The sequence below is a fragment of the Acinetobacter sp. V115_6 genome (assembly GCF_031799025.1).
Taxonomy (GTDB): Bacteria; Pseudomonadota; Gammaproteobacteria; order Pseudomonadales; family Moraxellaceae; genus Acinetobacter; species Acinetobacter pittii.
The window spans coordinates 634,386-865,071 of sequence record NZ_JAVQNO010000021.1; the positions used below are offsets into that span (position 1 = coordinate 634,386).

Sequence of the window (230,686 nt, forward strand, 5' to 3'; positions counted from 1 at the left end):
AATTGTTCCTTGGAACAGTCAGTTATTTTTATCGGCAGTAAAGGTAGGGCCAGCTTTAGCGGCAGGTTGTACCGTCGTGCTAAAAGCCTCTGAAGACGGCCCTGGGCCATTATTAGCTTTTGCTAAATTGGTCCATGAAGCGGGGTTTCCAGCTGGAGTGGTCAATGTGATTACCGGTTTCGGGCCTGAATGTGGCGCCGTGCTGAGTAGTCATCCTGATGTTGCCCATGTTGCGTTTACAGGTGGTCCAGAAACGGCACGGCACATTGTGCATAACTCGGCTGAAAATCTTGCAAAAGTTTCACTCGAATTAGGTGGCAAATCACCATTTATTGTATTTGCTGATGCAGATATTCAAAGTGCGGTAAATGCTCAGGTCGCTGCTATTTTTGCTGCAACAGGGCAGAGTTGTGTAGCAGGTTCACGCTTACTGGTTGAAGAAAGCATTAAAGATGAATTTGTTTGGCGTTTGGTTGAGCGTGTACAAACCATAAAAATTGGTTTACCTCATGAAATGGCAACTGAGTTTGGACCACTTTGTACCCTACGCCAGCGCCAAAAAATTGAGCAAGTCGTTGCAAGTTCAATCCAGCAAGGTGCAAAACTGCTTACCGGTGGTAAAAGCCTTGAGCGAGCAGGGTATTACTATCCACCGACCATTTTAGATTGTACCGATGCACCTCAAGCAGATTGCATTACCACTGAACTATTTGGTCCGGTGTTATCGGTAGATAGTTTCAAAGATGAAGCGGAAGCTGTGCAAAAAGCCAATAGTACGCCTTACGGGTTGGCAGCAGGCGTTTTTACCACCAATTTAAGCCGTGCTCACCGCATGACGAAAGTCATTGGGTCGGGAATTGTTTGGCTCAATACTTACCGTGCTGTTTCTCCACTTGCACCTTTCGGTGGACATGGGCTTTCGGGACATGGTCGGGAAGGTGGCGCAAATGCGGTTCTAGATTACACCACCACCAAAACAGTTTGGTTACGTACCTCAGATGAGCCAATTGATGACCCATTTGTCATGAGATAAATCATGACTTGAGGTATGAAAATATATCGGGATTTTAATTTCAAGGATGAAAAAATGAATCAGTCAAACTCAGCAATCACCTAAAGCTTTAATAGTTGAAAACGTAAAACTAGATGTATCGATGCTTAATCAAGTATTGATCGGACTGGTTTTACCTTTTTCTTGGCTAAAACAACACAAACAGAAAAATGAGCTGTTTGTAAAAGGAAATAAAAAGATTAAGCCGAGTCATATAGAAATGACTTTGGCTGGGCAGATTTTTTGATGTTGAGGAAATGAATTCCTCAAAGAGAGATTAAGGATATGAGCCAAAACGAAAATAGCAATAATGCTTTCGCTATCGAAAGTCATTCTATTGATTATGTTGCTCCCTCTGAACGTAATGGGAAAGTTCGCGATCTATTCACATTATGGTTTTGTACCAATATTGCACCGCTTGCCGTGATTACAGGTGCAATGTCAATTTTAACCTTTAACCTCAATATTGTAAGTGCATTGCTTGCGATCTGCTGCGGGCATTTTTTTGGTGCAGCGATTCTGGCCTTAACCTCTGCACAAGGTCCGCAGGTCGGCATTCCTCAAATGATTCAGAGCCGCGCGCAGTTCGGGCGTTATGGGGCATTGCTGGTTGTGCTGTTTACCACCCTCATTTATTTAGGTTTTTTCATCTCTAACATTATTTTGTCAGGTAAAACTCTGCATACCGTTGTTCCTGCCATTCCTGTGCCGACTGCGACTGTCATTGGTGCGATTGCAGCAACCACAATTGGCGTGATCGGTTACCACTTTATTCATAAGTTCAATAAAATTGGAACTTGGTTTATGGGTGGTTCGTTGCTCATTGGCCTCATGATTATGGTGCCGCATATTAATGCAGATGTACTTGCCAAAGGCTCTTTCAATATGAAAGGTTGGTTTGCCATGTTTGGTTTGTGTGCGGTATGGCAAATTAGTTTTTCACCTTATACCTCAGACTATTCACGATATTTACCGAAGTCGATTGGTATTTATAAGCCATTTATCTTTACCTATTTAGGCGCATCGTTAGGAACCATTTTTGCGATGGCATTTGGTACGATTGCGGTCAGTATTGGCTCAACCACAGATGCAATGGAAGCAGTAAAGTCAGGCACTGGGCTGTTCGGTTATGTTCTTATGATTTTGTTCTTATGCAATATCATTGGTCACAATGCCATGAACCTCTACGGTGCGGTTCTGTCTTGTATTACCTCTATTCAGACTTTTGCAGGGCAGTGGATGCCAAGCCGAAATATCCGAGTCGTGTTATCAATCATTGTATTAGTTCTAGCGACTTTAACGGCACTTTGGGCATCAAGTAACTTTATTAGTTTCTTCTTGAATGTGATTTTTGCCTTGTTATTTATTTTGGTGCCATGGGTGTCTATTAATTTACTAGATTTCTATGTCGTGAATAAAAAGTCTTATGACATTCAATCCATCTTTGCACGTGATGGTGGTATTTACGGCAAATTTAATGCAAAAGCGCTTACGGCTTATTTCATTGGGATTGCGGTACAAATTCCATTCTTAAAAAATGCGTTTTTCACAGGTGCACTGGCCGATGTAATTCCGGATGCGGATATTTCATGGGTGATTGGATTGGTGGTGAGTCTGGTGGTGTATTACGCCTTTAATCTAGGAAAGATTAAATGTTCTGCACCTGCATTAAACGCAAAATTACCTCAATAAGCATTGTAGTGAAAGGAATCCCACAATGAAAAAAAACTATTTACAAGCGGCTCTAAGCACAGCATTGATGGCTGTAATCTATCCGAGTTACGCGGGTGTAAGTTTTGGAAATAGCGATGGTGAATACGGCAAGCTCACCTTATCAGGCTATGTTCGCGCTAACTATCAAGATAAACACTATGGAGAGTCAGTTTCTGATCAAAAAATTCGTTTCGATGCTGCGCAGTTAAAACTGGACTACGAGCGTGGATCGTTATTTGGTCACGCGGAATATCGTTGTTATCAATATGACCGTCTATGTGATTTTTCTACGTTGGTTGATGGTTATGTAGGGTACAAATTAAATAAAACAGATCAGGTGGTGGCAGGTGTTCAGCCGATTCCATTTGGGCCGGGACGTTTCTGGGGCAATAGCCTATATGGAAGTATGAGCACAACCGCAGGTTTAGAAGATGTTCATAATCTTGGTTTGAATTATCATTTTGAATTGCCGACAGCAACCAAGTTTGATGTGGGTTATTTTGCGGTAGATGGTGGAAGCTACACAGGCTCTACCCAAGATTCAGGAAGCTACACTGCAAACTATGTGAGTTCAGACGATCCGAATAAAACCGATTTGCAAGAAAAGAACATGTGGGTAGGCCGAGTGACTCAAGATATAAATCTTGGAAATAATGGATTAACCACACAGCTCGGTGGCTCATATTGGACATCGGATATTGAAAATAAAGCCACTTCGAGTGATGGGCGCCGTCATGCATGGGCACTTTTTGGTAAAGCCAATTATGGCAATTTTAATGTAACCCTTACTGGTGGTAAAAATGACGTAACTAATCAGGATCAGCTCAATCCTAATCAGTCACTCATGGGGTCCTACGACAGTGAATATTATGTAGCTAACAAAGGAACGTTCTATACGGCAGATGTGGGCTACTCTTTCAAAAATGTTAAGCAGATCGGAAACATTACGCCGTACTTTATGTACAGTCAGTACGACAAAGATCAGGACAATATGAAAGATTCGGTCCGTAATATTATTGGTGTGTCTATTGACCATAAACAGCTATCGTTGGTGGCTGAATACATCATGAGTAAAAATGACCCATTCATTGGGGGAACTCAAGATTCATTGGCAAAAGGGGATGATAACCAGTGGAATAAGTTGCTTAACTTAACGCTGTTTTATTATTTCTAAAGACATTTAAACATTCGGGCATACCGAAAATTTTTTTAAATTAATTTTTGGTATGCCATAATACAAAGTTGATGGTGAGCTATTTAATTTATGTATCGCTCCACTATCAATGCAGAAGATCTCAATAGGATAATGATCATGCAGCTTAATGAACTCGCTTTATTCCGTCAGCAAGCCTTTGTTGCTGGAAAGTGGTGCGATGCAGACCATCAACAAACATCCGAAATTTTAAATCCGGCGACACTAGAGATTATTGGTACTGTCCCAAATATGGGCAAAGCTGAAGCCGAGCGTGCCATTGAAGCTGCCAAAGAAGCTTGGCCGCTATGGGAAAATAAAACAGCAAAAGATCGATCAATTATTTTAAAAAAATGGTTCGATTTAATCATTTCAAATGCAGATGAATTGGCTTTTATTTTAACGAGTGAGCAAGGAAAGCCTTTAGCTGAAGCCAAGGGTGAAATTTTATATGCTGCCAGTTTTATTGAATGGTTTGCCGAAGAAGCAAAACGAGTGTATGGCGATATTATTCCGAGTCCATATCCCGATGCTCGTATTGTCGTAAATAAACAGCCTATTGGTGTCGTTGCAGCCATTACGCCGTGGAATTTTCCCGCTGCCATGATTACGCGTAAGGTTGCTCCAGCCTTGGCGGCAGGTTGTCCTTGTATTGTAAAACCGGCGCCTGAAACACCTTTTACTGCTTTGGCTTTAGTGGACTTAGCTGTGCAAGCGGGTGTGCCTGCTGAAATCTTTAGTGTGATTACAGGCGATGCAGCTCATATTGGTGATGCGATTTTTGAAAGTGATGTCGTACGCAAGTTTACTTTTACTGGGTCAACACCAGTCGGCAAAATGCTGCTTGAGCGTTCAGCAAAAACCTTAAAAAAAGTTTCCTTAGAGTTGGGTGGCAATGCGCCGTTTATTGTATTTGATGATGCCGATTTAGATGCAGCAATTGAGGGAGCACTCATTGCTAAATTTAGAAATGCAGGGCAAACCTGTGTCTGCGTCAATCGATTTTTAGTGCAGGCAGGCATTTATGAAAAATTTATTGCTGCCTTAAGCCAAAAAATTCAAAACTTTAATATTGGTAATGGATTAGAAGCAGGGCATGACATTGGGCCATTAATTAATGCCAATGCGGTGAAAAAAGTTGAAGCTCATATTCAAGATGCATTAGATAAAAATGGTCGTCTTGTGGTTGGTGGTAAAAAGCATAAAGCGGGTGAATTATTTTTTGAACCGACACTGATTGCAGATGTTACCGCTGATATGGATGTGGCAACCCAGGAAACGTTTGGTCCGCTAGCAGCTGTATTTAAATTTGAAACCGAGCAACAAGCGGTAGAAATGGCAAATGCAACTGAATTTGGTTTAGCCGCATATTGTTATACCAAAGATTTAGGCCGTGCTTGGCGAATGAGTGAACAGCTTGAATATGGCATGGTCGGAATTAATAAAGGCCTTATTTCAAATGAAGTTGCACCGTTTGGTGGAATTAAACAGTCTGGTTTAGGGCGTGAAGGTTCTAAATACGGTATTGAAGATTATCTGGAAATTAAATACACCTTGTTTGGAGGATTGAATATATGAGTAATGAAAAATTTGAAAAGGGTTTAGCAATCCGCAAACAAGTTCTTGGTGAAGAATATGTAAATAATTCAATCAACAATGCCGATGAGTTTAATCTTCCTCTTCAAGAATTAGTCACTGAATATTGCTGGGGAGCTGTTTGGGGGCGTGAAGAATTAAGTAAACCTGAGCGTAGCTTAATTAACTTGGCAATGATCTCAGCTTTAAATCGTCCACATGAACTAAAACTACATGTTAAAGGTGCACTTCGAAATGGCGTACCTAAAGAGAAAATTCGTGAAGTGCTTTTACAGGTTGCAATTTACTGTGGCGTACCTGCTGCTGTAGATAGCTTTCGAATTGCTAAAGAGGCAATTAAAGAATTTGAATCTGAGCAATAAACGTTGGCTTTGAATATTAAAAAAGGCCTTGTTCAAGTGGACAAGACCTTATCTATTTTAAGCTTGTTTGTTCAGTTCAGGGGGTAAATGCTGCGCTAAATAATCAATTGCAAGACGGGTTTTGAGTGGCATAAAAGGCAGTGTAGGCCATACCAAATGAATCGGAAAAGCAATGCTCGACATGGTTTCTAACACTTGTACGAGCTTACCTTCCTGTAATTCATTTTGAATGAGCCAGTCGGGTAGCCAAGCGATACCAGCTCCAGCAAGCGCTGCATTTTTAATGGCTTGTAAGTCATTTAAAAGAAGTTTTGCTTTGGGCTTAATAAATAAAGGTTCTGCATTTTCCTTTTGAAGTCGCCATTTCTGCATTTGACCAAAATGCGGATCGGCAATCGTGGCGTGCTGGTCTAAGTCCTCAATATGTTCTAGAGGACCTGCTTTATTTAAATAGTCAGGTGAGGCACAAAGTAGCATTCGATGCTCACCAATCTGTTTGGCAATCAACTGAGTGGTGTCAGGTAGTGAACCAATTCGGATGCATAAATCAAAACCTTCTTCGACCAAGTCTACATTTCGGTCATTAAATGAAATTTCTAGCTGTAAGTCCGCATGCTGCTGAGCAAATTTAACCATGAGCGGGGTAGCAAAGAGTTGCCCGAACAGCACTGGCACAGACATTCGTAAACGGCCTGTTGCATTAATTTTCCCTTGGTCTAATAAAGCTGCCGCATTTTGTATTTCACTTAACGCTCGTCGGCTATGCTCATAAAACAAAGCACCTTCATCAGTCATGCTGAGCGAACGTGTTGTTCTTTTAAATAAAGCAACGCCAAGCTGATCTTCAAGCCGAGCAATATTTTTACTAATGGCTGAGCGAGTTAAATGCAATTGCTCGGCAGCTCTGACAAAACTTCCAGCTTCAACCACCGTCACAAATATAGATATTGCACTGAGTTCATGTTGCATGATTGTTGCCTAAAAGGAACCAATGATAAGAAATAATATCACCACTGTTGAATTTATTGTGGGGTTAATATGGCTTCATCAAAAACGTGGAGACGGTCATGGCTAAAATATTGGTATTAAAATCCAGCATTATGGGTGAGGGTTCACAAACCAATCGTCTAATCGATGTCATGCTTGAATACCGTAAAGACCAAGGTTTGCAAGATGACATTACTATACGCAATTTAGCGGAAATGAATCTGCCTGTATTAGATTTAGAAATTTTTCATGCACTTCGTGGGGCTGAAAATGTAAATCAAGACATTCAACAGATCGTTGCTTTGTCTGATGAATTAATTGCCGAATTAAAAAGTGCTGATTTATTGGTGATAGGCGCACCCATGTACAACTTAAATGTATCGACTCAACTCAAAAACTGGTTTGATTTAGTGGCACGCGCAAGACAAACATTCCGCTATACCGAAACTTATCCTCAAGGTTTGGTTGAAGGGGTAAAAGCGGTGGTGGTAAGTAGTCGTGGCGGTATTCATGTTGGCCAAGAGACTGAGGCAGTCACGCCTTATCTCAAAGCGGTGTTAGGGCTAATGGGCATTCATGATGTCGATTTTATCTATGCAGAAGGCTTAGACATGCAGGCCTATCGCAGCAATGCATTAGACCTGGCAAGCCAGCGAGTTAAAGAACTCGCCATTTAAGATCATGAGCTGAAACTCTTGTACCTCTAATTGATCACAAGAGTTTCTAAGTCTATTTAAATTACATTTCTAAGTTCATTTGCTGTGTTACGCAGCAATGGCAAAATTTGCTGAACCAAATAATCTTCTTGTACACGATTGGTTTGAGACATACAGTTAAGCGCTGCTATGGCTTGACCTTGGGCGTTAAATACGGGCACTGCAATCGCAATTACGCCAAGCTCGTGTTCTTCTTTAGAAAGACAATAATCTGATAACGAAATACCCTTAAGCACTTCAAAAAACTTTGACTCATCTACAATGGTAAACGGGGTTAAGCGCTTTAAACCATAATTTTTTACCCAAGTGTGCTGCGCTTCTTCAGGTAGCGCTGCCAGCAATACTTTACCTGTAGACGTGGCATGGGCAGGTAAGCGGTTTCCTAAATGCATACCATAAGGGCTAACGCGCAAATTATCTTGTTGTGGTAAATAGCTACGCGCAATTGGCACCACTTCGTTATCGTCCAGAACCACAATCGAAAAAGTCAGAGATGTCTGCGCACACAAAAGATTTAAAAATGACTGAGCAACTTTAGGCAGATGGGCAGAGCTTAAATAAGAACTTGAAAAGCGCAGCACACGATGCGTGAGCCAAAAGTAATGTTCATCGGTTTCTAAATAGCCTAAGTATTTTAAAGTTTTAAGATAACGCCTTGCTGCTGTACGACTAATACCGGTTCGCTCAGCCACTTGAGTGACATTAAGCCGCTGGCGATCTGTTCCAAAAGCTTCCAGCAAAGCCAAGCCTTTTGCTAAGCCTGCAATGTAGTCTTCTTGACGAATTTTCTCATGCGAGTTCGGGTGCTCTAAAAAAGCATCGAGAGAAGGCATCCTTTCATTCCTGTTATTTTGGTTGTTTCTGTCCGCTATTCGGACAAACTAAATGATAAACGGTTATTTTCGTCTTGGATACATAGTGCACAAAACTTAAAGCCAGTAATTTAAAAGTCAGGATGAAACAAGGATGAAGTTATGGATATTTTAAAGACACAGGTCGCAATTATTGGTTCTGGACCAGCAGGTTTATTGCTTGGGCAACTTCTATATAAAGCTGGCATCGACCATATTATTGTTGAGCAACGTAGTGCTGAATATGTGGCTTCACGGATTCGTGCAGGAATTTTAGAGCAAGTTTCGGTCGACTTATTGAAACAAGCAGGCGTTGACCAAAACTTAAAAGACAAAGGATTACCGCATTCGGGCATTGAAATCTTAAGCAATGGTGAATTGCATCGAGTTGATTTGGCAGCACTCACGGGTGGCAAACAAGTAACCGTATACGGTCAGACCGAAGTCACCAAAGATTTAATGACTGCGCGTGAAGCAGAGCAGCTCACTTCATTTTATGAAGCTCAAAATGTACAAGTGAAAGATTTCTACACTGCACCAAAAGTTGAGTTTGAGTATCAAGGTAAAGCTTTTCAAATTCAGTGTGACTTTATAGCAGGGTGTGATGGCTACCACGGTGTCTGCCGTGCCAGTGTGCCAGAAGATAAAATTAAGACCTTTGAAAAAGTTTATCCGTTTGGCTGGTTAGGGGTGTTGGCAGACGTTCCACCTGTAGCCGATGAACTCATTTACGTACAGTCAGAGCGTGGATTTGCTTTATGTAGTATGCGTTCAGAAACACGTAGCCGTTATTATTTACAAGTGCCTTTAACAGATCACGTCGAAGATTGGTCAGATGAAAAGTTCTGGGATGAGTTAAAAAACCGCTTAGATCCTGAAAGCCGCGAAAAGCTAGTTACTGGACCTTCTATTGAAAAAAGTATCGCGCCGTTACGCAGCTTTGTGACCGAACCAATGCGTTTCGGAAAACTATTTTTAGCAGGTGATGCTGCACATATTGTTCCACCGACAGGAGCAAAAGGCTTAAACCTCGCGGCTTCCGATATTGCTTATTTATCAAGTGCGCTTGTTGAATATTATGTTGAAGGTTCCGAGCAAGGTATAAATGAATACTCAGAAAAATGCCTACAACGTGTATGGAAAGCGGAGCGCTTTTCTTGGTGGATGACTCATTTGTTGCATCGTTTTGAAACCGAAAGTGAGTTTGATCACAAGATTAAACAAGCCGAGTTAAGTTATGTGCTTGGCTCGATTGCAGGTAAAACCACATTGGCCGAAAACTATGTCGGTTTGCCTTATGAGATTAAGCAAATTGATAGTTTTAAGCACGCAAGCTAAAGACTAAGTAAAAAATAAAAAGGGCATGCAAGTGCTCTTTTTTTTATGTAAAAAAACTGGATGGAATGAGATCGGTTAAAAGATGTGATTCGGCTAAAAGTAGCCCCAATACTTTTCAAAATATAGGGCTAACTATCAATTCACCTAAAGTTTAGTGGGCGTTTGCCGTAACTTTATTATTGGTTAATATCACTTGTTGCTGAGATTGAAGGGGTTTAATCACTTGTGGATTAGAGTTACTCCACGGGATATAAGCTTCTGTCAAAATATGACCTGTAAGACTGGTTAAATCACTCGTTTTAACTTCCGCATTGCCTTGACGACCAAATAATACAACTTCATCACCTGCTTTGGCCTCTGGAATATCTGTTACATCAACCATCACAGTATTCATTGATACTCGACCAACCACTGGTGCTTTTTGTCCATTGATTAATACAAAAGCTTTATTACTAAAACTACGACGGTAGCCATCCGAATAACCTACAGGAAGGTTTGCAAGTTTAGAGTCACGTTTTAAAGTATAGGTTTGGTCATAACCCACAGTTGAATCTTTAAGGTAATTATTAACCGCGGCAATTTGTGTTTTAAATGCCATCATGCCTTTAAATTCAGGGTGATTAGGAAAATCACCATATATAATTGCGCCTGCACGAACCATATCTAAATGTGATTCAGGAACGTTTACGGTAGCAAATGAATTAGCGGTATGTAATGTTAATTCTTTACGATTCAGTTTGGCTTTTTTAATCAACCATGCGGTTTGTTCATTAAATTGCGCCAGACGCTCACGAACAAATTTTTCATCTTCTACAGCATAGTGGGTCATAATGCCGTCAATTTTAAGATGGGGAAGTTTGGTGATCGCAACAGCTTGTTCTTTACCTAGAGCCGTAGACATTTCAAGACCATTACGATCCATACCACCTGAATTTAAAGCCAAGCTGTAGTGAACAGTTGTATTGTTCGCTTCTGCCCATTTAGACATACGAGCAGCTTGGTCATAATTACCTAAAAGCTCTTCAATATTTAAAGCTTGTGCGTTGATAATTTCACTATCTGTGGCTGTACGTAAACGTGTAATTTTGCCTTTATAGCCATGCTTGCGCACCATAGCCGCTTCAGCATTACTGGTAATGCCAATACAAGATACATTTAACTTCATAACACTTGGCATAAGTAGATCAATACTATGGCCGTATGCGTTAGCTTTCATGACTATACAAAGTTGTGTTTTGCCATTAAGTAACTGATTTGTCTTTTTTATATTATCTTCAAAAGCTTGAGTATCAATTTCTATCCATGCATTTGCTGTAGGAGCAGGGCTTACTTCATTTGTAACATGGGGAGTAAGTAAGGGAGCTGGATGAGCAAATTGCACCGAACCGAATAATATTAATGCACAGCTATAAGCGAGATGAGAAAATTTTGTTTTAAGTTTCATGAGTTTTTTAATCTTTCCTGGCTGAATATAATTTAACGCTGGGTGGATTTTTATGGTTAAGTACTAAAATATAATTGATTTAAAATGTCACACGATTTGGTTGTAATAATACTTTCTCCTTAAAATATTATAGTCGCTATTAAGTAAAATTTAATTTTGCTTAAACTAAATTGAAAAAATACAAATCTAATTTCAATTAGTCTTAATTAAATCTAAATATACATTCATAAAAAAACAAGAAGAAAAATTATTATAATTTTTTGAATGTTATTTTTTTAATCTATTTATTGGTGCTGTTTTTAATAAAATTTTTTGAAATATAACATTTGGTAAATAATTAACTTTATTATTACGAAAGATTTTTTTATTTTTTTAAATACATTGGATTGTATTTTTATCAGTTGGTAAAATATAAAAAAATTGGGTGAATAAATATCCATAATTTTATTCAATAGAATTCAAAAAATTAAAATAACTATATTTTTCATTGGTTTGTTTGTTGCTTATTAAAGCTGTTTAGAAGTTGTGAATTATTTTGAGTCAATTTTTAAGCGTCTAATGTCATATTTAATAGTTTTTAATAAGTTAATTTAAATTTTATAAATAAAATATTAATTAGATTGATTGAATAATTGGATGTTATTTAGCCGTAGGTGTTTGGTTTTGGTTTTGTGTAATAAATGAACTGGTGTGTCTTATATTCTTTTTTTAATTCGATTTATTGTTTAAGATTTTGGTTGAATTAAAATTTTATGTTTGTTTTGAGGTTAAGTAATTTTATTAATATTTTAGTTTTTATTAAATAAATAATTTTATATTAAGACTTTATAAATATAAGATGATGAGTGTATTTTTTATTGCTCAGAATAGTTTGGCTTTTTCTTGATCATATTATTCTAATTCTACAAGGATGTAATATAGGAGGGCTGATATTGATTTTTAGTGCAAACCATCAATTCCTGTGTAAGAGTCCGTACAGAAATATGAATTTTTATCTTAAAAAGTGTCTAATTAAATATGAGGTAATGGCTAGGTCATGCCGATTTTTCTTGATGAACAAATGAGCTACGGAAAGTTTTGCGAAGCCATCGGTAAACCCACCATTTTTTATGAAAAAATGAATTGGAAAAAGCGGGGAATAGGACGCGTTTTGCTTAAAAGATCAGCATTAATAAAAGCTTTTGTCATATTTTTTCAGTATATTGCTATTAATTTCTTTATTTATAAATTCTAAGTTTGTATGGAACAGGACCAAGCTCGCATACCTAAATATATTCCTATCCGCGATGCAATTGCCCACGATATTGAATCTGGCGTATTAAAAGCCCACGCAAAACTCCCTTCGGAAAGGGTGCTTTCTGAACAATTCCAAACCACTCGTGTTGCTGCACGTGAAGCTTTGTTGGCTTTAGAAACTGATGGTTTGATTTATCGCTTAGATCGCCGTGGTTGGTATGTTCGTTCTCCTCGTATTATTTATCACCCGCAATCTACCAAAAACTTTAATCAGTTTGTGATTGAACAAGGCTATGAACCTTCGACAGAAGTGATTTCGAGTGAGCTAACACAGGCTACTTCTTGGGATGCCAAGCATTTAAAAGTTGAAAAAGGGCATCCGATTTATTCAGTTTGGCGACGTCGTTGTATTAATGGACGACCTGTTTTGGTTGAGCATTTACGTGTGAATGCCCAGTTTTTCCCTGAGTTTTTAACTCATGATCTTAAGCAATCGATTACTTTACTGATGGCAAAACAATATGACTGCCATATCACTAGAGCCGACATTAATCTGTATCCAACCGCTTTATCGGAACAGCAGGCCAAAGCACTGCATGTCAATGTGGGCGCACTGGGTTTATATATTCGTCGTAGTAATAGAAATGAAGAAGGCGTGATTACTGATGTCGACCAAGAATATTGGCTACATGATGTTTTAGATTTGCATTTTGAAGCGCGAGCATAAAAATACAATCTGGTTTAAACCAGATTAATTAAACTGTCATATAAAGCTGTTGAAATACGATCATCAAATAATTGCATTCGATGGTTTGCAGATGAAAAAGTACGTTCAACAGACAATTAAACTCGGCACTGCATCAGTTTTAGGTGTAGTGGTCGCTATTCAAATGGGATGTTCATCAGCAACATCAAAACAATCAGAAGAAATTACAGTCTATACGGCAGTGGAAGCCGACCAACTTAAGCAATACCAAGAAGAATTACATAAAGCCTATCCTGAACTCAAAGTAAAATGGGTACGTGATTCAACAGGGGTGATCACCGCTAAACTTTTGGCAGAGCAGAAAAACCCACAAGCGGACGTGATTTTTGGTGTGGCTTTAACCAGTTTGCTGGTCATGGAAAAAAAAGACATGCTTGAGCCTTTTAAACCTGAAAGTGTCCAAAATTTAAAACCAGAATTTGTAAGTCAAAAACCTGTACCGACTTGGACGGGTATGGATGCATGGGAATCTGCAATCTGTGTAAATAAAGTCGAATTAGAAAAGCGTAAGTTACCAATTCCAAAAACTTGGAAAGATTTAACCAACCCCATTTATAAAAACCTGATTGTGATGCCAAATCCGGCTTCGAGTGGCACAGGCTATTTAGATGTCACGGCTTGGATGCAAATTTGGGGCGAAAAGCAGGCATGGGACTATATACAGGCTTTAGATAAAAACATTTCACAATATCCTCATTCGGGTTCAAAACCTTGCAAGATGGCAGCACAGGGCGAAATCCCAATTGGTGTTTCTTTCGGCTATCCAGCCTTTAAATTAAAAGCAGAGGGCGCGCCTTTAGAAGTGGTTTATCCAAAAGAAGGTTTAGGCTGGGAAATGGAAGCTTCAGCAATTGTGAAAGGAACCAAAAAATTAAGCAGTGCACAGAAATTTATAAATTGGTCGGTAAGCAAAGCAGCAAATGAAGCCTATGCCCATAACTTTTCAATGGTGGCCTATAAAGGCATTGAAAATACCACTATGGACTTCCCGAAAAATCTTTCTCAAATGCTTGTGAAAAATGATTTTTATTGGGCGGCCGAGCAGCGTGAACGTATTTTGGCTGAATGGTCAAAGCGTTTTGAAAAGTGATCTTTTGGATAAGGGCCTCATTATGCAAATTCCTTCGTCATTGCAATCATCGCTGCTAGGTCAAAACCAGAAGGGTGAGTTAGCAGGGCATTTACTGTCGTCATTAACGACCTATAAATATCCTGAACATGGTCCGTCGGTTTTAGAAGTGGTGGATATACAAAAAAAGTTCCAACACTTTCAGGCCCTAACGCATATTAATTTAGACCTGAAAGCTGGCGAGTTCGTGAGCTTTTTGGGACCTTCTGGATGCGGTAAAACCACATTGCTACGCATAATTGCGGGTCTAGAAAAACCTGATTATGGAAAGGTTATAAAAAAGGGCGCAGACATTACGTTGTTGAGTGCTGAAAAGCGTCAATGTGGCATTGTGTTTCAGAACTATGCGTTATTTCCAAACTTAAACGTTGAAGAAAATATTGCGTTTGGCTTAGACAAAAAGAAATGGGATAAGACACAGTGTAGTCAAAGGGTTCAACAGTTATTAGAACTGATTGAATTACCCGATATTGCTAAAAAATATCCAAACCAATTGTCGGGTGGGCAGCAGCAACGTGTTGCGCTTGCTCGGGCAATTGCTCCGAATCCAGATATTTTACTACTGGATGAACCATTGTCTGCTCTCGATGCACAAGTACGTCTAAACCTAAGACAAAAGATCCGTTCGATTCAAACGCAGCTTAATTTGCCAACCATTATGGTCACACACGATCAAGAAGAAGCATTAAGCATTTCTGACCGTGTGGTGGTGATGAATCATGGCGTCATTGAGCAGATTGATACACCGCACAATATTTATTACAAGCCACAAACCCAATTCGTTGCCAAGTTTATTGGCACCATGAATTTTTTAGAAGCCACTTGTTCGGTAGTTAATCAGCTCGAGGTTTTAGGTTTTATTGCTCTAAATTTTGAACAGCAAAAACTTAAAGCTGGGGAAAATTACAGCATTGGTTTTAGACCCGAAGCAGTCGAGTTAGTTGATGATTTTGGTAGTGATAAAGAATCGTTGTATTTGCCAGTTAAAGTAATAAGCACTGAATTTTTAGGCGCAAAACGTCGTTTGTTTTGCACTATTCATATCGATGGAATTGAGCAGGCAAAGCACCTTTTGCAAATTGAAATTGAAAATACCAAGTTCAAATCTTTGCAAGAACTGATGTTTATAAAAGTGCCTAATCAGCTCATTCATGTCTTTGACGAACAAGGGTACGCACTATGTTAAATGAAGCTGCTTCAGCGGTTTTAAAAACACAGCCGCGTCGAAAAACTGAATATTCATTAAGATCAAATATTGCTTTAGCTGCCGTCGCAATCGCTTTGACTTTAGCAATTATTGCTCCTTTAATGATGCTGTTTGAAACCGCATTTTTTGATGAAAATCAAAATTTTGTTGGTCTTAAAAATTTTTATAACTATTTTGCAAGTCCAGCTTTACTCAGCTCTGTATTTAACTCGGTGTGGGTTGCTTGTGCTGCTACCGTCATTACAGTATTTCTTGCCAGTATTTATGCTTTTGCTCTCACCAATGTGAATATAAAAGGCAAAGGCTTCTTTAAACTGGTGGCTTTTTTACCGATTTTAGCGCCGTCACTTTTGCCTTCTTTGGCACTGGTTTATTTGTTTGGTAAGCAAGGTGTGTTTAAACCTTTGCTGGGCGATATACAAATTTATGGTCCAATCGGTATTTTAATCAGTTACTGCTTTTGGCTATTTCCAGCAATTTTAATGTTGATGATGGTGTCTTTTCGCAGTGTCGATCAGCGTTTAATTGAGGCGTCTTTGTCGCTCGGCAAAAATATTTGGAAGACGCATTATCACGTCACATTACCTGCAATTCGGTATGGACTCATCAGTGCAAGTCTGGTGGCTTTTATTTATGTACTGACCGATTTTGGGATTCCAAAAGTCATTGGCGGTTCATTTAACATGATGGCGCTTGATGTCTATAAACAGATTATTGGTCAGCAAAATATGAGCATGGGTGCAGTGATTTCCATCTTGTTGTTGTTACCAGCAGTTTTTGTATTCATTTTCGATCGTATTCAAAGCAAACGCCATGCACGGTTTCAAGCTTTTCAGGCTAAACCTTATGTTTCAGCATCGAATAAAAAACTTGAAGTCGTTCTGAGCTTATTTTGTGGTTTAGTTTCAGGTGCGATTTTACTGATTATCTTTACGGCAGTGCTCGCTTCATTCATTCAGTCTTGGCCTTATGATTTGTCTTTGACCTTAGCTCATTACAGTTTTGAATATGTCGATGGCGGCGGTTGGGCAGCATACTTTAACTCAGTTCGCATGGCACTCTTTAGTACGGTTTTTGGAACAGCACTCATTTTTATGGTGGCGTTATTAACCGAACGTTTTAAGGCACATCCATTTATTAAAAACTATGTGCAAGCTTTGGTTTTATTACCCCTTGCTGTGCCGGGGCTGGTTCTAGGTATTGCTTACATTTTGTTTTTTAACCAGCAAAGTAACCCGTTAAATGTGTTGTATGGAACCATGACTATTTTGGTGATTTCAACCATTGTGCATTATTACACCGTGCCACATCTCACATTAACCAATGCGATTAAACAGATTCCGCTACAGCTCGATCAGGCAGCAGAAACTCTAGGAACATCGAAGTGGAAAACCTTTTGGAAAGTGTATTTGCCCATGTGTTTTCCAGCGCTATGCGATGTATCGGTCTATATTTTTGTGAATGCCATGACGACTGTGTCGGCTGCGATTTTCCTTTATTCACCAGACACCAGTTTAGCTGCGGTAGCTGTTTTAAATATGGATGATGCAGGAGATACGGTTGCTGCTGTTGCCATGAGCATTCTAATTTTAACCACCTCATGTGTTGTAAAACTCATTCACTGGTTATTTACCCGAAAAATTATGGCAAGAAGTCAGCAATGGCGTGAAAGCTCTCACTAAGCTTTAACTAAACACAATTTTTATTTAACCGACTGAAACGAAATGCTTTGTTCAACAAGGCAAGGGTTTATTCATCCTAAATTTCGCAAATTGGAAGTCTTATGAATAACGCACAGTTTGATTTAATTGTTGTCGGAGCCGGTATTTTAGGTCTATCCGCTGCCATACAGGCACAAGAACAAGGCTTAAAAGTTTGTATCTTCGAGAAAAATGCCAAGCCTGTGGGCGCAACTCGCCGTAATTTTGGCATGGTCGGAACTTCGACCTTAACCCATCCAGAGCAACAGTGGCGAAAGTACGCTCTTGAAACGCGTTCTTTTTATCAACGCATTCAGGCTGAAGCCGATATTTCGTTTGCTCAACGCCAAGGTGTCTATCTGGCAAACACGGCACTTGAATGGCAGGTTTTAAATGAGTTTGCCGAGCGTGCAAATAATTACCAAATACCTGTGCATTTACGAAGTCATGATGAGCTGGTCACCCAATTTTCCTATTTAAACCCGGAGCAGCAGTTTCAAGGTGGTTTGGTTTTTGAGGAAGATTATTCGGTTGAACCTCATGTGGTTGGGCAACGACTATTGGCATATGCACAAAGTCAAGGTGTAGAGATTTATACCAATGCCTGTGTCGTTCAAACCCAATATCAGCAGGAAAGCTGTCGGGTTAGTTTGGCAAATAGTATGACTTTTCGGGCAAATAAAGTTTTGATCTGCCACGGTGAAGTCATCGAGGTTTTATATCCAGATCTCTTACAAAGTTTGAACTTGAAACGTTGTGGCTTACAAATGGCGCTGACTCAACCATTTCAACAAAAATTAAATGCTTCTCTTTATTCAGGCTTATCTATTTCACGTTATCCAGCTTTTGAAATTTGCCCAAGTCATGCGGAGTTGGTTAAAGCGTCACAACAGGGATTCATAAAAGAATTCGGTATTCATATTCTGATTAAACAAAACGAATTTGGCCAACTGATCGTAGGCGATAGTCACGAATATCATCCGATTAATGAAGCGCCTCAGTTCGAGCAGCGTGAAGAGATTAATGAGTTTATTCAAACGTACTGCCGCCAAAAACTAGGGCTGACTTTAACTCCAATTCAAAAACGTTGGAATGGTTATTACCTGACCCATGAACATGAGTTGGCCTGCGTCACTGAAGCTGAAAAAAATATCTTTCTGGTGAGTGCGATTGCTGGCAAAGGCATGACCACAGGGGCCGGATTTATGAAAGAAGTATTAGAACAAAATATTTACTAGTTTGTCATCTGGTTTAAACCAGATTGATGTATATTGAAATGAACGCAAAAGAAATGAGTAACATTATGAACATGCAACCCCAACTCGATATGGATTTAGAGAACAAATATTTGCTTCTTACTCCAGGACCATTATCAACATCGGCAACAGTACGTCGTGCCATGCAAAAAGATTGGTGTACTTGGGACCAAGAATACAACTCGCTGGTACAAGATATTCGTAATCGACTGGCCAACTTGGCAACCAGCCAACCTGAAAAATATACGGCTGTGTTAATGCAAGGCAGTGGAAGTTTTGCTGTGGAGTCTGTACTTGGGTCAGCTATTCCGCGTGATGGCAAAATCTTGATCATTAATAACGGCGCATATGGTGCACGTATGGTGGAAATGGCGCGTTGCTTAAATATTAAAGTGATTGAGCTGAACTATTTAGAAACCCAAGCACCAGATTTACAAGAAATTGAGCACGTTTTAAAAGATAAAACCATTAGCCATGTTGCTTGTGTGCACTGTGAAACCACCACAGGAATTTTAAACCCGATTCATGACATTGGCTGTTTAGTTAAAGCGGCAGGAAAAATCTGGATTGTGGATGCCATGAGTTCATTTGGTGGTGTGCCTATGGATATTGCTGAGCTTGAAATTGATTTTCTAATTTCAAGTGCAAATAAATGTATTCAAGGTGTTCCGGGTTTTGGTTTTATTTTGGCAAAGCGTGATTGCCTAGAAGCATGTAAAGGTTTAGCTCGTTCAGTAAGTCTCGATTTGTATGACCAGTGGAATACGATGGAGCAGCATAACGGTAAATGGCGTTTTACTTCGCCAACCCATGTGGTGCGTGCTTTTTATCAAGCCTTACTTGAGCTTGAGGCAGAAGGCGGTGTTGCTGCACGTTATCAACGTTATTTACAGAGCCAACAAACCTTATCTAAAGGTATGCAACAACTAGGCTTTGAATTGGTATTAGGCAATCAAGCACCCCAATCACCCATTATTACCACATTCCTTTACCCAACAGCCGAGACATTTAGCTTTCAGTCCTTCTACGAAACCCTGAAAAAATCAGGTTATGTAATTTATCCGGGCAAAGTCACTGACCTTAATTGTTTCCGTATTGGCAATATTGGCGAAGTTTATATTCATGACATTGAAGGGCTTCTTGCTGCGATTGCGAGCTACTGTGAAAACCATCTAAATCAAGCTGTAACAGCATAATTTTTATTAAAACATTTGAATTAAAGGGAATACACCATGACGACCAACAATACACAAATTCAGGCTGTGGTTTTTGACTGGGCTGGCACAACTGTAGATTTTGGTTCACGCGCACCGATTTTGGCTTTTATGGCTTTATTTAAAGACAATAAAATTGAAATTACGGTCGAAGAGGCGCGTGCGCCAATGGGTTTAGAAAAACGTGACCATATTGCAGCAGTTTTAAAAATGCCGCGTGTAGCGACTGCATGGCAGGAAGTATATGGTCAGGCGGCAACTGAAGCAGATATTGACCGTTTATATAAAGACTTTATTCCGTACCAGTTAAATTCTATTCCGAAATGTTCTGCTTTAATTCCGGGTGCATTAGAAACGTTTGAAAATATTAAAAAGCGTGGTGCAAAAATTGGTAGTAATACAGGATATGCATCCATGATGATTGGTCGTTTGGTCAAAGATGCTGCCGATCAGGGCTATCGACCGGACTGTATCGTTACGGCAAGTGACGTGAAATATGGTCGTCCATATCCTGAAATGTTGTGGAAGAACTTAATTCAACTCGATGTATCCGATATTAAAACCGTTGTAAAAGTAGATGATACCGTGGTGGGTATTGACGAAGGTTTAAACGCAGGGTGCTGGACAGTAGGACTTGCGATTAGTGGTAATGAAGTCGGCTTGAGCTATGAAGAGTGGAGTGCATTATCGGCTGATGAACAGATTGTGCTAAAAGATAAGGCATACCAAAAAATGAATGCGTCGGGTGCTCACTATGTGATTGATAGTGTCGCTGATTTGCCAAATGTACTCGATGATATTGAACGCCGTTTGGGGCAGGGTGAACGACCTTAAACAAAGTTTAGGTTTATATATTCTTAAGCTTAGCTCCCTTGGGAGCTAAGCTTACCTAAAAAATTAAAATGAAGAGTAGATACACTCTACATATGTGGAAATAAGGAGTAACTTTGAGGAGTAAATTCCTTATTTCCGGCTAACGATTTAAAACACATGTTTCGATTGTTAGCACCATCAATCAGATAGGCATATGACCTATGTGATAGATCTTTTTATGACTTTTGAGGGTCATATAATTTTTCTTTAATAAATAGGGCTGGTATCACGCCACAAATTAGGTAGGCAGCACCCATCACGACAAAACCTAAACCAATTGAACCGCCAGAGGCTAAGAAACCAATCGTTGCAGGGGCTAAAGCAGCACCTAAACGTCCGACGTTATAAGCACCACCAATGGCTGTACCGCGGATTGCTGTTGCAAAGCTTTCGGTCATATAGGTGGCATTTACGCCATACGGGATGCCGTAGAGGAAACCAAAGGTCACCAGTAAATATAAAATGTTGCTTGGAGAGTTATAAAAAACAATTAAAGGTAGGAAAATAGCAGTGCCGATTGCACCAAAAGCATAGGTAAAACGACGTCCTAATTTATCGGCCATCATGCCCGCAAGAACTTTACCCAAAATCATCGCGGTATATGTACCTACCATATAGGCAGTCATTTCCTTAAATTTCATACCGAGTTCACTTTCAAGGTATGAAGGCATCCAGTTATTTACGCCATAGTAGCCAAACTGTAAAAAGCCTGCCGTTAGCGCCCATAGGATAAACATATTACGGTTTCGTTTATCTTGGAAAATAAGCTTAAATGCCGAGGTTTTTAGAGCATTTTGAGCCACAACAGGTTGTTGTAGTCGAGACTTTTGCCATGCTTCTGGTTCCGGTACAAGAATATGCATGAGGAAAGCAATAACAACAGGAATAATCGCAACATAAAACAGCATGCGCCAGCCATGATCAGGAATAATCCAGCCTGCAAGTAAGGTCGCAACAATATAGCCAACCGTCCAGCCAGCTTGTAGGGTACCCAGTACTGTGGTGCGGTAACGGGTTGGGACATATTCGGCCATGAGGGTATTACAGGCAATATAAAGTGAACCCAAACCCAGTGATGCAAAAAATCTTAAAATACCAAACTGAAGAAAGCTTTGGGTGAAACCTAAGCCACAGGTGAGGAGTGAGAAAATTAAAATAGAAATAACCACAATGCGCACACGACCAAATTTATCGCACGCCCATCCCCCAAAAATTCCACCAACAGCCATGCCTGCCAATGTGAAACTGCCAAGCATACCTGCTTGTACTGAACTTAATCCAAAATCTGCCTTAATACTATTTAAGCTATAAGACAGTAGCATCAAATCTGCCCCATCTACCAACAGTGCTAGAAATGCAAAAATAAATGCTATTTTCCACGTATGAGGCTGTATACGGGAAAGACCTTCTTTGTAATTTGTAGCCATAATCCATTACCTACATTTGATAAAAAGCACTTCAAGTCGTTTTGAAGCGCTTAAAATTTGATTAAGACGCAGCGCGAATCATGTTTCGGGCAATAATCATTTGTTGAATTTGAGTGGTCCCTTCATAGAGACGGAACAAACGAACATCTCGATAAAAACGTTCAATGGCGTATTCACTGATGTAACCCGCGCCGCCGTGAATTTGTACGCAGCGATCAGCAACGCGGCCACACATTTCTGTTGCAAACATTTTTGCGCATGAGGCTTCGGTGCTAACGTTTTGACCTGCATCGCGTAGGCGTGCAGCGTCTAAGACCATACATTTAGCTGCATAAATTTCAGCTTTTGAGTCGGCAAGCATGGCTTGAATGAGTTGAAATTCGGCAATCGGTTGTCCAAATTGCTTGCGTTCGATGGCGTAATTTAAAGAATCGTCTAGCATTCGTGTTGCTGCGCCGACACTCAAAGCCGCAATATGCAAACGGCCTTTATCGAGTACTTTCATCGCAGTTTTAAAACCAACACCTTCAACACCACCAATGAGTGCCGAAGCAGGAATACGACAATTTTCAAAAATCACATCACAGGTATGTGCGCCTTTTTGCCCCATTTTTTTATCGCGTTTGCCAAGAAAAATGCCCGGAGTTTGGCTATCGACAATAAAAGCAGAAATACCACTAGTGCCTTTAATATCAGGGTTTGTACGTGCCATGACTGTAAATACACCAGCGTGAGGAGCATTGGTGATAAAGCGTTTAGTACCATTTAAAATGTAAAAGTCACCGTCTTTTACAGCGGTGGTTTTTAAAGAGGCAGCATCAGAACCTGCATCCGGTTCGGTTAAGCAAAAAGAACTGATCACTTCACCACGTGCTAAACGTGGCAAGAAAAATGATTTTTGTGCTTCGGTCCCATCAATAATCAGGCCACTTGAGCCAATGCCATTATTGGTCCCAATGAGAGAGCGAAAAGCAGGAGAGGTACGACCTAATTCAAAAGCCACATAGACTTCTTCTTCCATCGTCAGGCCAAGACCTTCGTACTCTTCAGGAATGGTTAAACCAAATAAACCGAGAGCTTTCATTTGCTCAACGATATCTTGAGGAATTTCATCCGTTTCAGCGACTTCATTCTCATGAGGAATTAATACACCTTCAACAAATTGTCGAATCATATCAACAAGTTGATTTAAGGTTTCCTGATCTCGAATCATAGTCTCGTCCTTTTACTACATGCAGAAAACATCAATGTGATGTTCGTAAAATCACCAATATTTGAAGCGATAGTAATCAAAGGATGAACGCAAAACAATATATTTTGAAAATTAATTTCGCAATGCGATACTTTGTTGTTGATTTATGTTTGGCTAATTTATTGATTTATTTAAGCTATATTTTCTTATAAAAAATCATTATTTTTAGTGGAAAATTAAAGTTTGATTTTTCAAAAGAGCTGTGTATATTAAAAATATATATCGCTATGCGAAATTTTAAATGGATAAGTTTTCCTATAGGAAATGAGTCACAAAATATAGTGGGATGAAGATGGGTGCTTTAAATGGAATTCGGGTGCTTGACTTAAGTCGGGTATTGGCTGGGCCTTGGTGTGGACAGATTCTTGCAGATTTAGGTGCAGAAGTAATTAAGATTGAAAGACCAAGAGTCGGTGATGACACCCGTTCTTGGGGGCCACCTTGGATGAAAGATGATTCTGGCCAAGACACTCAAGAAGCTGCATATTATCAGTCTACCAACCGCAATAAACTATCTGTTGCTATCGACATTGCGAGTTCTGATGGCCAAGAATTGATTAAAGCTCTCATTCAAGACACCGATGTCGTGATTGAAAACTACAAAGCGGGTTCTTTAAAAAAATACGGTTTGGACTACGAATCTTTATCTGCGATTAACCCTAAACTGGTGTATTGCTCAATTACAGGTTTTGGTCAAAATGGCCCAAGAGCAGAAGAACCTGGTTATGACTTTATTATTCAGGGCATGGGCGGACTCATGTCTGTTACGGGTGAGCGTGATGATTTGCCCGGCGGTGGTCCACAAAAAGTAGGGGTCGCATTTTCTGATTTAGCTACAGGACTTTATTCTACGATTGCCATACAGGCTGCTTTACTCAACCGTCATGTGACGGGTTTAGGCCAATACATTGATATGGCTTTGCTTGATGTTCAAATTGCCACAATGGCGAATCAGGGAATGAATTATTTATCATCAGGAAATATCCCTAAACGTTATGGCAATGCACACGCTAATATTGTGCCTTATCAAGTGTTCAAAGCTTCTGACCGTGATTTTATTATTGCATGTGGAAATGACACTCAGTTTATTCAACTCTGTCGTAGTATTGGGTTGCCCGATTTACCAAATGATGCGCGTTTTGCCAGAAATGCAGATCGAATCAAACATCGTGATGAAATTATCGAGATTTTACAAACTCACTTTTTAACAAAAACAGCAGATGAATGGGTAGATGCAATCTATGCGGCTAAAGTTCCCGTAGGTGTAATCAATAACTTGGAACAAGCTTTTCAAGAGCCGCAAGTGATTGCCCGTGAAATGTTAGTCGAGATGAACCATCCTCAGCGTGAAAAACTGAAGGTAATTGGGTCACCAATCAAACTTTCTAGAACACCCGTTGAATACAAAACAGCACCGCCGCTGTTGGGTGAACATACGCAGGCCGTTTTGGGAAGAGTGGTTTCTTCAGAAAAGCTGGCTGAGCTCAAAGAAAAAGGTGTAATTGGGTAGGTGGCTTAAAAGCGGAAGGTTAAAATTATATTTAAAATCAGAAAATAAAATATTTAATCTTTCGCTTTAATGAGTTAAATGGAGTTATCTTTTAGATGCAGACTCGGATGTTTGCTCTTTTGCTATTTATAGAAAAAATAGATTATAATTTTCGCAGTGCGAAACAAAATATGGATTGGTATGACAATGAACGATGCAGTTGATGCAGAACAGACAGAAAAATTATTAGCGCCTTTAAGGCATGAATTATTACATCCGATTGAAGACATGCAAGATGAAAATGATCGCCAATTTATTACTGCATTAGCACGTGGTTTAGAGCTATTACGTTGTTTTACACCGAAGCATCAGCATTTGGGTAACCAAGAGCTTGCTCAGATGACAGGTTTGCCAAAACCAACCATTACTCGCCTCACACATACCTTGTCGCGTTTGGGTTATATCAAACAAGTACCTAACTCAAGCAAATTCCAGCTTTCAGTTGGCGTTCTTGCGTTTGGTTATTCCATGCTGTCTAACGTGTCGATTCGCTCTATTGCTCATCCATATATGAAAAATTTGGCAGACTATGCTGGCGCTGCTGTAGCCATGGCAACACGCGATCGACTGAATATGATTTACCTTGATGTGGTACAAGGTAAAGGCAATATGACCATGCGCCGTCAAGTCGGAACTTATTTACCGATTCATTTAAGTTCTATGGGGCGTGCATGTTTAGCTGCAATGCCTGAAGACGAAAGAGAATTTTTACTTGATGCCATCCGTAGCAAACACAAAGAAGACTGGATCAAAATTAACCGTGATCTAGATAAAGCTTTCAAAGATTACCAAGATTTTGGATACTGTTTTTCAATCGGTGAATGGCATAAAGATGTCAATTCGGTTGCAGTTCCACTGATTCATGAACAACATGGTTTGCTGGTGTTCAACTGTGGTGGTCCAAGTTTTATTATGAACCGTGAAAAACTTGAAGAAGATATTGCACCGCGTCTTTTACACATGGTGAATAATATTCGTACCGAGATTAGCTAAACGTATTTGATTTATTTATAAAAGCCAGCTTTGATCTTCAATGCTGGCTTTTTAGTGGGTGAGTTTTAGGCTGTTTGGCTGTGAAAGTTCGGTTTCCGTTTTTCTTTGAAAGCACTTAATGCTTCTTTAAACTCGGAACCTTGCAAACAACGCGAGAAAATAGTCGACTCATGATCAATACGATTGAGTAGATCATCAATTGGCATATCTCTTAGTAACTTTTTGCTGAGCTGTAAGGCTTGGCTTGGTTTGTGAGCAAGTTTAATGGCCATATCTTCAACCGCTTGATCCAGCTCAGTTGCCTCAAATATTTCATTCACCAAGCCATAATTTTTTGCTTGGTCTGCCGAAAACTTTTCACCGAGTAAAATAATTTCCGAAGCTCGAGCAAAGCCCAATAATCTTGGCAGGATGTAACTTGAACCCGCTTCAGGTACAAGTCCCAAATTCACAAAGGGGAATTGGAAAATAGAGTTTTGGCTTGCATACACAAGGTCGCAATGTAGAAGCATGGTGCTGCCAATACCAATTGCTACACCATTTACTTTAGCAATAATCGGTTTTGGAAACGTTGCTAAGCTTTTTAAGAAAACAATCGAAGCGGGTGGTTCGGAACTGGTGGTATCGCGTTTTTCAAATGCGTTTACATCATTGCCGCTGGTAAATGCGGAGTCTTCACCAGTCAGCACAACCACATGAATGTCTTGATTAGTTGAAGCCTCATCTAATGCCTGACTTAGGGCCGCATACATTTCGTAATTAATTGCATTCTTTTTAGTGGGATTACTCATGGTGAGCGTTAGTATATTTCTATCAAAATACTCATGAATTGTGCCTGTTTTAAGCTGGTTTTGAGTTTTGTTGTCCTGCTGCATCATTCATTCCTTTAACTAACTTTCTGTCTAAAAATTAAACTCATTAAAATAATGCTATCGAAAAATTATTCCGTTATCAATTATTTTGTTTTATATTGTGGTATATAATTTTGTATTGTGAAATTTTACCTTAATTCGCTTTAAATGTAGACAGGATTTATGCGTAAATAAGTATCTAGCCCTGCTAAGGAAATGAGAGGCTAGCTATAGAACAGTGAGTGGAAAGAATATGAAGACCAAAATTACAGAATTATTTGAAATTGAGCATCCTATTATTCAAGGCGGTATGCATTATGTTGGTTTTGCAGAGCTTGCAGCTGCGGTTTCAAACGCGGGCGGGTTAGGCATTATTACTGGCTTAACTCAGCGTACGCCTGAAAATTTGGCAAAAGAAATTGCACGTTGCCGAGAAATGACCGACAAGCCTTTTGGGGTAAATTTAACCTTTTTACCTACGGTGAATACTCCTGATTATCCGGGTTTTGTAGAGGCAATTATTAAAGGTGGAGTCAAGATTGTAGAAACAGCAGGGCGTAATCCTGAACAAGTCATGCCGTATTTAAAGGCTGCTGGTATTAAAGTAATTCATAAGTGTACTTCGGTTCGACATAGCTTAAAAGCTCAGCAAATTGGGTGCGATGCGGTTTCTGTAGATGGTTTCGAGTGCGGTGGTCATCCCGGTGAAGATGATGTGCCTAATATGATTTTATTGCCTTTAGCAGCCGATGCATTAGAAATTCCATTTGTTGCTTCAGGTGGAATGGCAGACGGACGCTCACTCGCTGCTGCATTAGCGATGGGAGCAGATGGGATTAACATGGGCACACGTTTTATTGCGACTCAGGAAGCTCCCGTACATGCAAATGTGAAACAGGCGATTTTGAATGCAACCGAACGAGACACGCGTTTAATTATGCGTGCTTTGCGAAATACAGAACGTGTCATGAATAATGCTGCTGTAGAAAAAATCGTGGCAAAAGAAAAAGCACTTGGCGATAACATTAAATTTGAAGATATTATTGAAGAAGTTGCAGGGGTTTATCCAAAAGTGATGATTGATGGCGATGTAAATGCAGGTGCATGGTCATGTGGGTTAGTGGCTAGCTTGATTCATGATATTCCGACATGCGATGAACTGGTTAGCCGGATTGTCAAAGAGGCAGAAGATATTATTCGTGGTCGATTATTAGGGCTTTTATAACGAACCATTAACCTACTTTATATAAGATCAGCACAAGCTTTAATTGTGCTGATTTTTTGCATCATGTACACAATAATAAAGACATAAAACGGCAAAAATTAAACCCAAAATACAGACACCTGTCCATCCGAAGTGTTTCCAAGCATAACTTCCTGCCGTTGTGCCTAAAGCGCCGCCAGCAAAGTAACCCGTCATATAAATCGCGTTAAAACGTGAGCGTAGTTCTTGATTAAGTTTAAATACAATACTTTGGTTGGTGACATGCACAGCAGAAAGAGAAGCGTAGAGAATGAGTAAGGCAATAATATAAAAAGCGAAATGGTAGGGTAAAAGTGAAAAAAGAATCCAACTTATAATAAGCCCGAGGCCACAATAAATTGAAATTTTATGAATGTAGCCTTGATCAATAAATTTACCTGAAAAATTGGCAACGAACGTCCCTAATACCCCAACAAAACTGAAAAGGCCAATGGTAAAGTCGCTAAAAAAATAGGGTGCTGGAGCCAAAAGCAACGACATGGTGGTAAAGGTTAAACTTACACAAGAAAATGTAAAACCACCAATATAAGTTCTGGTTCTTAACCGCCGATTTTGAATAAAAATCTGTGGTAAAGAGCGAATAGTTTTTGCATAGTTTTCAGATTTGGTTGGTGGAAATAACCCGATATTACGATGCAAAATAATGGCAATGATGAGTAACAGAAAACCACTGACCAGATAAATAATATTCCATGCAAAAAGTGTAGACATTAGCCCAGAAAGGGAGCGGGCGAGTAAAACCCCCATCATCAGTCCACTCAGTAGAAAGCCAACGACACGACCGCTTTGTTGAATTGGAACTAGACTTGCAGCAAGCGGTAACAACAGTTGGGCTGCACTAGAAAATAGGCCAGTAATGACAGTACCAAGCAGTAAAAGATAAATATTGTGCGAAAAACCGCTAATAATTAATCCACTTGAAGCCAATAACATAAAGATAAATAGCAGCTTGCGCTTTTCTATTATGTCCCCTAATGGCATTAAAAAGAGTAAGCCACATGCGTAGGTGATTTGGGCTAGAGTTGGCACCCACGCTGTAGTTGTTTCAGTTAAATTTAGACTTACACTAATTGAGTGAATAAGTGGCTGACTAAAATAATTTCCACCTGTACAAATGCCTGCGGCAATTGCCATTAAAATAATGGTTGGGGTATAGAGTGCGTTTTTCATCATGCCTATCGTCATAATGAAAGTGGAACTTTAATCAACACAACCATGACTGTTTTAAGCAAGATTGTTAGTGCGTTTCATTCAAAGCATCTTGAATATTGTGCACCATGTGGATTAAACGTGGTCCAATTTCACCTTCAAGTTTTTCCGGATTTAAATGAAAACTTGGCGCACCACAGTTAAAAACATAAAGACCGTGTTTCGAACTGACCAAAGGTACAGCCACCGAGTTCACTTCTTTATGCCACTCACCTAAAGACAAACAATATCCATAATCTTGATAATCACGGAAAGCTCGTTCTAATGAGCGTTTTATGGCTGGCCAGTTTTCGGGATTTTTTTGTTTCAACGCATCAAGTAGAAAATTGCGCTCACGTTCAGGGGTCGCAGCCAAGCATGCTCGGCCCATAGAACTACTATGAATTGGCAAAGTCGAACCAATTGGACGGCGCATATTTAAGGCTGTTTCAATTTGCACAACATCGATATACACCATATTTAAGCGATCACGCGTTGCCATCGCCACAGGCGCTTGAACATACTGGCTCATCTCTTCCATATATTGATGAGCAATATTACGAATCGAGATGTTAGATAATGCTGCGTATCCTAAAGATAAGACACCAATATCTAGTGTGTATTTGGTCGAGTTAGGCAATTGTTTTAAATAACCTAATGACACAAGGGTATTGGTAATACGTGCAATGGTCGGTTTAGGTAAACCTGTCATTTTTGCTAATTCTTGGTTACCAAGCACCTGATTATTTGCAGAAAAGCATCTTAAAAGTTCTAAACCGCGCGCTAAAGAAGCAATAAATTGCGGGTTATTTTCCCGATGTATATGCGAAATAGGATCTAAACGTATCTCATCAAAATTTATTGGTTTTTCAGTTTCCATGTTTTGAGACATTCGATCCTCAAATATAATTAAAGCAATAGTTTTGCCATTATATTTCGCTCTGCAAAATAAATCCATTCATCACTGCGCTGTTGTGATGAATGGATATCTGGTTGAATGGTTATGAAACGTTTTCAATCACCATTGCAAGACCTTGGCCTACACCAATACATAGACTCACCACGGCATATTTCTTCTTACGGCGTATTAGCTCGCGAGCTACTGTTAACGCAAGACGAGCGCCAGAGGCACCAAGTGGATGACCAACCGCAATCGCACCGCCGTTTGGGTTCACACGCGGGTCATTAAAATCAACATTCAAACCTTTTAAACAAGATAAAACCTGTGAAGCAAAGGCTTCATTAATTTCAATAATATCCATGTCATCTAAAGTAAGGCCAGCGCGAGTAACTGCTTTTTTAATGGCTTCAATAGGGCCTGCACCCATAATGCGCGGTTCAATACCCGCAGCCGCGGCTGATAAGATTTTTGCCATTGGTTTTAGGCCATATTTTTGACCCGCAGCTTCTGAACCAATCAACAGGGCTGCTGCACCGTCATTAATCCCGGAGGCATTACCAGCAGTGACAACGCCGCCTTCAAATAGCGGTTTTAACTTTGTGAGCGCTTCAACAGTTGAGCTTGGACGAGGGTGTTCATCTTCAGAAACGAGTTTAGGCGGTAATTTTTTGCCTTGGAAAACCTCAATTGGAGTAATTTCATCGGCAAAGAAACCTTCTTCTTTGGCTTTTTGATATTTGGCTTGTGATTGAGCTGCAAATAAATCAGCTTGCTCACGGCTAATACCAAAGTCGGCTGCAACGTTATCGCCTGTTTCAGGCATTGAATGACCGCCGTACTGAGCAATAATTTTTTTATTTGGAAAGCGAGAGCCAATGGTGGTGTCATAAATTTTTGCATCACGGCTATAAGCACTTTCAGCTTTACCCATCACAAAGGGTGCACGTGACATACTTTCTACACCACCTGCAATATACAGTTCTCCTTCACCACAAGTAATGGCACGTGCTGAGTCAATCACAGCGCCTAAACCACTAGCACATAGGCGGTTTACCGTTTGGCCCGGCACAGTGACAGGTAAACCGGCAAGCAATAGTGCATTTCGTGCCACATTACGACTATCTTCACCCGCTTGGTTGGTGTCGCCTAAAATCACATCTTCAATATCAGCGCCCGGTATACCAGTTTTTTCTAGTAGTTTTTGAATGATAGTGGCAGCTAAATCATCAGGGCGAATTGAGGCAAGTTCTCCCGCATGACGGCCAAATGGACTACGTAAACCATCATAAATATAAGCATTTAACATTAAGAAATTCCTTTTCAAGACTCGTGAGTAAAAGTAAGAGGTAAACGAAGTGCGACACGACGCTGTAACCACGGGCTAGGGCGGTAACGTGGGTCATGGGTAAGTGCTGTTATACGGTTAAGAATGAGTAAGATTTTTTCGCTACCGACTTGATCGCCCCATTCAATTGGTCCAAATGGATAGCCTAAGCCAAGACGTACCGCGGCATTAATGTCATCTACCGTTGCAATATTTTGCTGGGCAATATCGCAACCTAAATTAATGACCATTGCTAAAACGCGCTGCGCAACAAAGCCAATACTTTCAGCAATCATGCTGACCATATTTCCATCTAGATTGAAAATAGAGTGAGCGGCTTGTTGGTATTCAGATTTAGTAATGAGTGAAGGCATTAAGGTACGGTGCTTTGCAATGCCATAAAGCATATCTATAGCAACAGCTTGTTCGGGGTTAACTCCTTGGCGGGTCGCCGCTTGGGTTGTGTCTTCACCGTAACAAGCGAGCAAACATAAGCTATCTGTTTGTGGTTCCGAATTGGTGTCTAGGGCGATATTTTGCTGAGTTAAATAATCTTCGAGCTGTTTTTTATCGTCTAAAAAATCTGCCGCAATCCAAACTTTTGGATATTGTGCTAAACGCTCTACAAACTGAGCAGGTTGTTCACCTGTTTTTGAACCGGTTTCATAGTTATAAAAACCTTGATTAACCTTACGTCCTAGTTGCTTGGCATCTAGCATTTGTTTGGTGAGCGGGTTTGGTTTGTAGCGGGCTTCTTCATAGTATTGGTGATAAATCGACTCCATGACTGGATGCGAAACATCAAGGCCTGTTAAATCGAGTAATTCAAAAGGACCCATTCTAAATCCTACGCCGTCACGTAAAATTCGATCAATTTCACTGATGTCACAGACATTTTCATTTAAAATTTTGAGCGCTTCGGTGCCATAAGCCCGGCCCGCGTGATTAATAATAAATCCAGGGGTGTCCTTCGCTACAACAGGGCGGTGACCAAATGCACGAGACAGATCGTTTAAAGCATCAATAATCCGTGGGTCAGTTTTTAAACCTCGGATGACTTCAACCACTTTCATGAGTGGAACCGGATTAAAGAAATGATAACCGACCACACGTTCTGGTTTTTTGCAGTTTGCCGCAATCGCTGTAATAGAAAGAGAAGAGGTGTTCGATGCTAAAATAGTATTGTCTGAAACAAGGTCTTCAAGCTGTTGCATCAAGCTTTGTTTGATATCCAGACGTTCAACAATTGCTTCTACAATCAGGTCACAGTTTTTTAAATCTTCCAGTTGATGTGCAACAACTAAGTTCTTATTTGCTGCAGCCGCCTGTTCAGTTGTGATTTTATTCTTGTCGACCAGCTTCTGGAAGGTTGCTGCCAGTTTATCTTTTGCCTGTTCAGCTGCACCTGCTTTGGTATCGTATAGATAAGTGATATGGCCTGACTGGGCAGCAATTTGGGCAATTCCGCTGCCCATAATCCCGACACCAATCACAGCCATGCTTTTAATATCATAAGTCATGTTGATCATCCTGATGATTAATCTATATTTGAAATTAAACGGAAAATAGGGTTGGGTAATTTAGCTTAGGCATTGCTTGTCACCATCAATCGGTAAAATCTGGCCTGAAATTGAACGTCCGCTGTCTGAGGCCAGAAACAGGCATAAATCTGCAATATGTTTTGGATCGACAAAGTATTTGAGTGACTGATTTTTCAGTGCGTTTTGAGTCACTTCTTCAAGTGAGGTATGGGCTACATCGGCACGGGCCTGTAATACACGCTGAACCCGGTCACCATCGACCGCACCTGGAAGAATGGCGTTGACTCGAATATTGTCAGAGCCAAGTTCCATGGACAGGGTTTTGGTAAATCCGATCAGGCCCCATTTTGAAGTGGAATAGGCCAATCGGTATGGATAGCCTAAGCGACCAGCAATAGACGACATATTAATAATTACGCCTGCCTGTGCTTTTTTTAAATAGGGAATGGCTAACTGGGTGATCAAAAAAGTGCTATTCAGGTTTAAATTTATAACTGTATTCCAATCTTCAAAACTTAGCTCATCTGCGGCAACAGTCGGGCCTGAAATGCCTGTGTTATTAACTAAAATATCAATACCGCCAAGTTTCTGAACTGCATGACTAAACATGAGTTTAATTTGCTCATGATCAGCTAAATCACAGGTATATATGTGCAGCTTTGGATAGTCTTTTTGAAATTGTTCTAGGCTTTTAGCATTAATATCACAAACGAAAACTTCATCCTGATTGTTTAAAAAGACTTCAGCAATGCATCGTCCAATCCCTGAACCACCTGCACTAATCAATACTTTTCTGGCCATTTTCATTCCTTTGTTATTATGGTTTTAAATTATTTACCTTGATACGACGGCTTACGCTTTTCGATAAAAGCTTGAACGCCTTCATTTTTATCTTCGGTAGAAAACAACAACTGGAATGCTTTTCGTTCTAGCGTTAAGCCTGCATTTAATGGAACATCTTCGCTCATTAAGGCAACTTCTTTAATTTGTTGCAGGGCAATAGGAGGCATTTTTGCGAGGCTTTGCGCCATTTGAATCGCAGTTGGAATAGTTTGGTCATCTTCGGTGACTTGCGAAACAAGACCGATGGTATAAGCTTCTTCGGCTTTCACCATGGCACCCGTCATAATCATGCGCATGGCATGGAATTTACCGACAGCACGGAATAAACGTTGTGTACCACCAGCACCCGGCATTAAACCGACTTTAATTTCTGGTTGACCAAAAGTCGCGCCTTTACCTGCAATAATAATGTCAGCATGCATTGCAAGTTCACAGCCACCACCTAATGCATAGCCATTTACAGCAGCAATCACAGGTTTAGGGCACTGAGCAATCGCATTCCAGTAACGTTCCGTATGACGCAATAACATTTCTGTGGAAGTTGCTGTTGCCATTTCTTTTAGATCTGCGCCTGCGGCAAAGACTTCTTCACCACCTGTGAGCACAACCGCATTGATCTCATCGTTAAAGCTTAATTCGGTAAAAGCTTGTGCTAGTTGTTTGCGAACCTCTGTATTCAGTGCATTTTTTGCTTCAGGTCGGTTTATTTTTACAATCGCTATTTTTTGAATAGAAAAGTCGACTTCTACGAAATTATTCCCTATTGATACACTCATTTTTGAATTCCTTGTTTCGCACATCAAAACTATATTTCTTTTATGATGCTTATTTTGGAATTTATTTCAAGTCTTATTTAGTCCATTAGAGCAATTATGATTTATTAAATAAGCTAAGTTATTGATATTTCGTAATGGTGATTTTTTAAATTTCGTTAAACGAAATTAATTTTCAAAAAAGCTTGAAATTTATATTTTCGTTCTCGTACTATGAAACACATCCGCAGTAAACAAGATTTAAAACATGGTATCCAGACTAGCTGGAGATGGCTGATGGGTACGATGGAAATACATAAAAAGGGAGATCACAGATGATCCGTGATGAAGGGATGTTGGAGCAGTTACTTTCAACAATTCGAGATTTTGTAAAAAATGAATTGATCCCTCGTGAAAACGAAGTGGTAGAGAAAGACAAAATTCCGGATGACATTGTGCAGCAAATGCGTGAGCTTGGTTTGTTCGGTCTTACAATTCCCGAAGAATATGGTGGCTTAGGCATCACTATGGAAGAGGAAGTCAGAGTTGCATTTGAACTTGGACAAACTTCACCAGCTTTTCGTTCTTTAATTGGGACTAATAACGGTATTGGCTCAAGTGCAATTTTGATTGATGGCACAGAAGAGCAAAAGCAGAAATATTTACCACGTTACGCAAGTGGCGAAATTATTGGTTCATTTTGTTTAACCGAGCCTGAATCTGGCTCTGATGCTGCCTCTTTAAAAACCAGCGCAGTTAAAGACGGTGATTTTTATGTGTTAAACGGCACCAAACGTTTTATTACCAATGCACCTCATGCTGCAACTTTTACCGTAATGGCGCGAACCAATCCTGAAATTAAAGGGTCTGGTGGTATTTCAGCTTTTTTAGTTGAGGCAAATACGCCTGGCATTACGTTGGGCAAAATTGACCAAAAAATGGGGCAAAAGGGTTCGCACACTTGTGATGTGATTTTTGAAAATTGCCGTGTGCCTGCTTCTGCATTGATTGGTGGCGTAGAAGGTGTTGGTTTTAAAACGGCCATGAAAGTACTTGATAAAGGTCGTTTGCACATTGGTGCCTATAGCGTGGGTGTTGCCGAACGCATGTTAAACGACGCATTGCACTATGCGATTGAGCGTAAACAGTTTGGTCAACCTATTGCAAACTTCCAGTTGATTCAAGCCATGCTTGCCGACTCAAAAGCTGAAATTTATGCAGCTAAATGTATGGTTTTAGATGCAGCTCGCCGCCGTGACAATGGCGAAAACATTAGTACAGAAGCATCTTGCGCCAAAATGTTTGCAACTGAAATGTGCGGACGCGTTGCTGACCGCTGTGTACAGATTCACGGTGGTGCAGGCTATATCAGTGAATATGCCATTGAGCGCTTTTATCGCGATGTGCGTTTGTTCCGTTTATATGAAGGAACCACGCAAGTTCAACAAATTATTATTGCCAAAAACATGATTAGGGAAGCTACTACCTAATAAAAAACAAATGCCATGAGGCATTGGATGCCTCATGTTCCTTCTGAGGATATGGACATGACAACAGAAACAGTTGCACAAAATACGGCTAGCAGTGAAGCTATCCAAACACCAAAAAAGATTTGGATTACTGCATTTATATTCGCTTTTTTAACATTGTTGTGTGATGGGGCAGACTTAGGTTTTTTGGCATTGAGCCTGACCAGTCTTAAAACAGAATTTCATTTGACGGGTGTACAAGCTGGAACGCTAGGCAGCTTAACGCTTTTCGGTTCCGCTGTGGGTGGTCTGATTGGTGGCTGGGCGTGTGACCGTTTTGGGCGAGTTCGCATTATTGTGTTCTTTATTGCTTATTCTTCAGTTTTAACCAGTGCGCTGGGTTTTACTGATTCTTATATGCAATTTGCAGTTTTAAGAACATTTGGAGCGATGGGCTTAGGCGCACTTTATATTGCCTGTAATATTTTAATGTCTGAAATGGTGCCAACCAAACATCGCTCGACCGTTTTGGCTACTCTCATGACTGGTTATACACTGGGTTCTTTACTCGCGACCTTATTAGCAGGACATATTATTCCTGAACATGGCTGGCGTTTCCTTTACTGGATTGCAATTGCGCCTGTGGTGTTGTCAGTTTTAATGCACTTTTGTGTACCTGAACCTGAGTCTTGGAAAAAAGCGCGTCAATTAAAAGCGTTAGAAGTTGCTCAAAGTAACCAACCTAAAAAACGTCAAAATCCATATTTTGAGATTTTAAGAGATAAAAAACATGGCACCATGTTTGTTCTCTGGATTATTAGTACGGGTGCATTGCAGTTTGGCTATTACGGCGTGAGTAACTGGTTACCTGCTTATTTAGAGTCTGATCTTGGCATCAAGTTTAAAGAAATGGCCATGTATATGGTCGGTACTTTCCTGATTATGATGTTTGCTAAAGTGATCGCAGGAATCGTTGCCGATAAATTAGGACGACGCGCTGTATTTGCTTTTGGAACCATTGGTACAGCACTGTTTATTCCTGTCATTGTCTACTTAAATACCCCAACCAATATTTTATGGATGATGCTGTTTTTCGGTTTCCTTTACGGTATTCCATACGCAATTAATGCCACATATATGACAGAAAGCTTCCCGACTTCGATTCGAGGCTCGGCAGTGGGTGGTGCTTATAACATTGGCAAAGTACTTTCTATTTTCTCTCCATTAACAATTGGTTATCTATCGCAAAATGGTTCTATTGGCTTAGGGCTTTTGGTGATGGCTGCAGCTTATTTTATCTGCGGTGTAATCCCATTGTTATTTATTAAAGACCGACTATTTAACCCGCAAAAGGCAGAGTGACAGATCAATCTGTCACCTTAAATTAAGGATGAAAAGGGACAAGTGAGATGATAAATAAAATCACCAGTGACATTGAACCAATTTTAAAAGCTATTCCTGATGGGGCAACCATCATGACAGGCGGGTTTGGTGTGACTGGGCAACCTGCTGAATTAATTGAAGCCTTAATCGATTTAGGAAAAAAAGAACTCACCGTTGTAAATAACAATGCGGCTTCTGGTGATCGTGGCCTAACCAAGCTCATTATTGCTGGCTGTGTAAAGAAAATGATTTGTTCATTTCCGAAATCTGCTGGGTCAACCGTTTTTCAAGATTTATATAGAGCGGGAAAAATTGAGTTAGAACTAGTTCCACAAGGTAATTTGGCTTGTCGGATTCAGGCCGCAGGGGCTGGTTTAGGGGCTATTTTTACGCCGACTGGTTATGGCACCAAAGTTGCCGAGGGTAAAGAGACCCGAACCATTAACGGTAAAAATTATGTGCTTGAATATCCACTTGAAGCTGATTTTGCACTGATTTATGCCGATAAAGCCGACCGCTGGGGCAATTTAACTTACCGCAAAGCAGCCCGCAATTTTGGGCCGATCATGGCAAAAGCCGCCAAGACCACGATTGTTCAAGTGAATGACACCGTAGAGCTAGGAACGCTTGACCCAGAGTGCATTATTACACCGGGAATTTTTGTTCAGCACGTTGTAAAAGTAGGAGATATCTAATGTCAGTTCAAAAACGTTCTCGTGAAGATATTGCCAAGCTCATTGCTAATGACATTCCGGAAGGTTCATATGTCAATTTAGGAATTGGCTTGCCGACCAACGTTGCTAAATTTTTGCCAAAAGACAAAGAAATCTTTTTACATTCGGAAAATGGGGTTTTGGCTTTTGGCCCACCACCACAACCAGGTGAGGAAGATGAAGACTTAGTAAATGCCGGAAAAGAACTTGTCACTTTATTAGATGGTGGATGTTTTATGCATCATGGTGATTCATTTGACATAATGCGTGGCGGCCATCTGGACATTTGCGTAATTGGGGCATTCCAAGTTGCGGTAAATGGAGACTTAGCAAACTGGCATACCGGTAAAGCAGATGATGTACCCGCAGTTGGCGGTGCTATGGATTTGGCAGTCGGCGCAAAAACGATTTATGTCTATATGGAGCATGTCACTAAAAAAGGTGAGCCCAAAATTGTAAAGGAAATTACATATCCAATGACGGGTGAGCAGTGTGTAGATCGTATTTATACAGATTTATGCATTATTGAACTCAAAGACCAAAAAGCTTATGTGACGGAAATAGTCGAAGGCTTAACTTTTGATGAATTACAGGCTGTCACAGACTGTGAATTGATAGATGCACGTGTAGCCTAAATTACACACGGAAAAAATGCTTCTTTAAGGATTAAAAGATGAAAAAATTAATTTTAGCTGCAGCTTGCGCTGCGGCCTCAGGGACTATTTTTGCAAATTCTTCAGATACCACAGAACAAAGAATTAATTTGCTAGAAACCGAGCTGCAAAAATTAAAAGCAGAACTTGCTGCTCAGAAACAAACTCAAAATAATTTACAGGTCAAACAGGTAAAGATTGAAGAGAACATCGAAAAAACTAAAGCAACGGTAACAGAAAAGCCTGTTGCTCCTTCGTGGGTCACTTGGACGGATAATGTTAAGGTTTACGGTATCGCTCGTATTGATGCAGCGGTTGATTTTAAATCATCACCAGACTCGGGCGGTAGAACGACCAGTAGTCTGTACCGAACACCTTTTGAAAGTGAAAAACGTTCAAACCATGCACGTTCCGATGCCATGATTAATGCAAGCCGATTGGGCGTTTATTTTAATAGCCCAAATAAAGCTGTGACGGGAAATATTGAAGCTGATTTCTTTGATAGCTCTAACATGGGCGCAGGAGATGGTAAATTCCGTATTCGTCATGCATTTTTCACTTATAAGGATTGGACCTTTGGTCAAACATGGTCACTCATGTCAAACATGGAGACACGTACAGAATCTGTGGATTACACGCAATTTGTAGGAACTTCCTATACGCGTACTCCTCAAATCCGGTATGACTGGAAAATAGATGCCAATAATGATTTAAAAGTAGCCTTGGAATATACAGGTTCGAGAGTCTCGGCATTTCCGACTTTAACGGGTCGCTATACTTATAAACAAGGTCCTTTAACGGCACTTGCTCAAGGCTTTATTAATGAAAAGTCTACAGATGTGGCAACTGCCACGGTGAAGAAAGTAAGCTGGGGGGCAGGAGGCGGCTTAAAATATCAACTCACGCCACAACAATCGGTACAAGCAAATTATCAATATATTGTCGGTGATCAAAAATTTATGCCGTACACCACCCAAAGTGGGTTGGCAAATTCAGCAAGTTTAAATGCCGCGGGTGATTTCTCTTTAAACGAAGACAAAACAGATTTGGTTATGAATAAGTTGAATAGCATCAATATTGGTTATTCATATAAATTTAATGAGCAATGGCGTGCAAACTTATCGGCTTCAATGTTTGATTATGATGATGACACGGCTTATGCCAAACTTAACCCAGATGCCAACAAACGCCTAACTGACTATGCAGCTAACGTTTTCTATTCACCAATTGAGCAAATGGATATTGGTATGGAATATCATCAAGGCAAACGAGAAGTGTTTGATGGCAGAACCGCTGATGTGTCACGCTTAAACTTTGTATCGATGTATAAATTCTAAAATGGGACGTAGTTAAAAATGGAAAAAATAGTTGAGCCCAATGCAGAAAATATACTGTCAAAAAGCTTTATTTTTATCATGGCAATGACATGTGGAATTTGTGCGGGTTCAAACTATTATAACCAGCCCTTAATCTATTCCATTGCAGAAGCATTAAAAGTCAATGCCGATCAAGTCGCCTTAACTATTGTGATTAGCCAACTGTCATATGCAGTTGGCCTTTTTATATTGGTTCCCTTAGGCGACTTTTTTGAAAAGCGCAGTTATATTTGCTTGCTCATGTGTTGTACGGGGCTTGCACAAGTAGGGTTATCCTTAAGTCAAACCTTGCCAGTTTTATATGGCTTTACCTTTTTAGCTACATTCTTTTCGATTGCAACTCAAGTTTTGGTTCCTTTCGCCGCAGGTTTAGCCAGCCCGAAAAAAAGCCCTCAAGTCGTAGGCACTCTCATGAGTGGTTTGTTCTTAGGAATATTATTAGCGCGTTCCATTGCAGGCTTACTTTCTACAGTTTGGTCTTGGCATGCGGTTTATTTAATTAGTGGAATTGTCATTTTGGTGTTTGCTTGGGTGATGTGGGTGAAGTTGCCAGTTGCGCGTAAGTCTCACCAACTCAATATTCTACAGATTTATGGTTCACTATTTTCATTAGCTGTTCACCAGCCGCATTTATTACGCCGTGGTTTTGCTGGTGGAATTGGCTTTGGAATTTTAGCTCTGATTTTTACCACTATGACTTTTATTTTGGCGAATGAGCCTTATCACTTTAACGATTTCCAGATTGGTTTATTTGGGATTGTTGGATTGGCAGGTGTATTTGCGACTCCTTGGGCAGGTAAGAAAATTGCGGCAGGACTTGAGAATAAAATTGCAGTGATTTGCATGGGCCTATTAATAAGTGCATGGATACCACTATTTTTTGCGCAGCAGTCTCTGGTGGCCTACGCTGTAGGGGTTGTTATGGCGTATTTTGGTTTATCGGCATTTCATGTACTCAACCAAAATCTGGTCTATCGAATTTCGGCCGAGGCTCGTTCTCGTATTAACTCAATTTATATGACCTTATATTTTGGTGGAGCCGCTTTGGGTTCTTTTATTGCGGTGTATGCATGGAAACACTGGGGATGGGAAACATGTGCTGCTTTAGGTTTAGCGATGGCAATATTAAGTTTCGTGATTGACCGCTTAGATTTTTATGAAATGAACAAAATTGCAAAGCAAGAAAAAGCTCCATAAACAGGAGCTTCAATATTTTATTATTTGCGAATAATCATTAAGGTTGCCGAGGCAAAAGCATACACTTTGCCGTTCTCATCTACGATTTTTCCTTCGGTACTAATAATATTACGGCCCGCATTAATCAATTTGGCTGTCGCATAGTAAGACGTATCAACCTGCATGGGGCGGATCATTTTTACATTTAAATCAATGGTTCCATAGCCGACACCATGTTCAAGTAAAGTGTGAGCTGCACTGCCTGTTGCTGTATCTAAAGCTGTGGCGCAAAAGCCGCCGTGTACACCGCCTTGAATATTTCTATGTTCTTTGCGAGGGGTAACTTTATAAGTTGCTTTACCTTCGGATACTTCAACGAGTTCCATCGGTATGGTGTGAGCCATAGGTGATGGAGAAATTTCACCATTTTTTAAAGCGGTTAAAAACTCGAGACCTGTGTATTTCGGGCTTTCCATGAATCGTCCTTGGATAATTAAGCAATCTAAATCACCATACTATAAATTGAATTTTTACGGAATAAAATTTTGCAATACAAAATTAAAATTTATTCTGATTAAGGAGTGCCAATTACTTTTTATTCTATATTTATATTTAAAACAAGTGTTTATGTTTTATATCTATTTCTTATTTACGATAATTTTTATTAAATTAATGAAAATATATTTTGCTATAAGAAATTTTTTGATATTTTGGTGAGATTGAAACAATAAAAGTCCATTTTAAGGAAAAACGATATCTGCCCATGACATAGGCAGAGAGGTGAAAGGAAAAAAACTATGCCTTTATACAAAGCTCCATTACGCGATATGCAATTTGTACTGCATGAAATGCTTCAAACAGAACAGAACTATCAAGGTTTAAGCAAATATCAGGAAAGCGTAAATCGAGAATTAATTGATCAATATTTAGAAGCGGCAGCAGATTTTTGTGAAAATGAGTTGGCGCCCATAAATCAAAATGGCGATCAGGAAGGCTGTCATTTAAATAAAGGCGTAGTTACAACCCCGAAAGGTTTTAAAGAAGCCTACCAAAAATATGCTGAGCTAGGTTTTACCTCGTTAACGGCCGATCCGGAATATGGTGGGCAAGGCTTACCGACATTGCTGCGGATTGCAATTTCTGAAATGTTATGTGGTTCTAATTGGGCGTGGGCAATGTATCCGGGCTTGTCTCATGGCGCGATGAGAACAATTGAGCATCATGGCACCGAGCAACAAAAAAAGCAGTATTTGACTAAACTCATTAGCGGTGTCTGGACGGGAACCATGTGTTTAACCGAATCACATGCGGGCTCGGACCTTGGGTTAATTAGAACGAAAGCCGAACCAAATCCGGATGGTAGCTACTCCATTACAGGCGAAAAGATTTTTATCTCGGCGGGTGAACACGATCTTTCCGAAAATATTATTCATATTGTTTTAGCCCGTTTGCCTCAGGCACCTGCAGGGACTAAAGGCATTTCTTTATTTATTGTGCCAAAATTTAATGTGAGTGACGACGGTCAGGTGCTGGACCGTAACAAAGTCGTTTGTAGCGCGATTGAACATAAAATGGGAATTCATGGCAATGCCACCTGCGTACTTAATTTTGATGGTGCCAAAGGTTATTTGATTGGTCCGGAAAATCGCGGGCTCAATTGTATGTTTACCTTTATGAATACCGCACGTATTGGAACGGCAGTACAGGGGCTTGCTGCTTCTGAAATCTCATTTCAAGGCGCATTAAGTTACGCCAAAGAGCGCCTTGCCATGCGTTCGCTATCTGGTCCTCAATATCCTGAGAAAAATGCCGACCCAATTATTGTGCATCCCGCTGTGCGCTCTATGCTAATGACACAAAAAGCTTTTTCTGAAGGTGGCCGTGCACTGGCTTATTTTCTGGCTCAGCATGTTGATATTGTGGAAAGCTCAAATGATCAGGAACAGCAAAAACACTCTGATGAATTACTGGCTTTTTTAACGCCAATTGCCAAAGCTTTTTTAACAGAATCAGGCAATGAGTCTGCAAAGCATGGTGTTCAAGTATTTGGTGGGCATGGCTTCATTGTTGAGCATGGTATGGAGCAAATTGTACGTGATGCGCGTATCTCAACATTGTATGAAGGAACGACCGAAATTCAGTCTTTAGATCTACTGGCACGTAAAGTCCTCAAGTCAGAAGGCAAACTTCTAAAAAATATGACCGACTTAATTGATCAATTTATTGGTCAACAGCAATCCAATGAAGTCTTGAAACCTTATCTAGAAAAATTAGCTGAGCTTAAGCAGCAATGGCTGTCACTGACCAAATCGATTGCAGAGAAAGCAAAGCACAACCCTGAAGAAATAGGGGCCGCTTCAGTAGATTATCTTTATTTTTCCAGTTACGTCGTGTTCGCTTATTTATGGGCTCGAATGGCACAAGTTGCCCATGAAAAATTAGAATCGGGTACACAAGAAGAAGCTTTTTATAAAGCAAAGTTAACGACAGCTAAGTTTTTCTATCAAAAACTTTTACATCGTACACAGAGCCATGCTGCTTCTATTGAGTCTGGAGCAGAATCTGTGATGGAGCTCGATCAAGATGCTTTTGCATTTTAGTGAATGGTAAGTTCTAGAATCACTGGGTGAAATTAACATGCGAAATTTTACCTAGTGATTAAATTTGTAATTTTAGACTCATGAGTTTTTGGTAGGAAAAACCAGTTGAGCCAAATAAATAGAGGGTTAACATAAGCATCAAAACGTGAATTTTCATCAAATATAGATGTTGGATAAGGACTACGGAAAGAAAATCATGAATGCTTATTATCAATTACTGAATAGAACAATTGGTCCTCAAGGCGAAGTTATTGCTCATTATTGCTCAACTGTTCATGCACAAGGGGCTTGGAACCCTCATGAACAGCACATGGCGCCTGCAAGTGGTGTCATCGCAGCAGAGCTAGAGCAATTTTCACCACGACAAGATATGCGAATTGGTCGAATTAGTTTTGATATTTTTGGATTGATTGCTTTTGGTGAGTTTACGATTAAGACACATGTCATTCGTGCTGGTAAAACCATTGAACTGATTGAAGCTGAAATGCAAGCACAAGGTAAAACCTGCATTGTGGCTAGAGCATGGCGCATGTGTACTCAAGACAGTTCCGATATTGCTGGGCTTGAAGATCAGCCAGTTCACCATCCAGATACTTTTACAGAATGGACGGGTATGAAAAGATGGCCGGGTGGTTTTATCCAGACATTAGTCACTAAAACTAATGATCAGCATCGCGCGGGCAAAGGCATTGTTTGGCTCAATAATGATAAAGAAATCGTGGAAGGACAGCCGACGACAGATTTTGCACATTTAATTGGCATGATAGATACAGCAAACGGGATTGTGCCTAGACAAGAAGGCGAATTTACTTGGGGTTTTCCAAATCTTGATTTACAGATTCACATGCACCGTTATCCGCAAGGGAAATGGCTAGGTTTGGAAACCGTTCAGCAATATGGTTCGGATGGCATTGGTTTGACCAGTGCGGTTTTACATGATGTGTATGGCCCATTTGGACGAAGCGAGCAGATTTTGACGTTACGTAAAATGACTAAATAAATATTTGAGCCAATAAAAAAGTCATCCCTAAGGATGACTTTTTTATTTTGAGATTTAATTTTAGTTACGGACTTTTAGCAGTGTTGGTGTAAGTTCATCCCAACGTTGTTTTGCAGCGTCCATTGCTTTCATTTTGATATGACCATAACCGCGGACTTCTGCTGGTAATTTTGCAATTTGCTCAGCAACTACCAAGTTATGATTGTCTGGTGCTTCAACAAGTGCTTCAACAAATGCGATGTAACGATCACGCCATGCTTGTTCGTGTTGACGTTCTTCTTGACGTGCAAATGGGTCAAGGAAAGTTTCACGAAGCCATTGTAAGCGAGCAAGCATCATCATTGGGAAACGCATCCAGTAACCAAACGCACGTTTACGGACATTTTTCAGACCACCAAGTAACGCTGGCGGAGCAAGATGATACGTTAAACGTAAGCCTTTACCGAATTGGGTTTCAATCGATTCTTTGAAGCTCTTACCAGTTAAAAGACGTGCAACTTCATATTCATCTTTATAAGCCATAACTCTATAAAGCTGAGTTGCAATCGTACCTGTTAACTCTTCTGGTAGTTTTTTAGCGGCCAGTTCTACAAGTGTGCGGTATTTAGCTGCATAAGCTTCATTCCAGTAGTCTGTTAAACGAGCAGAACGATCTTCAACAAGTTCAGCTAAAGTATGCGGAGTTTTGGTTTTTGGCATTGCCGCAACTAAGCGTGCAGCTAAAGTTGGGTCACTTGCAAGATGACAACCCACGCGGAAAGCTTCGAGGTTCTTTTCAACAGCAGTACCATTTAACCGAATTGCTTTTTCAATGCTTTCACGCAGTAATGGAATACGACCAGATTGCCATGCCATACCGAGTAATAACTGGTTGGTATAGATTGAATCACCTAGAAGCTGTGTTGCAATGCGAGCCGCTGGCAGAGAAACCAGTTGACCTTGACGAACACGACCACGAAGACGATCAATTAAATCGCTAATAGGTGCATACCAGTCACGAGATTTAATAAACTCAGAAGTAGGAGTACTGTCTTCATTCACAATAACCAACGCATCATCTTTTAAGCGAGAAAGAGCAGCGCTACCACCAGCGACTACCGCATCTGCACCAATCAATAACTCACATTGGCCTGCCGGAATTTTGGTAGAAGAAATTTGCTCATCACTTGCTGCAAGTTGAACGTATGAATAAACCGTACCACCTTTTTGGGCAAGACCTGCCATGTCCATAACACGTGTGGCTTTACCTTCTAGGTGAGCCGCCATACCAAGCAGTGCACCAATAGTCACAACACCTGTACCACCAATACCACCGACCATAATACGACTTGGAACATCATATAACTGAGGAATAACTGGTGATGTTGGCCAGCCTGCACCAATACCTTCAAATTTAGCAGGGCGTTTCATATCACGTGTATGAACAGTCACAAAACTAGGGCAGAACCCTTCAGCACAAGTGAAGTCTTTATTACAGCTACTTTGGTTAATTTGACGTTTAGTACCTAAAGCAGTCTCTACTGGCTCAATAGATAAACAGTTTGATTTTTTCGAACAATCGCCACAGCCTTCACAAATATCACTGTTAATGTATAAACGCTCAGCTGGGTCAGGGTAGGCATCACGTTTACGGCGACGGCGTTTTTCACTGGCACAGGTTTGTACATAAATTAAAGCGGTGACACCTGTAATTTCACGAAGCTCACGTTGAACTGCGTCGAGTTCATTACGGTGGCGAATTTCGACACCCGGTGCAATACCGTCTTCTTCATTTAATAGTTTAACTTCATCAGTGACAATAACTTGTTTTTTAATGCCTTCGGCAGCAAGCTGACGAGTTAACTGTGCAACGCTCAAATGACCATCTACATGTTGACCACCTGTCATAGCGACCGCATCGTTATAGAGAATTTTATAGGTAATATTAGTTTTTGCAGCGATGGACTGACGGATTGCTAAGTAACCAGAGTGGAAGTAAGTTCCGTCACCAAGGTTGGCAAAAATATGTTTTTCATTGGTAAATGGTGATGCACCCACCCAACTTACACCTTCACCGCCCATTTGCGAGAATGTTTCGGTACCACGGTCAAGTGAAACTGCAATATAGTGACAACCGATACCGCCTAATGCACGGCTACCTTCAGGAACGACTGTTGAAGAGTTATGAGGGCAACCACTACAGAAATAAGGTTTACGTTCAGCAAGATCAATAACACGTTTTGATTCTTGCTCTGCTTTTAGCAGTAAGTCGATTCTGCTTTGGATTTGTGTTTTTAAGCTTTCTGGAATATCGAGTTTTAAGAAGCGAGCAGCCAGCATTTTTGCAATAGGTTCAGGCTGATACTCATAGTGACCAATGAGTGGTGCTTCTTCAATAGAGGTACTCCATTCACCTTTGCCATCGGTTGCTTTACCAATCACATGTGGGCGTTTGCCATCAGGTAGTGAGTACAGCTCATCTTTAATTTGTGTTTCAATAATTGGACGTTTTTCTTCAATAACGATCAGTTCTTGTAAACCTTCGGCAAACTCACGAACACCTTGTGGTTCTAAAGGCCAAATCAGACCAACTTGATAAACACGTAGCCCAAGCTGTTGGGCAGTTTCATCTTCAATCCCTAAAATACGTAGGGCTTCAATGGTATCTAAATAACCTTTACCACTTGCAGCAATACCAATACGGGCATTTTCACAAGGCCATGTAACAGTATTGATTTTATTGGCACGGGCATAGGCCAAAACAGCAGGTAAGCGATACTTATAAAGGCGTTCTTCTTGTTGGATACCATGATCGGGCCAACGAATGTTAACGCCACCCTCTGGGAAATTGACATCTTCAGGTATAACCGGAGTAACACGGTCTAGGTCGACATGAACTGACGCAGAAGTCTCTACAATTTCACTGACCAACTTCATTGAAGACCAAACGCCAGAAAAACGTGAAACGGCAATGGCATGAACACCAAAGTCTAAAATTTGTTGAACGGATGTTGGATAGAAAATTGGAATACCACAACCAATCATGACATGTTCAGACTGGTGAGGAATTGTAGAAGATTTACATGAGTGGTCATCACCAAATAAAGCAACAACACCACCACGTTCAGAGGTACCAGCTAAATTAGCATGGCGGAGTACATCGCCTGAACGGTCAACACCCGGGCCTTTACCATACCACCATGAAGACACTCCATCATATTTGCCTTGGCCTGAAAGATTAACTTGTTGGGTACCCCAAATAGCGGTAGCAGCCAAGTCTTCATTTACGCCAGGTTGAAATACAACATTATGGGATTTAAGTAATCCTTGAACTTGCCAAAGGAAACTATCATAGTTACCAACAGGAGAACCGCGATAACCAGAAATAAAACCAGCAGTATGATAACCATTCATCGCGTCACGGCGAGTTTGGGCAAGAGGCAACCGAACAAGTGCCTGAATGCCGGTCATATATGCTGTACCGTTATCACTTACATATTTATCTTCAAGTGACACATCCTTTGTTGCAATAATATTTGGAGTGACTTTTGTAGCTATATTCATTTATATCTCCTTAGAATTTTTAGTAGCTCGGACTACTTTCTTTTTTCAACATCCAGTTGAATATTTGGAGCAAGTGACATACGAAATAAAAAAAGATCGGTTCCTCTTCTTAAAAAGAATTAGTGCCAATGTATGTACATTTAGTCATTGTGGTTGAACTAAACTGGTGCAACAATCCGTAATTTAGGAAAACATATTTACGTTATGCGCAAAAATCTCGATGGTGGACTATTGCATGCAATGCATGCATTCCTGAAAGTGATTGATAGCGGGAGTTTCACAGCAGCAGCTGAGCAGATGGATCTGACCACAGCACAGGTTTCACGTCTTATCAGCGAGCTAGAAACACGCTTAGGTACAAAATTAATACAACGCTCAACGCGCCAGCAGGCACTGACCGATATTGGTGCGACTTACGCAGAGCGCTGTCGCCAAGTTATTTCAATGGTGGATGAAGCGGAGTCAGAAGTAACAGGGACGGCATCTAAACCCAAAGGGCGTTTACGTGTATTAAGCATGGGAAGCTTTGGGCATCATTATGTTTTTCCAGTGATGGCCGAATTTTGTAAGCATTATCCCGAATTAACTGTGGAATATACGACCTCACAATACGTTCCAGACTTGTTGGCAAAAGGGGTCGATGTCAGTCTGTATCTGACTGAATCATTAACAGACTCTCGTTTTGTCGCACGCAGAATTGGCACTATTTTTTCTGTTTTATGTGCTTCACCTGCTTATCTCGAAAAACATGGTATGCCGAAGTCTCCAGAAGACTTAAAAGATCATGCCTGTTTACGCTTGGTAAACCCGTCTATTACACCAGATTGGCACTTATTAAATACAAGTGGTGAGTCTTACCAAATCGACATTGGCGGACAACTCATTGCAGATAACCCTGAGTTATTATTAGATGTGGTGCAACAGGATATGGGCATCGCATTATTGCCGATGTTTTCAGCTTTAGATGCGGTTCAAAATGGAAGATTATGTCATATCTTGCCAGAGTGGCGTTCGCCCGATATCGGAGTTTATACATTGTTGCCTTCACGCCATTTTATTGATGCCAAAACACGTGCATGGCTGGATTGGGTGGAAGAATATATTTCCCCAAGAATTGAAATGGATGCATCTTATTTTTATAAATAATGAGATAAATTTTTTAAGGATTAAGCTAGAAAAGGATGAAGAATAATACGAATTTAGAATAAAAATAGGGTAAAGAATGCTTCTGTTGAGAGAGGCATTTAATACACAGATAAATGATAAATTTTAAAAAATAGCATGAGGGAATTAGTCCCAATTCCTGAATGAAATGAAATGAGATAAAGATGAGATAGCATGATCTGGTACTTTGCCTTATACCAGATGCTGACCTACTTTAATTTATGACTACGCACACTTGGTTTGCCAATAAGTATTTGCATAATTCGACAAGCTTTTTCGGTTTAATACATTGCTAATATTTTGACTGGCTTGCATCAGTTTCTCTAAGTCAATGCCAGTTTCAAAGCCCATGTGTGAAAGCAAATAAAACAGATCTTCGGTCGATACATTACCTGAAGCTCCTTTGGCATAAGGGCAACCACCGAGTCCTGCAAGGGACGAGTCAAAAACACGAATGCCTTGCTGTAAAGACTGATAAATATTGGCAATCGCCATGCCATAGGTGTTGTGGAAATGCCCAGCCAAAACCTTGCTGTCGAGTTCAGCAAGGCAGGCTTGCCAAACCTTTTGAACACGATCAGGAGTTGCTGTGCCAATGGTTTCACCTAAAGACACTTCATAGCAGCCCATGTCATAGAGTCGTTTAACAACTCTCACCACTTGCTCAGGAGCAATTGCACCTTCATAAGGGCAATCGACAATACAAGAGACATAACCGCGTACACGAATGTTATGGGTTTTTGCAGCAGCCATGACATCGCTAAATTTCTCAAAGCTCTCGTCGATTGAGCAGTTGATATTTTTACGAGTAAAGCTTTCAGAAGCTGCGGTAAACACCGCAACCTCTTTGCATCCTACCGCTTGAGCTGTTTCAAAACCTTTGATATTTGGGGTGAGTAGACTAAATTGAACATCGCTTGTTTGGGATAACAGCTTAAATAGCTCATCACTTTGAGCCATTTGAGGTACCCATTTTGCCGAAACGCATGAACCGACTTCAATCGATTTTAGACCTGCATCAATCAGGTCGTTAATGAAGTTTAAGCGTTGTTCGACGGTTAAAGCCTGCTTTTCATTTTGGAGGCCATCTCTGGGACCGACCTCCACGATTTTGACAAACTCACTCATGCAACTTCCTCCTGAGCAGGCTGAAATTCCACAAGCTCATCGCCAGCTTTGACCTGATCACCAACTTGGAAATAGGAGTCTACAATCAAGCCGTCTTTAGGCGCACGAATGGTATATTCCATTTTCATGGCTTCAAGCGTCATTAAAATATCGTCTTTTTTCACGCTATGATTTGCGCTCACCAGTACTTGCGTGACTACACCCGGCATTGGTGCTTTTAAATGACCTTCATCGGCTTGGCTATCTGCTTGATTAAAGTCTTGACGGATGTAAGCAAATTTATAGCTTTGCCCATTTTGGAACAAGGTAATGCCTTGCTGACTTTGGTTAAATGATAGCTTTTGCTGAGTCCCATCACTTTGAACAGAGGCAGTATGTGCATCAATCAATTGACCTGAAATTGGGTAGCTTTGACCGTTATATTCTGCGGTGAAGCCATGTTCATTTGAGGCAAATTTGATTTGAATATTTTGATTTAAATAGTTCAGTTTAATGCTGTGCTGATAGGCAATATTTAAACGCCAAAGCGGCTGAGCTTGCCAAAGCTGTTTTTGGCTTGAGCTGTTGTTATTAAGTTGGCTTAAAAACTCAATAAATGCCGCTACTACCACCAGTTCCGGTTTAATTTCTTCAGGACTAAACAAGAAGTTTTGTTCACGTTGAATCAGGTTGGTATCGAGCTTGGCTTGTTTAAACGATTCGCTACGAACAATTTTTTCAAGAAAGGCAATGTTGTTGCCTAAGCCATCCACATGGAATTGGCTTAAAGCATTTTGCATTTGAATAAGTGCAGCTTCACGGTTTTTACCCCATACAATGAGTTTGGCAATCATTGGGTCGTAATAGGTCGTGATTTCATCGCCTTCCACAATACCGCTGTCTACACGCACATATTGATTTTGAGTTGGATAGTGTAGATAGTCAATTTTACCAATGGCAGGTAAAAAGCCTTTTTCTGGTTCTTCGGCGTAAATACGTGCTTCGAGCGCATGGCCGTGAATCTGCAATTCGTTTTGTAGTTTAGGCAAAGGTTCGCCATAAGCCACACGAAGTTGCCATTCAACCAAGTCTTCACCTGTAATCATTTCGGTAACAGGGTGCTCGACTTGCAGACGGGTATTCATTTCCATGAAATACGCCGTACCGTCTTGTTCCACAATAAACTCAACCGTACCTGCACCAACATAATTTACGGCACGTGCAGCATCAATTGCCGCTTGGCGCATTGCATCTAACTTTTCGCTTGGCATCTGTGGAGCTGGGGCTTCTTCTAACACTTTTTGGTGACGGCGTTGTACCGAACAATCGCGTTCAAACAAATGTACGTAGTTGCCATGTGTATCGCCAAACACTTGCACTTCAATATGGCGCGGTTGAATCACATAACGCTCAATTAAGACGTCATCATTACCAAAGCTCGATTTAGCTTCACGTTTACAAGAGGCTAAGGCATGCAGAAAATCTTCACTGCGTTCAACCAGACTCATGCCTTTACCACCGCCGCCAGCACTAGCTTTAATTAAAACAGGATAGCCAATTCGGTCTGCCTGCTGTTTTAAAAAGTCAGCATCTTGGTTGGTTCCGTGATAACCCGGTGTTAAAGGAACACCTGCTTTTTCCATTAAAGCTTTCGAGGTCGCTTTTAAGCCCATCGCTAAAATTGCATCCACTGGTGGCCCAATAAAGCAAATGTTGTGTTGTTGGCAAGCGAGTGCAAACTGGTCATTTTCAGAAAGGAAGCCGTAACCCGGATGAACCGCTTGACTGCCTGTATCAATCGCCGCTTGTATAATACGGTCAACCTGTAAATAGCTTTGTGTTGCAGGGGACTGACCAATATAAACCGCTTCATCTGCAAGTTTGACGTGTTGTGCATTTGCGTCTGCATCTGAGTAAACGGCAACCGTTGCTATCCCTAATTTTTTAGCTGTACGAATTACGCGGCAGGCAATCTCGCCACGGTTCGCAATTAAAATCTTTTCAAACATGATGATCGTCCTTAATTGTTGTTATTCGAGTTAGAAATCCAAGCAGGCTGTTGCTTATTTAAAAAAGCACTCAGACCTTCTTTTGCCTCACTGCCTTGACGAACTTGAGCAATATGATGTGCTGTCTGTTGCAGCAAGTCATTACTCATGGTCTGGTTGCTCACCATTTGAATGAGTTGTTTTGAAGCCGCTTGAGCGTGCGGGCCACCGAGTAATAGAGCATCAATAATTTCTTGAACTTTTTTATCTAAGTCTTCAGCATCTGCAACTTCGTGTGCCAAACCAATGTGTTTGGCTTCACGTGCTGAAATTCGCTCGGCAGTTAAGAAGTAACGAGAGGCTTGTCTTGCACCAATCGCACGAATTACATAGGGACTAATGGTAGATGGAGCAAGTCCTAAACGAACCTCAGATGTTGCAAACTTGGCATCAGTGCTGGCAATGCAAATATCACATGCTGACGCTAAACCCATACCACCACCAAAGGCAATCCCATGCACGCGGGCAATAGTCGGTTGTTTAAGTGTTGCAAGTGCATCTAACATTTGGGCAAGTTTTAATGCATCTGCTTCATTTTCTGCTGAAGATGCCTGACCTGCCTGTTTCATCCAGTTGAGGTCGGCACCTGCCGAAAAGCTTTTACCGCGACCAGCTAGAACCACAACACGAATATCATCACGTGTATTAATTTGCTTAAAGCAAGCATGCAACTCTTCAATGACTGTAGTATTGAATGCATTATGTAATTCAGGGCGGTTCAGCCAAATATAGGCAACCTGACCTTGTTGTTCGAGTTGTAAAAATTGATAGCTCATATACACCTCTTACATGCGGAACACGCCAAATTTGGTTGGCTGGATTGGGGCGTTCATGGCCGCAGCCAAACTTAAACCAAGTACCTGACGAGTTTGCGCTGGGTCAATTACGCCGTCATCCCAAAGGCGGGCAGAAGCATAGTACGGATGACCTTGACGTTCATATTGTTCACGAATTGGCTGTTTAAACTCATCTTCTTGTTGCGCTGACCACTCGGCACCTTTTTGCTCAATCTGATCACGTTTTAAAGTCGAAAGTACACTTGCGGCTTGTTCGCCGCCCATCACTGAAATACGAGAGTTCGGCCAAGTCCATAAAAAGCGTGGTGAATAAGCGCGGCCACACATCCCATAGTTACCTGCACCAAAGGAACCACCAATAATTAGGGTGAGTTTTGGTACATTTGCGGTTGCAACAGCCATCACCAGTTTCGCACCGTTTTTTGCAATCCCTTCATTTTCATACTGGCGACCAACCATAAAGCCCGTAATGTTTTGTAGGAATAACAATGGAATATTGCGCTGAGTACATAGCTCAATAAAATGCGCACCTTTTTGTGCAGACTCGGAAAATAAAATACCGTTATTGGCAATAATGCCGACTGGCATACCGTAGAGTGAAGCGAAACCAGTAATGAGGGTTGAGCCAAAGCGTGCTTTGAATTCATCAAAACGCGAGCCGTCTACAATACGTGCAATGACTTCACGCACATCAAAAGGCTTACGCACATCACTTGGCACCACACCATAGAGTTCAGACGCATCAAACAATGGTTCATCAACTTGTTTATTTAACTCGTTTGGCTTCTTATTTAAGTTAGCGACAATGTTTCGCGCAATCGCAATTGCATGTTCATCATTTTCGGCTAAATGGTCAGCCACACCTGAAAGACGTGTGTGAACATCACCACCACCTAAATCTTCACTGCTTACGACTTCGCCAGTTGCAGCTTTTACCAGAGGAGGGCCGCCTAAGAAAATCGTACCTTGATTACGTACAATAATGGTTTCATCAGACATAGCAGGCACATATGCACCACCTGCGGTACAGCTCCCCATCACCACAGCAATTTGGGCAATCCCTAGGCTCGACATACGTGCTTGATTGTAGAAAATACGCCCGAAGTGATCGCGGTCTGGGAAAACCTCATCTTGCATTGGTAAATAGGCACCGCCTGAGTCCACCAAATAAATACAAGGCAAGTGATTTTGTTCAGCAATTTCTTGTGCACGTAGATGCTTTTTAACTGTAAGGGGATAATACGTTCCGCCTTTAACCGTTGCATCGTTGGCAACGATCATGCAAGTGATGCCATTGACTTGACCAACACCTGCAATCACACCTGCGGCAGGAACATCATCTTCATAAACGTTGTACGCTGCCAACTGACCAATTTCTAAAAATGCCGTACCGACATCAATCAGTTGATCAATACGTTCACGGGGTAAAAGTTTACCTCGAGCCAAATGTTTTTGACGGGCATTTTCACCGCCGCCTAAAGCAATACGCTGGGCAACTTGTTTTAGATCTGTGACCAATGTTTGCATGGCTTGCTGGTTTGTTTTGAAGTCTTCACTTCGAACATTAATCTTGCTTTGTAATTGGTTCATAAGATGTGTCCTTATTTATAATTATTATTTGGTTTCATTGAAAAGTTCGCGGCCAATCAGCATGCGGCGAATTTCAGAAGTTCCGGCACCAATTTCATAAAGTTTTGCATCGCGCCATAAACGGCCAGCAGGGAATTCATTGATATAACCGTTGCCACCTAAACTTTGAATTGCTTCTCCAGCCATCCATGTTGCTTTTTCGGCCGAATATAAAATGGCACTTGCAGCATCTTTACGTAGACTGCGGTCATGGTCAGCTTTATCGCAGGCAGCACCAACAGCATAAACGAGAGCTTTACATGCCAACCAAGTTGAATACATATCGGCAAGTTTGCCTTGCATAAGCTGGAATTCACCTAAAGCTTGGCCAAACTGTTCACGTTGATGCAAGTATGGAATTACTACATCCAGACAGGCATCCATAATGCCTAAAGGGCCAGCACTTAAGACTGCACGTTCATAGTCCAAACCACTCATGAGTACTTTTGTACCGTTACCGACACCGCCGAGTACGTTTTCAGCAGGTACTTCTACATTGTCAAAGAACAGCGGGTAAGTGTTAGAGCCACGCATACCGAGTTTGTCTAAATGGTTGCCGTGACTAAAGCCTTTCATGCCTTTTTCAATTAAAAAAGCAGTCATACCTTTCGCGCCAGCTTGCGGATCAGTTTTAGCGTAAACCACGAGTACATCTGCATCACCGCCGTTAGTGATCCACATTTTTGAACCATTTAAAACGAAGTGATCACCTTTTTGTTCAGCACGTAATTTCATGCTGACGACATCAGAACCCGCATTCGGTTCAGACATCGCAAGGGCACCCACATATTCACCGGAAATCAATTTTGGTAAATACTTTTGTTTTTGCTGCTCGTTACCGTTACGGTTAATTTGGTTTACACATAAATTAGAATGAGCACCATAAGAAAGACCAATTGCTGCCGAAGCACGAGAAATTTCTTGCATGGCAATAATATGAGCTAAATAACCCATATTAGCGCCGCCATATTCTTCAGAAACTGTCATGCCTAAAAGGCCCATATCTCCGAATTTTTTCCAGAGATGTGCAGGGAATTTGTTGTCTTGATCAACTTTTTGGGCAATTGGTGCAATTTCTTTTGCACAAAAAGCGGCTACCGAATCTTGAAGCGCAATTAAAGTTTCATCTAGACCGAAATTCAAGCTGCGTAGGTTCATGATATTTTCATCCTATTGGTTATATTTGTTGTCCATAAAATATTTTGTGGGTATTTGATAATTACCATACAATGATTTTTTGAAAAAGTGAATACAGATTCATAAAATGATTTACAATTCATTTTATTTGTTAGAGAATAAATTATGAGCTATAAACGATCATCTTTAATGCAAGAGCGGATGGAGCAAAATCGTAAATCGATTTTGAATTCAGCCAGAAAAATAATTTCAGAGGGAGGATTTAAAGACGCGCAAATACAAACAATTGCAGAGCAAGCGGGCGTATCAAGTGGTCTGGTTTATCGCTACTTTGATAATAAAAGCCAAGTGCTGATTGAGGTTTTGTCCGAAGCCATTAATACGGAACTATTGGTGATTGATTCGATTACCGAAAGTGATTTATCGGCAAAGCAGAAATTACACAAGGCTGTGGCAACCTTTGTAAAACGGGCACTGAATAGTCCTCAGCTTGCATATTCACTCATGTTTGAACCCGTCGATTCAACGGTTGAACATGAGCGTTTTCGCGTAAAGCAATTGATTAAACAAAGTATTAAAAAAATACTTGCGGATGGAAATGCAAGTGGTGAGTTTGTCTTGGATGATTTAAATACAGCAGCACTTTGTGTTGTCGGTGCCATGACCTATGTGGTAGTTGAACCTCTAGACCCAGCTCAAAATACAAAGTTTGATCATGCGCATAAAGACTATTTTTCAAAACAGATTGCTGATTTTTGTGTAGATGCTGTGCAGAGGAAATAGAGCATATAAAGGATAAAACAACACAAAAAAGGCGGTTTAGAAAAATAGTTGCAGTAACAACAATTAGATCAGGTAAGAAGAGAATTAGAAGAATCAAGGAGAATGATTCAATGCAACAAGAACGGTTAAGCTACGCCTCGGGACCAAGCACACAGCCCTTATTGGGTATGACCATTGGTGAACAATTTGATCAGGCTTGTCGGCAATATGCTGAAAAGGAAGCAATCGTTAGTTTTCATCAAAACAGACGATTAACCTATAAAGCTTTACAAGATGAAGTAAATGCTTTTGCTTGTAGCCTTTTAAAATTGGGATTAAAAAAAGGTGATCGATTAGCGATCTGGTCGCCTAATTGTGTGGAATGGACGGTAACCCAATTTGCAGCTTTTAAAGCAGGGATTATTTTAGTCAATCTTAATACAGCTTATAAAAGCCATGAACTTGAATATGTGTTGAATAAAGTCTCATGCAAAGGATTGATTATTGCTTCTCAATTCAAAACGACTGATTACCAAGAATTACTCACAAAAATTGCCCCTGAGTTAACCACCTGTACTGACAAAGTGCTCAGTTCAGAACGTTTACCACATTTAAAATTTGTCATTAAAATTGATGACCAGCAACATACGGGTATTCATCGCTTTAGTGATTTAGTCACTACACCAACTTCTGAACAGCTAGAACAATTAAAACTATTAACCAAGCAGCTTCAGTTTGATGAAACTATTAATATTCAATTTACATCAGGTACAACAGGTAACCCTAAAGGGACCATGTTGACCCACCATAATATTTTAAATAACGGTTATTTCGTGGGGGAAGGCATTCGTTTAACCGCGGAAGATAAAGTCTGTATTTCTGTACCGTTGTTTCATTGCTTTGGCATGGTCATGGGGAATTTAGCCTGCGTTACACATGGGTCAACCATGGTCTATCCATCGGCTGTATTTAATCCTTTAGAAACTTTAAAAGCGATTCATCAAGAGCGTTGTACAGCAGCGTATGGCGTACCAACCATGTTTATTGCCACCTTAGAGCATGAACAGTTTAGTGAGTTTGATCTGTCGAGCTTAAGAACAGGCATTATGGCAGGTAGTCCTTGTCCAAGAGAAATTATGCAGCGTGTTATAGACCGCATGCACATGTCTGAAATCACGATTTGTTATGGTATGACTGAAACCTCGCCAGTGAGTGTACAAAGTTCGGTAAATGATTCGATTGATAAGCGAGTAAGCACAGTTGGACATGTTCATCCGCATGTTGAAATTAAAATTGTCGATTTAGAAGGGCAGATTGTTCCGCAAGGGACTTTGGGTGAGCTATGCGTTCGCGGTTATTCAGTGATGGCTGGCTATTGGGGTGAAGAAGAAAAGACCAAAGAGGTCATTGATGCTGCGGGTTGGATGCATACAGGTGATATTGCCGAAATGGATCAAGACGGTTTTATTAAAATTAAAGGCCGTATTAAAGATGTGGTGATTCGTGGTGGGGAAAATCTCTTTCCAAAAGAAATTGAAGACTTCTTATACACTCATCCCGATGTAAGTGATGTCCAAGTCATTGGCTTACCAGACGCCAGATATGGCGAAGAACTCTGTGCTTGTATTATTTTGCATGAGCATCATCAAATTGATGAAGACAGCATTCGCCAATTCTGCAAAGAGCATATTTCTCATAATAAAGTGCCGCGCTATGTCCGATTCTTTAATGAGTTTCCAATGACAGCTTCAGGCAAAGCGCAGAAGTTTAAATTGCAGGAAATTATGCGAGCTGAACTTAACTTAACTGGAAATGTCTTTGACTAAAGAGGTTAAAAGTTTGGTCAAAGTGCAGCAAACTATAAGTTGAAAGGCAGCTTAAATAGAGGATAAGCAAAATGGCAAAAGACTTTAATAGCCCAAAGGTAGTCGAAGGATATGACGAACATATTCGTAAATTAATTCCGGGTTATGAAGTGATCCATCAACAGGTGGATGCCATTTTGCAATCAGTGTTGCCGCCTAATGCTCATATCCTAATTGTGGGATGTGGGACGGGGTATGAACTCGAATATTTACTTAAACGTCATCCAAACTGGAAATTTACAGCAGTTGATCCATCTTTGACTATGCTGCAAAAAGCTCAGGAACAGGTTGAACTTTTAGATAAATCTTCTCAAGTCACCTTTGTTCACGGTGAAACGTCTGTTTTACCTCTTGAGAATTGCTTTGATGCTGCACTTTCTATTCTCGTGGCTCATTTTATTGCAGATGACATAAAACCTGTTTTTTTTAAGAATATTTATGATCGCTTAAAAGAAAAAGCGATTTTGCTGACCTACGATTTAATGACGTGTGTAAATCCACAGCATCTTCAAGCTTTACGTTATTTATGTTTGGCACAAGGCTTAACAGAAGAACAATGTCAAAAAATGTTAGAGCGTATGGCGCAAGACTTTTTTAGCCTAACCACTGAAGGATATATAAAACTTTTAGAAAAAACTGGTTTTGAAAGTGTGCATCCTTATACGCAAATTTTGACGTATCAAGGGTTTATTGCAAAAAAATAATGGATTTGGGAAAGCGTTAATACGGATATAAAACCTGCATATTCTCAATGAGGAAGAGAATATAAAAACTGAAAAAAATTAGAAGATTTAGCTTTACTTAAAACAAATTAAAAGTGGTTTTCAGACCGCTTTAGGGAGGTTTTGTCTAAAAAATATGATCGAAAGTCTTTCTTGTGAAAGAAAGGCAAATTTTAAGCACCTATTTTAGATAGGTACATAACAAAAAGGATGTCGAGATCTTTAAGTCGAATTAAAGATCAAAAGGAAAATTTCATGATGAAAGTTTTAACTACAACGGTTCAAAAAAGCCTGTTGGCTGTTTCTGTGACCCTGTTTATGTCTTCCGCTTTGGCAGGTCAAACAGATCCTGAAATAGCACAACTTCGCCAAGAAGTGAAAGAACTTCGGGCTATGTTACAAGCCAACATACAGGCGCAAAAATCTTTATCGCAAGGACGAGTGGAACTAGCAAATTCAGCGACTCCTCAAGCCGTACCACCAATACAGCAAGGTTTAACCAAGTCTGGTGCAGAATTTAACTTATATGGTTATATACGGGCAGATGCTTCTTATCAAATGAAAGGGGCATCTACCATGTATAACAATATTAGCGGTGTTCCACTTGAAAACACGCCAGAAGAATCTGCACAAAAAGACCAGTTGCACAGTACGGTTAATGTGACACGTTTCGGGTTGAATTTTAAAACCCCAACAGCCGCGGGTGATGTGGGCGGAAAGTTGGAAATGGACTTCTTTGGCGCAGCCACTCGTGATCAGTTTCGCATACGCCATGCTTATTTAACTTTTGATAAATGGCTTATTGGTCAAACGTGGTCAACATTTATCGCACCCGAATATTATCCGGAAACGATTGATGCGGGCACATTTGTAGGCAGTGCATTGTTAAGATCACCGCTAGTTCGCTATAGCGATAACTTAACGGCAAATACAAGCTTTGCAATATCGGTTGAAGATCCGAAATATACTGCGAGCTCAGACCCAGATAATAAAATGCGTTTACCAGCGTTGGTAGGTCGGTTAAATCATAAATTTGCCAATGGCTCGATGTTATCCGGACGTAGTTTTGTTGCCGAAAAGAGAACGAATAATGATGAAGAAATGTCTTGGGGCGTAGGCTTGGGCGGTAAATACCAAATTACGCCCGATACATTACTCAAAGCTGATTATTACCATGTCAAAGGAGATGGGCGTTTCCTGCTATGGAGTAACAGCGGCTATGCAATAGATGATCAAAACAATATGCATAGCAATGAATTTGACACCGTTTCTTTAGGTATTACTCATCAATTTACACCGCAAATTCGCTCGACTTTAGGCTACGGCTATATGAAAGCCAAAGATGATAACCGTTTTGCCGAATTACAACGTAATAGCACTACCCAAAATAAAGAGCTTTGGCAGGGCTGGGTGAATGCACTTTATAACCCATACAAACCAATTACCTTGGGCGTCGAATATGTGTATGGCGAACGAGAAACTTTTGATGGACGTAACGGAATTGATAACCGCTTCAATATGATGGCGAGTTATGACTTTTAATTTATTCAATAAAATCTTGAATAATCTGTTTTTTCTTTAGGGTGCAGTATGTCGTTTTAAAAAATTGAATATGAATTTATCTCACAAAGGAGGTGAGTAAATGACAACATCTAAATTAAATGTAAATGAAGTTATTGATCAGGCCAGATTTACCCCTTTTCACTGGAGTATTTTACTTTGGTGTTTATTAATTATTATTTTTGATGGTTACGATCTGGTGATTTATGGCGTGGTACTGCCTTTGCTAATGCAAGAGTGGTCATTAACAGCTGTACAGGCGGGGATGTTAGCAAGTACAGCACTATGCGGAATGATGTTTGGGGCAATGTTCTTTGGAACACTGGCAGACAAAATAGGCCGTAAAAAGGTAATTTTAATCTGTGTGACTTTTTTTAGTGGTTTTACCTTTTTAGGTGCTTTTGCATCAAGCCCACTTGAGTTTGGGGTACTTCGGTTCTTGGCGGGACTAGGCATTGGTGGGGTTATGCCAAATTTAGTTGCACTTACATCAGAGTATGCGCCTAAACGTATAAGAAGTACTTTGGTGGGGAGTATGTTTAGTGGTTATGCAATTGGGGGAATTCTTTCAGCATTGATCGGTAGCTATTTGGTTGAAAGTCAGGGGTGGCAAATTATGTTTTTAATTGCCGGTATTCCATTATTTTTATTACCTATCATTTGGAAGTTTTTACCTGAGTCTTTAACCTTTTTAGTTAAGACAGGTAAGACTGAGCAAGCACAGCGCATTATTCAAAAAATTTCACCTGAACAAAACCTAACGATCAATACGCAATTAGTGCTTAATGAAGATAATGTTCCAACAGGTAGTTCTGTAAAGGGATTATTTCAACAAGGCCGTGCTTTCAATACACTCATGTTTTGGCTCGTGTTCTTTATGTGCTTACTCATGGTGTATGCCTTAAGTAGCTGGTTACCAAAACTCATGCTGGCAGCAGGGTATTCACTCGGAAAGAGTATTTTATTCTTGCTTGCTCTAAATGTTGGCGCAATGATCGGTTCAATTGGTGGCGGTATTTTGTCTGATAAATTCCATCTAAAACCTGTAATTATGGGAATGCTACTGGCAGGTGTTGTTGCTTTAGTCGGTTTAGGTTTTAAGTCACCAGCCTATGTTTTATATGGTTTGGTGACTGTGGCAGGAGCAGCAACGATTGGTACTTCAATTCTTCTTTATAGTTACGTTGCACAATATTATCCACTAAGTGTGCGTTCTACTGGAATTGGTTGTGCTTCTGGTGTAGGTCGAATTGGGGCTATTGTTGGACCTATCTTAACGGGCCTGTTATTAGGGTTGGAATTACCACATAAAATGAATTTTGTGATGATCGCAATCCCTGCAATTTTAGCGCTTTTCGCCGTCATGGTTTTAAGACGATATGCAGCTGAAAAACAGCCTATTACACCAAAGCTTAACGCCGAGTTAGAGGGGAATTAATCAATATGAATACGGGTAGGAAAAAAATTCCTATCCGTATCTGGACGTTTTATTGATTAACTAATTGTTTTAAATCAACTAGGTTTGCCATTTGTTGATTACCACGATCATTCGGATGTAAATGATCTCCTGAATCATAAATTGGATTTAATCGATCAGGATGTTTAGGGTCTTTTAAGCCTTGCTCAAGATCAAGTACACCGTCAAATGTATGGCTGGTTCTGATCCAGTGATTAATACGCTGGCGTAATTCATCTTTGTTAGGCTGATAATAGTTATCAAGAGGAGTATTTGGTAAAGCTCCCGAAAATGGTAATAAGGTTGCTCCAATCACTTGAATACCTTGGCGATGTGCTTCATCTACAACACGTTTATAACCTTGAGTGAGTGCTTCAAAACTTGGTATTTGTTGTTTAGGTGCAAAAGCAGTACCGGGCCATGAAATATCATTAATACCCACCAGAACAATTAATGTTTTCACACCTGAATATTGAAATACTTCTTTTTGTAAGCGTTCTAAAGCACTGTCACCCATACCGTCTGTAAGTAACCGATTTCCTGAAATTCCACTATTAATTACCGCTATTTGATGTGGCGATAAGCGCTTAGCTAAAAAGTCGGTCCATCTTGTATTTGCGTCTAGAGTTGCAGTTGCTCCATCGGTAATTGAGTCTCCAATGACTGCAACAACATGTGCTTTACGTTTTGGTTTCACTTCCACAGCCGACAATAATAATCGCGCAGTGGTGGTTTTGGCACTGCTAGGCGTATTTAAGTTCGTAGTCTGGTTGCCGGTAATGAGCCAACTGGTTTGTTTCGCATTCCAATGAAAAGTTTTAAATGTAGTCGGCCTTTGAATAAAGCTATTTACCATTAACTGCGCATGATCTGGAACAGGGAGCTGGATTGGATCACTCATCAGTTGCTTGCCAGGTAAAATTTGTGCTTTAAGCTTTCCAGAGAAATAAACTGGATAAGCACTCTTTGATTTAAGACTTTGTCCTTTAATTAGCCCCACGGTAGTTTTATCAATATAGAGCGGTTGATCGCCATATTGATTGGTAAAAACGAGTCTAATAGCTTCACCACCTAAACTAATTTGACTAATTTGTTTAATAGTCTGATTCGATATTTGCTCTGGAATATTGGTCGGGAAAACGAAATCTTTATTCCAGACTTTTTGTGGACTAGCTGCCCAAGTGGTAACCCACTGGCTCTTTTGTACTTCTGCTTGCGCTACAGTAGAAAATAAGACAAGAGAGAATAGGGCAGATTGATAAGGTTTCATCTCGTGAACTCTTTAAAACGAATTAAAGTTATCTTGAAACAAATTGTTGGCTTGTTATAGCAACATAAGCGGAATAAGATTTGTGAATGAAATTCATAAATAGTTTTTGTTATGTCATATTTTGATGTTAATCGCTCTGGTGAGTTGGCAATTTTTATTCGGGTAGTCGAATTAGGAAGCTTTTCAGCAGTCGCAAGAGCTTGTGACATGACGCCGTCTGCGGTGAGTAAGTTAATTTCACGCTTAGAAAAAAGGCTTAGAGTTAGACTACTTAACCGTTCAACACGCCAGTTTCAGCTTACTAGTGAAGGATGTCAGTTTTATGAGCAAGGTATTCACATACTCAATAACTTAGATGAACTAGAACAATCTGTTACTGCAAATCACATGCCGCAAGGGCGAATTAGAATTCATACCAGTCTTTCATATTGGACACACTTTTTATTACCTTGTATTTCTCTATTTAACGAGCGCTACCCACAAATAGAATTAGAAGCTCATTTGAGTGATGAAGTCATTAATTTAGTTGAGCAAAGAATTGATGTCGCAATTCGCACGGGACCTTTGAAAAGCTCAAATTTGGTTGCTCGCTCACTCGGAAGCACTCAGAAACATTATGTATGTTCACCTACCTATATTGAAAAGAATGGTTATCCGCAGCATCCAGAAGAGTTATACGAACATCAGCTTTTAGACGTAAGTTACCAACGTCAAAATAAAACGTGGCTTTTTAAAAAAGACGATCAAGAAATCACACTTGCTCCCACTAAGGTTTTAAGAGTAAATCATGGAGAAGCCATCTTACAGTTAGCGCTTGCAGGTGCTGGTATTGCACAGCTTAACCAGTTCCAAGTCAAAAAAGCTTTAGAACAAAAACAGTTGGTCAAAATCCTTGAAGACTGGAATATCAAGGCTTCAGAAGAATTTCATGCTGTTTGGATAGGACATGATAAATATGTCCCTAAGCGCGTAAGGGCTTTTTTAGATTTCTTGGTAGAGCATGCAAAAGTTAGTTAATGGAGTCTTTTCTTGCGCTTAACTGACATTGGTGCATAGTTTCATTCATAGTTTCCACAAAGTGCATATTCGCATTAATATTTTGTAAGCTTACTTTGGGTAAGTTCTCTACAAACTGCGGCGAATAATGTTTTTCTAAAGAGTTATAAATACAGTTGCATTGTGAAAGTGCACGACCTGCCCAAACACAATGTGTATTAAATTCATTTTTACTGATAGACCTGCAACCTAATAAACTTATAGAACTTATTAATAGGGTGCAGATTAAAACAATACGATATAAAAAAAACATCATTATTGCTCTTCATTGGTTGTTGTTATCGTTAAGTCATGTTTATAGAAATTTTCTAGTCTTTATCGAGCGTTAAATATGGAAATATTTACTCTGAAAAGATAGGAAAGCAGAAACATAAAACTGTAGGATATTTTCTTGAAAATAGTTTCAGTTAAGTCGATAACGTGATGAAGAGTAGAAGAAAAAACACGATATAAAATAATAGTCATTAGAGACTCCTTGATGAAAGAAGTTGCGCCCAATCACTGCTATTAATTATGGTGGTGAAACGAAAGAGGGTTAGCAGACTGATACCTAAGAAACCAGCACACCCGAAGGTGTCCCACTCCCGTTCCTCCGTCAAAGGCACGAGGGGCTACACACCAAAAAACTTGTTTTTAGTGCGCTTAGGTAGACGGTCTGCTAAAACCGACTGACAAAATAGGTCAGCCGGAGCATCATAAGCTGAGCCTCAAAGCGGGTCAATTGCAAAAATAAAAGATTGGTTTATATAAACAAATATTAATATTTTTAAATTTTCATTAATAAAATAATGAGTTATTTAGAATTGAAAATATTGAATAATGGTTCAATAGAGGTTAAAAAATAATTTTTAATGTTTATATATCAAATATTTATTAATTGTTTATTTATATAGTGTTTGCAAGTAATGACTTATTTCAACATAAGTCAAAAAAGAGCGGGAAATTTTGATTTTATGAATATCATGTAATTAAATAAATAGCCGTTGCCAAATTTTAATTAAAATATCAATTGCAAGAAAAGTAATTTTTTAACATTTATATTATTTAGATTTTTACAAAAGCTTGCACAACCTACAAAACTTAAGAGAACCACAGCGGTAGGCCAACATAAGATAATGTTATTCATAAGCCTACATCTTAAGATTTATAAGGGTGACCTCAATGTTAAGAATTTTTTGTGCAGTAAGTATGGTAGTTGCAATCGCAATGGGTATGAGTGCCTGCCAAGATCGAAATTCAACAGATGATGATGGAACACATGGCTCTAATGATCCAACCACTTCTCAACAAATAGATAAAAATTCATAATTTTTTATTTAAGGAAACTCATAGTTATGTGGGTTTCCTTAACTTTTTTCTATAAAGTATGTAACATAATAAAAAAATTAAAATATAAAATTAATCAATTGGTTAGTATTGTTTAATACACACATCCATAAAAAAAGCTTATTTCCCAGGGCCAATAGGAAATAAGCTATATGCTTTGGAGCAATTAAGGATGTCACATGTCATCCCATGCATCTTTAATGGCTTGTTTTGCATGTTCCCATTTTAATCGGGATTCAGCTTTGAGTTCTTCCCACTTTTGTTGCAAGCTACCTTCCATATCTTCAAACTGAGTTCCTTCTTTAGATTCTGAACGGGCACGGTGACCTAGTTCATAAGCTGCAGAAAAGTCACGATCATAATCCAGATCTGGCGTAGTTAATTGAGCTTCTTGATAATAAGGTCGAGTAAGATAACTTTCTCGCCAGCGAGAGTCAGAATAATTATGGTCGCCAGCTACTAGTCGAGTATGGTCTGTATTTTGATCTGTCATCAGTTTTTCCTCATCTCTTATTTAATTTTATGCTTATGTTAAATTTAGGAAGGTGAGGGCACCTTCCTAAATAAAATGAATGACCGCATCAAATGACATTTAATTCAACAACGGATTAGCGTTGCTGATTATTGTTATTTGAGTTTTGTTGGCCTGAATCTTTTTGATTAGAGCCTTGTTGTTGGCGGCGGTTGTCATTTTGCTGTTGTTGCTGATTGTTTTGTTGCTGTTGATCGTTTTGCTGTTGGTTGCCTTGTTGCTGCTGGTTGTTACGGTTGTCGTTTTGCTGTTGTTGTTGCTGCTGATTATTGCGTTGATTGCTTTGATTATTAGTAGTGCTCATCTTTAATTACCTCATATCATTTATGATGTGTGTTTTATCTGAGAGCTTCAGATAGGTTCATTAAAACATGAAAATTTTTAATGTGTAGCGTTGGGGTGTTACCCTATATTTAAATGTAAATTCAAAAATTAAATAAAACCTTGATTTCTATAAAATGTAATTTTAATGATTAAACATAATTAATATGAATATAGTTAAAATTACATTTGGGTACATAGAGGTTAAATAAAAGCTATGATCATTTCTAAATATGTATTTGTTATCTTTTATGAAGGAAAGCTATTTTTTATTATCTAATATTATATATTCTATATCTTGAGTAATGTAATAGAGCAGTTGTCTAAGTTTAAAATAGGGTAATCCTTTAAATATACGTCTAAAATTATAAAAATTATCTTTATAATAAATGGAATAAAAAAAGGTACCTACAGGTTTTTCTTGAGTTTCAGAACCTCCTTTTTTTAATAACCCAGTACAGGCAATATAAAGATCGGCATTCAAGAGTTCTTTACCTTTTTTGATCATCTCTACAGTGACTTGCATCGACTCAGGCGTATATTTTTCAATGAGTTCTGGTGAAATATGAAGTGTATTTTCTTTTACACGTAAGTCGTAGCTAACTAAGCTCCCAATAAGAATATCACCTGAATAGGGACTCAAAGAAAAGCGATAAGCTAAATAACCTGCCGAAGCACTTTCAAAAAAAGCGATTTTAATTTTTTCTTGTGCTAGTAATTTACAACATGAGTTAAACATTTGTATTCTCCTTACAATTGTTTTTAATTTAGTTATAAGATTATTTTTAATTTCTTTTTGTTAAGTTTTTAGTCTTTATAATTTTAAAGGTAAGTTAATTGTAAATATAGTTTATTGTTTATATATTTTTTATAAAAACATATAGTTAAATTATTCGAAAGATGAGAATGTAAGTTTATGTTATTTTTTATGTTATTGAAATATAAAGTTTTTAAAATTGTGGGTTGTTTCTTACTAACGTAATATAACAAAGATAGGCTGGGATTATTGTTCAGTTAAAGTATGGTAATTTATATCTCACTAAAGGAGAATAGAAATGCCTGTTGTAGTGAAAAAAAGATTATTAGACTTATTACAAGATAATCAACAGAACTATTACGAATTATTTGTTTTTTTCCTTGATCCTGATATTTCTAGTTTTGAAAAAGAGAAGAAAGCAAGAGATTTTCTTAATGAAGAAATAGATAAAATAGATCAAAAGGAAATTGATTTTCCTGCAACTATAAATACAGTTAAAGAATGGTGTGAAAATGACAATAAACAAAATTGTGAGTTATTTCAGGCTTATCTAAACCGTAGACAAAGTGGGGGTGAGAGAGAGTATTTCCAGAATGTCGGACAGGCATTTGAATTTTTGATTAAGGTCTCTCCAACTAAAAAGGTCGACGGTGCATGGCTCTATAGCTCAGTTCACTACTGGAACGATCCGGTTTTTCATGACCTTATTATTACTTATCTAGAAGAGCTGGGACTTGGTGAGCCGAAAGCAAATCATGTCTGTATTTATGATGACTTATTACGTAGTCTGGGGCTTGATAGTTTTGATCTGCTTTTAGAGGATGAATACTATCATAATGCCGTGATTCAGCTGGCGCTTGGCTATGCTCCACCAGAGTTCATTCCCGAAATTGTCGGCTTCAATTTAGGTTATGAGCAACTACCACTGCATCTACTCATCAGTAATTATGAACTTGCTGAACTGGGTATTGATTCTAAATATTTTAATTTGCACATCACTATCGACAATATTGATAACGGACATGCAGATAAAGCAATTAAAGTTATAGAAAATATTTATGATAAATACAGAGATAAAGAGGCTTTCTTTAATAAATTAAAACGTGGTTTTGCTCTTAATAATCATGGTGTTTCTTCTTCAAAAATTATTAAAAATTTAAATCTTGAAGATTTAGTCCTTAAAATTTTAAAAAGAAAAGCGCTCGTGGGGCAGCTTATTCATAACGAAACTAGACAGTTTGGATGTAAAACCATTAACCAATGGTTATCAAACCCAGAAGACGTTAAAGGCTTAGTTACACATCTCATTGATCACAAGTGGATTAAATTGAATACCGATCCTGAACAGAGCGTATTCTGGCGAATGATTAATGAAGAAAATGGAAAAATGTTTGGGGTATTTAACCCTGTAGAACGACAAATTATTCATGACTGGATTGCTGGTAGTGATCATTCTTCTAACTACTTGGCCTACAGCAGGGAACTTAAGAATAGCCAGCGCATTCAAGATTATCTGTTTAGCTATATTTCTGATGGCGAACTGGATGCCCTCCAAGAGCGTATACGTCAGACACCTGATCTTGCCATAAAAATATGCAAGCTGACTCCGTTTTTGGCCCCAGATTCACACCATAAAAGCATTGGGCTCTGGAGCACACGTAAATATGTCGAGCTCCTTTTTCCATATTTAAGTTCCTTTAACAAAACTAACTCTTGAAGTTTTTAATTCACCCCACGTTTAACTTTAAAACATAGGTAATGAACATGACTGATAATGTTAAATCAACAAATAAAACAAGTGAAATGGCTGGTGCTGACGCTGCAAATAAAGCCAATACTACCCAAAAAACTGAACAATTAGACTCAGTCAGAGACGATGCAACCAATGAAGCATTAACCACAAATCAAGGGGTTAAAATTGCTGATAACCAGAATAGTTTAAGAGCAGGTATTCGCGGTTCGACACTATTAGAAGATTTTATTTTACGAGAAAAGATTACTCATTTTGACCATGAACGTATTCCTGAGCGTATTGTGCATGCACGTGGCGTGGGTGCTCATGGTTACTTTCAGGCTTATGAAGGAAATGAGTGCTTAACAAAAGCTGGTTTTTTGACTGACCCAACCATTCAAACTCCAATTTTTGTACGCTTCTCAACAGTGCAGGGACCACGTGGTTCTGCTGACACCGTTCGTGATATTCGTGGTTTTGCCATTAAATTTTATACCCAAGAGGGTAATTTTGATTTAGTCGGCAACAATGCGCCTGTGTTTTTTGTGCAAGATGGGATTAAGTTTCCAGACTTTGTTCATGCAGTAAAACCTGAACCAGATACAGAAATACCAACAGGAGCAACTGCACATGATACTTTCTGGGATTTTGTGTCTTTAGTACCTGAGTCAGCACACGCGGTGATTTGGGCTATGTCAGACCGTGCAATTCCACGTAATTTACGCTCAATCCAAGGGTTTGGGGTTCATACATTCCGTCTCATTAATGCCGAAGGAAAATCACATTTTGTGAAATTCCACTGGACCCCTAAACAAGGTTTAAGTGCGCTAGTATGGGATGAAGCTCAAAAGCTTGCTGGTAAAGATCCGGATTTCCACCGTCGCGATCTTTATGAAGCGATTGAGAATGGTGTTTATCCTGAATGGGAACTCGGTGTACAAATTGTTGAAGAAGAAGACGAGATGAACTTTGACTTCGACTTATTGGACCCGACAAAAATTATTCCTGAAGAGTTGGTTCCAGTGACACCAATCGGCCGATTTGTTTTAAATAGAAATGTAGATAATTTCTTTGCAGAAACAGAGCAGGTGGCTTTCTGTCCGGGACATATTGTGCCAGGAATTGACTTTACAAATGACCCGCTTTTACAAGCACGTCTATTTTCATACACCGATACCCAGTTAAGCCGTTTAGGTGGACCAAACTTCCATCAAATTCCGATCAATAAACCTGTGTGTCCATTCCATAATAATCAACGTGATGGTATTCACCAGCATACGATTCATAAAGGGCAGGCTTCATATCAACCAAACTCAATTGATAATGATTGGCCAGCCGAAACCCCACCTGCTGCTTCAAACGGCGGTTTTGAAAGCTATCCTGAACAGATTAGCGGACATAAACTTCGTCAAAGAAGCGAGACTTTTTCTGATCATTTTTCACAACCGCGCCTTTACTACAAGAGTCTTGCCCCTCATGAGCAAAAGCATGTGGTCGATGCCTATACTTTTGAATTAAGTAAAGTGCAACGAAAACACATCCGTGAGCGCCAAGTTCAACAAATTTTGGCAAATATTGATCTCGACTTAGCACGACAAGTAGGCGCTAATTTAGGAATTGAAGTGCCTGATTTAACGCTAGATTATAAAAAAACCGCAGTTGAAAAATCGGCTAAATTATCTTTCTTAGCTTTCCCGCCCCAAGATATTCAAGGTCGAAAAGTTGCAGTACTCATCCATAATTTAGTCAAATCTGATGCATTAGAAGCTATGAAAAACTGGGCAATTAAAGAAGGGGTGACTCTTCATTTATTAGCGCCAAGCTTAGCTCCTGTAAAAGATCATCAAGACAGTATTATTACGGCTGATGGCATGCAAATGGCTGAACCGTCAATTGCGTATGATGCAGTGATTATTCCTGATGGCGATAACTTAAACGCTGTCATGCAAGACGGAGTGACTCGCCATTATCTATTAGAAGCCTACAAGCATTTAAAACCAATTACATTTTTAGGTAATAAATCTGATTTACTTGAACCGCTAGGTTTAGTTCCCGATGAAGGCACTCTAGTTGGAGATGAATTCCAGCCGATTGCTGAAAAGTTCAAAAACCTGATTATGGCTCATCGTGTTTGGTCACGAGAACCAATAGCTGCCCACATACCAGCTTAAAAACAAAAGCCCTGAAAGTTTTAACTTTCAGGGCTTTTTATATTTTAGGGATTAACCATTTACGATTTGACCACCATTTACATGAATGACCTGACCTGTAATATAACTTGCATCATCTGAGGCAAGAAAAAGATAGGCAGGAGCAACTTCACTTGGTTGTCCCATTCTTCCCATTGGGGTATCTTTACCAAATTCTTTAACGGTTTCTGCATCGAAACTGCTTGGAATTAATGGTGTCCAGATGGGTCCTGGTGCAACACCATTTACCCGAATTCCTTTTTTCTGTTTCATTAAATTGTTCGATAAGCTACGCGTAAAAGTCGTAATCGCACCTTTGGTACTTGCATAATCAATGAGCTCATCATGGCCTTGATAGCTGGTAATACTGGTGGTGTTAATAATACTGTCACCTTCTTCCATATAAGGAATGGCTTCTTTAGTAAGATAAAACATTGGGAAAATATTAGTTTTAAATGTCTTTTCTAATTGCTCATTACTAATACTTTCAATTTCTTTTTGTTGATATTGCACACCAGCGTTATTCACTAAAATATTAATTTTGCCGTAATGTTGTAGAACTTTATCAATATCGAGTTTTGCAACATCTGGGTCAGAAATATCACCTTTTAATAAAAGGCAATGTTGTCCTTCTCTTTCAACGAGTTGTTTAGTGATTTCGGCATCTTGATCTTCTTCGAGATAAAGTATCGCAATATCAGCGCCCTCACGAGCAAACAATACTGCGACAGAACGACCTATACCGCTATCGCCACCACTAATAACGGCAACTTTATCTTTTAGCTTATCGCTACCTTTATGGGTACTTTTTATTATCTCAGGTTCAGGATGCATTTTTTCCTGATCACCTGGTTGATGAGATTGAACTTGTGCGGGGGCAGATGTTGGATAGTGGTTTGTTGAGTTTTCCATTTTTAAATACCTCGGTTGTAATATCTAATTTTCATATAGTGTGCTGTTACCGCGTAAATGTGAGTAAAATGAATTTTTTAATAAGTTGTCTTTGTTATTTTATTTGTAAGGATGTAAAAAAATATTTTATATTTAAGGGCTAAATAATATCGATTAACTTGATTTTGTTTTTATCAATCATGCTTTCAATAATAGATCTATTTCCTGTATCCTCTAACCAGTTTTCTATCGGTATATTATTAGATAAATCTAATATTTTTTTAATAATTTCTTTTGCTCTATCTATATTTTCTGAATTTTTATTATTTTTAACAGCCATATTATCTAGCAACATTTTTATATCTTCATGTTCTATATTTTTTGACTTAATAATATATAAGTCTCTTTGGAAGGGATGACTTGCATGAGGTGGGTCTAATCTATAGCTCCATTCTTTGTCATAGTCCTGCCATGAGTTTTTGGACTTAATATGTCCTAGTAAAATTTCAGGGATAGAAATATGGATATATTGTAGAGCTGACTGTTGATTTTTTAATTGCATAGTTAAGTTACTCAAACCATCTTATTAAAATTAGTTTTAAATATTCATATTAATCTCTCAAGTAAATTAATTCTGAAAATGTAATGATATATGTTATTGTTTTTAAATTAAAATAATTGTTTTCTTGTTATTTTCTCAATAGATCTGATGTTGTGTTAGTTTACTGTTTTGTACATTTTGAAATTTTTTGTTATCAGTTAAAATATTTTAACTGTGTTTGTAAAAATATATTGTAGTGTGCCCTTAGGTAATAATGAGTATATCCAATATTTAAAGAGTAAAATTATTAATAATTAAAATTTTTAAAATATTTTAAAAATAATATGTTTATAAGAAATTTCATTTTTTGATTGATATACATTTAAAAGGATTGATACATCACTTGGGTGGGAAAATATTATAGATATTCTATTGTTATTAAATCCGTTAACTAAAAGCGGTAGTGACTATAATTAAATATAGGAAGATATAACTATGGCTAATACTAGATATGAAGATGATGATAACAATAGAACAGGTACTTCAAATCGTGGATTTGCAAGTATGGATCCTGAAAGAGTACGAGAAATAGCCAGCAAAGGTGGGCGAGCTGCTCACGCGAGTGGTAATGCACATGAGTTTACCTCTGAAGAAGCTCGTGAAGCTGGCCGAGCAGCCCATGCAAGTGGTAATGCTCATGAATTTACGTCTGAAGAAGCGCGTGAAGCGGGTGCATTAAGCCATAAAAATGATGGCCGTAATGGTCGTGGTCGCAGTCGTGATGATGACGACGATGATGATGACGATCGCGGTAGCCGCTCAGGTGGTCGAGGCCGAAGCCGTTACGACGACGATGATGACGATGATCGCGGTGGCCGTTCAAGCGGACGAGGCCGTGGCCGCAGCCGTGATGACGACGATGATGATGACGATGATCGCGGTGGTCGTTCAAGCGGACGAGGCCGTGGCCGCAGCCGTGATGACGATGATGATGACGATCGCGGTGGCCATTCAGGTGGACGAGGTCGTGGTCGCAGCCGTGATGACGATGATGATGACGATCGCGGTGGCCGTTCAGGCGGACGAGGCCGTGGCCGTAGCCGTGATGACGATGATGATGACGATCGCGGTGGCCGCTCAGGTGGTCGAGGCCGAGGTCGCAGCCGTGATGATGATGACGATGATGATCGCGGTGGCCGCTCAGGCGGACGAGGCCGTGGCCGCAGCCGTGATGACGATGATGATGACGATCGCGGTGGTCGCTCAGGTGGTCGAGGCCGAGGTCGCAGTCGTGACGATGACGATGATGATGATCGCGGTGGTCGCTCAGGCGGACGAGGTCGTGGTCGCAGCCGTGATGATGACGACGATGATCGCGGAGGCCGTTCAGGCGGACGAGGTCGTGGTCGCAGCCGTGATGACGATGATGATGACGATCGTGGCCGTTCAGGCGGACGAGGCCATGGTCGCAGCCGTGATGATGATGACGATGACGATCGGGGTGGCCGCTCAGGTGGTCGAGGCCGAGGTCGTAGCCGTGATGACGATGATGATGACGATCGTGGTGGCCGCTCAGGCGGACGAGGCCGTGGCCGCAGTCGTGATGACGATGATGATGACGATCGTGGTGGCCGCTCAGGCGGACGAGGCCGTGGTCGCAGCCGTGATGATGATGACGATGATGATCGCGGTGGCCGCTCAGGTGGTCGAGGCCGAGGTCGCAGCCGTGATGACGACGATGATTATGATGGCCGTGGTCAAAACTCTCGTAATCAAAAACGTGATGCCTACGGACGTTTTACGTCTTAAGCAGAATGTTTTAAAAACAAAGGAGGCTTTTGCCTCCTTTGTTTTTTAGCTTACTTACTTTATTTACTGAGGGAGAGGTTGTAGGCCTTTTACAATATCAAGGTATTCAGAACCGTTTAACCAAAAAGATTTTTTCAAAAAAAGTGTCGTCATAATACTTTCGGCTGCTTCGCTATCTGGATTTTCACAAAATAATCCGTAGCTTTCACCTAAAACCGCATCATTTTCAATTAGGCGGATATAGTAAGCATGTTGCTCATTTGCATAACCTAAAACCGCATCACGTTGATTTTTCATTTCGCATGTCTCCATACCAAAAAACTGAATTTAACCAGAATGTTAAGTGTTCAGAATCTCATTTGATAAAAATCAAAAAACAGTCAGCGATAACGACTATTTCGAAATAGTTTTTGATTTTCTTCAAATTGCCATTTTGGTTAAAACATCCCTGTTAAAAGCAAAATGGATTAAAATCTGATCATGAGATTTATTGTTATGCAAAAAAAATATTTCGTCAACTTGAAAATGTAACTTTTTCAAGTTACATTGTTTGTGTAGGATTTGAACAGTGGAATGGAGGCAATATGCCAAAGAAAAAAGAGTTCGAGCATGGCGGTGTACGAGAAAATGCCGGACGTAAAGCACAGTTCAATGAACCCACCAAAGTCATTCGTGTTCCCGAGTCTCAAGTTAACTTTATCAAAAATTGGTTACTGAATAATGTCAAAACCAATAACTTGACCGACTTTAACTCAAAACTTAATGTTCAGCAGGTCCACCCGAATAACGATAAAATTTACCACATTCCTTTGGCAACTGAACGTGTTGCGGCAGGTTTTCCTTCGCCTGCACAAGATGATATTGAGCAAGCACTCGATTTAAATGAATATTTAATTAGAAATGAAAATGCCACGTTTATTGTCAAAGCCAATTCGTTGTCAATGTTAGATGCTGGAATTGATATTAATGATCCGCTTATTGTGGACCGTAGTATTCCCGCTAAATCGGGTGATATTGTGATTGCACTCATCGACAATGATTTCACTGTTAAGCGCTTAATGATTGATAGTCAATTTCATCCACCTAAAGTTTGGCTAAAAGCAGAAAATCCTGATTATCAGAATATTTATATTGAAGAGGGGCAAGAACTGGTTATTTGGGGAGTCGTGACGTATAACCTCAAACGAATGAGATAATTTTTTCTTATATTTATTATTTAAGTTACTGACCTGAAATCGAGGCCAGTAACTTTTTGCTGAATGACTTTTAAATTTGCCCAATCAATAAGCACGTTGCGATAACGACCATTAAACCACCTGAAAAACGGCCGACTAACTGTGCTGCTTGTGGTCTGGTTTTCAAAATAGCCTCTGAACCATAACCCACCATTAAGTAAATAATTGCGCAGCTAATCATGTGGACAACACCAAAGGCAAGAATTTGTGTCGTCACTGACCATGAAGCAGTGGTGTCAATAAACTGAGGAAGCAGGGCTAAAAAGAGCAAAAAAACTTTCGGGTTTAAGCCACTTACGTAAACGCCTTTGGTTGCCCAGCTCAACCATGACTGAGCCTTTTCAGAACCAGATTCGTTCGGAGTAGGAGGGGTAAGTAATAAGTTTATTCCCATCCATAACAAATAAGCAGAACCCGCAATTGTTAGGATCATCAGAGCAGTTGGATTATTTGCTACAAGCAGACCAACACCAGCTGCTACCAATAAAATCGTAATAAAGTGCCCAAATAGCATACCTGCAACAGCGGGTACGACGACTTTGCCTTTAATCCCTGCCGAAATGGCATAGGCCCAGTCTGCCCCTGGCGTAATAATAAAAAGAATGGAGACACTCCAAAATGCAATAAAAATATTAAAAGCCATATGCTTATCTCGGCAAACTATTTTCCAAAGGTTTCACTCGTGGTTTAGAAAAAATCCCTATTTATTCGAGCTTGTTGAAAATAATATGCTCATGTATTTAGAATGTGCTTTTAAATGTTTGCTCATATCACACTCATTTGGGGTAAATTTTTCTAAATGGATCGCACAGATAAAAAGATTCTTGCTGAATTGCAATTAAATGGCCGATTATCTATTACTGAATTGGCAGAAAAAGTCGGTTTGAGCATTTCACCTTGTCATAGACGAGTGAAGGCTTTAGAAGAGTCAGGAGCTATCAAAGGTTATCGGGCAGAACTCGACCCAAACTTAGTTGGATTTGAATTTTCAGCGATTGTTTTTATTACGCTTAAAGAAGGTGATAAACAGGCAGTCGAGAAGTTTGAAAATGCCGTAATTGATATTCCACAAATTATTCAAGCGCAGCGTTTGTTTGGTGAGCCAGACTATTTACTACATGTGGTCGCTAAAGATTTGCCTGCTTTTCAGCGTTTGTATGATGAAAAATTATCTGCTATTCCAAGTGTGCAGCGACTCATCTCAACCATTGTGATGAAAGATGTAGTGCCTGAACGTTTATTCCCGATTGGCTAAAAATCATCAGGCGTAAAAAAAAAGAAGCTTTAAAGCTTCTTTTTTAGTTTTAAGAATATTTAAGCATCGAGTGTTTTACACAAAGAACAGATCGTACCGTTATGTTTGTGAGAGAACATAATATCTGGGCGCTCGTACCCTTGTTCACATACGCGGCAGTGGTAAACCGTTGCAACTGGTGTACCTTCAGCATCGTAACGTGGTTCTTTAATACCGTCATCGTGTGACTTGATGTAGTATTTTCCTTTGGTTAATAAGCCCATGATTGGTGTTAATACAAAGGCAAGTACAAGTGCGATAAGCGGTGAGTAAGGCGCCAAAAAGCTACCAAGTAATCCGAAGAATGCTGCAATTGATAAGCCTGCTGATACAAGGAATGCAACCATACCGACAGGGTTTACGTTGTATAGCATGTCACGGCGGTATTCTGGTTCTTTCGGTGAAAGTTTTAACACATATTTATTAATTGAAATATCTGTTGCAACAACCACAACCCAAGCAATTGCAAAGTTTGAATAGAACCCTAAGATTTTACCCAGTACCGCAAACATGTTGCCTTCCATTAAAGCAAGCGCAATTGCCAAGTTCACCATCACAAAGACAATACGACCCGGATAATGTTTGCTAATACGTGTGTAGGCACTTGTCCACGCAAGGGAACCAGAGTAAGCATTGGTCACATTAATTTTAATTTGAGAAATAACTACCAAAATCACTGCAAGTGTTAAAGCTGCCCAGCCCGGAAGCATGTCATGAAACGCTGCATTAAACTGTTGAACAGGTTCAGTGCTGTTTACACCCGGTATTTTAGTAAGTAAATAGAACCCTAAAAATGCCCCAATAATTTGTTTAATTGCCCCTAAAATCACCCAACCCGGACCCGCTGAAATAACCGCAGCCCACCATGCTTTGCTATTTTCTTTTGTTTTAGCAGGCATGAAGCGTAGATAGTCAATTTGCTCACCGATTTGCATGATGAGTGATAAACATATACCAGCACCCAGCATGATTGCAGCCATGTCTACAGTTGCAAAACCTTCGTTACCTGTGAAAGTTGCAAACTGGCTGACTAAGGTAGGTTCTTGATAAATCAGATAGGCCACAGGACCAATCATCAGAACCAGCCAAAGCGGGGTGGTCCAGACTTGTAATTTACTTAAGGCTTTCATACCGTAAATCACCAGGGGAATGACCATAACTGTTGAGATGAGGTAACCAGCCCAAAGCGGAATGCCTAAACCGAGTAATAAGCCTTGCGCCATGATTGAACCTTCAAGGGCAAAGAAAATAAAGGTGAAACTGGCGAAAATGATACTGGTCAGGACCGAACCGATATAACCAAAACCTGCACCGCGGGTAATCAAGTCAAGATCGATGTTATAGCGCGCTGCGTAGTAGGCTAAAGGAATGCCGGTTAAGAAGATAATAATTGCTGCAAATAAAATGGAGAAAACAGCATTGGTTGTTCCGTAAGACATACCAATACTGGCGCCAATAGAAAAGTCAGCAAGATAGGCAATACCACCAAGAGCAGTAATAGCGACAACTTTGGGACTCCAGCGCCGAAAGCTGTGTGGAGCATAACGTAAAGTATAATCTTCTAAGGTTTCATTCACTGCTTTTTGTGAATCTGTACCTTGCACAGTGTCCAGATTTGGATGTTCAGATACACTCATAACATCAATCTCCCAATCATTTTCGGTCAATCAACACAAATATTGATCATTGTTTTTTGATGGTTTTGAGTGTGTGATTTTTGGGAAAAATTGAAAATACGTTATTTTGCGTATATGTGCGTATTAGAAAAAATCGCCATGATAAATGACTTTTGGCATAAGGATTGCTGGGTTTAATGCAGCCCCATCCAAAACATGAGTGTTATGCCAGATTCTTCACGCCCCCAACAAGCGCCACAACGTGTGATCAAAACACGCCGTGAATATAATATTTGGGTGGCAGATGAAAGTATCGAAGATTATGCGCTCCGCTATGCACCCACCTCGGTACGTAAGTGGTCACCTTGGACCGTTACCAATACTGCAATTTCTACAGTTAGCTTTTTGGCTATGGAAGCCATTGGGGCAACCATGCTTTGGCAGTATGGCTTTAGCAATGCAGTATGGGCAGCAATTGTCGTATGTACCATTATATTTTTAACCAGTTGGCCGATCAGTTATTACGCTGCAAAATATAATGTAGACGTCGATTTGCTTACTCGTGGTGCAGGTTTTGGTTACATTGGCTCAACCATTACATCTCTGATTTATGCGAGCTTTACCTTTATTTTGCTTGCGTTTGAAGCCGCAATTATGGCGATGGCACTTGAGCTTGCTTTAGGTATTCCGCAAGTTATTGGTTACTTAATTTCTGCCTTAGTGATTTTGCCTTTAGTAGTCAAAGGCATTGGTTTTATTAATAAAGTTCAAGCAATCACACAACCCATCTGGCTCTTATTGCTGTTATTACCGTGGTTTTTTGTACTTTGGAAACAGCCACAAATTTTAAGTAGTAGCCTGCATTTTGTTGGTGCGGTTTCAAACTCGACCGATTTCAATCTGTATTACTTTGGTGCGGCGTGCACTCTTATTTTTTCATTTGTGATCCAAATTGGTGAGCAAGCCGACTATTTACGTTTTTTACCCCAACAAGAAAAGAACAGAACTGCATGGCGTTTTGCTGTTTTTTTAGGGGGGCCATCTTGGATTATTTTTGGATTTCTAAAAGTTTTGATGGGCATGCTGCTGATGGTGTTGGCTTTTCAGTTGTTTATTCCTGTCTCTGAACTAGATAATCCGACTTATCTGTATTGGGTTGCCTATCAACAATTTATTCCAAACCCTCAGCTAGCGTTAATATTGACTTTAGCACTGGTTTGCTTGGCGCAAATTAAAATTAATATGACCAATGCTTACGCTGGCTCATTGGCATGGTCAAACTTTTTTGCCCGTTTAACTCACAGTCATCCGGGGCGAATTGTCTGGCTTCTTTTTAACGTTTTTATTGCCATTGTTTTGATGGAAATGGGCATTAGCCATGCGGTTGAACGCATTTTGGGACTATATAGCAATATCGCTTTGGCATGGATTGGCGCCGTTGTTGCCGATTTAATTATCTGTAAGCCTTTAGGTCTAAGCCCGAAAGGAATTGAATTTCGCCGTGCTTATTTATATGACATTAACCCCGTAGGTGTGGGTGCCTTACTGATTGCTTCAGTGTTATCGATGCTTAGTTATTTGGGCTTTTTTGGACTCATGGCAAAAGGTTTGGCGAGTTTTATTGCTCTGGGGAGTGCTGTGTTATGTGTTCCTATCATTGCTTACTTAACCAAAGGCAAATATTACATTGCACGTCAGCCTGAAAAAATTCAGGCGACTTCGGTTGCTACCTGTGTGGTATGTGAAAGGGACTATGAACTCGCTGATATGGCGGGTTGCCCAGCCTATAACGGTACGATTTGCTCTCTATGCTGTTCACTTGAAGCACGCTGCCACGATTTATGTAAACCCGATGCACGTTGGTCGGTACAGCTCAAAAAAGCCATTTGGCACTATTTACCAGAACGTTGGGCTAGTCGTTTAAATAGCAGGGTCAGTTTATATTTATTACTGACTTTAGGACTGTCTATTGTTTTGGCAGTGAGTTTAAGTCTGGTTTATATCCAAGAAAAAGCATATCTGGAAACGATTAATGCTGAAGGAGTTCCTCAGCTATTTACGCTATTTGTCAAAATTTACACCATCTTATTTTTATTAATGAGCGTTGCGGCATGGTGGTTAGTGCTAAACGATGAAAGCCGCCGTAATGCTGAAATTGAGACACATCAACAAACAGCGTTATTGATTGATGAAATTGCTGCGCATGAAGTCACTTCAAAAGACCTGCAAGATGCCCGAATTTCAGCAGAGCGGGCAAATGATGCAAAAAGCCGTTATGTCATTGGAATTAGTCACGAACTACGAACACCTCTAAATAGTATTTTGGGCTATAGCCAATTACTTCAAAAACAAGAGCAGCTTTCGGAACAAGGCAAAATGGCGCTTGGGGTGATTAGCCGTAGTGGGCAGCATTTAACTTCACTGATTGACGGTTTACTAGATTTAGCACGAATTGAAACAGGCAAAATTTCTTTAAATGTGGTGGATGTTCATTTCCCAAATTTTATAGAACAGATTATTCAAATGTTTCAGCCTCAGTTTGAACAGAAGAATTTACAGTTTATTTATGAAATTGGAGATAACCTGCCGCACTATGTCCGCACCGACAAAAAGCGCTTAGAGCAGGTACTGATTAACTTGCTGGGCAATGCTTTAAAGTTTACGACGAGCGGCACAATTACTTTAAAAGTCGAATATCGTTTTCAAACGGCCTATTTTGAAATTAGAGATACAGGTTGTGGCATTGCAGAAGCGGATTTAGAGCGAATATTTAATCCGTTTGAACGAGGCAGTAATGTGGTTCAGGGTGGATTTACTGGAACAGGGCTCGGACTACCGATTGTAAAATTATTGGTAGATTTACTTGGCGGGCAGCTATCTGTGAGTAGCCAGCTCAATCAAGGTTCACAGTTTAAAATTAAGTTTTATTTGCCTTCAAAAGAGGTGGTTCATCCAATTTCTAATGTTTATTCCAACCAGATTATGGGCTATCAAGGCGAGCGAAAACGAATTTTGGTTGTCGATAATGAAGCTGTGGATCGAGGTTTAGTTGCTAATTTTCTAAAACCTTTGGGTTTCATTATTGAAGAAGCCGAGTCGGGCATTGATTGTTTAAGACGTGTTCCTATTTTTCAGCCTAACCTGATTTTAATGGATTTGAATATGCCTTTGATGGGCGGGTGGGAAACTGCGCGGTTATTACGCCAAAATAATATTACCAATGTGCCGATCTTAATTATTTCGGCCAATGCAGGTGAGCGTGAAGTCAATCCACAAGATGCAGTTTTAAGTGAAGACTTTATGCTAAAACCAATCGATCTCAATTTGTTGCTGAGTAAAATTGGAGATAAGTTAGGGTTGGTGTGGGCTGATTCTAAGTCAACATTAACCGAAGAAAATAATGTGGTTCAAGCACTTCATGTAAAGACGTATAAGCAAGAAAAAGTCACTGTTTATACACTAACAAGACAACCAGAAAACAATGGTCCACAAGATTTACCGCAAAGCTTACAACAGTTAAATGATTTGATTGGGCAGGGTTATATTAGAGGAATTCAACAGACTTTAACGCAATGCCGTCAAAATTTTCCGGAGCATAACGAGTTATGGGAACAGCTTGAACAGGCTATTCAAAAGTTTGATTTAAAACACGCGCAACGATTAATTCAGGATAAGCAATGAGTACGCAACATGTTTCTTTTCAGCAAGCTTCGCCAAACGAGCAGGCTGTTATTCTGATTGTCGATGATGTGCCGGAAAATCTAGGCTTGTTACATGAAAGTCTGGATCAGGCCGGTTATCGCGTGCTTGTCACAACCGATGGGTTAAGTGCCATTGAAATTGCCCACCGATGCTTACCAGATATGATTTTGCTCGATGGCAATATGCCACATATGGATGGTTTTGAAAGTTGTATACAGCTTAAAGCGAGCCCAATTACGCAGTTTATTCCCGTCATTTTTATGACAGGTTTGTCTGAGACAGAGCATATAGTGCGTGGTTTTCAGGTCGGCGGGGTGGACTATGTAACCAAGCCTTTGAATATTGAAGAAGTATTAGCAAGGGTAAAAACACATTTGGCACATGCCAAACTATTGCAACAACAAAAACAGGTAATTGATGCAACGGAAACAGCCATTCTTGCGCTAGATGTTCACGGTAAAATTGTTTGGAAAACCCAAAAGGCTAATGATTTACTGAATCAATATTTACCTGAATTAGAGGGCTTTGAAGCAGGCTTAAAAGCTTGGTTTTCAGATTTGGAACATGAAAAAGACCCCAAAAAATTAACAAGCTGTTCTTATTCAACGCCATCTCAGCAATTACAGCTTTTATTGCTTACGCCGTGGCAAACTGAACCAAGTGTGGCAAAAAATTATCTGATACAGATTAAGACTTCTACGCCAGCTTTGGAAATGGCTGATATTTTAAAATATTGCCCGCAGTTGACTCAACGTGAGGCAGAAGTCATGCACTGGTTATTGCTAGGAAAAACCAATAAAGATATTGCAGAAATTTTGGAGCTTAGCCCACGGACGGTAAACAAGCATTTAGAGCATATTTTTGAAAAACTTTGCGTTGAAAACCGAACTGCTGCTGTGGCACACATTAATAGTCTGGTGCAAGAGTTTCACTAATTTAATTGACGATTGTATTTAAAAAGCATACAGACTCACTGCTAAAAATAGTCTATTTTTTTACACTTAAATTTGTTCTTATAGATAAAGATATATAAAGTCATTTTTAAATAAATTTGAGCCATAATACGAGGAATTCATTGTGAATATTCAACAAAAAGATGATACAAAACACGGCAGCTTTAGCTTACTTGATGGTGAAACCGTTGCGGGTGAAATGACTTATACATGGGCAGGCGAAGGCATGCTGATTATTGACGCTACAGATGTGAATGAAAATTATCGTGGACAAGGTGTAGGTCGCCAATTACTTGATGCCTTGGTAGCTTTTGTCCGTGAAAAAGACGTAAAGGTGATTCCACTTTGCCCATATGCAAAATCAGTTTTTGATAAAGACCCAAGTATTGGTGATGTGCTTAGAAAATAAGAAATAGATTGAAAATCATTTAATAAAAATCGGGCCTTGGTGTCCGATTTTTTATTGGTTTTATTATTCATTTTTGTTTTAGTGAATATGTTTTGAGCGGTTGTATTCAACTGATTCGAAGGTTTTCGATTGCCAGATCGAATTTATCAAACTTATAGAAAAGCTTATCTAATAAAAATAGTTTTAGACCAATTGGGAAAAAAATAAACTCGTTGCACAAATATTTAATAGCTGACGAAAGCTAAATATTTATAACGTTTTAATATTATTTTTTGGAATTTTCCTTGAACTGGCAGTATATCCATAGTGTGTTGCCGCAATTTTTCTCTGCAACTTTGACCACGCTGAAAATTTCAATTATCAGTATTATTTTGGCAATTATTGTAGGGCTAATTTGCAGCATTTTAATCACATATCGCGTGCGGGTGCTAAATAGAATTGCCCAGTTCTATATTGAGTTATCTCGAAATACCCCTTTACTAATTCAACTGTTCTTTTTGTATTACGGTTTGCCAAAGCTGGGTATCAAAATTGATGGTTTTGCTTGTGGTGTGATCGGACTGACCTTTTTAGGTGGAAGCTATATGGCTGAAGCTTTCCGAGCAGGTTTGCAATCTGTTGCAAAAGGGCAGATTGATTCTGCAAAAAGTATTGGTTTGCAACCGACTCAAATTTTTAGATATGTCATTTTTCCTCAAGCACTTGCCATTTCAATTCCGGCAATAGGGGCAAATTGCCTATTTCTGATTAAAGAGAGTTCTGTGGTCAGTGCCATTGCTGTCGTTGAACTGCTTTTTGTCACCAAAGACTTAATTGGCATGGACTATAAAACCACCGAAGCTTTGTTCTTACTCATCATGGCCTATCTAATCATTTTATTGCCCGTGTCTATTTTAACCAGTTATCTGGAGCACAGAAGTCGGAAGGTGAGCCATGGAACTTGATTATCTATTTCAAGTGAGTCACCTCGAACGTTTAATGTGGGGACTTTGGGCAACTGCAAAAATTGCATTTATTTCGGTGTTCTTCTCTGCAATTTTCGGCACAGTTTTCGGCGTAATTATGACTTCTAAAAACATAGTCGTTAAAGCACTGTGCCGGTTGTATTTAGAAGCCATTCGAATCATTCCGATTTTAGTTTTGCTGTTTGTGTTTTATTTCGGCTTTGCGACATGGTTTAACTGGCAGTTTTCTGCAATGTGGGTGTGCATTGTTGTATTTGTTTTGTGGGGTACTGCAGAAATGGGCGATTTGGTTCGTGCAGCCATTACCTCGATTGATCAACATCAACGCGATTCAGCTTATGCGCTCGGACTTACCCATGTTCAAGCCTTGGTCTATGTCATTTTTCCGCAAAGTCTAAAACGAGTAACACCAGGCGCAATTAACTTATTTACCCGAATGGTGAAAACCAGCTCTTTGGCGGTACTGATTGGGGTGGTTGAGGTCATTAAAGTTGGCCAGCAAATTATTGAAAATTCACTGCTGACCGTGCCGAGCGCTTCTCTTTGGATTTATGGTTTTATTTTTATTTTGTATTTTCTGATTTGCTATCCCTTATCGCGTTTGGCGGCACATTTAGAAAAGGTCTGGGAGTAATTATGCCTTTGCTATCGATACAACAATTACAGAAATCATTTGCACAAAGTCATATTTTACAGGGCATTGATCTGGATGTAGAACAAGGAGAGGTGGTTGTTATTTTAGGCCCATCGGGCTGCGGTAAAAGTACCTTACTGCGTTGTATTAATGGTTTAGAACCGATTCAGGGTGGTGAGATTCGTTTAACCGGTTCTGGTGTGCTCGGTAAAGATGTGGACTGGACTAATGCTCGTCAAAAAATTGGCATGGTTTTTCAGAACTATGAGCTGTTTGGGCATATGAACGTTATTGACAACATTTTGCTTGGGCCACTTAAAGTACAAAAACGCCATCGCGATGAAGCTGAACAAGTCGCAGATGAGTTGTTAAAGCGAGTCGGGCTATATGAACGAAAACTTGATTATCCACGACAACTTTCAGGTGGACAAAAACAGCGTATTGCCATTGTTCGCTCGCTGGTCATGCAACCTAAAGTCATTTTGCTTGATGAAATTACCGCTGCGCTTGATCCCGAAATGGTCAGGGAAGTGCTTGATGTGGTACTCAAGTTAGCGAATGAAGGAATGACCATGTTGATTGTGACACATGAGATGTCCTTTGCCCGCAAGGTTGCTGACCGTATTATTTTTATGGATAAGGGCAAGATTATTGAACAGGCTTCACCAGAAGAATTTTTTGAACAGCCAAAAACAGAACGAGCGAAAGCTTTCTTAAATATTTTGTCGTACTAAATTTTTATTATTTGAATCATGAGGAAGTAAATGTTTAAACGTAATTCAATAAAAATATTAAGCAGTATTGCCGTTGCTGGGGTGTTGTTAACTGCATGTAGTAAAACGCCATCAACTGAACAGGCAAGCAATACTCAAGAAGACCATTCTTTAGAACAAGTCAAAAAAAATGGGGTTCTACGCGTTGCCGTTTTTGCCGATGATCCGCCGTTTGGTTATGTAGATAGTGCGGGGAATAATCAGGGCTTCGATGTAGCTCTAGCAAAACGTGTGACCAAAGACTTGCTCGGTGATGAAAAGAAAGTTGAGTTTATTGTGACTGAAGCTTCAAATCGGGTGGAGTTTTTAAAATCAAATCGTGCTGATGTTGTATTCGCGACATTTACCGTAACGCCAGAACGTAAAGAGGTTGTCGATTTTGCTGAGCCTTATTTAAAAGGTGCTTTTGGTATTGTCTCGCCTAAAGCTAAGCCGATTACTGACATTGCTCAATTAGAAGGTAAGACTTTAATTGTCAATAAAGGCACAAGTTCAGATACCTACTTTACCAAGCATTATCCAAAAGTAAATTTACTTAAGTTTGAAAGAAACTCGGATGCCTTTAAAGCCTTAACTGATGGTCGTGGTGACGCGATTTCACAAGATAGTACCTATGCTTTAGCGTGGGCTGCGAAGAACCCAAGTTATGTGGCGGGTATTCAGTCTATTGGTGATCAAGAGTTTATTGCACCAGCAGTTAAAAAGGGCAATACCCAATTATTGAATTGGCTCAATACTGAAATTAAGCAACTCAGAACAAGTGGTGAAATTAATAAAATTTATGATGAAACCTTGAAACCAATTTACGGTGACTCGGTCAATCCGAATGTGTTTTTAGATGTAGGCCAATAATTTTTGATATCGCTAGAGCAGTGTCTAAAAGTAGGTGCTGCGATTTTAAATAAGACTTTTACAAGAACGATAGGGTGAAATAATGACAACATTAACATTTCAAAACGTGAAGCATATTTTAGCTGCATCTTTCCTGAGTTTGGGTTTAGTTGCATGTGACAAAGGAACTCAATCTACTGAAAAAACGGCCGATACCACACAAACTACGTCAAGTATTGAACAGATCAAAAAGAATGGTGTGGTACGAATTGGTGTATTTAGTGATAAACCGCCGTTTGGATATTTAGATGCTCAAGGTAAAAATCAGGGTTTTGATGTAGAGATTGCTAAGCATGTCGCTAAAGATCTGCTGGGTGACGAAAACAAAGTTGAGTTTGTTTTAACTGAAGCGGCTAATCGTGTTGAATATTTAAAAGCCAATAAAGTGGATATTATTTTTGCCAACTTTACCGTTACACCAGAACGTAAAGAAGTAGTCGATTTTGCTAAGCCTTATTTAAAAGTTGCTTTGGGGGGGGGTTCTCCTAAAAGTCATCCGATTACCGATGTTGCTCAACTTAAAGATAAAACTTTGTTGGTGAATAAGGGTACAACGGCTGATTCATTCTTCACCAAGACTCATCCTGAAATTAAACTACAAAAGTATGAGCAAAACACTGAAACTTTTGATGCTTTAAAAGATGGCCGTGGCGCTGCGCTTGCCCATGATAACTTGCTGGTTTTAGCGTGGGCTAAGGAAAATCCAAATTACACTGTTGGCATTACCAATTTAGGTGAGCAGGACTTAATTGCACCAGCAGTGAAAAAAGGTGATAAAGAGTTGCTGGACTGGTTGAATCAAGATTTAGAGAAATTGGCAAAAGAAGGCGTGATTCATCAGGCTTATGAAAAGACGTTAAAACCAGTCTATGGCGATACGATTAATCCAAAAGATCTATTGGTTGAATAATTCTAATAAAGAGGACTCTAGACAGGATTTGCTCGAGTTAGGAGCCGACTAGATTTTTAAAGTCGGCTCTGCTGCTAGTTTATCTGCCAAATATTGAATCAACACACTCAATTTAGGCGGGACATGCCTTGTCGGTGGGTAAAGTAACCACAGCCCACCACTGTAATAGGTTTTAAAATACCAATCTGGTAAAACCTGAACTAAGGTACCTTGTTGTAAAGCATGGCGTGCAACGAAGTATGGCAAGCTCGCAATACCTAAATGTTGTAATGCGGCACTCAAACGCACACCCGTATGATTTGCAGCATAACGCCCACGCACAGCCACACTGATCGATTTATTTCCTTGTTGAAATTTCCATTTTGAGTCACTGGCTTGTTCACCCAAGTAGATACATTCATGCTGCTTTAAATCATGAGGGTGGTTCGGTATACCATGCTTGGCCAAATACTCAGGCGTAGCACAAATCAAGTGATCAATATTAATGAGTTTTCGACCCATAAGGCCACCGGGTGGTTGCTCTGTAATTCGAAGTGCTAAATCGACTCCATCATCAATGAGATCTACATAGCGATCTTCTAAAAGCATTTGTATATCAATTTTCGGGTAGCGTTCTAAAAATTCGGGTAAATGCGGATGAATCATAAAATGTCCCACAGCTTTGGGAACACTCATGCGAATAACACCTTCTGGTTCGACATGAAATTGACCTGAACTTTCCATGACTGCTTGTGCCGCATTTACCATATCTAAACAACGTTGATAGACCTGTTGTCCGCTTTCACTTAAACGAAGTTTCCGTGTAGTCCGATAGAGTAAGCGGGTGCCTAAAGCACGTTCTAAACGGGCAATCGCGCGGCTCACAGCAGAAGGTGTTGTACCAAGCTGGCGTGCAGTTTCAGAAAAGCTTTCCGACTCGACAACCTTAACGAAAGTCGCCATTTCATTTAATAGAACCAGATTTTGATTTGTGCTCATGAGGCAAAAATTATTTGGATTTTGGTTAGATTATCGCGTCTAAAAAATCGCAATACAATCTTTTAGGTGATTTTCAGGAAACTAAATTGTTATGTGGCAGTTATATGGACATGAGTTTTTAACGCTAGCTCTTATTCATTTTATGGCGGTGATTTTACCGGGACCAGATTTTGTGATTACGGTCAGACAAAGTGTACGTTATGGCTACTTAATTGGATGTCTAACCGCAATTGGTATTGGTGTTGGGATTTCGGTTCATGTCTTTTATACCTTGGTTGGGATTGGTTTTTTGATTCAACAAAGTGAATGGCTCATGTCGCTTATTAGAGCAGCGGGAGCAGTCTATTTAATTTATTTGGGATGGCAGTGTTTGCGTAGCCAGCCGAATACAAATCTTGAGATCAATAATCAAACTGATAGTGATGCTCCAAGTTTGTTTAAAGCGTTTACAATGGGTTTTCTTACCAATGCGTTAAACCCCAAAGCCACCATCTTTTTTCTGGCAATTTTTACAACGATTGTGAGTACAACCACACCAATGAAAGTTCAGGTCTTTTATGGGGTCTGGATGTGTATGGTTAATGCCATTTGGTTTATGGTGGTGAGCGTACTGTTTGCACAGCCTATCGTACGTAAAAGATTTTTGGAGTTTGGGGTTTATTTTGAGAGGGTGATGGGATTGTTGTTGATTGGGATTGCGTTGAGATTGATTTGGAGTTTGTTTGTTTAAGTTGGTTGTATTTATAAGTGGATGGGGTAGCACGACGGAGTCTTACCGTTTATACGTCATAATAAAGTAGCTAATTCTGTTACTTTTTTTGGAAAAAGTAACCAAAAAACTTTGTCATCTACAGAACCTGTTCACTGTTTTCATCTATCAGGAAATGTTGCAAAAACATTATTTTTATAAATTATGGGCAGGCTGTAGATGACTCTTAGCACGAGCCGAAGGCTAATCTAGAAATCGAATTTAAGATAATAAGACTCCGCCGTGATAGCTACTTTGACTTGTTACTTCATATATGACTTTAGAGATAAAGTAGCTTCAATAAAGAATCCATAAAAAAAGACCGCTCGAAAGCAGTCTTTTCTAGTCTAAAAATAGATTTAGTTGCTACGCCTATTACGTGTCAGTTGATGTAACACCGACACCAATAAATCAATTTCTTCAGTCGTATTATAAAAAGCCAAAGACGGACGCACGGTCTGTTCCACACCAAAACGACGTAAAATTGGCTGTGCACAATGGTGCCCAGAACGTACAGCAATACCATGTTGATTTAAAGCTTTACCCACTTGTTCGGTTGAATAGCCTTGTAAGGTAAAGGACATAACACTGGCTTTGTGATGTGCGGTTCCGATCAGGCGTAAACCTGACACACTACTCAGCGCATTTTGACCATATTCGAGTAGATCATGTTCATAGCGAGCAATGTTATGAATGCCTAGACTTTCGACATATTCAAGTGCAGCGCCTAAACCAACAGCATCGGCAATGTTTCCAGTTCCAGCTTCAAACTTGTTTGGTGCAGGTTGGTAAACTACTTGTTCGAAGGTAACATCCTGAATCATGTTACCGCCGCCTTCCCAAACAGGCATACTTTCTAGCAATTCTGGTTTTGCATAGACCGCACCAATACCTGTTGGACCAAACACTTTATGTCCAGAAAACACAAAAAAGTCTGCATCAAGAGCTTGTACATCGGTAGGGATGTGCGAAACAGATTGAGCACCATCAACTAAAACACGAACACCTTTGGCATGCGCAATTTTAATGACTTCAGCAACAGGTGTGACTGTACCCAAAGCATTTGAAACTTGAGTAATCGACAGCAGTTTGGTGCGCTCATTAATCAGTTTTGGCAATTCTTCTAAAATAATTTGCCCAGTGTCATCCACAGGAATGACTCGTAATTTCGCTCCAGTTTTTTTAGTGAGTTGATACCAAGGCACAATATTGGCATGGTGTTCTAAGTGAGAAACAATAATTTCATCACCTTCACCAATATTTTGCTCACCCCATGTTTTTGCAATCAGATTAATGCCTTCGGTTGTTCCTCGAACAAAGATAATTTCTTTAGAAGAGGGTGCACCAATAAATCGGGCCACTACATTTCTTGCATGCTCATAGGCATCGGTTGCACGAGCCGCTAATTCATGGGCAGCACGGTGAATATTTGAGTTTTCATGCTGATAAAAATAAGCAATCCGATCAATCACGCGCTGCGGTTTTTGTGTAGTAGCTGCATTATCAAACCAGACCAAAGGTCGACCATTGACGCGTTCCTGTAAAATTGGGAAATCGCGACGTATGGCATGCACATCGAGTGGTTGAGCACTGCTTGCTACAAAAGTGGGTTGCGATGGTTGATAGTGACTATAACTTTGTCCACTTTGAGGCAAGTCTAAAAAATAAAATGCAGAGCTTGCCGAACTTTGGGTGGGCGTGTTTGTTGCAAAACGATCTTCCGTCAGCAATGATTTCAGCTGGTCACCATGTGGCAACTGAAAAGACTGTGCAACTGAATAATTATCTTCAACACCTTTAACAGACGGTTCTGCTGTATTGGGAGCAGAAAAATCATTTAAAAAATAATAAGGTGATTCACCTGCACCAGTGGGTAAGTTTGGTTCAATGCGTGGCACATTGGGTTCACTATGAGCAGCTTGTGGCAAATGTGGCTCAAATGGTGGGCGCGGCAAATTAGCTCCACCAATCACAGGCGCAGACGCTACAATTCGACGTTCAGGGTAGTCTGGCAAATTTGGAATATGCTCAGGATATTCCGGATTGAGACTTTTCTGAAAGGCGATATTGGGCGCACGACCACTGAGTGCAGAAAATGGTTCACCCGGTTGTGGTGGGTGCGGTGGCGCTCCGATAGGTAAGTCCAAGTTAAGGCCCGATGGAGAAGCTGAACTGCTTGAGCTTGGTAATGCTGAAAAAAACTCATTAGCAAGTCGAGCAATGGTGGACTCATCTGGGAAGTTGGCTGGTGGGTTAACACCAGTCACTTCAGGCCCCGTTGGACTACCTTGCAGATTACTTGTAGTTAACTGGGTAGTCATGATATTTGTCCACCTCCACATCATCTAACACTGCCAAAGCATCGTCTGTTAATACTGCAAGTGAGCAATATAACGAGATTAGATACGACGCAATCGCGTTACGGTTAATCCCCATAAAACGTACTGAAAGCCCTGGTGACTGTTCACCAGCAAGACCCGGCTGGAACAAACCAACAATCCCTTGACGCTTTTCACCAACACGAAGCAGCAAGATTTTAGTTTTGCCATCTTCTACAGGAATTTTATTAGATGGAATGAGTGGAATTCCGCGCCATGTAATGAATTGCGAACCGAACAGACTAACCGTTGGAGGTGGTACACCACGGCGTGTACATTCACGTCCAAATGCTGCAATCGCATCAGGATGCGCTAAGAAAAACCCCGGTTCTTTCCAGACTTTACGTAATAAGTCATCAAGATCATCTGGAGTAGGTGGGCCATTTAAAGTCGAAATACGTTGGTCATCTGTCACACTTGCCAGTAAACCGTATTCAGGATTATTGATGAGCTCACTTTCTTGACGTTCTTTAATGGTTTCAATGGTTAAGCGAAGTTGTTCTTTAATTTGGTCATGTGGGCTACTATAAAGGTCGGCTACACGTGTATGCACATCTAAAACTGTAGATACACCATTTAAAAAGTATTCGCGTGGCTCAGGGTCATAATCAACAAAAGTTTGTGGCAAAGTGGCTTCATCACGTTGTGTGCAAGCCACCTGAATATCATCGGTATTATTGACACGGTTTAGGCGATAAATACCTGCTTCAACAGGAATCCACTGAAGTAAGTGAGTCAACCAGCGGGGAGTAATTGTAGAAAGCTGGGGAGCTGTCTTGGTTGCATTGGCCAATTGACGGGCCGCATGGTCCCCAAGTGCAAGTTGGGCTTTGTCTGTATTTTTCGCCATGAATCATTTTTCCTTATTACATTGGCTTTTTGAAAATAAAAATTCTAGGATGCATATAAACTAGAATTAGTTCTGGTTTTAAAATTAAAATCGCGTTATAAATTTTTTAAATACTGAGCTTATTAATGAGTTATCTATTTTCTAAATAAAAATATATTTAAACTAGAAATAAGCATTTTATTAATCTGCACGTTCTTTGTTTATTTATCTCCTTATCTATTTATTTCACATCTATAGTTTTTAACCGGCTATATGATTTTTTTGATAAGACTCATTAGGAGACTGTAAAATCTGACTACCTGCTGCCACACTATGGGTTAGCCAAACATTTCCCCCAATAATTGACCCTCGACCAATGGTAATACGGCCTAAAATGGTTGCACCTGCATAGATCACGACGTCATCTTCAACAATTGGATGGCGTGTATAGTCTTTTTTCAAAGCGCCATCATCATTGGTTTCAAAGCGTTTTGCTCCAAGAGTCACTGCTTGATAAATACGAACACGTTCCCCAATGACACTAGTTTCACCAATCACTACACCCGTACCATGATCGATGAAGAATCCTTTGCCAATTTGCGCACCCGGATGAATATCAATACCCGTTGCAGAGTGAGCCAACTCGGAAATAATGCGAGACAATAAAGGCACTTGGGCATAGAGTTGATGCGCAATTCGGTGATAAATGATCGCAAATATGCCCGGATAGCAGAGTAATACTTCATCTACACTATGTGCTGCTGGATCACCTTCATAAGCAGCACGCACATCGCCGTCTAAAAGACGTCGTATAGAGGGCAAGGTGTTGGCAAAATCCTGCACAATTGTTTGAGCAAATTCTTGTGGGTGCTGCACTGGGCTTGAATGACCTAAATGACGTTTTGCTTCATAATTCAAAGCCAGTTGCACTTGAGCATGTAAGGCTGTCAGCACCCGATTTAAAGTATAGGCAATATAAGAATCTTCAGTTTCTTGACGTAAGTCAGCAGGGCCTAAACGCATTGGAAATAAAATTCCACACAAGTCATCTAAAATGACTTTTAAAGCTTCTTTAGATGGAAGTTCACGGCCTCCAAATTCTTTTGTTCTGTGCTGTTGCTGACGCCAGTCATGCCTTGCTTGTTGTAAACCTTGTACAACCGCATTAATGTTCCATTGAGTCACAAGCTTTCCTTGATTCACTGAAAATTGATTGAAGTATTAGTCTTGTTGCCAAGGAAGTTGATGGATGCGCCAGCCATTTTTCTGATTACGCTGTTGCTGATCATTTAGATCGCCTTCGAAGCCTTCAAGAACGTTATAAATGTGCTCAAAACCTGCATTAAATGCGGCTTCAGCAGCTTGTGCTGAACGGTTGCCACTACGGCATAACAAAAGAATGGTTTTATCTTTACCAACTTTTGATTCGAGTTCTTTTAAAAAGCGTGGATTACGGTTAAACGATGTGCCTGTTGCCCAAGCGACATGAACACTTTCAGGGACATAACCCACAAATTTACGTTCTTCATTGGTACGCACATCAACTAAAACAGCTTCGCCTTGTTGTACGAGCTGCCATGCATCAGTAGGTGATAAACTGCCACTAAAATTAAGTTCATGGTCCTGTGCGTATTGCTGTGCTTTAGCAAGAATTTCTTCGGCTGAAAAGGATGTATTTGAACCATTTGAGATAAAACTTTGTGGAGTTTCAGTATTTAATTTAGCGTTCATTGAATATATCCTTATCTTTGATTCAGATTGTTAAGGTTCAATTTACGCGGTTTTAAATATAAGCAAAAATAAGGAATATCTATTTATATATATTATTTTGATAAATAAGAGCGGTGAATATTTTATATAAAAAAGTATTAGTTAATCTTATAAAGTTATTAAAATAAAATAGATTTAAGAAATTTTATTATTTAGTAAAAAACCGTACAGATTAAAATAATCCGCACGGTTTTTAAAATTAAGCAAATCCACCATTTACACGAATGACTTGAGAATTTACCCAGCCCCCATCTGGGCCAGCCAGCATGGCCACTACGCCAGCAATTTCTTCAGGTGTTCCGATTCGTTCCAATGGAGCAAGTTTTGCAATAGCCGCTACTTGCTCTTCAGTTTTTCCATTGTAAAAAAGGTCAGTGCCTGTCGGACCGGGCGCAACGGCGTTTACAGTGATATTGCGTCCACGTAACTCATTTGCTAACACATGTACCAAGCCTTCGACACCTGCTTTTGAAGCAATATAGGGACCATATGCCGGAAAAGATTTAGCAATTACACTCGTTGAAAGGACAATAATCCGGCCACCATCCAGAACTGTTTCGGCTGCATACGCCAATATTAAAAAAGTACCACGTAAATTGGTATGAATTACTTTATCGAAATCTGGCAGACCTTTAGGTGTAATTTTTGCCATAGGCATAATACCAGCACTATGAACCACAACATCCAATTGACCGTTAATGGCTTTAGCTTCTTGAAACAAACGACTCACTTCATGTTCATTTGCGACGTCCGCTTGAATAGCAGAGGCTTGACCACCTTGCTCAATAATATGATCTACAGTTGCTTGGGCATGAACCTTATTGCCAGCATAGTTAACAATGACATAAAAGCCATCTTGAGCTAAACGCTCAGCAATAGCGCGACCAATACCGCCTGAAGCACCAGTAACCAGAGCTGTTTTTCTTGAAATATTCATTTTTAGATTGCCTGTTTGAGTAGGTATGGCTTATTTTAATAATATAGAAATATGGGATAAATCATTAGAATTTTATAAGATAATTCCATATTTGTTAATAATAGATAGAGTTAAAAGCGAGCACCATGGATAAATTTGATACCTTGCAACTTTTTACCCGCATTGTAGAGCTGGGTAGTTTTAGTCAGGCAGCCGATCAGCTAAATATCCCACGTGCTACTGCAAGTAATGCCATTAAGGAGTTAGAGAGTAATTTACAGTGCCGTTTGCTAGAACGGACGACTCGGCATGTAAGATCATCACTAGATGGACAAGCATTTTATGAGCGTTGTACACAAATATTATCGGAACTCGATGATGCAGAATCATCTTTACGCAATGTAATTGCTCAGCCCCGTGGTTTATTACGTGTCGATTTATCCGGTGCGCATGCGACCAAAATTGTTTTACCCAATATCGACCAATTTCATCAGTTGTACCCCGACATTGAACTGGTAATCAGTACGGGTGACCGCTTGGTTGATCTGATTAGGGAAGGGATAGACTGTGTGGTGAGAGCGGGCCGTTTGGATGATTCCACTTTAATTGCTAGACATTTGGTCGATATGCCACAAGTGATTTGCGCAAGTCCTGACTATTTAAATAAACATGGAACGCCACAGCAACCAGAAGATTTGTTGTCACATTATTGTGTTAATTTCTTTTCGACATCAGGCGGGCGGAATTATCCATTTGAATTGATGGTGAATGGCAAAAAACAAGATTATTTTTTGAAAAGCTGGATCGCGGTAAATGATGCTGAAAACTATGTATTATCTGCTTTACGTGGGGCAGGTTTAATTCAGGTTCCGCGCTATCATGTGGCGAATGAATTAAAAGACGGGCAACTGGTTGAGGTTTTATCTGAATGGGAAATCCCGAAGATGTCAGTTTCTGCTTTATATCCGCAGCATCGGCAGCTCTCGCCACGTGTACGCGTTTTTGTCGCTTGGCTGAGTGAGTTATATACGAGTTATTTTGCCGACTTTGAATACCCGCAAAAATGAAATATCTTGCGGGTAAGTCAAAAACTGAATGATATTTTTAAGACTGGTTTTGTAATTTATCTTGAGTCTTGGTCTCAAAATCGCTGGCATCATGGCGTTCATGCAACTGCGTAGCTAAATCACCAAAGGTACGATTTACCATACGGCCACGTTGTACCGCAGGGCGCGCTAAGATCGCATCTGCCCAACGTTGAACATTTTTATAGTGATCGACACCTAAAAACTCCGCGCCGTTATACACCCAGTTTTTAACAAGACCACCATACCAAGGGAATGCTGCAATATCAGCAATCGAATATTCAGAACCTGCCAAATATTCATGCTTTGCTAGATGCTGATCTAACACATCAAGTAAACGTTTCGTTTCCAAGGCAAAGCGATTAATTGCATATTCAACTTTAACGGGTGCATAAGCATAAAAATGCCCAAAACCGCCACCTAAGTATGGCGCGCTGCCCATTTGCCAGAATAACCAATTAAGACATTCAGTACGTGGAACAATATCAGTCGGAATGAAAGCTTTAAATTTTTCAGCCAAGTAAAGCAAAATTGAGCCAGATTCAAACACTCTTAATGGCGGGTTTTGGCTATGGTCAACCAATGCTGGAATTTTAGAGTTTGGATTAATTTCTACAAAGCCACTGCCAAATTGCTGTCCTTCACCAATTTTAATCAACCAAGCATCATATTCAGCATTTTGATGTCCTAATGCTAAAAGCTCTTCTAGCAAAATAGTGACTTTTTGACCATTAGGCGTTGCTAAAGAATAGAGCTGGAGCGGATGTTTACCGACAGGAAGCTCATGTTCGTAACGCGCACCTGAAGTAGGTTGGTTTAAATCGGTTTTTTCTCCAGTCCATTGCCAAACTTGTGGAGGAATATAGTTTGAATCACTCATTTTTTAACTCGTGTTTGGTGTAAATATAAGGATTTATTTATGTCGCAAGGCAAGCCATTTTTGTACGGTCGGACGTTGCCATTGCTGTAATACATAGTTTTTTAAACGTTCTGGTACAGCATCACCATTTTGAATAAGGCGTTGCAACATCAGGGCAAGTTCAGCATCCACAATGCTCCATGAACCAAAAAGAAATTCGGCATCAGACGCAAGAAGTTTTTCTGCAACAAAGAAAAGTTTCTCCGCAGCTTTTTTGCCTTCTTCTGAAAGTGGAGTGGACGTGGGCTGAATAAAAACAACATCGGTTGGACGCTCAGTTCTTAGTGCCACTAAGTCTGATCGGAGCCATGCCTGAATTTGTCTTGCTCTTGCGCGTGCTTGAATATCTTTTGGATAAATAGATGTGTTTGGATAAAGCTTCTCAAGATATTCCAAAATGGCGGAGGATTCTGATAAGGCAAAATCGTTATGTTCGAGTACAGGCACTTTGGCAGTTAATGACTTTGCTACATAAGACTTTTCAAACTGGCCTTGCTGGCCTAAGTTGATGGTCGCTATTTCAAATGGAATTTGTTTTTCATGTAGCCCTACAAAAACTGTAAACGCATAGGGGCTTAGAAATTGTGAATCTGTGTACAGCTTAAAATGTTCATTATTCATTGTTATTGTCCATGTCATAAAACAATCGAATCTAGTCTAAGTGAGCTGATCCAAGATTGGGTAGCTTTTTTGTGGAAAAGCTTTATTAGTTTTTGAATTAACCCATTTCAGTGTTCAACGCTAGGGCTTAATGTGCTGAAAATGCTGACGAACAATACTAAGCCACGCCTGTACCGCTGGTGAAACAGGAAGATTTTTTTTCCAAGCCATGACTAAGTGCCATTGAATATTTGGTTTTTCGAGTGGCACTGCTGCAAATAAAGTCGGGTCAAGCATGTCGGTATAATATTGCGGGAGAAGCGCAATCCCCATTCGTTGTAACACCATGTCTGCCAAGAGATGCCATTGGCTGGTCCGGCAAGCAATGGTTGGGTAGAAACCATGCTGCTTACAGGCATCGAGAATAATACTGTTTAAAGAGAAATTTTCTGGAAACATTAAAAATGATTGGTGTTGTAGCTCTTCGAGATTTATTTTTTTACGGGTTGCCCAAGTCGCATCACGGCGTAAAAGTACCATTAAAGGGTAGTTACATAGCTCAATGCTATTAAAGATTTGCTCATCAAAAGGCTGCAATAAAACGCCTACGTCTAGTTCATTGTTAAGCAAAGCTTGTTCAATACCACGTGAACCCACTTCCATAAAAGCTAATTCAATATCTGGCAATTGCTGATGATAATCAAATAGGGCAGTCGTTAAGAGCTGCGAACCTAAAGGCGGAACGCCAAGTTTTAAAGTACCTGTTTTTAATTGTTGATAGTTTTCTATTTCAAGAAAGATGTTTTGCTCTGCCTGAAGAAGCTCGACCGCATGTTGATAAATGCGCTCTCCAATTTCAGTTAACTCGATTTGTCTTTTACGGCCATGATCGGGTTTAATCAAAAGCTGTACCTGAAGTTGCTCTTCAAGCTGCTGTAATATTTTACTAATAGTGGGTTGAGTCAGATACAACTCTTCAGCAGTACGGGTAAAACTTTTAGTTTTAACCAGAGTAACAAAGCACTGTAATGATTTTAGAGAAAGCATAATAAAGAATAGATTATTCCATTTTGGAATAATATTAACATAAATAATTCATATTTAGCAGGTTTAACCAAGATAGCATAATAGTGTAGTTAACCATTTAATTTCGCAAAATGAGTACTGAATCTGCTTCTGGAACACCCAAACAACCTTCATTTTTAGTTTTAGTTAAACAAATTTTGATTTTGGCTGGATTTTGGTGGGTCGGATATCTCTTACATCAAAAACTCGGTGTGCCTGTATCGGCAGGCATTTTGGGTATGTTTTTATTGCTTCTATGCCTGTTCTTTAAAATTATCAAAATGGATCAGGTGGCAATGGGAGCAACCGTTGTTTTAGGTGAGCTATTACTGTTTTTTGTGCCTGTAGTCGTTGCCGTAGTTCAGTATAAAACCTTGTTTATGACCGAAGGATGGCAAATTGTCTTGAGCATTGCGGTTGGGACCATTTCAGTCATGCTCAGTACCTGCCTCACGATTCACTATTACAATCGTTTGAAAGCTTATTTACAGGCCCGCAAACGTCTTCAACATAAGCATATCTAAAGAGCGAACGACATGAATATTTGGTCAATTCTTTGTCTGATCTGGACTTTGGTCGCCTATGTTGTGGCAAAGCGAATCTATCAAAAGCATCCAAAACTTTGGTTGTCTCCTGCCATTAGTGTGCCTATACTCACTATCATTTTGATGACGATTTTTGGAATTTCATATCAAACTTATTCAGAAGATACGCAGTGGATTGTTAATTTATTAGGACCAGCAACGGTTGCTTTCGCTGTACCGATTTATCGTTATCGGGAAACGATTCGTAAAAACCTTGGAGTCCTTTCAATTGCGATTATTGTGGGGATGAGTGTAGGTGTGATGTCTGCCTATGAAATGGCACAGTGGTTCCACTTTAGCCCAGAAGTGACCAACAGTTTAATGGCACGTTCTATTTCAACACCATTTGCCATGATTTTAGCGGAAGATATTCACGGTTCGGCAGCATTAGTTTCACTATTTACCGTTATTACTGGTTTGGTCGGTATGATTTGTGGTGATGCAATTTTAGCGATTACTAAAATTCGTTCAAATGTGGCCAATGGGGCGGCCTTTGGTAATGCAGCGCATGGTTTTGGTACAGTGAGAGCACAGCAAAGAAATAGTGAAGAAGGTGTGATTGCCAGTTTGACCATGGTCATTGCAGGTATTTTAATGGTACTGATTGGGCCATTTGCGATTCATCTATGGTTGCTGTTGTAGGTTTGTCTAAGTCGGCTTGTCATGTTGTTGAATAATGTTTGATAGTTTTTTTATGGCCTGTCTCATTAGTTCGGGTTCAAAATCGCCTAAGCCAACAATTAAACCCGGACGTTGTTGTTCTTTTGAAAATGTGGGTGAAATTGCTTTAATCGCAATGCCTGCATCGACTGCCGAGCTTGCAACGTCAATGTCATTAATATGATGAGCAAGCCATAACACCATATGCATGCCTTGATCGCCCGGCTGTAACCAAGCCAGTTCTTGGGGTATATATTTTTCAATCAAGCCAATAATGTATTCTCGAACTTCTGCATAGACATTCCGAGTCCGTCGAATATGTCGCTCTAAATAGCCCTCTTGAATAAAAGCAGCTAAAACGTGCTGGTCGGCAGCAGGTGGGTGTCGATCAATTAATACTCTTAGCCCACAAAAAGGTGCCACCAATTCTTTAGGCAATGCTGCATAGCCAAGTCTGAGTGACGGAAATAAGACCTTACTGAAAGTCCCAAGATAAATCACTTGGTCAGGTGCCATGCCTTGTAAAGATGGGAAGGGCTGTCCGTTATAGCGAAGTTCACTGTCATAGTCATCTTCAATGATCCATGCATTTTGCTGTTTTGCCCAAGCTAATAACGCGGTGCGTCTTGCTAGACTCATTGGCATGCCAAGTGGATATTGGTGAGACGGCGTCACAAAAGCAGCACGTGCATGTTTAGAAAGTTTAATTCCAGTTTCAACTTGAATACCTTCTTCATCAACAGGAACACGCACCATGCGAATGTTCTGTACAGCATGTTCAAAAATGGCTGTTGTACCTCGATAAGCTGGATCTTCAATCCAAACTTCATCTTTTGCTTCAAATAAAATCTGGCTACAAATATAAAGTGATTGCTGAATACCGGGAGTAATCACAATTTGGTCAGGTTCGCAGTGGACAGAGCGTGATCGGCGTACATAGTCAGCTATAGCGACTCTTAGTGATAACACGCCTTGAGGTTCACCATAACCAGAAGGAGCACCTGCACCTCGTGATCTAAATTTATTACCAAATTTACGCCAGATATCACTTGGTTGAGTACGACCGACGGGGACAGATACCGCAAAAGGAACATGAGGAAGTGGCTTAAATTCATCAAGCACTTTGGCATAAGAACGTGCCGATTTGGTCAACGATATCGAGTTAGGTTTATTTTCTTTTGATGAATGTTGTATTACAGATGTTTTAACCAAAGCATGAGACACATAAGTGCCAGTTCGTGCTTGAGAGTCAAACACACCTTCAGCTAAAAGCTGATCGTAAGCTTCGATAATTGTTCCGCGAGCGACCCCAAGTGTTTGAGCCAGTTCACGTGAAGAAGGCAACGGATCGCCGGGCTGTAAATCACCGCTTTGTACAGCTTCACGCAAAGCTTGAGTTAGTTGAGCACTAATCTTTCCTTGGCTTTTATCAATTTTTGCAATAGACGGAAGTTCAACAACTTTTGCCATTCTTGCCATAATTCTGGTCTACTTAAAAAAATACAAAGTGGTTCTTTTTAATAAACCACAGAAACCAGAAAATTTACAACACAAAATATAAATAACCCTGATATTTACAGTGAGGTTTTAGTCATGTATATCCCTGATGATTTTGCAGAAAACCGTTTGGATGTGTTGCATTCTCTTATTGCAGAACATCCATTTGGAGTGCTTTTTACTCATGGAAGTAATGGCTTAGATGCAAATCATCTTCCATTCGAATTACAGGCAGGTGAAGGGGAATTGGGTGTACTACGTGCGCATGTGTCTAGAGTTAATCCTGTCTGGCAGGTCATTAAAAATGGAGATGAGGTGTTGGTCGTGTTTCAAGCAGGCGATGCTTATATTTCACCAAACTGGTACCCATCCAAACATGAACAGCACAGACAAGTGCCGACATGGAACTATAGGGTTGTGCATGCTTATGGCAAAGTGACCATTCGAGATGATGAACGTTATGTTCGCGGTGTTGTGGCTCGTTTAACTCGTACCCACGAAGCATCTCAACCTGAACCATGGAAAATGTCGGATGCACCAAAGGATTATCTTGAACCGATGTTAAAGGCGATTGTGGGAATAGAAATTGAAATTACTAAGCTGCAAGGAAAATCAAAACTTGGGCAAAACAAAGAACGCCGAGACATTTTAGGCGCGGCAGATGGCCTATCGAAATCTGGTCATCAAACCATAGCAGACGCTATGTATAGTGTGGCTGAGTTAAATAAATAATTTTGAAAATATAAAACTTTAATATCAATTGAGGAGACAAAGATGTCTTTTACTACACCTGTTGAGTTGGTAGGTGAGCACGTTATTTTAAAGCTGCTAGATGTAACTCAAGCTGAAGCGCTCAAAGAGGCCGTTTGCGATGGGGAACTCTATAATCTTTGGTATACCCGTGTGCCAAGACCTGAACAGATGACTGCTGAAATTGAAAGACGACTCGGTTTGCAAAATTCTGGTTCTATGTTGCCATTTTATATTGAAGACCGAAAAACGGGGCGAGCGCTTGGCATGACGACCCTCATGCATATTGAAGAAGCGCATCGCCGTGTAGAAATTGGGTCGACTTGGTACCGCAAGTCTGCACAGCGTTCACCTGTAAATACCGAGTGTAAAAAGCTACTGTTGGCTCATGCATTTGAGACTTTAAACTGTATTGCTGTTGAGTTACGCACATCTTCTTTAAATGTTCAAAGTCAAGCCGCGATCGTACGTTTGGGTGCAAAGCTAGACGGTGTGCTAAGAAGCCATCAAATTGTAAAAGATGATATTTTGCGGGACACTCACGTTTACAGCATTTTAAAACATGAGTGGCCTGCGGTTCGCCAAAATCTGGAATGGATGTTGAATAAACCGCGCTAAAAGGAATTTTAAGCAAGCTGTTTTTCTCTTTTTTGGCTTAGCCAGAAGAGAGAAGCTGCGGCAATCACCAGCCATGGTATTAAAGCCATATTCATTGCTTTCCAGCCAAATAAATCCAGTAAAGCACCTGCACTAAAAGAACAAATTAAGCCGACAACAAAAACAGTCATGTCGTTAATGGCTTGAGCCTTGGCTTTTTCAGCCGCTGTATACGTTCCGGTAAGTAAAGAAGTGCTGCCAATAAATAAAAAGTTCCATCCCACACCTAATAAAATGAGTGAGATTGCAAACGATGCGAACTGAATACCCGAGAGGGAGAAACCAATATAGCAAGCAAATAATATAAGACCGGCAAACATGATTTTAAGCACACCAAATCGGGCGATTAAATGTCCAGTAAAGAATGAAGGTAGGAACATACCAAGCACATGAAGCTGAATGACGGTTGTAATCGTTCCAAGTTCATGATGTGAATGTCGCATGGCTATGGGTGTTGCAGTCATACCTAAAATCATAATGCCATAACCTGTGACGGCACTAAACAAAGCAACTAAATAGGTAGGCTGAAAGACAATCTGTTGCCATGGGCGACCAGCAGAAAAGTCAGACTTTTGCTCAACTGTATTGGCAATATGTAGGCTAGATAAAATGCCCATTGCGACAAGTGAGATGATGCTAATAATTAAAAATGAACCGATATATTCTAAATGCTGGAATAAAGGTCCGCCGAAGCGTGCTAAAGTTGGGCCAATGAGAGCTGCAACAATTCCACCTGCCATCACCCAAGAAATAGCGCGTGAGCGGAACGCATCATTTGCGACTTCACTGGCAGCAAAACGATAAAACTGGGCAAAGGATTGATATGCGCCAACACATAGCGTACCCAAAGCCAGAAGCATGAGTGAACTATAAAAAATACCAATTGATGCGATAATGCCGCCGAGCACACCTAAAAAAGCACCGAATAGAAAACCGTTACGCCGTCCAATATGTGCCATTAATATTGAGGCAGGGAACATCATCAAGGCCGTACCTAAAAACATAGAGGCGATGGGCAGCGTTGAAAGTGTTGGGGTATTTGCAATATTTGCCCCCGCCAAGCCACCAATGGTCATGACCATGACAGAAACGGTTTGGAAAAGTGATTGGGAACTCGCCAAAATTAATACTTGGCGGTGCATAGTATTTTGAAGCATGAAAGCCTTTAATTATATGTGTTAATTGATGAGTCTGGGTGCTGCGTTTTTATATAGGAAAAAAGTATCAACAGCTCAGCTGGAAAATGTTGAGATGTTCTTGGCGATAGATATAACAATATTTCTTTGGCATAAACTATTTCTTATCAAATATTTGTAGCTGAATGATCAGGCTTAATATTCTATCATCTGATAATTTGATGCAAAACAGTTGCAGTACCAGTTTTCTAAATAAGTCTATTTATCTAAGACATTTAATGTGTCTATTCTCTCAAATTCTTTTTCATCCACCTTAAAATAAATCGTTAACCTGAGGTTAATAACAGCTCATCTAGGTTGATTGATCGAAAGTCCATAAAGCGTTTTTATAGATTCAGAACAAAACTGCGATCTATAGGTAAACACATGGAAGGCTCAGTTCAGAATAAAGAACGATTATGGACAAAGCGGCGTCATGCCAAACAACTAAAACTAGAGATGGCAAACCAATATACAGATGGTGTGGTGATTCCAACTCAAGACATTATTAAAGTTTTAGAAACCCTGATTACTCCGGGTGACAGAGTTGTACTCGAAGGGAATAACCAAAAGCAAGCAGATTTTTTATCGCGCTCTTTGGCTCAAACCAATCCAGATGTTTTGCATGATTTGCATATGATCATGCCAAGCGTAGGGCGTTCAGAACATCTTGATCTGTTTGAAAAAGGCATTGCACGTAAGCTCGATTTTTCTTTTGCTGGCCCGCAAAGTTTACGTATTAGTCAGTTAATTGAAGATGGACTGCTAGAGATTGGTGCCATTCATACCTATATCGAGTTGTATTCACGTTTGGTGGTCGACCTAATTCCAAATGTGGTGCTCTCGGCGGGTTTTATGGCGGACCGCCAAGGCAATATCTATACAGGCCCTAGCACCGAAGATTCTCCAGCACTTATTGAACCTGCGGCTTTTAGTGACGGTATTGTGATTGTTCAGGTCAATGAACTGGTCGATGACGTTTCAGATTTACCACGTGTCGATATTCCTGCTTCTTGGGTTGATTATGTGGTGGTGGCAGATCAGCCATTTTATATCGAACCGTTATTTACTCGTGATCCGAAACACATCAAGCCAGTGCATGTGCTTATGGCCATGATGGCAATTCGCGGAATTTATGAAAAGCATAATGTGCAATCGTTAAACCATGGGATTGGTTTTAACACTGCGGCAATTGAGTTGATTTTACCGACCTATGGTGAGTCTTTAGGTTTAAAAGGGAAAATTTGCCGAAACTGGACTCTTAACCCACATCCAACCTTAATTCCAGCGATTGAAACAGGTTGGGTAGAAAGTGTGCATTGTTTTGGTACTGAACTCGGTATGGAAAAATATGTTGCCGCTCGTCTCGACATTTTCTTTACAGGTCGCGATGGCGCCTTACGTTCTAACCGCATGATGTGTCAGCTTGCAGGTCAGTACGCCGTTGATCTATTTATCGGCGCAACTTTGCAAGTTGATGGCATGGGGCATTCTTCGACTGTCACTAAAGGTCGTTTAGCTGGCTTTGGCGGTGCACCGAACATGGGGCATGACCCGCGCGGACGCCGCCATGATACACCAGCATGGCTAGATATGCGCTTGCAAGGTGCCAATCAAACAGAAACCTATTTGGCCCGCGGTAAAAAGCTAGTTGTGCAAATGGTGGAAACCTTTCAAGAAGGTGGTAAGCCGACTTTTGTGGATCGTCTTGATGCGATTGATGTTGCTAAAACCGCAGGTCTGCCTTTAGCACCGATCATGATTTATGGCGATGATGTGACCCATTTACTCACCGAAGAAGGCATTGCTTATTTATATAAAGCAAGTAGCCAAGAAGAGCGTCAAGCCATGATTGCCGCAGTGGCAGGGGTAACCAGTATTGGTTTAAGCCAAGACCCTAAAACAACGGCACGTTTAAGACGTGAAGGTTTAGTGGTATTCCCAGAAGATTTAGGCATTCGCCGTACCGATGCTACACGTGAACTTTTAGCTGCAAAAAATATTGCCGACTTGGTGACATGGTCTGATGGTTTATATCAACCACCTGCAAAATTCAGGAGTTGGTAATGATGGCTCAAATTCAATATCAAACACTCAGCCATAGTCAGCTTTTAGCAGACATGGCGGTCGAGGCTTTAATTGATGAAGTGAATCTGACACCAAAGCCCGCCTTGGTCGACCGTCGTGGCAGTGGCGCACATGATGATCTGACTTTGGAATTAATGGAGCGTTCTGCGAAAAGTCTACGCCCAATGTTTGATGCGATGGCGCAAGCAGCAATCCAGCACGGAACAGTGTGTCAGGCCTTGCGTGAAGACATTGGTGAAATTGGTCGCCAAGGTGAAAACACCATGATGTTGGCAACAGATGGAGTCAACACACACCGCGGTGCAATTTGGGCCTTGGGTTTAATGGTCACGGCAGCAGCACTTGCGCGCACAAATCAACAGTACTTATCGGCTGTTGAATTATGTCAGTTAGCAGGTCAGATTGCCCAGCTAGAAGATCGGTTTATTCCCAAACAGGCTTTGAGTCATGGTCAGCAGGTACAGAAAAGATTAGCTGTCTTAGGTGCAAAAGAACAGGCACAACAAGGCTTCCCAACTATTGTGAATTTTGGTTTAAAGCAGCTTTATCAAAGTCGCAGTAAACCGATGAAAGAAGAGTTTGCTCGATTAGATGCTTTGCTTGCCATGATGACTAACTTGACAGATACCTGTGTGCTCTATCGCTCTGGAACTCACGGCCTAAAGCGTATGCAACAAGGGGCTCAGCAAGTGCTCGATTTGGGCGGTAGTTCAAGCCTAGAAGGCCGACGTGCTTTGCATTTGTTAGAGATTGACCTACTTAGGATGAAAGCATCCGCTGGCGGAGCAGCCGATTTGTTGGCAGCAACATTGTTTATAGATCGTGTTGAGCAGTCATCTTCAAAAAATAAAGAGGGATTTTGATTATGGAAACACTTCATTTTGAGTTTTTGGCGACAGAGCCACCTGTAAAAAAAGCATTAGTCGGATGTGTGGGGTCAGGTGATTTAGAAATTCTGATGGAACCTAGTGAGGCGGGAAAAACTACTATTCAGGTGGTGACTTCGGTAGATGGCAGTGCAGCACGTTGGCACAATCTTTTTGAACGGATTTTTACTGCGCAAATACCACCTGCCGTCAATATTGATATTCATGACTTTGGTGCAACTCCTGGTGTTGTTCGCTTACGTCTGGAACAAGCATTAGAGGAGATTGCTCATGACTGATATTCAAAGCTTGTTAAATAAACAAGATTTTATTGAACTCAGTGCGAGAGAACGTGCCAAAGCGCTATTAGATGAAGGGACTTTTCGAGAGCTACTTGACCCATTTGCACGTGTCATGTCACCTTGGTTGGTTAAGCAAAATATTGTGCCGCAAGCTGATGATGGCGTGGTGATTGCAAAAGGATCTATTCAAGAACAGCCAGTAGTTTTAATTTCGATTGAAGGTTTATTTCAAGGTGGAAGTTTAGGTGAGGTGGGCGGTGCCAAAATTGCGGGTGCCTTAGAACTTGCAGTTGAAGACAATCTAAAAGGAATTCCAACAGCGGCAATTTTACTATTAGAGACGGGCGGCGTTCGCTTACAGGAAGCAAATCTTGGTTTGGCTGCAATTGCTGAAATTCAGGCTGCAATTGTGAACTTACGTCAGTATCAACCTGTGATTGCAGTAGTTGCAGGTAGTGTAGGGTGCTTCGGCGGTATGTCAATTGCGGCTGGACTATGTAGCTATATTGTAATGACACAAGAAGGACGTTTAGGCTTAAATGGCCCGCAAGTAATCGAACAAGAAGCTGGTGTACAAGAATATAACTCCAAGGATCGTCCATTTATATGGAGTATTACAGGTGGTAATCAGCGCTTCGCGAGTGGTTTGGCAGATGCTTATGTTGACGATGATCGCCAGAAAATTCGTCAGCAAGTCATCGATTATTTAACTCAAGGCGTGCCTCAGCAGCATCGTAGTTCAAACTACTCATTCTATTTAGCGAAGCTACAACAAGTCGATACTGCTGAGCAGATTACCCCAGCACAGGTTCAAGCTTTGTATCAAGGAGAGCAAGCATGAATATCGCCGTTGATACATTAAAAGCATCTACACGTGGTGCACATTGGTTTAAAGCACTCACGCAGGGATTTAAGACAGTTGAAGGTTTTCCAGCTTCTATTTGGGTGGCTGATGGTCAGATTGATCAACAAGCGGTACGTGTGATTGCAGTTGTCCAAGACAGCAATAATCTGTTCCCACGCGCGAGACAAGGTGAGGTTGGGCTACTGGAAGGCTGGAGTTTGGCAAAAGCAGTTGATGACGTGATTCAAGATGATATTCATTCGGAAACTAAACGCGCTATTTTATGTTTGGTTGATGTTCCAAGTCAGGCCTATGGGCGCCGCGAAGAATTATTAGGTATTCATCAAGCTTTAGCGGGTGCAGTAGATAGCTATGCTAGAGCCAGATTGGCAGGTCATCCTATTGTGAGTTTATTGGTTGGTAAGTCGATGTCTGGTGCTTTCTTGGCGCATGGATACCAAGCCAATCGTATTATTGCCTTAAAAGATTCAGGTGTTATGGTGCATGCGATGGGTAAGGAATCTGCTGCACGCGTTACCTTGCGATCGGTTGATGAGTTAGAGCAATTGGCCTCAAGCATTCCGCCAATGGCTTATGACATTGAAAGTTATGCAACGCTTGGTTTGTTATCTGAACTGTTATTTGTTGAAAACCCTGAACAACCAACAACCGATGATCTTTTGTTAGCGAAACAGGCAATTGCTCAAGCGTTTAAAGAAATTAATGCTGATCAATCGAGAGGACTTGAACAAAGACTTCATGGCCAAAACCGTCAAATGTCTAAAAAAGTCCGTGAATTATTGCGTGAGCAATGGTCATGAAACTTAAGCTTGAAGCCCATGATTTGTTGTGGGGCATGACGGTCGATTGCATAGCCGATGATGCTCCGCATTGGGTGAGAGAGGTATTGCAACGAGGTGATCCTGTTGTGGTTCGACGGGCAATTACTCCTGTAGATCAGGTAGCTGTGGGTGTAAGAGGGCAATTTCGTCATCAACGTTATGCAGCTCAAATGCCACGATCTGCAATTAGCAGACAGCTTAAGCCAGAAGCGCTGACTCGCATAGATACGCAACAGTTTGAGCACTTGGCAGAACGTTTACAAAGCATTTCCAGCATTATGAAAAACTTTTCAGGATGTTGGGGATATACAGGAAGTTTCGGGTTTGAGCTGGCAACGAGCATTAAAACAGTAACTCAGCAAAGTGATATAGATTTGTTGATTCGAGCTGAACAGCCTTTTGCCAAAAAACAGGCAGTTGAGCTACTCGAAAATTTTCAGCAAGCAGGGCTCAATGTGGATATACAGCTACAACTTCCACAAGGTGGTTTGGCTTTAAAAGAATGGGCCAGGAATAGCGGAAAAGTTCTATTAAAACGTCCTGATGGCGCTGTTTTAGTAGAAAACCCATGGAATTAGGGAATAGATATCATGGCTTCAATTTGGGTATATCCGGGTCAAGGTGTGCAACGAAGCAATATGTTGCATGACCTACCACAAACCGCTCTGGTCAAAGAATACCTTGAGCGTGCATCGGATGCACTCAAAGAAGATGTCTTGATGCTAGATAGCCCGGCTGCATTGCAGTCGACACGTGCAGTACAGCTTTGTTTACTGATTTCAGGTGTGGTGAGTTCAGCTTTATTAACAGCGGAAAACTTAACACCTGATTATGTAGCGGGTCTATCAATTGGCGCATGGTCGGCTGCGGTTGTAGCAGGAGTTTTAGCCTTTGAGGATGCCGTTCGTTTGGTTGCCTATCGAGGTGAACTCATGCAAAACGCCTATCCAACAGGCTATGGCATGACGGCCCTAATTGGTACAGACCGTGCAGCTGTTGAAACATGGGTCAAACAAATTTATGAAATAACGCCAGAGGTTTTTGTCGCAAATATTAATGCACATAACCAGATCGTTATTTCAGGAGGCTTTGAAGCCATGAACCAAGTTGCTGTTTTGGCAAAGCAACAAGGCGTGGTGGCAAAAAAATTAGATGTATCGGTGCCATCGCACTGTGAATTATTAAGTCAGCAAGCAAAGCAACTTGCAGCGTCTATGGAGGGAGTGACTTTAAAGCAGCCTAAAATACGATATTTAAGTGGTACAACGGCTCGTACGCTTAGCAGGCCAGAACAGATTGGTGATGACTTGGCTTTTAATATGAGTCGAACTGTAGATTGGGAAAGTACCATCCAAGCTGCATGGGAGCGAGGTGTGAGGTTACAGATCGAAGCTTTGCCGGGAACGGTACTTACTACACTTGCACGTCGAACGTTTAAAGAAGGAACTGTATTGTCATTTCAGGGAACACGTTTAGACAGCATTCAATTGGCAATGCAAAACGAAAATAATGCTTCTCTGTAATTACAATACAAATTAAAAATTGAGTAATAACCCAAGGATATGAGGGATTTACAATGATTATTTATGGAACAGCAATATTAGCGATCTGCCATTTATTAGGTGACTATCTTGGCAACACCTTAGGCATGGTATTAGGCGTTAAAGCCAATGTCGGTGGAGTGGCTATTTCGATGATTCTGTTAATCTTATCTAAAGAGTTATTGGCAAAAAAAGGTTACTTACCTCAAGTCACACAATTTGGCGTCTTGTATTGGTCAGGTATGTATATTCCGATCGTAGTTGCGATGTCAGCAGGTCAAAATGTGGTTGCCGCTTTATCAGGGGGCATGTTAGGACTGATTGTCTCTATTGCATCGTTAATCGGCACGGTTTTAGTCATCCGTTATTTAAATAGAATTAGTGGCGACTATGAAACCTATGAATGGACGATAGAATCCAAGGAAAAAATAGCCTAAGCAAACATAAACTACAAAAAGTTCAATCAAAAAGGATTTAAATGATGGACGCTATAATTGCTGTGTTATCAAAAAATGCATTAGTTACTGCTCTTGCCGTAACGGGTTTAATGATGTTCGTTTCCCATCTACTCTCAAAATATTTGACGAAGGGAAAATTACAAAGCTCTGCAATCGCGATTACTTTAGGTTTGGTTGTTGCTTACTTCGCAGGGGTTTATACGCAAGGAACCAAAGGCGTTTCTGACATCGCTATTTTTTCTGGTTTTGCGCTGTTGGGCGGAGCCATGATTCGTGATTTAGCTATTGCTTCAACTGCATTTGAAGTTGATGTGAAAGAAGTGAAGAAAGCAGGCAAAATTGGTCTAATTGCATTAATGCTTGGTTGTGTTGTGCCTTTTGCAATTGGGGTTATGGTTGCATGGGTCATGGGGTATCGAGATCCAATTTCGATGACAACGATCGGTGCAGGCGCAATGACTTATATTGTAGGTCCAATTACTGGCACTGCAATTGGCGCGAGTTCTGATGTCATCGCACTTTCTATTGCAATTGGTTTAATCAAGTCAGTTTTCTTTATGGTCGGTACGCCACTTCTTGCGAAATTTATGTATCTAAAAAGTCCACGCTCAGCCATGGTATTTGGCGGTTTGGCAGGAACAACCAGTGGTACAGCTGCGGGATTGGCAGGCACAGATGTACGACTTGTCCCTTATGGCGCTTTAGTTGCGACCTTCTATACAGGACTAGGGTGCTTACTTGGACCTTCTGTCTTTTTCTTAACGGTTAATGCGATTTTTGGATAAATTTTTGAAAATCCTATAACGGCAACTCATTATTCTTTAATAAGTTGCCGATATTTATCTTTTAAAATTAGTGGCGAACATTCGACATTCAGCAATCAGAGCAAGTAAGTTAGGGTCTCTTTCCTTACTTTTTAAAAAGACCAGTCCAATTTCTTGTTGCATATGATATTGCTGTTTTAGTGGAATAAGTTTTACCGAACTTTCATAAACTGCAGAAATACGGCCGGGTAGTAGAGCAAAACCGACACCTGAGCTGACCATACTAATTAAGGTAAAAATATCATTGACCTGTAAAGCAACTTTTGGTGAAAAACCAGCTCTTTTAAATATGATGTCGCTGTCGTTATGAGTGGCAAAACCTTTAGTTAAAGTTAAAAAAGTTTCTTCTTTTAAAAGGCTTAAATCAATGTCTTTAAAATCTGCATATTTTGAATCTTTATTGACGGCCAAAAAAATGTCATCTGAAAACATCGGCAAAATTTCAAAGTCATCATCTTGAGTGGTTTCATTTAAAGCCACGATAATCGCATCAAGCTCTGTCGCTTTAAGCTTTTTGACCAAATCCTGATTTGAACTGAGTAATAGTTGAATATCAAGCTCACTACGTCTGAGCTTAAGACCGCTAATCACATTTGGAATCGTATTTACCGTCAAAGAATAAAGAGAACCTAAATGTAAAACCTTAGCTGCAAAACCCGCAGCCTCTCTGGTTTTATTTACGGTAATAAAAATGTCTTGTACGATTTTTTGCGCCCGTTCTTCAAATACATAAGCACTTTTTAAAGGAATTAGGTTACGGCCTTCATTTTTAAAAAGAGGACAACGTAAAGCGCTTTCTAAAGAGTGTAAGGCTTTATGAACACTGACATTACTCAGCTGCATTTCTGTGGCTGTTTTAGACAAATTTCCACAGCGCATAAAAGCCAAAAAAATCTGTATTTTTTTAAGGGTGAGTTCTTCATCAATTTCCATATTAAGCCTTTGAACCTGTTTCCCTTAAAACTATAGATTTGAGCTATAAAGTTACCACAAAATAAAGTCTATAAAATTGTGCTTAGGTCGAAGCATTTCTTTAGATACTTGCTTCAACTCTTTGTTGAATGGTTTTGATAACCTGATCTAATGCACTTTGAATTTTAGTGTTCCATTCAAAAGAACAGTTAATTCTCAAATAATGCTGCTGTGCGGGTAAAACACTAAACAAAGGGCTTGGCGCAACGCCAATGTCTTGCTGAATCAACTCTTCATAAACTTGCATACTGTCTAGCGTACTAGGAAGTTTGACCCATAGAAAATAGCCACTTGGGTAGTAATACACTTCGCAAGAGCTTGGTAAATGCTGCTTTAAATAGTGATAAAACTGCTTTTTATAACGTTCAAGTGAAAGTCTAAGTGTACGCAAGTGTTTTTCATAATGATGATGAGATAAAAACTCAACCAATGCATTTTGAATGAGTGCATTGACTGAAATGGTACTCATGAGCTGCAAGTGTTGAATATGGTCTGAAAATTTACCCGCATAGACCCAACCAACCCGAAAACCTGCACCTAATGTTTTAGAAAAAGAAGAGCAGTGAAGCACCAGATTTTGTTGATCAAAATACTTCATTGAAAGTGGTTTTTGGCCGCCATAAAAAAGCTCTTCATAGACATCATCTTCAATCAAATAAATTTGATGCTCATGAAGCAACTTGGCAATTTTATATTTAATGTCATCACTGACGGTAAAACCAATCGGGTTATGGGCATTCAGCATGAGCCAACAGACCTTGATAGGATAGGTTTGAATGACTTGTTCAAAAGCCTCTAGGTCAAAACCATGTTGCGGATGCTCAGGAATGGTAATCACTTTAAGTCCTAAACGCTCAGCGGCTTGCCAAGCCCCATAAAATACAGTTTGCTGTAATAAAATATAATCGCCAGGTTGAGCAACGGCTTGTAGAGAAAGGTTAAGCGCGTCCAAACCTCCTGATGTAATGACAATGTCATCTGGGTCAGTCTGTATGCCTTGCATACAGTAGCGCTGAGCAATCAGTTTTCTTAGGGCTAAATTACCTGGAGGTAGGCTTGTGGTCTGGTCATAACTTTGTCTTTGGCGTGCAAGCTGTCCCATAATTTGAATGAGTTTGGGTGCTGTTAAAAGCTGACTGTCCGGAAAAGCTGAACCAAAAGGTACGACAGACTCATATTGAATTGACTTAAGATATTTAAAAACTAAGGAATTAATTTCAATTTTAGAATTGAGCGAAACAACTGAATATTGCTCGAGTGGCTTTAGTGCAATTTGCTCTGCAACGAAGTAGCCAGATTTTTCTTTTGAATAGATCAGACCTTGTGATTCAAGCTCCTGATAAGCATTCATGACGGTCATTAAACTAAAACCAGAACGTTGTACCTGATCTCTCAATGACGGTAATTTTTCATGTGCATTTAAACTGCCGCTCTCAATGAGTTGGCGAATGCTATGAGCGAGTTGTTCTGATTTATACATGTATGAGCTGCACGAAATAACAAAATGAAAGAAGCACTTAATCAATAATAAATGCCGTTTGCAGAATCTACAAACGGCATTTGTTTAGAAAGTTGGAATTACTTTAAGTAAGGGGCTGCATAAATCAAGATAACTTTAAACAATCCCGCAATCACAGCTAAGGCTAAAAAACCACCGATCCATAGCAGAATAAACCATTGGGTTTGATTGAGTTTAACGGATGACTTTTTCATAAAACCCTCCATACTTAATGATAGCCTTCGTCACCTACACGAACTTTGTCTCTAAATACCCAATAAGACACAATGGTGTAAGCAATAATGATCGGGATTAAAATAAGTGCGCCGACCAAAGCAAACATCTGGCTTGAATGCGGTGCTGCGGCTTGCCAGATTGTGACTGATGGCGGAATAATATATGGCCATAAACTAATCACAAAACCAGTAAATGCAAGGAAAACAAGAGCCAATGTATATGCAAATGGTTTAAGGTCATGATCCTGCTTTTTACATGCCGATAAAATCAGGCCAACAAATAACAAGACCAAAATTGGTACAGGACTAAAATAGAACAGGTTTGGTAACGAGAACCAGCGATCTGCAATTTCAGGATGCGTCAACGGCGTATATAAACTCACCCCACCAAAAATAATGAGCAGTGCAATAATCAGCTTTGGCATAAGCTCATACATACGTTGCTGTAAGTCTTTTTCAGTTTTTAAAATCAGCCATCCACAGCCTAAAGTGGCATACATGGCAACTACGCCAATACCTGTGAAGATGGTAAACGGGGAAAGCCAATCAAAAGACCCACCAGCAAAAATACCATTTTCGGTTTTAATCCCTTGGATATAGGCACCCAAAATAATCCCTTGAAGGAAGCTCGTTAAAACTGAACCCCAAATGAAAGCCAAGTCCCAAAGGTGTTTGGTTCGATGAGCTTTAAAACGGAATTCAAAAGCAACTCCACGGAAAATCAGGGCAATGACCATGAAAATGATCGGTAAATATAGTGCTGATAAAACTGTTGAATAGACCAGTGGGAATGCTGCGTATAGACCAGCACCACCGAGAACCATCCACGTTTCGTTACCATCCCAGACAGGAGCCACAGTATTCATCATGACGTCACGTTCTTGGCTGTTCTTAATGAAAGGGAACATAATTCCGATTCCTAAGTCAAAACCATCCATGACCACATAAATTAAAACACCTAAACCAATAATACCGACCCATATTAAAGAAAGATCAATCATGATGTTTCTCCCCAGATTTTTGATTATCGTCAATGTTTTCATCGACAGCACTGAGTGGACGCATTGGTGTTTTAAAGTGTCCAACACCACCAGATTCAATAGTTGGAGTATCGATAAATACAGGGCCTTTATTAATGAGTTTTAAGGTGTAGTAAATACCGCTACCAAAAACGATGGTATAGACCACCACAAAAATAAAGAGACTCAAGCCCACCTGATCTGCGGAAACGGTATGTGAAAGCCCGTCTTTAGTGCGCATAATCCCGTATACAACCCACGGTTGACGGCCTACTTCGGTAGTAATCCAGCCAGCCAGCATTGCCACATAACCCGCAGGCCCCATCACTACAGCAAATTTATGGAACCAAGACGTTTCATAGAGTTTTCCACGCTTACGTAACCAAAGTGCAATGAGTGACAAAGTGACCATGAGCACACCAAGACCCACCATCACACGGAAGCTCCAGAAAACGATGGTTGAATTTGGACGGTCTTCAGGTGCGAAATCTTTTAAACCTGTCACTTGGCCATCTAAGCTATGCGTTAAAATTAAGCTACCCAAATAAGGAACACCCACTTCGAAGTGGTTACGTTCTTCTTTCATATCGGGAATTGCAAATAGCAATAATGGCATCGGCTCATTGTGATTGGTTTCCCAGTGTCCTTCCATTGCTGCAAGTTTGGCAGGTTGATGTTCACGGGTGTTTAAACCGTGGTTATCGCCAATTACCACTTGTAAACATGAAGTCACAAGCACCATCCAGAGACCCATCGAGAACGATTTTTTCACCAATTCATCACGACGGCCTTTTACTAAATGCCATGCAGATGTTCCAACCACCAATAATGATGAAACTAAGAAGGCGGCAGCACCCATGTGGGCAAAGCGGTAAGGGAAGGATGGGTTAAAGACAATTGCAAACCAGTCTTTTGGCACAATAATGCCATTTTCGATGGCAAAGCCTTGAGGTGTCTGCATCCAGCTATTAGAAGATAGAATCCAGAACATGGAAATACATGTTCCGATGGCAACCATAAGTGTTGCAAAGAAATGGGCTCGAGGACCAACGCGTCCCCAACCAAATAACATAATGCCTAAGAAACCTGCTTCTAAGAAGAAGGCACTCAAGACTTCATAGGTAAGTAAGGGACCAGTAATACTTCCGGCGACACGTGAAAATTCACTCCAGTTAGTACCGAACTGGTAACTCATGACCACGCCCGAGACCACACCCATACCAAAGGCAACGGCAAAGATCTTAATCCAATACTTAAATAGATCTTTATAAATCGGGTTTTGGGTTCTTAACCATTTCCACTCTAACACTGCTAAAAAGCAGGCAAGACCGATGGAAGTGGCCGGAAAAATAATATGGAAGGATACTGTAAAAGCAAATTGTATTCGCGCTAATTCTAGAGCGGTTAGACCGAGGCTCATAAACTTTCCCCCTGTGAACTAGCTGATGATGGTTAAATGAGTTAAATACTTATTTTCAGGCAACAAAGTATTCTGACGATTAAACTTGCTTCTGTGATAAATGTTCTTAGCAAGTAAAATGCCAACAGGGTTAAGCAATATAATTGCTTGATATTTCAAGAGAATAGACTGATTGATTGTTCTCAGTCTGTTAACAAAGTTTATGCTTGATGTTGCATTTGTAAAAATGCATGTTGCATTGAAACATTGATGAAATATCTGGCGATATGCAATAGATCGTCTCATGAAAACTACCTACCTTAAGAAGTTTCCTTAATCATGCATTTACTATTTTTGTATATGTAGATACAGAAATTTTTTATAAAACTATAACAGTCTGAAGCACTCATGAGGTGTGCTATAGTTTTTTTTCAAATATCTGTAGCTATGTATCCATTCTTCAAAAGTCCAAAATAAATGAACAAGATTTACGAATGGCCAAAATCACTTTCCAAAACAAAGTGAATGCGACTTTGGGTAATAAGTGCAGAATAGTTTCTTCTCTTTTATTCCTTTGTTGTTTTGCGTGAGGTCTGGTTGTTACGTAGGTTATTAAAGACCTGATTTAAGTGTAGCTCTTCTAAAATAGCTTGGATGTTAAAAAATGTTTATTACTTCTCAACTCAATGTCCTGCATAAAATTATTAAAAATCAGCCTATTCCTGTATCTATATTGGCTCAGTTAGAGCAAACCTACGTTAATTTTGAAGCTACTTTATTAAGAGCGAAAGTACTCAGAGACTTTTCTAAATCTGAAACTGTATATTTAATCCAATCTCATATTGAGGCACAGCAAAGTAGTGTGGCCTATCTATTTTCACCATTTATTTTTGCTAACTTAAACAAGGCCGCTATTTATACAACGCCTGCAACTGCGCCTGTGCTTTCTATTCTTAATAAATATTACCAAGCTGAAAAGAAAGTACTCTTTAAAGTAGATGACGTTTTAGAAAGTCTAAAAATTTATATAGATTTGGAACTTGCAGAGCTTAATGAAGTTGAGTTTATTTATTTAAGCTTAATCAAGGCACTGTGTCGAAGTGACCTCTCTACCGTTTTTTTAATTACGAGTTTAGACGTAGATGTCGAGCATTTAAAAGCACTGGAGCAATTTTTAAAGGTCAAAATTTATTGGATTAAAACCACAAAAGATGATGACTTAAAAAATCTCAATAGCTTAGAAATGCGGAAATTATTATTCAAAAACAAAGATGAAACTTATGTCAAATTATGCGCGAAATTTGCTCAAATGAACGCAGCGTTGGTTGGTTTATGTGACACTTTCACGACACATCAAATGACGCATCTAATTGATGATATGTTTTATTCAGAACATATTTTTGAAAAGTTATCCGTCTATTCAGAATATATACAAACACTTCTCCAAAGCCAGCAGAGCGTTCGGCAAAAAGAGGCGTCTTAGTCTTTGAGATACGAGCTTTTTATCTTTGTGTTTAGGTTCTTATATAAAGAATGAATACAGTTATAAAAAAATAATCGTTTTCATGTGAAATAAATATTTTATGGTAAAAGCAAAGCAATATTGGTTTTACTTAAATGACAAATTTAAATTTTGAGCATCATCTCGGTTCACTAACACATGCAGCACTTAGTCAGGCCTCAATTATTTCTCGCGTGTGGGGTGAAGGGCCTTCAGAACGTTATGATGAATTGGCAAAAAATTTCAGACCAACTTTTGCCCGTATTAAAGAAGGGGCTTTAATCCGTGAGCAGCAGCATATTTTGCCCTATGAACAACTCCAGTGGCTTAAAGATATTGGTTTTACGCGCTTAAGACTTCCCAAAGCTCATGGTGGCTTTGATGCAACTATTCCTGAATTATTTGCATTGCTCGTTGAACTTGCAGAAGCTGACTCAAACTTACCGCAAACTTTGCGTGTGCATTTTGGTTTCACTGAAGATGTCTTGGTAAGTAAAGACAAAGCGTTTCAACAGCGTTGGCTTAGCCGAATTGCAAATGGCGAAACGGTGGGTAGTGCATGGTCTGAAGGTGGAAAGGAGTCAATTGATCAGTTCGAAACTCATTTGTATCGAGACAGTGACGGAAAAATTCGTGTTAAAGGTAAAAAATATTACACCACTGGTAGCCTATATGCAGACTGGGTTGATGTTGGTGTAACAGATTTAAAGGGTGAATCTGGTTCGGTCGTTGTTCGCCGTGAAGATGAAGGTGTCGAAATTGTTGATGACTGGAATGGCTTTGGTCAGCAACTCACTGCAAGTGGTACAGCATATTTCCATGATGTATTGGTCGATGAAACTGAAATTTTACCTGATGATGACCGTTTTAAATATTCAGCGGCTTATTATCAACTGGTTCAATTGGCAATTATTACAGGGCTAGGGCGTGCTGCAACCTATGATGTTTCTCAAGCTGTTGCTAAACGTACTCGAAACTATACGCATGCGAATGCCCAATTTGTAAAACAGGATCCACAAATTTTACAAGTCGTAGGACAAATTCGTGGTGCGGCTTACAGTGCAGGGGCGATTGTTGAAAAAGTCGCACAAAGCTTACAACGTGCTTACTTGGCTGCATTTCAAAATAATGAGCAGCTTGAAGAAGAACAAAATGCGCTTGCCGAACTTGAAAGTGCGCAGTCTCAAACGGTCATTACCGATCTAATTTTAAATGCTTCTACGATTTTATTTGACGCTTTAGGTGCTTCCGCAACAGATAAAGATTTAGGCTTAGATCGATACTGGCGTAATGTACGAACGTTATCTTCACATAACCCGAGAGTATTTAAAAATCGAATTGTCGGTGATTTTAGTGTAAACGGTACATTACCACCGTATCAATGGCGAATAGGGAATGTTGCTAAACAATAAATTATAGTTTTAGATATTAAGCTGCTATTTTTAGCGGCTTAATACTATTTGTTTTTTTAAATAAATTATAAAAACCTATTAGAATAAAATCATATTTTGTTTGGGGTATATATTATAAAGAAAACATAAAAATTGCTTTAGTATAAAAATTAAATAAAATGCTGGTTGATATTTTATGACTAAGAAAATTAGTTTTAATGCTTTTGAAATGAATTGTATTGCCCATCAATCTCCTGGATTATGGCGACATCCTCAAGATCGATCTGTTGAATATAAAGATCTAGAATATTGGACAGATTTAGCACAAATTCTTGAGCGTGGTTTTTTTGACGGTATTTTTATTGCAGATGTGCTTGGTATTTATGACGTTTATCATCAAAGTGCTGAACATGCCTTAACAGGTGCAGTACAAGTTCCGGTCAATGATCCGCTACAGATTGTGCCAGCGATGGCAGCAGTCACAAAGCACCTGGGTTTTGGTGTCACGACCTCTATTTCCTTTGAACATCCTTATCCTTTTGCTAGACGTATTAGCACGCTAGACCATTTAACCAAAGGGCGAGTTGGATGGAATATCGTGACTTCTTATTTGGAAAGTGGTTCGAAAAACTTAGGCCTGAAAACTCAGGTCAATCATGACAATCGTTATGATATTGCTGATGAATATTTAGAAGTCCTTTACAAACTTTGGGAAGGGTCTTGGGAAGAAGGTTCGGTACTTCGCGATCGTGAAAGCGGTATCTTTGCTGATCATAGAAAAGTGCATCCAATTCAGCACGAGGGTAAATATTTTACTGTACCGGGCATCCATATTTGTGAACCATCACCGCAGCGGACGCCTGTACTCTACCAAGCAGGTGCGTCATCACGCGGCCAGAAGTTTGCTAGTCAAAATGCCGAGTGCGTATTTATTGCAGCGCCTTCTAAAATTGCCACTAAAAAAGTGGTACAGGGCATTCGCCAAAAATTGGTTCAAGAAGGCCGCGACCCGTACTCAGTTAAAATTTATGCACTTCTGTCGATTGTCACTGATGAAACCGATGCAAAAGCGCAGGCTAAGTTTAAAGAATATCAAAGCTACGGAAGCTACGATGGTGCTTTAACATTGCTGTCTGGCTGGTCGGGAGTGGATTTTTCACAATATCAACCGACCGACAAAGTTGAATATATTCAAACCAACGCCATTCAATCTTTATTGGATTCTTATGTAAATGCAGACCCAGAACGTGTTTGGACCATTGAAGAAATTGCAAATTGGAACAGCTTAGGTGGGAATGGACCTGTGTTAGTGGGTTCGGCAGAAACAGTTTCAGATGCTTTACAACAATGGGTTGAAGATACCGATGTCGATGGCTTTAACCTTGCCTATATTTTGGCGCATCAAACCTTTGCCGATGTAGTTGAGTTTATTGTTCCAGAGTTGCAAAAACGAGGGGTATATCAAACCTCTTATGCACAAGGAACATTAAGAGAAAAATTATTTGGTGCCGGGCCATATTTGCCTGAAAATCACCGCGGTGCAAAATATCGTAATCTAAAAGAGTTAAAACTTGCTGAGGCGAGTTAATATTTTAGGAAGCCTTTAAATAAATAGCTGGTTAAATACCAGCTTTTATTTTGTCTTTTTATATCGGTTTTATTGCTGAGTTAATAATGAAAAGATAATTCTATAATTTAGATTAAAACATCAGATTAATTTGTTTTTGTATTATGTGAATAATCATTATTTTGTTCCTGTTATTAAAGTTTAGGAATTATTAAGTGAGCACACAAGAACTCGATCATAACCATCGTTATGAAATTAAATCTCCCGATGATGTTTCACAATTAATTTCCAAATTTGCAGGGAAGGGTAAATCGAATAAAGTTATTTGGTTGGCACTGATTGGGGTGTTTATTGACGCCTATGATTTAACAACGCTGTCCTTTGGTATTGAGCAAGTTATCTCAGAGTTTTCTTTAAGCCCTGTAATGACGGGTGTGGTGGCTTCAGCAATTGTCTGCGGAACCATTGTGGGTAACCTGATTGGTGGTTGGCTGACAGATAAAATTGGCCGTTATCGAGTCTTCATGGCAGACATGGTGCTGTTTGTCATTGCTGCAATTGTTGCTGGTTTTGCACCGAATGTATGGGTGTTGATTTTAGCCAGATTTATTATGGGGATTAGTGTTGGTATTGATTTGCCTGTGGCAATGTCATACTTATCTGAGTTTTCCAAGTTTAACGGTAGTAGCAACAAGGCAGCGCGGTTAGCCGCATGGTGCCCAATGTGGTATGCCGCTTCTTCGGTCTGTTTTGGTCTAGTTCTGGCGCTTTATTTCCTTTTACCCCCTGAGCATAGCAACTGGTTATGGCGAGCATCTTTAATTTTTGGAGCAGTGCCAGCGTTACTCATTATTTTTATTCGCGGTAAATATTTAACTGAATCACCAATCTGGCTTGCAAACCAAGGCGATTTAAAAGGTGCAGCTAAAGTTCTACAAGAATCCTATGCAATTAATGCAGTCGCTACAGTTGAAAAAGTAGAAAGAACTGCTGAAAAGAAAAAGCGCGAGGGTTTTGCAGTTTTATTTAATAAAACCTATTTACCAAGAACAATTGTGGCAATTGTGATTCACATTTCGGTGGCATTTCAGTACACGACCATTGCTTTCTTTTTACCTTCTATTTTAACACGTTTCTTTCATACCGATGTCTTGACAACCATTACTACAACACTCGGGCTTAATTTATTGTTTGCATTTACGGGCGGGCTGTTAGGTGTATTTGTTGCCAGCAGATTTAAATCTCGTCATGTGTTGCTTACAGGCTTTTTACTCCAGTTTATAGCCCTCATTGCATTGGCATTCATTGGTGAACCCGGTAATAGCCTTTTACTTTACACCGCAATTGGCATGCTGGGTTTGTGGCTTTTTGCCGAAGGCTTTGGGCCTGGGGCACAAATGATGGTTTATCCAACTATGGCTTATCCAGCTTCGATTCGTGGCGTTGGTGTTGGCTTTAACCGTGCAGTAACGGGTGTTGCTCAAGCAATCGCTTTGTTTGTTTTACCAATCTGGATGGCGGGATATAAAACCGATGTTTACCTGATTATTTCTATCTTTGCATTTATTCCTTTAATTGTGATTGGATTGCTGATTAAGTTTGAGCCTACCGCCCAAGATGTCGATGTTATTGATGAAGATAAAACAGAACTTCCTCTCAATAATTCACCTGTAATCGACTAGAGTAAAAATAGATATCTAAATGAAAACAAAGGCCAACAATTGTTGGCCTTTGTTCTTGGAGTTAGAAGTAATAAGCAAAAATCACAAACGCTTTTTTGTTCCATTTATCATTGCTTCCACCAGCCGCTAGACCTTCGCTATCTCCTAAATATGGATCATGTTTACCCATTAGTAACTCGGCTTGTACTGTCAATTTTTGATAGTTAAAGGCAATGCCGGGAATAAAACGGGTGGAGTCTTTAAACCCATCTTGCTCTTTCCGATAAGAACTATAGTTTAGATAAGGGCGAATAGAGGTAATTGGGCCAAATTGCTGAGGAAATAAATAGCTGAGCTCGGCTGAGTAAATCTGACCTTTGGTTGCGGAGTTAAATGAATAATCGAAACCGCCCAAAGTCAGATGATCTTTATATTCAGTGTCGGCATTATCAATGTCTTGATAACCAGCCAAAAGCTGTAAATTCCATTGATTATAATTGGTATTGCTAAAAACCGAATAGACTTGGCGATCTCCATCTTCGCCTGAGCGTTTATTTTCAATGGTGGAGTACCATGCAGAGGCGCCCAATTGCGTAGAGAAATTTTCTTGGCCTAAGACATTTTTAAAGGTATGAGCACCGCGAACAACAATTGAGTTCTTTTCTTGGGTATTGGTGCCTTGTGGTACAGAGTCATCCGCATTGACAGGGTTGATACTAAATCGACTCGAGTCTTTGCTTTTACCTCTATAGGTGCCACCATCGGTAGGATAAAAGGCGAGTTGTGCTTCATTGATTCCATCATTGAAATCATATTTCACCCCAAGGTTATGTACATCTTCCCAACCTGCACTATTGGCAATGCCTAAATAATAAGTATTTCCCCAAAAGCGACCCAAGCCAAAAGGAACTGGGTTTAAGCCAGCAATAATTTTACTGTTGTCATTAATTTTATAACCCATCCATGCATCGGTGAGCCAATTGGCATCGCCTAGACGTCCGTAATATTCATAAACCCGATAATCTAGGCGACCAATCCATTTCGGGGAGTTGTAGTCCAGCCATAAGACCGCGTCATTAAAAGAAAATTTACTTGTAGTGGGATCAGAGTCAAAATCATAAACATATTTAGCTCGAACAGTACCGCTTACTTTAAGTTCACCTTCTTCAGCATTGCCAAAGGTAAGCGCTGCATGACTTGAGAGGCTGAATGTAATTAAAGACGTTGTAATTAATGTTTTTTTCAAAATTTGAGAATGTTTAAACAAAAGAATTTTTCTCCTCTTAAAAATAAAAATTAAATTTGCGTCATGTATAAACCAGAAAAAGATTTGCCCAAATCTCAATATTTGCAGAGGTTTTAAGATAAAAAGATAATAAAATCTGAACTTTATATAAAAGAAAGAAAATTAATTAGATGCAAAACTCTGGATGCAATAAGCAAAAATAAAAATGATCAAATATGAGAGGATAAAATACTTAGAGGCCGTCTGTCAGGCTTGCCTAATCATATGATTTGTGAATATGGTTTTTAATTATTGATATATAAGTATTTTAATTTTTATTTTAATCTGTAAGTTTACTTGGAATTTGCTTTTTACCAAAAGATAAAAACTTATAAGGAAAAGTTATTTATAAAAACCAGATAAGCAACTCATATTTTTTTATTTTTCATTATAAAGCCGGCTGCATACCATGGGCTTATATTATTGAAAGATCATGAAATTATGAGCACAAAAACCAAACCGTTGATTATCACGGCAATTGTGGTTGTAGCAATTGTTGCATTTATCGTATGGCAAAATAAGAAAGATAATAATACGGGTGCTTCAGTTCGTGACAACAAACCTGTCGTGATTGCTTATCAAACTGGAGTTGACCCAAGCAAAGTTGCACAGGCGAATGGAGACTATGAAAAACATAGTCAACGTACCATTCAATGGAAAAAATTTGATGCGGGTTCAGATGTTGTAAATGCACTTGCTTCAGGTGATGTGGTACTTGGCAATATTGGATCAAGTCCACTTGCTGCTGCCGCAAGCCGTGATTTACCGATTGAAGTATTCTTAATTACTTCAAAACTTGGTGGGTCTGAAGCATTAGTGGTAAGTAATAAATCAGGCATAAAAAGCCCTCAAGATTTAATTGGCAAAACCATTGCTGTACCATTTGTTTCAACAACCCATTACAGCCTTTTGTCTGCACTTAAACATTGGAACATTCCAGAAGACAAAGTAAAAATTATTAACTTGCGTCCACCTGAAATTTCAGCTGCATGGGAACGTGGTGATATTGATGCTGCCTATGTATGGGAACCAGCTTTAAGTAAAGCTAAAGCATCTGGCACGGTTTTAACCGACTCAAAACAAGTGGGCGCATGGGGTGCTCCAACCTACGACTTATGGGTGGTACGTAAAGACTTTGCAGAGAAAAATCCTGATTTCCTAAAATCTTTTGTTAAAACCACACTTGAGCAATTAGAAAAATATAACCAAGACCCAGCTGCTTACGTTAAAAATGCCGATAACGTTGAGAAAATTGCTCAGTTAACAGGTTCTGATCCAAAAGATATCCCGCTTTTATTAAGTGGAAACATCTACCTTGACCACGCTCAGCAAAAACAAACGTTAGATGGTGAATTTGCGCAAAATATTTTTGATACAGCGAAGTTCTTAAAGGGTCAGGGCAAAGTCGACCAACTGAAAGCCGATTATAAAGGCAATGTGAATTCTTCATTTTTGCAGCCTTAAGGAGTTGTCATGAGTGTACTAGAAGCCAAACATATTCATCTGACTTTTCCTAAACAGCAAAAGCCAGTTTTACAAGACATTAACCTAACCATTGAAGAAGGTTCTTTAACCGTCATTTTAGGCGAGTCAGGTTGTGGTAAAACAACTTTGCTTAATATCTTGGCAGGGTTTCAAAAGCCGAGTTCAGGTGATGTGCTTGTAAATCATGAAGTGGTGAATGGACCAGATGTAACCCGCGCTGTGGTGTTTCAGGATCATGCATTACTTCCTTGGTTGAATGTTGCAGATAATGTTGGCTTCGCTTTGCAGTTAAAAGGTTTAAAGCGCGCAGATATCGAAGCACAAGTGAACGCAATTTTAAAAATTGTGGGTTTAAGTCACGTTGAAAAAGCCAATATCTGGGAACTTTCCGGTGGTATGAAACAACGTGTTGGTATTGCCAGAGCTTTGATCAGTCACGCGCCGTTTATTTTATTAGATGAACCTTTTGCCGCATTAGATGCTTTTACGCGTGAAAACATGCAGCAGTTAGTGCTCGATTTATGGATTCAACAAAATAAAAGCTTCTTTTTGATTACTCATGACATTGAAGAAGCATTATTGCTCAGCAATCAGTTAGTACTGATGACAGCGCATCCGGGCAAAATTGTAGAAACTCTACATCTCGATTTTGCTAAACGATATCGTCAGGGCGAGTCTATTCGTTCGATTAAATCGGACCCTCAATTTATTCAGCTCAGAGAACAGCTGTTTGAAAGTTTAAGGGCACAAAAACAAAGCGGTAAGGAGGCGTTACCTACATGAACACTAAAGATAACGTCTATGAATATGACAAAGCAGAGCTTAAACCTGAGTTAAATGTGCAAACAGAAAATGCTTCATTTCTATCGTCATTTTTTGAGAAGCATCGCACTTTGGCAGTTAGCATAATTAGTGTGGGAAGTGTGGTTGCACTCTGGTTCCTCATTACTGCTTTGCATGTCGTACCTGAACTGTTTTTACCTAGCCCACAGGCAGTCTGGCAAAAATTTATATCGGTCAGCCAAGAAGGCTTTATGAAGGCGACTTTGTGGCAACACTTGGCCGCTAGTATCTCGCGTGTGTTTTTAGCTTTGATTGCTGCCGTGGTGATTGGCGTTCCGCTAGGCTTATGGATGGGTCTGAACAAATGGGTTCGTGCTGTTCTAGATCCTTTAGTTGAATTATTACGTCCAATTCCACCGTTAGCTTATTTGCCCTTACTTGTAATTTGGTTCGGTATTGGCGAAACCACAAAAGTACTTTTGATTTTCTTCTCGATTTTGGCGCCTGTCATTATTAGTAGTGCGCATGGCGTGTTAAGCCATCAGTTGAATCGTGAACGTGCTGCATTGTCGCTAGGAGCAAGTCAGTCACAAGTCTTTTGGCATGTCATTTTGCCAACAGCTTTACCTCATATTATTACCGGTATTCGTATTGGTCTTGGGGTTGGTTGGTCCACATTAGTTGCAGCAGAGTTGGTTGCAGCGGACCGCGGTATTGGTTTTATGGTGCAATCGGCAGCACAGTTCTTAATTACCGATACGGTGATTCTGGGCATTATTGTGATTGCGATTGTCGCAGTTAGTTTTGAGCTGTTTTTACGTTGGTTACAAAAACAGTTTTCTCCTTGGTATGGTCAGCAGTTGTAGTGAAGAAGATGAATAAAGTAGTAGCAAACTTAAATATTGAAGTGATCAAGCCTACCATTGGCGCAATTATTCACGATATTGATTTGAATGCGTTAAATGAACAGACAACGCAACAAATCCAGCAGGCTTTGCTTGATCATCAGGTCATTTTTTTTCGAAAGCAACAATTAGCACCGCAAGCACAAGCAGACTTGGCCCGTAGTTTTGGCACCTTACACGTGCATCCGATTTATCCTTCTATTGAGGATGTGCCGGAAGTCATGGTGCTTGATAGTTGGAAACAAGACTTACGTGACAATGAACTTTGGCACACAGACGTGACTTTTAGTAAAACTCCACCATTGGGATGTGTATTGCAAGCCATTAAAATTCCACCTGTAGGAGGCGATACATTATGGTCGAGCAACACAGCAGCTTTTAAAGGGCTGCCGCTTGAGTTACAGCAAAAACTACGTGGCTTAACTGCAACCCACGATATTCGTAAGTCTTTTCCACTTGAACGTTTTGCCCATAACGAAGAAGAGCGCGAAAAGCTGTTGCAAACCTTTAAGCGTAATCCTCCAGTGGTTCATCCAGTGGTGCGTACCCATCCGGTCACAGGCGAGCCTTTGTTGTTTGTAAGTGAGGGATTTACCACACAAATTAATGAGTTACCTGAACAAGAAAGTGAGCAGTTGCTTAATTTCTTGTTTGAGCATGCGACCCAAGAGCAGTTTCATTTACGCTGGAAATGGCAAGACGGTGACGTCGCGATTTGGGATAACCGTTGCACACAACATAAAGCATTATTTGATTATGGCGATGCCCATCGCATCATGCACCGTGCAACTATTAATGGCGATGTGCCATTTTATAAAGAAGAACAACAGCCAGAGTTAGCAGAGGCTTAATTCCTTTAATTATTCTTTGTTTCAATTCCAACGTAGCATTTTGAGTTGGAATTGAAACAGTAAGTTATCTCTATTGTGTTCCAAAACCCGACAATATACCTGTGTAGTTCTTTAGAGGAGGTGAGGCCCAATCACCGACTTTGCTGGTTTTTAAATTTAATTGAACTAGCATTTCAGCTTGTTTAACGGCTGCAGCAACGCCGTCAATAACGATTACGCCTAACTCGTTTTGTAGCTTTAGACACAAATCACTCATACCTGCACATCCTAAAACAATCGCATCGCTTTTATCTTCAGCGAGTGCTTTTTTGCATTCATCTCGTATGGTTCGATAAGCATCTGAGTCAGGAAGCTCCAACTCTTCAACTGCAATGTCACAAGCTCGAACATTTTTGCAAAATGGTGTAGCCCCATAGCGATGAGCCAGATGCCAGCTCATATTCACTGTGCGTTGTAAAGTTGTCACCACACTAAAACCGGTACTGACATAACTTGCAGTTCGCATAGCTGCTTCTGCAATCCCAATCACAGGCGCTGAAGTCATTTCACGGGCAGCATAAAGTGTAGGGTCACCAAAACAGGCAATGATATAGGCATCTACATTTTGCTGTTCACCTTGGCGAATTTCCTCTAGCACACCTACGGCACTTAGGGCTTCATCATAATAACTTTCAATTGTTGCAGGGCCCATTTGAGGACTCACAGCAATAATTTGAGTACCAGAACTCGCAACTATCTTTGCTGATGCAGCAATTTTTTCAGTCATGCTTTGAGTAGTATTGGGATTAATAATTTTAATTTTCATTGTGCTTTTGCCTTAGTCATTGCCGATTTAGCATGGGCTAGTGGTTGGTTAAGAAATCGGTAAATGACAAAACCGAATCCCATCCCAATAAACCATGTGAAATTAGCAAGCCCCGACAGTTGCGGTAAAAGTACGCAGAGAATAGGAATTAATGAAGCAGGAATTAAGGCATAAAAGGCAGAGTGGTTATAACCATTTTTGTACCAATACAAGCCTTGAGCATTTAAAGTATATAGATCATCCACTTCGATTTTTTGTTTTTTAACGAGGTAAAAATCGGCGAGCAATACACCAAAAAGTGGACCGATAAATGCGCCTAAAATATCAATGGTGTAATGGATCACTTGAGGGTTATTAAATAAATTCCATGGGGTAATGAAAATTGAACCTACTGCTGCAATCATTCCACCCATACGCCAGCTAATTTTGCTCGGTGAAACATTAGAAAAATCAAAGGCAGGTGAAACAAAGTTAGCGACAATATTAATTCCAATAGTGGCAATCATTAAGGTCAAGCTACCTAAAATCACCACAAATGTATTATCAAGTTTTCCAACCATCTCGACAGGGTCTGTAATGAGCTTACCGTAGACTGGAAGCGTTGCCGCAATACATACAACAGTAAGTAAAGAAAAGCCTAAGAAATTAATTGGTAGTCCAAGAAAGTTGCCCATTTTAATCGCGTTAAAGCTTTTGCCATAACGAGAGAAGTCACCAAAATTCAGCATCGGACCTGAAAAATATGAGACAACGAGAGCAATAGCACCAATCATGACCGGTACAACCGCAAAACCGTCGTATTGAACACCACTTAGGTTTAAATCAATATTCTGCCAGCCAGCTTTCCATATGAGCCAGACTGCCATCGTAAACATCACAACGTAGACAGCCGGACCTGCCCAGTCAATAAATTTACGAATGCTGTCCATGCCAGACCAAAAAACAATCGCTTGCAGTAACCAAAGCAGCATAAAGCCAACCCATCCTAAATAGGAAAGCCCAAGAAAGCCGTAAGCTGAAACGTCAGCATAGACTGACCATTCTGGAAAAAATTTTAAAATAACCAATAAGAAAGCACTTGAGGCCAAATAGGTCTGAATGCCATACCATGCAACAGCAATAAGACCACGAATAACGGCAGGTATGTTTGCACCAAGCACACCAAAGGTTGCGCGACAAATAACCGGATAGGGCGTGCCAGTTTGTTGGCTAGACTTGGCAATCAGATTTGTAAAAAACTGAACTATTGCAATGCCGATGAGTAAAGAGAGAAGTACCTGCCAGCTGTTCAGCCCAAGAGCAAAGAGACTTCCGGCCATGACATAGCCACCGACACTATGAACATCAGACATCCAAAAGGCAAAAATATTATAAGCGCCCCAAGTTTGCTTTTTTAAAGGAGCTAGGTCTTGATTTGTTAGCTTTGCATCATAAGAAGGTTTAATTATTGCTTCGGTATTATTCATCTTGAACACTCACTTCCCTATGTTGGGCGGGCACATTCTTCAGCAGCTCGAAACTCTGGCTAAAAGAATGAATTTAAAATTGTGCACAATGTGTTATTTTGATTGTGCACAATTATATTGAGCAAAAGTTGTGCCAAATTCGCGGGGAGCATTGATGAGATTGTTTAAACTGGTACGGAATTTGGATATAAAGAGACAGCTTTATAAAATGAGAAGAGATTAATTTTTATAAAAAGTACATAAACTTAGTTATATAAGCTGATATTTTAAGGTTTATTTTTGAATTGTTCAGTAGCACATAGATGCTGTGGAAATGATAGTAATATTCCCAAAAGGTTAAGTTAAACTTACACTACAGTTATTAGATAAATTTTTAAAAAGAGGAGGCGTTAATAAAAATGGAGAAATCAATGCCATCGAATGCACTAAAAAAAGCCGTAGAAATGAGCAATGATGAAATTGATGACCATATATATAACGCTATTGTTGATGCCATTTTAAATAGGCAACTTACACCTGGGGCGCGTTTGGTTGAAGCACCCCTATGTGAGGCATTCGGTGTAACGAGGGGAGTGTTAAGACGTGTTTTCGTAAAACTTGCCCATGATAAGGTCATCGAAATTCAGCCCAATCGTGGGGCACTCATCGCAAAACATAGTGCTCATGAAACAAAAGAAGTCTTTGAAGCACGCAGCATGCTTGAAATTGTCACTGTAAAAAAGTTAGCTCAAAAGTCTCATCACTTAGATTTTAGTGAGCTTCGAGCCTTAGTCGATCAAGAGTCGCAAGAGCGATTAGCTGGTAATTGGGCTGAGTGGATTAAGCTATCAGGACAATTTCATTTGAAATTGATTGAAGCAAATCAGAATACGATCATGACTAATTATTTGCAGACACTTATTGCGAGAACTTCGTTATTAATTGGGTTATATGAAATTCCAAAACATAATAATTGTTCTGCAGATGAACACCGTGCAATTTTAGATGCAATTGAGCAGGGTGATGAAAAACGAGCAACTCAATTGATGGAAGAGCATTTAGAAAACTACGCGACGACATTTATTCAAGAAGACAGCACAGCGTCACCAGAACAAAATTTATTAAATTTATTTAAAAATAAGAAGATTGAAACCATCCAAACTAACTGAAAACCATGGGCCAATTCCAATGGAAAAGGCCCAGACCACTTATTTTATAGGAACGATTTGACGTGTTAGAAAATCAATAAATAATTTTACTTTCTTCGATAAAATCTTACGGTTTGGCCATGTGACATATAAGTGAAGCGGCTGACTGGTGTAGTCTTCCAAACATTTCTGTAATTTACCTTCTTTGTAGTAAGGCTCTGCAATAAACTCCGGAAGAAAGACAATACCATGATCTTTTAGACACATATCTAATAATAATTCACCATTATTGCAGGTCATTACAGGGAAGCAATTGAAAGACACTTCCTTCTGATCTTTTTGGAAAATCAATTTTTTATGTCGGCTATCTTGATAGTAAATTAGAAACTTGTGTTCTTTAAGTTCTTCTAATGAATTTGGTAATCCATGCTGATTAAAATACTCAGGGGTTGCATATAAATATCGTTGATAGGTATTTAATATTTTACTATTTGCCAAATTTGGAGGAGAGCCATCTACACGGATTGTTAAATCAAATTTATTATTATTCATATCTAACAGCTGATCAGTCATGAATAAATCAATTTTTATGCTGGGATATTTCTCAATAAAATCTGAAATGATATGTTGAAGAAAAATGTTACTAAAAGACATTGGCGTATTGAGCTTGAGTTCGCCTTCTGGGTACTGCTGATTGTAGCTAATTTCATAGGCAGCCCATTCGAACTCACTTAAAATGACTTTGCTATGTTGATAAAACTTTTCCCCACAAGAGGTGAGGTTCATCTGTCTTGTAGTTCGGGTTAACAGTGTGGTTTTGAGGTCATTTTCGAGGTAGCAAACACGTTTTGCAACCAAGTCACGAGAAATATCAAGTGCTCTAGCTGCGCTACTAAAATTCCCGTGTTCTACGACACTTACAAAAGTGGAAATACAGTCTAATCGATCCATGGATAAGCGAAAGGTAAAAAATATATATCAATGATTAAACTATAAAAATTAAAAAGCAATCATTGTTTTGATTGTATTCGTACACAATACAGATTCGAGCTGATTTACTGTCTATGCTTTTACATTTTTATCTGTTTTCATAATAACCAGTAAGCAATTTTAATGCATTACTCATAAGGAATAATGGAGTTTACCCATGAATAAATCACTTTTAGAACAACTATCACCAACCAATTGTCAGGTTATTTTTATTGATCATCAGCCACAAATGGCTTTTGGGGTACAATCAATAGATCGCCAAGTATTAAAGAATAATACTGTAGGATTAGCAAAAGCAGCTAAAACATTCAATATTCCTGTCACCATTACGACGGTTGAGACTGAAAGCTTCTCTGGTCATACCTATCCAGAACTTTTAGACGTATTTCCAGATGCACCATTACTAGAACGTACTTCAATGAATTCATGGGATGACCAAAAAGTACGTGATTCGCTTGCAAAAAATAATCGTAAAAAAGTGATTGTTTCAGGTTTGTGGACTGAAGTGTGTAATAACACCTTTGCTTTTGGTGCGATGCTTGAAGGGGATTATGAAATTTATATGGTTGCAGATGCTTCAGGTGGTACATCGAAAGAGGCACATGACTATGCCATGCAACGTATGATTCAAGCGGGTGTTGTTCCAGTAACTTGGCAACAAGTATTACTTGAATGGCAGCGTGATTGGGCACACCGTGATACGTATGATGCAGTTATGGCGATTGTACGCGAACACTCTGGTGCTTATGGTATGGGTGTTGATTATGCTTATACGATGGTACATAAGGCACCTGAACGTACAACATCAAAACACGAAGTACTTGCACCAGTTCCTGCAAAATAAAACACTACTGATTTAGGTAAAGGCATGTCTAGTATTCAATATTTAAGTGATATTAATACAGATATGCCTTTATTTTTAGAACGATAATTCACAAGAATGGAGTTCAGAATGACCGAAATAAACCTCATACTCATAAACGGTAAAATCACAACTTTAGATCCAAAAAATCCAGAAGTACAAGCAATTGCCATAGCAGACGGTAAAGTCGTATGCACGGGCACGAATGATGATGTCATGAAACTGGCAACAGCGACGAGCAAAGTTGTAGACTTAAATGGCCGTCGCGTTATACCGGGTCTAAATGACAGTCATCTGCATATTATTCGGGGTGGCCTAAATTACAATATGGAGTTGCGCTGGGAAGGTGTGCCATCCGTTGCAGATGCATTACGCTTACTCAAAGAACAAGCCGATAATACTCCAGCCCCACAATGGGTTCGCGTAGTAGGCGGTTGGACGGAATTCCAGTTTGCCGAAAAGCGTTTACCGACTTTAGAAGAAATTAATAAAGCTGCACCAGATACTCCCGTATTCGTTTTACATCTATATGCCAGTGCTTTGTTGAACCGAGCTGCACTTGATGTATTAGGCTTTAACAAAGATACACCTGACCCACCTGGCGGCAAGATTGTACGAAATGAAAAAGGTGAGCCAACAGGTCTGTTGCTCGCAACTCCATCCGCTATGATTTTATATTCGACTTTAGGGAAAGCACCGAAATTGCCAGTTGAAGATCAAGTCAATTCAACTCGACATTTCATGCGTGAATTGAACCGGTTGGGTATTACTTCAGCAATTGATGCGGGTGGTGGCGGTCAAAACTATCCTGAAGATTATGATGTGATTAAGCAATTGCACGATCAAAAACAAATGACGGTGCGAATCGCTTACAACCTATTTGCTCAAAAGGCAGGCCAAGAGCTTGATGATTATCGTCGCTGGACAGAAATGACATTTCCGGGTGATGGTGATGAGCTATTTAGAATGAATGGAGCAGGTGAGAACCTGACTTGGTCAGCGGGTGACTTTGAAGATTTCTATGAACCACGTCCAGATTTACCTGAAAAAATGGAAGGTGAACTAGAAGCTATTGTAGAGCACTTGGCTGAAAAGAAATGGCCATTCCGTATTCATGCAACCTATGATGAAAGTATTAATCGTTTGCTGAATGTATTTGAGCGCGTCAATTCAAAACAGCCATTTGCAACTCGATTTATTATTGACCATGCCGAAACTGTATCTGAGCGTAATATTGAACGTATAGGTGAGTTGGGTGGTGGTATCGCCATTCAACACCGTATGGCCTACCAAGGTGAGATTTTCGTAAAACGCTATGGTGCTGAAGCCGCTCAGGCAACGCCACCAGTTAAGAAAATGTTAGAACTTGGTGTTCCTGTGGGTGCGGGGACAGATGCGACTCGTGTTGCATCCTATAACCCTTGGGTGTGTTTGTATTGGCTGACTACAGGTAAAACAGTTGGTGGTTTACCGCTGTATGATGAAAAAAATCTATTAGACCGTCAAACGGCCCTCAAACTCTGGACCAAAGGTTCGGCTTGGTTCTCAGGTGAAAAAGATGTCAAAGGTTCACTAACAGCAGGGGAACTTGCCGACTTAGTTGTATTGTCAGATGACTACTTCAAAGTTGAAGCAGAAGATATCCAGTGGATTGAGTCTGTACTCACTGTTTTAGGCGGCAAAGTGGTGTACGCAGGGGCAGAGTTTAAGCAAGACGATCCGCCGTTACCGCCAGCATCTCCAACATGGTCGCCGGTAAAACGCTTCGGTGGTCAGTGGCGTTTATCTGAAAACCGTAATGCTCCTTCCAATCAATCATTACAGTCACAAAGTGCATTGTGTGCATGTGCTAGCAGCTGTGGAATGCATGGACACAGCCACGCTTGGATGCTTGATGTTCCTGTAAATGATAAGGACAAAAAATCTTTCTGGGGCGCACTTGGGTGCTCGTGTTTTGCATTTTAAATAAAACAGTATGGGAACTTGCCTCGTTAAATAGCTTGCTTCCCTAAGGTATGTACGATGAAAATGTACTTGTTATCTTTGGTTGTAGGGTTGCTTGTTGGTGTCTTATATTATGTTTTAAATGTTAAGTCACCAGCTCCACCTCTTGTTGCGTTAGTCGGATTATTAGGCATGGTAATAGGAGAGCAACTGCTTCCTTTTATCAAATCCTATTTTTAATCCATTTCATTAAAAAAAGCTAAATGGTGCCATACCATTTAGCTTTTTATATTAATAAATATCTTCAATTATTTTATACGGCGCCCTTGTTCATCAATAATTACTTCACCATCTTCTTTTGCAAAATAGCCTAAGTTTTGTGAATCTAAAATGTCCAGTACAATTTCAGAAGGGCGGCAAAGTCGCGTGCCTTTTGGTGTAACCACAAATGGGCGATTGATTAAAATTGGGTACTGAACCATAAAATCAATTAACTGCTCATCGGTCCAATGATCTTGTTCTATCTCTAAATCTTTATAGGGATCAACATTTTTACGAATTGTTTCACGTACAGTTAAGCCTGAATCCTTAATGAGTTGAATCAATTCATCTTTACTTGGTGGTGTTTGCAAATATTCAATAACAATAGGTTCAATTCCTGCATGACGAATAAGCGCCAATGTATTGCGTGAGGTTCCGCAAGCAGGGTTATGGTAAATCTTCACTAGCTCAGTCATGGTAAATTTATTGTCAAATTAAGATATTGCATTTATATATGGATATCCGTATATTTGCAATAACGAATATATTCTGTTGAAGATATGATCAACCAAGTCGATTTCTTTAAATGTCTATCTGACCAAACTCGGTTAAATATTCTTAAATTAGTTCTAAATAAACAAAATATTTGTGTCTGTGAGTTAACTGAACAGCTTGAGTTGAGTCAACCGAAAATCTCTAGGCACTTAGCTTTGTTACGAACTCATGGCATTTTACTTGATGCACGACAGGGGCAATGGGTGTATTACAGCGTCAATACAGATTTACCCAATTGGGCTGTTGAGGTTTTGAAAACTATAGCAAACCAAGATGAAAGTTTAGTGAATCAATCATCTTCACAGTTTTCTTCTATTTCTACCTATTGTGAGTAACACCATGAAATTTTTATTTTTATGCACTGGAAACAGTTGCCGTAGCATTTTGTCAGAAGTTTTATTTAATAGTCGTGCACCAGAAGGTTGGAAAGCTTATAGCGCTGGCAGTAAACCATCAGGACAGGTACATCCATTAACCATTGAAACACTTGAAAACTTAGGTCTTTCAACAGATGGGTTATGGAGTAAAACTATTGATGACTGCGAACAGTATCAACCAGATGTTGTGATTACAGTCTGTGATTCTGCTGCACAAGAAGCATGTCCACTTTATTTAGGTGGCGCAATCAAAGCACACTGGGGCTTAAGTGATCCATCTCATTTGGACTTGCCAAAAGAAGAAAAGCTTAAAGCATTCCAAGAGACTGTAGATCATATCAACCGTCGTTTAGATGCATTGTTTGCACTTGATGTTGCGAACTTAAACCGTTCACATTTAATTGCTGAGATTAATGAAATCTCTCATATTGAGTGAGAGAGCCGAGATGACTAAGCAAAAGCTTTCTTTTTTAGATCGTAACCTGACGCTATGGATTTTTATTGCCATGGCTTTAGGCTTAGCGATTGGAGTTTTCTTTCCTCAGGCATCTGTGTCTTTAAATGAATTAAGTGTAGATAACGTTAATATTCCGATCGCAATCGGCTTAATTTTGATGATGTATCCACCTTTAGCAAAGGTTGATTATGCTACGTTACCAGAAGTATTTAAAGATAAGAAAACCTTAACTTTATCGTTGGTACAGAACTGGATTATTGCTCCAGTTTTAATGTTCGTACTTGCTATAGTTTTCTTGCATAGTTATCCGGAATACATGACAGGCCTGATTTTGATTGGTTTGGCACGTTGTATTGCAATGGTTTTGGTGTGGAATGGTCTGGCTTGTGGTGATAACCAATACGTTGCAGCTTTGGTTGCCTTTAACAGTATTTTCCAAATTTTGTTCTTTAGTACCTACGCCTGGCTTTTCTTAACCTTCTTACCTCCGTATTTTGGTGTGGCAGGGCAAGTCATTGATGTGAATTTTTGGACTATCACACATGCGGTTTTGGTGTACTTAGGTATTCCATTCTTAATGGGGTTCTTGACGCGTTTGATTTTAGTCAAGTCGAAAGGGTTGGAATGGTATCAAACTAAATTTTTACCAAAAATCAGCCCGATTAGTTTAATTGCTTTACTTTTTACCATTGTGGCTATGTTTAGTCTAAAAGGTGGTGATGTGGTGAGCTTGCCTTTAGATGTATTGCGTATTGCTATTCCACTCACGATTTACTTTGTGGTGATGTTCTTTATTAGCTTCTTTATGAGTAAACGTATGGGGAATAACTATCCACGTACCACTGCTATTTCGTTTACTGCGGCTGGTAACAATTTTGAGTTAGCTTTAGCGGTTGCCATTGCAACATTTGGTTTGGCATCACCTGTGGCATTTACCACAGTGATTGGACCATTGGTTGAAGTTCCCGTTTTAATTTCACTCGTTACCGTTTCTCTTTGGTTAAAGAAAAAGTATTTCTCAGATGAACAGTCTTAATAATGATTTATCAAATGTAGCATTAGATCTTCTAGATAAACCTACATTTGAGCAAGTGCAAGCGCAGCAGCTTGAGCATCCACCTCGCATTTTATTGCTATATGGTTCTAATCGTGAACGTTCTTATAGTCGTTTTGCTGTGCTGACTGCTGGTCGAATCCTTGAATACTTAGGTGCTGAAGTCAAAATCTTTCATCCTAAAGGTTTACCTTTACCTGAGGATGCAGAAACAGATCATCCGAAAGTCCAAGAATTACACGCGCTTTTGGCTTGGGCAGAAGGTATGGTGTGGTGTTCACCCGAACGTCATGGCGCGATGAGTTCAATTTTAAAAGCCCAGATTGACTGGATTCCTTTAGCAGCCGGAGCAATTCGTGCAACTCAAGGTAAAACCTTAGCAGTCATGCAAGTTAGTGGTGGTTCACAGTCCTTTAATGCGGTTAATCAAATGCGTATTTTAGGGCGTTGGATGCGCATGATTACCATCCCAAATCAGTCTTCAGTTGCTAAAGCCTTTTTAGAGTTTGAAGAAGATGGCAGTATGAAACCATCCTCTTACTATGACCGAATCGTTGATGTTATGGAGGAGTTGTATAAGTTCACTTTATTAACACGTGGGCAAAAACAATACCTGACAGATCGCTATTCTGAGCGCAAAGAATCGGCAGAAGAGCTGTCAAAACGGATAAATCAAAAATAAACAGTTTCATAAAAAAGTGCTCCACTCGGGGCACTTTTTATTGCTTAGCTTTTATACTCAGGCCATTGTGGGCAAAAGTTTTTGCAATAGTTCAATAAAATTTGAAACTTTGGCAGAGCTCTCATTTTCCCGAGTAATCAGGTAAATAGGCGCATTCATTTTTATTGAATCATCAAAATCGCGATACACAATTTCATGTTCCCAAAAATTATGCATTGAGGCCGGCACAATCGTTATACCAATTCCAGCAGCGACTAAATTTAATGTAGCGGTAGGTCGAGGCGCTTCTTGAATAATGCGTGGACTAAAACCTGCTTGGTAGCAACTATATAAAATATTGTCATATAAACCTTGTCCTGAAGAACGACGGTATAAAACAAAATTTTCATTTGATAAGTCATTTGAACTAATTTTTTCTTTTTGTGTAAGTGGATGGCCTATAGGCAATGCCACCATCATTGGCTCATCTAATATATGGTGATGTTTTAACCCAATATCACGGCTGATCGGTGCTCTTAAAAAAGCAATATCAAGTTTCTCGGAGATTAATCGATCTAATTGTTTTTGGCTGCCTGCTTCTTCAAGTTTGGTTTGTACCTTTGGATATATTTCTCGATATGACCGTAATACTAATGAAATGAGCGGATGCAAACCTGCGGAACTTGTAAAACCAATATTGAGTTGTCCAGTTTTACCTTGACTAACATCTTGGACTAATTTTGGAATATGTTTGGCATGTTCTAATAAAAGTTGTGCTTCTTTAAATAAGGCTAAACCCGCTTCAGTCGGTTCAATGCCACGAGGCTGGCGAATAAGTAACTGTGCACCGAGTTCTTCTTCAAGCTTTTTGAGTAAACGCGTCAAAGGCGGCTGTTGAATAAATAATCGGTTTGCGGCATGTGTGATATTTCTTTCTTCTACTACCACCACAAAGGCATGAAGCTTATGTAAATCTAGCATAGGAATACCTTTAGGGTATGGTTAGTGAAAATAAAAGCATTTGTAGATATATCATAAAAGTAGCATTCTATCTTGGTCAGATAAAGTGAAAAGTAACGAAAATGAACCATGTTGAGATTGCTGTGCAAAAGGAGACCGTACCGACTTGCACAGAACTGTTTTTAGGTTTTTTAACATTAGGTTTAATCGGATTTGGTGGTGTATTACCTTTGGCTCGTAAAGTTGTTGTAGAGCAACGACAGTGGCTAAGTCCTGAAAAATTCACTGAGTTACTGGGTCTGTGTCAATTTTTACCGGGCGGCAATATCATTAATTTATCTGTTGCGATTGGCATGGAGTTTCGCGGTGTTCGTGGGGCAGTGAGTTCACTGATTGGCTTGATCCTTGCGCCTACGATAATTGTTGTACTTTTACATTATGTCTATGAGCAGTTCCAAGATAATTTAATGGTTAAGCATCTTTTCGAAGGTTTAGCAGCAGCGGCGGCTGGACTTCTGGTTGCAACAGGTTTGAAAATGCTTAAGCCATTATTACGTAATCCATTAGCGATTTGCGTAGTTGTCGCTACAATCATCAGTATAGCTTTTCTGAAAGTTCCATTACTTGTGACCATGCTGATTTTGTTGGCGTTCTATTCAGCTATTATTTGGAGACGTGTGTAATGGGTGCAGTTCTACTTACTTTAGCGATCATTTTTACTCAATTGTCTCTTATTGCATTTGGTGGCGGGAATACAATTTTGCCTGAGATGCAACGCCAAGTAGTTGATATTCATCACTGGATGACGGCACAAGAATTCAGTGCATTGTTCGCCATGGCCCAAGCTGCACCCGGTCCGAACATGATGATTGTACCGTTGGTGGGATGGCATGTAGCAGGGTTGTCAGGTCTACTTGTAACGTCTACCGCTAAATTTTTACCTTCATCTCTTATTACTGTATTTGTGATGAGAGGCTGGTCAAAATTTAAAGATAAAAAATGGAGACGTGTTTTACAGCTTGCTTTACAACCCGTCACTGTGGGAACTGTACTTGCTAGTGCTTGGATTATTTCTGAGGCAGCGGCAATAAATATGTTACTCATTATTATGGTAGTCATTGCAACTTTATTATCTTTAATTAAAAAGATTCATCCTTTACATGTCTTGATTGCTGGGGCTGTATTTGGTGTGGTCTTACTCTAGTTTAACCAGTTTGCCGACCTGCGCTGGATGAGTTCAGGTTGGCTTTTTTTTGATTTGAAGTAAATAATAATTAAATCTAAAAAACCGATTAAATCCATAAAAACATACTGTTTTACCTATTTTATGTTTTCACGTACTATGCATCTATTGAAAGAATTTGGATGCATTGGAGTAAAAAACAGATGTTAGATCAAAACATTAAAACTCAATTAAAAGCTTACTTAGAACGTCTAGAAAGTCCAATCGAATTAGTTGCTGCTTTAGATGAATCAGACAAAGCAGCTCAAATTAAAGAGTTGGTGAGTGAAATCGCTGAGCTTTCTGACAAGGTAACAGCCCGTTTTGACGGTAACAATACACGTCGTCCAAGCTTTGGTGTGGCTAAAGCAGGTGAACAACCTCGTGTGTTCTTTGCAGGCTTACCTATGGGTCATGAGTTTACGTCTTTGATCTTGGCACTGTTGCAGGTGTCTGGCTATGCACCTAAAGTGTCAAATGAAGTGCTCAACCAGATTAAAGGTTTAAACCTCAAAGCAAACTTTGATGTATTCGTATCGCTTAGCTGTCATAACTGTCCGGACGTGGTACAGGCGCTTAACCTTATTGCCATTTATAACCCGAACACCACAGCAACCATGATTGACGGTTCATTCTTCCAAGATGAAGTGGAACAACGCAAAATCATGGCTGTGCCAATGGTATTTCAAGACAACGAGCACATTGGGCAAGGTCGTATGACGCTTGAAGAGATTGTGGCAAAACTTGATACCAACTCTGCTGAAAAAGATGCAGCAGCACTCAATGCCAAAGATGCTTTTGATGTATTGGTGATTGGTGGTGGTCCTGCGGGTGCAACAGCTGCGATCTATGCTGCACGTAAAGGCATTAACACCGGTATCGTGGCTGAACGCTTTGGTGGTCAGGTCATGGACACCATGGACATTGAAAACTTCACTTCTGTGCAAAAGACACAAGGTCCTAAGTTTGCTGCCGAGATGGAAGCACATGTCCGTGAATACGATGTCGATATCATGAACCTGCAACGTGTCAGCAAAATCACGGGTGCCAACCAGACTGCAAATGGCTTGGTTGAAGTTGAACTTGAAAACGGTGCAAAACTTGAATCGAAAACGGTGATCCTTTCAACAGGTGCACGTTGGAGAGAGATGAATGTACCGGGTGAGCAAGAATACCGTACCCGTGGTGTCGCGTACTGCCCACACTGTGATGGTCCATTGTTCAAAGGCAAACGTGTTGCTGTGATTGGTGGCGGTAACTCAGGTGTTGAAGCTGCGATTGACCTTGCAGGGATTGTTGAGCATGTAACTTTAGTTGAGTTTGATACTAAACTTCGTGCTGACCAAGTGTTGCAAAACAAATTGCATAGCTTGCCAAACACAACGGTGATTATGAATGCCTTAAGTACAGAAGTGTTAGGTGATGGTTCACAAGTGACTGGTCTTAAATATAAAGACCGTGCGACTGATGAAGAGCATGTGGTAGAGCTTGCAGGGATCTTTGTACAGATTGGTTTATTGCCAAACACTGACTTCTTGAAAGACAGTGAAGTTGAATTAACCAACCGTGGCGAGATCATTGTGAATGACCGCAACGAAACCAATGTGCAAGGTGTGTTTGCTGCAGGTGACTGTACCACTGTACCTTACAAGCAAATCATTATTGCTACAGGTGAAGGCGCTAAAGCATCACTCTCAGCGTTTGATTACATCATCCGTTCTGGGCAATAAAATTTAAGTCCAAAACGAAAGAGCCAAAGGATAACCTTTGGCTCTTTTTCTTTTTATGGTTTATATAAACCGTGTTCGACTAAATGCTCTCGTAAAATACGACGTAACTCTAATACAGCTTGTGGTGTCAGTTGGATTGAATGACCACCTGGAAGAACTTTCTCAGATTTTGCACCTTCTAAGTGAGCACTCTTATAAGGGACAATACCATCGGTAATCACATTTGGATCATCGCTCTTGGTGATGTTACCCATAATAGAGTGGAAAACTAATCCTTGGTGTGGATTAATATCTTTTGTGAGTTCCATAAATTTAGATTGATGACTTAGATCACTTGGTCCATTTTGAATCAAACCATTATCAATATTACTCAAGAAATCTTTAACATCTAAATTTTCGGTTGTCAGTGAAGTCGCCACAGCTGACAAGAATGCACCAGGTAAACGAATAATTTTACGTGCTGCCAAGGTAAACCAACGATCTGCATAATCTGTACCGCGATGAGGGGAAGCCAAGAAAATCGCACGATCAAAATTATTGATTGAATGCATTTGCAATCGTTCAGTAACCATTGGATGTTTTTTAAAGCGGTTTTGCTGACGAATCGTCATCAACTCTAAGGCAGGTTTAGTAATATCTCCATCACTGACCAGTAAACGGCTGATAATACCTCCCATGCTATGTCCAACAAGAACTGCATCATGTGCGGCAGGGTCACTTGGGTTTAGTGAACTAAAAGCTTGTTTAAGCAGAGCATAAATCTGGAAACGGCTTTCTAAAATTGGCATGTTAGTCGAATAAAAAACTTGCCAAACTTGATAATTATCTCTTAAAACCGTATCGCCCATAACATCATTGGTCAGTGCAATCCATGCCTCGGGGCTACTTGCTAAACCATGTACCAACACGATAATTTTTTTGTTCGGATTATACGGTTCAAGCATATAGAGATGCGGCATAGTTAAATGCTGATCGCGATCAATCAGACTCAAATAGGCTGCAACTCCTAAATTGTTTTCGGCTAACCATAGGCCATAAGGTGCTGAAAAGTTAGCTGCTAGCGGATATCGCTTGCCTGCTACATTAATATTATCTGTCCGATATGGGTCATAAACTCGAATGACGAATTCTGGATTATTAATAATTTCTTCGACAGTGGTCGCGTGTTTGGGTTCAGCTACAATAGTCGCAGCTAAGTAGCGTGCATTATGAATATTTGGATTAACACCATTTTTATAATTATATTTAAGTGGGTCTAGGATATATTCATTAATATCTTCATTTCCTGAACTCGGAAAAACAGCCACAAATTCTGAGCCAAAACCATCGCGGCGGTTAATGGTTCTTAAGCCAGAAAAATTCAGGTTATAACTTGAAATTAATTTTTCTAGTTTTTGGCCAGTTAATTGTTTATGAAATTCAAAATCGATTGAATAAATACTCTTACCAATATGAATTTGTGGTTCAACAACATTTTTCTTTGGGTGTCTTAAGTCATAAACACCGACCATTTTGGCGATTGCTTGATTATAGAAATCGCGAATTTGAACTTGTCTATTATCAAAAATACGGTCGTTAGGCTTACGTTTTGTGGAAAATAGATAGGCATAGCTATAGCGAATACTTTTATCTAATAGACTCAATTGCTGGTCTAAGCAATTATCATATCTATTCAGAATATTCTTTTGTTCTTCTTCAGATTTATGTTTAGTAAATCTACTTACTTTACAGTCAGATGTATCTGATAAAGCCATTGCTTTTGCGAGATACATCTCGCTTGCTGCTGATAAGAACTGTTCATCTAAAATTTGAGGAAGGTTTTTGAGTTGATTTACACAGGTTTCAGGGGTATCTGTACAAACTTTAGCTTCTTGACCAGACATTGATAAAACATTCAGACTCGCTTCGCTGAGTTTATCTTGGGTAAGAATACTATTACGTTCATTTGCAATCGTTACATTCAAAGCTTGCTGTTTAACATTTACGACCTGACAACCACTCAGAATTGAACCGAGTAGTATGACCGTCAACAGTGTTTTGCTTCTTTTTATTGAAAACATTATGGTCAAAATATAGTGGCTCAATGGTAGGTAGATCATACAAATTTTAAAATATTTTTCAAATGATCAAATATAAAAAAGGGCTGTCAAAACAGCCCTTTTTTATAGAATTAAGCTTATTTTTTAGGTGCAGCAGAAGTAGTTGCTGACATTGCTGGGTTAGTTAAAACTTGCCATACGTTCCAACGACCTTGTTTTTCAATTTCTTGAATTAAACGGTCAGCAATTTCCGCTTCATCTGGATATTTAACTTTATAGTTCTTTAGCGTCTGGATCGCGTTTTTCTTTTGCTCCATTGCAATATAGTTATTTGCAGCAGCTAAATATGCTTCTTGAACATTACCTTTAATGGCTTTGTCTAAGTATGGAATCGCTTCACGTTGACCGCCACCTTCAGATAAACCAAAACCGAACCAGAAATTTGTTTCCGCATCATCTGGATTAATTTTTAAAAGTCTTTGAGCATATTCTAAAGATTTAGTGGTATGAACAGTACCTAAATCAAGGTTACGTGCAAGAACACTTGCTTTAAAAGCACGAATTAAAATATCAAATGATGCATTTGGATTTGCAGCAAGTGTATCAATTTGTTGTGTTACTTCTTTAAGTTTACTTTCAAAGCCTTTACGTTCTTGACGGTCAGTAAAGCGAGGTGGGTAGTGACGTGCTTTACCTTCCACTAACTGTAAGAAGTCATCAATAGTAGTCACGTCAATTTCATTTTCACCGGCTAAAACTGCGTATTTCATTGAACGTTGTGAATTATTGACAGTCGGAACGATCAGTTTATTGACGTCGAGAGTAAGCTGTTTAGTTGGATCATCTTGACGATTAACGACCATTTTGGTTACAGGCTGTGCAGCAGCGTCTTTTAATGCAACTTCAAATGCTGGTGGCTGATCATAGTTAAAAGGGTTTAGCGCATAAAAAGGAGGAGTAAGCTCTGGTTCCTTGAAAACAAAAGGCTCAATTTTTTGTTCTTTTACGGGTGCCATTGTACAAGCGGTTAAACTTGAGGTCGCAAGGATTATATATGCCAAAGGCTTAAAATTCATAGGATCTTCCGTTCATTTTAGTAAAGTCAGATTTGGTACAGGTAAGTCTAGGAAAAGCTAAACAGACATGCAAGGGTAAGCGTGTTACATTATGAATCAAGAATATTACGTTTTTGATGTCTTATCTTGCGCACCGCATTCACGACGAACTTCTTCAATAATTTTCAGTTCTTCATCACTAAAAGGCTGTTCATCCTGACTTTCTTTTTTGAAGCTCGGGTCTAGCTCTGATAAACGTTGGCATAAATTATTCATACGCGTTTCATTATGCTGAATACGATCAAGTAAAACGCGCATACCCTCTAAAATAGGGTCAGACTGATCAGCAGTTGTCGCATATGGAGCGAAACCAATACTTTGCGCATAATCACGGCGACGTTCTTCATCTTTATTCTTGTCAGGTGCATCTTTATAAATATAGCGAGCAGGGTTCCCTACAGCGGTCACGCCAGCAGGAACAGCTTTAGTTACCACAGCATTTGAACCGACTTTAGCACCTTTGCCTATGGTAAATGGACCTAAAATTTTTGCACCAGCACCAACAACAACGCCATCTTCTAAAGTTGGGTGGCGTTTACCTTTATTCCATGTTGTTCCACCTAGGGTAACACCATGATAAAGCGTAACATCATCGCCAATTTCAGCAGTTTCACCAATCACAACACCCATACCGTGATCAATAAAAAAACGTTTACCGATTTTAGCGCCAGGATGAATTTCAATTCCTGTTGCAAAACGACTAAATGAAGAAAGAAGGCGAGCAGCACCTTTACAATCTTTTTGCCATAACTCATGTGCGACACGATGCATCATAATCGCATGAATGCCAGGGTAGGTCGTGAGAACTTCGAGTGTATTGCGGGCAGCAGGATCTCGCGCAAATACAGCCTTTATATCTTCTTTCAGCTGTTTAAGCATTGGGTTGATCCTCCTTGTCAGATAATGCTTTTTTCCATTTACCACTGGTTAGGGCTTGTACACGACTAAAAATACCGCGAAGTAAATGATATTCCATACGATCTAATTGTATACGACCAAATAAACGACGCAAGCGTAAAGGTAACAAACGTGGATTATCTGGGTCTAAAAATTCAATTTCGGTTAGCATTTTCTCTAGATGAGGATAAAACTCTTCCATTTGTTGTTGAGTCACCAATGGTTCATCCCATTGCATGCTTTGACCTTGCACTAATGGCATTTCATCTACTTCTTGATCGACTTTCTCTTGCTCAAGAGCAGACATGCGAAGCTCGTAACATACGACTTGAATCGCTTGCGCAACATTTAATACGCCATAGTCTGGATTGACAGGAATTGTTAAATGATAATTTGCCAGTGCTAATTCTTCGTTGGTTAAACCACGGTCTTCACGGCCAAAAACAATCGCAATTTGTTGCCCTTGAGTAGTGGCCTTAATAGCTTCTTTGGCAGCTGGTCTTACGTCAAGTAAAGGCCAAGGAATAGTACGGCTACGTGCGCTTGTTCCAAATACTAAATGGCAATCTTTAATAGCATCTTCTAAGGTATCGACAATCTCAAGATGTTCAAATAAATCCTGGGCACCAGCAGCAAGCGCTTGTATGTCTGGGTGAGGATATGTTTTAGGTGCAACAAGAACTAATTTAATTAGTCCCATTGTTTTCATGGCGCGTAAAGCACTGCCAATATTAGCTGGCAAGGTAGTGTTTACCATGACAATACGCACTTGTGCTAATTGTTTTGACACAGTGTTGTGATCAAACGAACTCATAAGATTTCCAGAAATTACGAATATTGAGAAACTTCGCTTTGGTATAAATCCAATGCATCGTCCATAGTCATGTCCGCAGGAGGGGAAGCAACGGTTTGCGGACGAGCAGGTTCTGCTGCTTTAGCTGCTTTCGACTTTACTTGATATTCAATATAAATATTATCTTTACCAAAATAATCTCTGAGTTTAGCAAGTAATTCATCGAGAGGAGCAACTTTCCATTGCGGACCAAGTTGAAGCTCAGCTTGAGCATAAGGCTGATCAATCTGTAGCTGTAGAGTGATATGTTGATGCATATCTACATTGCAAAATGGCAAGATTATGTTTTGTAAATCTTTTGCCAAAGTGGCTTGCATAAACTCTTCTGTTAATTTGATCTGAATGCTATTAGCACGTTTTTGTCGTATTTCATTTAAAGTAAAAGCCTTGGTTAAACGGCCCATTGGACGTTCAAAGCCTTCTCTTTCATAAATTTCGCCTTCAAAGACGACAACACGCTCAACTTGGATAATATCTTTAAAACGTTGGAAACGTTCATGGTTGCAACTTACTTCAATACGAGCTGTACCATCATCTAGTACAATAACTACCCGATTCGGGAAGTTTGCGACGTCAATAACTAAACCTGCATACACTGTTGTAACACCGCGACGTGTAGCCGTAATTTCATTTAATTTTACCGGAATAAAAGCTTTTAGTTCTTGTCGGTAAACATCAATTGGGTGACCAGTGAGATATAGGCCAAGCGTGTCTTTTTCGCCTTTTAGACGAACTTCATCACTCCACGGTTTTACTGGTTTAGCTGGCTTACGCTGAACTTCTTCAACCTCACCAAATAAATCCATAATACCGCTTTCACGGTTACTTCGCGCTTGTTCAGCAGCTTGAACCGCCTCAGGCAATTGTGCCATTAGGCTTGCACGTTCAATTCCCAAGCAATCGAGTGCACCTGCACGAATCAACGCTTCAAGAGTACGCTTATTGATTTTCTTCAAATCAATACGATGGCAAAAATCGAATAGATCTGTATAAGGACCAAATTGTCGACGAGAGTCAATAACTGACTGCATCGCTTGTTCGCCAACGCCTTTAATTGCACCTAAACCATACACAATAGTTTTATCATCGCTCGCATGGAAATGATAAGTCGACATATTGACTGATGGTGGTAAAACTTCTAGGCCATTATTTCGGCAGTCATCAATTAAAAATACGACACTGTCAGTGTTCTGCATTTCCGATGACATTACCGCTGCCATAAACTCAGCAGGATAATGTGCTTTTAACCATGCAGTGTGGTAAGCAACGAGGGCATAAGCTGCGGCGTGAGATTTGTTGAAACCATAGCCTGCGAACTTTTCCATATAGTCAAAGATATGGTTGGCTGTACTTTCATCAATCCCTTTTTCTGCAGCACCTGCTAAGAAAATTTGGCGCTGCTTAACCATCTCCTCAGGTTTCTTTTTACCCATTGCACGGCGTAGTAAGTCCGCGCCACCGAGCGTATAACCCGCACAGATCTGTGCAGTCTGCATCACCTGTTCTTGATAAACCATAATCCCGTAAGTTGGCTCTAATACACCTTCAAGAAGTGGGTGAAGATATTCAAAATCTCCACCATGCATACGGTGAATAAAGTCAGGAATAAGATCCATTGGACCAGGACGATACAATGATACGAATGCAATAATCTCTTCAAATTTACTTGGACGTGCTTCTTTAAGCATTCGTTTCATGCCGACGGATTCAAACTGGAATACCGCGGTTGTATTTGCATCGGCAAAGACTGAATATGCTTTAGCATCATCAAGTGGAACATGCGAAATAATGAGCGGATCATTACTATCGCGATTTTTATTAATATTTTGAATTGCGTCTTCAATAACGGTTAAGTTACGTAAACCCAAGAAGTCGAATTTGACGAGACCTGCTGCTTCTACATCGTCTTTATCATATTGAGCAACACGGCTTGTTCCATCTTCCTCACAAAGTACAGCCGAGAAATCGGTAATCTTACCTGGTGCAATGACGACACCACCGGCATGTTTACCAGTATTTCGGGTGATACCTTCCAATTTTAAAGCCATTTCCCAGATTTCACTCGCATCATCATTATCTGGGTTAGATGGGTTGGTAACGATATCTTTAAGCTGAGGTTCCATCTCGATAGCAGTGGCTAAGTCCACACCGAGCGGTTTAGTCGGTACCATTTTTGAGATACGGTCAGCTAAACCGTAAGACTTACCCAATACACGGGCAACGTCACGAATTGCACCTTTTGCCGCCATCGTACCGAAAGTTGCAATTTGCGACACGGCTTCACGTCCATAAGTACGGGAAACATAATCAATGACGCGGTCACGTCCGGCAATACAGAAGTCGACGTCAAAGTCGGGCATCGAAACACGTTCTGGGTTTAAGAAACGTTCGAAAAGTAGATCGTAACGAAGAGGATCAAGATCAGTAATTTTTAAGCTATATGCAACGAGTGAACCCGCACCTGAACCACGACCAGGTCCTACAGGAACGCCATTATTTTTTGCCCACTGGATGAAGTCCATGACGATAAGGAAGTAACCAGGGAAACCCATTTTGAGGATAATGCCGACTTCGTAATCAATTCGTTCATCGTAAGGTTTACGAATCTCTGGCCAGTCTTCACCACGTTTTTCGAGAGGGTAGAGATAATCTAAACGTTCTTCTAGACCTACTTTTGACAAATGCTCAAAGTAGGTGTCGATGGTAAAGCCATCTGGAATTGGGTAGTCAGGTAAAAAGTAGGTGCCGAGTTGTAGGCTAACATTACAGCGTTTTGCAATGTTATAAGTATTTTCGATAGCACTTGGGATATCTGAAAACAACTCGATCATTTCGTCCGAGGTTTTAAAATGTTGCTCAGGACTATATAAGCGTGGACGACGGTCATCTGCTAATACATAGCCATCAGCAATACAAACACGGGCTTCGTGGGCTTCAAAATCTTCTTTTTCTACAAAGTGCACATCATTATGCGCAACTACACCGACATTATATTGGGCAGCAAGTTTAGCGGCTTCTTGAATAAAGTCTTCTTCACCAGGACGATCGGTACGTGTTAAAGCCAGATAAACACGGTTACCAAATTTTTCGATCCATGCTTCTAACAGGGGAGCTGCTTTTTGAGGGTTAGATGAACAAAGCATCTGACCCACATCACTATGTTGGCCAAGTAAAACAATAATATCTTGATGCTGTTCAAGTACCCATTCTTTTTTTACACATGGAATACTGAGTTGTTGACCTTCAATAAAACCGCGTGAAACGATTTCGGTAAGACTTTTCCAGCCTACATTACTCATTGCAAGTAAAGTTGCACGATGTTGAGCATCGTCAAGGCGAATTGTGCTACCTAAAAGCGGCTTAATCCCTTTTTTTAAACAAGAATTATAAAATTTTACTGCTGCATGGAGGTTTGATAGATCGGTTAATGCCAGCGCAGGCATTTGGTCTTTAACCGCAGCGTTGACCAAGTCAGGTATGCGAACTATCGACTCTGTAATCGAAAATTCTGTATAAATACCGAGATGAACAAACTGCATAAACCAATCCTTAATACGACTGCAGCATAGTTTAGCACGCAAAGTTAAAACGAAATGCTTAATATTTTGGCAAACTGTTAAGGATTTTATTATTTAAGAAGAATGATTTGAATATCTATTGTACAGATTTAATATAAAAGAGCTTATTTTTAAGAAATAGGACCAACCCAAACTTTGTGTTTGGGCTGGTTGAAAAACTTAGTACTGCCAGAACATGCGCTGAATTTCTTTCGTGTCATTAGTCTTAGTAAGAGCTAAAGCTGCAAGAAGACGCGCTTTTTGAGGGTTTAAATCATGTGCTGCTACCCAACCATATTTAGAGTCAGGTTGTTCTGCATCACGTAATACGAAACCTTGTGCGACACGTGATGAACGGATAATTTGAATACCGTTTTTGTCGTGAAGATTTTGTAAGGTTGGTACGATATATTTTGGTACAGAACCGTTACCAGTACCTGCATTAATGATCGCTTTAGCACCAGCTTTTGCATACGCTTCATATGCATCTGGAAGCATAGAGTCCGAACCATAAACGATCTGTACAGTTGGAAGTGCATCGCCTTTAATATTTTCAATATTAAATTCTGAAGCATTTGTATGGCGTTTTACAGATTGTCTGAACCAGTATGGTTTGCCTTCAACTAATGTACCTAAAGCGCCCCATTGGCTAACAAAAGCATTGGTATGAATGTTAATGCCTTTAGTTACATCACGTGCAGCAAAAATAGAGTCGTTCATAAGAACCATAACGCCTTTATTTTTTGCATCATCAGAAGCTGCTAAAGCAACTGCACTATAAAGGTTAAGTGGACCATCAGCTGAAAGAGCAGTTGAAGGACGCATTGAGCCAACAAGTACAATCGGTTTATCAGTATGAACAACCAAATTTAAGAAAAATGCTGTTTCTTCTAAAGTATCTGTACCGTGTGTAATTACGACACCATTAACAGATGGCTTTTTAACAAGCTCATTCACTTGACGAGCAATTTCTAATAATTCCTTGTCAGTAATACTCTCAGAAGCGATTTGTAATGCTTGAATACCAGTTACATTTGCCAAATCTTTGATTTGTGGAACTGCGTTAATTAGCGTATCAACAGGAACTTTTGCAGCAGTATAAGTTGCACTATTTGCCGAGCTTGCGCCAGCACCTGCGATAGTACCGCCAGTCGCAACTACAACAACATTATTTTTTGCATAAAGTGGGAGAGAGCAGGCTAATAAGCCCATCGCTAAACCTAAAGATTTAACAGTTTTAGTCAACATCGAAAATATCCTTATGAAGTGACGAAGTAAAAGTTTGTTGAATATGACTGCTTTTCCTAAGCAAAATACATACCATGTAAAACATATTCATAACTTGTTTGAATAAGAAGCATCCTTGAATAGCATTTTGTTTTATCAACAATTGCTTAATCATTGCTTTTATTTAGCGCTAATAAATAACATGAATAAAATAAAAAATCTATTAAGTTTTTCTAATTTATCTTGATTTGTTTACTTTTTAATATAAATAAAACAAATGATTTCTTTATCAGTATAAAATTAAAAAATAATAGACATGTTTAAGTAGGTTTTTGCCATATGATATTTTTATATTGTTGATTTTTATTGTTATAATTTAATATTAAGATAATTTTAAATTTTCCTGTGTAAGTTAAAAAATAATTCCATTAACTTAATATAATTTAATTGTTGTAAATTGAATTAAAATTTAATCACTTGGTATTTATTTTTGAAAATATAAAATTTGTTTGAATCATTTTTATTCTATTTTTAAGGTTTGGTTTAAGAAAATTTAATAGCAGTTTAAAGTCATTATTTAATATAAAAATATAGGTGAATTTCTGCCATCAATTTTAAAATAAAAAAAGAGCAATTTTATAAGGTCATATAAAATTGCTCTTAAGTTGGGAGAGTGGGAGAAAAGAGAAACTTATGCGGTCGTTTGTTCTTGAGTTGATTTAATTAATACTGGCTCTGGTAATTCTTCAGTATCAGCCACTTTATCACCTTCAAGCTTGGCAACAACTGCGGTTGCAATACTGTTACCTACTACGTTTGTTGCAGTACGGCCCATATCAAGGAACTGATCGATACCGAGTAATAAAAGGATGCCAGCTTCAGGTAAATGGAACATGGTGAGCGTCGCTGAAATAACTACAATAGAAGCTCGAGAAACTCCTGCAATACCTTTACTTGTTACCATTAGAGTTAACAAAATTAAGATTTGTTGAGTAAAACTAAGATCAATATTGTAGGCCTGAGCAATAAAGAGCACTGCAAACGTGGTGTACATCATTGAACCATCTAGATTGAATGAATAACCTAAAGGTAATACAAAGCTCGTTACTTTTTTAGGCACACCAAATTTATTTAGTGCATCCATTACTTTAGGGTAGGCTGATTCACTTGAAGCTGTAGCAAAAGCAAGCGTTACAGGTTCACGAATTAATTTACCTAAGCGGAAAATATCTTTTTTAAGTACGATTGCACCTACAGAGAATAAGATGATCCACAGTAATAAAAGACCGAAGTAGAACTCTGCGATTAAAATGCCATAATCAACAATCAAGCCTAAACCTTGTACTGTAATTGCTGAAGCGATTGCTGCAAATACTGCAACAGGTGCAAACATCATGACGTAATCAGTAATACGGAACATGATTTTGCTGAGTTCATCAGTCAAACGAATGATAACTGAATCTTTTTCTTTGCCTTGATTTACAAAAGCAAGGGCTGAGCCAAAGAAAATAGAGAAAACAAGGACTTGCAAAATATCGTTATTTGCCATTGCTTCGGCAATACTGCGTGGGAAAACATGGCTTAAAAATGATTGTAGAGTGAAGCCTGTAGTCGCTGGAGCAGAAGAGCTACTCAATTGTTGCGCAGTTGGTAATACTAAATCTAAAGCTGCACCTGGTTGGAAAAAGTTTGCCAGACCCATACCGATAGCAAGCGATACGAACGAAGCAGTAATAAACCAAGTCATTGATTTAAGGGTGATACTGCCGATTGATGTAGATTTCCCCATTGATACAATGCCTGAAACAATAGTGGCAAATACCAATGGAGCAATAATCATTTTGATAAGGCGTAAAAAGATATCTGTAGGTATGTTGAGATAAGAAGCGATTTGCTTCAGTTGTTCACCCTCATTAAAGAAGTGGTGACAAATCCAACCTGTCAGTATGCCAAGTAAAATAGCAACAACAATATACTTGAGCAATTTCTTTTGCTTCATATGAACCTCTATCCATTTGATTCAATCATCCTTTGATGGGATTTGAATGATTGAAAGCTTTCCTTGTTAGTTCAGTTCGGTTGTTCTAACGATGTTATCTTCCTAGATCTGTATCTGTTTTAACCGAATCGAATATGGCGATGTTGTTATGGAGATGGATTGTTGCTCGATTTTGAAGCGGTGTGAAATGCAAAAAAATATTGATCCATGCATTTTTTGCATAATAAAGGTTAAGTAGATTGAAGAAAATCAAGTGATTTTAAACGTATGGTAAAAAATATATAAATCAAAAAATTAACTAATTTTTAAAGTTAAAAGAATTATAAAATTTATAAAAATAATTTAAATACAATAATTTATTTTGTGTTGGTAAAATTATTATGTGGTTGGGAGATTCTTCTTTTATAAAGATGAAAAAATAGATTTATAAAAAAGGCACCTATTTAGAGATGCCTTTTTTGTTATGCATTTTTTTAACGTCGATTGGCTAAGAAACGACCTAGACGGGTAATTGCTTCACGTAATTCATTTTCAGCGGGTAAGAAAACCACACGGAAATGATCAGGTGTTAGCCAGTTAAAGCCTGTACCTTGCACCAATAAAACTTTTTCTGCACGTAGCAAATCAAGCATTAACTTTTCATCATCTTCAATTGGGTAGATGTTCGGGTCAAGGCGTGGGAAACAGTACATTGCTCCATCTGGTTTTACACAACTTACGCCTGGAATTTCATTAAGCATTTCCCAAGCAATATTACGCTGTTCATATAAACGACCACCAGGACGGATCAAGTCATTAATTGATTGATAACCGCCTAGGGCAGTTTGAATCGCATATTGAGCTTGAACGTTAGCACATAGGCGCATTGACGCTAACATATCTAATCCTTCGATATAGTCGGCAGCACGGCTTTTATCACCCGTAATTGCCATCCAACCTGAACGGAAGCCTGCAATACGATAAGCTTTTGATAAACCATTAAAAGATACACAAAGCTGGTCGCCCGCTAATGATGCTACTGAAACATGTTCAATACCGTCATAAATAATTTTGTCGTAAATTTCATCAGCAAATAAAATTAGATCATATTTTTTTGCAATCGCTACAATCTGTTCAAGAATGTGGCGTGGATATACCGAACCCGTAGGGTTGTTCGGGTTAATGATGACAATACCGCGAGTATTCGGAGTAATCTTACTTTCAATATCAGCAATATCTGGGTACCAGCTATTTTCTTCATCACATTTATAATGAATTGCTGTGCCGCCTGAAAGATTAACTGCTGCTGTCCAAAGCGGATAATCCGGCATTGGAATCAGCATTTCGTCTCCATCATCTAATAGGCCTTGCATAGCCATTACGATGAGTTCAGATACGCCATTACCAATATACACGTCATTGACATGCATATTGAGAATTCCTTTTTGCTGGTAATACTGACAAATTGCTTTGCGAGCAGGGAAGATACCTTTTGAGTCAACATAACCAATTGCGTTTGGTAAGTTTAAAGCAACATCATTAATAATTTCTTGTGGTGCTTCAAATCCAAAAGGAGCAGGATTGCCGATATTCAGCTTAATGATTTTATGTCCTTGCTCTTCCATTTCATTGGCGGCTCGTAAAACTGGCCCACGGATGTCATAACAAACATGCTCAAGCTTCGATGATTTTTTGATTTCTCGAGTAGATGGCATGGAATGGATGGTAGCAGTATTTTTAGACATAACGGGATTCACTTTTGCATATCGGTATAAATAACTTTTAAATGTTTTAACTGTTACCAAATTTAGATCATGTTGATCTTTCAATAGTTCAACAATTTTTTCATGGGTAAAACCCGATTGTTGATATTGTTTGATAATTGGTAGTAGTTGTTGGAAAACCACACTTTTTTTCTGAGACATGTTCTGTCCTATACAACCGTGCGCACTTAGAATAGCACTATGTTTGCTTGCTTTAAAGAAGATTAGTAATAAATTTGCTTACTTTTGATTTTGTATTTTGCTTACTTTTTGCTTTTTATTCTTTATATGTTTAAATTCCAACAAATTTTACGTTCAGAGACTAGTGTTTTTGTGATGAATGGCGTAAATATAAAACTCGATCATCAGAAATGTTTACTTCAGAATAAAAGGTGTATGTCATGGGAAAAGTCAATAAAACAGACCGGGAATGGCAAAGAGAGTTATCACCAGAAGAGTATCGGATTACACGACAAAAGGGCACTGAACCTGCATTTACGGGGCAATACTGGAATACTAAGCAACATGGTACCTATGTTTGCCGTTGTTGCGGCGCAGAGTTGTTCTCATCGGATACCAAATATGATAGCGGTTGCGGTTGGCCAAGTTTCTTCCGTCCGATCAATGGTGCTGTCATTGATGAACATGAAGATTTAACGCATGGTATGGTCAGAACTGAAATAGTTTGTCATGATTGCGAAGCTCATTTAGGGCATGTATTTGAAGATGGACCACAGCCGACTGGTTTGCGCTACTGTGTAAACTCGGCATCATTACAACTGAAAACAGAAGAAAAAAATGATGAGGAAACCTATCCATGAGTAATATTTATCAGTTTGAAGCTGAGCTGTTAGAGGGTGAAGTTAAGCAATTGGCTGATTACAAAGGTAAAGTTTTACTAATTGTAAACACTGCCAGTAAATGTGGTTTTACACCACAATTTGCTGGCCTCGAAAAACTTTATGAAAAATATAAAGATCAAGGATTAGAAGTTTTAGGTTTTCCCTGCAACCAGTTTGGTGGGCAAGATCCAGGAAGCAATAAAGAAATTGGTAGCTTCTGTCAGCGTAACTATGGGGTGAAATTTCCTATGTTTGCTAAAGTTGATGTAAAAGGCCCGGAAGCCCATGTGATTTTTAGATATTTAACACGTGAAGCTAAAGGTATTTTAGGTAGTAGTAGCATTAAATGGAACTTTACCAAATTTTTGGTAGGCAAAGATGGTGCTGTTTTAAATCGCTATGCACCTACGACTAAGCCAGAAGCTTTAGAAGCTGATATTGAAAAAGCATTAGCGAGTTAATCATTTAAATGAACGCTATTCCTCAAGCTTTTGAGTTTTGGCAAGATGGGCGAATGCCTTATGTTGAAACCAGAAGATCCTGTTTTAGCCGAACGTGTTATAAGTCTCATAGTCATCCAACGTTTTCTATCGGGGCTATAGACGAGGGGAATAGCGTTTTTCAAAGTTCATTTGGTACGCCCCAAAAGATTGATGCTGGTACTTTGGTGATCGTACCCGCACATATTGAGCATTCATGTAACCCTTTGCCAGATCAGGCTTGGAGCTACCAGATGCTACATTTGGATATAAGGTGGTTAAATCAGCTGTATTCAGAATTTCGAGAACATGGTTTAGATTTGCATCTGCCTCAGCATAAGCCGCTCATAATAAAAGAAGAAACTTTATATCAGGCTTTTTCTGATATGAATGAAACTTTATTCGATCCTGAAAAATTAATTATTGAAAAAGAACAGTCGCTAATCTATTGCCTTACCCAGCTGTTACTCCCTCATTTCGTATTAGAAGAAATACAAAAAACTGAATATTTGTATGAAGATTTTTTGGACTTAATTCATATTATTAAATCGTCAGAACAATTTATTTCTCTTGAAGAGCTTGCAGAGCAGGTTGGTCTTAGTCGATATGCAATCATTCGTTTATTCAAGGCCAATGTTGGTTTAACTCCGCATGCATTTCAAATTAATTTAAAGATTAATCAAGCCAGAGCTCAATTAAAACAAGGGATTTCACTCGCAGAGCTAGCTGTCAATTTAGGCTTTAGTGATCAAAGCCATTTTCATAAAGCTTTTAAAGCACATACAGGAATTACTCCTCGACAGTTTCAACTTGCAGCCGCGCAATAATTTACAAGAAATTATTTTTCTCTATTTTTAAGCTACTCCATACAGTTTTAAAGATGAAATCGTTATGGAAGTTTTTTTGGTTATCGCCTTTACTCACTTTTTAGCACTCCTATCTCCGGGACCAGATTTTTTTCTTATTCTGACCAGTCTTTTGCAAAAAGGAGCGCGTTATACCTATGGCGTTATTCTGGGAATTACTTTGGGTAATGCTGTTATCTTAATGGTGTGTATATTTGGATTTATGGTGCTTGGCAATTTAAGTACAACGATTCTTTTAGTACTTAAATGGATGGGGGCTGGATATTTAGCTTATTTGAGTTTTCTTTGTTTTAGAGCCACTCAAGGAACAATCTTAAATATTACAGTTGCTGAAAATAGTTTGTTTGAACAAGAGTCTAGTTATAAGAGTAAAGTTAAAAGCTTAGCTTTGGGTTTGCAATCCAGTCTTCTTAATCCTAAAAATATTATGTTTTATAGTAGTTTAATGCTACTTATTCAACAGGAATTTAGCTTATTTCAAAAATTACTAATGAGTATATGGATGACAGGAGTAGTTTTTGGCTGGAATTTATTATTGGTTCGTTTATTGCGTCAAGAGCGGGTATTAGCACAGATTAAACGTTCTGCTAGAGGAATATATTATTGCTCTAGTCTGGCTTTCATTTTTTTCGCAGTGTTATTGGTTGTCTATAGTTAATATGCATTGCATAGCCTTCTAAATAATACTGAAGGCTATGCAATTTGCTGGGTTTAAAGAATCGCTTTTAAACGTTTAACCACTTCTTCGCATTGTGCCAAATCTGCTACTAAAGCCATACGCACATGGTTGGCACCAGGATTACCTTGTTCGGTATCACGAGATAGGTAACGACCTGGTAAAACCTTAATGTGTGCTTTTTCCATCAGCATCTTGGCAAAAGTTTCATCATTATCTACTTTTAACCAGTAATAAAAACCAGCATCAGGTTTTTGTAATGGGAGCAGATGGCCTAGCTCAGATTGGAATAAATCAAACTTTGCACGATATTGTTTACGGTTTTCTTCAACATGATTTTCATCGTTCCACGCTGCGATTGAAGCAAGCTGGTGTTGTACTGGCATTGCAGCGCCGTGATAGGTGCGGTATTGCAAATATGGTTTTAATAATTCGGCATCACCCGCTACAAAACCTGAACGCAGACCCGGTAAGTTTGAGCGTTTTGAAAGTGAATGAAATACGATACAGTTTTTGTAGTCATCACGTCCAAGCTCAGCACAAACTTCTAATAGACCAGTAGGTGCTTGGTCAAACCAAAGCTCTGAATAGCATTCATCAGAAGCAATAACGAAATTATATTGATCAGATAAGGCAATTAGCTTTTTAAATTGTTCTTTGGAAAGCACAGTACCTGTTGGGTTACCCGGTGTACACACAAAAAGAAGGGCTGTCTTTTCCCAAACTTCTGCTGGTACAGCATCAAAATCACCTAAATAGCCATTTTCTTCCGTGCAATTAATGAAGTATGGCTTTGCACCTGCAAGTAAAGCTGCACCTTCATAAATTTGATAAAACGGGTTCGGCATCACCACATAAGGTGCATCTTCACGATTAATTAATGCCTGTACAAAAGAGAAAATCCCTTCACGTGTACCAGAGACAGGCAAGATGTGGTTTTCAGCACTAATGCTGTTAAGTTTAAAGCGCTTAGTTAACCAATCTGAAATGCTTTGGCGAAGCTCTGGTAAGCCTTTGCTGTTTGGATAAGTTGATAAATGGTTAAAGTTATCAATAATAGCCTGTTTAACAAACTCTGGTGCTGGATGCTTAGGTTCGCCAATTGATAGAGGAATCAAGGGAAGGTTAGCAGGAGTAGTATCCTTAAAAAGTTGGTTTAACTTTTCAAATGGATACGGGTGTAATAACGACAAGCTAGAGTTCATTAAACAGTTACCAAGTAGTTGAGTTTCAGTGCTGACAAATTTGATTAGATGCTTCATCTAATGCAGCTTTCAGTTTTTCCGAGAAGAGTTTGACCTCTTCGTTATTCAGCGGTTTTCCATCTTTTTTGGTGACAAAGAAAATATCTTCGGCACGTTCACCTAAAGTTGCGATTCGGGCTGAATGGATGTCTAAACCTTGCATCATAAATAAACCACCCACGCGTGCAAGTAGGCCGGGGTGATCGAGTGTTGAAATTTCGACCATATTTTGCTGTAAGGCTTCATTTAATGTTACGTCGACTGTATTTTCAATATCGAAGTGACGTAATTGACGTGGAATACGACGTTGCATGAGTCCCGGGTATTGATCTGGTTGGCTAAGCGCCTTCACTAATGCATTTTTAACGGTTCCTTCACGCTCTGGGTCGGTAAGCAATGTACCAAAACGATCAAGTACAACATAAGTGTCTAAGCTAAATGCTGTACTTGCCGTGATAATTTTTGCGTCCTGAACGTCTAAGTTCATTCGGTCTAAAACGGCAACGGTGGTGGCAAATAGGTTAGGTTGATCGCGTGTATAAATAAAGATCTGCACCGCATCTTGAGCTGCTTTACGGTGAGCACGCAAGAGAACTAATGGCTCCGGATTATCGCCGTGTTTTAAAATTGCTTGTGTGTGCCATGCAATTTCGTCTGCTGACTCTTTGATGAAGTATTCATCACCAAGTTCTTGCCATACTTTTTCGACATCTGCCAATGCGAAGTTATTTACCAGTAATTCACTTGCTGCAAATTTGGTGTCTTCAATTAACATTTGGTAGTCAACAGGACGACCTAAACCTGTACGGATTACATCACGGGCATGCGTATAAAGCTGACGCATAAGCGATGCGCGCCATGTGTTCCAAAGTTTTGGATTTGTCGCGTTAATATCGGCAACCGTTAAAGTGTAGAGATAATCAAGATGCTCCATGTCGCCAAGTTTTTCTGCAAAATCTTTTACGACATCAGGATCAGAAATATCTTTTTTCTGAGCGGTCAAAGACATGAGCAAATGGTTTTGAATGAGCCATGCAATTAATTTGCATTCACGCTCTGTAAAACCGTGTGCACGTCCAAACTCAATTGCATCTTCTGCACCAAGTTCACTATGGTCACCACCGCGACCTTTTGCAATGTCATGGAATAAAGCAGCAATAAAGACAATATCTTGACGAGCAAGACGTTGGAAAACTGAACTTACTACAGGAAATTCTTTGGCAAATTCAGGTTCTCTAAAACGATTTAAATTGCGAAGTAATAATAATGTATGAGCATCGACCGTATAGATATGGAATAGGTCATATTGCATAAGGCCCATAATTTGGCCAAAAGCAGGAATATAGTTTCCTAAAACCCCATAACGTTTCATCGCAACCAAGGTATCGTATAAACGATATGGTGAACGAATAATCGACATAAACAGTGCTTGATGCTCTGGATTATCGCGATAACTTTGGTTGATTCGTTTCGCAGCAAGAATAAGTAAGCGTAAAGTCCGAGCGCGGATTCCTTCAATATCTGGTCGATTGGCTAAAATATAGAACAATTCTAAAATCGCGCTTGGATGCTCTGCGAATATTTTGTGATGCTGTACGGCAAGTTTATTATCGACAATTTTAAAGTGATCGTTAACGACTTCAATTTTGCGTTCATAGTTGGGGAGTCGAGGAGTAATCACTGACTCGCTAAAATACGCCAGCAACATTTCATTGAGTGTTGAAACTTGCTGCGCCGTACGGTAGTAGCGTTTCATGAACTGCTCAACCCCATAATTTACAGGTTGGCCTTCTTGACGCACATATCCAAATTTCGCGGCAATTTCTCTTTGGTGGTCAAAGAGTAAACGGTTTTCATCACGTTTAGCTAAACGGTGTAAATGATGTCGAATTTCCCAAAGAAAACTTTCTGCTTCTTCTAAAACTGCCAATTCAAACTCTGAAATGAAACCTAAATGCACTAAGTCATAAATACGGTTTACGCGAAAGTGACGTTTAGCAATCCAGCCAATTTGGTTAATGTCACGGATACCACCCGGCGCATTTTTAATATCAGGTTCTAAATTACTTTCAGTATTGTTGTGTTGATGGTAACGCTTGGCTTGTTCGGCCATCTTTGCGTCATAAAATGTTTTATCTGTCCATGTCTGCGAAACAATACGGCGAGGCCATTTCGCAAGCTGATTATTACCAGTAATTAACCGCGCCTCAATTAAAGTTGTTGCAACGGTTAAATCGGTAGCGGCCTGTTCAACACAGCTTTGAATCGTGCGAACACTAATGCCGGGTTTGAAATTGCCAACGTCCCATAAAGAAGAAATAAATGTAGAGATACGTTTTTCGTTTTCTTCGTTAATTTCATGTTCCGATAAAATCATGATATCGACGTCGGAATAGGGTAACATTTCACGGCGCCCATAACCGCCTACAGCAAAAAGGCCCAGTTCTGTCTGATCGAGTTCAGCATGTTTCCATAAAAAGATCAGTGCTTCATCTACTAAATCTGAACGGGCTTTAATGATTTCACGAATAGATTGCCCATTTTCATATGAATCTTGCAACTGCTTTTCTACATCCGTTCGCCATTGATTAATGGCTTTAATATCATGATGACTTGAGACATAGTTCAACAATGGCGATATATTGATCATGAAAATGGGTCTACCAATAAGTAAAAATTAAGAGTTTGTTTGAACGCTTACTTGATCAGCGGTTTCTTTTGCTAAAGTACGAGCAAGATCAGTATTTTCAGCACGAGCGGTTGCTACCCCCATACGACGACGTTTGAAACCTTCTGGTTTGCCAAACAGGCGTAAATCGGTGTCTGGGTGTGTTAAAGCTACATTGAGGTTGCCATAACTTAAATTGCTGGCATCAACTCCAGCATAAATTACTGCACTTGCTGCAACACTGTGGCGTGCTGTGTTTACAGGTAAACCTAAAATTGCACGTGCATGCAGTTCAAATTCACTTTGAAACTGAGATGCTAAAGTTACGAGTCCTGTATCGTGTGGGCGAGGTGAGACTTCACTAAACCAAACCTTGTCGCCTTTAATAAACAGTTCTACACCAAAAATACCACAGCCACCAAGTGCAGTTGTCACTTTATTTGCAATACGTTTTGCTTCTTCGAGTGCCGCCGCCGTCATTGGTTGAGGTTGCCAGCTTTCTACATAATCCCCGGCATCTTGGCGGTGACCAATTGGGTCACAGTAATGAGTTTCGATTTCACCAGTTTCAGGGTTTTTAGCGCGAACGGTAAGTAATGTAATTTCAAAATCAAAATCAATTTGAGATTCAATAATAACCGTGCCTTGGTTAACACGGCCACCTTGCATTGCATATTCCCAAGCTGCATCGACTTCATCGAAACTTTTTACACGAGACTGACCTTTACCTGAAGATGACATGACTGGTTTTACAAAGTTTGGATAACCAATGTCATCGCAAGCGGCGCGGAAGCTTTCGAGCGTATCAGCAAAACGATAAGCAGAAGTAGGTAGGCCAAGTTCTTCAGCCGCAAGACGGCGGATGCCTTCACGGTTCATTGTGAGGTTTACAGCTTTAGCAGAAGGGATGACAGTTGCTGTTTTGCTCGCTTCAATTTCAAGTAAAACTTCTGTCGCAATTGCTTCAATTTCTGGAACAATTAAATTTGGTTTAATTTTCTCGATGAGTTGTTTTAATTGAGCAGGATCTGCCATGTTTAACACATAAGAAAAATGTGCAACTTGCATTGCTGGTGCATGATCATAACGGTCGGCTGCATGTACTTCTACACCAAGGCGTTGTAAGGAAATTACAACTTCTTTGCCAAGCTCTCCTGAACCTAACAATAAAACTTTAAATGCAGAAGATTGAAGTGGGGTACCGAGTGTCACGCTCATGCGAATCATCCTGACAAAATTATTTTTTTAAGCATAGCAGAACTTATGGTGGAGTTAAGCCTTATCATGCATAAAAAAAGTAATTTTGTCGGACAATTAAAAAAGTGGTTTTTAGATATTAACCTGATAGTTTAAAAGCAATTCATCCGCATTTTTACCACGGATGCCCCAATTTTCTTTAGGTGTTTCAAAAATAGTAATTTCAATGTCTTGTGGAGAAATTCTACATTGTTCTTGAATATTACGAAATAAGGTTTGGATAAGCTGCTTTTTAGTGGCTGCACTGCGGCCTGCAAACATTGAAAGTTCAATAATAATGTAATGCTGGCTTCTGTCAGAAGGGTAAATGAAATTTCCTGGTTTAAGGCTAATAAAACGTTGAAATCTTTTCTCAACAGGATATTTCAATTCTTCAATAAGCGCCTGATGGATTGCATGAGAAAGTAATTCTCGGTACTGCATAATGGTTTGTTCATTTGCATAAATTTTAACTTGTGACATTTTTATCTCTATTAAGTAGCTAAGGTTATCTTTTTAATCAATTCAAAATTAGATTTTTCAGGCCAGAAGTTTCAATCTTAAACGCCTCTGGCCAGATTTTATTTTATATAAGGAAGATAAGTTTATCTATTTATAAAGGTAAATAAGTATAGATCAGACCATAAACAATTGCGGCAGTTAAAGTTGCTGGTACGATTTTCTTAAATTTAAAATAAAGACCTGCTAAAACTAAAAAACCGATAAGCATTGCGAAACTCTTATTGGGATTTTCAAGGAGAGGTGGAAGAGTAGCAACTACAAGCATGGCACTAATTGCAGATATTCCAATACTTCCCAAAGCAATTTTTATCCAGATTGAGCCGCGTCTTTGCTGCGAACCCTGTAATTTTTGTATTACAAAAAAAGGTCCAAAGCGTGAAGCAAAATTGGCTATACCCACAATAATGCCGACCAGAATAATTTCTAGGTTCATATTAAGCCTCAACCTCATCATGCTGTTTCAGCACATAATGTTTAAATAGACCAGCTAAAATGCCTGAAAAAATACCTATAAAGATAGCCGCTGATAAGTTAATCCAATAACACGCCAAAGCTGAAACTACTAAAGATACAGCAACAACAAGGCTATGCTTTCGTTCAAATGCGGCTAATAAAAAACTTAAAAATAAAGCAGGTAATAAGAAGTCTAAAGCTGCTTGTAAAAACTTTGGTAAATGAGCAACTTGATCGGCAAATAATCCACCTAACAAAGAGCCACTTGCCCAAGCCATCCAACTAAATAGACTTAAGCCAAGCATCCAAGACTCGGACCATTGTTGTTTGCGCTGTGAAAGTTGGATCATTCCACTGGCAAAAACTTCATCGGTTAAGCCCCAAGCCCATACTGCAGTTTTCTTAAGATTTAATTTGTTTGGAATCAGGTTGTATAGAGCAGGTCCATACAGGACATGGCGAATATCTAGTGCAATGACTGTTAATGCTGTTAGCCAGATGGATGAACCGCTAGCCAAAAGAGCGACAACCAAGAACTGGCTAGCGCCAGCATACATTGAACAAGATAGAAAAAAAGCTTCCCATGGTGTAAAACCAAACTGAGAGGCAGAAACGCCAAAGGCAAAAGAAACGGGTAAATAGGTGAGTACGATAGCTTGGCTATCTTTGGCGCCTTGCCAAAAAGTTGCTGTTTGGGCAGGCATCAATTGTTGTTCGGACACAATACACCTTGGCAATAAACCAAATGATAAAAATACTTGAAAGATTGAGTATTGTAGCCGAATTTAATAGCATAGTGCCGAAATGTTTAATCGGCAGTTTGATATGTTCAAGGCAAAGATTCGTTTAGTTTATATCGCCATGATGAGTGCAGGTATTTTTACATTGCAGGGCTGTGATAATGGTAATCAAGGTGCAGAAAAAAAAGTAGAAATTAAGCCAGCACCGAAACTAACCAATGATGCAACTGTTTATGCTCAAAAAGCATGGGCATTAATTAACACGGTTGAGCATTTAGTTTATGAAAAACAACTCAGCCAAATTGATGACAAAGTTCGTAAACCTTTACGCCAATTAAGTACAGACTGGCGCATTAATGTAAAAATGACGGATTCGGTGACAGAAGGGAAATATGCACTCTGTCGTAAGGCTCTGACAAGTTTAGATATATGGGCACGCGAAACGCTAGAAAATAATAGTTCAGTTGCCCAAAAACAAGCGGACTATGAGCGAGATAAGGCTCAATGTAAGGATGCGATCGATACGCCGAATCTTGGAAATACTTCGCCAAAATAAAACTAATGAATTTAAAAAAGCGAGATGATCAATCTCGCTTTTTTGCTTTTAAACAATAATGAGTGAATGTGAATTACGGTTTTGTGGCAGCTTTAGCGGTGTTTGCAGTCTTCACAGCATCTTATTTCATTTGATGAGTCATTTGCTGTGATTCATGTTGAGCATGAGTCGCGCTGGTCATTGCATCATGTTTTTGAGTGCTTAAGTCTTTTTTAACATCCTGTTTAGTTTTAGTTACCTCTTTCTTGGCTTTTTGAGCGGTAGCTTTTCCATGTACCGCTACACATTTTCCACCTTTGTGATTTGGTCCTGTACCGCCTTGTAGTTGAGTCCCTTTTGGACATGCAAATGCCGAAACACTTAACATAGCCAATACGCCTGCTGTAAGAATTGTTGATAATTTTTTCATGTTAATCAGCGCCTTGTTGAGTATTATTGCTCAGCTTGAGTGTAGGGTGAAAATATCTGCTTTAACACATTTATTTTGTGGAAATAGAGTTTGAACAATGTTTTGATTTGCAGTGTTATCTAATTTTTTAATTTAATTTTAAGTTTTTATTATTTAGACGCTTTTAAAAAATTAGCATTGTGCTTTAGCAACTACTTTCAATTTCTCAATATCTAGAATCTCAATTTTTCTAAAAGCAATTTTAATGATTTTCTGTTTTTCGAGCAGGTTCAGTTCATGATTGATCGTTTGTCTAGATGTGGTCAGCATATTTGCCAACTGTTCTTGAGAAATATGTATGTGATGATCTTGAATAAGAATATGATTCCCATATCCTTCTAAAATGAATAGAAGGCGCTGCGCCAGTCTTTGAGAAATACTACATGTTTGGATAGCAATCTGTTCTAAGAAAACGTACCTGAGTTTTTGGCTGGTTAAACGTGCAAAATAGTACCAATAATATGGATTATCCTTGAGTAGCTCATTTAAAGGCTTCGCTGGAATATGTAGAACTGTACTTTTTTTCAATGCAATCGCATCGTGTGAGCGCGGTTCATGATCAATCAATGATATTTCACCAAACCACATGATTGGCTCAGCAATAGCAGAAAGAGCTTCATTACCATTTACATCGACATAACCCAAGCTAATCGAGCCTTCAAGTACGGTATAAATACCATCAAATAGATCTTGAGCATGGAAAACATAGCTATTTTTCTCAAAGGTGATTTGTTTGCCATGTTCTAAAATAAAATTTTGGAATATTTCCGGAAGCACACTAAACCATGTGTTTTCTTTTAGTCGATTAATATAAATTAGGTCCAATATTCGGTCATCCATGAAAAAATTCATTACTTTGTCAAATAGCTGACAACTTTACGTTTTCCTTATATGTACAGTATGACTATATGTAAGTGAATAGGGAATAACTCATGTCAAATCTGGAGCAAGAGCTTAGCAAATATGCGGCTTACCACTTAAATCATAAAAATATTTTGACGCACTTTATCGGTATTCCGCTCATCGTGTTTTCAATTTTGTGTTTAACCGCAAGAGCTGGAGTTGATATTGGTAGTTTTAAACTGACTTTAGCCATAGTCCTGATTGCAGCTAGTACGATCTATTATTTTATTTTAGATAAAGTATTTGGCTTACTCATGCTCATTATCTTGGTTGCTTTGTATCCACTGGCGAGCCAAATTGCACAGTTATCTTTTGGAGAATGGTTAGCAGCAAGTATTGGTTTCTTTGTGGTGGGTTGGGTCTTTCAGTTTGTGGGACATTATTTTGAAAAGAAAAAACCTGCCTTCGTTGATGATGTGATAGGACTTGCGATAGGACCGTTATTTGTATTGGCAGAATTTATATTTATGCTAGGTTTTAGAAAGCCTTTGCATGCGCGTATTTTACAAGAGGCGCGCAGTAAACGAGAGATGATGGATTTAAGTCATTAAATATAAAAAAAGCCCCAACATATTGGGGCTTTTTTAGCTTTAACTTAAACGTTAAAACGGAAGTGCATTACATCGCCGTCTTGAACAACGTAAGTTTTACCTTCTAAACGCCATTTACCAGCTTCTTTAGCGCCGTTTTCACCGTTGTATTGTACGAAGTCATCATATGCAACAACTTCAGCACGGATGAAGCCTTTTTCGAAGTCGGTATGAATAACACCAGCTGCTTGAGGAGCGGTAGCACCAACTTTTACAGTCCATGCACGTACTTCTTGTACACCAGCAGTGAAATAAGTCTGTAAACCTAAAAGCGCATAACCTGCACGAATAACCACATTTAAGCCTGGTTCTTCCATGCCCATTGCTTCTAGGAACTCAGCACGATCTTCATCTTCTAATAATGAAATTTCAGCTTCGATCTGGTTGCAAAGAGGAACAACAATTGCGTTTTCTTCAGTAGCAAGTTTTTTTACTGCATCTAAATGCGGGTTATTTTCAAAACCGTCTTCAGCAACGTTGGCAATATACATCGTTGGTTTTAAAGTCATTAAACCAAAACCACGAACTAATTTACGTTCGTCATCAGACAAATCAGCAGCGCGTGCTGGTTTACCTTCGTCTAGTAATGGTTGGATTTTTTCTAAAACTGCTTTAGTTGCAACAGCTTCTTTGTCACCACCTTTAGCGACTTTAGTCAAACGTAAAATTGCTTTAGCAACAGTTTCAAGGTCTGCAAGTGCAAGTTCAGTATTGATGGTTGCGATGTCATCTAACGGATCAATTTTACCGTTTACGTGAATCACGTTTTCATCTTCGAAACAACGTACCACGTGAGCAATTGCATCAGTTTCACGAATGTTAGCAAGGAATTGGTTACCCAAGCCTTCACCTTTTGATGCACCAGCAACAAGACCTGCAATATCTACAAATTCCATTGTAGTTGGCAAAATACGTTGCGGTTTAACAATCGCAGCAAGTTTGTCTAAACGTGGATCTGGTACAGGAACAATACCTGTGTTTGGTTCAATGGTACAGAAAGGGAAGTTTTCCGCTGCAATTGCTGCTTTCGTTAATGCATTGAAAAGGGTAGATTTCCCTACGTTTGGCAGACCAACAATACCGCAATTAAAACCCATGAAAACCACTCACAAATGTGTAAATTAAAAATTGTCGCTGATTTTACATGAAAGCCATGACAAAGTCATGGCTAGAGCAGGGTTCTGTTGAGTTTAAACTTTACGTTTATCAAGTTGCTGGGCTAATGCATCACCAGTTGCTTGTACTAACATGACTAAAACAATCAACACTAAAATTACAGCCACCATAATTTGCATATCAAAACGTTGATAGCCATAACGATAAGCAATGTCTCCTAGACCACCTGCACCAATAGCACCAGCAATCGCCGAGGAGTTAATCATGGTAACAATTGTGACAGTAAAGCCCGCAACAATACCTGGCAAAGCCTCTGGTAAAAGCACATGCCAAATAATTTGTTTACGGTTACAACCCATCGCTTGTGCAGCTTCAATTAAGCCTTGATCGACTTCACGTAAGCTAACTTCTGCAATACGCGCAAAGAAAGGAATTGCAGCAATCGTTAATGGAACAACGGCTGCCCATACACCGTAACTTGTACCCACAATCCAGCGAGTAAGCGGAATAAGTGCAACCATTAAAATAAGAAAAGGTACAGAGCGAGTAATGTTGATTACCCAGCCCAAAGCCTGATTAATCTTTTGTGATGGGTGAATGCCATGCTCAGAAGTACTCACTAGAACAACTGCAATGGGTAAGCCAATTAAAAAAGCAATAAACGCAGATGCACCCACCATCAGTAAGGTATCTACAGTTCCACTAATTAATAGATCAATGAGCTGGTCGGGCATAGCCAAGTACCTCAAATTGTGCAATTGCAGTTAATGCGTCTTGTCGTATGGATGAAATATCAATTTCTACATTAGGGATACCCACTAAAAGTGAACCAATAATGTGTCCTTGAATGGTATCGACCTGACTTTGATATAAATTGACGGGTGCTTTAAACCTAGCAAGTAGTTCTTGAATATCAGGAACCTGATGTGCTTCAGCCTCATATTTAAGTTTTATAATAATATGAGTCGAATTTTCATCGGGTAACGGACTGATCTTAAAAGGCAGGGTGATCTGTTCAAGATTTAGCAATTCTTGAGTAATTTGTTGCTCTGGTCGTGAAAACACGGACCAAACTTGTCCAGCCTCTACAATCTCACCTTGATCAATCACTACGACTTGATCGCAAATTTCTCGAATAACCTGCATTTCATGAGTGATTAATACGATGGTCAAGCCCAATTCCTGATTAATCTTCTTAAGTAAAGCCAAAATAGTGGCTGTACTTTCTGGATCAAGCGCTGAAGTCGCTTCATCACAAAGTAAAATTTCAGGGTGATGAACAAGTGCACGTGCAATACCGACACGTTGCTTTTGCCCACCAGAAAGTTGTGACGGATAATAGCTAGACTTATCTGCCAATCCCACCAGTGCCAAAACTTCATTTACACGTTGGTCGATATCTGCTTTGTTGTAATTGGAAACTTTTAGGGGCAATGCCACATTTTCCCAAACTGTTTTTGCAGACATTAAATTGAAATGTTGGAAAATCATTCCAATGCGTTGACGGGTTTGAATGAGTTCGGCATGACTCAATTCAGCAATGTTTTGTTGATGAATATGAATACTGCCAGTATTCACTTGTTCCAAGCCATTTAAAGTACGGAGCAAGGAAGATTTGCCTGCACCGCTTTTCCCAATAATGCCTAAGATTTTACCTTGGGGAACATCAAGGTTAATTTCTTTTAAGGCATGCAGTTTTTGACCTTGCGATTGGTAAAACTTATTTAAACCGCGAATTTTGATATGGGGTAGAGAAAAATCAACTTGCGATCCAAAACTCACCATCATCATTCTCCTTATTTCCAGCCTTGAAACCACATACCTTTACCAAAGTCTTTATCCAGAATGTCTTGTGCTTGTTTTGAGTTCTGGAATGCTTTAACAAAGGTTGCAAGTTTTTGGTTTTTGTCTTGGTAATCGCGACGGGTCACAAACAAAATTGCATATTTTTTATCGATTGGATCTAAAAATAATGCGCTATGTGGATCGGTTACCTTTGCCATTTTTAAGTAGTGGGGGAAGCCGAAAATTAAATCGACATCGTTATAGGCATGTGCTGTCTGTGGGCCTTCAACTTCAACGAAGCTCAACTGTTTAGGATTAGCAATAATGTCTTGAGTGGTTGAAAGCTCATTATTTATATCTTTAAGCTGAATTAAGCCTGCACGGTGCAATAAAATTAAAGCACGGGCTAAATTGACCGGATCGTTTGGAATAGCTACACGTGCTTTTGAAGGTAAGTCTTCAAGTGATTTATATTTTTTTGAATATAAACCCACATGACTTCCTGAACCCACACCAAATGCGTGTAAGTCATAACCCGTTTCTTTAACAGCATTACGTAGAAATACGCTTTGCTGGAAAAAGTTTGCATCAATATCACCGTTTTGTACGGCAACATTGGGTGCTCGCCAATCAGAAAATTCAACGAGTTTGACATGAACGCCTTGCTTTTCTACTTCATTGGCAACGCTTTGTAATAGCTCAGCATAAGGCGGGCTAATGCCGATCGTTAAAACATCATCGGCTTGTTTATTTTTAATATAACGGTAACCGACGAGGCCCAGAACTACGATTAAAATCGTAATTCCGAGTAACCAAGGTTTATGCTGTTTGAACTGAATCGCCATAATCTTTCCGTTATTACTTCCAGCCAGGGAACCAAAGTTTTGGCCCAATTTCAGCGTCTAACACAGCTTTAACTTTTGGCGAGTTTTGATAGATCTCAACAAATTTCTTCAATTTGTCTCCCTTATCTTGGTAGTCATCACGCACTACAAATAAAATTGCATAACGTTTATTGGTATTGTCATCAAGTAAAAGTGCACTTTCAGGGTCAGCTGTTTTTGCTAAGCGTAGGTAATGCGGATAGCCAAAAGCCAAGTCAACATCATCAATTGCACGAGCAGTTTGTGGTCCTTCAACCTCTACGAATTGCAAATTTTTAGGGTTTGAAACTACATCTTTTAGTGCAGATAAATGATTATTTGAATCTTTAAGCGTAATTAATTTAGCTTGCTGTAAGAGTAGCAGGGCACGACCTTGGTTCACTGGATCATTTGGAATGACTACACGTGCGTTTTGCGGCAATTCATCAAGGCTTTTATATTTCTTTGAATAAAGTCCCACATGTGATGCTGCACCCACTGCAAATGCCTTTAATTTAAAGCCTGTTTCTTTAATTGCATTATCTAAGAAAGGTTGGTGCTGGAAAAAGTTCGCATCAATATCCCCATGATTTAAAGTAATGTTTGGTGTATTCCAATCAGAAAATTCGACCAGTTTTACGTTTAAGCCCTGTTTCTTTGCTTCATCGGCAGCAGCTTGTAAAGTTTTTGCAAATGGGGGACTAATGCCAATCACAAGTTCATTTGAGCCACTTTGACGGTGTTTATTCCAAAAGAATAAAGCAACAACAAGGACTACAACGACTAAGCCTATGCCTAGCCATTTTTTTGAGGCTGTTTGAGCCATGTCTATCTCCAAATTTAAGTGGTTATTTCTTCAATTGTTGTTAAGTTTTTGCTGTTGTTATAGGGACTACATCGGAACGCTTGAACAGGGTGTTGTTTTGGTAATTGGTCACCCCGATTAAAAATTTTGTTACGTAGTGAACCCGTTTTATATGCAGTTTTATAGCGACCACGCTGTTGTAGCTCAGGAATAATCAAGCGAATAAAGTCGTGGTGAGACTCTGGTGCAACTGTACGTGTCAAATTAAAGCCATCAATATCTGTTTCATCTAAAAGATGAATTAAGTATTCAGCAACTTCTTCGCCACTACCCACGATGAGGGGATAACGACCACCTAAAACATGCTGAGCTTTTAAGTCATTTTTCGTGATTTGTTGCTCTTTAAATTTTTCGGTAATCGAAACAATACTGTTACTTTTTTGGTAAGGAATCGCTTCATCGTCGGCAAATTTACTTAAGTCGATACCAGTTGAACTCGCGTAATGCGCTAAGCCTGCTTCAGGACTTGCATACTGACGATATTCATTCAGTTTCTGTACGGCCAGATCATGTGTTTCGGCAACAACAACAGTTATACCGACAAAGACTTTAATGTCATCTGCTGAACGGCCTTGCTGTTTGGCAAGAGCACGAATTTTTTTCACTTGTTCGCGTATTTTGTCGGGTTTGTCGCCGCCAATAAATACGCACTCAGCATGACGAGTCGCAAAGTGCATGCCTTTTGGTGAAGCACCTGCTTGAAACAGTGTTGGGGTGCGTTGAACAGAAGGAGATACCTGAAACACACCTTCACTTTGGTAATATTTTCCGTGGTGGTGAATGGTGTGAACTTTAGACGGGTCTGTAAAAACACGCTGTACTTTATCTTTTTTAACGGCGTCGTTTTCCCATGAACCTTCCCAATATTTATAGCAAAGCTCTAAAAATTCTTCAGCTTGTTCATAGCGAGCATCGTGGTCTTTTAAACCTTTTTGACCAATTAAGCGTTCCGCACTATCTAGATAACCTGTCACGATATTCCAGCCAATACGACCTTGAGTTAAATGGTCGAGACTCGCAAAGCGGCGTGCAAATTGATATGGATGTTCATAGCTTAAGTTCACAGTGACCCCAAAACTTAAGTTTTGAGTGACTGCCGCCATTGCTGAAATGAGTGTAGACGGGTCATGGCTCGGAAGCTGAATGGACTCTTTTAAAGTCAGATCAATACCGTTTTGATAGACGTCATACACACCTGTAATGTCCGCAATAAATAAACCATCAAATAAACCACTTTCTAAGGTCTTGGCTTGTTCTGTCCAATAACTGAGTTCGTTAAAACGATGTGATTCATCACGTGGATGTGTCCATAAGCCATGATTGATATGACCAACACAGTTCATGTCAAAGGCATTGAGTAAAATTTCTTTCGCTTTGAAATCTGCCATTACAATGTCCCCCGGCGAGGTGGAAGCACACCGTTAAGAACGTAGTTCCCAATAAAGTAATATTTCCATCGTGCGGCATCATGCAACGTATGTACACGCGCATTACGCCAGAAACGGTCTAGGCCATCTTGAGACTGACTACCACGGCTACCAGCAAGTTCAATCAGCTTAGACGATGCTTTGAGTGCGATATCTGTACTATGAGCACGTACTTTGGCAACATCGATGGATGCTTTAGCAATGCTTTCAGGTGTGGTTTCAATTTTTGCGGCATCAATTGATTGCGCAGCTTGTTTTAATAACACTTCACTTGCTCGTACATCTACAGCAATGCGTCCTAGCTCATAAATCGTTAATGGATCTTGGTTGGCTATTTCTACATTTGAGTCAATCCATGGGCGGGCTTGATGCACTCTTTGCAAGCTTTCTTCAAAGGCCGCACGTGCAATGCCTACCTCAATCGATGCATGCATAATTTGCGCAAAAGGACCCACTAAGGTTGGCTGTAAAAATGCAGTATCAAAAGGAATAACATCATCTGCATCGACAAAAACCTGATCAAACTTGACCGTACCGCTGCCTGTGGTTTTTTGCCCAAAGCCAGACCAGTCATCAACAAGTTTCAATCCTTGTGAACCACTTTTTACAAAGGCTAAATACTCTCGGCCTGCATCATCTAAAACTAAGGTTGGAATACGGTGAGCAAATAAACTTCCTGTGCAGTAAAACTTTTCACCCTGAATCAAATACCCATTTTCATGCGGACGGATATTGGTTTGCTTATGAGTTGAAGTTTTGGTTTTAAACTCAGCAAGTGCATTACCAAAGCGAGTGCCATTTAAAACTTCGCCATATAACCGTTGTTTTTGAGCTTCTGTGCCTGTATTGCGCAATACTTCTAAAGCATAAAAATGGTTTTGTGGAATTTGTCCAATTGAACCATCTGCACCGCTTAAAAGAGCAATCACTTTAGCAACGGTATGACTTGAAACTTCGGCACCGCCATATTGCTTAGGTACTGTAATTGCCCAAAGTCCAGACTGGCTCAATGCATCAATTTCGGTATACGGTAAAATTCGCTTAGAGTCTCGTTCAACAGCAGTTTTTTTAAATTGCTCAGCAAATTGTTTGGCAATTTCTAAAGCTTCAGCATCATTTTGAATAATATGTGCTTGACCAGATGCCGATGTTTGTTTGGTTTGTACCGATTGATATGAAGTCATGACAATTTCTCCTTAAATCCAAGCATGGCGGGCAGGGAAATGACCATTAAGGTAATAATTGCCAATGGCATGTAATTTCCAGCGAACAGGGTCGTGTAGGGTATGTACACGGGCATTTCGCCAATGTTGATCTAAATTATGTTGGCTTAAGCTTGAACGACTACCGCCCAGCTCTAGTAGTTTTTCAGAAATTTGTAGGGCAGCATCATTGGCATAGACTTTCGCTTCAGCAACCAAAATTGAAGCTTTAGCTACTTGCTCATCAGTCACAGTTTGAAGTTGGTCAAGTTCATCTAAATATTCAGCAGCTTCATCCAATAATAAAATTGCAGCATCGAGCAAAATATTTAACTTACCTACCTCTTGCAGGGTGTAATGTTCAAAGCTGGCTTTTTCAACATTTGCATCAATAATTGGACGTGCTTTGTGTATAGTCGATAAAGTATCGTCAAATGCGGCTTCAGCAATCCCTACATCAATTGCCACTTGTAATAACTGAGAATAAGCACCGCGATAAGTAGGGGCTTTAGTTAATAAGCGTTCATCAAAAATGAGTTCTGGATTAACTTCAACATGATTTAATTTAACTGTACCGCTCGCTGTCGTACGTTGCCCAAATCCATTCCAGTCATTAATGACTTCAATACCTTGAGCCTCTCGGTTAACAATCACTAAAACCACATGGCCTTCGGGATGAATCGCTTTAATTGCAAGCCAATGCGCAAAACTTGTTCCCGTCGAATAAAACTTTTCGCCGTTTAAAAAATATTTGCCGTTTTCAATAGTAAGCGTGGTTTTTAAGGTTTTTGAGTCATGGGTATTTCGTTCAGGACCACCGTTAGCAAGACGTTTACCTGCTAATATTTCTGAAAAGATAAATTGTTTTTGTTGTTCTGTACCCATGATTTCAATCAGGTTTAACAGGCTAATCTGATTTTGTGGAATCTGACCAACATTTGCATCGCCTTTACTTAAAATACGGAAAACTTGTGCCAGTGTTTTATTGGAAACAAAAGCACCGCCGTATTTTTTTGCAATACGAATTCCGCCTAAGCCTTTTTGACTAAAGCTTTCGATTTGCTCATAAGGAAGTAAGCGTTGTTGATCACGTGTATTACGACCCTCTAAAGCATAATCCGCCACTTGATAAGCAGCATTAATCGCTTGTTGATCATTTTGAATGATTTGGACGTATGCAGTCGTTTTTGATAGAGAATTAGACATAATGACACCTTGTATTGCTGTCATTACCTTACAAAAGAAATATTTTTCCACTAAACGAGGACTTATGCTCAGCTTATGAAATAAAGTGCAAAGCATTTTTTTTGCTTTTTAATGAAAAAATATAGATATTAAAAATTAATAAAAAACAATATCTTATGTTTATTATGCAAAAAAATAATAATAGAATTAGTTTTAATATGAAAAAGAGCAATAAGTACGGTAAAAAAAGATATAAAAAAAATAGACTTAAGTGTCAGTGAAAAATGAGCACAATATCCATTGTTTTAACTAAAAATAGCTTCTAAAGTATCTACTTACCGAAGACCATTTTTGTACAAATAGTCAAATAAAAATAAACGTGGAGATTTTATGCGGGTTTTGTATCAGTTTCCTTTGTCCCATTATTGTGAAAAAGCTCGCTGGTTGTTAGACCATAAAGAACTTGATTATGTGGCTCATAACTTAATTCCAGGCTTTCATCGTGCTTTTGCACAACTCAAAACAGGCCAAAATTTATTGCCTATTTTGAAAAATGATCATCAATGGATCGCTGAATCGACTAAAATTGCACTTTATCTGGATGATACATATCCGGAGCATTCACTGTTACGTCGTGATGAACAATTAAGACAGCAAACATTAAAAATAGATAGCTTGGCTGATGAGCTGGGTATTCATGTCCGTCGTTGGGCTCTAGCTCACACGTTGGCGCATGGAGACCATGCTTTAGAAATTATGATGGGTGAACAAGGCTATTTACGTCAGTTTGAAAAAATATCGAAGCCATTCCTCAAAACACTGGTAAAGAAGAACTATAAACTTGAAGAAGAGCTAGTCAACCAGTCAAAAGAACGCATGGATGAACTCATAAATGAACTAAATAACTGCTTAATCGAAAATCAGGCACGTTATATGGTAGGCGATCGCTTAAGTCTTGCTGATATTTCTGTATGTTCTATGCTTGCTCCTTTATTAGAAATAAAGGGTACACCGTGGGAGCGGGAAGAGGCTGAAGGTGTTTCTGAAGAATGGAATAACTATCAACAAAATTTACTCGATTTACCTCTAGGTCAGTATGTTTTAAGAATATATCAAACTGAGCGTAATGCGCGAGTAGATTGGCGCGGAATTTAAAATTATAAAATGCCCTGAGAAAATCGGGGCTTATTTTTATCTTTGCTAGTTATTTTATTAATGTAGATATTACTATCAATTTTCTAAATGATTTTTATTAAGCCATTTGTTTATATTATTTTGATGTCAAAATTACTTTCTACAATATAAATTCCATTTTATCTAAATGACTAATAACTTTAATTTTTATGATTTTTTGGAAAATACAATTTTTCTAAATACTATTTTTAGCCAAAGTTAAGCCACTTTATTGTGCATGTGTTTACATTGTAATCAATAATTGCCACATTTAAGTGTAAATAGATGAGCTTAATAATAGACAGAAGATTAAAACATAGATTAAAGTAGAAACATGTGAGCAGTTTTAAAGGTATTAATTCTGCAAAACAGATTGAATAGAATAAGTGAAGCAAATGGATGGATCTGACTTGGAAAAGTTGGCTCGATAATTGCAATTTAATAAAAAATCACTCTATTGCTCTATATGAATGATTCTATAGATAAATAGAGAGAATGATCATCAAGGAGTTCTTATGAAACGTTCTGCAACCTCTCTCATTATTTCAACAGTTATGCTTTGTACGGTTGGCGCTACTTCTCAAATTCAAGCAGCAGATACATTAGCTAAAATTAAAAGTACCGGAAAAATCGTAATTGGTCATCGAGAATCCTCAGATCCAATTTCATATGTTGTTGCAGGTAAACCAGTAGGTTATGCAGTCGATATCTGTAACCAGTTTGCAAATGACATTAAAAAAGAATTGAAAATGCCTGGCTTAAAAGTTGAGTACAAGGCAGTAACTTCATCAACACGTATTCCTGAGCTTTTAGCAGGCAATATCGATATGGAATGTGGTACCACTACAAACTCTAAACAACGTCAGCAACAAGTCGGTTTCTCAACTAACTACTATGCAACAGAAGTGCGCATGGCTGTTAAAGCGAACTCTGGCATTAAGAGTTTGGCAGACTTAAATGGTAAAGCAGTTGTTACTACTCAGGGCACTACATCTGACAAATACATCAAGATGAATGAAAAAGGTCAGGCAGTTAATGTTCAAAATATTTATGGTAAAGATCATGCTGACTCTTTTGCCATGATGGCATCTGGCCGTGCTGCTGCATTTGTAATGGATGATAATATTTTAGCAGGCTTGATTGCTAAGTCTTCTACACCTAAAGCTTTTGCAATTGTAGGTCCGGTACTTTCATCTGAACCTTATGGAATTATGCTTGCTAAAGATGATCCAAAATTTAAAGCGGTTGCAGACCGTACTGTAAATAACTTGTGGAAAACTGGTAAAATGGACGCTTTATATAAGAAGTGGTTCTTATCTCCAATTCCACCAAAAAACACGAATTTGAACATGCAACAAAGTTCATCTTATAAGAAATTAAAAGCTAACCCAACAGATGCAGGAATCTAACTGGATCTTTTTGTCCTAAATTTACTTGTGTAAGTGTAAAGATTCATTTGCACAAGTGGTCTATTTTCTAAAGATATTAATTTAAGGGGCAAACATGTCAGTCGGCTCGCTAAACTGGACTATATTCTGTGCGGAGTCTAATGAATATGGTGTCGATAAAGCCGCATGGGCAGAATCAGTTTGTAAAGCTATTGGTAGCTCAAGCTACAATGCTTATGCTGAGGCACCCACATGGTTACAAATGTTAGGTTCAGGCGTGTTCACTATGGTTTGGACAGCTATTATAGCCTTTCTTATCGCATTTTTATTAGGTTCTCTCCTAGGGGTAATTCGTACATTACCCAACAAACCTCTCGCATTTATCGGCAATTGTTACGTTGAAATTTTCCGTAATATTCCACTTATTGTGCAACTATTCTTCTGGGCTTTTGTTTTTCCCGAGTTTTTACCGGACAGCTTAAGTGCAGGTAGTGGGGATGTAGTTGCTGGTGGTTGGTGGAAGAATATTTTGAATCAGCAACCTGCAGTTATTGGTGTTTTTGCATTAGGTCTCTACACGGCTGCCCGTGTATCTGAGCACATACGTGCCGGAATTAATACCGTTTCTCGTGGACAGAAGTTTGCGGCTTCTGCTATGGGTTTTACGACAGCACAAAGTTATCGTTATGTCATTTTACCAGTTGCATATCGCACTGTATGGCCAACGATTACATCTGAAGCAATGAACGTTTTCAAAAACTCAGCTGTTTTATATGCACTGAGTGTATTGAATTTCTTTGCTTATACGAAAACCATGCGTGAAGAAACTTCTCAGGACATTATCATTCTTATTCTCTCTACACCTGTTTATTTAATTATCACTTATAGCATTAAGTTTGTGATGGCATGGATTGAGAAACGAATGGCTGTACCTGGCTTAGGTTCAGGAGGGAAGTAATTATGGATTTTTCTTTATTACAAAACCCTGATGTGATCGCGGCACTCAAAGAAGGTTTTATTTTTACGCTTACCGTAACGGTATTAGCAATGATGGGCGGTATCCTCATCGGAACCCCATTGGCAATGATGCGTTTATCTAGCAATGCCATCGCAAGTAATTTTGCAAAATTTTATGTTGATCTGTTTCGTGGTATTCCACTGATTCAGGTGATCTTTATCTTCTACTTTTTGTTGCCGAAAATATTTGAGTTTCAATCTGATACCTATTGGGGACCATTATTTTCGAGTGTCGTGACCTTTGCTATTTTTGAAGCAGCTTTTTTCTCGGAAATTGTACGTTCTGGAATTCAGTCTATTTCAAAAGGTCAGGTACATGCAGGCTATGCGCTAGGTTTTACCTACGGTCAATCAATGCGCTACGTGGTATTACCTCAAGCCTTTCGTAACATGCTCCCAGTATTGTTAACTCAAACAATCATTTTATTTCAGGACATCTCATTAGTTTATGTGATTAGCGCACCAGACTTTTTAGGTCGTGCAGATACATTGGCTAATACTTATGGACCTGAAACAAAAGCAACATTCTATTTAATCGTCGCTGTAGTGTATTTCTGTAGCTCGTTTGTGCTGTCGCATTTAGTCAAACGCTTACAGCAAAAAATTGCCATCATTCGCTAATTGGAGATTTTAAATGCCAATGATAGACATCCAACATATCTCTAAATGGTATGGTGATTTTCAGGTTTTAACAGATTGCACGACGAGTATTGAAAAAGGTGATGTCGTTGTTGTTTGCGGACCATCTGGTTCGGGAAAATCAACACTCATCAAAACAGTAAATGCTTTAGAACCATTTCAACAAGGTGACATTATTGTTGATGGAATTTCACTTAAAGATCCAAAAACAGATCTTGCTAAATTCCGTTCACGAGTGGGAATGGTCTTTCAGCACTTTGAGCTTTTTCCGCACATGACTGTTTTGGAAAATTTGACGATTGCTCAAGTTAAAGTGTTAAAGCGTTCAGTTGCAGATGCTCGCGCAAAAGGTCTGAAATATTTAGAGCGTGTAGGCTTACTTGCTCATAAAGATAAATTTCCGGGGCAGTTGTCGGGTGGTCAGCAGCAACGTGTAGCGATTGCACGTGGCTTGTCTATGGACCCAATCTGTATGTTGTTTGATGAACCAACTTCTGCACTTGATCCTGAAATGGTCGGTGAGGTTCTTGAAGTTATGGTACAGCTCGCACATGAAGGCATGACCATGATGTGTGTTACTCATGAAATGGGCTTTGCTAAAAGAGTATCTAACCGTTTAATTTTTATGGATGAAGGTAAAATTTTAGAAGACTGCCCAACCCATGAATTCTTTGATAATTTAGAAGCTCGTCATGAGCGTGCTAAACTTTTCTTAGAAAAAATTCAGGCGATGCACTAATAACCCTAATAAAAAAAGAGCCATTAAAGGCTCTTTTTTTATATCTAATTTTTAGAAACTATACTTTGCTAGCAGGTTGATACGTGAATAATCCCCCTTGTCACCCGCAAAAGTTTCACGTTGACCGTAAGTATATTCGGCTCCTAAATCAATATTTTTAACTGGGTTCCAGATTAAATTGACTAAAGCGTTATAAATTTCTTTGTTATAGCTAGTATTGGTTAAATTGCTATTTGCATAGACATTATCATCTTTATATTGAATACCACCTACAGCAAAAGTAGAACGTAGAATAGGGCTCCATTTACGTTGATATCCAATTACTGCGCTATCAAATTCACCTAAATTAATATCTTGTGTTGTTGTGTCATAGTTATAAGCTGAATTGCTATAAAGTAAATAACGACCATCACCTTTAACATGATAGTAATTAGCAACCACACTATCTTGAGGCGTTAAATCATATTTACCACCAACACCGACACCCCAACCAAATTTTTCTTCTGAAGCACTATCTTTTGGAGCTACACGGTTTTCATGGGCAAGACCATGCAACTGTAATAGGCCTTTGTTATTCGTAGTTTTGAAATCATATCGTGCTGTTAAAGCAGGAAAACGGCTTCCACCGGCAGCATTACCAGCTTTTTCAACATCCCCACCTTCTAAGGCAACTAATATTTTCTGTTGTGCATTAATTGGTTGAGTGTATCTAACCTGTACTGTACGTGTAGTACCTGTACCAATAGCGCCATTAAAATCTACTGTTTCTGGTGATGTATCTGTGTTTACAAAAGGTGAGGTCGTTTGACCAGCTAACCATTTTCCTAAAGACATATAGGCATGACGAACACGGAAAGTACCATTGCCATTATCTCCATTGCCACCCATGAAATCGGCTTCAATTTTACCTGTTAAATCTCCATATTGAGTTGGACGAGTAATATCTAAGCCAATTCGTGAAGTTGCTGCAGATACATTTAGTGAGTCTTGTTTTGGATCATCTTTATTGAGTGGATAATTGGCACCATTTGAAATACTGCCATTTGAACCTTTAAAGTCATAGGTTGCATCTGCGCGAACACTACCATAAAGCTTGACTTGAGTTTGCCCATCGGCCATAGCCATCCAACCTGGTTTTGATGCAGGAGGTGTAGGGGTAGAAGGTGCTGCGGGAATTGTTGCTGGAGCAGTGACAGTTAAAGCTGCTTTTTGTTGATCAGATAGTTTCTGGACGAGTTGTTTTAACTCCTTTACTTCATCACGTAAGGCGTTAACTTCAGCATCTGTAGCGGCATGCACAGGCATCGTCACGCTCATTGCACCTAAAGAACTCATTGCTAACACTAGTGTTTTGATCTTATTCACAGGAACTCCCCCGACATGGATAAAAATTTTCCTGCAAATACATAACAAAAATGATGCCAACTTTAAGAAACTTGAAAAATAGTCAAATTTTGATGATTACTTCCCTTTTAGCCTCAAATGGTAGTGAGAATAAGAATTTTGCATCGATAAATCAGATTTAAGCATAAAGCTGACTCTCTAAAATGAACCGCACATGACAGTACTTGCACGTTTAAAAGGCATAAAAGACTTAAGCTCTATAGAAGAAATATGGTTTTGTTGCCCATAAACCTTTGTATTTTCAATGCAGAGGTAGTGGTATAGGGTTATACTGTCTTCACTGTGAAATTCTGGCTGGAGATAAGAGTGGAGTTAGATCGTTTTGATAAACAAATTCTAGAAATTTTGTCTCATGAAGACTTAAATTTGAATGAACTTTCAGAACGGATCAATCTGTCAGTCAGTTCTGTACATCGCCGTATTAAGCACCTGATTGAAGCCAACATCATGGGACAGCTCAAAAGGGAAATTAATTTTAGTAAGCTTGGTTTTACTTTACATATTTTATTGCAAGTTTCACTGAGTAAACATGATAGTGAAACATTTGATAAGTTTCTGTCTGAAATAGAAGCAATTCCAGAAGTAACTAATGCATTCTTGGTAACGGGGCAGAGTGCTGATTTTATTTTAGAGCTTGTAGCACGCAACATGGATGACTACAGTGAAATTTTATTAAGACGTATTGGAAAAATCGACAATGTAGTTGCTTTGCATTCTAGCTTTGTCATTAAAGAATATAATGTGTTTAATTGCTATAACTTGCTCAATAAACTATAAAAAAACGCACCATTTGGTGCGTTTTCTTTGATTCAAATGTTTGATTTAAGCATCAAGTTGAGCCAAAACCTCATCCGAGAATTCAACGTTAGTATAAACGTTTTGTACATCGTCAAGATCTTCAAACATATCAATCATTTTAAGAATTTGTTTTGCTTGGTCAACATCTGTAATTTCAGCTTTTGTAGATGGACTCATCACAACTTCTGCGTTATCAGATTTTAAACCAGCAGCAGTAAGGGCATCTTGTACTTCACCGAAAGTTTCTGGTGAAGTGATTACCAAAATTTCATCTTCTGAAACTTCAATATCTTCAGCACCAGCTTCTAAAGCAACTTCCATGATTTTATCTTCTAAAGAAACATCTTCAAAAGTAATCTCACCACGTTTAGTAAATAGATAAGATACAGAACCAGCAGTTCCTAAGTTACCATTTGTTTTACTAAAACAGTGACGTACGTCTGGTACTGTACGGTTTAAGTTATCTGTCATTGTTTCAACAAGAACAGCAACCCCGCCAACACCATAACCTTCATAAGTTACTTCTTTTAGATCATCATTATCTTCACCACCAGCACCACGTTGGATAGCACGGTTAATGGTGTCACGTGTCATATTAACTGAGAGAGCTTTTTCAACTACTGCACGCAGACGAGGGTTGCTAGCAGGATCTCCACCACCAAGTTTGGCAGCAGTCACAATTTCACGAATATATTTAGTAAAAACCTTACCGCGACTTGCATCTTGTTTAGCTTTACGATGCTTAATATTGGCCCATTTAGAATGACCCGCCATGGACGTGAACTCCAAAAAAAGAAAATGCAAAAGTGCTGGAATATTAGCATAGGCTTGGTTTTGTTGAAAACTGTTGGCCTGCGTTTTGTTAGCCAATTGAATAAGAACAATAAGCTTAAGACCTAATGATTGAGATTAGGTCAAATCAAGTCCAATTTGATTTAGTTAATTTTTACATCTATACCAAATTGAGCGTACAGCTCTTTAATGGTTTCCAAGTCTTTTTGTAAATCAGTCGGGTAAATTTTACCTAAAATCCCACCTTGTTTACTTCGAGCATTGGCATACATTAAAACAATAGGAACATTGGCTGCTTTTGCAATATGCCAAAAACCTGTACGGATAGGCTTACGTTCAGAGCCATCTTTAGCACGTGTAGCTTCTGGAGCAATCACTAAGTTAAAAGTTTCATGGGTTTGAAATTGTTCAACCATTTGCGAAACGATATCTTTACTTGCTTTACGATCAACAGGAATGCCGCCCAATTTTTCTAAAATTGGCTTAAGTGGGCCTTTGAAAAGTTCTTTCTTTATTAAAGTATGAATTTTGATGTCTAACATTTGGAAGAGGGCAATCGAGAGTACTGCATCTAGATTTGAAGTATGTTCAAAGCCAATAATAACTTGTTTTTTCTCAAGAATTTGTGGGTCTACATTGTAGGTCCAACCAACGGCTTTAAAGATAGAGTTACCTAGAAATTTTTTCATACATCAGTGCAAATTGATAAATTTTCAGGATTCTAATATGAGTTTGTAAAAAAGCCTAGAAAAATTATGAAAGCTAAAGTAGAGCACAAAAGTTAAGGATTATCTAAGTTCTAAAATACTTTAAAAGTTCTTTTTTTATTTTTCTCAAACTTCGTCTGAAAGTAATAAACCTAGATAATTTTAAAATTAAGATACTGGCTGCGGTATCTCTTCATTAATTAAATATTCAATATATTTCCAAATTTTTTCAGGGTTAATAAGGTTTTTATCTGTCGTTCCATCAATAATCATCCCATCAATAATAGAAATAATGATATGAACAAGGGGCGTTGGATTTTCTATACCTAACTGAGTAAGTTTTTCATGTAATAGATTAGTCAACCATTTTGTATATTCATAAAATGGTTCACGAATTGAAGTATATTGTTTAGATACTTCAATAAATGCCTTTTTAAATAAACAGCCATTAAATGTTTCGCTATTGATCCATTCAATATACCAATTAAAAATAATATGAATTTTCTCAAGAGGACTAGCATCTTGATGTAAACTTAATTGTTCATTGATTGAGTTTTGAATATTTATGTTTCGATGTTGTAAGCATTCCATAATTAAATTTTCCTTTGACGGAAAATATTTATAAAAAGTCATTTTTGCAACATTTGATTCAGCAATAATACGGTCAACACCAGTACCATTGTACCCAATCTGATTAAATAAATTTAAAGCAGTATTTATAATATCTTCTTTTTTTGACATTACTATTCCATATAGTTAAAACTAATTATAACTTAATCTAAAATATTAAATTTTTAATACAAATTATGATAATAAAAAACTGATTTTGATTCAAGTTGAGATTGTGATAATGATTATCATTAATTGGATTTTTTAAAATTTTTTATTTGATTTCGTACGATTTTAATTCTAATATTAATCAATGAAGGAACATATTTAAATATTAATTTAAGTCATTGTTTTTATAATAAAATATGTAAAAATCGATCATGCTTCAATAAGTTTAATGAGAGCGGATATGCCTAAGAAATTTGAGAATTTTAATAATCCTAGAAAGAAAGCGCTTACAGGGATGAAACAAAGCATTTCAGCTGAACTATGGGAAAAAAATTCAAACTTTTTGACTCATTTAAGAGCAAAGATTGCAAAACATCCTGTATCTCATCATCCTGCAATCGATACTTTAAATAATGGCGAAATTAATAAAGAAGATTTAATAAAAATTCATTTAGAGTATCGTCATGCAATTGTGCAAACTTTTACTGATGCATTGCTCATGGCCCAATTTCAAACTAAACAATTAGAGCCGAGATTGCATGCTGGGGCAAAAATGTTCCCGCGTTTTCTTTTGAGTTTAAATATTTTTGATGAGTTTGGATTTCGGCCAGGGTTGGATAAAGACGGCTACTATCAGGGAAATCCTGAATATGCTCATTATCCCTTATTTGAAGATATATTGAATGATTTTGGTATTACAGAACAAGATCGTCTAACTTATCATCCGACTGAAATTGCAGATCAGGTTAGGGTATTTTTAGAAAATGCTTATGATGACTATAAAGCTGTTTCAGCCTTATTAGCAGTCGCAGAAGAAGAAGTCATTCTGTATAGTCCACCTTTACGTAGAGCAACTAAGGCAGTTGGTCTAGATGTGGAGGGTGGTGGTTACTATCATGTACATGGTATCTCTGAAGATGAAAGTGCTGAAGCTGCTGATGATGATCATGAAGAGGATTTATGGTATGTCTTGATGCAAGCTTGTACAGAAGAAGACTATAATTATATTGAAAAATTATGCTTAGAGTATTGTGATTTATGGGAAAAGTTTTGGGATACACAATTAGAGAATTCTGAGCCCATGCGAAAGCAAATCTTAGCTTAATAGATGAAAGATGGATATTTAGTACGGAACGTAAGTGTATTTTAAAACATCTAAAATTTAGGGATAAAATAAATTTAAATTTTGAGTATTTTTTATAAGAGTAAAGCATATTTTATTTGGATATATATTAAAAAACCCCATAAACTTTTTGTTTATGAGGTTCGGTATTTGGTGGGCCCACACAGACTTGAACTGTGGACCAACGGATTATGAGTCCGCTGCTCTAACCAACTGAGCTATAGGCCCTATAAGTCAGAAAAGCTTTTAATCTCAATGCTTTTCAGTGCGTGCAATACTAATCAATTTTTTAATTAAACACAAGTCATTTTCTGAAGTAGACGCAAACTAAACCCAAAAATATTGTGTCATATTGGTTAATATTTCAAGCGATAGTGATTCTAGCTTATGTGTACTTCAAGAGTAAAGTGGGAGAAGTTATTTATCGATCAATTAGAATTTATTCCAACAATCTATTGTAACGATGACTTAATTGTATTTATAATTTGAGACATTAATTTATATAAAATAAATTTTGTTTAAAATATAATCAGGAAGTGTAGATGTGCTGTTTGAGTGTTGTGAAAATATAGAATTAGAAAAACTTATTTAAGATAAATATAAAGGGTGATTAAAAATATTATATATTTTCATATTGTAATTAAGCTTTAGATACATGGTAGATTGCCTTTTTAATTATATATTTCGAAAAATAATAGTTACAATAATTCTCTTAATAAGATCCTAGCCTATATATAGTATAAAATATAGACTATTAGGGCCAGATTACTTAAGAAAATAGTATTATTAATTTTTAGTTTAGCTTGAAATTTAAACTCAACTTAAAAAATTAAATATTAAGATATAAAGTTAGCAACTTTAATAATCAAACATAAAAGTAACGAATAAACGGATTCAATTTTTTTGATGCAAATAAATTTAATTAAAATATAATAATTTTTCTTAAGGTGTTTTTCTAAAAAAGCTGTTAAGGACGGTAATAGAAATTTTTATCATTAAAATACCTTTCCGTCTCTAAAGTATTTTCTATATGAAACCTAAATTGTGATTGTCTTCACAACAATACAAATATTTGTATCTTATAAACTTTATTCTTGACTAAAACACTTGGTTTTAATAAAGTATAAGTGTATTTTTTACAAAACAAAATATTATTGCTTAATCCTGAAATACAACAAGAGGCCTACTTTCTAAGTAGGCTTTTTGTTTTTAGTAGTATTTAGAGTTATGGTGCAGAGTAATAAGCTTAAGCTTTAAATAAACTAGATTTAACAAGAATAAAAATTATAAAAAATCTTTAGACTTTCAGAACTCTCCTATAAAGTTTTATAAATTTTCTTGAATAATTTGAATTAACTCTCTAGCTGCTTTAGGTAAAGGGCGGTCTTGGAGCCAAATTAAATAAATAGATAAGGGTAAATGATTTTTCGTATTTTTAAAATCTAAAAGGACTAAGTGACCTTGATCAATTTTATCTTGTACTAGTGACAACGGAAAATTTCCCCAACCAAGTCCAGCTTCAACCATATTAATTGCTGTTTGTAGACTATTGGTTTTCCAGTACATTGCACCAATAATTGAACGGGGATCTTTCATTTCATGTTCACTACTCGCCACAACAATTTGTCTAATATTGATTAATTCTTCAATAGAAAACTGCTTTGTTCTATCTTGTAGAAGAGCGTGGTTAGAAGAAATCGTAGCCGCCACTGTTTCAGACATTACCAATTGTAGATTCTCGCGCATTTTTATATTGAGGTCTGAACCCGCTAAGCAAAGACTGATTTGCTCCGTATAAAGTAAATTAACAATGTCGTCTTGGGGAGCAGTAATAACTTCTATGTTTAGTAAAGGAAATTTATCGGCTAGTTTCTTTATTGAATGGAATAATAATTTTGTATTTACATCGGAAACAACGCCAATACGCAATTTACTTTCAAGTCCTAAAGAAAGTTCATGTGCATGAGTGCTAAATAGCCTAAGTTGTTCAGAAATGATCCGTGCTTGAGGTTCCAAGGCTAATGCTGTAGCTGTAGGAATGACCTTTCGAGGAGTCCGTTCAAATAATATATAACCCAATTCTGCTTCTAAATTAGCAACGGCCATACTTACTGCTGAGGGGACTCGATTTAGTTTACGAGCAGCCGCAGAGAAAGAACCCGTATCGAGTACGGTTATGAAAAGTTCAATATTTTCACTGTTAAAATTCATTTTAATATCAGCTGAACTGAAAGCTATTAACTTTATATATGATTTTGACTGAAATTAAAATATAAGGAATGAAGCAGAGTTTATTGATTATGCAAGGTATAAAGCGTCGAATTGTATATGTTTCTTCCTATGAAATAATCGGAATGGTTATTTCATCAGTAGGGTTAGCGATTTTGGCAGGTGATAGTGTTGAACATACTGGACCACTATCTGTCATGATTACGACCATCGCTGTAACTTGGAATTTTATCTACAATATTTTATATGAGAAATGGGAAGCTAAACAAAGCAGTCATATCCGTACAGTTAAGCGTAGAGTTGGACATGCCATCGGGTTCCAGCTTACTTTGGTTCTGTTTTTAATTCCGCTTATTTCATGGTGGATGGATATTTCCCTGATTGCTGCTTTTTGGTTAGATGTGGCCTTTATTATTATTATCCCTATCTATACTTTTATATTTAATTGGAGTTTTGATAAGTTATTTGGATTGCCTATCTCGGCACAGGCTAAAGCACTATCAGAATAACCGTAAAATTATTTTATAAGCTATCAAGGTGATCGACTTTGATAGCTTATCTAGTTTCATTATTTGATTTGATCAATCACTAATTGTTTTGAAAACTTGAGTTGAGCTTTCTTGGCGAAAATGTAGTAAATCAATGCAGTAGAGATAAGTCCTACAAGCCATGATAAATCGATTCCTCCTAACATTGCCGCAATTTGACCCGTATAGAATTTACTATCAATAAATGGTAGTTGAATCAAAATACCTAGAAAGTAGCAGGTAATTCCAATCCGATTCCAACGGCCATACTTGCCATTTGGATCATAGAGTGCATCTACATCACATTCTTCTTTAGAGATAAAGTAGTAATCAACAAGATTAATAGCACTCCACGGAATAAAAAAGGTAAGCAAAAACAAAATAAATGCTTTAAAGGCGCTTAAAAAAGTATGTTCACCTATAATTGCAATAAAGGTTGAGACTACAACCATAGCAAGAACAATGAGTAATCTTGTTATTTTTGAGATTTGATTTGTCGATTTGAAACTATTCCAAATCGTAGCAATACACATAAAACTGCCATAGGCATTTAAGGTCGTTAGAGTAACTTTCCCAAAAGCGATACTAAAATATAGAAAGGTTACGACAAGGGCAATTGGGTTCATACCCACAACATATTGAACTTCATTTCCGACAAAATTGCCGTTTGCAACCTGAGCGATTAAAACGCCTAAGCTCATAGAAATTTGTGAGCCAATTAAAGAACCTAAGCCGACAGCCCAAAAAACACGAGATGAAGATGTTTTAGTTGGAAGATATCGAGAATAATCTGCAACATAGGGACCAAAAGAGATTTGCCAAGAAGCAGAAAGGGAAACTGCTAACAAGAATGAAGACCAGCTGAAATGACGTACTGCTAAGAGTTCAGAAAAATCAGAAAGTGCGAAGATCTGAGTCAAAATAATCACAAAAGCAATCAAACCAATAATACTGGCTACTTTGCCTACCAAATGGATTAAACGGTATCCAATCGTTGCGAATAAAATGATTAAACTTGCATAAATTAAGATACCAGTTGTATTGCTGACATGTGCCAAATGTGCAATTGCTTTACCCGCTAATACCTCTCCAGTTGCGGTAAAACCAATATACATAAGGCAAACGAGTATGATTGGAATACAAGCGCCATAAACCCCAAATTGCACACGGCTTGAAATCATTTGAGGGAGACCAAGTTTAGGACCTTGGGCAGCATGCAGTGCCATGACGGCAGCACCAAAACATTGTCCTACTAATAAGCCGATAATAGACCAAAAAACATCTCCGCCTAACACAACGGCTAGCGCGCCTGTCACAATGGCTGTGATTTGTAAGTTAGCACCAAACCATAGGGTGAATTGGGCAAACACTCCGCCATGTCTTTCATTTTCAGGAATAAAATCAATGCTTCGGTTTTCTATAAAACTACTATTAGGTTTCCCAGCCGATGAGTCCATTTCACTCTCCTTATCCTTTAAGAGCCATCCTATTCTTATTTATTCATATTTGTATAAGCAAATATAAACATGTATATACAAGTAATTTTGAGAAGAATCAAATATTTTTGAAGTATGGGACGTTAAAATTGAGTTAAATAATTCATAGATAAATAGAAAAAGTATTTGACTGATTTTATTTTTTTAAAGTTAAATGATAAAAAAATAATATATAAAAAAGCCCTCTGAAGAGGGCTCGATTTTATGCGTTTGCGTCTAAAACAAGTTGGAAATAAGTGGGAAGTTCAGAAAATTGTACCAGTTGGGTCTTATCTTCTTGCTTAAAATAATACTGATAATTGGGGGTGTCTAAATGGTTATCTAGATATTGGGTTGCATCTGTAAACTGTGCTTTTGCAATCGGCTTATCTTTCTTGCATTTAATAATAACAGGGTTTACGGAGTTTAATTTTACAGGAACGCCATTTTCAAATTTAGCAGTTTCAATCAATAAGGAAATTTTGAAATCACCGAAGGTTACACAGAAGTGACCTCCATTTTCAGTCTTAATTTCTTTGTCAGAGAAAAGATCTTTAAATAAATTCTTAAGGGATTCTCTGTGTTTATCTAAAGCAACTTGAAATTCATGATCACGTTGCTCGATCTTTTCTTGCTCTTCTTGTAGCAATTTGGCTTGCTTTTCAATTGTTGTAAAATCCAGCTTCATTTTAATATCTCCTTTGGTTGTTTTAAAACTATATATGGCAATCTTTTATTAAGTTTTAAAGAAACATACAGTATTTGTTACAACGGAATAATTAAGATGAGCTTTTGTATAAACCATCAAAAATGTAAAAAATATTTTGAAAATATAAGAATTTAAAGAAATAATTTATATACTTGAAATGCTGCTACATATTAAGTATAGATTTTTAATGTAGCAGCATATTTCTTATTTTGTACAATGTTTTGCCATAAGTGGAGTGCTTTTAATTTTAAAAAATCCTCCGCTACTCATTACACCAAGCATTACTAAAACTGTTCCTACTAATTGCCAGATATTAAGGGCTTGTCCAGTAAGTAGAGCAATTATCATACTGAACACTGGCACAAAGTTAAAAAAGACAGAAGCACGACCAGCACCTAACTTTTGTATGCCATTAAACCAGAATAGATAAGCAATCATGGTAGAGCAGATAACAACATATCCCATGGCTAAGTGCGCATTTATAGGGGTAGATGTAATCGCTGTAAGAGGATCTTCAAATATCACACTCAACAAACCAAGTGTTATTGCCCCGAACAGCATAGAAAAAGTTGTTGTTTCTAAGGGAGTAGCATTTTTTACATAACGGCGAGACAGTACATTTGCAAGACAAAACCCAAATGCGCCCAATAATATAAATAGATCTCCAATGTCTATTTTGAGGTGCAGCAAAGTCGTTATATGTCCCTGACTAATCACCAGTAACACGCCACTTAAGCCAAATAAAACGCCTAAGAATTTATTAGTAGTAAGTTTTTCACCATCTAAAAGGATTGTCATTAATAGAGTCATTAATGGCGTGGTTGCCATAATTAAAGCACCGTTAACAGCTGATGTGGTTTGAAGTCCATAAAAACAGCCAATGTTAAATCCCGCAATTCCGATAATACCAATAATCAGATAGATAGCTAGATTCTGTCTTAAGGCTGTCCATCTAAGCTGGCCTGTTATTGAAAAGATTAAGAGTAAGCCTAGACTTGCAGTAAAAAAACGTTCAGACGCAGCAGATAACGGGGGCATATGTTGAATAATATAAGACATTGCATTAAATGCTGATCCCCAAAAAAACATCGTTAAGACAACACCAGCATAGGCATAAGCCACCGTTCTGTTCATGGACAGGCTCCCATTAAGAAAGGTTTTATTCTCGACAAATCTATAAAGGTGTACAATTCCATATTAATACACTTCTAATGTGAAAATTTGCACAATGATTGATTGGGAAAATTTGCATTACTTTTCAGTTTTTACAGAAGAAAAGTCACTTTCTGCTGCTGCCAGAAAATTGGGAGTAGATCATGCAACTGTATCTAGAAGAATTGCCCAGCTAGAACAAAATTTAAAACTTAAATTAGTTGATCGTAGACCACGGACATACATTCTGACTCCTGACGGAGAACGTCTTGCACAAGTAGTTGCTCGTATGATGGAAGAAACTTTTTCTATTGAACGTTTAACTCAAGCAGGTCAGCAAGAAGTAATGGGAAGTGTCTCTATTAGTATGCCTCCTTTAACTGCTGCACATCTCATCATGCCTCATTTGGGTAAATTTTATCGCCATTATCCGCAATTAAAATTACGGGTGCTCGGTGATGTTCATTATGTTTCTTTACAGCATAGTGAGGCCGATATTGCGGTACGATTTGGACGTCCTAAGGATGAAAATTTAGTTGCTCGAAAAGTAGGTGAAATACCTTTTGGAATATATGCAGGTCCAAATTATTTAGCTTCAACAGATCCTGAAAATTATGATTGGATTAGTGTAGAAGTGGGTGGAGTGCATGGTCAAAAACAACAAAAATTAAAAGAAAGATTAAGTCATAAAGAACCGATAATGGTTACCAATAATCCCGAGTTACAGTGGAGAGCTGCATGTGGAGAAATTGGTTTAGCGGTCTTACCTGATTTTTTAGGAGCTCTTAGTAATTTGATCAGATTACAAGATGATTATCCGATGAGTGCTGAAATATGGTTAGTCACACACGAAGATTTGCGACATAGCCCTGCAATACGTGTAGTAATGGATTTTCTTATATCTTGTTTTGAAGCTTTTAAGGTCTAATGTGTTAATGCTATCCATTTATATAAAAGCTACTGGAGTCCGCAGCTTTTATATTGAGATAAATTTTAAGCCAGACTGACTTCTATTCCTCTACGTAAATTAGATTGGTCCTGATCGGAGTTTAAATCAATTTTGGCATACGATTTGGCAAGTATGCGTCGAGCAGCAAAATTAATTGGTTTTTCTATCAACTTAGGTAATTTGATACCTAAGGGGTTGCTTTCGGTTTGAGATACCTCGGTTTTGACCCTAGTTCCCATAATATAGTCAAACCATGGTTTGGTAACGCACCAATTAGCATTTTGATTGCTTGTCATATGATGATCATAGTGCCAAGGGATGCGTTTCTTAGCATATTCAGGGTCTAAATGGGCTTTTGAATGCACACGCCAATAATTCCATAAGCCATAATAAAGCCCAGCTGTAAAAAAGGGCGCTACTGGTAAGAATACTGTTGCAGCACCAGCTAAACTAATTAATGCTGTTTTTTCATTATAAATTTCTGCATTTTTGAACATTGATTCTGCATAACCTTCATCATAAAAATTATTTAAGCGAGCACGTTTATGATGAGCAATATGAGTAAAAAAAGGGCTGTTACGATACTTGGTTGGATATTCGTGTAACCAAACTTTATGGAAGTACCATTCAAGGCCATTTGCAACAAAAATACCGACAGGAAACCCGAGCATACTAATTACTTCTCATGAATCATAATTTAAATGCATTGTAAAATAAGAAAGTTTTATCGCTTTGACTTTATAGGCAGTCCAAGAACTGCCTATAAAATCAATTTTATTGCTTTTGTTTGCGTTGGCGATATGCGCTTGGAGTTTCACCAGTCCAACGTTTAAAAGCTCGTGTAAATGCAGAGGGTTCAGAAAAGCCAGTTAAATAAACAATTTGATCAAGGGTTTCTTTGGTGTTTGCAAGTAATCGTCTTGCAAGCTTCTCTCGATGCTGGTTTAAAATTTTCTCGTAATTAGTATTAATTGCTTGTAAATCAGCTCGAAGGGTACGTGGGTTACGATTTAATTGTTCAGCAATAAATTTTTGATCGAATTGACCAGATTCAAGTAAACCATTGCTGAGCAAGCGCTCAATCGCATAAACAAGTTGATGTTTTTCTAAGTTTGATAGTTGCTGTTCAGCAATTGTTTCATGAATTTTTAATAATTCAGGTTCAGCCGCTGGTGATGCTTTATTCAATAATGTACTAGGAAAAATTATAGCGCCTTGTTTTTGGTTTAAAATTACCGGGCATTTCCAAGCTTCTTGATAATTATTAGCTGAAGCACCTTGTTCATAAGGTAATGTAATTTGGCTAGGCCTAAACTCGTTATTCGTAATATATTTAAAAAAATTAAGAAAAATACCGATGCCACATTCAAGATAATGTCTTACAGGGTGTTCAAAACCTACTAATAACGCGATATCTTTTTCAACAATTAAAGAAAGATTAAATACATCGGTTAACAGGTCCTGATATCTTAAAGCACGTTGTAAACCTTCACCAAAAGTAGAACTACTTAAAAATAAATATTCAATGACTAAGCCTCTAAAAGCAGGCATTTGATTGCCTACATGTAAGCCAATATCAGGATCTTTACTTATTTGTTCAGCAGCTGTCCAGAATCTCTCTTGAGTAGAATTATTTCTACGAACATTTTTATCTGGTGGCTGATTGGGTAAATTAACACTTGCAAATATAGATGCGGCATCTAAACCCATCTGTTGCATAGTCTGATAGGTCATCCACAAAAAAATTCCAGCATCAGAAGAACTTTTAGACATATTTTTGTTGTAATTACCCAGCAAATTATAGGACGCATTCAACCATGATTTCATGGTTAATACGATATCCTTGGAGTTTATATTTAAGGATCAGGGAAGATACCTGCATCTTCACGTGCTTGTTTTAAGGCTAATATGAAAGATAGCAAGAAAAGTAAGCCTATAAAAAACAGAAAAAAATCAAGTTTACTAATTGCATACCCTATGCTCAAGGCTCCTAGACTTAATAATATAATACATAAAATTTTCCAAAAAATGAGCATGTTACGTTCTAGTGAAAAGCCTAAGATCTTGTTTGTAATTGAAGGGGATTTCTAAATTTATTTATGTTTTTTTTATTATGAATTATGTAATTCTTTATAATTTTTTAAAATTACAGTTTTATTGATTTTGTTTAAGTGTTTGAAATAAATAAAATTTTACTTAAGATGTGTAACCTAATTATTTCTTTTTTTTGAATTAAGTTTTTATTAATTAATAGAATGATAATTCTTTAGAAACACTATAAAATAGGACTTTAAAAAATAAATTCATTTTTTAATTTATTTAAAACAAAGCCTTAGTAAGATTATTTAAATTTTTGTTAAAAAAGAGACTTGATTTTTAAGCTAAATTTTGGAATTATAGTTGTGCAAATTGTGATCTATTTCCCACAATTTGTATTTCAGGTTAAGTGGTTGTCACTAATGCTCATATGCTATTTTTGCTTATGAGCATTTTTTTATGTGACTTTTTAATATAACTACAAAATTTTTGAAACGTTAAATTTTAAGATTATTTATCTGAGCTAAGCTTAATTATTTTTAATAAATTTTAAGAGATAAATTAATCATATTGAATAGTCACCGTCGCTGTGGCTTTAACCTCACCTGCGTTCACATTGGTGGCGGTCTGATAATAACGGGCAGTTAAAGGAATATCATATTCAACAGTTTGGTTGGAACTCACGTTACCTATATTGAGTTTGGTTGCTTTTTGAATCGGCTTATTTGCTCCATTCATATTCCAGAGCAGTTCAACACCCACACCGTTAGCTTTGATTGAGTTCGCAGCACTGTTGTTAATCACCTGATTATTGGAGGTATCAGAATTATAATCAAAACTTAAGCTGATCGTATTGCTCGTAGCGATACCAGAGTTGTTTTCACCCCCATTACATAAGATCGATAGATTAAAATTCTGTTCCCCTTGGGTTGAACCAATCGCTTTAAAACCTGACTTTGTAACAGTGGGGAGTTGAATGGGTGTATCTACACCATTTTGAATTTCACATGAGGAGGAGGCGATCAAGACAGGAGCACTACTTAACATGGTCGTAGTTAAAAATGGTCGGTTTTGTTGACCTGATACATAATAGGTGCTGTAACGTCCTGCTACTAATGCTCCTGAACCTGTGGTCATGGATGTTTTAATAACTTCCATAACAAAATATCCCGGTGAAAGGGTATATGCAGTATTTGGGGTTAAAGTACGTCTATATGGATAATACCCAGAAAAATCTGAAGCATCTGCTGCTTCACGATAAAGACGAATACCAATACCGGGAATATTGGTTGCATATGCATTATTACCTATTGGGCTAACTGGATAATTTAAGGGGAGAGCCGCAATAATTTGATCACTAGCACGACTACATGTTGCAGTGGAATTATTGGGAGAAATCGTAAAAGTATTCCTTTGTAAGATAGTCCCTATAGGGTCAGTCGGTTTTACGACGATTTTACCAATGTTCATCGGGATATCTACGGTGGTAAATCCCTTACTTAAATTACAATTTGCATTTGTATGGCTATAAGCAAATAGACTCACTGCCAAAAATCCAATTTTTTTTAAAATCTTATTCATTTACAGACCGCCTTTGTCATAATAATTGATTGATTGTTATGCTTTATTTGATCCGTGATATCGTATTCAAGTTCGCATTTTTCAGTACTTCTTTCTCCCCATTTCACATATAAACGGTCGTGGGTTAAGGGGGTTCGTAAATAAATACGGCTGCCTTGCGCAACAATACCTATCACTTCGTTATTTTGGTTATATACCTGTGCGGCAAAAGGCAAATGTGAGCCATCTAAAGTGGTTGGGCTAATAAAAAGTGCGTAACCTTTTTTTGTTGTGAATTGAACTTTAGTGATTGAGCCTGCATAGGGAGCAATACGTAAGCTACTTTCAGCTAGCTCAACCTGTGTAGACATGTTTTGCGGATCAAGGCTAATGTCATTCATATGGTAAGGTGTAACATAGGGGATAACCGCATATCCCTTTTTATTTATGCTGAGTCCTGGTGTATTACCGACTTGTGCTCCTGTTGCATCTGGTGCATAAACTAAAACCATTGTTTGAGCTTGATCTGGCCCAAACAGAATTCCTTGGGAATGGGCAACAATATTGCCACTCAAGTTAAGCATTTCTTGTTGATATGAGTTGGCGTAACTGAATGAAGCACCTAATGTTGTGTAGTTTGTCTTATAGTTGCCATTAATGTTGAGGTTTGTTTGACCATGGTCTTGACTAGAAATTGATGCGCCGTAATTCAAACGGTTTCCTGTAAAACCGCTAAAACTCAAAATTTGGCTATCTTTACTTAGAAGACTATTTAAATTTAAAGAGCTTTTCTTAAAATCTAAGGGAAAGGATAGAGAAATGAGGTATTGAGTATCTTGGTCAGCTCGCCCACCAGCTTCAATAGTTTCACTATTAATTGCAGAGAAACTATAAGTTAAATCTTTAAATTGGTTGCTATAACCTAATTGGAATTGCTTATTAGTAGTAGACTGGTTCCAATAGTTTGTCCACGAACCTACTAAATAGAAATTTCCCCATTGGTTTGGAAGAGCTTGATTTAAATTAATCTGGAATTCACTTTTTTGCTTACCTACCGAAAAACTATCAATATTTTGCTCTTGTAAGTCTTGAATTAAAATTGCGTCACGCAGTTTGAGATAGTTTTGTGTTGAATAACGATAAGTTGCTAGTGTTAGGTTAGTATGCGTTGGAGCAAATAACTTATTGTAACTTAGACGATAACTTTGCCCTGTCATTTTAGTTGAATGGGAAAAACTGGCATTTGACTGAGTTGCATCAAAAGAAATAGCGCCAATAGGCGTTGAAAAAGCTGTACCTAACAATACAGAGAAATACTGCTGCGTTCCTTGAATTGCGCTATAAGTTGTAAGGTAATTATTGATTCCGCGTTGATATTTACCCTGTATTAGCCATGGAGTTAACTTAATGTTTGGGTCTCGAAATTGCCCTAACGTGAATGAATATCGGCTCATTTGAGGGCGTAGCATTTCAATTACAGAAGCATATGGAATAGAATATTTTTGAACTACTCCATTAGATTCAAGTACCGAAACTTGTAACTCACCTCCAAATCCTGTGGGATAGAGATCATTAATTTCAAAGTTTCCTGGTGGGACTGTGGTTTGGTAAATTAAATTACCTTGTTGTCTAACTTCGACTTTTGCATTGGTTTTGGCATAACCTCGAACTCTTGGAGCATAACCAAGCATACTATTTGGAAGCATTCTGTCATCACTTGAAATATTCATTCCACGATAGGGTAAAGAGTCAATAAAATCGCTATTAGTAAAATAATCTCCTAAAGTCACAACACCGTGAATATCGGGAAACGCTTTTTGTATATATGTATTTGTCGAGGTATAAGAAGAATTATTAGATTGAGAATTAGATTGGCTTTGCCATTTCCATTGTCCATTATGGCGAAACTGCCAACTTGCTAAATTTGCTCCAAGATTGGTTCCCATAAAAGCATAACTATTTGCATGTTGTTCATTGACTATTCGATATGCTGTGGCGTTATAGCTTAAAAAAGCTGCATTAATACCACGATCCCACAAATGTGGATCGATATAACCTTGCGGATTTTTTTCTAAGACGACTTGCGGGATCGAAATATCAATTCTTAAACGGGAACTATCAAATACATAAAAAGCACTATCTATCCATGACGCGAGAGCTTTACATGAAAGAGATGAATTAGAGTCATGTTGACTTAGAACATCAGCTTTTACGCCATATTCAAGCAACGTGGCTTCTGTAAAACATGTTTCAGCATTTGTGTTAGGAGCTGAGGCAGTAAATCGCATACGCCGTTTACCCAGCCATTGACCATTAATATAAACATCTAAGCTATATTCACCAGGCAAGATCGGGTTGCCGTATTTGAAACGAGCTATATCAATTTTTTGTGCATTACCTACTAAGAAATTGCTATCAAATTCAGCCTTCGTAAAATGTGGAACATCACTAGTATTTTCAGCATATATAGCCATAGGCATGAATAGCGTAATACTTGAGACGACATACCAAGTAAAGGGGCTTTTTAAACATATATAAGGTATAAACCATTTAGACATAGTTCTAGAGCCTATTCATGATAGGTTTTAAATTTTTTTAAGTAATACAATGAGGTTAGAATTTTATTGGGTGCTCAATTCGTCCACCGTAATCATTGATATACACAAAGCTCATATCTGCTAAGTTTTTATTTTTTAGTTTAATTTTATCCTCTGAATAAGGGGCAATCATTAAGCCTTGTTGCAATAAGTCTGTTTTATGGCCTTCACTTCCTTGAAAAATGGAGGTAATAGTAAGAAAAAAAGGTGTCGGATTTTTTATCATTAGATATTGATCATTTATTTTCCACTCGACTTTGTCACTTAGTTGATCAATATTTTCTTTTAGATCTATAGGGCGGTAAAAAAATTTAATTCGCGAACGAACAGCGAGTTGCAAAAAATTGTTAGAGGTTGTTGTGGTTTGACCTTGTTGAGTTCTCCCTTCAGGTTTAGGAGGGATATCTAAAACATTAAGCCAAAAAATAGATTCTTGTTGTTGGCTTAGTTGAGATGTAGTAGGCAACGCTGTAATTCTTAAGGTTTGCCCCTTAGTTGCTTCTACTCTTGAAATTGGTGGAGTAATAATGAAAGGTACATTTGTTTCATCTGGTGTTGACTTTGCATTTCCATCATCGATCCATGCTTGAACAAGAGACGGGGCCGTGCCGTTATTACTCAGTTGTAATGTGATCTCACGGGCATTTGAAGGATAAATGACACGAGTACCATGTAAAACAATCTCAGCATGACCTGTAGTAGTGAGCGCTACTTGCAGACAAACTAATCCCCAAAAAAATTTACGACCACGAAAAAGCATCAGTCATATTCTCAATAACAAATAATAGGAAGGAGATAGCTTCTATTCATGAATAGAAGCTTCAATTTTAAGTTTATTGATAAATGATCGTGTATTTTACTTGCGATGTTACCGTACCAGCAGTAGAAGCACCTGTAGCATAATATTCAGCATAATAGTTAAGATCAGCACTACCGCCTGCTGAAACATTTACCCATTGTGAATTCGTTTGAGTTTCATTTGTGCTTGTAGCAAGTACAGGAATTACAGCGTTATTACTGCCAAGTAACTGAATATTTACATTTGTTGCTGCACCAGAAGTTGCTTGGTTTAATAAACGACCCGTATTAAAGTCAACGGTTGCGCCTGGTTCAAAATAAGTTGCGACTTTACCTGCAGCGGTACAGTTCGTTAAATTAATTTGAAAAGGTGTACGACCAGCTACATCACCAGCATTTTTTAAGGTTTGAGATGAAACAGTAGGCAAATTGATTGTTAAATTTTTATCTCCAGTATCAATAGTACAAGTATTATCCGTGACAAGACCATTAATAGTAATTGTGCCATCTGCTGCTTGTGCATTTGCTATATTTAAGAGAGAAACTGCCGCCACAAAAATAAATTTTTTCATAAAATCCCCAGAATAGCTTTTTAAAATAAAATCCATTACTTTTCAGTAAGTTTATTCTGATTAAGTAAGGCGAAGGAAATATATCACTTTTCAATCAAAAAACAAGAAAAACATTATATTTATATATATTTTGATCAATTGTTTTTATTAATAAAAATTAAAAAATTTATTTTTTATCATTTGGTAAAATAATTAATTAGTTTTTATTTAAAATGGAATTTAAAAAATAGTAATATCTAAGTAATTGTATTTTATTGAATTAATGAAATTTTAAAATATTTAAGATAATATACATCTAATATTTTTGATTAAGCCATTGTTTTTTAATGATAAAATTGTTTTGTGTATATCTTATAAATATATTTAATTTTTTAAGAATTTTTTAAGGTTCAATTCCTACTGTTTTAGTTGTAATTCAATAAAAGATAATCTGGAGTTCAGTTCCATGAATACTATGAAGTATAGCTATAAACCTAATTACTTTTTCTTTGCTCATAAATTAGTTTTATTTTTAAAGGATTATCTCATCAAGCATCCGACGGAGCAGCAAACAACGTTTAACTTGCAAACGATTTATGACATCTTTAGCCATGATCTTGCTTCAAGTACGACAAACCTTGAAGGTATCTTAAATATTGCAGATGAATATGTCTTTGAAACAGAAGATGGCTTACTTCCATTAATTAGCAAGCATTCAGTCAATCTCAAAAATCATGTACTTTCTTTAGAATTTACACCTCAAGCCTTGGCAAGTCTGTTATCAGGTCATTCGTTAGTAAATCCTAAAGCAGCTTAGATTTTCTTTTAAGGTAGAGTGAACTCATATAAAATTCATAAAATTTATTTTTAAGAGTTGTTTATGAGTAAAGACTTTAAGGCCTTAACTTATATTGCGGATGAGAATGTAGCAGATACAGTGACTTGGCTTTTACACCATCAAGATGTTTTTGATTCTTTTAATTTTGATGTGTTGAGCCAAGAATTCACAGTAACGCATGCAGCAGGAAAGGATATTATTCGAGTCGGAACCTTTCTAAATGCTACTTACGGAATATTAGTAACTTCTATATAAATGAAAAAAGCCCTGAATAATCAGGGCTTTTAAATTTTCTAATTTGAGTTAAGCACTCATTGCATCTACTGATAAATCAGCAACTGTTGGCTTTGGTTTTTCAGCCGTTAAACCTAGTTTATTAAATAAAGCTTGGTCTTTACCTTCACCAGCATTTGGTGTAGTTAGTAGTTTATCACCAGAGAATAATGAGTTTGCACCTGCCATAAATGCTAATGCTTGGTCTGAATCACTTAATGATTCGCGGCCCGCAGAGAGACGGATATAACTATGAGGCATGATAATACGCGCCACAGCAATAGTACGAATCCACTCAATTACATCAAGCTTTTCAACATCAGCTAAAGGTGTTCCTTCAATAGGAACAAGCATATTGATTGGCACAGATTCAGGATGAATTGGTAGGGTAGCTAGTTCATGTAATAAACCAATTCGGTCTTCACGACTTTCGCCTAAACCCACAATACCGCCACTACAAACTTTCATACCAGCTTGACGAACATAATCAAGGGTATTTAAACGGTCATCAAAAGTACGAGTACTAATAATGTGAGAATAATACTCACGAGATGTATCTAAATTGTGGTTGTAGTAATCTAAACCAGCAACTTTTAGGCGTTCTGCTTGAGATTGGTTAAGCATCCCTAAAGTCATACAGGTTTCCATACCTAATGCTTTAACTTCGCGTACCATTTCTAAAACATAAGGCATATCGCGCTCATGTGGGTTACGCCAAGCAGCACCCATACAAAAACGTGAAGAACCTGAATCTTTTGCAGCTTTCGCTTCACTAATCACTTTTTCTACAGCAATACGTTTTTCTGCTTCTAGTTTTGATTCGTAATGTGCCGATTGTGAGCAGTATTTGCAATCTTCAGGACATTTACCCGTTTTAATAGATAAAAGGGTACTGACCTGAATTGAATTGGCGGTGAAGTGCTCACGATGTACTTGCTGAGCCTTGAAAACTAAATCCAAAAAAGGTTGTTCATATAAAGCTTGGATTTCTTCACGATTCCAATCATTACGTAGAGTCATTGTCATATCCATGATGATGGCATTAATTCACTATACATAATCATACAGAATTCGTATTAAAGCTATAGGGCAAAAAACATCATTTTTTTAATTTGATAGCTGAAGTTGATTAAGTTGCTGTTCAATTGCCCAATCAATATGCACATTGACGATTTCGTCATGTAAATTTTTGCCATTTTGTAGTTGATCTACAATTTCTTTTGAATAAGGAGCATTTCCTAATCCGATTGCAATATTACGTTTAAATGATTGATAACCTGTCCGGCGGATAGGGCTACCTTCCGTATTGGCTAAAAAAGTGGCTTCATCCCACTGCCAGATATCAAGCAGACTAATATTATCTAATCCATGTCTAGGATTAAAATCAGAAATAGATGCTGTTTTAGCAAAGCTATTCCAAGGACAAATTAACTGGCAGTCATCACAACCAAATATTCGGTTTCCAATACCTGCACGTAATTCTTTAGCAATAATTCCTTTATATTCGATAGTTAAATAAGCAATACAACGTCTTGCATCTAGCATGTAAGGCTCGACAATTGCTTGCGTCGGGCAAATATCAATACAAGCGCTACAAGAACCACAATGTGCTGTTGCAGGCTCGTCGAAAGGTAGCTCGAGTGATGTAAATAGCTCACCTAATACGAAAAAAGAACCTGACTTTTTATGAATGAGCAAAGTGTGTTTACCTGTCCAACCCATTCCAGCACTTTCAGCTAATGATTTTTCAAAAATAGGCGCCGAATCTGCAAAAGGACGAGATTCAAAGTCACCAACTTTTTCACGAATTCGTGTTGCTAGCGTTTTCAATCTACCACGCATGACTTTATGGTAATCACGGCCACGTGCATAGCGGGCGATAATGGCAGAATTAGGCTCTAAAGGTACATATCGAGGCTTTGGAGATTCCACAAGATAATTCATGCGGACACAAATAATACTTTTTGTACCAGGCACTAATAGTGTTGGATCAGCTCGCTTTTCTAGATTTTCTTCTAAATAGGTCATGTCTGCATGATAACCACGTTCAAGATACTCTAAAAAACGTGGCATTTGCTCTTGAGCATCTGGTTTTGCGATGACACAATCAGCAAAACCCAAGTCTAATGCTTGAGCTTTGATCCATGCTTTTAATTCATGTGGATCAATTTGTTGCACTGTAATGCGTGATGTGTCGGAAGATGTCATAAACCAAAATGCAAGAGGATAATAATATGCAGGCGGTAGTTTACCATAGCGATGATATTCGAGCATGGGAGCGGCGCTGGTTTGCTGCGCAAAACTCCTCCTTAGGTTTAATGCAGCAAGCGGCTTGGTCAATTGCCCAGCAACTTATTGAGCTTTTTAACGATCGGGCTATTAAGAATATTGCTATTTGGTGCGGACAAGGCAATAACGCAGGTGATGGTTACTTTATAGCAAGTTACCTTAAACAAGCTGGATTTCAGGTTGGAATATTTGCGGCTCAATTGGGTGAGTCAACCGATTTACATTGTGCAGCGCAATTTGCTAGAGAAATGAAAGCCCAAATTCATCCAAATTTTGATATTAAAAGAACATTTGATTGTCATATTGATGCTTTATTTGGCATAGGTTTAAACCGAGAATTAAATATAGATTGGCAACAAGTAATTCAAAAGTTTAATGAACAATCTGGTCTAAAAATTTCAGTTGATATACCTAGCGGTTTACAAGCAAATACAGGGCAAGTCTTACCTTGTGCAGTGAGAGCTGATCATACCTTTACTGTTTTAGGACTTAAAGCTGGATTATTTACAGGACAAGGAAAAGAATATGCGGGACAAGTTCATTTAGTTAGTCTAATTCCTATAGACAACGAGTTGAAATCCTTAGCTTATTTGTCACCCACAAACATTAAACTTCCTCAGCGTATGGCATTTGGGCATAAGGGAAGCTACGGGCATGTTTTAGTGATTGGTGGACATGAGCAAATGGGTGGAGCAGTCATTATGGCTGCTGAAGCTGCCTTTCATGCAGGTGCAGGCAAAGTGACAGTGGTTTGTCATCGCAACCATCATCAGGCCATTTTGTCGCGGGCACCTAATATTATGCTTCGTGATATTAATGCTTTAGATGAAAACAATATTAAAGAGATTCTATCTCAGATCGATGCAATATGCTTTGGAATGGGATTAGGCCGTGACGATTGGGCAAAGCAGATTTACCAACAATGGTTTAATTTGTTAAATCAAAGTACACGCCTAGAAATTGTTTTAGATGCAGATGCTTTATGGTTTCTGGCTAAACAGCCTGAAAAGTTAAATACACATATTTATGCCACACCTCATCCTGGAGAAGCTGCTACTTTACTTGGTTGCTCTACAGCGCAAATTGAAAATGACCGAATTGCTGCAATTTATGCCTTACAGCAAAAATATGCAGGCCAGTGGGTACTTAAAGGAGCGGGTAGCTTAATTTTAGAAGATAATTTGTATATCTGCACGCAAGGTAATGCTGGTATGGGAACTGGTGGAATGGGAGATGTGTTAGCAGGAATGATTGCGAGCTTAAAAGCCCAATTTCACAAAGGTATTGCATTACATGAGATTGTTACCCTTCATGCTCAAGCAGGTGATGAACTTGCAAAACAAGGTATGCGTGGCTTACAGGCCTACCAAATGAATCAAATCATTACTCAGGTCGTAAATCAATAAGTTTTAACGTCTGCGACTGCTAGACCGACTTCGCCCACGTGCCATACCACCTAAGGCATTTAAAACAGAAAGTTTGCTCATACTTCCTGATGCGTGAGCATGGCAAATAGCGGCAGCAAGGGCATCGGCTGCGTCGGATTGAGGTTTAATGGTCAAATTAAGTAAACGCATCACCATCATTTGGACTTGTTCTTTATCGGCAGCGCCATAACCAACCACAGACTGTTTAATTTGGCGGGCAGTGTATTCTGCAACTTGTAAATCTAAATTCACTAATGCGGCTATGGCAGCACCACGGGCTTGTCCTAATTTTAAGGCAGAGTCTGGGTTTTGAGCCATAAAGACTTGCTCAACTGCAGCTTCAGTTGGACCATGGAATTTCACAATTCGCTCAACGCCAGCAAAAATACGTTTTAAGCGTTCTGGCATTTCTTGAGTCTCTGTTCGGATTGTACCGGCATCAACAAAACGTAGTCTACTACCATCTTTTTCAATGATTCCATAACCTGTTAAGCGTGAACCCGGGTCAATACCAATAATCAATGCCATGTGAAGACTTATATAAATAGTTTAGAGAGTATTGTTACATAGCCAAAAAGGTTCTGCATGCGTAATTTAAAGAATGCTGCGATGAATGGTTATTTTTCGGTTTTATCGAACCAATTTATATCTTTAAAATCATTTGATGTAATTCTATTTTAGTGGAATACTTATCTATAATTTTGGAATTAAAGTTTATCGGTCGATGGAAGATATTAATATCCGCATTGCGCAGCAAGTGCGTGAAATACGTCTAGCGCGTGGATATACCCTAGATATTCTTGCTAGTCGATGTCAGGTAAGCCGTTCTGCAATTTCACTCATTGAAAGAGGAGAAGCGAGCCCTACAGCTGTTGTTCTTGAAAAGCTAGCAAATGGTTTAGGGGTGCCTTTGACTCAGCTATTTGATTCGCCCCAGAATACTCAATCGCCTCAACCTATGGTACGGCGTACTCAACAAGCAGAATGGAAAGATCCAGAAACGGGATATATTCGCCGTCAAGTTTCGCCTCCAAATTGGAAATCTCCATTTCAGATCGTTGAAATTGAATTTCCAGCCCAGTCCCGAGTTACTTATGAAACAAGTACGAATTCTAAAGTTGTATTACAGCAAATTTGGGTAATAGAGGGGCAAATTGATATTCAATTGGGTGAAAACTTTTATGCTTTACAAGAGGGGGATTGTTTGGCGATGCAATTAGATCAACCGATCATATATAGCAATCCTTCTTATAAAGCTGCTCGATATATTTTAGTTGTATGTAATGAGCTCGTCTCTATTCTTAAGGAATCTTCATGATTAAAAATCTTAATCCAAATTTACGTTTAATCGATTGTCATGAAGCTACACATGCAAAGGCTATATTAAATATCTTGAATGAAGCAATTATCAATTCTACTGCTTTGTATGACTATTTGCCGCGCTCTGAAGAGTCGATGAAAAACTGGTTTGCAGTTAAAAGAGAAAATGGTTTTCCTGTCATTGGTATTGTAGATGAGACAAACAAGTTATTAGGTTTTGCAAGTTGGGGAACTTTTAGAGCTTTTCCTGCCTATAAATATACGGTCGAACATAGTATTTATATTCATCATGAACATCGTGGCGGCGGATTAAGCAAAATTTTAATGCAAGAATTGATTAAGCGTGCTCAACAGGCAGACTTACATGTATTGATAGGCTGTATTGATGCAACCAACCAAGCAAGTATCGGTTTACATGAAAAAATGGGCTTTATTCATGCAGGTACTTTTAAGCAAGTCGGTTTTAAGTTTGGTCAATGGTTAGATGCTGCTTTCTATCAGTTAAATTTAAATACACCACATACCCCAGTTGACGGATAAATAATAAGGTTTTCAAATTTCAAGTTTTAAAATAACCCAGTTTATAAGGATGAATATAAGCTGGGCTATAAAGTTCAAATTATAAAATACCTAGCTGCTCTAATCCCTTATAAGCAATTTCTTTTCGAATAGAACTAGGTATGCCTTTTTTCATTTCTAAATTGAGTGAGAACGCTACAATTTCTCCTTGAGGTTGAACGACCCAGCCTGTTAACCAGCCCACTTGAGGCTCCACATCCCATCCCCAACCACTTTTGGCATAAATTTTCCGTCCATTTTTTTCTTCTATGAACAGCATAGATTGAACTTGTTCTTGCACATTCTTGCTAAAAGGAAGAGTTTTATGGGCTAGTTCATAAGCAAACTGGGCTTCTTGTTGAGGTGTAATTTTAAGTGGACCAACAAGCCAAAAATCATCTACTTTTGAACCAATATCAGCATTACCGAAACCAATGCGTTTTACCTCTTTAGACATAAGATCAAGGCCAATTCGTCGAGCTAGTTCCTGATAAACTGGAATAGCAGAAGCTTTCATCGCATCGCCTAGAGTCATGTCCTTTTCCCAATCAGGAAACAAACGCTTTTGCCCATCCCATTTAAACACTTCAGTTGGTGTTGCTTTATGATGCTCAAGTCCAATCAAAGCATTTAACATTTTAAAGGTAGAGGCGGGAACATATTCGGTTGATGATCTTTTAAGATCATTGCCATAGATTTCCTCTGTTTGCCCACGTTTTATAACTAAAACACCTTCAGTTTGTGCTTGATCAAACAATGATTTAATTTTCTCTGAGTTTTTATTGGTAGAAATTGACTGTATTTGATGTTGTTGTACGGTATTAAAAGAACATGCCGACAAAAACATCGTACCAATGGCAAAGAAAAGAGCTTTTTTAGTCATGAGTTTATGTGGGTTTAAAAGAATTATTCTTTAATTTAACTTGAATAGAGGTACTTTTAGATAGAGAAAATGTAAGTTATTTAGGAAATTCTATATCTATGCACTACTTTTTTAAATTTTATAAAACAACTATATAAATAAAGGAATATATCCAATTTTTCTAAGAACCTAAGTTTTCAACTAGACTAAAAAACTGCTTTCTTGAAGGACTTTTCGTTTAACTAGAGTAAAAAAATTAAAATCTAATTGAAGTCGCACTTGATAAACTTGATACAGCACTCATTAATAATAAAGCATGTTTGTTTTTATCGAGTTAAAATCAAATGTACTCTAGTATTGCAGACTCTGGCTGTTTCGATAGGGTTGGGGCAAATAAACTGCAATGAATTTTCTTTTTGAGATAGATAAAGTTTTACATGAATTTACTTCTTATTGTAGTTCTGGGCGCGATTGTTGAAATTGCCGTATGGATTGGCGTAGCACAGTTCATCAGTGGATGGTATGTGTTCTTTTGGTTCATTCTTGCTTTCTTTATTGGTTTGGGGCTTATTCGCAGAAGTACTGCTGGTATTATGCCTCAATTACAGCAAATGCAGATGACTGGCCAACTCGGTAATGACCCAACAGTAACTAAAAAACTTGCTTATGCTTTTGCAGGTTTCTTATTAATGTTGCCAGGCCTTGTTTCTGATGTGTTAGCGGTTTTAATTTTGATCCCTGGTGTTCAAACTGCTTTCCGTAATATAGCCATGAGAACTCTTGCAAAACGCCAACAAGCTATGATGGATAAAATGATGGGGGGTATGGGCAGTAATATGGGTGGGCAAAATCCATTTGCTGATCTAATGCGCCAAATGCAAGATATGCAGAATCAACAAGGTGGGGGCAGTCAAGGTCAATACCGTGATTCAAGTATTATTGACGGAGAAGCGCGAGAAGTCACTCCAGATCATAAGAAAATTGAACATAAAAATAAGGATTAATAAATACCTTATCTACAGGCCTAAACCTCCAAAGTTTAGGCCTTTTTTATTTTAAGAAGATACAAATTATTTAGTTAGAGATTCAGTCACAGCAGAATCTGTTTGAGGCAATTCAGTTGGGCTTTCTTGTGGTTTTGTTTGAGGTTGGTATTTGTTTGAAGCTAAGGCTGTTTGCTTATTTTCAGATTGTTGATAACCTCGGCTTCGGTTGGCTCGTTCGCGAAACCCACCTTTATTAATGAGCTTTGTATGTGACATGCATTTGCCTAAAATGTGAGATTATTCGCTTATTTTAACAAATTTGGCAAAATATCAAAATAAGAAAAATAGTTCTATAAAAATAATATTTAACTTATATATATGTTTTTAATTAATATTTTTTAATTGACTCAATTGTTCATCCAGATTGAATTATCTATTCATTTCACATAGGATAAATATAAAGGATGTATAAATTAAAAAATGTAGCAAACCTATTAAAACAACAACGGTTGAAATGAGGGAAGGAGGGTTACCTATGCTATATCAATACCATTGTGCGTGTTGCGACAAAGTTGTGGCATCGACTGATAAATCATGTCCATATTGTGGTTCACAACATATTCGAAGCCCGTATGGCTTATGGATGTTTTGTGTGATGGCTTGTCTAGCTGTTGTCGTTGTATTTAAAGTTGTCCATATTTATATCCAGAACCATCAAGATACTCCAACGCAGTCAACTTTACTGGATGTATTAAATCAGGATGATAAAACGACAAGACAATAGATTTTGATTACAGCTACAAATGATATGGCGTCAAGGATGATTGCTAGAAGATTAAACCCTACATACCATAAAATTTGAACTATAAATAAAAAAGCCCGCTCAATGGCGGGCTTTTTTACGATTTTATTTTAGAGGCCAGCAGCATCTTTAAGGGCATCAACTTTATCAGTTTTTTCCCAAGTAAATGCAGAGTCAGAACCTTCGCGACCAAAGTGACCATAAGCCGCAGTTTGTTTGTACATTGGTTGAAGAAGATCCAACATACGAGTAATACCAAATGGTCTTAAATCGAAATGATCACGTACAAGTTGAATAATCAACTCATCAGAAACTTTTGCTGTACCAAAGGTGTTAATTGAAATTGAAGTAGGTTCTGCTACACCAATTGCGTAACTCACTTGAATTTCACATTTGTCAGCAAGACCAGCAGCTACAATATTTTTTGCAACATAACGACCAGCATAAGCAGCAGAACGGTCAACTTTAGATGGATCTTTACCAGAAAAAGCACCACCGCCGTGACGAGCCATACCGCCGTATGTATCAACAATAATTTTACGACCTGTTAAACCACAGTCACCTACAGGGCCGCCAATAACGAACATACCTGTTGGGTTAATGTGAAACTTAGTAGCTGCATGGAACATTTCAGCAGGAATGATCGGTTTAATAATTTCTTCAATAACTGCTTCTTTAAGCTGGCTTTGAGAAATTTCAGGATCGTGCTGAGTAGATAAAACAACAGCATCTAGACGTACAGGCTTGCCATTTTCATAGGCAAAAGTAACTTGGCTTTTTGCATCTGGGCGTAACCATGGAAGGGCACCTGAACGACGAAGTTCAGCTTGACGCTCCATTAAGCGGTGAGCATAAGAAATCGGCGCAGGCATAAGCACGTCTGTTTCACGGCTTGCATAACCGAACATTAGGCCTTGATCACCAGCACCTTGATCTTCTGGTTTTTGACGGTCTACACCTTGAGCAATTTCAGGTGATTGTTTACCAATCATATTGATTACAGCACACGTTGATCCATCAAAGCCAAGATCAGAGTGGTGATAACCAATACCGTTAACAGTATTACGAACAACAGCTTCAACATCAATATTAGCAGTCGTTGTTACTTCACCAGCAAGTACAACAGCGCCTGTTTTTACCAGTGTTTCACAAGCAACACGTGCGTATGGGTCTTCTTTTAAGATTGCATCCAAAATAGCGTCGCTAATTTGGTCGGCCATTTTATCGGGATGACCTTCGCTTACAGATTCCGAGGTAAAAACAGCGTACTCGCGCATGAAAGTCCTATCTTGGTTATTTCAAAAGACATAATATGTTACATCGACTTGAGCTTGAGGACCAGTTCATACTGACTAAAAAGCATGAATTTATTTCATTTATAGTGTGTTTTAATTGATAAGTGTATTAGCAAAATTGATATAGAAAGCTTTAATTTAAAGTATTTATATTTTAACAACTTGTTGCTAGTGTGTTTTTTAAACATATAACTTAATAAAAATCTTAAATATCAAAATTTGAATTTTAAAGTAAAGAAACATGATAAACGTATACAAGATTAGCTAATTATTTTATCTATATATCAAAAGCTAACAAGATTAATGTGCTTACATTTAGTCGTTGTGCAGAAAAATGAACACTGTTTTGTATAACTTAAAGATTCAAATGTTTTTTGTGTAACCAAGAAACGGTTAAAAATAAAGAAATATACCGTGTTGGGGTTTACCCTAAGCCTTTTTTTTAAGACAATATAGCGGCATTGAATGGTTATTCATCTTCTTCTTTTCATCAATCTATTAAAATTGGATTCTGATCTATGACGACCCCTTTAAACGAACGTCGTATTGCAAATGCAATTCGTGTATTGGCAATGGATGCTGTGCAACAAGCAAACTCAGGGCATCCAGGTGCTCCAATGGGGATGGCAGATATTGCTGACGTCGTCTGGCGTGAGTTTTTAAATCACAACCCAACAAATCCACAATGGGCAAACCGTGACCGTTTCGTTTTATCAAATGGCCATGGCTCAATGTTGCAATACGCTTTGCTTCATTTAACAGGTTATGATCTTTCAATTGAAGATTTAAAACAGTTCCGTCAATTGCATTCTAGAACTCCTGGTCATCCTGAATATGGCTATGCACCGGGTGTAGAGACGACAACTGGTCCTTTAGGTCAAGGTATTGCTAATGCTGTTGGTTTTGCTTTAGCAGAAAAAACATTGGCTGCTCAATTTAATAAAGATGATTTAAAAGTTGTTGACCATTTCACTTACTGTTTCTTAGGTGATGGCTGTTTAATGGAAGGTATTTCTCATGAAGTATGTTCTTTAGCTGGCACCTTACAACTTGGTAAATTGATTGCTTATTATGATGATAATGGCATTTCAATTGATGGTGAAGTAGAAGGCTGGTTCAGCGACGATACAGAAGAGCGTTTCAAAGCCTATGGTTGGCAAGTTCTTCGTGTAGATGGTCATGATGCTGATGCGATTCGTCAAGCGACAATCGAAGCAAAAGCTGAAACTCAGAAACCAACAATCATTATGTGTAAAACGATTATTGGTTTAGGTTCACCGAATAAGCAGGGTAAAGAAGACTGTCATGGTGCGCCATTAGGTAAAGATGAAATTACTTTAACTCGTGAAGCATTAGGCTGGAACGAAGAAGCATTTGTTATTCCTGCTGATGTATATGCTGCATGGGATGCAAAAGCAAAAGGTAGTGAATCTGAAGCAGCTTGGAATGCGGTATTTGCACAATATCAAGCAAAATATCCAACTGAAGCGGCTGAGTTACTTCGTCGTATCAGTGGTGACTTACCAGCAGAATTTGCAGCGCAAGCAGATGCTTTCATTCGTGAAACAAATGCGAAAGGCGAGACAATTGCAACTCGTAAAGCAAGCCAAAATACATTACAAGCATTTGGTCCTTTATTACCTGAATTGTTAGGTGGTTCTGCTGACTTAGCAGGTTCTAACTTAACACTTTGGAAAGGTTGCCAAGGTGTTCAAGAAAACCCAGCTGGTAACTATGTCTACTATGGCGTACGTGAATTCGGTATGACTGCGATCGCTAATGGCGTTGCATTACATGGCGGTTTTGTTCCTTACGTTGCAACATTCTTAATGTTTATGGAATATGCACGTAATGCAGTACGTATGTCTGCATTAATGAAACAACGTGTAATTCATGTTTATACACATGACTCAATCGGTCTGGGTGAAGATGGTCCAACTCACCAACCGATTGAACAAATTGCTTCATTACGTGGTACACCTAACTTAAATACATGGCGCCCTGCGGATACTGTAGAAACTGCAATTGCTTGGAAATCTGCTTTAGAACGCAAAGATGGCCCTACAGCACTTATTTTCTCTCGTCAAAACTTACCATTCCAAACACGTTCTGAAGAGCAAATTCAAAACGCTGCAAAAGGCGGTTATGTACTTGCTCAAGAAAAAGGCGAATTAAAAGCGATTATTATTGCAACTGGTTCAGAAATTTCTTTAGCAATGGAAGCTTATGCACAACTTGAAGGTGTGCGTGTAGTTTCTATGCCATGTGCAGAAGAATTTATGAAGCAAGATGCCGCATACCGTGAAGCAGTATTGCCAGCTCATATCCGTGCGCGTGTTGCTGTTGAAGCAGCTCATGTTGATTACTGGTGGAAATTTGTTGGTCTTGATGGCAAAGTAATTGGTATGACAACTTATGGTGAGTCTGCACCAGCAAAAGATTTGTTCCAATTCTTTGGTATTACGACTGAAGCTGTTGTTGCAGCCGTAAAAGAATTAACTGCTTAACTATTAAAGTAGTGTAAAAAAGCGCTCTATCTAGAGCGCTTTTTTATTTGAGAGGTTAAATAGTGAGTTCTGTTTGGATATTAATCTGAGAGGTTAATAACTTATGAATAGGGCAATTCTCTGCAACTTTTAGTAATCGCTTATGCTGGTCTTCAGTAAACTCGCCTTTGAGTGTGATTTTCCGTTCAATATTATTTTGGCCTTTCTCAGGTTCGCCATTTGGGTTTAATGCTAAATCCACTTGAACATGATCTAGCTTAATTCCTTTAAGATTCGCATACATTTCTAAAGTAATGGTGGTACAAGCTCCTAAAGCGGATAATAAAATCTGAACTGGGTTCGGAGCTGTATCTTGTCCACCTTTATCAGTTGGTTCATCTGCAAACCATTGATGGCCTGAAGGATCGGTGAGAGTTACCCGATATGGAGTGGAAGTACTTTGTGCTTGGGCCGTATTAACCATGTTTTACCTTGTTATTCATCAATAAAATCGCAAGAAAAATTAATAAATCTGAAGCTTCGAATAGAAGAATATCTATACTTTATAATATTAGTTTTAAATAATAACTGTAACGCTTTTATTGTTGCATAGATGAAACATATCGTTTTATAAAGAATAGTGAATTAAATTACTTGATGTATACACTAACGACTATATCAATAAAGGATACGAAAAATGCATCTTAAAACATTAAGCTTTGGTTTGGCAGTAGCATTGGCTAGTTCAGTTACTTTAGCTGCACCAGTAGATTACAAAATTGACCCAACACATACAGCTACTGTTTTCTCATGGAATCACTTTGGTTTCTCTACTCCAAGCGCCAACTTCTCGGATATCCAAGGTGTAATTAAAGTTGATAATGCTAAACCAGCAAACTCATCTGTAAATGTGACTATTCCTTTAAGCAGTGTAAATACAAACGTACCTGCTTTAGATAAAGAGTTCCAAGAAGAAGCTTGGTTTAATACTGCTAAATATCCAAATATTACGTTTAAAAGTACGAAAGTAGAAACTAAAGATAAAAAGCATTTCAAAATTACTGGTGATTTGACTGTTAAAGGCGTAACTAAGCCAGTTGTACTTGACGCTGTTTTAAACAAGCAAGGCGAGCACCCAATGGCTAAAGTTCCAGCGATTGGTTTTAATGCTACAACTTCATTCAAGCGTTCTGACTTTGGTTTAGGAAGTTATGTGCCTAATGTTGGCGATAAGATCACTGTAAACATTACGACTGAAGCAACTGCCGCTAATGCAACTAAAAAATAAGTTATAAGTTTTCTAAAAAGCCCTCAAATATGAGGGCTTTTTATTTAGACTGGCTCTTTTTTATCTGGGTCTATAAATACTAGAGGCGCTGAAGGATCGATATTTCTTTTCTGCGATTTTTCTCTTAAGAACTGGTAAGTAGGGACTTTTCTTTTTGCCTGATCGCGCAGTTTCTTTTTAATATAAAGAACCAGAGCAAAACATGTAGTTGCAACGGTGAGCATCATACCATTCATATAGCTCATGATTGAGCTTACATAGCCAATAGTCGTTAAGCGATGCATCATACGTTCAACTTGAGTGCTACTTTCAATGCCCGTAATTGCCCAACTACATAGATGTTCACAGTTATTAATAATCAAATGATAGTGGTTTTCATGCATACGTGAACGCATTCGGCGAACAACAATCTTTCCTTTATAACGAGGTTTGTCATAAGAACGGACGTGTATTTTTTTGCCATGCGAGAAAGCATCTATTGACGTGATTTCAATCGGGCGTTTTTTGATGAAATGAGCTAAGCCGGAATAATGGATAACTCGACCTCTCCCTGCATATATACCATGATGGCTATAGCCGAGATGCTTTACGATAAGGTGAGCCCCTAAAGGGTAGTGTTTATTCGGTTGTTGCATGCTTACGCTGATCCAATAAAGTGTAAATGGCTTTTATTGAAAAGCTGCTAAACATTATAACCAATATCAGCAATTTGGAGTGTATTGATTACGTCGGATGAATGAGTTTGATGCATATCCAATCTATTCATATTTCTTGTATATAATTTAAGAATTTAATATGAAGGAAAAATGTCATGTCAGGTGATGTTAAATGAAATGGGTCGTCGGGTGCTTAGCTTTGTATTGGTTTTTATTTCAGTCTGCATATGCTATAGAACATCAGCAAGTTAAAACAGTAGAAGGTGATCAATACGATGTGGTCTCTATCAGCGATTTTAAAGCATTGCGCCTGTTTTTAAGAAATCCTCATAATCAACAATATTACAAAAGCTTTAACAATGTTCAGGAGCAATTAAAGCAGTGCGAGCAACTTAACTTTGCAATGAATGCAGGGATGTTTCATATAGGATTTTCTCCCGTAGGGCTATATGTTGAAAAGGCTAAGATAATTCAACCCTTAAATGAGCATAAAGGATTGGGAAATTTCTTTTTACAGCCGAATGGTGTATTAGCTTGGAATAAAAAACAGGCCTTTGTTTTAACTACGCAACAATATAGCCGACAAAATTTGAAAGTTTATTATGCAACCCAATCTGGGCCAATGTTAGTTATTGATGGAAAGATAAATTCCCTTTTTTTACCAGACTCTCAATCAAAGAAAATTCGTAATGGAGTTGGTATTCGAGATAATAAACTTTACTTTGTAATATCGAAAAATAGGGTGAATTTCTATAATTTTGCCGAGTTTTTTCAAAGAAACCTTAAAGTAGAGCAAGCTTTATATCTCGATGGTTCTATTTCTAGTTTATATCTGCAAAAGAACAGACGGAATGATCAGCAATTTCAAATGGGACCAATGGTCGGTTGGGTAGGCGAGTCCAGTTGTGCATTAAAGTGAAATATAAAAAAGCCAGTACAAGACTGGCTTTTTAATTAATGAATAGATGGTTTTTGAGTGAGTTCATTTAACTCTTTTCGGCTATAACCACGGGAAATAAGAACTTTCTTAATTCCCTTAATGACATCTTCATCTGTTGCTTGTGCAAGTGCACTTAGAAGTTGTTCATTAGTTTTACATGAGCAGTCATTTTCAACACAAGCAGTTTGGTTTTTATGCTCGTTATGCTGTTGATCTGCCAAGAACAGCTTTTGCCAAAAACTCATAGAGCCTTCATATACAACCTAACATAGCTCGAAATATAGCCAATTTAAAATAAAATACAAGACTCCATAAGTGATAAATCCACCAATTGAACTCGAGAATTTTCGATGGGAATGCTTGAGTTAAACGAAATTATGACGAATAGATGACTTGATATTTTTTGAAAATTTAAATACTTAACTAATAAAACGTTAAAAAATAAGGAGGTATGTAACCTCCTTATTTAAAACTTTACAATGAAAGATTTTGTTTAAATCTTCTCAAGTAAAACACCAGACTCGACATGATGCGTATAAGGGAACTGATCAAATAAGGCGAATTTAGTCACTCGATGAGTTTGACTGAGTGTTTTTAAGTTTTCATATAACGTCTCAGGGTTACATGAAATGTAGATAATACGTTCAAAACCTTGTAAAAGTTTTAAAGTCTCATCATCAATTCCTGCACGTGGTGGATCTACAAATACAGTGTCAAAGTCATAGCTCTGAATATCAATATTCGCTTCATGTAGACGGCGGAATTCGCGCTCACCTTGATAAGCTTGAGTAAATTCTTCAGCCGATAGACGTGCTACTTGAATATTATCAATTTGGTTTTGTTCAATGTTCCATTGAGCTGCATAAACAGATGATTTTGCAAGCTCAGTAGCCAATACTCGTTCGAACTTTAAAGAGAGTGGAAGTGTAAAATTACCATTACCACAATAAAGTTCTAACAAGTGTTTCTTTGATCCTTCAGCTGCATCACATGCCCATTGCAGCATTTTTTTGCAAACTTGTGCATTAGGTTGGGTAAAGCTGCTTTCGATTTGTTTATATTTAAATGAACGATTTAAAAGTTCGAATTCTTCAACAACGAAATCATCGCCAATAACAATTTTCTGACCACGACTACGGCCCATAATCTTAATATCTAATTTATCGGCAAGCGCTTTAGCGGCTTGTTCCCATTCTTGATCCAGTTTACGGTGATAAATTAGGGTAACCAACATTTCTCCGCTAAGCGTCGCGAGGAAATCAGCTTCAAATACACGATTAGAAAGCTTAGGCTCAGCCTTGAGTTCTTCCAAAAGTTTTGGCATTAAATCATTGATGCTTTGATCTGCAATTGGAAACTCATCAATGCGTACAACGGTTTTTTGCTTGTCGTCATCGTTACGCTTAAACATGGCATAGAACATATCATTTTCTGTATGCCAGATACGAAATTCAGCACGCATACGGAAATGTTGTTCAGGTGATTCAAACACTTCTAATGTAGGTGGTGTAAATTCAGAAAATTGAGTAGTAATGCGTTCAATTTTAGATTGAAGTTGTTGACGATAAGAAGAGGTCATAGACAAAGAAAATTTAGACAGAATCAAATAATGAATGGTATCAAAAAAATTGAACTTACAGGAGCCAATTTTAACCAGATATTCATAAGAGAAAGGAGGTATCTAAACTGGAACTAATTTAAAACACGATTAATAAAATCTGATTTTATTGTTCTATATTGATCGGGGTCTAAATGGCTACACTGTAATTTTAATTCATTATATTCATTAACCAGCGTGGGTGAGTTTATAAGCTTATTTTTAAAGGCTAAGAAAAAAGTGAATATTGAACCAGATACTACAATTTGAAATGCAACATCATCATTGTTGAGTGATTCGAGCATGCAAAGCTCATGTGTCCTTAGCGTATTTTGTTTTTCGATAAAGTTAAGTGTTTTTAATTGTTCTATTGCGAATTCAAATTGTTCAGGCATAACTTCAATATAAATATCTAAATCACCTTTTGAGATTGCATTCGGTATAGCGGATGAACCAATATGCTCAATTTTGGCAAATGGTAGAAGTGTGGAAATGTCTTTTTGATATGAATTAAAAAGCTGAGCGCATCTTTCTTGATATTGTTCTGGTTCTAAAAAGATCATTATTAAAATCTCGAATTGATAAAATCTATATATTTAAGAGTAGATTACTTTATTAAATAAAAAAGCCCAAATACTGAGATTTGGGCTTTTTAGAAAGTTATATATTAATCAGTCATTGTCATTAAGCTTGCGTTACCACCAGCTGCAGCTGTATTCACACTAATTGCACGTTCAATCACTAAACGCTCAAGTGGAATATTCTCATTCGGCTCAACGTGAGTAATACCAACAATTGCGCCAGAACGCGTAGCAACTTCTTGTTGTAATGAGAAGATTTCTTCACGGTTACCATGGTGTAAAACTGCATCAAAATCATCTGATGTAATGTTTTTAACAGTAGTAATTGCTGCAAGCACATCTTTTGGCAATGTTTGTTTGTATTTTGCCAATAACGGACTATTTGGCAATACGGCCGCTTGGCTACCCACTGCAAAAATTGCGAGCAACTGATGCAACTGATTTTGTTCTGTATCAGCGATAGAAAGAACACGATGACGTGGCAAAATAATATATTGGTTACTTTCCCCAGTAGGACCTTGTAACTCATAGAATTTACCAACACCAAATGGTTCAATTTCACGATTTGCTTGTGGTAAATGTTGTTTCGCCCAATTTTGTAAGCTCTGATAAACCTCTCGGTTAAAGCCTTCAAAAGCAGTTTGCTCATTCTTCATAGCAAATGGTGTTGCCAATACTTTGTTTGAACACTGCTGCATTAAGCGGTACATATAAAGCGGACCACCAGCTTTCGGGCCTGTACCAGATAGACCTTCACCACCGAATGGTTGTACACCAACGACAGCACCAACAATATTACGGTTGATATAAAGGTTACCAACTTCAGCATGTTGAATGACCGTTTGGATGGTTTCATCAATACGGGTATGCAGACCCATTGTTAAACCATAACCTTTGGCATTAATACGTGAGATCAATTGCTCAAGCTCACCATACTTATAGGTAATGATGTGTAGAACTGGACCAAAAACTTCGCGCTGCAAGTCATCAAGATTAGGGAGTTCAATTGCTGTTGGTACAACAAAGGTTCCTTTATCTAGTTCATTCTGGCTTGTTGAACCAAACATCAACTGATGTACTGGATAGCCTTTCGACTTCATTTTTTGGATGTGTTGATCAATCGTCTGTTTTGCTTCGTCATCAATAACAGGACCAATGTCAGTTTTTAAAATCGCAGGGTTACCTACAATCAACTGCTGCATTGCGCCCTTAAGCATTTTAATAACGGTTGCAGCACTGTCTTCTTGCACACATAAAATACGTAAAGCAGAGCAACGTTGACCCGCGCTATCAAAAGCAGAACTTACAACATCTAATACAACTTGTTCAGTTAAAGCAGATGAGTCAACAATCATTGCATTTTGACCGCCAGTCTCTGCAATGAGCGGAATAGATTGACCATTTTCAGATAAACGTTTTGCAACGGTCTTCTGTAAAATTTTTGCAACTTCAGTCGAGCCAGTAAACATGATGCCATCAATACGGCTATCTTGGCTAAGCTGAGCACCTACTGTTTCACCGCGGCCAGGAAGTAGCTGTACAGCACCATGTGGAATACCAGCTTCCCATAAAATCTGAACTGCTTGAGCTGCGATTAATGGGGTTTGTTCAGCAGGTTTAGCAATAACGCAGTTACCACTGACTAATGCTGCAGCAATTTGGCCAGAGAAAATTGCAAGAGGGAAGTTCCACGGGCTAATACAAAGTACAGTACCTAAAGGCTGAATAGCTGTATTTGCAGGAAGATTCTCAACTTGAGTTGCGTAATAACGTAAGAAATCTACAGCTTCACGAACTTCTGCAATCGCATTGGCATAAGTTTTCCCACTTTCACGGCAAAGCAAAACCATCAATTCTTGAATGCGGCTTTCCATTATGTCAGCTGCACGTTTTAAGTGTTGAGCACGCTGTTCTTTAGGCGTATTTGACCATTCTGATTGAGCTTGTTCAGCTGCATTAAGCGCAATTTCAACATGCTTAAGATCAGCTTCTTGCACATAACCAACAATTTCATCATTTTGTGCAGGGTTTGTAATTGCAACAGAATGACCTTGCTCTAACGACTCATTATTTGCCAATAATGGATGACTTTGCCAAATACGATTACGTAATTCTTGAGCTGTACGATCTAAAGCTGCAAGTGGAGTGTCGTTTGCTAAATCATAACCTTTAGAGTTTTTACGAAGTGTTCCGTACATATCTAAAGGTAGAGGAATAGATGGATGTTTTAAGCCAACTGAACCTTCAAGCTTAGCTGCATGACGAATATCGTAAATTGGAGACTGGATAAGGTCTTCAACTTTAAGTGTCTTATCGGCAATACGGTTAACGAATGAAGTATTCGCACCATTTTCGAGTAAACGACGTACTAAATAAGCTAACAACGTTTCATGGTTGCCAACGGGTGCATAAATACGACATGGTACGCCTAATTTATTTTGCTCACGTGGACCAACAACTTGTTCATAAAGCGGTTCGCCCATGCCATGTAAGCATTGGAATTCATATTGACCAGCATAATATTTGCTTGGATCAGCTAAATGATAGATCGTTGCCAATGTTTGAGCATTATGAGTTGCAAATTGCGGATAGATAAACTCAGGTGCTGCAAGTAATTTTTTAGCACAAGCGATATAAGATAAGTCTGTATGTACTTTACGAGTAAAGACAGGGTAGTCATCCATACCTTCGATTTGCGCTTTCTTAATTTCGCTATCCCAGTACGCACCTTTCACAAGGCGAATCATGAGACGCTTTTGGCTGCGTTTAGCAAGGTCAATAATATAATCAACTACGAAGAAACAGCGTTTTTGGTAAGCTTGAATAACGAAGCCAATACCTTTCCAGTTTGCAAGTTCTGGCTCGAAGCAAAGACGTTCTAGTAACTCAAGAGAAATTTCTAAACGTTCTGATTCTTCAGCATCGATATTTAAGCCAATATTGTACTTTTTAGCCAAACGAGCGAGTTCAAATACTTTGCCGTAAAGTTCTTGATGAACACGTTCAATTTGCGCGCGTTGATAGCGAGGGTGTAAAGCAGAAAGCTTAATTGAAATGCCTGGGCCATCATAAACGCCTTTACCATTAGATGCTTTACCAATTGCATGAATGGCTTGTGTGTAATCGTTAAAGTAGCGTTCAGCATCATGTTCGGTTAAGGCTGCTTCACCTAACATATCGTAAGAATAGCGGAAACCTTTGTCTTCGAGTACTTTCGCATGATCTACAGCTTCTTCAATGGTTTCACCAGTCACAAACTGTTCACCCATCATACGCATTGCAACGTCAACAGCTTTACGAATGATGCCACGTCCACTGCGTGCTAAAAGGCCAGTAAGTACACTTGAAAGACTGGTTTGCTTTGGAGTTTCCATCAGCTTACCAGTTAACATGAGGCCCCATGCTGCAGCATTTACAAACATTAAGCTGCTTTGGCCAACATGTTCTTTCCAGTTACCTTGATTGATTTTATCTCGAATAAGCAAATCACGTGTTGCTGAGTCTGGAATACGAAGCAAAGCTTCGGCAAGACACATGAGCGCCACGCCTTCTTGTGAAGAAAGAGAGAATTCTTGTAATAACCCTTGAACAATACCTGCTTTACCCGAAGAGGTCTTGCGTTCACGTAAATTATTAGCAAGATTAAAAGCTAGGTCATAAATTTTATGATCTAAATCATCAGATACCGCAGCAGCTTGTAATAGCTCTTCTACAGCTTCTGGTTCAGCACGTCGCCAAGCTGTATTAATGCGTTGTTCAAACTCACTTTTATCGTTAAATTCGGTGATATAGCCTTGGTGAGATTTATCCATTTGATGAAAAGTATCCATTGTGTTCATATCTGTTTCCGCCAACCAGCTCTCGTAAACTCATCTTGAGTAGAGAGGTTTAGATAATTTATCATTACAGAAGAAACACCGAATAACTCACTATATTTAGTCCATTTTTTAGAGGAAAATTCAGATGAATGGCCCAATTTTAAGCCTTGACCGCACTGATTTAAAAATTTTGGATATTCTTCAAACAGATGGGCGAATTTCTAATAGTAAATTGGCGGAACTTGTTAACTTGTCACCAACAGCAGTGATGGCACGAGTTCAAAAATTAACGAAAGATGAATTCATCTTAGGATATGAAGCTAAATTGAATCCAATCAAGTTAAACGCAAATTTTTTGGTGTTCGTAGAGGTGCTATTAGATAAGACTACCCCCAATGTTTTAGATGAGTTTATTGATGCTGTGGTTCACTATCCTGAAATTGTTGAGTGCCATATGGTGAGTGGTGGGTTTGATTTTTTAATTAAATTACGAAGTGGCAGCATGGAAGAGTTTAGACGAATTGCGGGGCAGGTACTGTGGCAATTACCAGGGGTAAAAGAGACTCGTAGTTATCCTGTCATGCAAGTTGTAAAAGATACTTCAAAAATTAAAATCAAAACTAAAAGTAAATAAAGGGGCCGAAGCCCCTTTGATTTATTTCAATAACTTATACACTTTCTTTGTAGAGTTCATCTGCTTTTTCAAAGCGGCCAGTTACTGTCGTATTTGGCGCTTTAGTTAAGAGACTCACTACAATGATGCTGATAAATGCAAGGATAAAGCCTGGAATGATTTCGTAAACACCAGTGTCTGCGAAAAGATTTTTCCAGCCAATCACTACAACTGCACCAACGATCATACCCGCTAGAGCACCCTGTAAATTCATACGTTTCCAGAACAATGATAAGATGATAAGCGGACCAAATGCAGCGCCGAAACCAGCCCATGCATAAGCAACAAGACCAAGAACTTTACTGTCTGGATTACCAGCAAGAGCAATTGCAAGAACAGCAATCGCAAGAACCATGATACGGCCAACCCATACAAGTTCTTTTTGAGATGCATTCTTACGAATGAAGCCTTTGTACAAATCTTCGGTTAACGCACTTGAACATACCAAAAGCTGGCAGCTCAATGTACTCATTACAGCAGCTAAAATCGCAGCTAAGATGATACCTACAATCCATGGATTGAATAAGATTTTAGTCAATTCCATAAATACTGTTTCAGGGTTTTTGCTTACAACTGCTGCTAGTTCAGGGTGTTGCTCAAAGTAAGCAATACCGAAGAAACCAGCACCGACTGCACCAGCTAAACACAAGATCATCCAAGTCATACCAATACGGCGCGCAGCAGGAATTGATTTTACAGAGTCAGCAGCCATGAAACGTACAAGGATATGTGGTTGACCAAAGTAACCCAAACCCCATGCCATGGAAGATAAAACTGCCACTACACTTAAATCTGAAATAATATTAAATGCATGTGGACGAGCAGTTTCAATGAGTGTCACAAATTGTGTTGTATCGCCAATTGCAAGATAAGTTACGATTGGTGTTAATAACAAAGCAAAAATCATTAGGCCAGCTTGGAATGTATCTGTCCAGCTAATCGCTAAGAATCCACCAATACAAACATAGCTGATGGTTGCAATTGCGCTGAGCCAAATAGCAGTGGTGTATGACATTCCGAATAAATTTTCAAATAAGCGGGCGCCTGCTACCATGCCTGAAGCACAATAAATTGCAAAGAAAACCAAGATGATAACGGCAGAGAAAATACGAAGTACTTTTTTCTGATCGTCAAAACGACTTGTAAAATAATCTGGCAACGTGAGTGCATTATTTTGGACTTCAGTATGAACGCGTAATCGACCAGCAACCAGTAGCCAGTTAAGCCAAGCACCGATAATAAGACCAATTGCAATCCACGCTTCAGATAAACCAGAAAGATAAATCGCGCCTGGTAAACCCATGAGCAGCCAACCACTCATGTCTGATGCGCCTGCGGATAATGCAGTTACGAAACTGCCTAAACTACGACCACCGAGAATATAATCTGAGAAGTCGCTTGTAGCACGGTAGGCAAATAAGCCGATAAGAACCATTGCTACGATGTACACCATAAACATGATGAGGGTGGGATCAAAATAACTCATAATGGATGTGTGTCCTTATATCCATAATCCGTGATTGTAACCTAATCCAGGTCGCTGTTTTCTTGTACGGCATCCAAGAGGTTGAGATTCAACCACAAAAGATTTTTTTTGCACTGTTATTTTTATATTGTACTTTTGTATCATTGTGTAACTTGAAATAAATTGATTTTATAGATGTAAAATTATAATATTAATCATTAACTTATAATTTTTTAATATTTATTTTTTTAATTTTTTTCAGAAAAAAAACACCATTCTGAAAAAAACTAAATCGATATTGAGTTATAAATAGGCTATTGGTCAAAAAAAATTTATAGAAATTTAGAATAAAGTTAAAAAAATCGACAATTTTTTGTTCAATTAATAGTTTTTTTTATGTACGTTGGGCTTATTTAGTGTCTAAAAATAGCAATTAGCCGATTAAATTTTCAAAAAGTTTATGCATTCCTTGAGTCGCTGACATCTTTAATAATTCATATCGGTGAGGAACACGCAGATGATCTGCATTTAGATCTATATAATAGCCTTTACATTGATCTGAAATTTCATGAACTAAAGCCGCAACTGGATATACGCTTAATGTCGAGCCGATCACAATAAAAATATCTGCACTTTGTACTAATTGAATTGCTTCATCATAAGCTGGTACAGCTTCACCAAACCAGACTACATGTGGCCGCAGGGGATAGCCATCTGGGCAAAAGTCTTGTTCTAAATCTAGCTTCCATCCGTTAATATCGTAAAACTGTGTTGTAAATTGTGCATTCGGGCCAGAGCTTTTCGCCAAACGAATATTTCCATGCAAATGTAAAACGTTGGAACTTCCAGCCCGTTCATGTAAATCATCAATATTTTGAGTAATCACTTGTACGTCAAAGTAGTCTTGTAGTTTGGCAATATATTGATGAGCTTCGTTAGGTTTAGCCTCTAAAATATTTTTACGACGCTCATTATAAAAGCGTTGAACTAAGGCAGGATCTCTTTGCCATGCCTCAGGTGTGGCAACTTGTTGGATGTCGTAATTTTCCCATAAGCCATTACTGTCACGAAAAGTGCTGATTCCACTTTCGGCACTCATGCCCGCACCTGAAAATACAACAAGTTTTGTCATAGAATTCACCTATTCGGAAAGCTAATTTTAAATAGATAATAAAAAACCAGTTTAAAACTAAACTGGTTTTATCAAATATTGAAAGCGATGCCTATCTTTTATAAGCCAGCTTCATATTCTGAATTTGTTAAAAGTTTTTCAACATCTGCAATGTTGTCTGGTTTAATTTTATAAATCCAGCCTTTACCATATGGGTCTTCATTTACAAAGTCAGGATCATCTTCAAGATCAGTATTCACTTCTACTACAGTACCTGAGACAGGGGCGTGAATATCAGATGCTGTTTTCACTGACTCTACTACACCAGCTTGTTCACCAGCGGTAACTTGGTTTCCAACTTCTGGAGTTTCAACGTATACCAAATCGCCAAGTTCATCTTGTGCATGATCGGTAATCCCGGTAATAACTAGATCACCCTCAATCTTTACCCACTCATGTGTACGTGCATACTTCAGTTCCGAAGGATGATTCATGATAACTCCTTAAGCTTGTGTCCAATAGTTTTAAACATTATAAGTATGGGTCTTTACGCCAGTTACTCGGACTGCGGCCGCTCCAGCGTTTAAAGGCACGGCTAAAATTTGCAACGTCCGAATAGCCAAGTTCATCTGCAATTTGTTCAAGACTATAATCTGTACGTGAAAGTAGAGATGTTGCATGTCGATAGCGAACTTCATCAACCAATGTAGAAAATGAAGTTCCTTCAGCGGCTAATTGACGTTTGAGTGTCCGATCTGACATATGTAGACATTCGGCTACATTTTCGATGCTTAAATAATGTTGTTCGGAATTACTTAAAATATCACGAACACGCATTGCTAAACGACGGCGCTCACCCAAAGCGGAAAGTTCAGCTTCGCATTGATTAATGGCAACCTGACTTGCAATAGGATCTGCATTAACTAATTTAATTCCTAAGTATTTCTTATCAAAACTTGAGATCAAATGTGGCTGATTGAATCGAATTGTGCTACTTAATTTATTTCTATACTTTTCAAAACCTTCTGGTTCAGGAAAATCCAAATCTACCTCACCAGCTAAATCTTCGATACCCGTAATCGCTTTGGCCATACTCATGATACCAATGGTCAAGCCTAAAACGATTTCTGTTCTTAGAGGTTCAAGTTCGATATCACACTGTAATTGTAAGGTGGCTTTGGGCCCAAACGTTGAAAAATAGAGTTGTAAGAAAGGTAAGCGTAATTGAATAAAACGTGCTGCAAGGGCAATTGCTTCTGTAATATCTTTGGCTGTCATAATCGCATAGCCAATGAAGCCATGAATTGAAATACGCATTTGAGTACCAAGATGATAGCCCAACGTGGTTTCACCAGTTAAATTAAGAGCGTGTTTAACCAATTCATTTGCTACAGGTGTAGAAATACGATAATCAGGGTCGGCCAGTTGTTCACTAGTAAGATGAAATGGAGCAAATAATGTTTCATCGTTATATCCCCAACGTGAAACAACATCTAATAGCAATAAGCCATAGACTCCCGGAATACCCTGATCTTGACGAGCTGAGGTAATTTTCATATGCGTTCCATTGCTCTCATCAATTTGTCACATGCATTTCTTACACATCTTGTCATGAAATATAATCTGAGTTTATAAAAACTGTTAGACAATCATATCAACCATGTTTTAAACATTCTTTTTAAAGACAACAATTTTTGTTGTTGAAATAAGTAATACGTCGCCATTTTGATTTAAGGCTTGCGTAACGTAACTTACAATACCACGATCTAATTTTGTTTTGGATGGTGTGATCGCTGAAATTTCTGCTTCAACATGAATTTTATCACCTGGTCGAGTAGGGCGTGGCCACCGTAAGCTGGACTCTGAACCAATCAGGCCGCCATGAATCGGCATACATTCCGTCCATAACCGCATAGTAATTGCAGAAGTATGCCAACCGCTAGCAGCAATTCCCTGAAAAATTGGATCATGCTTAGCTTGTTCTTCATCTATATGGAAGGGCTGAGGGTCATAGGAGTTTGCGAATTTTTTGATTTCATCTAAGGTAATTTCATATTCACGGCTAATGAAACGATCACCAATTTTCAAATCTTCTAAATAAAGCATTAATCTTGACCCTGTAATACTTTTTGTTCAATTAGGAAACCGCCTGTTTGACGTTTCCATAACTGTGCGTATATACCATTTTGCGCAATTAACTCTTCATGAGTTCCTTGCTCAGCAATTCGACCTTCATCAAGAACGATTAAACGGTCCATTTGTGCAATAGTAGATAAACGGTGTGCAATTGCAATAACGGTTTT

The 230,686-nt window shown here is 38.9% G+C and carries 217 protein-coding genes, 1 tRNA gene and 1 pseudogene (2 of these 219 only partly in view); 109 read left to right on the forward strand and 110 right to left on the reverse strand.

What is annotated here, in order from left to right; genetic code table 11:
* The 6 genes from tgnC to RMA94_RS11455 all read left to right on the forward strand — a co-directional run.
* Positions 1-1,033 carry the 3' portion of a (Z)-2-((N-methylformamido)methylene)-5-hydroxybutyrolactone dehydrogenase gene (gene tgnC / locus RMA94_RS11430; RefSeq protein ID WP_017399194.1) on the forward strand. The gene continues 437 nt to the left of window position 1, outside the view, so only the last 1,033 of its 1,470 coding nucleotides appear in the window; its start codon lies beyond the left edge, outside the window; the stop codon is at positions 1,031-1,033.
* Positions 1,034-1,154: 121 nt separating this feature from the next.
* On the forward strand, positions 1,155-1,298 hold the full coding sequence (locus tag RMA94_RS11435; RefSeq protein WP_017399195.1) for a hypothetical protein: 144 nt from the start codon (positions 1,155-1,157) through the stop codon (positions 1,296-1,298).
* Between the two features lie 38 nt (positions 1,299-1,336).
* Positions 1,337-2,743 (forward strand): cytosine permease, encoded by a 1,407-nt coding sequence (locus RMA94_RS11440; RefSeq protein WP_031380571.1) that lies wholly within the window; start codon positions 1,337-1,339, stop codon positions 2,741-2,743.
* A 25-nt stretch (positions 2,744-2,768) separates the two neighbouring features.
* Positions 2,769-3,938: a hypothetical protein gene (locus RMA94_RS11445; protein ID WP_311082973.1), complete on the forward strand. Its 1,170-nt coding sequence runs from the start codon at positions 2,769-2,771 to the stop codon at positions 3,936-3,938.
* A gap of 138 nt (positions 3,939-4,076) precedes the next feature.
* Positions 4,077-5,534: an NAD-dependent succinate-semialdehyde dehydrogenase gene (locus RMA94_RS11450; RefSeq protein ID WP_262728804.1), complete on the forward strand. Its 1,458-nt coding sequence runs from the start codon at positions 4,077-4,079 to the stop codon at positions 5,532-5,534.
* On the forward strand, positions 5,531-5,914 hold the full coding sequence (locus tag RMA94_RS11455; RefSeq protein WP_000064100.1) for a carboxymuconolactone decarboxylase family protein: 384 nt from the start codon (positions 5,531-5,533) through the stop codon (positions 5,912-5,914). The genes RMA94_RS11450 and RMA94_RS11455 overlap by 4 nt, the downstream gene beginning before the upstream one ends.
* 57 nt (positions 5,915-5,971) lie before the next feature.
* On the opposite strand, the gene RMA94_RS11460 is transcribed toward RMA94_RS11455, so the two are convergent.
* On the reverse strand, positions 5,972-6,883 hold the full coding sequence (locus tag RMA94_RS11460; RefSeq protein WP_069140281.1) for a LysR family transcriptional regulator: 912 nt from the start codon (positions 6,881-6,883) through the stop codon (positions 5,972-5,974).
* 98 nt (positions 6,884-6,981) lie between these two features.
* Between RMA94_RS11460 and RMA94_RS11465 the strand changes: the two genes are divergently transcribed.
* The gene (locus RMA94_RS11465; RefSeq protein ID WP_017399201.1) at positions 6,982-7,578 is read left to right on the forward strand and encodes an NAD(P)H-dependent oxidoreductase; all 597 of its coding nucleotides are present in this window, start codon (positions 6,982-6,984) and stop codon (positions 7,576-7,578) included.
* Between the two features lie 56 nt (positions 7,579-7,634).
* On the opposite strand, the gene pobR is transcribed toward RMA94_RS11465, so the two are convergent.
* Positions 7,635-8,450 carry an IclR family transcriptional regulator PobR gene (gene pobR, locus RMA94_RS11470; protein ID WP_017385546.1) on the reverse strand — a complete coding sequence of 272 codons (816 nt, stop codon included), beginning with the start codon at positions 8,448-8,450 and terminating at the stop codon, positions 7,635-7,637.
* 141 nt (positions 8,451-8,591) lie between these two features.
* On the opposite strand from pobR, the gene pobA reads away from it, so the two are divergent.
* Positions 8,592-9,806, forward strand: a complete 1,215-nt coding sequence (gene pobA / locus RMA94_RS11475) for a 4-hydroxybenzoate 3-monooxygenase (RefSeq protein WP_311082978.1) — start codon at positions 8,592-8,594, stop codon at positions 9,804-9,806.
* 151 nt (positions 9,807-9,957) lie between these two features.
* Here the strand turns inward: pobA and alr are convergent, their stop codons facing one another.
* A complete protein-coding gene (gene alr, locus RMA94_RS11480) occupies positions 9,958-11,250 on the reverse strand; it encodes an alanine racemase (RefSeq protein WP_311082979.1) in 1,293 nt (430 codons plus the stop codon).
* Positions 11,251-12,286: 1,036 nt separating this feature from the next.
* Between alr and RMA94_RS11485 the strand changes: the two genes are divergently transcribed.
* From RMA94_RS11485 to phnX, 8 genes are all read left to right on the forward strand, one after another.
* A complete protein-coding gene (locus RMA94_RS11485) occupies positions 12,287-12,484 on the forward strand; it encodes a hypothetical protein (RefSeq protein ID WP_086376505.1) in 198 nt (65 codons plus the stop codon).
* A 6-nt stretch (positions 12,485-12,490) separates the two neighbouring features.
* Positions 12,491-13,213 (forward strand): UTRA domain-containing protein, encoded by a 723-nt coding sequence (locus RMA94_RS11490; RefSeq protein ID WP_262728799.1) that lies wholly within the window; start codon positions 12,491-12,493, stop codon positions 13,211-13,213.
* 91 nt (positions 13,214-13,304) lie between these two features.
* A complete protein-coding gene (locus tag RMA94_RS11495; protein WP_262728797.1) occupies positions 13,305-14,342 on the forward strand; it encodes a putative 2-aminoethylphosphonate ABC transporter substrate-binding protein in 1,038 nt (345 codons plus the stop codon).
* A 22-nt stretch (positions 14,343-14,364) separates the two neighbouring features.
* Entirely contained in the window at positions 14,365-15,567 is a 1,203-nt protein-coding gene (locus RMA94_RS11500) for an ABC transporter ATP-binding protein (RefSeq protein WP_262728796.1), read from the forward strand.
* Positions 15,561-17,270, forward strand: a complete 1,710-nt coding sequence (locus tag RMA94_RS11505; RefSeq protein WP_311082982.1) for a putative 2-aminoethylphosphonate ABC transporter permease subunit — start codon at positions 15,561-15,563, stop codon at positions 17,268-17,270. The genes RMA94_RS11500 and RMA94_RS11505 overlap by 7 nt, the downstream gene beginning before the upstream one ends.
* Positions 17,271-17,371: 101 nt before the next feature.
* Positions 17,372-18,526 (forward strand): TIGR03364 family FAD-dependent oxidoreductase, encoded by a 1,155-nt coding sequence (locus RMA94_RS11510; RefSeq protein WP_311082984.1) that lies wholly within the window; start codon positions 17,372-17,374, stop codon positions 18,524-18,526.
* 26 nt (positions 18,527-18,552) lie between these two features.
* A complete protein-coding gene (gene phnW, locus RMA94_RS11515; protein ID WP_311080736.1) occupies positions 18,553-19,740 on the forward strand; it encodes a 2-aminoethylphosphonate--pyruvate transaminase in 1,188 nt (395 codons plus the stop codon).
* 36 nt (positions 19,741-19,776) lie between these two features.
* The gene (phnX, locus tag RMA94_RS11520) at positions 19,777-20,592 is read left to right on the forward strand and encodes a phosphonoacetaldehyde hydrolase (RefSeq protein WP_017385554.1); all 816 of its coding nucleotides are present in this window, start codon (positions 19,777-19,779) and stop codon (positions 20,590-20,592) included.
* Positions 20,593-20,807: 215 nt separating this feature from the next.
* On the opposite strand, the gene RMA94_RS11525 is transcribed toward phnX, so the two are convergent.
* Together RMA94_RS11525 and RMA94_RS11530 are read right to left on the reverse strand one after the other, a co-directional pair.
* A complete protein-coding gene (locus RMA94_RS11525; RefSeq protein ID WP_017385555.1) occupies positions 20,808-22,058 on the reverse strand; it encodes an MFS transporter in 1,251 nt (416 codons plus the stop codon).
* Positions 22,059-22,119: 61 nt separating this feature from the next.
* Positions 22,120-23,271, reverse strand: coding sequence for an acyl-CoA dehydrogenase family protein (locus tag RMA94_RS11530; RefSeq protein WP_304395426.1), 1,152 nt, complete (start codon positions 23,269-23,271; stop codon positions 22,120-22,122).
* A 331-nt stretch (positions 23,272-23,602) separates the two neighbouring features.
* Between RMA94_RS11530 and RMA94_RS11535 the strand changes: the two genes are divergently transcribed.
* Together RMA94_RS11535 and RMA94_RS11540 are read left to right on the forward strand one after the other, a co-directional pair.
* A complete protein-coding gene (locus tag RMA94_RS11535) occupies positions 23,603-24,820 on the forward strand; it encodes a CaiB/BaiF CoA-transferase family protein (RefSeq protein WP_311082988.1) in 1,218 nt (405 codons plus the stop codon).
* Positions 24,821-25,006: 186 nt separating this feature from the next.
* Positions 25,007-25,852, forward strand: coding sequence for an IclR family transcriptional regulator (locus tag RMA94_RS11540; protein ID WP_000996082.1), 846 nt, complete (start codon positions 25,007-25,009; stop codon positions 25,850-25,852).
* Positions 25,853-25,917: 65 nt separating this feature from the next.
* Here the strand turns inward: RMA94_RS11540 and RMA94_RS11545 are convergent, their stop codons facing one another.
* Positions 25,918-26,727: an enoyl-CoA hydratase gene (locus RMA94_RS11545; RefSeq protein ID WP_311082990.1), complete on the reverse strand. Its 810-nt coding sequence runs from the start codon at positions 26,725-26,727 to the stop codon at positions 25,918-25,920.
* Positions 26,728-26,956: 229 nt separating this feature from the next.
* On the opposite strand from RMA94_RS11545, the gene RMA94_RS11550 reads away from it, so the two are divergent.
* Positions 26,957-27,928, forward strand: coding sequence for a nitronate monooxygenase family protein (locus tag RMA94_RS11550; RefSeq protein WP_000850362.1), 972 nt, complete (start codon positions 26,957-26,959; stop codon positions 27,926-27,928).
* 39 nt (positions 27,929-27,967) lie between these two features.
* Here the strand turns inward: RMA94_RS11550 and RMA94_RS11555 are convergent, their stop codons facing one another.
* The 6 genes from RMA94_RS11555 to RMA94_RS11580 all read right to left on the reverse strand — a co-directional run bounded on the left by RMA94_RS11555 (position 27,968) and on the right by RMA94_RS11580 (position 34,540).
* A complete protein-coding gene (locus RMA94_RS11555; RefSeq protein ID WP_311082992.1) occupies positions 27,968-29,140 on the reverse strand; it encodes an MFS transporter in 1,173 nt (390 codons plus the stop codon).
* Positions 29,141-29,204: 64 nt separating this feature from the next.
* Positions 29,205-30,047: an IclR family transcriptional regulator gene (locus tag RMA94_RS11560; RefSeq protein WP_032052955.1), complete on the reverse strand. Its 843-nt coding sequence runs from the start codon at positions 30,045-30,047 to the stop codon at positions 29,205-29,207.
* Positions 30,048-30,156: 109 nt separating this feature from the next.
* Positions 30,157-31,362: a 3-oxoadipyl-CoA thiolase gene (locus RMA94_RS11565; RefSeq protein WP_130172830.1), complete on the reverse strand. Its 1,206-nt coding sequence runs from the start codon at positions 31,360-31,362 to the stop codon at positions 30,157-30,159.
* A gap of 14 nt (positions 31,363-31,376) precedes the next feature.
* Entirely contained in the window at positions 31,377-32,900 is a 1,524-nt protein-coding gene (locus tag RMA94_RS11570; protein WP_130172829.1) for a 3-hydroxyacyl-CoA dehydrogenase, read from the reverse strand.
* Between the two features lie 60 nt (positions 32,901-32,960).
* Positions 32,961-33,722, reverse strand: a complete 762-nt coding sequence (locus RMA94_RS11575; protein ID WP_311082995.1) for an SDR family oxidoreductase — start codon at positions 33,720-33,722, stop codon at positions 32,961-32,963.
* A gap of 29 nt (positions 33,723-33,751) precedes the next feature.
* Positions 33,752-34,540 carry an enoyl-CoA hydratase gene (locus RMA94_RS11580; RefSeq protein WP_110982186.1) on the reverse strand — a complete coding sequence of 263 codons (789 nt, stop codon included), beginning with the start codon at positions 34,538-34,540 and terminating at the stop codon, positions 33,752-33,754.
* 311 nt (positions 34,541-34,851) lie between these two features.
* Here RMA94_RS11580 and RMA94_RS11585 point away from each other — a divergent pair, with 311 nt between their 5' ends.
* Genes RMA94_RS11585 through RMA94_RS11610 form a run of 6 tightly spaced genes read left to right on the forward strand, consistent with a single transcriptional unit; the run spans position 34,852 to position 41,307 of the window.
* Positions 34,852-36,006, forward strand: coding sequence for an acyl-CoA dehydrogenase family protein (locus RMA94_RS11585; RefSeq protein ID WP_005304187.1), 1,155 nt, complete (start codon positions 34,852-34,854; stop codon positions 36,004-36,006).
* A gap of 57 nt (positions 36,007-36,063) precedes the next feature.
* Positions 36,064-37,347, forward strand: a complete 1,284-nt coding sequence (locus RMA94_RS11590) for an MFS transporter (RefSeq protein WP_311082997.1) — start codon at positions 36,064-36,066, stop codon at positions 37,345-37,347.
* A gap of 47 nt (positions 37,348-37,394) precedes the next feature.
* Positions 37,395-38,063, forward strand: a complete 669-nt coding sequence (locus RMA94_RS11595) for a 3-oxoacid CoA-transferase subunit A (RefSeq protein ID WP_000608704.1) — start codon at positions 37,395-37,397, stop codon at positions 38,061-38,063.
* A complete protein-coding gene (locus RMA94_RS11600) occupies positions 38,063-38,716 on the forward strand; it encodes a 3-oxoacid CoA-transferase subunit B (protein ID WP_068565376.1) in 654 nt (217 codons plus the stop codon). Before RMA94_RS11595 ends, RMA94_RS11600 begins: the two co-directional genes overlap by 1 nt.
* Before the next feature lie 38 nt (positions 38,717-38,754).
* Entirely contained in the window at positions 38,755-40,071 is a 1,317-nt protein-coding gene (gene dcaP, locus RMA94_RS11605) for an outer membrane trimeric porin-like protein DcaP (protein WP_311082998.1), read from the forward strand.
* A gap of 18 nt (positions 40,072-40,089) precedes the next feature.
* The gene (locus RMA94_RS11610) at positions 40,090-41,307 is read left to right on the forward strand and encodes an MFS transporter (RefSeq protein ID WP_311082999.1); all 1,218 of its coding nucleotides are present in this window, start codon (positions 40,090-40,092) and stop codon (positions 41,305-41,307) included.
* A 20-nt stretch (positions 41,308-41,327) separates the two neighbouring features.
* Here the strand turns inward: RMA94_RS11610 and RMA94_RS11615 are convergent, their stop codons facing one another.
* Positions 41,328-41,777, reverse strand: coding sequence for a PaaI family thioesterase (locus RMA94_RS11615; RefSeq protein ID WP_311084027.1), 450 nt, complete (start codon positions 41,775-41,777; stop codon positions 41,328-41,330).
* 306 nt (positions 41,778-42,083) lie between these two features.
* Here RMA94_RS11615 and RMA94_RS11620 point away from each other — a divergent pair, with 306 nt between their 5' ends.
* Positions 42,084-43,886, forward strand: coding sequence for an acyl-CoA dehydrogenase C-terminal domain-containing protein (locus tag RMA94_RS11620; protein ID WP_311083000.1), 1,803 nt, complete (start codon positions 42,084-42,086; stop codon positions 43,884-43,886).
* Positions 43,887-44,082: 196 nt separating this feature from the next.
* On the forward strand, positions 44,083-44,886 hold the full coding sequence (locus RMA94_RS11625; RefSeq protein ID WP_213034056.1) for a thioesterase family protein: 804 nt from the start codon (positions 44,083-44,085) through the stop codon (positions 44,884-44,886).
* Positions 44,887-44,946: 60 nt separating this feature from the next.
* On the opposite strand, the gene RMA94_RS11630 is transcribed toward RMA94_RS11625, so the two are convergent.
* A complete protein-coding gene (locus RMA94_RS11630; RefSeq protein WP_311083001.1) occupies positions 44,947-48,429 on the reverse strand; it encodes an indolepyruvate ferredoxin oxidoreductase family protein in 3,483 nt (1,160 codons plus the stop codon).
* 204 nt (positions 48,430-48,633) lie between these two features.
* On the opposite strand from RMA94_RS11630, the gene RMA94_RS11635 reads away from it, so the two are divergent.
* A complete protein-coding gene (locus RMA94_RS11635) occupies positions 48,634-49,575 on the forward strand; it encodes a LysR family transcriptional regulator (RefSeq protein ID WP_002114430.1) in 942 nt (313 codons plus the stop codon).
* Between the two features lie 243 nt (positions 49,576-49,818).
* On the opposite strand, the gene RMA94_RS11640 is transcribed toward RMA94_RS11635, so the two are convergent.
* From RMA94_RS11640 to RMA94_RS11660, 5 genes are read right to left on the reverse strand one after another with little or no spacing between them, the layout of a single operon-like run.
* Positions 49,819-50,721 (reverse strand): hydroxymethylglutaryl-CoA lyase, encoded by a 903-nt coding sequence (locus RMA94_RS11640; protein ID WP_311083003.1) that lies wholly within the window; start codon positions 50,719-50,721, stop codon positions 49,819-49,821.
* A complete protein-coding gene (locus RMA94_RS11645; RefSeq protein ID WP_311083005.1) occupies positions 50,718-52,709 on the reverse strand; it encodes an acetyl/propionyl/methylcrotonyl-CoA carboxylase subunit alpha in 1,992 nt (663 codons plus the stop codon). The genes RMA94_RS11640 and RMA94_RS11645 overlap by 4 nt, the downstream gene beginning before the upstream one ends.
* Before the next feature lie 11 nt (positions 52,710-52,720).
* Entirely contained in the window at positions 52,721-53,524 is an 804-nt protein-coding gene (locus RMA94_RS11650) for an enoyl-CoA hydratase/isomerase family protein (RefSeq protein ID WP_311083006.1), read from the reverse strand.
* A gap of 9 nt (positions 53,525-53,533) precedes the next feature.
* Complete coding sequence (locus RMA94_RS11655) at positions 53,534-55,135, reverse strand: carboxyl transferase domain-containing protein (protein ID WP_311083008.1); 1,602 nt, start codon at positions 55,133-55,135, stop codon at positions 53,534-53,536.
* 24 nt (positions 55,136-55,159) lie between these two features.
* Positions 55,160-56,332, reverse strand: coding sequence for an isovaleryl-CoA dehydrogenase (locus RMA94_RS11660; RefSeq protein WP_311083010.1), 1,173 nt, complete (start codon positions 56,330-56,332; stop codon positions 55,160-55,162).
* A 144-nt stretch (positions 56,333-56,476) separates the two neighbouring features.
* Here RMA94_RS11660 and RMA94_RS11665 point away from each other — a divergent pair, with 144 nt between their 5' ends.
* The 5 genes from RMA94_RS11665 to RMA94_RS11685 all read left to right on the forward strand — a co-directional run bounded on the left by RMA94_RS11665 (position 56,477) and on the right by RMA94_RS11685 (position 62,658).
* A complete protein-coding gene (locus RMA94_RS11665) occupies positions 56,477-57,094 on the forward strand; it encodes a TetR/AcrR family transcriptional regulator (RefSeq protein ID WP_068528625.1) in 618 nt (205 codons plus the stop codon).
* 110 nt (positions 57,095-57,204) lie between these two features.
* Positions 57,205-58,899, forward strand: a complete 1,695-nt coding sequence (locus tag RMA94_RS11670) for an AMP-binding protein (RefSeq protein WP_311083013.1) — start codon at positions 57,205-57,207, stop codon at positions 58,897-58,899.
* A gap of 71 nt (positions 58,900-58,970) precedes the next feature.
* Positions 58,971-59,642 carry a class I SAM-dependent methyltransferase gene (locus RMA94_RS11675; protein ID WP_311083015.1) on the forward strand — a complete coding sequence of 224 codons (672 nt, stop codon included), beginning with the start codon at positions 58,971-58,973 and terminating at the stop codon, positions 59,640-59,642.
* 276 nt (positions 59,643-59,918) lie between these two features.
* The gene (locus tag RMA94_RS11680) at positions 59,919-61,202 is read left to right on the forward strand and encodes a DcaP family trimeric outer membrane transporter (RefSeq protein ID WP_311084028.1); all 1,284 of its coding nucleotides are present in this window, start codon (positions 59,919-59,921) and stop codon (positions 61,200-61,202) included.
* A 100-nt stretch (positions 61,203-61,302) separates the two neighbouring features.
* Positions 61,303-62,658: an MFS transporter gene (locus RMA94_RS11685; protein ID WP_005069896.1), complete on the forward strand. Its 1,356-nt coding sequence runs from the start codon at positions 61,303-61,305 to the stop codon at positions 62,656-62,658.
* A gap of 49 nt (positions 62,659-62,707) precedes the next feature.
* Here RMA94_RS11685 and RMA94_RS11690 read toward each other — a convergent pair whose 3' ends face one another.
* Complete coding sequence (locus RMA94_RS11690; protein WP_311083018.1) at positions 62,708-63,946, reverse strand: SGNH/GDSL hydrolase family protein; 1,239 nt, start codon at positions 63,944-63,946, stop codon at positions 62,708-62,710.
* Positions 63,947-64,057: 111 nt separating this feature from the next.
* On the opposite strand from RMA94_RS11690, the gene RMA94_RS11695 reads away from it, so the two are divergent.
* Positions 64,058-64,963, forward strand: a complete 906-nt coding sequence (locus RMA94_RS11695; RefSeq protein ID WP_311083020.1) for a LysR family transcriptional regulator — start codon at positions 64,058-64,060, stop codon at positions 64,961-64,963.
* Here the strand turns inward: RMA94_RS11695 and RMA94_RS11700 are convergent.
* A complete protein-coding gene (locus RMA94_RS11700; RefSeq protein WP_016806122.1) occupies positions 64,956-65,258 on the reverse strand; it encodes a hypothetical protein in 303 nt (100 codons plus the stop codon). The two genes, RMA94_RS11695 and RMA94_RS11700, sit on opposite strands and share 8 nt — an antisense overlap.
* Positions 65,259-66,163: 905 nt before the next feature.
* Here RMA94_RS11700 and RMA94_RS11705 point away from each other — a divergent pair.
* Positions 66,164-66,310, forward strand: a complete 147-nt coding sequence (locus RMA94_RS11705; protein ID WP_171265353.1) for a hypothetical protein — start codon at positions 66,164-66,166, stop codon at positions 66,308-66,310.
* 193 nt (positions 66,311-66,503) lie between these two features.
* On the opposite strand, the gene surA1 is transcribed toward RMA94_RS11705, so the two are convergent.
* The 3 genes from surA1 to RMA94_RS11720 all read right to left on the reverse strand — a co-directional run bounded on the left by surA1 (position 66,504) and on the right by RMA94_RS11720 (position 67,920).
* Positions 66,504-66,821, reverse strand: coding sequence for a surface antigen protein 1 (surA1, locus tag RMA94_RS11710; protein WP_033850237.1), 318 nt, complete (start codon positions 66,819-66,821; stop codon positions 66,504-66,506).
* Between the two features lie 115 nt (positions 66,822-66,936).
* Complete coding sequence (locus RMA94_RS11715; RefSeq protein WP_002114279.1) at positions 66,937-67,164, reverse strand: hypothetical protein; 228 nt, start codon at positions 67,162-67,164, stop codon at positions 66,937-66,939.
* Between the two features lie 279 nt (positions 67,165-67,443).
* Positions 67,444-67,920: a CinA family protein gene (locus RMA94_RS11720; protein WP_311083025.1), complete on the reverse strand. Its 477-nt coding sequence runs from the start codon at positions 67,918-67,920 to the stop codon at positions 67,444-67,446.
* A 316-nt stretch (positions 67,921-68,236) separates the two neighbouring features.
* On the opposite strand from RMA94_RS11720, the gene RMA94_RS11725 reads away from it, so the two are divergent.
* Both RMA94_RS11725 and katE read left to right on the forward strand, forming a co-directional pair.
* Positions 68,237-69,655, forward strand: coding sequence for an iron-containing redox enzyme family protein (locus RMA94_RS11725; RefSeq protein WP_014206460.1), 1,419 nt, complete (start codon positions 68,237-68,239; stop codon positions 69,653-69,655).
* A gap of 41 nt (positions 69,656-69,696) precedes the next feature.
* Complete coding sequence (katE, locus tag RMA94_RS11730) at positions 69,697-71,841, forward strand: catalase HPII (RefSeq protein WP_311083029.1); 2,145 nt, start codon at positions 69,697-69,699, stop codon at positions 71,839-71,841.
* A gap of 51 nt (positions 71,842-71,892) precedes the next feature.
* Here katE and RMA94_RS11735 read toward each other — a convergent pair whose 3' ends face one another.
* A complete protein-coding gene (locus RMA94_RS11735; RefSeq protein WP_311083031.1) occupies positions 71,893-72,771 on the reverse strand; it encodes an SDR family oxidoreductase in 879 nt (292 codons plus the stop codon).
* 139 nt (positions 72,772-72,910) lie between these two features.
* Positions 72,911-73,312 (reverse strand): DUF6367 family protein, encoded by a 402-nt coding sequence (locus tag RMA94_RS11740; protein ID WP_284090975.1) that lies wholly within the window; start codon positions 73,310-73,312, stop codon positions 72,911-72,913.
* A gap of 474 nt (positions 73,313-73,786) precedes the next feature.
* Here RMA94_RS11740 and RMA94_RS11745 point away from each other — a divergent pair, with 474 nt between their 5' ends.
* Positions 73,787-75,100 carry a KGG domain-containing protein gene (locus RMA94_RS11745; RefSeq protein WP_311083034.1) on the forward strand — a complete coding sequence of 438 codons (1,314 nt, stop codon included), beginning with the start codon at positions 73,787-73,789 and terminating at the stop codon, positions 75,098-75,100.
* A gap of 63 nt (positions 75,101-75,163) precedes the next feature.
* Here RMA94_RS11745 and RMA94_RS11750 read toward each other — a convergent pair whose 3' ends face one another.
* Complete coding sequence (locus RMA94_RS11750; protein WP_002114518.1) at positions 75,164-75,397, reverse strand: hypothetical protein; 234 nt, start codon at positions 75,395-75,397, stop codon at positions 75,164-75,166.
* Positions 75,398-75,684: 287 nt separating this feature from the next.
* On the opposite strand from RMA94_RS11750, the gene RMA94_RS11755 reads away from it, so the two are divergent.
* The gene (locus tag RMA94_RS11755) at positions 75,685-76,296 is read left to right on the forward strand and encodes a LexA family transcriptional regulator (protein ID WP_002114396.1); all 612 of its coding nucleotides are present in this window, start codon (positions 75,685-75,687) and stop codon (positions 76,294-76,296) included.
* 70 nt (positions 76,297-76,366) lie between these two features.
* Here the strand turns inward: RMA94_RS11755 and RMA94_RS11760 are convergent, their stop codons facing one another.
* Entirely contained in the window at positions 76,367-76,978 is a 612-nt protein-coding gene (locus RMA94_RS11760; protein ID WP_009388290.1) for a LysE family translocator, read from the reverse strand.
* Positions 76,979-77,134: 156 nt separating this feature from the next.
* Here RMA94_RS11760 and RMA94_RS11765 point away from each other — a divergent pair, with 156 nt between their 5' ends.
* Complete coding sequence (locus RMA94_RS11765; protein WP_000376211.1) at positions 77,135-77,590, forward strand: Lrp/AsnC family transcriptional regulator; 456 nt, start codon at positions 77,135-77,137, stop codon at positions 77,588-77,590.
* 59 nt (positions 77,591-77,649) lie between these two features.
* Here the strand turns inward: RMA94_RS11765 and RMA94_RS11770 are convergent, their stop codons facing one another.
* A complete protein-coding gene (locus tag RMA94_RS11770; RefSeq protein WP_002114289.1) occupies positions 77,650-79,266 on the reverse strand; it encodes a cytosine permease in 1,617 nt (538 codons plus the stop codon).
* A gap of 195 nt (positions 79,267-79,461) precedes the next feature.
* On the opposite strand from RMA94_RS11770, the gene RMA94_RS11775 reads away from it, so the two are divergent.
* The 3 genes from RMA94_RS11775 to RMA94_RS11785 all read left to right on the forward strand — a co-directional run bounded on the left by RMA94_RS11775 (position 79,462) and on the right by RMA94_RS11785 (position 84,309).
* Complete coding sequence (locus RMA94_RS11775; protein ID WP_311083039.1) at positions 79,462-82,926, forward strand: ATP-binding protein; 3,465 nt, start codon at positions 79,462-79,464, stop codon at positions 82,924-82,926.
* Positions 82,923-83,882, forward strand: coding sequence for a response regulator transcription factor (locus tag RMA94_RS11780; protein WP_017386113.1), 960 nt, complete (start codon positions 82,923-82,925; stop codon positions 83,880-83,882). Before RMA94_RS11775 ends, RMA94_RS11780 begins: the two co-directional genes overlap by 4 nt.
* A 142-nt stretch (positions 83,883-84,024) precedes the next feature.
* The gene (locus RMA94_RS11785) at positions 84,025-84,309 is read left to right on the forward strand and encodes a GNAT family N-acetyltransferase (RefSeq protein WP_004642449.1); all 285 of its coding nucleotides are present in this window, start codon (positions 84,025-84,027) and stop codon (positions 84,307-84,309) included.
* Positions 84,310-84,415: 106 nt separating this feature from the next.
* On the opposite strand, the gene RMA94_RS11790 is transcribed toward RMA94_RS11785, so the two are convergent.
* A complete protein-coding gene (locus tag RMA94_RS11790; protein ID WP_078225548.1) occupies positions 84,416-84,529 on the reverse strand; it encodes a hypothetical protein in 114 nt (37 codons plus the stop codon).
* A gap of 64 nt (positions 84,530-84,593) precedes the next feature.
* On the opposite strand from RMA94_RS11790, the gene RMA94_RS11795 reads away from it, so the two are divergent.
* The 5 genes from RMA94_RS11795 (at position 84,594) to RMA94_RS11815 (ending at position 88,482) form a co-directional block, all read left to right on the forward strand.
* Positions 84,594-85,253: an amino acid ABC transporter permease gene (locus RMA94_RS11795; RefSeq protein WP_001104465.1), complete on the forward strand. Its 660-nt coding sequence runs from the start codon at positions 84,594-84,596 to the stop codon at positions 85,251-85,253.
* Positions 85,243-85,908 (forward strand): amino acid ABC transporter permease, encoded by a 666-nt coding sequence (locus tag RMA94_RS11800; protein WP_060466457.1) that lies wholly within the window; start codon positions 85,243-85,245, stop codon positions 85,906-85,908. Before RMA94_RS11795 ends, RMA94_RS11800 begins: the two co-directional genes overlap by 11 nt.
* 2 nt (positions 85,909-85,910) lie before the next feature.
* Positions 85,911-86,642 carry an amino acid ABC transporter ATP-binding protein gene (locus RMA94_RS11805; RefSeq protein ID WP_001130361.1) on the forward strand — a complete coding sequence of 244 codons (732 nt, stop codon included), beginning with the start codon at positions 85,911-85,913 and terminating at the stop codon, positions 86,640-86,642.
* A 30-nt stretch (positions 86,643-86,672) separates the two neighbouring features.
* A complete protein-coding gene (locus tag RMA94_RS11810; RefSeq protein ID WP_032063758.1) occupies positions 86,673-87,533 on the forward strand; it encodes a transporter substrate-binding domain-containing protein in 861 nt (286 codons plus the stop codon).
* A gap of 82 nt (positions 87,534-87,615) precedes the next feature.
* Positions 87,616-88,482, forward strand: a complete 867-nt coding sequence (locus RMA94_RS11815; RefSeq protein WP_311083046.1) for a cysteine ABC transporter substrate-binding protein — start codon at positions 87,616-87,618, stop codon at positions 88,480-88,482.
* Positions 88,483-88,530: 48 nt separating this feature from the next.
* Here RMA94_RS11815 and RMA94_RS11820 read toward each other — a convergent pair whose 3' ends face one another.
* Positions 88,531-89,460, reverse strand: coding sequence for a LysR family transcriptional regulator (locus tag RMA94_RS11820; protein ID WP_311083048.1), 930 nt, complete (start codon positions 89,458-89,460; stop codon positions 88,531-88,533).
* 91 nt (positions 89,461-89,551) lie between these two features.
* Between RMA94_RS11820 and RMA94_RS11825 the strand changes: the two genes are divergently transcribed.
* Entirely contained in the window at positions 89,552-90,190 is a 639-nt protein-coding gene (locus tag RMA94_RS11825; protein ID WP_311083050.1) for a LysE family translocator, read from the forward strand.
* 88 nt (positions 90,191-90,278) lie between these two features.
* Positions 90,279-90,399, forward strand: a pseudogene (locus tag RMA94_RS11830) (hypothetical protein).
* Between the two features lie 168 nt (positions 90,400-90,567).
* Here RMA94_RS11830 and RMA94_RS11835 read toward each other — a convergent pair.
* From RMA94_RS11835 to RMA94_RS11855, 5 genes are all read right to left on the reverse strand, one after another.
* Complete coding sequence (locus RMA94_RS11835) at positions 90,568-92,529, reverse strand: family 2A encapsulin nanocompartment cargo protein cysteine desulfurase (protein WP_069122938.1); 1,962 nt, start codon at positions 92,527-92,529, stop codon at positions 90,568-90,570.
* Positions 92,504-93,436 (reverse strand): family 2A encapsulin nanocompartment shell protein, encoded by a 933-nt coding sequence (locus RMA94_RS11840; RefSeq protein ID WP_001107594.1) that lies wholly within the window; start codon positions 93,434-93,436, stop codon positions 92,504-92,506. Before RMA94_RS11840 ends, RMA94_RS11835 begins: the two co-directional genes overlap by 26 nt.
* 240 nt (positions 93,437-93,676) lie before the next feature.
* The gene (gene epsC, locus RMA94_RS11845) at positions 93,677-94,618 is read right to left on the reverse strand and encodes a serine O-acetyltransferase EpsC (protein ID WP_080631121.1); all 942 of its coding nucleotides are present in this window, start codon (positions 94,616-94,618) and stop codon (positions 93,677-93,679) included.
* Between the two features lie 18 nt (positions 94,619-94,636).
* Positions 94,637-95,146 carry a rhodanese-like domain-containing protein gene (locus tag RMA94_RS11850; protein ID WP_238971336.1) on the reverse strand — a complete coding sequence of 170 codons (510 nt, stop codon included), beginning with the start codon at positions 95,144-95,146 and terminating at the stop codon, positions 94,637-94,639.
* 238 nt (positions 95,147-95,384) lie between these two features.
* The gene (locus RMA94_RS11855) at positions 95,385-96,122 is read right to left on the reverse strand and encodes an SDR family oxidoreductase (protein ID WP_311083053.1); all 738 of its coding nucleotides are present in this window, start codon (positions 96,120-96,122) and stop codon (positions 95,385-95,387) included.
* Positions 96,123-96,247: 125 nt separating this feature from the next.
* Here RMA94_RS11855 and RMA94_RS11860 point away from each other — a divergent pair, with 125 nt between their 5' ends.
* Positions 96,248-97,168, forward strand: coding sequence for a LysR family transcriptional regulator (locus RMA94_RS11860; RefSeq protein ID WP_311083055.1), 921 nt, complete (start codon positions 96,248-96,250; stop codon positions 97,166-97,168).
* Between the two features lie 37 nt (positions 97,169-97,205).
* On the opposite strand, the gene yghU is transcribed toward RMA94_RS11860, so the two are convergent.
* The 3 genes from yghU to RMA94_RS11875 all read right to left on the reverse strand — a co-directional run bounded on the left by yghU (position 97,206) and on the right by RMA94_RS11875 (position 99,752).
* Complete coding sequence (yghU, locus tag RMA94_RS11865; protein WP_311083057.1) at positions 97,206-98,066, reverse strand: glutathione-dependent disulfide-bond oxidoreductase; 861 nt, start codon at positions 98,064-98,066, stop codon at positions 97,206-97,208.
* 33 nt (positions 98,067-98,099) lie between these two features.
* Positions 98,100-98,726 carry a glutathione transferase gene (yfcF, locus tag RMA94_RS11870; RefSeq protein ID WP_311083059.1) on the reverse strand — a complete coding sequence of 209 codons (627 nt, stop codon included), beginning with the start codon at positions 98,724-98,726 and terminating at the stop codon, positions 98,100-98,102.
* A gap of 120 nt (positions 98,727-98,846) precedes the next feature.
* A complete protein-coding gene (locus RMA94_RS11875; protein ID WP_311083061.1) occupies positions 98,847-99,752 on the reverse strand; it encodes a LysR substrate-binding domain-containing protein in 906 nt (301 codons plus the stop codon).
* A 110-nt stretch (positions 99,753-99,862) separates the two neighbouring features.
* Between RMA94_RS11875 and RMA94_RS11880 the strand changes: the two genes are divergently transcribed.
* Positions 99,863-100,294 (forward strand): CidA/LrgA family protein, encoded by a 432-nt coding sequence (locus tag RMA94_RS11880; RefSeq protein ID WP_086398882.1) that lies wholly within the window; start codon positions 99,863-99,865, stop codon positions 100,292-100,294.
* Between the two features lie 12 nt (positions 100,295-100,306).
* Positions 100,307-100,996, forward strand: a complete 690-nt coding sequence (locus RMA94_RS11885; protein WP_311083065.1) for an LrgB family protein — start codon at positions 100,307-100,309, stop codon at positions 100,994-100,996.
* A 6-nt stretch (positions 100,997-101,002) separates the two neighbouring features.
* On the opposite strand, the gene RMA94_RS11890 is transcribed toward RMA94_RS11885, so the two are convergent.
* Positions 101,003-102,493: a PLP-dependent aminotransferase family protein gene (locus tag RMA94_RS11890; RefSeq protein ID WP_311083067.1), complete on the reverse strand. Its 1,491-nt coding sequence runs from the start codon at positions 102,491-102,493 to the stop codon at positions 101,003-101,005.
* Positions 102,494-102,607: 114 nt separating this feature from the next.
* On the opposite strand from RMA94_RS11890, the gene RMA94_RS11895 reads away from it, so the two are divergent.
* A complete protein-coding gene (locus tag RMA94_RS11895) occupies positions 102,608-103,243 on the forward strand; it encodes an FMN-binding negative transcriptional regulator (RefSeq protein WP_311083069.1) in 636 nt (211 codons plus the stop codon).
* A 42-nt stretch (positions 103,244-103,285) separates the two neighbouring features.
* The gene (locus RMA94_RS11900; RefSeq protein ID WP_311083071.1) at positions 103,286-103,879 is read left to right on the forward strand and encodes a GNAT family protein; all 594 of its coding nucleotides are present in this window, start codon (positions 103,286-103,288) and stop codon (positions 103,877-103,879) included.
* An 8-nt stretch (positions 103,880-103,887) separates the two neighbouring features.
* Here the strand turns inward: RMA94_RS11900 and RMA94_RS11905 are convergent, their stop codons facing one another.
* On the reverse strand, positions 103,888-105,075 hold the full coding sequence (locus RMA94_RS11905) for an MFS transporter (RefSeq protein WP_311083073.1): 1,188 nt from the start codon (positions 105,073-105,075) through the stop codon (positions 103,888-103,890).
* Positions 105,076-105,480: 405 nt separating this feature from the next.
* Here RMA94_RS11905 and mdcA point away from each other — a divergent pair, with 405 nt between their 5' ends.
* The 9 genes from mdcA to madM are packed head-to-tail and all read left to right on the forward strand — an operon-like array spanning position 105,481 to position 112,819.
* Positions 105,481-107,160 carry a malonate decarboxylase subunit alpha gene (gene mdcA / locus RMA94_RS11910; RefSeq protein WP_311083076.1) on the forward strand — a complete coding sequence of 560 codons (1,680 nt, stop codon included), beginning with the start codon at positions 105,481-105,483 and terminating at the stop codon, positions 107,158-107,160.
* Entirely contained in the window at positions 107,160-108,044 is an 885-nt protein-coding gene (locus RMA94_RS11915; RefSeq protein ID WP_311083078.1) for a triphosphoribosyl-dephospho-CoA synthase, read from the forward strand. The genes mdcA and RMA94_RS11915 overlap by 1 nt, the downstream gene beginning before the upstream one ends.
* A 2-nt stretch (positions 108,045-108,046) precedes the next feature.
* Positions 108,047-108,346, forward strand: coding sequence for a malonate decarboxylase subunit delta (locus RMA94_RS11920; RefSeq protein WP_311083080.1), 300 nt, complete (start codon positions 108,047-108,049; stop codon positions 108,344-108,346).
* Positions 108,339-109,190 carry a biotin-independent malonate decarboxylase subunit beta gene (locus tag RMA94_RS11925; RefSeq protein ID WP_213385162.1) on the forward strand — a complete coding sequence of 284 codons (852 nt, stop codon included), beginning with the start codon at positions 108,339-108,341 and terminating at the stop codon, positions 109,188-109,190. The genes RMA94_RS11920 and RMA94_RS11925 overlap by 8 nt, the downstream gene beginning before the upstream one ends.
* A complete protein-coding gene (mdcE, locus tag RMA94_RS11930; RefSeq protein WP_311083083.1) occupies positions 109,187-110,014 on the forward strand; it encodes a biotin-independent malonate decarboxylase subunit gamma in 828 nt (275 codons plus the stop codon). The genes RMA94_RS11925 and mdcE overlap by 4 nt, the downstream gene beginning before the upstream one ends.
* Positions 110,005-110,613, forward strand: a complete 609-nt coding sequence (locus RMA94_RS11935) for a malonate decarboxylase holo-ACP synthase (protein WP_270907091.1) — start codon at positions 110,005-110,007, stop codon at positions 110,611-110,613. The genes mdcE and RMA94_RS11935 overlap by 10 nt, the downstream gene beginning before the upstream one ends.
* Before the next feature lie 12 nt (positions 110,614-110,625).
* Positions 110,626-111,558 (forward strand): malonate decarboxylase subunit epsilon, encoded by a 933-nt coding sequence (gene mdcH / locus RMA94_RS11940; RefSeq protein WP_270907092.1) that lies wholly within the window; start codon positions 110,626-110,628, stop codon positions 111,556-111,558.
* A gap of 53 nt (positions 111,559-111,611) precedes the next feature.
* On the forward strand, positions 111,612-112,013 hold the full coding sequence (madL, locus tag RMA94_RS11945; RefSeq protein WP_002114391.1) for a malonate transporter subunit MadL: 402 nt from the start codon (positions 111,612-111,614) through the stop codon (positions 112,011-112,013).
* Positions 112,014-112,057: 44 nt separating this feature from the next.
* Positions 112,058-112,819: a malonate transporter subunit MadM gene (gene madM / locus RMA94_RS11950; protein ID WP_002114328.1), complete on the forward strand. Its 762-nt coding sequence runs from the start codon at positions 112,058-112,060 to the stop codon at positions 112,817-112,819.
* Positions 112,820-112,873: 54 nt separating this feature from the next.
* Here the strand turns inward: madM and RMA94_RS11955 are convergent, their stop codons facing one another.
* The 5 genes from RMA94_RS11955 to RMA94_RS11975 form a co-directional block, all read right to left on the reverse strand.
* The gene (locus RMA94_RS11955; protein ID WP_270907094.1) at positions 112,874-113,791 is read right to left on the reverse strand and encodes a LysR family transcriptional regulator; all 918 of its coding nucleotides are present in this window, start codon (positions 113,789-113,791) and stop codon (positions 112,874-112,876) included.
* Between the two features lie 100 nt (positions 113,792-113,891).
* A complete protein-coding gene (locus RMA94_RS11960) occupies positions 113,892-115,310 on the reverse strand; it encodes a PLP-dependent aminotransferase family protein (protein WP_270907095.1) in 1,419 nt (472 codons plus the stop codon).
* Between the two features lie 98 nt (positions 115,311-115,408).
* Positions 115,409-115,543 carry a hypothetical protein gene (locus RMA94_RS11965; protein WP_005076466.1) on the reverse strand — a complete coding sequence of 45 codons (135 nt, stop codon included), beginning with the start codon at positions 115,541-115,543 and terminating at the stop codon, positions 115,409-115,411.
* A 14-nt stretch (positions 115,544-115,557) separates the two neighbouring features.
* A complete protein-coding gene (gene cydB, locus RMA94_RS11970; protein WP_311083089.1) occupies positions 115,558-116,565 on the reverse strand; it encodes a cytochrome d ubiquinol oxidase subunit II in 1,008 nt (335 codons plus the stop codon).
* A complete protein-coding gene (locus RMA94_RS11975; RefSeq protein WP_017386136.1) occupies positions 116,558-118,003 on the reverse strand; it encodes a cytochrome ubiquinol oxidase subunit I in 1,446 nt (481 codons plus the stop codon). Before RMA94_RS11975 ends, cydB begins: the two co-directional genes overlap by 8 nt.
* 643 nt (positions 118,004-118,646) lie before the next feature.
* Between RMA94_RS11975 and RMA94_RS11980 the strand changes: the two genes are divergently transcribed.
* The 4 genes from RMA94_RS11980 to RMA94_RS11995 all read left to right on the forward strand — a co-directional run bounded on the left by RMA94_RS11980 (position 118,647) and on the right by RMA94_RS11995 (position 124,123).
* Positions 118,647-119,465 carry a hypothetical protein gene (locus RMA94_RS11980; RefSeq protein WP_311083091.1) on the forward strand — a complete coding sequence of 273 codons (819 nt, stop codon included), beginning with the start codon at positions 118,647-118,649 and terminating at the stop codon, positions 119,463-119,465.
* 134 nt (positions 119,466-119,599) lie between these two features.
* A complete protein-coding gene (locus tag RMA94_RS11985; protein WP_311083092.1) occupies positions 119,600-120,895 on the forward strand; it encodes an acyl-CoA dehydrogenase family protein in 1,296 nt (431 codons plus the stop codon).
* A 175-nt stretch (positions 120,896-121,070) separates the two neighbouring features.
* Positions 121,071-122,462 (forward strand): LLM class flavin-dependent oxidoreductase, encoded by a 1,392-nt coding sequence (locus RMA94_RS11990; protein WP_311083094.1) that lies wholly within the window; start codon positions 121,071-121,073, stop codon positions 122,460-122,462.
* Between the two features lie 194 nt (positions 122,463-122,656).
* Complete coding sequence (locus RMA94_RS11995; RefSeq protein ID WP_017481609.1) at positions 122,657-124,123, forward strand: MFS transporter; 1,467 nt, start codon at positions 122,657-122,659, stop codon at positions 124,121-124,123.
* Between the two features lie 61 nt (positions 124,124-124,184).
* Here RMA94_RS11995 and RMA94_RS12000 read toward each other — a convergent pair whose 3' ends face one another.
* Complete coding sequence (locus RMA94_RS12000) at positions 124,185-125,369, reverse strand: hypothetical protein (RefSeq protein WP_311083097.1); 1,185 nt, start codon at positions 125,367-125,369, stop codon at positions 124,185-124,187.
* Between the two features lie 441 nt (positions 125,370-125,810).
* On the opposite strand from RMA94_RS12000, the gene tauA reads away from it, so the two are divergent.
* Genes tauA through tauD form a run of 4 tightly spaced genes read left to right on the forward strand, consistent with a single transcriptional unit; the run spans position 125,811 to position 129,411 of the window.
* On the forward strand, positions 125,811-126,851 hold the full coding sequence (gene tauA / locus RMA94_RS12005) for a taurine ABC transporter substrate-binding protein (RefSeq protein ID WP_311083099.1): 1,041 nt from the start codon (positions 125,811-125,813) through the stop codon (positions 126,849-126,851).
* Between the two features lie 9 nt (positions 126,852-126,860).
* A complete protein-coding gene (locus RMA94_RS12010; protein ID WP_311083101.1) occupies positions 126,861-127,655 on the forward strand; it encodes an ATP-binding cassette domain-containing protein in 795 nt (264 codons plus the stop codon).
* Positions 127,652-128,521 carry a taurine ABC transporter permease TauC gene (gene tauC, locus RMA94_RS12015; RefSeq protein ID WP_001092656.1) on the forward strand — a complete coding sequence of 290 codons (870 nt, stop codon included), beginning with the start codon at positions 127,652-127,654 and terminating at the stop codon, positions 128,519-128,521. Before RMA94_RS12010 ends, tauC begins: the two co-directional genes overlap by 4 nt.
* A gap of 8 nt (positions 128,522-128,529) precedes the next feature.
* On the forward strand, positions 128,530-129,411 hold the full coding sequence (gene tauD, locus RMA94_RS12020; protein ID WP_311083105.1) for a taurine dioxygenase: 882 nt from the start codon (positions 128,530-128,532) through the stop codon (positions 129,409-129,411).
* A gap of 70 nt (positions 129,412-129,481) precedes the next feature.
* On the opposite strand, the gene RMA94_RS12025 is transcribed toward tauD, so the two are convergent.
* Positions 129,482-130,216, reverse strand: coding sequence for an aspartate/glutamate racemase family protein (locus RMA94_RS12025; protein ID WP_311083107.1), 735 nt, complete (start codon positions 130,214-130,216; stop codon positions 129,482-129,484).
* On the reverse strand, positions 130,213-131,682 hold the full coding sequence (locus tag RMA94_RS12030) for an NCS1 family nucleobase:cation symporter-1 (RefSeq protein ID WP_311083109.1): 1,470 nt from the start codon (positions 131,680-131,682) through the stop codon (positions 130,213-130,215). The genes RMA94_RS12025 and RMA94_RS12030 overlap by 4 nt, the downstream gene beginning before the upstream one ends.
* A gap of 398 nt (positions 131,683-132,080) precedes the next feature.
* On the opposite strand from RMA94_RS12030, the gene RMA94_RS12035 reads away from it, so the two are divergent.
* Complete coding sequence (locus RMA94_RS12035) at positions 132,081-132,830, forward strand: GntR family transcriptional regulator (protein WP_087400533.1); 750 nt, start codon at positions 132,081-132,083, stop codon at positions 132,828-132,830.
* 39 nt (positions 132,831-132,869) lie between these two features.
* On the opposite strand, the gene RMA94_RS12040 is transcribed toward RMA94_RS12035, so the two are convergent.
* The gene (locus RMA94_RS12040) at positions 132,870-133,760 is read right to left on the reverse strand and encodes a LysR family transcriptional regulator (RefSeq protein ID WP_017481618.1); all 891 of its coding nucleotides are present in this window, start codon (positions 133,758-133,760) and stop codon (positions 132,870-132,872) included.
* A gap of 196 nt (positions 133,761-133,956) precedes the next feature.
* Here RMA94_RS12040 and RMA94_RS12045 point away from each other — a divergent pair, with 196 nt between their 5' ends.
* The 3 genes from RMA94_RS12045 (at position 133,957) to RMA94_RS12055 (ending at position 136,845) form a co-directional block, all read left to right on the forward strand.
* On the forward strand, positions 133,957-134,643 hold the full coding sequence (locus RMA94_RS12045) for a hydrolase (RefSeq protein ID WP_001043290.1): 687 nt from the start codon (positions 133,957-133,959) through the stop codon (positions 134,641-134,643).
* Between the two features lie 108 nt (positions 134,644-134,751).
* On the forward strand, positions 134,752-136,626 hold the full coding sequence (locus RMA94_RS12050; protein ID WP_311083112.1) for an amidohydrolase: 1,875 nt from the start codon (positions 134,752-134,754) through the stop codon (positions 136,624-136,626).
* Between the two features lie 57 nt (positions 136,627-136,683).
* A complete protein-coding gene (locus RMA94_RS12055) occupies positions 136,684-136,845 on the forward strand; it encodes a DUF1427 family protein (RefSeq protein WP_017816196.1) in 162 nt (53 codons plus the stop codon).
* 68 nt (positions 136,846-136,913) lie between these two features.
* On the opposite strand, the gene arsC is transcribed toward RMA94_RS12055, so the two are convergent.
* Positions 136,914-137,342 (reverse strand): arsenate reductase (glutaredoxin), encoded by a 429-nt coding sequence (arsC, locus tag RMA94_RS12060; RefSeq protein WP_311083114.1) that lies wholly within the window; start codon positions 137,340-137,342, stop codon positions 136,914-136,916.
* 84 nt (positions 137,343-137,426) lie between these two features.
* Between arsC and RMA94_RS12065 the strand changes: the two genes are divergently transcribed.
* The 4 genes from RMA94_RS12065 to arsH are packed head-to-tail and all read left to right on the forward strand — an operon-like array spanning position 137,427 to position 139,991.
* Entirely contained in the window at positions 137,427-137,756 is a 330-nt protein-coding gene (locus RMA94_RS12065) for a metalloregulator ArsR/SmtB family transcription factor (RefSeq protein ID WP_044102074.1), read from the forward strand.
* Between the two features lie 4 nt (positions 137,757-137,760).
* Positions 137,761-138,234 (forward strand): arsenate reductase ArsC, encoded by a 474-nt coding sequence (locus RMA94_RS12070; RefSeq protein WP_044102076.1) that lies wholly within the window; start codon positions 137,761-137,763, stop codon positions 138,232-138,234.
* 10 nt (positions 138,235-138,244) lie between these two features.
* Complete coding sequence (gene arsB, locus RMA94_RS12075) at positions 138,245-139,291, forward strand: ACR3 family arsenite efflux transporter (protein ID WP_017386145.1); 1,047 nt, start codon at positions 138,245-138,247, stop codon at positions 139,289-139,291.
* Complete coding sequence (gene arsH / locus RMA94_RS12080; protein ID WP_044102079.1) at positions 139,278-139,991, forward strand: arsenical resistance protein ArsH; 714 nt, start codon at positions 139,278-139,280, stop codon at positions 139,989-139,991. The genes arsB and arsH overlap by 14 nt, the downstream gene beginning before the upstream one ends.
* A 57-nt stretch (positions 139,992-140,048) precedes the next feature.
* Here the strand turns inward: arsH and RMA94_RS12085 are convergent, their stop codons facing one another.
* On the reverse strand, positions 140,049-140,951 hold the full coding sequence (locus tag RMA94_RS12085) for a LysR family transcriptional regulator (protein ID WP_262439633.1): 903 nt from the start codon (positions 140,949-140,951) through the stop codon (positions 140,049-140,051).
* A 101-nt stretch (positions 140,952-141,052) separates the two neighbouring features.
* Between RMA94_RS12085 and RMA94_RS12090 the strand changes: the two genes are divergently transcribed.
* The 3 genes from RMA94_RS12090 (at position 141,053) to ahpF (ending at position 143,882) form a co-directional block, all read left to right on the forward strand.
* Positions 141,053-141,613, forward strand: a complete 561-nt coding sequence (locus RMA94_RS12090; RefSeq protein ID WP_311083120.1) for a chromate transporter — start codon at positions 141,053-141,055, stop codon at positions 141,611-141,613.
* Positions 141,613-142,134, forward strand: coding sequence for a chromate transporter (locus RMA94_RS12095; protein WP_032003457.1), 522 nt, complete (start codon positions 141,613-141,615; stop codon positions 142,132-142,134). Before RMA94_RS12090 ends, RMA94_RS12095 begins: the two co-directional genes overlap by 1 nt.
* A gap of 182 nt (positions 142,135-142,316) precedes the next feature.
* The gene (gene ahpF / locus RMA94_RS12100) at positions 142,317-143,882 is read left to right on the forward strand and encodes an alkyl hydroperoxide reductase subunit F (RefSeq protein ID WP_032003458.1); all 1,566 of its coding nucleotides are present in this window, start codon (positions 142,317-142,319) and stop codon (positions 143,880-143,882) included.
* Positions 143,883-143,935: 53 nt separating this feature from the next.
* On the opposite strand, the gene RMA94_RS12105 is transcribed toward ahpF, so the two are convergent.
* The 8 genes from RMA94_RS12105 to RMA94_RS12140 form a co-directional block, all read right to left on the reverse strand.
* A complete protein-coding gene (locus tag RMA94_RS12105; RefSeq protein WP_311083122.1) occupies positions 143,936-145,942 on the reverse strand; it encodes an alpha/beta fold hydrolase in 2,007 nt (668 codons plus the stop codon).
* 116 nt (positions 145,943-146,058) lie between these two features.
* A complete protein-coding gene (locus RMA94_RS12110; RefSeq protein ID WP_311083123.1) occupies positions 146,059-146,997 on the reverse strand; it encodes an ABUW_2363 family tetratricopeptide repeat lipoprotein in 939 nt (312 codons plus the stop codon).
* 105 nt (positions 146,998-147,102) lie between these two features.
* A complete protein-coding gene (gene cysE / locus RMA94_RS12115; RefSeq protein WP_017403186.1) occupies positions 147,103-147,915 on the reverse strand; it encodes a serine O-acetyltransferase in 813 nt (270 codons plus the stop codon).
* On the reverse strand, positions 147,908-148,747 hold the full coding sequence (locus RMA94_RS12120; RefSeq protein WP_057076777.1) for an RNA methyltransferase: 840 nt from the start codon (positions 148,745-148,747) through the stop codon (positions 147,908-147,910). The genes cysE and RMA94_RS12120 overlap by 8 nt, the downstream gene beginning before the upstream one ends.
* A gap of 14 nt (positions 148,748-148,761) precedes the next feature.
* Positions 148,762-152,325 (reverse strand): DNA polymerase III subunit alpha, encoded by a 3,564-nt coding sequence (gene dnaE / locus RMA94_RS12125; RefSeq protein ID WP_280584833.1) that lies wholly within the window; start codon positions 152,323-152,325, stop codon positions 148,762-148,764.
* Between the two features lie 198 nt (positions 152,326-152,523).
* The gene (locus RMA94_RS12130) at positions 152,524-153,591 is read right to left on the reverse strand and encodes a type II asparaginase (RefSeq protein WP_014206524.1); all 1,068 of its coding nucleotides are present in this window, start codon (positions 153,589-153,591) and stop codon (positions 152,524-152,526) included.
* A 670-nt stretch (positions 153,592-154,261) separates the two neighbouring features.
* Positions 154,262-155,569, reverse strand: coding sequence for a dicarboxylate/amino acid:cation symporter (locus RMA94_RS12135; protein ID WP_002114420.1), 1,308 nt, complete (start codon positions 155,567-155,569; stop codon positions 154,262-154,264).
* A 473-nt stretch (positions 155,570-156,042) separates the two neighbouring features.
* The gene (locus RMA94_RS12140) at positions 156,043-157,473 is read right to left on the reverse strand and encodes a pyridoxal phosphate-dependent aminotransferase (RefSeq protein ID WP_311083128.1); all 1,431 of its coding nucleotides are present in this window, start codon (positions 157,471-157,473) and stop codon (positions 156,043-156,045) included.
* Positions 157,474-157,712: 239 nt separating this feature from the next.
* On the opposite strand from RMA94_RS12140, the gene msrB reads away from it, so the two are divergent.
* The 4 genes from msrB to RMA94_RS12160 all read left to right on the forward strand — a co-directional run bounded on the left by msrB (position 157,713) and on the right by RMA94_RS12160 (position 160,156).
* Positions 157,713-158,132: a peptide-methionine (R)-S-oxide reductase MsrB gene (msrB, locus tag RMA94_RS12145; protein ID WP_002114184.1), complete on the forward strand. Its 420-nt coding sequence runs from the start codon at positions 157,713-157,715 to the stop codon at positions 158,130-158,132.
* Entirely contained in the window at positions 158,129-158,614 is a 486-nt protein-coding gene (locus RMA94_RS12150; protein ID WP_002114194.1) for a glutathione peroxidase, read from the forward strand. Before msrB ends, RMA94_RS12150 begins: the two co-directional genes overlap by 4 nt.
* Before the next feature lie 8 nt (positions 158,615-158,622).
* Positions 158,623-159,459, forward strand: a complete 837-nt coding sequence (locus RMA94_RS12155) for an AraC family transcriptional regulator (protein WP_032062434.1) — start codon at positions 158,623-158,625, stop codon at positions 159,457-159,459.
* 64 nt (positions 159,460-159,523) lie between these two features.
* Positions 159,524-160,156 carry a LysE family translocator gene (locus tag RMA94_RS12160; RefSeq protein ID WP_311083130.1) on the forward strand — a complete coding sequence of 211 codons (633 nt, stop codon included), beginning with the start codon at positions 159,524-159,526 and terminating at the stop codon, positions 160,154-160,156.
* Between the two features lie 53 nt (positions 160,157-160,209).
* On the opposite strand, the gene dapC is transcribed toward RMA94_RS12160, so the two are convergent.
* The 6 genes from dapC to RMA94_RS12190 all read right to left on the reverse strand — a co-directional run bounded on the left by dapC (position 160,210) and on the right by RMA94_RS12190 (position 167,001).
* Positions 160,210-161,379 carry a succinyldiaminopimelate transaminase gene (gene dapC, locus RMA94_RS12165; RefSeq protein ID WP_213385188.1) on the reverse strand — a complete coding sequence of 390 codons (1,170 nt, stop codon included), beginning with the start codon at positions 161,377-161,379 and terminating at the stop codon, positions 160,210-160,212.
* Between the two features lie 25 nt (positions 161,380-161,404).
* Positions 161,405-164,068 (reverse strand): [protein-PII] uridylyltransferase, encoded by a 2,664-nt coding sequence (gene glnD / locus RMA94_RS12170; RefSeq protein WP_130172782.1) that lies wholly within the window; start codon positions 164,066-164,068, stop codon positions 161,405-161,407.
* 27 nt (positions 164,069-164,095) lie between these two features.
* A complete protein-coding gene (gene purT, locus RMA94_RS12175; RefSeq protein WP_311083132.1) occupies positions 164,096-165,313 on the reverse strand; it encodes a formate-dependent phosphoribosylglycinamide formyltransferase in 1,218 nt (405 codons plus the stop codon).
* Between the two features lie 102 nt (positions 165,314-165,415).
* Positions 165,416-165,805 carry a tautomerase family protein gene (locus RMA94_RS12180; RefSeq protein WP_017386770.1) on the reverse strand — a complete coding sequence of 130 codons (390 nt, stop codon included), beginning with the start codon at positions 165,803-165,805 and terminating at the stop codon, positions 165,416-165,418.
* A gap of 130 nt (positions 165,806-165,935) precedes the next feature.
* On the reverse strand, positions 165,936-166,277 hold the full coding sequence (ygaH, locus tag RMA94_RS12185) for an L-valine transporter subunit YgaH (protein WP_032052203.1): 342 nt from the start codon (positions 166,275-166,277) through the stop codon (positions 165,936-165,938).
* A gap of 1 nt (position 166,278) precedes the next feature.
* Complete coding sequence (locus tag RMA94_RS12190) at positions 166,279-167,001, reverse strand: AzlC family ABC transporter permease (protein ID WP_001111398.1); 723 nt, start codon at positions 166,999-167,001, stop codon at positions 166,279-166,281.
* Positions 167,002-167,122: 121 nt separating this feature from the next.
* Here RMA94_RS12190 and RMA94_RS12195 point away from each other — a divergent pair, with 121 nt between their 5' ends.
* Positions 167,123-167,593 carry a hypothetical protein gene (locus RMA94_RS12195; protein ID WP_025466018.1) on the forward strand — a complete coding sequence of 157 codons (471 nt, stop codon included), beginning with the start codon at positions 167,123-167,125 and terminating at the stop codon, positions 167,591-167,593.
* 121 nt (positions 167,594-167,714) lie between these two features.
* Here RMA94_RS12195 and RMA94_RS12200 read toward each other — a convergent pair whose 3' ends face one another.
* Positions 167,715-168,002, reverse strand: coding sequence for a hypothetical protein (locus RMA94_RS12200; protein WP_005069685.1), 288 nt, complete (start codon positions 168,000-168,002; stop codon positions 167,715-167,717).
* Positions 168,003-168,173: 171 nt separating this feature from the next.
* Positions 168,174-168,881, reverse strand: a complete 708-nt coding sequence (locus tag RMA94_RS12205) for a Crp/Fnr family transcriptional regulator (protein ID WP_202724046.1) — start codon at positions 168,879-168,881, stop codon at positions 168,174-168,176.
* 92 nt (positions 168,882-168,973) lie between these two features.
* Here RMA94_RS12205 and RMA94_RS12210 point away from each other — a divergent pair, with 92 nt between their 5' ends.
* Positions 168,974-169,495, forward strand: coding sequence for an Mpo1-like protein (locus RMA94_RS12210; protein WP_311083136.1), 522 nt, complete (start codon positions 168,974-168,976; stop codon positions 169,493-169,495).
* Positions 169,496-169,539: 44 nt separating this feature from the next.
* Here RMA94_RS12210 and ychF read toward each other — a convergent pair whose 3' ends face one another.
* From ychF to RMA94_RS12250, 8 genes are all read right to left on the reverse strand, one after another.
* Entirely contained in the window at positions 169,540-170,631 is a 1,092-nt protein-coding gene (ychF, locus tag RMA94_RS12215) for a redox-regulated ATPase YchF (RefSeq protein WP_311083138.1), read from the reverse strand.
* A gap of 93 nt (positions 170,632-170,724) precedes the next feature.
* Complete coding sequence (locus tag RMA94_RS12220; RefSeq protein ID WP_080026837.1) at positions 170,725-171,384, reverse strand: methionine ABC transporter permease; 660 nt, start codon at positions 171,382-171,384, stop codon at positions 170,725-170,727.
* Positions 171,365-172,441 carry an ATP-binding cassette domain-containing protein gene (locus RMA94_RS12225; RefSeq protein ID WP_311083140.1) on the reverse strand — a complete coding sequence of 359 codons (1,077 nt, stop codon included), beginning with the start codon at positions 172,439-172,441 and terminating at the stop codon, positions 171,365-171,367. The genes RMA94_RS12220 and RMA94_RS12225 overlap by 20 nt, the downstream gene beginning before the upstream one ends.
* A 5-nt stretch (positions 172,442-172,446) precedes the next feature.
* The gene (locus RMA94_RS12230; RefSeq protein ID WP_017386776.1) at positions 172,447-173,280 is read right to left on the reverse strand and encodes a MetQ/NlpA family ABC transporter substrate-binding protein; all 834 of its coding nucleotides are present in this window, start codon (positions 173,278-173,280) and stop codon (positions 172,447-172,449) included.
* Positions 173,281-173,293: 13 nt separating this feature from the next.
* On the reverse strand, positions 173,294-174,124 hold the full coding sequence (locus RMA94_RS12235) for a MetQ/NlpA family ABC transporter substrate-binding protein (RefSeq protein WP_005069671.1): 831 nt from the start codon (positions 174,122-174,124) through the stop codon (positions 173,294-173,296).
* A 14-nt stretch (positions 174,125-174,138) separates the two neighbouring features.
* Positions 174,139-175,551, reverse strand: coding sequence for an LLM class flavin-dependent oxidoreductase (locus RMA94_RS12240; protein ID WP_311083144.1), 1,413 nt, complete (start codon positions 175,549-175,551; stop codon positions 174,139-174,141).
* Positions 175,551-176,774 (reverse strand): SfnB family sulfur acquisition oxidoreductase, encoded by a 1,224-nt coding sequence (locus RMA94_RS12245; protein WP_238515877.1) that lies wholly within the window; start codon positions 176,772-176,774, stop codon positions 175,551-175,553. The genes RMA94_RS12240 and RMA94_RS12245 overlap by 1 nt, the downstream gene beginning before the upstream one ends.
* A 12-nt stretch (positions 176,775-176,786) precedes the next feature.
* Positions 176,787-178,022, reverse strand: coding sequence for an SfnB family sulfur acquisition oxidoreductase (locus RMA94_RS12250; RefSeq protein WP_311083146.1), 1,236 nt, complete (start codon positions 178,020-178,022; stop codon positions 176,787-176,789).
* A gap of 345 nt (positions 178,023-178,367) precedes the next feature.
* Here RMA94_RS12250 and RMA94_RS12255 point away from each other — a divergent pair, with 345 nt between their 5' ends.
* From RMA94_RS12255 to RMA94_RS12275, 5 genes are all read left to right on the forward strand, one after another.
* Entirely contained in the window at positions 178,368-179,132 is a 765-nt protein-coding gene (locus RMA94_RS12255; RefSeq protein ID WP_311083148.1) for a glutathione S-transferase family protein, read from the forward strand.
* A 533-nt stretch (positions 179,133-179,665) separates the two neighbouring features.
* The gene (locus RMA94_RS12260) at positions 179,666-180,559 is read left to right on the forward strand and encodes an amino acid ABC transporter substrate-binding protein (protein WP_005076378.1); all 894 of its coding nucleotides are present in this window, start codon (positions 179,666-179,668) and stop codon (positions 180,557-180,559) included.
* A gap of 94 nt (positions 180,560-180,653) precedes the next feature.
* On the forward strand, positions 180,654-181,496 hold the full coding sequence (locus RMA94_RS12265) for an amino acid ABC transporter permease (RefSeq protein ID WP_002114400.1): 843 nt from the start codon (positions 180,654-180,656) through the stop codon (positions 181,494-181,496).
* Between the two features lie 2 nt (positions 181,497-181,498).
* Positions 181,499-182,176: an amino acid ABC transporter permease gene (locus tag RMA94_RS12270; protein WP_016145033.1), complete on the forward strand. Its 678-nt coding sequence runs from the start codon at positions 181,499-181,501 to the stop codon at positions 182,174-182,176.
* Positions 182,177-182,189: 13 nt separating this feature from the next.
* Positions 182,190-182,933 (forward strand): amino acid ABC transporter ATP-binding protein, encoded by a 744-nt coding sequence (locus RMA94_RS12275; RefSeq protein WP_002114298.1) that lies wholly within the window; start codon positions 182,190-182,192, stop codon positions 182,931-182,933.
* A gap of 51 nt (positions 182,934-182,984) precedes the next feature.
* On the opposite strand, the gene RMA94_RS12280 is transcribed toward RMA94_RS12275, so the two are convergent.
* Positions 182,985-184,298 (reverse strand): DcaP family trimeric outer membrane transporter, encoded by a 1,314-nt coding sequence (locus tag RMA94_RS12280; protein WP_311083151.1) that lies wholly within the window; start codon positions 184,296-184,298, stop codon positions 182,985-182,987.
* A 345-nt stretch (positions 184,299-184,643) separates the two neighbouring features.
* On the opposite strand from RMA94_RS12280, the gene RMA94_RS12285 reads away from it, so the two are divergent.
* Positions 184,644-185,114: an Lrp/AsnC family transcriptional regulator gene (locus RMA94_RS12285; RefSeq protein ID WP_002050132.1), complete on the forward strand. Its 471-nt coding sequence runs from the start codon at positions 184,644-184,646 to the stop codon at positions 185,112-185,114.
* A gap of 45 nt (positions 185,115-185,159) precedes the next feature.
* Here the strand turns inward: RMA94_RS12285 and RMA94_RS12290 are convergent, their stop codons facing one another.
* The 3 genes from RMA94_RS12290 to RMA94_RS12300 all read right to left on the reverse strand — a co-directional run bounded on the left by RMA94_RS12290 (position 185,160) and on the right by RMA94_RS12300 (position 187,375).
* Positions 185,160-185,909, reverse strand: coding sequence for a YebC/PmpR family DNA-binding transcriptional regulator (locus RMA94_RS12290; protein ID WP_002114471.1), 750 nt, complete (start codon positions 185,907-185,909; stop codon positions 185,160-185,162).
* A gap of 161 nt (positions 185,910-186,070) precedes the next feature.
* A complete protein-coding gene (locus tag RMA94_RS12295) occupies positions 186,071-186,616 on the reverse strand; it encodes a 1-acyl-sn-glycerol-3-phosphate acyltransferase (protein ID WP_002114566.1) in 546 nt (181 codons plus the stop codon).
* 186 nt (positions 186,617-186,802) lie between these two features.
* Positions 186,803-187,375 (reverse strand): TetR/AcrR family transcriptional regulator, encoded by a 573-nt coding sequence (locus RMA94_RS12300; protein WP_311083153.1) that lies wholly within the window; start codon positions 187,373-187,375, stop codon positions 186,803-186,805.
* A gap of 277 nt (positions 187,376-187,652) precedes the next feature.
* Here RMA94_RS12300 and RMA94_RS12305 point away from each other — a divergent pair, with 277 nt between their 5' ends.
* Positions 187,653-188,516 (forward strand): iron-containing redox enzyme family protein, encoded by an 864-nt coding sequence (locus RMA94_RS12305; RefSeq protein ID WP_262447580.1) that lies wholly within the window; start codon positions 187,653-187,655, stop codon positions 188,514-188,516.
* 169 nt (positions 188,517-188,685) lie between these two features.
* Here the strand turns inward: RMA94_RS12305 and RMA94_RS12310 are convergent.
* Together RMA94_RS12310 and RMA94_RS12315 are read right to left on the reverse strand one after the other, a co-directional pair.
* Positions 188,686-188,762, reverse strand: a tRNA-Ile gene (locus RMA94_RS12310).
* A gap of 1,098 nt (positions 188,763-189,860) precedes the next feature.
* Positions 189,861-190,745 (reverse strand): LysR family transcriptional regulator, encoded by an 885-nt coding sequence (locus tag RMA94_RS12315; RefSeq protein ID WP_311083154.1) that lies wholly within the window; start codon positions 190,743-190,745, stop codon positions 189,861-189,863.
* Positions 190,746-190,834: 89 nt separating this feature from the next.
* On the opposite strand from RMA94_RS12315, the gene RMA94_RS12320 reads away from it, so the two are divergent.
* Complete coding sequence (locus tag RMA94_RS12320) at positions 190,835-191,272, forward strand: PACE efflux transporter (RefSeq protein WP_032003483.1); 438 nt, start codon at positions 190,835-190,837, stop codon at positions 191,270-191,272.
* A 59-nt stretch (positions 191,273-191,331) separates the two neighbouring features.
* On the opposite strand, the gene RMA94_RS12325 is transcribed toward RMA94_RS12320, so the two are convergent.
* From RMA94_RS12325 to RMA94_RS12335, 3 genes are all read right to left on the reverse strand, one after another.
* The gene (locus tag RMA94_RS12325) at positions 191,332-192,747 is read right to left on the reverse strand and encodes a cytosine permease (RefSeq protein ID WP_032034789.1); all 1,416 of its coding nucleotides are present in this window, start codon (positions 192,745-192,747) and stop codon (positions 191,332-191,334) included.
* 241 nt (positions 192,748-192,988) lie between these two features.
* The gene (locus RMA94_RS12330) at positions 192,989-193,453 is read right to left on the reverse strand and encodes a hypothetical protein (RefSeq protein ID WP_311083155.1); all 465 of its coding nucleotides are present in this window, start codon (positions 193,451-193,453) and stop codon (positions 192,989-192,991) included.
* Positions 193,454-193,678: 225 nt separating this feature from the next.
* Complete coding sequence (locus RMA94_RS12335) at positions 193,679-194,608, reverse strand: DMT family transporter (protein ID WP_311083156.1); 930 nt, start codon at positions 194,606-194,608, stop codon at positions 193,679-193,681.
* 94 nt (positions 194,609-194,702) lie between these two features.
* Here RMA94_RS12335 and RMA94_RS12340 point away from each other — a divergent pair, with 94 nt between their 5' ends.
* Complete coding sequence (locus tag RMA94_RS12340; protein WP_017482306.1) at positions 194,703-195,554, forward strand: LysR family transcriptional regulator; 852 nt, start codon at positions 194,703-194,705, stop codon at positions 195,552-195,554.
* Positions 195,555-195,619: 65 nt separating this feature from the next.
* On the opposite strand, the gene RMA94_RS12345 is transcribed toward RMA94_RS12340, so the two are convergent.
* The 7 genes from RMA94_RS12345 to RMA94_RS12375 form a co-directional block, all read right to left on the reverse strand.
* Entirely contained in the window at positions 195,620-196,246 is a 627-nt protein-coding gene (locus tag RMA94_RS12345) for a sterol desaturase family protein (protein WP_206215988.1), read from the reverse strand.
* Between the two features lie 103 nt (positions 196,247-196,349).
* Entirely contained in the window at positions 196,350-197,348 is a 999-nt protein-coding gene (locus RMA94_RS12350; protein WP_130172966.1) for an AraC family transcriptional regulator, read from the reverse strand.
* A gap of 83 nt (positions 197,349-197,431) precedes the next feature.
* The gene (locus tag RMA94_RS12355) at positions 197,432-197,611 is read right to left on the reverse strand and encodes a hypothetical protein (RefSeq protein ID WP_130172766.1); all 180 of its coding nucleotides are present in this window, start codon (positions 197,609-197,611) and stop codon (positions 197,432-197,434) included.
* A gap of 562 nt (positions 197,612-198,173) precedes the next feature.
* The gene (locus RMA94_RS12360; protein WP_130172765.1) at positions 198,174-199,193 is read right to left on the reverse strand and encodes a fimbrial protein; all 1,020 of its coding nucleotides are present in this window, start codon (positions 199,191-199,193) and stop codon (positions 198,174-198,176) included.
* Positions 199,190-201,646 (reverse strand): fimbria/pilus outer membrane usher protein, encoded by a 2,457-nt coding sequence (locus RMA94_RS12365; protein WP_311084029.1) that lies wholly within the window; start codon positions 201,644-201,646, stop codon positions 199,190-199,192. The genes RMA94_RS12360 and RMA94_RS12365 overlap by 4 nt, the downstream gene beginning before the upstream one ends.
* Positions 201,647-201,785: 139 nt before the next feature.
* Positions 201,786-202,529, reverse strand: a complete 744-nt coding sequence (locus RMA94_RS12370) for a molecular chaperone (protein WP_119685489.1) — start codon at positions 202,527-202,529, stop codon at positions 201,786-201,788.
* A gap of 73 nt (positions 202,530-202,602) precedes the next feature.
* The gene (locus RMA94_RS12375; protein ID WP_014206555.1) at positions 202,603-203,175 is read right to left on the reverse strand and encodes a fimbrial protein; all 573 of its coding nucleotides are present in this window, start codon (positions 203,173-203,175) and stop codon (positions 202,603-202,605) included.
* A gap of 409 nt (positions 203,176-203,584) precedes the next feature.
* Here RMA94_RS12375 and RMA94_RS12380 point away from each other — a divergent pair, with 409 nt between their 5' ends.
* Complete coding sequence (locus RMA94_RS12380; RefSeq protein WP_017386793.1) at positions 203,585-203,935, forward strand: hypothetical protein; 351 nt, start codon at positions 203,585-203,587, stop codon at positions 203,933-203,935.
* Positions 203,936-203,998: 63 nt separating this feature from the next.
* Positions 203,999-204,211 (forward strand): hypothetical protein, encoded by a 213-nt coding sequence (locus RMA94_RS12385; RefSeq protein WP_002121471.1) that lies wholly within the window; start codon positions 203,999-204,001, stop codon positions 204,209-204,211.
* A 48-nt stretch (positions 204,212-204,259) separates the two neighbouring features.
* On the opposite strand, the gene bioB is transcribed toward RMA94_RS12385, so the two are convergent.
* Complete coding sequence (gene bioB / locus RMA94_RS12390) at positions 204,260-205,249, reverse strand: biotin synthase BioB (protein ID WP_005069622.1); 990 nt, start codon at positions 205,247-205,249, stop codon at positions 204,260-204,262.
* Between the two features lie 87 nt (positions 205,250-205,336).
* Positions 205,337-206,437, reverse strand: coding sequence for a tRNA epoxyqueuosine(34) reductase QueG (queG, locus tag RMA94_RS12395; RefSeq protein WP_311083160.1), 1,101 nt, complete (start codon positions 206,435-206,437; stop codon positions 205,337-205,339).
* A gap of 26 nt (positions 206,438-206,463) precedes the next feature.
* Between queG and RMA94_RS12400 the strand changes: the two genes are divergently transcribed.
* The gene (locus RMA94_RS12400; protein ID WP_311083162.1) at positions 206,464-207,924 is read left to right on the forward strand and encodes an NAD(P)H-hydrate dehydratase; all 1,461 of its coding nucleotides are present in this window, start codon (positions 206,464-206,466) and stop codon (positions 207,922-207,924) included.
* Between the two features lie 3 nt (positions 207,925-207,927).
* Here the strand turns inward: RMA94_RS12400 and ruvC are convergent, their stop codons facing one another.
* On the reverse strand, positions 207,928-208,473 hold the full coding sequence (ruvC, locus tag RMA94_RS12405; protein WP_311083164.1) for a crossover junction endodeoxyribonuclease RuvC: 546 nt from the start codon (positions 208,471-208,473) through the stop codon (positions 207,928-207,930).
* Positions 208,474-208,669: 196 nt separating this feature from the next.
* On the opposite strand from ruvC, the gene RMA94_RS12410 reads away from it, so the two are divergent.
* Together RMA94_RS12410 and RMA94_RS12415 are read left to right on the forward strand one after the other, a co-directional pair.
* Positions 208,670-209,263 carry an XRE family transcriptional regulator gene (locus RMA94_RS12410; protein ID WP_311083167.1) on the forward strand — a complete coding sequence of 198 codons (594 nt, stop codon included), beginning with the start codon at positions 208,670-208,672 and terminating at the stop codon, positions 209,261-209,263.
* Positions 209,260-209,805 carry an N-acetyltransferase family protein gene (locus RMA94_RS12415; protein WP_311083168.1) on the forward strand — a complete coding sequence of 182 codons (546 nt, stop codon included), beginning with the start codon at positions 209,260-209,262 and terminating at the stop codon, positions 209,803-209,805. Before RMA94_RS12410 ends, RMA94_RS12415 begins: the two co-directional genes overlap by 4 nt.
* Positions 209,806-209,884: 79 nt before the next feature.
* Here RMA94_RS12415 and RMA94_RS12420 read toward each other — a convergent pair whose 3' ends face one another.
* A complete protein-coding gene (locus RMA94_RS12420; RefSeq protein ID WP_032003497.1) occupies positions 209,885-210,706 on the reverse strand; it encodes an OXA-213 family carbapenem-hydrolyzing class D beta-lactamase OXA-502 in 822 nt (273 codons plus the stop codon).
* A gap of 416 nt (positions 210,707-211,122) precedes the next feature.
* Between RMA94_RS12420 and RMA94_RS12425 the strand changes: the two genes are divergently transcribed.
* Positions 211,123-211,689 carry an FxsA family protein gene (locus tag RMA94_RS12425; protein WP_014206565.1) on the forward strand — a complete coding sequence of 189 codons (567 nt, stop codon included), beginning with the start codon at positions 211,123-211,125 and terminating at the stop codon, positions 211,687-211,689.
* A gap of 66 nt (positions 211,690-211,755) precedes the next feature.
* Here RMA94_RS12425 and RMA94_RS12430 read toward each other — a convergent pair whose 3' ends face one another.
* On the reverse strand, positions 211,756-211,947 hold the full coding sequence (locus RMA94_RS12430; protein WP_014206566.1) for a hypothetical protein: 192 nt from the start codon (positions 211,945-211,947) through the stop codon (positions 211,756-211,758).
* Positions 211,948-212,206: 259 nt separating this feature from the next.
* Between RMA94_RS12430 and RMA94_RS12435 the strand changes: the two genes are divergently transcribed.
* Complete coding sequence (locus RMA94_RS12435) at positions 212,207-212,455, forward strand: hypothetical protein (protein ID WP_002121448.1); 249 nt, start codon at positions 212,207-212,209, stop codon at positions 212,453-212,455.
* A 128-nt stretch (positions 212,456-212,583) separates the two neighbouring features.
* On the opposite strand, the gene metK is transcribed toward RMA94_RS12435, so the two are convergent.
* Positions 212,584-213,750, reverse strand: a complete 1,167-nt coding sequence (gene metK / locus RMA94_RS12440; RefSeq protein WP_005069601.1) for a methionine adenosyltransferase — start codon at positions 213,748-213,750, stop codon at positions 212,584-212,586.
* Between the two features lie 536 nt (positions 213,751-214,286).
* Between metK and tkt the strand changes: the two genes are divergently transcribed.
* The gene (tkt, locus tag RMA94_RS12445) at positions 214,287-216,275 is read left to right on the forward strand and encodes a transketolase (protein WP_005076314.1); all 1,989 of its coding nucleotides are present in this window, start codon (positions 214,287-214,289) and stop codon (positions 216,273-216,275) included.
* A gap of 55 nt (positions 216,276-216,330) precedes the next feature.
* Here the strand turns inward: tkt and RMA94_RS12450 are convergent, their stop codons facing one another.
* Positions 216,331-216,738 (reverse strand): OsmC family protein, encoded by a 408-nt coding sequence (locus RMA94_RS12450; RefSeq protein WP_014206571.1) that lies wholly within the window; start codon positions 216,736-216,738, stop codon positions 216,331-216,333.
* 213 nt (positions 216,739-216,951) lie between these two features.
* On the opposite strand from RMA94_RS12450, the gene RMA94_RS12455 reads away from it, so the two are divergent.
* A complete protein-coding gene (locus RMA94_RS12455; protein WP_014206572.1) occupies positions 216,952-217,542 on the forward strand; it encodes a YceI family protein in 591 nt (196 codons plus the stop codon).
* Positions 217,543-217,586: 44 nt separating this feature from the next.
* On the opposite strand, the gene RMA94_RS12460 is transcribed toward RMA94_RS12455, so the two are convergent.
* The gene (locus tag RMA94_RS12460; RefSeq protein WP_311083173.1) at positions 217,587-218,177 is read right to left on the reverse strand and encodes a lecithin retinol acyltransferase family protein; all 591 of its coding nucleotides are present in this window, start codon (positions 218,175-218,177) and stop codon (positions 217,587-217,589) included.
* Between the two features lie 193 nt (positions 218,178-218,370).
* On the opposite strand from RMA94_RS12460, the gene RMA94_RS12465 reads away from it, so the two are divergent.
* Complete coding sequence (locus RMA94_RS12465; RefSeq protein WP_262441168.1) at positions 218,371-219,117, forward strand: phosphodiester glycosidase family protein; 747 nt, start codon at positions 218,371-218,373, stop codon at positions 219,115-219,117.
* Positions 219,118-219,152: 35 nt separating this feature from the next.
* On the opposite strand, the gene RMA94_RS12470 is transcribed toward RMA94_RS12465, so the two are convergent.
* From RMA94_RS12470 to putA, 4 genes are all read right to left on the reverse strand, one after another.
* On the reverse strand, positions 219,153-219,383 hold the full coding sequence (locus RMA94_RS12470) for a hypothetical protein (protein WP_000011679.1): 231 nt from the start codon (positions 219,381-219,383) through the stop codon (positions 219,153-219,155).
* A gap of 248 nt (positions 219,384-219,631) precedes the next feature.
* On the reverse strand, positions 219,632-220,717 hold the full coding sequence (trmA, locus tag RMA94_RS12475) for a tRNA (uridine(54)-C5)-methyltransferase TrmA (protein WP_311083176.1): 1,086 nt from the start codon (positions 220,715-220,717) through the stop codon (positions 219,632-219,634).
* Between the two features lie 113 nt (positions 220,718-220,830).
* Complete coding sequence (locus tag RMA94_RS12480; protein WP_199976707.1) at positions 220,831-221,298, reverse strand: GrpB family protein; 468 nt, start codon at positions 221,296-221,298, stop codon at positions 220,831-220,833.
* Positions 221,299-221,402: 104 nt separating this feature from the next.
* On the reverse strand, positions 221,403-225,155 hold the full coding sequence (putA, locus tag RMA94_RS12485) for a trifunctional transcriptional regulator/proline dehydrogenase/L-glutamate gamma-semialdehyde dehydrogenase (RefSeq protein ID WP_311083179.1): 3,753 nt from the start codon (positions 225,153-225,155) through the stop codon (positions 221,403-221,405).
* A 124-nt stretch (positions 225,156-225,279) separates the two neighbouring features.
* Between putA and RMA94_RS12490 the strand changes: the two genes are divergently transcribed.
* On the forward strand, positions 225,280-225,768 hold the full coding sequence (locus RMA94_RS12490; protein WP_151302599.1) for an Lrp/AsnC ligand binding domain-containing protein: 489 nt from the start codon (positions 225,280-225,282) through the stop codon (positions 225,766-225,768).
* 34 nt (positions 225,769-225,802) lie between these two features.
* Here the strand turns inward: RMA94_RS12490 and putP are convergent, their stop codons facing one another.
* The 6 genes from putP to RMA94_RS12520 form a co-directional block, all read right to left on the reverse strand.
* Positions 225,803-227,293, reverse strand: a complete 1,491-nt coding sequence (putP, locus tag RMA94_RS12495) for a sodium/proline symporter PutP (RefSeq protein WP_068566128.1) — start codon at positions 227,291-227,293, stop codon at positions 225,803-225,805.
* Between the two features lie 412 nt (positions 227,294-227,705).
* Entirely contained in the window at positions 227,706-228,413 is a 708-nt protein-coding gene (locus tag RMA94_RS12500; RefSeq protein WP_311083182.1) for an NAD-dependent deacylase, read from the reverse strand.
* 89 nt (positions 228,414-228,502) lie between these two features.
* Positions 228,503-228,877 carry a glycine cleavage system protein GcvH gene (gcvH, locus tag RMA94_RS12505; RefSeq protein WP_032007261.1) on the reverse strand — a complete coding sequence of 125 codons (375 nt, stop codon included), beginning with the start codon at positions 228,875-228,877 and terminating at the stop codon, positions 228,503-228,505.
* 37 nt (positions 228,878-228,914) lie between these two features.
* Positions 228,915-229,940, reverse strand: a complete 1,026-nt coding sequence (locus RMA94_RS12510) for an AraC family transcriptional regulator (RefSeq protein WP_032007260.1) — start codon at positions 229,938-229,940, stop codon at positions 228,915-228,917.
* Between the two features lie 108 nt (positions 229,941-230,048).
* Entirely contained in the window at positions 230,049-230,489 is a 441-nt protein-coding gene (locus RMA94_RS12515; protein WP_017482285.1) for a MaoC family dehydratase, read from the reverse strand.
* Positions 230,489-230,686, reverse strand: the 3' portion of a protein-coding gene (locus tag RMA94_RS12520) for an ABC transporter ATP-binding protein (RefSeq protein ID WP_311083185.1). It continues 1,650 nt past the right edge of the window; 198 of the gene's 1,848 nt are visible here — the last part of the coding sequence; its start codon lies beyond the right edge, outside the window — the gene reads right to left on this strand; it ends in the stop codon at positions 230,489-230,491. The genes RMA94_RS12515 and RMA94_RS12520 overlap by 1 nt, the downstream gene beginning before the upstream one ends.

Excerpts from the sequence above, each read along its gene's own strand:
- RMA94_RS12135 (WP_002114420.1), bottom strand. The coding sequence starts at position 155,569 with ATGAAGCAAAAGAAATTGCTCAAGTATATTGTTGTTGCTATTTTACTT.
- RMA94_RS11705 (WP_171265353.1), top strand. The coding sequence starts at position 66,164 with ATGTTAAGAATTTTTTGTGCAGTAAGTATGGTAGTTGCAATCGCAATG.
- RMA94_RS12160 (WP_311083130.1), top strand. The coding sequence starts at position 159,524 with ATGGAAGTTTTTTTGGTTATCGCCTTTACTCACTTTTTAGCACTCCTA.
- RMA94_RS11455 (WP_000064100.1), top strand. The coding sequence starts at position 5,531 with ATGAGTAATGAAAAATTTGAAAAGGGTTTAGCAATCCGCAAACAAGTT.
- RMA94_RS11975 (WP_017386136.1), bottom strand. The coding sequence starts at position 118,003 with ATGAGCCTCGGTCTAACCGCTCTAGAATTAGCGCGAATACAATTTGCT.
- katE (WP_311083029.1), top strand. The coding sequence starts at position 69,697 with ATGAACATGACTGATAATGTTAAATCAACAAATAAAACAAGTGAAATG.
- RMA94_RS11510 (WP_311082984.1), top strand. The coding sequence starts at position 17,372 with ATGAATAACGCACAGTTTGATTTAATTGTTGTCGGAGCCGGTATTTTA.
- metK (WP_005069601.1), bottom strand. The coding sequence starts at position 213,750 with ATGCGCGAGTACGCTGTTTTTACCTCGGAATCTGTAAGCGAAGGTCAT.
- RMA94_RS11545 (WP_311082990.1), bottom strand. The coding sequence starts at position 26,727 with ATGCAGCAGGACAACAAAACTCAAAACCAGCTTAAAACAGGCACAATT.
- RMA94_RS12305 (WP_262447580.1), top strand. The coding sequence starts at position 187,653 with ATGCCTAAGAAATTTGAGAATTTTAATAATCCTAGAAAGAAAGCGCTT.
- RMA94_RS12035 (WP_087400533.1), top strand. The coding sequence starts at position 132,081 with ATGGAGAAATCAATGCCATCGAATGCACTAAAAAAAGCCGTAGAAATG.
- RMA94_RS12275 (WP_002114298.1), top strand. The coding sequence starts at position 182,190 with ATGCCAATGATAGACATCCAACATATCTCTAAATGGTATGGTGATTTT.
- ruvC (WP_311083164.1), bottom strand. The coding sequence starts at position 208,473 with ATGGCATTGATTATTGGTATTGACCCGGGTTCACGCTTAACAGGTTAT.
- RMA94_RS11810 (WP_032063758.1), top strand. The coding sequence starts at position 86,673 with ATGTTTAAACGTAATTCAATAAAAATATTAAGCAGTATTGCCGTTGCT.
- tauC (WP_001092656.1), top strand. The coding sequence starts at position 127,652 with ATGAACACTAAAGATAACGTCTATGAATATGACAAAGCAGAGCTTAAA.
- RMA94_RS12425 (WP_014206565.1), top strand. The coding sequence starts at position 211,123 with ATGAATTTACTTCTTATTGTAGTTCTGGGCGCGATTGTTGAAATTGCC.
- phnX (WP_017385554.1), top strand. The coding sequence starts at position 19,777 with ATGACGACCAACAATACACAAATTCAGGCTGTGGTTTTTGACTGGGCT.
- cydB (WP_311083089.1), bottom strand. The coding sequence starts at position 116,565 with ATGATTGATCTTTCTTTAATATGGGTCGGTATTATTGGTTTAGGTGTT.
- RMA94_RS11495 (WP_262728797.1), top strand. The coding sequence starts at position 13,305 with ATGAAAAAGTACGTTCAACAGACAATTAAACTCGGCACTGCATCAGTT.
- RMA94_RS11565 (WP_130172830.1), bottom strand. The coding sequence starts at position 31,362 with ATGTTAAATGCTTATATTTATGATGGTTTACGTAGTCCATTTGGCCGT.
- madL (WP_002114391.1), top strand. The coding sequence starts at position 111,612 with ATGATTATTTATGGAACAGCAATATTAGCGATCTGCCATTTATTAGGT.
- yghU (WP_311083057.1), bottom strand. The coding sequence starts at position 98,066 with ATGAGTGATTCAAACTATATTCCTCCACAAGTTTGGCAATGGACTGGA.
- RMA94_RS11645 (WP_311083005.1), bottom strand. The coding sequence starts at position 52,709 with ATGTTTGAAAAGATTTTAATTGCGAACCGTGGCGAGATTGCCTGCCGC.
- dnaE (WP_280584833.1), bottom strand. The coding sequence starts at position 152,325 with ATGCAGTTTGTTCATCTCGGTATTTATACAGAATTTTCGATTACAGAG.
- RMA94_RS11435 (WP_017399195.1), top strand. The coding sequence starts at position 1,155 with ATGCTTAATCAAGTATTGATCGGACTGGTTTTACCTTTTTCTTGGCTA.
- RMA94_RS11550 (WP_000850362.1), top strand. The coding sequence starts at position 26,957 with ATGAAGACCAAAATTACAGAATTATTTGAAATTGAGCATCCTATTATT.
- dcaP (WP_311082998.1), top strand. The coding sequence starts at position 38,755 with ATGAAAAAATTAATTTTAGCTGCAGCTTGCGCTGCGGCCTCAGGGACT.
- RMA94_RS12195 (WP_025466018.1), top strand. The coding sequence starts at position 167,123 with ATGTTCAAGGCAAAGATTCGTTTAGTTTATATCGCCATGATGAGTGCA.
- RMA94_RS12435 (WP_002121448.1), top strand. The coding sequence starts at position 212,207 with ATGCTATATCAATACCATTGTGCGTGTTGCGACAAAGTTGTGGCATCG.
- RMA94_RS12190 (WP_001111398.1), bottom strand. The coding sequence starts at position 167,001 with ATGCCTGCCCAAACAGCAACTTTTTGGCAAGGCGCCAAAGATAGCCAA.
- RMA94_RS12030 (WP_311083109.1), bottom strand. The coding sequence starts at position 131,682 with ATGAATAATACCGAAGCAATAATTAAACCTTCTTATGATGCAAAGCTA.
- RMA94_RS11760 (WP_009388290.1), bottom strand. The coding sequence starts at position 76,978 with ATGGCTTTTAATATTTTTATTGCATTTTGGAGTGTCTCCATTCTTTTT.
- RMA94_RS11955 (WP_270907094.1), bottom strand. The coding sequence starts at position 113,791 with ATGGAAATTGATGAAGAACTCACCCTTAAAAAAATACAGATTTTTTTG.
- arsC (WP_311083114.1), bottom strand. The coding sequence starts at position 137,342 with ATGACTGAGCTAGTGAAGATTTACCATAACCCTGCTTGCGGAACCTCA.
- RMA94_RS11720 (WP_311083025.1), bottom strand. The coding sequence starts at position 67,920 with ATGTTTAACTCATGTTGTAAATTACTAGCACAAGAAAAAATTAAAATC.
- RMA94_RS11855 (WP_311083053.1), bottom strand. The coding sequence starts at position 96,122 with ATGAATATTTCAAGAAAAACAGCTCTGGTTACTGGTGCTTCAGGCGGT.
- RMA94_RS12260 (WP_005076378.1), top strand. The coding sequence starts at position 179,666 with ATGAAACGTTCTGCAACCTCTCTCATTATTTCAACAGTTATGCTTTGT.
- RMA94_RS11630 (WP_311083001.1), bottom strand. The coding sequence starts at position 48,429 with ATGAATATAGCTACAAAAGTCACTCCAAATATTATTGCAACAAAGGAT.
- yfcF (WP_311083059.1), bottom strand. The coding sequence starts at position 98,726 with ATGAATAATGAACATTTTAAGCTGTACACAGATTCACAATTTCTAAGC.
- RMA94_RS11625 (WP_213034056.1), top strand. The coding sequence starts at position 44,083 with ATGAATGCTTATTATCAATTACTGAATAGAACAATTGGTCCTCAAGGC.
- RMA94_RS11640 (WP_311083003.1), bottom strand. The coding sequence starts at position 50,721 with ATGAGTGAGTTTGTCAAAATCGTGGAGGTCGGTCCCAGAGATGGCCTC.
- RMA94_RS11440 (WP_031380571.1), top strand. The coding sequence starts at position 1,337 with ATGAGCCAAAACGAAAATAGCAATAATGCTTTCGCTATCGAAAGTCAT.
- RMA94_RS12205 (WP_202724046.1), bottom strand. The coding sequence starts at position 168,881 with ATGGATGACCGAATATTGGACCTAATTTATATTAATCGACTAAAAGAA.
- RMA94_RS12010 (WP_311083101.1), top strand. The coding sequence starts at position 126,861 with ATGAGTGTACTAGAAGCCAAACATATTCATCTGACTTTTCCTAAACAG.
- pobA (WP_311082978.1), top strand. The coding sequence starts at position 8,592 with ATGGATATTTTAAAGACACAGGTCGCAATTATTGGTTCTGGACCAGCA.
- RMA94_RS11840 (WP_001107594.1), bottom strand. The coding sequence starts at position 93,436 with ATGGCGAAAAATACAGACAAAGCCCAACTTGCACTTGGGGACCATGCG.
- RMA94_RS12295 (WP_002114566.1), bottom strand. The coding sequence starts at position 186,616 with ATGAAAAAATTTCTAGGTAACTCTATCTTTAAAGCCGTTGGTTGGACC.
- RMA94_RS11920 (WP_311083080.1), top strand. The coding sequence starts at position 108,047 with ATGGAAACACTTCATTTTGAGTTTTTGGCGACAGAGCCACCTGTAAAA.
- RMA94_RS12050 (WP_311083112.1), top strand. The coding sequence starts at position 134,752 with ATGACCGAAATAAACCTCATACTCATAAACGGTAAAATCACAACTTTA.
- RMA94_RS11570 (WP_130172829.1), bottom strand. The coding sequence starts at position 32,900 with ATGACTTATGATATTAAAAGCATGGCTGTGATTGGTGTCGGGATTATG.
- RMA94_RS11770 (WP_002114289.1), bottom strand. The coding sequence starts at position 79,266 with ATGAGTGTATCTGAACATCCAAATCTGGACACTGTGCAAGGTACAGAT.
- RMA94_RS12120 (WP_057076777.1), bottom strand. The coding sequence starts at position 148,747 with ATGAGTTCGTTTGATCACAACACTGTGTCAAAACAATTAGCACAAGTG.
- RMA94_RS11825 (WP_311083050.1), top strand. The coding sequence starts at position 89,552 with ATGTGGCAGTTATATGGACATGAGTTTTTAACGCTAGCTCTTATTCAT.
- trmA (WP_311083176.1), bottom strand. The coding sequence starts at position 220,717 with ATGACCTCTTCTTATCGTCAACAACTTCAATCTAAAATTGAACGCATT.
- RMA94_RS11765 (WP_000376211.1), top strand. The coding sequence starts at position 77,135 with ATGGATCGCACAGATAAAAAGATTCTTGCTGAATTGCAATTAAATGGC.
- RMA94_RS12430 (WP_014206566.1), bottom strand. The coding sequence starts at position 211,947 with ATGTCACATACAAAGCTCATTAATAAAGGTGGGTTTCGCGAACGAGCC.
- RMA94_RS11635 (WP_002114430.1), top strand. The coding sequence starts at position 48,634 with ATGCGCAAAAATCTCGATGGTGGACTATTGCATGCAATGCATGCATTC.
- glnD (WP_130172782.1), bottom strand. The coding sequence starts at position 164,068 with ATGATCAATATATCGCCATTGTTGAACTATGTCTCAAGTCATCATGAT.
- RMA94_RS12065 (WP_044102074.1), top strand. The coding sequence starts at position 137,427 with ATGATCAACCAAGTCGATTTCTTTAAATGTCTATCTGACCAAACTCGG.
- RMA94_RS12345 (WP_206215988.1), bottom strand. The coding sequence starts at position 196,246 with ATGCTCGGGTTTCCTGTCGGTATTTTTGTTGCAAATGGCCTTGAATGG.
- RMA94_RS12340 (WP_017482306.1), top strand. The coding sequence starts at position 194,703 with ATGATTGATTGGGAAAATTTGCATTACTTTTCAGTTTTTACAGAAGAA.
- RMA94_RS12225 (WP_311083140.1), bottom strand. The coding sequence starts at position 172,441 with ATGATGATGGTGAGTTTTGGATCGCAAGTTGATTTTTCTCTACCCCAT.
- RMA94_RS12410 (WP_311083167.1), top strand. The coding sequence starts at position 208,670 with ATGGAAGATATTAATATCCGCATTGCGCAGCAAGTGCGTGAAATACGT.
- mdcE (WP_311083083.1), top strand. The coding sequence starts at position 109,187 with ATGAATATCGCCGTTGATACATTAAAAGCATCTACACGTGGTGCACAT.
- RMA94_RS12350 (WP_130172966.1), bottom strand. The coding sequence starts at position 197,348 with ATGTCTAAAAGTTCTTCTGATGCTGGAATTTTTTTGTGGATGACCTAT.
- RMA94_RS12355 (WP_130172766.1), bottom strand. The coding sequence starts at position 197,611 with ATGCTCATTTTTTGGAAAATTTTATGTATTATATTATTAAGTCTAGGA.
- RMA94_RS11555 (WP_311082992.1), bottom strand. The coding sequence starts at position 29,140 with ATGATGAAAAACGCACTCTATACCCCAACCATTATTTTAATGGCAATT.
- RMA94_RS12480 (WP_199976707.1), bottom strand. The coding sequence starts at position 221,298 with ATGATCTTTTTAGAACCAGAACAATATCAAGAAAGATGCGCTCAGCTT.
- RMA94_RS12420 (WP_032003497.1), bottom strand. The coding sequence starts at position 210,706 with ATGACTAAAAAAGCTCTTTTCTTTGCCATTGGTACGATGTTTTTGTCG.
- RMA94_RS11750 (WP_002114518.1), bottom strand. The coding sequence starts at position 75,397 with ATGAAAAATCAACGTGATGCGGTTTTAGGTTATGCAAATGAGCAACAT.
- RMA94_RS12385 (WP_002121471.1), top strand. The coding sequence starts at position 203,999 with ATGAGTAAAGACTTTAAGGCCTTAACTTATATTGCGGATGAGAATGTA.
- RMA94_RS12110 (WP_311083123.1), bottom strand. The coding sequence starts at position 146,997 with ATGAATTTTAAGCCTTTGGCATATATAATCCTTGCGACCTCAAGTTTA.
- RMA94_RS11560 (WP_032052955.1), bottom strand. The coding sequence starts at position 30,047 with ATGTCTCAAAACATGGAAACTGAAAAACCAATAAATTTTGATGAGATA.
- RMA94_RS11745 (WP_311083034.1), top strand. The coding sequence starts at position 73,787 with ATGGCTAATACTAGATATGAAGATGATGATAACAATAGAACAGGTACT.
- RMA94_RS11925 (WP_213385162.1), top strand. The coding sequence starts at position 108,339 with ATGACTGATATTCAAAGCTTGTTAAATAAACAAGATTTTATTGAACTC.
- RMA94_RS12320 (WP_032003483.1), top strand. The coding sequence starts at position 190,835 with ATGCAAGGTATAAAGCGTCGAATTGTATATGTTTCTTCCTATGAAATA.
- RMA94_RS12140 (WP_311083128.1), bottom strand. The coding sequence starts at position 157,473 with ATGTCTCAGAAAAAAAGTGTGGTTTTCCAACAACTACTACCAATTATC.
- RMA94_RS12380 (WP_017386793.1), top strand. The coding sequence starts at position 203,585 with ATGAATACTATGAAGTATAGCTATAAACCTAATTACTTTTTCTTTGCT.
- RMA94_RS12415 (WP_311083168.1), top strand. The coding sequence starts at position 209,260 with ATGATTAAAAATCTTAATCCAAATTTACGTTTAATCGATTGTCATGAA.
- RMA94_RS11860 (WP_311083055.1), top strand. The coding sequence starts at position 96,248 with ATGGATAAATTTGATACCTTGCAACTTTTTACCCGCATTGTAGAGCTG.
- RMA94_RS11670 (WP_311083013.1), top strand. The coding sequence starts at position 57,205 with ATGCAACAAGAACGGTTAAGCTACGCCTCGGGACCAAGCACACAGCCC.
- RMA94_RS11905 (WP_311083073.1), bottom strand. The coding sequence starts at position 105,075 with ATGCTTCAAAATACTATGCACCGCCAAGTATTAATTTTGGCGAGTTCC.
- RMA94_RS11535 (WP_311082988.1), top strand. The coding sequence starts at position 23,603 with ATGGGTGCTTTAAATGGAATTCGGGTGCTTGACTTAAGTCGGGTATTG.
- RMA94_RS11900 (WP_311083071.1), top strand. The coding sequence starts at position 103,286 with ATGTCTTTTACTACACCTGTTGAGTTGGTAGGTGAGCACGTTATTTTA.
- RMA94_RS11735 (WP_311083031.1), bottom strand. The coding sequence starts at position 72,771 with ATGGAAAACTCAACAAACCACTATCCAACATCTGCCCCCGCACAAGTT.
- RMA94_RS11935 (WP_270907091.1), top strand. The coding sequence starts at position 110,005 with ATGGTCATGAAACTTAAGCTTGAAGCCCATGATTTGTTGTGGGGCATG.
- gcvH (WP_032007261.1), bottom strand. The coding sequence starts at position 228,877 with ATGAATCATCCTTCGGAACTGAAGTATGCACGTACACATGAGTGGGTA.
- RMA94_RS11895 (WP_311083069.1), top strand. The coding sequence starts at position 102,608 with ATGTATATCCCTGATGATTTTGCAGAAAACCGTTTGGATGTGTTGCAT.
- ychF (WP_311083138.1), bottom strand. The coding sequence starts at position 170,631 with ATGGGTTTTAATTGCGGTATTGTTGGTCTGCCAAACGTAGGGAAATCT.
- RMA94_RS12330 (WP_311083155.1), bottom strand. The coding sequence starts at position 193,453 with ATGAAGCTGGATTTTACAACAATTGAAAAGCAAGCCAAATTGCTACAA.
- RMA94_RS11685 (WP_005069896.1), top strand. The coding sequence starts at position 61,303 with ATGACAACATCTAAATTAAATGTAAATGAAGTTATTGATCAGGCCAGA.
- RMA94_RS11980 (WP_311083091.1), top strand. The coding sequence starts at position 118,647 with ATGTTTATTACTTCTCAACTCAATGTCCTGCATAAAATTATTAAAAAT.
- RMA94_RS12360 (WP_130172765.1), bottom strand. The coding sequence starts at position 199,193 with ATGAATAAGATTTTAAAAAAAATTGGATTTTTGGCAGTGAGTCTATTT.
- putP (WP_068566128.1), bottom strand. The coding sequence starts at position 227,293 with ATGAGTTATTTTGATCCCACCCTCATCATGTTTATGGTGTACATCGTA.
- RMA94_RS11505 (WP_311082982.1), top strand. The coding sequence starts at position 15,561 with ATGTTAAATGAAGCTGCTTCAGCGGTTTTAAAAACACAGCCGCGTCGA.
- RMA94_RS11965 (WP_005076466.1), bottom strand. The coding sequence starts at position 115,543 with ATGAAAAAGTCATCCGTTAAACTCAATCAAACCCAATGGTTTATTCTG.
- RMA94_RS12515 (WP_017482285.1), bottom strand. The coding sequence starts at position 230,489 with ATGCTTTATTTAGAAGATTTGAAAATTGGTGATCGTTTCATTAGCCGT.
- mdcA (WP_311083076.1), top strand. The coding sequence starts at position 105,481 with ATGGAAGGCTCAGTTCAGAATAAAGAACGATTATGGACAAAGCGGCGT.
- RMA94_RS12365 (WP_311084029.1), bottom strand. The coding sequence starts at position 201,646 with ATGGCTATATATGCTGAAAATACTAGTGATGTTCCACATTTTACGAAG.
- RMA94_RS12470 (WP_000011679.1), bottom strand. The coding sequence starts at position 219,383 with ATGAGTTTTTGGCAAAAGCTGTTCTTGGCAGATCAACAGCATAACGAG.
- RMA94_RS11775 (WP_311083039.1), top strand. The coding sequence starts at position 79,462 with ATGAGTGTTATGCCAGATTCTTCACGCCCCCAACAAGCGCCACAACGT.
- RMA94_RS11820 (WP_311083048.1), bottom strand. The coding sequence starts at position 89,460 with ATGAGCACAAATCAAAATCTGGTTCTATTAAATGAAATGGCGACTTTC.
- RMA94_RS11450 (WP_262728804.1), top strand. The coding sequence starts at position 4,077 with ATGCAGCTTAATGAACTCGCTTTATTCCGTCAGCAAGCCTTTGTTGCT.
- cysE (WP_017403186.1), bottom strand. The coding sequence starts at position 147,915 with ATGCTTAAACAGCTGAAAGAAGATATAAAGGCTGTATTTGCGCGAGAT.
- RMA94_RS11780 (WP_017386113.1), top strand. The coding sequence starts at position 82,923 with ATGAGTACGCAACATGTTTCTTTTCAGCAAGCTTCGCCAAACGAGCAG.
- RMA94_RS12315 (WP_311083154.1), bottom strand. The coding sequence starts at position 190,745 with ATGAATTTTAACAGTGAAAATATTGAACTTTTCATAACCGTACTCGAT.
- RMA94_RS11530 (WP_304395426.1), bottom strand. The coding sequence starts at position 23,271 with ATGATTCGAGATCAGGAAACCTTAAATCAACTTGTTGATATGATTCGA.
- putA (WP_311083179.1), bottom strand. The coding sequence starts at position 225,155 with ATGAACACAATGGATACTTTTCATCAAATGGATAAATCTCACCAAGGC.
- RMA94_RS12450 (WP_014206571.1), bottom strand. The coding sequence starts at position 216,738 with ATGGTTAATACGGCCCAAGCACAAAGTACTTCCACTCCATATCGGGTA.
- pobR (WP_017385546.1), bottom strand. The coding sequence starts at position 8,450 with ATGCCTTCTCTCGATGCTTTTTTAGAGCACCCGAACTCGCATGAGAAA.
- RMA94_RS11460 (WP_069140281.1), bottom strand. The coding sequence starts at position 6,883 with ATGCAACATGAACTCAGTGCAATATCTATATTTGTGACGGTGGTTGAA.
- RMA94_RS11875 (WP_311083061.1), bottom strand. The coding sequence starts at position 99,752 with ATGCTTTCTCTAAAATCATTACAGTGCTTTGTTACTCTGGTTAAAACT.
- RMA94_RS11960 (WP_270907095.1), bottom strand. The coding sequence starts at position 115,310 with ATGTATAAATCAGAACAACTCGCTCATAGCATTCGCCAACTCATTGAG.
- RMA94_RS11655 (WP_311083008.1), bottom strand. The coding sequence starts at position 55,135 with ATGAACCAATTACAAAGCAAGATTAATGTTCGAAGTGAAGACTTCAAA.
- arsH (WP_044102079.1), top strand. The coding sequence starts at position 139,278 with ATGAACAGTCTTAATAATGATTTATCAAATGTAGCATTAGATCTTCTA.
- RMA94_RS11805 (WP_001130361.1), top strand. The coding sequence starts at position 85,911 with ATGCCTTTGCTATCGATACAACAATTACAGAAATCATTTGCACAAAGT.
- RMA94_RS11680 (WP_311084028.1), top strand. The coding sequence starts at position 59,919 with ATGAAAGTTTTAACTACAACGGTTCAAAAAAGCCTGTTGGCTGTTTCT.
- RMA94_RS11650 (WP_311083006.1), bottom strand. The coding sequence starts at position 53,524 with ATGAGCTATCAATTTTTACAACTCGAACAACAAGGTCAGGTTGCCTAT.
- RMA94_RS11985 (WP_311083092.1), top strand. The coding sequence starts at position 119,600 with ATGACAAATTTAAATTTTGAGCATCATCTCGGTTCACTAACACATGCA.
- RMA94_RS12400 (WP_311083162.1), top strand. The coding sequence starts at position 206,464 with ATGCAGGCGGTAGTTTACCATAGCGATGATATTCGAGCATGGGAGCGG.
- RMA94_RS12085 (WP_262439633.1), bottom strand. The coding sequence starts at position 140,951 with ATGCTAGATTTACATAAGCTTCATGCCTTTGTGGTGGTAGTAGAAGAA.
- RMA94_RS11665 (WP_068528625.1), top strand. The coding sequence starts at position 56,477 with ATGAGCTATAAACGATCATCTTTAATGCAAGAGCGGATGGAGCAAAAT.
- arsB (WP_017386145.1), top strand. The coding sequence starts at position 138,245 with ATGACTAAGCAAAAGCTTTCTTTTTTAGATCGTAACCTGACGCTATGG.
- RMA94_RS12245 (WP_238515877.1), bottom strand. The coding sequence starts at position 176,774 with ATGACTTCATATCAATCGGTACAAACCAAACAAACATCGGCATCTGGT.
- RMA94_RS11595 (WP_000608704.1), top strand. The coding sequence starts at position 37,395 with ATGATAAATAAAATCACCAGTGACATTGAACCAATTTTAAAAGCTATT.
- RMA94_RS11800 (WP_060466457.1), top strand. The coding sequence starts at position 85,243 with ATGGAACTTGATTATCTATTTCAAGTGAGTCACCTCGAACGTTTAATG.
- RMA94_RS12055 (WP_017816196.1), top strand. The coding sequence starts at position 136,684 with ATGAAAATGTACTTGTTATCTTTGGTTGTAGGGTTGCTTGTTGGTGTC.
- RMA94_RS11815 (WP_311083046.1), top strand. The coding sequence starts at position 87,616 with ATGACAACATTAACATTTCAAAACGTGAAGCATATTTTAGCTGCATCT.
- RMA94_RS11725 (WP_014206460.1), top strand. The coding sequence starts at position 68,237 with ATGCCTGTTGTAGTGAAAAAAAGATTATTAGACTTATTACAAGATAAT.
- RMA94_RS11835 (WP_069122938.1), bottom strand. The coding sequence starts at position 92,529 with ATGACTACCCAGTTAACTACAAGTAATCTGCAAGGTAGTCCAACGGGG.
- RMA94_RS11715 (WP_002114279.1), bottom strand. The coding sequence starts at position 67,164 with ATGAGCACTACTAATAATCAAAGCAATCAACGCAATAATCAGCAGCAA.
- RMA94_RS11890 (WP_311083067.1), bottom strand. The coding sequence starts at position 102,493 with ATGGCAAGAATGGCAAAAGTTGTTGAACTTCCGTCTATTGCAAAAATT.
- RMA94_RS12155 (WP_032062434.1), top strand. The coding sequence starts at position 158,623 with ATGAACGCTATTCCTCAAGCTTTTGAGTTTTGGCAAGATGGGCGAATG.
- alr (WP_311082979.1), bottom strand. The coding sequence starts at position 11,250 with ATGAAACTTAAAACAAAATTTTCTCATCTCGCTTATAGCTGTGCATTA.
- RMA94_RS11610 (WP_311082999.1), top strand. The coding sequence starts at position 40,090 with ATGGAAAAAATAGTTGAGCCCAATGCAGAAAATATACTGTCAAAAAGC.
- RMA94_RS12220 (WP_080026837.1), bottom strand. The coding sequence starts at position 171,384 with ATGCCCGACCAGCTCATTGATCTATTAATTAGTGGAACTGTAGATACC.
- RMA94_RS12490 (WP_151302599.1), top strand. The coding sequence starts at position 225,280 with ATGAATGGCCCAATTTTAAGCCTTGACCGCACTGATTTAAAAATTTTG.
- RMA94_RS11660 (WP_311083010.1), bottom strand. The coding sequence starts at position 56,332 with ATGAACCTACGCAGCTTGAATTTCGGTCTAGATGAAACTTTAATTGCG.
- dapC (WP_213385188.1), bottom strand. The coding sequence starts at position 161,379 with ATGAACTCTAGCTTGTCGTTATTACACCCGTATCCATTTGAAAAGTTA.
- RMA94_RS11885 (WP_311083065.1), top strand. The coding sequence starts at position 100,307 with ATGAATATTTGGTCAATTCTTTGTCTGATCTGGACTTTGGTCGCCTAT.
- RMA94_RS12250 (WP_311083146.1), bottom strand. The coding sequence starts at position 178,022 with ATGACAGCAATACAAGGTGTCATTATGTCTAATTCTCTATCAAAAACG.
- RMA94_RS11850 (WP_238971336.1), bottom strand. The coding sequence starts at position 95,146 with ATGAACGCTAAATTAAATACTGAAACTCCACAAAGTTTTATCTCAAAT.
- RMA94_RS12230 (WP_017386776.1), bottom strand. The coding sequence starts at position 173,280 with ATGGCGATTCAGTTCAAACAGCATAAACCTTGGTTACTCGGAATTACG.
- RMA94_RS12455 (WP_014206572.1), top strand. The coding sequence starts at position 216,952 with ATGCATCTTAAAACATTAAGCTTTGGTTTGGCAGTAGCATTGGCTAGT.
- RMA94_RS12045 (WP_001043290.1), top strand. The coding sequence starts at position 133,957 with ATGAATAAATCACTTTTAGAACAACTATCACCAACCAATTGTCAGGTT.
- RMA94_RS11465 (WP_017399201.1), top strand. The coding sequence starts at position 6,982 with ATGGCTAAAATATTGGTATTAAAATCCAGCATTATGGGTGAGGGTTCA.
- RMA94_RS12465 (WP_262441168.1), top strand. The coding sequence starts at position 218,371 with ATGAAATGGGTCGTCGGGTGCTTAGCTTTGTATTGGTTTTTATTTCAG.
- RMA94_RS12375 (WP_014206555.1), bottom strand. The coding sequence starts at position 203,175 with ATGGATTTTATTTTAAAAAGCTATTCTGGGGATTTTATGAAAAAATTT.
- RMA94_RS12210 (WP_311083136.1), top strand. The coding sequence starts at position 168,974 with ATGTCAAATCTGGAGCAAGAGCTTAGCAAATATGCGGCTTACCACTTA.
- RMA94_RS11525 (WP_017385555.1), bottom strand. The coding sequence starts at position 22,058 with ATGGCTACAAATTACAAAGAAGGTCTTTCCCGTATACAGCCTCATACG.
- tauD (WP_311083105.1), top strand. The coding sequence starts at position 128,530 with ATGAATAAAGTAGTAGCAAACTTAAATATTGAAGTGATCAAGCCTACC.
- RMA94_RS11540 (WP_000996082.1), top strand. The coding sequence starts at position 25,007 with ATGAACGATGCAGTTGATGCAGAACAGACAGAAAAATTATTAGCGCCT.
- RMA94_RS12255 (WP_311083148.1), top strand. The coding sequence starts at position 178,368 with ATGCGGGTTTTGTATCAGTTTCCTTTGTCCCATTATTGTGAAAAAGCT.
- RMA94_RS12300 (WP_311083153.1), bottom strand. The coding sequence starts at position 187,375 with ATGTCAAAAAAAGAAGATATTATAAATACTGCTTTAAATTTATTTAAT.
- RMA94_RS12290 (WP_002114471.1), bottom strand. The coding sequence starts at position 185,909 with ATGGCGGGTCATTCTAAATGGGCCAATATTAAGCATCGTAAAGCTAAA.
- RMA94_RS11675 (WP_311083015.1), top strand. The coding sequence starts at position 58,971 with ATGGCAAAAGACTTTAATAGCCCAAAGGTAGTCGAAGGATATGACGAA.
- RMA94_RS11690 (WP_311083018.1), bottom strand. The coding sequence starts at position 63,946 with ATGAAACCTTATCAATCTGCCCTATTCTCTCTTGTCTTATTTTCTACT.
- RMA94_RS12335 (WP_311083156.1), bottom strand. The coding sequence starts at position 194,608 with ATGAACAGAACGGTGGCTTATGCCTATGCTGGTGTTGTCTTAACGATG.
- RMA94_RS11600 (WP_068565376.1), top strand. The coding sequence starts at position 38,063 with ATGTCAGTTCAAAAACGTTCTCGTGAAGATATTGCCAAGCTCATTGCT.
- RMA94_RS12070 (WP_044102076.1), top strand. The coding sequence starts at position 137,761 with ATGAAATTTTTATTTTTATGCACTGGAAACAGTTGCCGTAGCATTTTG.
- RMA94_RS11620 (WP_311083000.1), top strand. The coding sequence starts at position 42,084 with ATGCCTTTATACAAAGCTCCATTACGCGATATGCAATTTGTACTGCAT.
- RMA94_RS12325 (WP_032034789.1), bottom strand. The coding sequence starts at position 192,747 with ATGGACTCATCGGCTGGGAAACCTAATAGTAGTTTTATAGAAAACCGA.
- surA1 (WP_033850237.1), bottom strand. The coding sequence starts at position 66,821 with ATGACAGATCAAAATACAGACCATACTCGACTAGTAGCTGGCGACCAT.
- RMA94_RS12240 (WP_311083144.1), bottom strand. The coding sequence starts at position 175,551 with ATGGCAGATTTCAAAGCGAAAGAAATTTTACTCAATGCCTTTGACATG.
- RMA94_RS12510 (WP_032007260.1), bottom strand. The coding sequence starts at position 229,940 with ATGAAAATTACCTCAGCTCGTCAAGATCAGGGTATTCCGGGAGTCTAT.
- RMA94_RS12130 (WP_014206524.1), bottom strand. The coding sequence starts at position 153,591 with ATGTTGACTAAAACTGTTAAATCTTTAGGTTTAGCGATGGGCTTATTA.
- RMA94_RS12370 (WP_119685489.1), bottom strand. The coding sequence starts at position 202,529 with ATGCTTTTTCGTGGTCGTAAATTTTTTTGGGGATTAGTTTGTCTGCAA.
- mdcH (WP_270907092.1), top strand. The coding sequence starts at position 110,626 with ATGGCTTCAATTTGGGTATATCCGGGTCAAGGTGTGCAACGAAGCAAT.
- RMA94_RS11585 (WP_005304187.1), top strand. The coding sequence starts at position 34,852 with ATGATCCGTGATGAAGGGATGTTGGAGCAGTTACTTTCAACAATTCGA.
- RMA94_RS12150 (WP_002114194.1), top strand. The coding sequence starts at position 158,129 with ATGAGTAATATTTATCAGTTTGAAGCTGAGCTGTTAGAGGGTGAAGTT.
- RMA94_RS12235 (WP_005069671.1), bottom strand. The coding sequence starts at position 174,124 with ATGGCTCAAACAGCCTCAAAAAAATGGCTAGGCATAGGCTTAGTCGTT.
- RMA94_RS11990 (WP_311083094.1), top strand. The coding sequence starts at position 121,071 with ATGACTAAGAAAATTAGTTTTAATGCTTTTGAAATGAATTGTATTGCC.
- purT (WP_311083132.1), bottom strand. The coding sequence starts at position 165,313 with ATGATTCGCATGAGCGTGACACTCGGTACCCCACTTCAATCTTCTGCA.
- RMA94_RS11590 (WP_311082997.1), top strand. The coding sequence starts at position 36,064 with ATGACAACAGAAACAGTTGCACAAAATACGGCTAGCAGTGAAGCTATC.
- RMA94_RS12040 (WP_017481618.1), bottom strand. The coding sequence starts at position 133,760 with ATGGATCGATTAGACTGTATTTCCACTTTTGTAAGTGTCGTAGAACAC.
- madM (WP_002114328.1), top strand. The coding sequence starts at position 112,058 with ATGGACGCTATAATTGCTGTGTTATCAAAAAATGCATTAGTTACTGCT.
- RMA94_RS11740 (WP_284090975.1), bottom strand. The coding sequence starts at position 73,312 with ATGCAATTAAAAAATCAACAGTCAGCTCTACAATATATCCATATTTCT.
- RMA94_RS11695 (WP_311083020.1), top strand. The coding sequence starts at position 64,058 with ATGTCATATTTTGATGTTAATCGCTCTGGTGAGTTGGCAATTTTTATT.
- tkt (WP_005076314.1), top strand. The coding sequence starts at position 214,287 with ATGACGACCCCTTTAAACGAACGTCGTATTGCAAATGCAATTCGTGTA.
- RMA94_RS11445 (WP_311082973.1), top strand. The coding sequence starts at position 2,769 with ATGAAAAAAAACTATTTACAAGCGGCTCTAAGCACAGCATTGATGGCT.
- phnW (WP_311080736.1), top strand. The coding sequence starts at position 18,553 with ATGTATATTGAAATGAACGCAAAAGAAATGAGTAACATTATGAACATG.
- RMA94_RS11880 (WP_086398882.1), top strand. The coding sequence starts at position 99,863 with ATGAGTACTGAATCTGCTTCTGGAACACCCAAACAACCTTCATTTTTA.
- bioB (WP_005069622.1), bottom strand. The coding sequence starts at position 205,249 with ATGACTCTACGTAATGATTGGAATCGTGAAGAAATCCAAGCTTTATAT.
- RMA94_RS12090 (WP_311083120.1), top strand. The coding sequence starts at position 141,053 with ATGAACCATGTTGAGATTGCTGTGCAAAAGGAGACCGTACCGACTTGC.
- ygaH (WP_032052203.1), bottom strand. The coding sequence starts at position 166,277 with ATGAACCTAGAAATTATTCTGGTCGGCATTATTGTGGGTATAGCCAAT.
- msrB (WP_002114184.1), top strand. The coding sequence starts at position 157,713 with ATGGGAAAAGTCAATAAAACAGACCGGGAATGGCAAAGAGAGTTATCA.
- RMA94_RS11915 (WP_311083078.1), top strand. The coding sequence starts at position 107,160 with ATGATGGCTCAAATTCAATATCAAACACTCAGCCATAGTCAGCTTTTA.
- RMA94_RS11490 (WP_262728799.1), top strand. The coding sequence starts at position 12,491 with ATGGAACAGGACCAAGCTCGCATACCTAAATATATTCCTATCCGCGAT.
- RMA94_RS12270 (WP_016145033.1), top strand. The coding sequence starts at position 181,499 with ATGGATTTTTCTTTATTACAAAACCCTGATGTGATCGCGGCACTCAAA.
- RMA94_RS12200 (WP_005069685.1), bottom strand. The coding sequence starts at position 168,002 with ATGAAAAAATTATCAACAATTCTTACAGCAGGCGTATTGGCTATGTTA.
- RMA94_RS12105 (WP_311083122.1), bottom strand. The coding sequence starts at position 145,942 with ATGTTTTCAATAAAAAGAAGCAAAACACTGTTGACGGTCATACTACTC.
- RMA94_RS11485 (WP_086376505.1), top strand. The coding sequence starts at position 12,287 with ATGCCGATTTTTCTTGATGAACAAATGAGCTACGGAAAGTTTTGCGAA.
- queG (WP_311083160.1), bottom strand. The coding sequence starts at position 206,437 with ATGACATCTTCCGACACATCACGCATTACAGTGCAACAAATTGATCCA.
- RMA94_RS12460 (WP_311083173.1), bottom strand. The coding sequence starts at position 218,177 with ATGCAACAACCGAATAAACACTACCCTTTAGGGGCTCACCTTATCGTA.
- RMA94_RS12180 (WP_017386770.1), bottom strand. The coding sequence starts at position 165,805 with ATGTCACAAGTTAAAATTTATGCAAATGAACAAACCATTATGCAGTAC.
- ahpF (WP_032003458.1), top strand. The coding sequence starts at position 142,317 with ATGTTAGATCAAAACATTAAAACTCAATTAAAAGCTTACTTAGAACGT.
- RMA94_RS11575 (WP_311082995.1), bottom strand. The coding sequence starts at position 33,722 with ATGGCCAGAAAAGTATTGATTAGTGCAGGTGGTTCAGGGATTGGACGA.
- RMA94_RS12095 (WP_032003457.1), top strand. The coding sequence starts at position 141,613 with ATGGGTGCAGTTCTACTTACTTTAGCGATCATTTTTACTCAATTGTCT.
- RMA94_RS11500 (WP_262728796.1), top strand. The coding sequence starts at position 14,365 with ATGCAAATTCCTTCGTCATTGCAATCATCGCTGCTAGGTCAAAACCAG.
- RMA94_RS11700 (WP_016806122.1), bottom strand. The coding sequence starts at position 65,258 with ATGATGTTTTTTTTATATCGTATTGTTTTAATCTGCACCCTATTAATA.
- RMA94_RS12025 (WP_311083107.1), bottom strand. The coding sequence starts at position 130,216 with ATGAAAATTAAAATTATTAATCCCAATACTACTCAAAGCATGACTGAA.
- RMA94_RS12265 (WP_002114400.1), top strand. The coding sequence starts at position 180,654 with ATGTCAGTCGGCTCGCTAAACTGGACTATATTCTGTGCGGAGTCTAAT.
- RMA94_RS11755 (WP_002114396.1), top strand. The coding sequence starts at position 75,685 with ATGCCAAAGAAAAAAGAGTTCGAGCATGGCGGTGTACGAGAAAATGCC.
- RMA94_RS11580 (WP_110982186.1), bottom strand. The coding sequence starts at position 34,540 with ATGAGTGTATCAATAGGGAATAATTTCGTAGAAGTCGACTTTTCTATT.